Genomic DNA, 226,373 nt, shown 5'->3' with positions numbered 1-226,373 from the left:
CCCCTTGCACAATCCGGGCGATTTGCGGTTCGTGCATCCACATCGCATGTGCAAGCCGGGCGATTCTGTGATTATTCAAATTCAGCTTCGGCCGGGCGCGCCGATCGAGGCCTATATCAAAACCTTTGTGCGAGAAACAAAAGACGAAATCGTCGCGCATCAGTTCAACCCGATAGCGGAATTGAAATACAAGAAAAGCACCATCTACGCCTTGCATAAGGTTCTCACCATGAATGAGCTTTTCGGAGTTTGAAAACTCATTCCATGCGTTTCCGATATAGCCTTCTTCCAAATCCTCGATATTCAGGATCGACGCCGAATGCGTCTTTCGCTTCGACCATAATCGCGGTCGATCCGTCGTCCTTCACAACATGGCGCATGGCCGAATAGACGAACCGGATCGTCTTGCGGCACGCCGAGCTATCGAGCCGCCGAATTCGATCGCAGTCCCGACGCAGCGCCCCAGCGGCGGCTTCGGGCATGATCATTGTGAAATCGACGCGCGCCGGCCCGGCCAAGCAGCGATAATCGCCCACATCCGCGTAAAAGCAGCTCATGCGAGCGCTGACGATCTTCCCCGCCCACCGCCGTGTCTGAACCGCGAGATCGTCGCCCTCCAGCCTCACGACGTCTGCGTCGGCGGCGTCGAGCAGATCATCGGTTCGATCGGCGACCCTCTCGACGAAATCAGACTCCGCCGTCGTCGTTTTCGCAGGCTTCCAAAACAATGTGGAGATCGCCGCAATCGCCAAGACAATCAATATCGACTTTTTCATCACGCGCCTCGTCGTCACGATGCGCGATGGAATCTGCATGAGAGCGGGCGGCTCCGAAACCATATAAAAATACGTTATCGCTTGACAGCGTATTTTTATACGTTAGCCTTCCCTCCATCGCACCACCGCGATGGAGTTTCAAATGCGCTGCTCGGACGAATTTCCCTCATCCCCCGCCAAATCCCGCCGCGGCTTCGCCTCGGTAGATCCTGACAAGCAGCGCGAGATCGCCCGTCGCGGCGGCTGCGCTGTTCCCGCCGAGAAGAGGAGCTTCTCGCAAAATCCCGATCTCGCCGCTTCCGCCGGCCGCAAGGGCGGAACCTCGGTCGCGCCGGAGAAGCGCAGCTTCTCGCGCGATCCGGCGCTCGCCTCCGCCGCCGGCCGCAAGGGCGGCTTCGCCAGCCACAAGAAGGTGAGCCGCAGCGCATGATCGACGCCGCGCGCGCCTCGGCCCTCACGCTCGGACCAGCCTCTCTCGCGGAGCTTTGGAACGCGGCGCGCTGGCCGCAGACGCGCGCGGAAATGGTCGATCCTCTGCTCGTCACCTGTCGCCTCGCCGAGGACATCACCGCTCTTTTCGAGGCGCGAGAAGAGCTGTCGCCACAGGCGCTCGCCGCGCTCGGCTGGCCCGAGCATGTGGTGCGGTCCTATCTCGATATGGCATGCGAGCACGCCGCCGCCATTTGCGCGCGCCGCCTGCAATTGCGGCGCGCCGAAATGCTCGCCGCCGCAATGTCCGATCCCATCGTCGCCAGGGAGCCGGAGCCGCTCGTCTTCGATCCCGATCCGCTCGCCGCGCCGCCGGAGATTTCGGCGTCCATGCCGCTCGGCCTTCTGGCCCTCTGCCTCGGCGCCGCGCTCGGCGCGGTCGCCTCTCTCGCTTTCACCGCCATCACCTCTTTCGGAGGCTGAAATGTTCCCGATCGCCTTTCCCGCTCACCTTGCCTATCTGTTCAGACCCCTGCCGGAAGCGCCGCGCGAAGGCGCCATGATCGAGCTCGAGGATATGCTCTGGCGCGATCTGCGCGAGGCGCGTCTCGCTCGCGACGCGGGCAATCTCCACGATCTGCGCTTTCACATCCTGCGCCTCTCGGCGCTGGAGCCGCCGCCGCGCCTGCCGCGCCGCGCCCGCCTGCGCATGATCATGCGTCGCAATGAGGCCGTGCTGTCCCTGGGCAAGGAGCTCCTCGCCCTCGCCGACGCCGCCCGCGCGCCCCGAGCGATGGAGGGCTGACCGATGGAGACGCAACAATCGACCGCGGACAGCATCCTGGACAAGCTGACGCCGCGCGAGCGCCAGGTCGCCGTCCATATGGCCAAAGGCCTGCTCAACAAGCAGATCGGTGAGATTCTCGGCGTCAGCAACAGGACGGTCGAGACGCATGTCCTGCATATCAAGCTGAAGATCGGCAAAAACATCACCAAGACGCGCGCTTCCATCGTCTTGAGCGAAGAGCTGAACAAAGAGGCGGCGAGAATAATCGAATCCGCCGCGCCGCCTGCGTTGCGTTCCGCCGCCGATCTTCTCGCCGAGCCCGGAGTCTAACGATGGACACGCTGCCCCTGCACAAGATCGCGGGCGTCTCGCGTTTCAACGCCCGCCGCGACGAGCCGGCCGCGCCGGAGGAGATCGCCGAGCTGGCCGCCTCCATCCGCGAGCACGGCGTCATCGACCGGCTGCTGCTGCGGATCGAAGACGGCAAGACGGTCGCGCTCGACGGCGGCCGGCGCTTTCAGGCGTTGGCGTCGCTGGTCGAGCATGGCGACATCGGCGTCGATTGTCCCGTCCCCTGCGAAATCTTCGAGGGCTCGGACGAGCAGGCCGCCGAGGTCAGCCTGATCTCCTTCCTTCAGCGCCGCGATCTTCATCCCGTCTCCGAGTTCGAACAGTTCGTGCGCTTGCACGTGAGCTTTTTCCTCGATGCTGAGCAGATCGCGCGCAAGACCGGCAAAAGCCTGCGCTATGTTAAGGACCGACTACGTCTCGGCCATCTGTCGGCGAAGGTGCGCGATTACTGGCGGCGAGGCCGCATTGGCGCCGAGTTGGCGCGCGCCTTCGCCACTGCTTCCAGCCCGGAGCAGCAGGACAGCGAGCTGGACGAGCTCGAAGAGCAATGCTGCGGAGACTTCTCGCTCGCCGAGCCGGAAGAGCTGCTCGAGCGCCTGCGCGGCGAGTCCGTGCGCGAGACGAATTATCTCGCCGTCTTCGTCGGCAAGGAGGCCTATGCGGCCGCGGGCGGCGCGCTCGACGAGCAGCTACTCGAGGGCCACAGCTGGTTTCTCGACGGCGCGCTGCTGAAACGCATGGCCGAGGAAAAGCTCGAGGGAATCGGCGCCGCCATTGTCGCTGCGGAAGGCTGGGGCTGGGCCTGCTACGAGCATAAGGACGCGCATCGCTGGAATGACGCGAATTTTGCTTTCGACGCCAGCGACGGCGATTACACTGAAGAGGAGATTGAGCGCCTCGACGCGATCGAGGCTCTGCCGCAGGCCGAGCGCCAGGCCGCAATCGACGAGATCGAGCAGATCGGGGCCCGCGCCATATTGCGCGCTATCTCCGCCGAGGATCGCGCCGAGCAGGGTGTCTATCTGTCGCTGAGCATCTCCACCGGCCGCGCCATCGTCGAGCGCGGCGTGGTCTATCGCGAGGCCGGCGTCCCGCGCCCCAGCGTCGCGCAGCCGGACGAGGATGCGCCGCCGGCCGCAACATCGAGGCCGCTTTCCGCGCCACGATTGGAGACCATCGCTTCCGAGCCCGGCGCCATGCCGTCGCTGCCCGAGCCGCCGGCGAAGGCCTTGCGCGCCGTGCTGGATGAGACCATGGACAAGGCGCTCGCCGATGTGACCGGCCGCAATGTCAGCCTCGCGCTCGTCTTTCTCACTGCCGCGCTCGGCTGCCGCTACGGCGCCGACACGCTCGATCTCTCGCGCGGCTATGGCGGAAAGGGCTCGACGATCCATTACGGCAAGCCGCGTAACGATCTGCTGCGCAAGATCAAGGAACAGCCTTTCGAGCAGGCGCTCTATAGCTGTTGCGCCGCGCAGCTCGACGATCCGAGCCTCGTCCCCGGCGCGCTCGCCGAGCTGACGGGCGGCTTCATTTCTTCGGCGCGCTCGAAAGATATTGATCTGCCGAGGCTGATGATCGGCGTCGCCTCGCGCTTTTCCGATATCTCCTCGGCGCTCGATCGCGCGCTCGATCGCGAGGCCTATTTCAAGGCCGAGAGCAAAAATCATGCGCTCGCCGCCATAACGGCGATCGACGGCGACGCCTCCGCGATAGCGGCGAGCAAGCTGAAGAAGGACGACATTGTCCAGTGCGCCGCTCTGCTCGCCAAGGATCGCCATTGGCTTCCCGATATTCTCGCCGACGCCACCCGCGCGCGGCCGAAGGATAGTCGCTCGACCGCGCAGGCGATGGCCGAGGCGATCAAAGCCGACGAATTGCGAGAGGCCGAGGCGAACGAGGCCGAGGATGAGGAGATCGACGATGTTCGCCTGCTCGATGAGGAAGAGGCCGAGGAGGCTCCATTTCTGGCGAATTCTGGCGGCGACGCGCAAGCGTCATCCGCGCCTGCTCATGACGCGCCTGGCGATCGTGATCCGGGCGAGCGCGACGATCCAGCGCGCGGCCAAGCTGAAAAAGATTGGACGATCCGCATCGGTGAATCCTCCGCGCATCATTCCGCGCCCATGCTCGCGCGTTTTCTCTCCGCCAATGTCGAAACAGTCGACGGCGCGCGCCTCAAGGCGAGCGAATTGCGCGAAGCCTATCTCGCGGCGCAAGGCGAGCAGGTCTCGATAAACGAGATCGGCATGCTGCTCAAAACGCTCGGCGTCGAGAAGCAGCGACAAAAGGATGGAATCTATTACCTCGGCCTCGCGTTGAAGCCCGCGCGCGCCGCCGCAATCGCTGCGGAGTGACGCTATGCCGGACAGCGTCGAATTCCCTCCCGGCGCCGTCGCCGATCGTCGCGAGCGACGTCTCGCGCTGCATGCGCGCTATGTGCGTCAAATCCTCTGCGAGCGCTTTCCTCTCGCTTTTCGAGGACGAGGCGCGAGCAAGCCGCCACTGAAGATCGGCATTGGCCGCGATGTGCAGCTCGCCATGCCGGAGCTGCCGCCGGTGGCTCTTGTCGCGGCTCTGCGCGACTACGCCTCCGGCCCGACTTACTGCCGCAATCTCACCGCAAGCGCCCAGCGCATCGGTCTCGACGGCGAACCGGCCGGACAGGTCAGCGAGACGGAGGCGAAGCAGGCTGAGCTGCGCATGGCCGTTTTTCGCAAGAAAGTCGCCGTGAGCGGAAGCCCGGCGCAAGAGAAAGGCGAGGCGATATGAGCAAGAAGGGGCTTTGTTTCCCGGGGACGCGTCCCGCCGATCGGCTGACGCCGGCGGAAGAGCAGGTCATGTGCCTCGCCGCAGGCGGCATGACGCGCAAGGAGATCGCGGCCGCGCTCGCCTTGCGCGACAAGACGATCGACAATCGCTTTCTCACCATCTTCGATAAGCTCGCCGCGCGCTCGATGAGCGAGGCGGTCGAGGCTTGGAGATCCTTGCGGGAGGCTGCTTGATGGCCGGCTCCGTCAACAAGGTCATTCTCATCGGCCATCTGGGCCGCGATCCGGAGTCTCGCACGACCGGCGCCGGCTCGCGCGTGGTGATTTTCTCGCTCGCGACCAGCGAAAGCTGGCGCGACAAAGACTCCGGCGAACGCCGCCAGCGCACCGAATGGCACAATGTCGTCGTCTACAACGAGCCGCTCGGCAAGATCGCCGAGCAATATCTGCGCAAGGGTTCGCTCTGCTATCTCGAAGGCCAGCTCGCGACGCGCTCTTACACCGATAAGGATGGCGTCGAGCGCAAGGTCACAGAGATTTTGCTGAAGGCCTTCCGCGGCGAGCTGGCGCTGCTCGACCGCGCCGAGCGCGCCGCGCCCGATGAGAGCGACTACGGCCGCGAGAGCGCGCGCCGCCCGCACGACGATCCGCGCATGGCCATGGGCGATACGCCGCGCGCGCCGATCTCGCAGCAGATCGACGACGACATTCCCTTCTGAGGAGATCGAGCATGCCGGACACGCAATCGATTCATATCCACGATCTCGCGGACTTTCACCAGGAAGGCGGCGTCTCTGTCGACGATCTCGCCAACGCCATTCAAATCTGGTCGATCCTGCAGCCGCTGCCGACGACGGTTCGCGACGTCGCCGCGAGCTTCAAGATCACCGGAGAGACCGTGCGCGCCGCCGTCGAGGGCCATCCTTGGATGTATCTTTCCGGCCCGGCCCATGATCGTCTCGCCAACATCATCGAGCACGAGGGTGAGTGAGCGATGGAGGATCTTCCCATCTTGCGCCTCACGAGGAGAGAATTTCGCGAGCTCCGCGAATATTCATGCTCCATTCCGACTGGCACAACGCCAGGGAAGCGTTGGAAAAGGCTCGACGGAGCCTTTGATCCTCACTGCAAGCAGCCTCGCTGGATGATCGGCGAATATGGCGATCTCGTTGGTAAAAACGAGATCATGATCAATTGGTATCGTCCGATCATCACGATGAGAGCGTCGACCTCGGAGGCGCGACCATGATCACGATCTCCGATCGGCAGCACGACGATCATTGCACGCTCGTCTTCTGCGGCGAGCTGTGGTGGATCACCGGCAAAGCCGGCGATGCGATCTCGCTGACGAGCAGCGCCGGCCAGTGCATCCTCGACATCAGCGCGGTCGATTGGGCCTCATTTGACGCGAGGGCAAACGTCATGCTGAGGGAAAATTTCCCGGAGTGCTTTCATGGCTGATCGCGCGACATATGCGCGCCCGGCGATCGGCGTTCGGCGGCCGGCCGGCAAAGGCTCGCTCTACCCCGACGGGACGCGAAGAATCGTCATCGCCTTCGACGAGGAGACATTTGCCGAAGTGCGAGGCATAGCCCTCCGCGAGAATTCCAGCTTCGCGGCCCAGATCAGGCAGCTGGTCGAGGAGGCGCTCCTCGACCGCGCCGAAAATGCGAAAGGGGCCAGAGGATGATCGCGGACGAATCTCCGACTTTCGCCCTCATCACCCCCGAGGAGGCGGCCAAGCGGCTCTGCGTCTCGAAAAAGACCTTGCTCGGCTTCGTCCAGGATGGTTCGATCCCCAAAATTCCGATCGGCCGCGGGAAGAAGCGTGAGCGCTGCGCCTTCGATCCGGCGGACATCGAGGCCTTTGCGCGCTCCCGCAAGCAGTTCGAGACGCCGAAATGTCAGTCTTCAAACGCCAAGGCCAAACGGTCTACAGCTACGACTTCCAGCTCGCCGGTCGTCGATTTACGGGCGGAGCTGGCACGGCGAACCGCCGCGAAGCAAAAGAAATAGAGGCTGCGGCCAAAGCCAAGGCCAAAGCCGACATCGAGGCCGAAAGGTCGGCCCAGGGCGCCCCGCTCACGATCGCCTCCGCCGCCGTCCGCTATTTCGAGGAGGTCGGCAAGCATCATGCGGCCTCGAATACGACGCTGAAAAACCTGATCCGGCTGCAGGATTATTTCGGCGACGGCAAGCGGCTCGATGAGATCACCGACGACGACATCGCCCAGCTCGTCGCCTGGCGGCGGGCGCAGACGGTCAAAGGCCGCCGCAAGATCGCCGATCCGGCGAATAAGGGAAAGATGATCGCGGCGCCGCTCGTCTCGCCGGCGACGGTCAATCGCTCGACGGTCGAGGTCCTGCAGAAGCTCTTCAATCGCGCCCGAAATTTTTGGAGCCGCTCCTTTCCCCGCGAGCCGAAATGGAGCCAGCATCTTCTGCCGGAGACGTCCGAGCGCGTCCGCGAGGTGCGGACAGGGGAGGAGGGCGCGCTCGAGGAGGCGATTCGGGCGGACTTATCGCCCTCTCGTCGAATTCGCCCGCGCCTCCGGCCTGCGCATGGCCGAGTGCCTGCTCCGCAAGATTGAGGTCGATCTCGTCGCCGGCCGCCTTCGGACGATCGGCAAGGGCGGCAAGGCGATCGACCATCCGATCACCTCGGAGATGCGCGCCATCCTGATGGCCGAAATGGCCAATCCGACCGATTTTGTTTTCACCTACGCCGCCGCCCGCGCCAAGCGGGACAAAAAAGGGCAGAAGGGCCACCCCAAGGGCGCCCGCCTGCCCATAACCCCCTCCGGCCTAAAAACCCTCTGGCGCCGCGCCAAGCGCCCCCGCGCCTCCGGCCCCTCTCTACCGTCCGACCTCCGCTTCCACGACCTGCGCCACGACTTCGCGACCAAGCTGCTCCGGGAGACCGGCAACCTCCGGCTCGTCCAGCGCGCCCTCCATCATTCCAAGATAGAGACGACGACGCGCTACGCCCATGTGCTGGACGAGGAGGTCGCCGCCGGCATGGAGGCCGCGTCGAAATCCCGCAAAAAGTCCCGCACAGCGGGATGATCCACATCATAACATCATGAATCAGCGAGAGTTCGCCGATCGTGAATATGAACCTGGGGGACAAGGGGTCGTGGGTTCGAATCCCGCCACTCCGACCATTGCTCATCTTGAGCATATGACTTTCGAGAGCGTGAGCGGATAGAGGCCGACTCGGTCTTTTCAAATCGTCCCCCGCCGTCAATCGAAAGTGAGCGAGCGTCGGCGCACGTCGGGTCGGCCGAATAAGGCAACCCGATGCATCTCGTGTCTACGATAACCTGTCCATTCTGCGGCCATAAATCCGCTGAAGCGATGCCGGCGGACGCTTGCGTCGTCTTTTACGAATGCAAGAAGTGCAAGGCGATGCTTCGGCCCAAGGCCGGCGATTGCTGCGTATTTTGCTCTTACGGCGACTCGCCGTGCCCTCCGATCCAGAGATCGCAAGAAAATGCGGATAACGATCGGTGCTGCCCTCGCGGATAGCGTGATCCCGATCATTCCCCTACGCCGAGAGCCGAGAAGGAATAAAGCGAGCGCGGGTCCGTGGCGGTTCGCGCTCGAGCCAGGCGCCCGCGACGCGAGCAATCCGCCGCTGTCAGTCCCGGCAGGGTTGATAATCCGCCATCGCGCGCGAGTTCGTTACGGTCGTAAACCATTAACGAAAGGCGCAGCCCATGTCCGAGACGCTCATCAATCTCATCATCCAGCTCTTTGCCGGCGCGGCCGGCGGCTCCGGCGTCGCCAAGGCCAATAAGAGTTTCGATCTCGGCCCAATCGCCAACGCCATCATCGGCGCGCTCGGCGGCGCGGGCGGCGGCTCCATCCTCACCTCGCTCATTCCGGCGCTCGCCGGGGCGGCGGGCAATGGCGGATTCGATATCGCCGTTTTCGCGGGACAGCTCGTCGGCGGCGGCGTGTCGGGCGCGATCGTCACCGCCATCGTCGGCCTCATCCGCAATGCTCTCGTTCAGAAGCAGCGGGCGTGACGCGCCAGCGCGCGGACCCGTAGACGCATCGGCCGAATATCGGCATACCGATTGCGTAGAACGCTTCCAAAAGACGCCCTCCTCGTGAGGGCGTCGGATGCGGGTTCGTGCGAAAGGCGAAGACAGTGGCCGATGAAGCATCAGTCTTGAAAGCGCTGGAGAGCGTCGCCGGTCCGGACGGCAAGTCGATTGTCGCGGCCGGCCTCGTCAGCGGAGTCAATGTGTCGGGGGCCAAGGCCTTCGTCTCGCTCACCGGCGATCCGGCGCGCGCCAAGGAGCTCGAGGTGCTGCGCGTCGCCGTGGAGGGCGCTGTGAAGACCGTGCCGGGGATAGAGGCGGCGATCGTGACGCTGACCGCCGAGCGGGCGCCGGCGCCCGCCGCGCCGCCGCCGGGACAGGCGCCGCAGCGCAAGACCATCGCCGCGATCGAGAAGATCAAATATATCGTCGCGGTTTCCTCGGGCAAAGGCGGCGTCGGAAAATCGACAACCTCCGCCAATCTGGCGCTCGGCCTCGCGGCGCAGGGCTGGCGCGTCGGCCTGCTCGACGCCGACATCTACGGCCCCTCCGCGCCGCGCCTGTTCGGCCTCAGCGGCAAGCCCGAGGTCGTCGGCAATAAGATGATTCCGCTCGAGGCCTATGGGATCAAGATCATGTCCATCGGCTTTCTGGTCGAGGAGGATGTGCCCATGGTCTGGCGCGGGCCGATGGTGGCGCAGGCGCTCGGCCAGATGCTGGGCGAGGTCGCTTGGGGCGAGCTGGACGCGCTCGTCGTCGACATGCCGCCCGGCACCGGCGACGCGCAGCTGACCATGGCGCAGCAAGTGCCGCTCGCCGGCGCGGTCGTCGTCTCGACGCCGCAGGATCTGGCGCTGATCGACGCGCGCCGCGGCGTGGCCATGTTCCAGAAGGTCTCGACGCCCATTCTCGGCATTATCGAGAATATGAGCTATTTCCTCTGCCCGCATTGCGGCGGCCGCACCGACATCTTCTCCCATGGCGGCGCGCGGAAGGACGCCGAGGCGCTGGGCGTCCCCTTCCTCGGCGAGGTGCCGCTCGATCTCACCATTCGCCAGACCTCGGACGCCGGCACGCCGGTCGTCGCCTCCGCGCCGGAAGGCCCGCATGCGGCGATCTACAAGGAGCTCGCCGCCAAGGTGAAGAACCTGCTGGAAACGCAGTCGCGCAAGGCGCCGCCGAAAATCGTCATCGGCTGAGACATGCGAAAAGGCCACGGCCGCCGTCTGGCGGGCCGCGGCCTTTTGCTTTTTCTCTTGGGCTGGTCAGGCGCGCTCGGCTCTCGCCGCCGCCGACCTGTCTTCAGAGATGGGTCGGGATGAAAGAATCGTCGCCGAGGTCGAATTTGTAGTTCCAGCCGATGGAGACTTCGGTTCCGCGCAGCCAGATATTGACGTTGGCGGCAGGATTATAGGCCCCGAACGGCGTCGCCGGCGTCTGCGGCAGCGCCTCGCGCCCGCGGACGCTGTTCTTGAAGCCATAGACGAAGGCGACGTCGATCGTCGAATTTTTGGTGATGGCGTAGCTCACGCCGGCGCTCGCGTGATGCGCATTGATGATCGGAGCCAGTATGTTCAGCGTCACGCTGTTCGTCGGTATCGGATTGGTCGCATAATGATAGCCGAGACGTAGGGCGAGCCCCGGCTGAGCGCGCCATTCGACGCCGAAGGACGCCGAATCGGTGTCCTTCCAGCCGAAGCCGGGGCCATTCGACGAGCCGAGCGAGTGATAGAGGACCGGGAAGCTCGGATTGCTCACCGAGGAGACGCCCGAATAGAAAATATGGCGCCAGTCGGCCATCACCGTCAGATCGGGCGTGACGTCATAGGCGACGCCGGCGGTGATCGAGGCGGGAATGTCGAAGCGCCCGCCATCGGCGAAAAGGCCGGCATATTTGGCGAAGCGCGTCATGAACATGGGCGTCGACGCGGCGGCGCCGATGCGAAATTGATCCGTCACGCGCCATTGCATGCCGAAGCGCATGCCGCCGCCGAAGGACCAATCGTAGCCATTGTCCGACAGGCGATACATGTCGCTCGAATAGGGCGAGAAGGATTTGAGGCCCTGGAGATTGATCATCTGCACCGCGATCGTCGGCGCTATGCCGATCGCCAGCGAGCCGAATTTTTGCGCATAGGCGAAGCTGGTGAAGGACTGCTCCAGATTGACGCCGGCGTAGCCGCCGCCGAACGGGCCGCCGAGCGGCGGGTGATAATGGCCGAAATCGAAAGAAGTGGCGATGCCGCCATTGCCGTAGGACGCCGTGCCCCAGGACGAATTGGCGTCGATCGGCGAAACATATCCGCTGTTCGGCACCGGAAAGATCGGACGGCCGCTGCGAATATCGCCGGGCGCCACCACTTTGGGCCGCCCCTCGGTGGAATAGCCGCGCTCGGGCATGAGGGCGGTGATGCCCAGATGCATCTGGCGCTCGAGATCGACAATGCCGGCCGGATTGATCGAGATCGCCATGGAATCCCGCGAATCGGCGACGCCGGCGCCGCCCAGCGCCTTCTGACGCGGGCCATAGCCGATCAGAAAATAGCCGTCCGCCGCGAGCGCAGGAGCCGTGAGAGAGACTGTCAGAGCCGTCGCCGAGACGAAATTACGCCAGGAATATCCGTTCATTATCTATCGCCCCGCCCCAGATTTCGGTCGCCGTTCACACGCCATTTAGAAGCACTCGGCAACCCGGCGGCGTTCTCATCACACGACTCACTATTGTCCGAGACCCTAGCAGAGCGCTCGCCCCGCGACAGCGCCGTCGCCCGGATTTCCGTGAATAATTCGAGGTCTGTCACGTTTTTGCCACAGCGCATGATTGCCGGCTTGCCGCGATCCGAGGCCACGGATAAAATCACGGCATGGCGAGGGGCGCCTCTCCGAGAGGAGCGGCTGAGAAGCACCCATCGAACCTGATCCGGGTAATGCCGGCGCGAGGGAAGGCCAGCAGGACGCGACGCCCGATTTTTCGGGACGGCGCGCCCGACTTCATCGCCCGCCGCCCATCCTCAGAACCAATGGAGCGCGACGATGAACGTGCAGGACAAGCGCCCGACGACGCCCCAGAGCGTGACCACCGGGCCGATCGGCGCCTCGCGCAAGCTCTATTTCGCGCCGCGCGGCCGCGAGGATATTCGCGTTCCCGTCCGCGAGATCGCGCTTCACCCCTCCGCCGGCGACGCGCCTCTGCGCGTCTATGACCCGTCCGGTCCCTATAGCTGCGCCGATTTCACGCCCGATCTCGCGGCCGGCCTGCCGGCGGCGCGACGCTGGCTGGAGAGCCGCGCCGGGCTCGAGGCCTATGACGGTCGCGCGGTGAAGCCGGAGGACAATGGCTTCGTCGGCGAGGATCGGCTGGTCCCGCCCTGTCCCGCGCCGCGCGCCATTCGCCGCGCCGCCGGCTCGGCGCCGGCGACGCAGCTCGAATTCGCGCGCGCCGGAATCGTCACCGAGGAGATGATCTATGTCGCGCATCGCGAGAATCTCTGCCGCGAGCGCGCCTTCGCGCAGGCGGGGGAGCGGATCGAGGCGGGGGAGGGCTTCGGCGCCGCGCTTCCGGCTTTCGTGACGCCGGAGTTCGTGCGCGAGGAAATCGCCCGCGGTCGCGCCATCATTCCCGCCAACATCAATCATCCGGAAGCCGAGCCGATGATCATCGGCCGCAATTTCCTGGTGAAGGTCAACGCCAATATCGGCAATTCGGCCATCACCTCCTCGGTCGCCGAGGAGGTGGAGAAGATGGTGTGGGCGATCCGCTGGGGCGCCGATACGGTGATGGATCTCTCCACCGGCCGCAACATCCACAACATCCGCGACTGGATCATCCGCAACTCGCCCGTGCCCATCGGCACAGTGCCGATCTATCAGGCGCTGGAGAAAGTCGGCGGCGACGCCACCAAGCTCGATTGGGAAGTGTTCAAGGACACGCTGATCGAGCAGGCGGAGCAGGGCGTCGATTACTTCACCATTCACGCCGGCGTGCGTCTCGCCCATGTGCCGCTCACAGCGGATCGCGTCACCGGCATCGTCTCGCGCGGCGGTTCGATCATGGCGCGCTGGTGCCTGTCGCGCCATTCGGAGAGCTTCCTCTATGAGCGCTTCGACGAGATTTGCGACATCATGCGCCGCTATGACGTCTCCTTCTCGCTCGGCGACGGTTTGCGTCCGGGCTGCATCGCCGACGCCAATGACGCAGCGCAATTCGCCGAGCTGGAGACGCTGGGCGAATTGACCAAGGTCGCCTGGGACAAGGGCTGCCAGGTGATGATCGAAGGCCCCGGCCATGTGCCGATGCACAAGATCAAAGTGAATATGGAAAAGCAGCTGCGCGATTGCGGCGAGGCGCCCTTCTACACGCTCGGGCCGCTCGTCACCGACATTGCGCCCGGCTATGATCACATCACTTCCGCCATCGGCGCCGCGATGATCGGCTGGTTCGGCACGGCGATGCTCTGCTATGTGACGCCCAAGGAGCATCTCGGCCTGCCCGATCGCGAGGATGTGAAGACCGGCGTCATCACTTATCGCATCGCAGCGCATGCGGCCGATCTCGCCAAGGGCCATCCCGCGGCGCAGGAACGCGACAACGCCATGAGCCGCGCGCGTTTCGATTTCCGCTGGGAGGATCAGTTCGACATTGGTCTCGATCCCGATACGGCGCGCCGCTATCACGACGAGACGCTGCCCAAGGAGGCGCATAAGGTCGCGCATTTCTGCTCCATGTGCGGGCCGAAATTCTGCTCCATGCAGATCACGCGCGATCTGCGCGAGGAGGCGGCGGCCATCGCCGAGCGGGAGAAGGGCTTCGCCGAAAAGAGCGCGGAATTTTTGGAGAAGGGCGCGCAGATCTACGTCGCGGAATGAGGCGCGCGACGGCGGTTTTCGTCAGAAAATGCGGGCGGGAGCTTTTTCTGCAATGCAGCGAAGGCTTTCTCCGCATCGTCTTCGGCGCGACACCGAAATGTCAATTACATTGACAGTCGCAGCGGAAACAGCCTATTTGCCCCGCGGGACGATGCGCCCTGTAACAAAATAAGGGACAAATGCTCCCACGTCCAAAAGAGGGAAACGGCAAATGAACATTCGCGCCATTGTGACGGCCGCTGCTCTGTCGCTCGGCATGGTCGGCCCGGTTTTCGCCGGCTGCGACATCAAGGATGAAGACAAGCAGGGCGTCTGCGTCGACAAGTGCTACTTCGAATACGTGTCCGTGAAGAACCGCTTCTCGACAGGCCCGGAGGGTCTCCTGAAGGCCAAGACGGACCGGGACGCTTGCTACACGAAGTGCGGCTGCGAGCCGGCCTCTGTGAAGGAGTAATCCTTATCGGATCGACGCGAGCCCGGCGGGCGCAAAGCTCGCCTCGAGGCTCGTGACGCCGCCGGGCGCGCGATATATCGCGCGCCCAGGAGGCTTCGGAGAGGAGGCCTCGGACAGACAATCTCGCGAGCGCTGTGCTCGAATTTCATACAGTCGCCGCGTTTCCAATATTGCGCTCGATGCGCCGACGCTGCGGATAACGCTCTCTCGCTCAGAAGAGGCGACGCCGCTCCCCCATCGTTCATCACTTCCGATTCGAGGCTGCTTCGTCGTCACGATCGACGGAGCTTTCGGTTGTCTCGCGCCTTGGACCCGCTATTGTGCGGCGCATGACTGAGAGACAGCAAGCCGTCATCGGCGTCGTCACCGCCTCCGACCGCGCCAGCGCCGGCGTCTATGAGGACATCAGCGGACCGGCCATCGCCGCCTATTTCGAGAAGGTGCTGACCACGCCCTTCCGCATAGAGCGGCGCCTCATCCCCGACGGCTTCGAGAGCGTGCGCGACACGCTCATCGATCTCGCCGACAATATCGGCTGCGATCTCGTCGTCACCACGGGGGGCACGGGGCCGTCGCCGCGCGATCTGACGCCGGAGGCGACGCTCGCCGCCGCGCCGCGCGAATTGCCGGGCTTTGGCGAGCTGATGCGTAAAGTGTCGCTGGCGCAGACGCCGACGGCGATATTGTCGCGGCAATTGGCCGCGCATCGCGGCAAATGCCTCGTCATCAACCTGCCCGGAAAGCCGGCCGCAATCGAGCTCTGCCTCGACGCGGTGATGCCGGCCGTGCCCTATTGTCTCGATCTCATCGGCGCGGCCTATATAGAGACAGATCCGGCGCGCGTCGCCGCCTTCCGCCCGAAAGGCAAATAGCCGCCCGATCGGGTGGGGCGTCTCCCCTTCTCATTCGCGCATCGGGGCTGTATAGACTGGCCGCCGGCTCGAGTGAGGCCGCGTGGATTCAAAAGGGGGGCGAAGCGTCATGAGCGATGTGCGGCTGGTCATCGTCGGCGCCGCCGGCCGCATGGGCCGGATGCTCATCGCCGCCGCCGGCGAGACGAAAGGCGTCGCTCTGACCGGCGCGCTCGTATCGCCCGATTCCCCCGTCCTTGGAGAGGACGCCGGCCTGCTGGTCGGGCGCCCCGCCAATGGGGTGCGCCTTTCCGCCGATGTCGCGGCCGCGCTGGCGACGGCGGATGTGGCCATTGATTTTTCGACGCCCGCGACGACTGTGGCGCTGGCCGGGCTCGCGGCGGCGGCCGGCGTCGCCCATGTCATCGGCACCACCGGATTTTCGGGCGAGGACCTCGCCGCTCTCGCCGCTGCGGCCGAGCGCGTTCCTGTGGTGCGCTCCGGCAATATGAGCCTCGGCGTCAATCTTCTCGCCGTGCTGGTGGAGCGCGCCGCAAAGGCGCTCGGCTCCGCCTGGGACATAGAGATCGTCGAGATGCACCACCGCATGAAGGTGGACGCGCCCTCGGGCACGGCGCTCCTTTTGGGCGAGGCGGCGGCGCGGGGACGCGAGATCGCGCTCGCCGAGCATAGCGCCCGCGCCCGCGACGGCCTCACCGGCGCGCGCCGGGAGGGCGACATAGGCTTCGCCTCGCTGCGCGGCGGCACGGTTGTGGGCGAGCATTCGGTTATTTTCGCCGGGGCGGGGGAGCGCATAGAGCTCACGCATCGCGCCGAGGATCGCGGCATTTTCGCGCGCGGCGCGATCGCCGCCGCAGTTTGGACGCGAGGTCGGCCGGCCGGCCTCTATTCTATGGCCGATGTGCTCGGCCTCGCCGGCGCCTGATCGCGCGCCGCATCGTTCGATTCGAGGGACATAGCCCGCATGGACCGTATTCTCGTCCTCCTCCGCCATGGCGAAAGCGAGTGGAACGCCAAAAACCTCTTCACGGGCTGGAAGAATCCCGACCTCACGCCCAAGGGGACAGAGGAGGCGCGGCGAGCCGGGCGGGAGCTCAAGCGCATCGATCTGCGCTTCAACATCGGCTTCACCTCGCTGCTGCTGCGCGCGCAGCACACGCTGGATCTCACCTTTCAGGAGCTCGGGCAGAGAGATGTGCCCGTCATCCGCAGCCGCGCGCTCAATGAGCGGCATTACGGCGACCTCTCCGGCCTCAACAAGGACGAGGCGCGCCAGCAATGGGGCGAGGAGCAGGTGCGGCTGTGGCGGCGCTCTTATGACGTCGCGCCGCCCGGCGGCGAGAGCCTCAAGGATACGGTGGCGCGTGTGCTGCCATTCTATTGCCAGGAGATTCTTCCGCGCGCCATGCGGGGCGAGCGTGTGCTGGTCGCCGCGCATGGCAATTCGCTGCGCGCTCTGGCCATGGTGCTCGACCGGCTGACGCCCGAATCGGTGTCCTCGCTGGAGATCGCCACCGGCGTGCCGATCGTCTACCGGCTCAACTCCGATTCGACCGTCGCCACCAAGGAAGTGCTCGACCGGTGATGCGCGGCCGCTCCGCGCCGGAGGGAGCGATCATGTCCGAGATGGCGCCTGGCGTTCGCCTCTATCGCGGCTATTTCGACGAGGCGGCGCAGCTCGCTCTGCTGCGCGAGCTGGAGCGGATCGTCGCTCGCGCGCCTCTGTTCACATCGACCATGCCGCGCACCGGACAGCCCTTCTCCGTGCGCATGACCAATTGCGGCCCGCTCGGCTGGCTCAGCGATCAGTCGCGCGGCTATCGCTATGAGGCGCGTCATCCCGAAACCGGCGAGCCCTGGCCGCCCATGCCGCAAATGCTGCTCGACGCCTGGGCGGCGCTGGCCGAGCATTCGCAGCCGCCGCAGGCCTGCTTGGTGAATTACTATGGGCGCGACGCGAAGATGGGCGCGCATCAGGATCGTGACGAAGCGGATTTTTCGGCGCCGATTTTCTCCGTTTCTCTCGGCGCCGATTGCCGCTTTCGCCTCGGCGGCGCGCGGCGCTCCGATTCGTCGCGGGCCTTCGTTCTGTCGTCGGGCGACGTGCTGACGCTGGGCGGGCCGGCGCGGCTGCGGTTCCATGGCGTCGATCGGCTGCTGCCGGAACTCGCGCCGAAGCTCGTCTCTCCGCTATTCGCCGAGGGCGGGCGCATCAATTTGACGTTGCGCCGCGTTACCTGACGATATTTCAGGCCCCGTTCAGGCGGGCGAGCATATTGTCACCAATAGCGCTCCGATATAGTTTCCCGGCCGCGGGATGAACGATCGGCGCTGGCGTCACGCCCGGGCCGGCAAAACCAAGATAGTCGGTTCCCAGGGGACGACGCTTCGAGGAAAGGAACGAGGATGAAATCTGTGACCAGACTGGCGCTCGCTGCGGGCGTCGTTTTCACCGCCATGGCCGGCCAGGCGATCGCCGCCGGCGATCCCGCGGCGGGCGAGAAGGTCTTCAACAAGTGCAAGGCCTGCCATCAGGTCGGCGAGACGGCGAAGAACGCCGTGGCTCCCGAGCTGAACGGCATCAACGGCCGTAAGGCCGCGGCGGTGGAGGGCTACACCTATTCCGACCCCCTCAAGAACTCCGGCATCACCTGGGACGAGGCCGCCTTCAAGGAATTCGTCAAGAATCCGAAGGCCAAGGTCGCCGGCACCAAGATGGTGTTCCCGGGCCTGCCGTCCGAGGCGGACCAGGACAATGTCTGGGCCTATCTCAGCCAGTTCGGCGCCGACGGCAAGAAGAAGTAATCCGAACCTTTCGTTCGGTTGGCGAAAGCGGCCCTCGCGGGCCGCTTTTTCTTTTGCCGGATAGGGGCTAAATGCCTTCGTGACATGGTTTCCGACCGAGCGGCTCGCGCTGCGCTCGCCGCCTTCCTTCTCCCCGCGCGCGGGGAGAAGGTGAGGATGAGGGGCTCGGGGCGTTTTCCGTTTCTGGCTCGCGCCCCGAGCCCCTCACCCCGGCCTTGTCCCCGCGAGCGGGGAGAGGGGGAGCGCGCCGAGACATTCGGCCGGAAGACCAGATGACAGTGTCGAGAGAGCCGAGTTGACGCGCAAGCCAGACGAAGTCCCAGCCGAGCTGATGCAGGAGCTCGCGACCTTGCCGGTGTTCTACGCGCTGGAGCGGCGGCGCGTCGTTGTCGCTGGCGGCTCGGATGGCGCGGCCTGGAAGGCGGACCTCGCCGCCGCGGCGGGGGCTTGGGTCGATGTCTTCGCGGCGTCTCCGTCGCCACGGCTGCAGGCCGTCGTCGCGGCGCGCGAGCGCCTCACGCTGCATGAGCGCGGCTGGCGCGCGGATGATCTCGCCGGCGCGGCCATGGCGCTCGCCGTCATCGAGGACGACGCCGAGGCGCAGGCCTTTCGTGACGCGGCGAAAGGGCAGGGTGTTCCCGTCAATCTCACCGATCGGCCCGCGCTCAGCGATTTTCTGATGGGCGCCATCGTCAATCGCTCGCCGCTGGTCATCGGCGTCTCCACCAGCGGCGCGGCGCCGGCCTTCGCCCAGGCCGTGCGCGCCCGGGTCGAGACGCTGATTCCATCGAGCTTCTCCGCCTGGACCAGAGCGGCGCGCGCCTGGCGTCCGCGCGTGATGGCCTCGGGCCTGGATTTTTTTGCGCGCCGTGATTTCTGGCGGCGTTTTACGCGCGAGGCTTTCGCGCGTGTCGAGCATGCGCCGCAGGACATCGACCTCGACGCGCTGCTCGAGGAGACGCGCCGCGCCGATGAAGCTTCCACGCGCGGTCGCGTCACTCTGGTCGGCGCCGGGCCGGGCGACCCGGAGCTGCTGACGTTGAAAGGGCTGCGCGCGCTCGTCGGCGCCGATGTCGTTCTCTTCGACGATCTGGTGCCAGCCGCCGTGCTCGATCTCGCGCGGCGCGAGGCGGTGCGCATCAATGTCGGCAAGCGCGGCTATGCGCCGTCGGTGAAGCAGGAGGAGATCACCGCTCTCTTGGTGAAGCTCGCCAAGGAAGGCAAGAATGTCGTGCGCCTCAAGGGCGGCGATCCGATGATCTTCGGCCGCGCCAATGAGGAGATCCACGCCATTCGCGCCGCCGGCCTCGAGGCGGAGATCGTGCCCGGCGTGACGGCGGCGCTCGCCGCGGCGGCGGCGCTCGAAGTCTCGCTCACCAATCGCGACACGGCGCGCCGCGTGCAATTCGTCACCGCGCATACGAGCGACGGCAAATTCCCCGAGGACATAGATTGGCGCGCGCTCGCCGACCGCCGCGCGACCACGGCCGTCTATATGGGCAATCGCACGCTTCCCGCTCTGTCGAAGCGCCTGCTCGAGGAGGGCATGGACCCTGCGACGCCGGCCTTTCTCGTCGAGCGCGCCAGCACGCCCCAGCAGCGCATCATCGCCGGCACGATTCATGATCTGCCGCAGCGCGTCGCGCAGGAGACGCTCGAAGGACCTTGCCTCGTTCTGATCGGCGCGACGCTGCGCGGCTGAGCGTTCAATATTTGAACGACAATGTCGCCGAGATCGAGCGCGGCTCGCCACGAAAGAGCGCGCCGCCGGAAGTAAAATTCGGCCGATCGGTGAGATTGCTCGCGCTCACATCGAGCTTCCAATGCTCGTCGAAACGATAGCCGAGCGAGGCGCCGAGCATCTGCTGCGGCGCGAGGGTGAAGCCATGGACATTGGGCAGCGTCGCCTCCGCCGCGCTGGCGTAATAATAGCTCGCGCCCAGCTCCAATCCGCGCAGCGCATCCCATTCAGGCTTGTAGTCGAGGCTGACGCTGAAGACGCGTCGCGGCGCGCCGAGGAGATCGCTGCCGGCTTGTGAGGGGACATTGGAGTCCTTGGCGACGACGGCGTGCAGAAAAGTAGCCGCGCCGCTCGCCTGAAGGCCGGGGAGAATTTCGCCGGAGAGATTGAATTCGACGCCATGGCTGTGCTGGCGGCCAGTGACGAGGGCGTAGAAGCCGCCCGGATCGGCGGGGTCGGCGATGGCGACATGGTCGCGCGTCACATCGAACAGGCCCACTTCGAATCGCGCCTTATATTCTGGAAAGCGCCGCTCGAAGCCGATCTCATATTGCGTGTCCTGCTGTGGCGGCGGCGCGTCGCCGCCTCTCACGCGCACGGAAATATTGGGAATGAGCGAGCGCCCGTAAGCTACGAAGAGATGCGTCTGCTCGTCCGGTCGATACAATATGCCGGCGCGGGGGCTGAAATAGCCGCGCGTTCCCTTGCCGAGCGTGGAAGAGGATGCTCCAGAGAGCGCGCCGAAAGGATCGAAGACGGTCTCGCGCTGCGCCAGCAGATCATAGCGGCCGCCGAGCAGAATGCGCCATTGCGGCGAGAGATCGACGAGATCCTGCGCATAGACAGAGCGGCTCCAGGCGCGCGCTGCGCCATTGGCCCATTGCGCGCCAGAAAAATCGACGCCGACCGGATAGATCGGCGCGCCTATGTCGATGTTCGGCAGCTTGTCTCGCGCGAATTTTTCGTCATGGCCGTAGAAATAGTCCCAATGCTCGAGGCCTAGAAATACAGCGTGGCCGATATCGCCGGTCATGAAGCGTCCGTTCAGCCGCAGCTGCGCGTCGAAGCTGCGCGACGCCTGATGCGTTTGCACCGGGCGGCCGAGCGTCACCGAATGGAGGCCGTCATAGCCCCAGCCCTGAAACCAGCCGTATTCGTTGCCGTTCAGCGAATAATCGACGACCGATGTGAGCGACCAGTCGGCGTCGAAGGCGTGCTCATAGGTAAAGGTGAAATCCGCGGCATTCGGCGTCTCATGCTCATAGACCGGCGCCCCTGCGTAGAAGGAGCGCGGCGCATGTAGAAAGATCGGCGCGGCCGGAGCGCCGTCGCGATAGACGAGGCGCGAGGCGCTATATTCGGCGCGCAATGTCGCCTTGTCGCCATTGTCGAGGATGAGCGTGCCCGTCGGCGCGATGAGAAAGCCGCGCGTGCGCACATAATCGACGAAGCTGCCGACGCTCTGCGCGAAGCCCGTCATGCGGAACAGCAGCCTCTGCGCGTCGTTCAGCGGCGCGTTCACGTCGAAGGTCGTGCGATAGACGTCATATGCGCCGATCGTCGCCGTTCCGCGCGCAAAAGTCTCCGTCGTCGGCGCCTTGCGTATGTAGTTCGCCGAGCCGCCATAGCCGCCGAGCGCCCTGCCGAACAGCATGGCGGAGGGGCCTTTGTAGAATTCGACGTGATCGACCGTCGAAAGATTGACCTCCTGCGAGGTGAAGCCATGCGCGGCGCCGTCGAACAGAGTGAGGCCGCCGGGAAAGCCGCGCATCACGAAGCCCGGCGAATAGCCGGAATCGGAGACCGACGCATTGACGAAGACGCCCGCGACATCCTTGCCGAGACTCTTCGCCTTCGGCGCGTCGTCCTTCTCCTTTTTTTCTCCCGGTCGCATCTGTGCGACGCCCACTCTCGCTTCCTCCGTCGCCTCCTCGCAAAGAGCGGACGCGGGCAGGGCGAAGACAGAGATCATCGCTATGTCGCGTAGGCTTCGCCGTAGACGATAGGAGGAAAGCGCGCTGGACGGCGCGTCTCGTCTCTCGCTCCGAGCAAGCAAAAACAAGGGATCTACGCTCGTCGGGCGACGCTCTGCGCGCGTCGCCCGAGAATATGCGTCAGGATGAAACCTCACATGAACCTCACGGCGAAACGCGCAGCCGAACAGAGCAGAACTCACTCCGGCGCAGCATGCCGCTCTCTTATAACGCACTCTATTTCGACTGCAATCGAACGACAAAATTCATCGGCGAATCTTTCACCAACCTGTCGTGTTACTTTCGCGAGACATTTCTGAAAACGCATGCGTGGTCGAATGCGCTTTGCGCGCCGCGCGCTTCTTCCACCAAATATAGACGCCGGTTACGGACAGCATGGCGATGACGAGGCCGAGCGCGCAGACGAAGACGCGATAGGAAAGGCCGAACACGCTCGCCATATGCAGAGCGACGAGCCAGGCGGTGATCGTATTGCCGGAGTGCTGGCCGGTCGGCAGATCGAGGCGGCGCAGCTCGCCCGTATAGGCGTCGAAGACGACGGAGGTGGCTCCATGCCTGTCGCCGACGTCACGAGACGAATGCGTGCGATATTCGAACACGCCTTTCTCCCGCAGCAGATACAAGGCCGCTGCCGGCCCGACGGAAAAACCATCGGCGGCGGCGTGTTCGCTCATCAGCCGGGCGCCTGTCGCCTGCGCGATCTCCCAGCCGAGCGGCGTCTTGTCGGCGGGCGGAGCGACGTCCGGCGTCGCGGCCCAGATCGGCTGCTCATAATGGAAGAACAAGCTCGTGATGCGCGCATAGACGCTATTGAGATCCATATAGACGCTGGACCAGGCGAAGATCAGCAGGGCGCCCCACAACCACAGGCCGCCGGCGCGATGCAGATCGAAATTCAGTCGATAGAAGGAGCTGCTGGTCTTCACCAGCCATGCGGGCTTCCAGCGCGTGAGATAGGAGCGCGCATTGGCGCGGCTCGGCAGGGGCAGCGTGAGATAGAAGGCGACGAAGCAATCGATCGTCCAGACGAGCGCGACAATGCCGAGAATCCATGCGCCCGCGCCGCCCATCGCCAGCTCGTAATGCAGGCTGTAGACGAAGGGCATTATGCCGGCGCGCGACGTCGGCAGACCGTTCCATTTTATGCGCTCGCCCAGTTCCTCTCCGGTGACGCGATCGAGCGTGATGCTGTCGAAAGGAAGCGGCGGCTCGCCGGGACGGGCGTCGACGCCGATCTGCGCGACGCCTTCCTCGCCGAGATAGACAGTGTTCACGCGCGCCTCGGGCGCGATCGCCTCGGCGCGGCGCAACAATTCCGCGGGTTCGAGCTCGACGCCGGCGTGGCGTCCGGGGTGAGCTTCCGGCGCGAAGAAATGATCGAGCTCGGGAAGAAAAGCGAGCATGCTGCCGGTCAGCCCGACAACGATCAGAAAAGCCGCCATCGTCAGACCGGTCCAGCGATGCAGCCACACCCAAAATGCGCGCGTCATGAAAAGCCTCCTGTTTTGTTTCCGCCGCAGCGAAAAGATCGCGCGCTTTTCGGCGAAGCGCAAATGTCACGGGAAGCTCGACGCGCGTCGGGAAATTTTGCCGGAGGTCATGTGAAACAGGCGGCCGGGACGACGCCCGGCGCGTATCGCCCTCGCCGAGAGCGCCGGCTCAGCGCAGCGCGTCCGACAGCGCCTCGAGGAAAGCGTCGCCATATTGCGCGAGCTTGTGCTCGCCGACGCCTTGCACGCGGCGCATCTCGTCGAGCGTCGCCGGGCGACGCGACGCCATTTCGATCAGCGTGCGATCGGGGAAGACCATATAGGCCGGTAGGCCGGCGTCGCGCGCCAGCTCCAGGCGCTTTTTCTTCAGCGCCGCCAGCACGCGCTCCTCCTGATCGTCCAGCGGCGCGCCGCGCGGCGCCTCGCCGCGCTTGCCGCGCGGCGCCTTCGCGGTCAGCGGATCGCGGCGCAGCGAAATCTGCGCGCGGCCGAAGAGAATATCCTCACCCTTCTGCGTCAGGTGAAAGCCGCCATGCTCCGTGCTCGCCAGAGCGCGCGCGGCGAAGAGCTGCCGCAGGATCGCGCTCCAATCCTGCTTGGAGCGATCCTTGCCGACGCCGAAGGTCTTGATGGAGTCGTGGCCGTTGCGGCGCACCGCCTCGCTGGCCTCGCCGATGAGAATATCGGCGAGATAGCCGGCGCCGAAGCGCTGCCCCGTCCGCATGGCGGCGGAGAGCGCCTTTTGCGCATCCACCGTGCCGTCATAGACATGCACTTGGCCGAGACAGACGTCGCAGCGTCCGCAAGGCGGGCTCTCCTCGTCGAAATAGGCGAGCAAGATCTGGCGCCGGCAGGAGGGCGTCTCGCACAGCATGGCGAGCGCGGAGAAGCGGTCGTGCTCTATGCGCTTGCGCTCATCGGGCACGTCTTTCTGATCGATCTGCCGGCGGCGGAAGGCCATGTCGTCGAGGCCGTAGAGCGTGAGCGTGTCGGCCGGCAGCCCGTCGCGGCCGGCGCGGCCGATCTCCTGATAATAGGCCTCGACGCTCGACGGCATGTCGGCGTGCGCGACGAAGCGCACGTCCGGCTTGTTGACGCCCATGCCGAAGGCGATCGTCGCGACGGCGATGATTCCGTCCTCTTGCAGGAAGCGATCCTGATTGCGATTGCGCAGCGTCTGCTCGAGCCCGGCGTGATAAGCGATGGCCCCATGGCCCTGCTCGGCGAAATAGGCGGCGAGCTTTTCTGTGCCGTCGCGCGAGGAGCAATAGACGATGCCGCTCTCGCCGCGGTGCTTGTCCAAAAAGCGCTGCAGCTGGCGGCGCGGACTGTCCTTGGCGGCGAAATTGAGCGCCAGATTGGGCCGGTCGAAGCTGTGCAGAAAGACATGCGGATTGGTCTTGAACAAGCGCTGGGCGATGTCGGCGCGCGTCGCCTTGTCGGCGGTGGCGGTGAGGCCGACGACCTGCGCGCCGAGCGTCGCCGCCGTCGCGCCGAGCTCGCGATATTCCGGGCGGAAATCATGGCCCCATTCGGAGACGCAATGCGCTTCGTCTATGGCGAGGCGCGCCGCGCCGGCGCGTTGCAGCTCGGCGATGAGGCCGGGCATGACCAGCCGCTCCGGCGAGACGAACAAGAGCCGCAATTCGCCGGTGCGAATGCCGCGGCGCGCCTCGTCATTCTCGGCGGCGTCGTTCATGGAATTGAGCGTCGCCGCCGGCACGCCATAGGCGCGCATCTGCCGCACCTGATCGCGCATCAGCGCGATGAGCGGCGAGACGACGACAGTGAGCTTGCCGTCGACGAGAGCGGGCAGCTGATAGCACATGGATTTGCCGCTGCCCGTGGGCATTATGGCGAGCACCGGCTCGCCGGCCAGCACCGCGGCGATGATCTCCGCCTGGCCGGGCCGGAAATCCTCATAGCCGAACACGGATTTGAGCAGCGCGCGCGCCTGTGGGGGGAGGGAGGGCATGGGAAGGAGTTAGCACGCCGGGGGACGGGGCGCGAGGGTGGCGCGGCAGGCGTCCGATTTCGGCCAAAGGAGACGATCCGTCACATTGTTCGCCACAATATGGGCGATCATTCTCCTGACCGCGGTTTCGCGTTCGATTTGCTTGCTTCTCGAGGATTTTGTTTCATGCTCATGAAATTCGACAATCACCTGCCGCTCGCCGCCCTCGACGTGATCGGCGCCGGCCAGACCGGCGGCTGGGGGAAAATCGCCATTTCGGTCGAGGCGCGCAGCGTCAAATATACCGATTCCGTCGCCGCGCCGGCCTCGCCCAACGCCTGGTGCTATATTCGTCAAGGCTCGCCGCAGGAGCGCGCCGCCAGCCTCGAGAATTATCTCGGGCCGATCGTCAATGTCACGCGCGGGCGTCCGCTCGAGGTGGTCTGGATCAACCGAATCGGCTCCATGCCGGCGGAAAAGCCCGGCGACGCGCGCTCGCTCGCCATGCCGCCGATCGATCCGCCGCCCATGGATCTCGCCGAGGACATAGACCAGTATAAATCGATGAATTATCCGGTCGGCGTCGTCGCCCATCTGCACGGCGCCAAGGCGCGGCCGGATTCCGACGGCTGGCCGCTGAGCCCGGCGAGCTTCGAGGGCAATCCTTATGGAATGCCGGCCTATCGCTCCTATTGCTATCCCAATGACCAGCGCGCGGCCATGCTGTGGTTCCACGACCATGGCATGGACAATACCGCGGTGCAGGTGCACGCCGGCCTCGCGGGCCTCTATTTCGTGCGCGACAATTCGGACGCCGAGCTGTTCCATCTCATCGGCGACGAGACGCAGGAATTGCCGCTCGTCATTCAGGACCGCTGCCTGAACGCCGACGGCGCCGGGGTGAGCTATCTGAAGGGCGTGCCGCTGCAGAAGGACCCGGCGACCGGCAAGCGCTCCTTCATTCGGCCGGAGTTTCTCGGCGACACAATTCTCGTCAATGGCCGGCCGTGGCCGCACGCCCATGTCAATCCCAAGATCTATCGCCTGCGCATTCTCAATGGCTCCAACGCCCGCAGCTATGCGCTGACGCTCGCCGATCCCGACGGAAAGATCGGCGGCAAGATCTGGTATGGCGATCTTCTCACCGCCATCGGCAATGACGGCGGCCTGTTCAGCCGCGGCGAGAAGCTCGAGGAGCTGGATTATCTCTTGCTGGCGCCGGGCGAGCGTCTCGACGTTCTGCTCGATCTCACGCAGATCGACAATGACGTCCTCCGCTCGCTCCATCTCGTCAATCTGTCGATCGCGGGCTATGACCCGGCGCAGCCGGAGCAGGAGCCGATCTTTCAGAACGACGCCAATTCCGTCTTCGCGCCGGGAACGCCGGAGGCGCTGAAGGCGATCGCCTTCACGCAAAAGAGCGACGGACCGCATGCCGATCTGCCGCTCGCCAATGTGATGGAGTTCCGCATCGTCGACGCCGCGCATACGCATGGGGCCGGGGGCGCCGCTGCGCCGGCGGCGCATCACGCCGCGACGCAGCCGCCGCTCGATCGCGTCACGCTCGACAAGATTTTGCTGCGTTACGCCGATGACGAGAGCTTCCGCTGGGACGCCAGCAAGCCCGCATTGACGCGCGCCAACGCCGATGCGCCCGTGGTGCGCAATCGCTTCGTGCTGCTGATGAATGACACCGCCGGCAAGGCCGATGTCGAGCCGGTCAATCCGATCACCGGCGGACCCTGGCGCGACACGCAAATGTGGGAGCTGCGGCCCTCCACCGCGCCCATAGGCGACGCCAGCGCCTTCACCGTGCCCTTCGACGCCAGATTGGCGACGCCTTGGGAGGAGGGCCAGCCCGCGGCGGGCGTCGCCTATCAGGTCTCGCGCGCCTTTTTCTTCGAGCCCGCCGATCCCAATCCGCCCCATGCGGCGCGCCACGCCGATCCGCTATGGCCGCTCGCGACCGACAATGTCGATCCCGCCGGCTATCCGCCCATTTATCGCTACGCGCATCTCTATCGGCACAATCCGGCGGCGGGGCGCGCTGTCATCCGTCCGCGCGAGGGCAGCTATGAGCGCTGGTATGTCGCCAATATCGGCAATGATCAGGCGCATCTCGCCGATGGCCTTCCCGATATGCATCCGTTTCATATGCATCTCGTGAATTTCGTCGTGCTGCGGCGTTTTCGCCTGCGCAAGGACGCCTCCGAGAACTCGGTCTTCGCGCGCATAGAGCGGCGGCTCGATTTCGACGGCGTCGTGCGGCACGACACTGTGCGCATCCAATCCAACGAGCTGGTCGAGTTGCTCGTGCATTTCCCGCGCGGCTATACGGGCGTCTATCCCTATCATTGCCATCTGGTGGAGCATGAGGACATGGGCATGATGCTGCATTTCGACGTGCAGCCCCAAGGCGCGCCCTGAGCCTCGCCTCGGCGCGGCGCCGATTCGGGCGCCGCGCTCTCGAGGCGCGACGCCTAGCCGCCCCGCTGGCGCAAACGCGTCAAAAAAGCGCGGGTTTCCGCCATAGCGGGGAAAAGGCGTTGCGGAGCGGGGCGGTTTCGCCCACCATCGCGCCATGCCGCTCGGACCCTATCCGCCCGAACTTTTGACCACAGCGCAAATGGCGCGCGCCGACCGCCTCACCATAGAGAGCGGCGTCGCCGGCATGGCGCTGATGGAAAAGGCGGCCGCCGCCATCGCCGCGGCCGCCACCGCCTTTCTGGTGAAGACGGCGGGGCGGCGCGTGCTGGTGCTGTGCGGGCCGGGCAATAATGGCGGCGACGGCTATGTCGCCGCGCGCATATTGCGCAGCCAGCGCTTCAAGGTGCGCGTCGCCGCGCTCACGCCGCCGGACACGCTCAATGGCGACGCGCGCTTGGCCGCGGCGAGCTGGGATGGCCGCGTCGAGGACGCCGCCACTTGCGATTTCAAAGGCGTCGATCTCGTCATCGACGCTTTGTTCGGCACCGGTCTCGCGCGTGATCTGGACGGGCCGACGGCGGAGCTGATCCTGCGTCTCAACGCATGGCGCGAGGAGACCAAGCAGAAGATCATCGCCATCGACATTCCCTCCGGGGTCGACGGCACCAGCGGCGCCATTCGCGGCGTCGCCGTGCAGGCCGATTCGACGGTCACTTTCTTCCGTCTGAAGTGCGGGCATCTTCTGCTGCCGGGCCGGCTGCGCTGCGGAACAATCTCCTGCGCCCATATCGGCATAAGGTCGAATGTGCTGGAGAAGATCCAGCCGCAGACTTTCGTCAACGAGCCCGCCGCCTGGCGAGACGCTCTGCGCCTGCCGAGCGTCGAGGGGCACAAATATGCGCGCGGCCATGCGGTGGTGGTCTCGGGCGGCGCCTCGCATACGGGCGCGGCGCGGCTTTCCGCGCTGGCGGCGCTGCGCGGCGGCGCCGGGCTCGTCACTCTGGCGACGCCGCAGGAGGCTTTCGCCATCAACGCGCCGGCGCTGACCGCGGTGATGCTGCGCGTCGCTGACGGGCCTGCCGGGCTCGCCGCTCTGCTCGAGGACAAGCGCAAGAATGTCGTCGCTCTGGGGCCGGGGCTCGGCGTCGGCGAGGCGAGCTGCGCTCTGGTCGAGGCCGCGCTCGCGCCGTCGAAGGAGCGCCGCGCGGCCGTGCTCGACGCCGATGCGCTGACCAGCTTCGCGCTCGCGCCCGATCGTCTGCGCGAGGCGATTCGCGCTGCGCCGGGGCCGGTCGTGCTGACGCCGCATGGCGGAGAGTTCGCGCGGCTCTTTCACGGCCAGCGCTGGGAGCGCACGATCAGCGGCGCGCCCATCTCCAAGCTCGAGCGCACGCGCGACGCCGCGCGCGATATCGGCGCCATCGTTATTTTCAAAGGACCGGACACTGTGGTCGCCGCGCCGGACGGGCGCGCGTCTATATTGGCGGAGGCTTCGCCCTGGCTCGCCACCGCCGGTTCCGGCGACGTTCTCACCGGCATTGTCGCGGGCCTGCTGGCGCAAGGCATGGAGCCTTTCGCCGCCGCTTCCTGCGCCGTGTGGATGCACGCCGCCGCGGCGGATGATTTCGGCGCCGGGCTCATCGCGGACGATATTATCGACCGCCTGCCGGCGGCTTGGCGCCGGCTGGTTTCGATTCAGCCCTAGCTCCCTAGATAGAGAGAAGCGGAAACGATGCGCGCGGTCGCGCGTTTCGCCGGGTGACGGCGGAGCGCGCATCGTCGTCTCGCATTCGCGCGGTCGTCGCAACGACACGTTCACGCGCTTCAATGAGGATGCGCGTCTTCCGACAAGAGGAGAGCTTTCATGTCCGATCTCGTTGTCATCGTCTATCCGACCGAGGCCAAGGCCGAGGATATTCGGCAAAAGCTGTTCGAGCTGCAGAAGGAATATGTGATCGAGATCAGCGACGCCGTCATCGCGGTCAAGGAGCCGAGCGGCCATGTGAAGCTGAACCAGCTCCTCAACACCACCGCGGCCGGCGCCGTGAGCGGCACCTTTTGGGGCGCGCTGATCGGGCTCATCTTCCTCAATCCGCTGCTCGGTGCGGCGATCGGCGCGGGCGCGGGCGCGCTCAGCGGCGCGCTCACCGATTACGGCATCAACGACGCTTTCATGAAGCAGCTCTCGGAGACGCTTCAGCCCGGCAACGCCGCGCTCTTCGTGCTGATCCGCAAGCTGACGGCCGACAAGCTGCTCGATGCGGTGAAGGGCACTGGCGGGATCGTGCTCAAGACCTCGCTCGATCACAATAAGGAGCAGGCGCTGCGTGACGCGCTCGCCGCGCATGTTTCGACGGCGGTCGCCGCGCCTTCGACGCCTTGATTGCGCCGAAGCATCCGAGACGCGGTCAGCGTCTCGGATGCTGCACGTCGGCCAGCGTGCGCAGCCGTCGTCCGGCGCCGGGGCCGGTGAAGACGTCGGCGCTTCTCACTGCGTCCGGGAAGCGCAGTCCCGTCTCCGTTTCGATTTTTGTCACCGGAACCTGAAAATTCTGGCCGGGCTCCGCGCTGTTCGGGCCTACCGGCAGCTGCTCGAAGGGAATGTTCAGAGCATAGTCCTGCTGGCTGACCAGATAGGCGCTCGAGTAGAGCGCGCCCCTGCGGTCGGCGACGACGACGACTTTCCAGAAGAATTGCGGGATCAGCACGCCGCGATGCTCTTCGTCGTCGGATCGGAACAGGGGGCCGGTGAAGACGCTGGCGCGGACATCTTCCTCGTCGGTATTGTAGAGAATGAAATTCTCGAGACCCTGCCAGAGGTCGGCGCCTTGATTGAAGCCCCAATATTGGGGCGAGCAATTGGTCCAGTGGAAGGTGTCGTCGTTCGCCTGCTTGGCTTCGCGAATCGCGCCCCAGACCGGGTCCAGCCGGCGCACCAGATGGCCGCGGTCGAAGTAGTTCTTCCCCGGCACGGGCTCGTTTCCGTAGAGTTCGTCGCCGTTCTGCAATTCCTCCGGCAGGCGCGGGTCATAGTACCAGGCGTCGGCGCCGCGATCGAGATTGACCCATTTGGCGCCGTCTATGTTGACGGCGGTGAAAAAGGCCAGCTTACGCTTGGGGTCGCCATTGAAGACGACCGAGAAGTGCAGATAGCGCAGAACGTCGTCCGAGGCGCCGGCGATTTTCGCCGGGCTGCCGAAGCGCAGCGCATTGGGGCCGAGCGTCGGCAAGGGCGCGGCTACCGGGAGAAAATTCGGGTCATAGCCTTTTCTGCCGTCGAAATAATTGGCCGGATGCGTGCGCCGTTTCGGTGCGCGCGCAGCTTCCAGCGCGGCCGATTGCGCGACGAGGATCGTCGGAGCGCCGATGATCGGCGGGCCGACGATGCTCTGCAAGGGCTGCGCGCCTGGAAAGGGCGCAACGCCGGATGCGTCGGCGAGCAAGTCTCCAATCAGCGCGGAGCGCGGCGTCGCCGAGGATTTGACCTGCTGCTCGAGGTCGGCGAGCAGCTTGGACACACGCACGCCCTCATTGGCGATCCATTTGATCTTCTCGCCCTCGAGCCGCCGCGCCGTCGTCGCCGGGGCGGTCGATCCGTCGGCGAGCGTCCAATGCTCGACGCCATTGACGATCGTGCGCTCCGGCACGCCGGCGTGATGGAGGCAGACGACCTGCCAGGCATCCGTGCACACGGGCGCGCCGGAGGAGCCGGGCGCGGTGTCCGACGAATACCAGAGGAAATCGTCCTTCGAAGAATCTCTCTCGTCGCCATATTTGACGATCTTGTTCTCTCGCAGCGAAATGCGCTTCGTGCGCGCGTCGGGGTGCTGGATGATCGTGACGTAATTGCCAGTGTCGATCTTGCCGGTGCGCGCGTCGAGACGCAGATAGCCGAAATCGGCGAGCGCGGCGCCGTCCTCGCTGCGCTCTGCGACGACGACGATGGTATAGTCCAGACGATTTCTCGGACTGGTGACGAAGCCGTCCTGAGGCGACAGGGCGAAGCGGGTGCTGCGGCGCAGCCGGCCCGAGCCGTCGAGCTCGTAGCCGAACTCGATCGTCGCGCGCAGCGCGTCCTCGGGCGTGGGCAATACGTGATTATTGGTCAGCAGCAGGCGCGGGCCGATCAGAAAGCCAGTTCCCCATTCGCTCCCATTGCCGACGAGGGCCGGCGCATTGATGCGGCACACGGCGCGCGCCGCCATGAGGCCGCGTTCGAGATAATTGATCTCGACGAGATCATTCGCGCCGATCAGCGCTTCATAGGCGTCGAAATCGACGCCCGCGCCGGCGCGCACGCGATGCACGATCTGATCGACCACACGGGCGGAATCCGGCGTCGGGCGCGGGGCGGCCTGTCCAGATCGGATCTGGTCGCGCAATTCGGCGTCGTCGAACTTCGATTCGATAATCATTTCGAGCTCCAAATAAAATTAACGATCGATATTAGCGTGAGCTCGACGATAGATTTATGACGGATAACGACGTCGGACGAGGCCGCTCAGGGCGCAAATCCCTCGAAGACGATCTGATCGGCGAAGGCGAGAGCGGCCTTCGCCTGTTCCGCGCTGCGCACCGTCCATGTCGTCACCGGAACGCCGAGCTCCTCGCGGCAGCGGCGCGGAATCGCATGCGGCAGATCGGCGACGTTCCAGGAGAGAAAGTCCGGCCGCGTGCGCGCGACATGGGAGAATTTCGTGAGCTCCTCCCGCTGCGCGGCGGTGAGAAAGCTCCAGTCCGGCCCTTCGTAAGACGCCTCTGCGACAATGCCGAGCGGAACGCCGGAAATGCCCAAGCTATCGAAATGCGCGCGCAATTCAGCGATCGGCGCGGGGTCGAAGCTCTCGATCGCCACGGCTCCGCGATAATGTGCGACAATATCCGCGACATTGCGCGCAAGGGCGGGATCGCCGTCGAAACGGCTCTTGATCTCGATGAAGAGCGGAACATTTCCGCCGATCGTCGCGAGAAGATCGCGCAGCGTCGGCACGCCTTCGCGCGTTCCGCGCAAGGTGAGCCGCGCGATTTCGAAACGAGTCAGCGCGTCGAGACGGCCGGTCGCATCGGTCAGGCGCTCCAATGTCTCGTCGTGGAAGACGACGACCTCGCCATCGGCGCTCGCCTGCACGTCGCATTCTATGGCGTAACCGGCGCAGGCGGCGGCGCGCGCCGCCGACAGTGAGTTCTCGGCCACGCCTTTTGCGAGATCGTGCAGGCCTCTATGCGCGATCTTATGTTCCGTGAGCCAAGGGTAACGGCCGCCGCCGCCCGGGCTCATCGGCTACGCCAAAATCTCGAAGGTCGCGTCCACCTCCACCGCGGCGTCGAGCGGCAGCTGGGCGACGCCGACGGCGAAGCGCGCATGGCGTCCATTCTCGCCGAGCACAGCGGCGACGAGATCCGACGCGCCGTTCAGCACTTGCGGAATCTGGCCGTAATCGGCGGCGCTGTTGATGAATCCGCCGAGCCGCAGCACGCGCAGTCTGGCGAGATCGCCGCCCGCCGCGACCGAGGCTTGCGCGAGGAGATTGAGCGCGCAGATGCGCGCCGCCGCTTGGCCGGCCTCGAGCGCGACCGAGGCGCCGAGCTTGCCCTTATGCGCGGGATCGATCGCGCCGCCGGCGCCGACCGGCAATTGTCCCGAGACGAAGACGAGATTGCCGGAGCGCGTCCAGGGCACGTAATTGGCGACCGGCGCCGCCGGAGTGGGGAGGGTTAGACCCAGCGCCTCGAGCTTTTCGAGCGGCGTCTTCGCTGTGTCGGACATTGCGCATCCTTTCCGAATCTCTGAAGAAATTTGCAGCTTTGCCGCCGACCGTAATTTGGCCAAGGTCGGGAGGCAATGCGTCGAGCGAGACTTCGCCTCGACATCTCGCTCGTCCGAGATAGAGTGGACGTCAGCGCGGGCGCCGCGCCGCGACGACCCGCCGGAGCGAAAATAGAGCCCTCCGGCCCCTGTCGTCGTCGACGCGAAGCGCCGGGAGACGCCGGACCCGAAACCAACCAAGAGCGCGACAGAGGGAGAAAGACCCCATATGGCTCAAAAATATCTCATCGGCGCGACGCTCGCCTGCGCCTCCTTCCTCGCGCTCGCCGCCCATGCCGAGAGTGCGGCCACTGTGGCGGCCGTCACCGGCCATCCGCAGCTGACGCCGCATCGCGCCGTCTATGATCTGACGCTGGCGCAGGCCTCGGGCAGCAAGGCGCCGACCTCGGCGCGCGGCCGCATCGCTTTCGATTTCACCGGCTCCTCCTGCGAGGGCTGGGTGCAGAATTTCCGCCAGATCACCGAGCTGCAGCCCGCCGAAGGCCCGCCGCGCCTCTCCGACATGCGCTCCGCCACTTTCGAGGCCGGCGACGGCAAGGATTTCCGTTTCCGCATCGAGACCAAGCTCGACAATGTCCAGGCCGAGGACATAGACGGCAAGGCCAAGAAGAAGACCGGCGCCGCGCTCTCGGTCGATCTCGCCCGGCCCAAGCCGTCGACGCTCTCGCTGGACGGCGGCGCGCTGTTCCCGACCGAGCATCTGCGCCATATCCTCGCCGCGGCCCTCTCCGAGGAGCGCATTCTCGAGGCCAAGGTCTTCGACGGCTCCGGCGACGGCGAGAAGGTCTTCGACACGATGAGCGTCATCGGCCGGCCGACCAGCAGCGTCGTCACCGAAAAGGCCGCGCAGATCAAGGAGCTCGAAGGGCTCAAGCGCTGGCCGGTGTCGATCTCCTATTTCGAGCCGGGCAAGCGCGACGAGCAGCCGGTCTATGTGCTGTCCTTCGACCTCTATGAGAATGGCGTCTCCCGCGCGCTGAAGCTCGACTATGGCGATTTCGCGCTGACCGGCGAGATGACCGAGCTCTCCATTCTGCCGAGCGCGGCCAACTGCAAGATGTGAGGCTTCGGGCCGAGCTCGCGAAAAAAGAAAGCCCGGCGCGTCGCGTCGGGCTTTTTCGCTTCATCAGGCGGCGCGGCCCGCCTCGGTCGCCTTGGGGACCTCGATCAGCTTGCCGCTCTTCACATCATAGATGAAGCCGTAGATGGGAATATTCTTCGGCGTCAGCGGATTCTCCCGGATGCGCTTCACATCCTGATAGACGCTCTCCTCCTGCGACTCGATGGTGAGCCATTTCACGAAATGGCCCGCCGTGCATCCGCCGCCATGCTGGGGATTGGACCATGTGGTCCCGTCGAAGGCCGCGGTGGCCAAGCTGTCGTCGAGAAGATCGGCCATCACCTCGTCGCAGAACAGCTCCATGCCGCAATCGGAATGGTGGATCACGAACCATTCGAGCGTGCCGAGCAGCTTGTGCGAGATGATCAGCGAGCGAATGGCGTCATCGGAGGCGCGTCCGCCGGCGTTGCGGATCACATGCGCGTCGCCTTCGGAAAGGCCGGCGTATTTGGCCGGGTCGAGGCGCGCATCCATGCAGGTCAGAATGGCGAAACGCCGCGCCGGCGGCAGAGCGAGCTTCGCCTTGTCTCCGAAATCCGCGACATATTTGTCGTTCGCCGACAAGACTTCCGCGAGAATCGTCATTGGTCCCTCCCATTCGGCCATTCACCGTCGAGGGTTTCTATGGCGCGGGCTTTTGACGGCTGAAATGCAGAATTTTCATGAAGCCATGAAATGCGTGCATAAGTCGAATCACGCCTCTCGATAGGCGAGCAGCATCAGGCCGGCCAGAGTGAAGGCGATGGGCCAGACGATGCCGGCGATGCGCGCGCCGCGGCCGTCCAGGCGGATCTCCAGCCAGCGGGCCGAAGAGGCGAGCAGGCCGACCAGCGCCAGCGGCGTATGCGTGACCTCGATCAGAAACTCTTCCCTTATGTTGGAGAGCCCATGCGAATGGGCGAGCAGCAGCGCGCCGCCGACGCCGGTGATGAAGGGGAAGGCGAGCGGCGCCCATTGCGCCTTCACGCGCCGCGTCCGCACGCGCCACTCGAAGATTCCGAAGCCGATGATGAGCGCGAGGAAGATGCGGTGCTGCGCGATCTCGGGGTCGCGCAGGCTCTCGATGAGTCCGAGCTGGCCGAGCGGCCAGACCGCCTCGTCGGCGCGCAGGAAGAGAAAGCCGGCTAGGCCGAGCATCAGCATCGGCCAATGACGCGCGAGCGGGGCGAGGCGACGCCAATGCTCGAGCAGCGCCAGCAGCCCCATGGCGGCGACGAAGAGCCCGGCGATGTGGTGGTTATATTCGGACCAGGCGATGTCCTCGGCGTTGCGCTGCGCGGCGATGGAGGCGGTCACCGCGTCGCTCGCCTCCGTCGATGACGTTTCATCGGCGCGCGCGGTCTGGACGGGCGGCAGCGAGACGGAGAGGGTGGAGTGATCCGGGCTCTCGAGGCGCGGCGGCCATTGCGGGGTCAGGCGCTCCACGATCTCGGCGAAGCTCACCCGGTCGCGCGCGAGATCGACGGCCGGCGGCAGCGAGGAGAGCGAGGCGGCGGCGAAAACAACCGTCCAGCCGACGCCGATCTCCACCTCCGCGAAACGACGCAGCCGCGCGAAGGCGTCTCGATCGGCCGGGGAGCGGCGGACGGCGAGGAAATTGAGCGCGCCGAGCGACAGCAGGCCGGCGAAGAGGATGGTCTTGGCGCCCACCATCACGCCATAGGCGGCGCCGTAGAAATTCTCGACCGCGCCGATATAGACGATCGACATGGCGACGCCGCCGGCGGCGATCATCGCCACGGCGACCGTGGAGAGATGCGAAAAGCGCAGGCCGATGGCGCGCTGCGCCTCGCCATCCGAGGCGCGGGCCAGCGCCATGAGGAAATAGGGAATGCCGCCGATCCACAGAGCGACGCCGGTGAGATGCGCGAGTTCCGCGGCGACGAGGCCCGGCGGATTGTCCAGCCGGCTGACGGCGTGCGTGGCGCCGAGCCGGGCGCAGATCAAAGCCGCCGCGAAGGCGGCGAGGGGCAGGGGCTGCGCTACGCCGCCGCGAATCGCGAAGGCGAGCGCGAGGGCCGGCGCCGCCGCGAGCGCATCGGCCTTCACCGCATCGGCGGTGAGCGCATCCGCGAAGGAGAGCTCCAGCGCGCCGACGAGCATGGTCGCGAGCGCCGCGGCGTCGAGAGAGACGAGACAGGCGAGGGCGATCGCGCTCCAAAAAACGATTCGTCCGGCGCGCGCGGCGATGGGCTTCGCCGCCGCGCCGAGCCGCGGCTCCAGCGGCTCGGCGATGAGCAGCAGAAAGGCGACGCCGCCGACGGCGAGCGACAGCGCCCCCGAGATGGAGCCGCGCAGAATGACGCTGAGAAAGCCGTAGATTTCGATGAATTGCTGCATGGCTCAGCGGCCGACGCGAAAAGAGATGTCGCCGCGGGTGATGTGTCCGTCGACGCTCAGCACCTGCCAATGCAGCCGATAGGCGCCGTGCCGAAGATCATGCAGCCCGGCGCGCAGCTCATCGGCGGCGCCCTCGAGCAGCGGAAGCACAGTTCCATGCATGTCCGGCGAGACCAGCAGCAGCCGCGAGCGGCGAGCGTCGATCCGGCAGTTGAATCTCAGCTCCACATCGAGATCGGGTCCAAAGACGATCTGCGCTTCGCGCGGCGTCGATTCCGAGAGGACGGCATGCGCCTGCGCAGGCCTCGCTCCGTCGATCCAAATCGCCGCCGCCGCCGCCCCGCCGATCGCTAAGACGATATCACGCCCCCTCATTCCAGCCCTGCGCTCCTTTGTCATCGCCGGCGGCTGGACAATAGCGCGGGCGGCTGGACCGCGCGCGGCTTTTTTGCGGGCGCCCCCGCCGCGTTGACCGGCGCGCGCGCCGCGACTAGCCTGCCGCCCGCAGCATGAGGATCGATGCAAATGACCGCGCCAGACAGACTTTCTCCCACCCGCTCGTTCCAGGGCCTCATTCTGACCCTGCAGAATTTCTGGGCGGCGCAGGGCTGCGTCATTTTGCAGCCTTACGATATGGAGATGGGCGCAGGCACATTTCACCCCGCGACCACTCTGCGGGCGCTCGGCCCCAAGCCTTGGAAGGCGGCCTATGTGCAGCCGAGCCGGCGCCCGAAGGACGGCCGCTATGGCGAGAACCCCAATCGGCTTCAGCACTTCTATCAATATCAGGTGATTCTGAAGCCCTCGCCGTCGGATCTGCAATCGCTCTATCTCGCCTCGCTGGCGGCGATCGGCGTCGACGCGAAGCTGCATGACATCCGCTTCGTCGAGGATGATTGGGAGAGCCCGACTCTCGGCGCCTGGGGATTGGGCTGGGAATGCTGGTGCGACGGCATGGAGATCTCGCAATTCACCTATTTTCAGCAGGTGGCGGGCTTCGATTGCGCGCCTGTCGCCGGCGAGCTGACCTATGGGCTCGAGCGGCTCGCCTGCTATCTGCAGGGCGTCGATTCGATCATGGAGCTGAATTTCAACGGCGGCGACGAGGACAAGGTCACTTACGCCGATGTGTTCCTGCAGGCCGAGCAGGAATATTCACGGCATAATTTCGAGGCCGCCGACACAGAGAAGCTGTTCTCCGATTTCCGCGCCGCCGAGGCCGAATGCCGCAAGCTGCTCGCCTTCGGCGACAAGGGCGAGGGCGAGCGCCATCTGATGGCGCTGCCCGCATATGATCAATGCATAAAGGCCAGCCACGCTTTCAATCTGCTGGATGCGCGCGGCGTGATCTCCGTCACCGAGCGGCAGAGCTATATTCTGCGCGTGCGCGAATTGGCGCGCGCCTGCGGCGCCGCCTGGCTGCGCACGGAGGGCGGCTCGGCGGCGGCGTAGACCAAAAGGCCCCTCCGGGCGAATACGAACAGTTTGACAAATGTTCTTTTTATGTTCTAATTTTGTTCTTGTCTTTCTTCGAGGCTTTTCGTGAGGGGCGTCATGTTCGTGATCGATCGAGTCCAGGACCGGGGCGGAAGGCCGGCGGCCGAAGCATCGGTCATTCGCGGAGGCGGATTGGCGGCGCTACATGCGACGCCTCTGCGCGAGCGCTTCTATTCCTGGCGCGCCGGCCGCGGCGAGCGCTATGTCTGCACGATATTTTCGGCGGAGGAGGAAGCGCTGGTGGCGGGTTTCGCCCGCGCCGTCGTCATCGGCGTGGCGCGCGAGGGCGCGGAACGCCGGCCGGTCTGCGTGCTCTCGACCGAGGAATTCGATGCGCCGAGCGGCCGCCTCGCGCGCGCGGCGGCCGTCGCTCTCGGCGTGAACGAATGGCATGTGCGCTTTTGCGCTCTGCCGGTCGAGGTCGCGCGTCACCTCGCCAAAGCCTTGCTGAACTGAGCTTTTTCAGGCGCTCTCGGCGAGGGAGGCCGTCGGCGCCGAAAGTCGGCGCACGATCTCGGCGAGGGCCGGATCGTGAATGTCGAGCTGCTGAAGATGCGCGTGCGTGTTGCGGACGTAGGAGGGGTTGTCGCCCGAGGCGCCGACGCCGCTCTCCACGAGCCGGGTCATCTCGTCGATCGACAGGCGCCCGGCATATTGCTCATGGGCGCGATCGACGATGAAGGCGAGCGCGCGGGCCGAGCCGCCCTCGGCGAAGCGCAGCCCCACATTGCGCTCGATATAGACAGAGGTCACCAATTCGCGGGCGCGCAGATAGGCGATCGTCTCCTCGCGCGCAGCTCCGGCGATCCGAAAGGCGACGCCGAGGCAGGAGCCGCCATAGTCGAGGCCGAGCACCAGGCCCGGGCGCTCCCGCGTTCCGCGGTGGACATGGGAGAAGACGCAGAGCGATCGGTGGTAGCCATGCACCCAGGCGAGGGCGCTTTCGAGAAATTCGAAACCCGGCCGCCACATCAAGGAACCATAGCCGAAGACCCAGAAATCGCCGTCCATCGTCGCCATCGATCGTAAGCCTCTCCTTTCGCGCTTTCCCTTCGATTCTGCCGCCCGCTAGAGCTTATCGCGTCTCGCCGGGCCTGCGCGTCACAGCCTGTGATCCTCGATCGTCGCCAGCAGCAGCACGACGATGCTCCACACGATGGCGAAGGCGAGGAAGATCAGCAAGGGGTAAGTCAAGCGGTGCGGATAGCGGGAAATCTCCGGCGCCGCCGGGGGAACGAAGACGGTCAAATAGATGCTCTGCCGATTGGCGCGCAATTGCGCGCGATCGAGATCGGCCTTGGAGAGCGCATAGAAGCGCTCGGCGAGCGCCTTGCGCACCTCGAGCTCCTCGAACTTCGCCAGAATTCCAGCCACGGTAGAGCTGGAGGAGCGCGCGCCGTCATTGGAGGTGAGCTTGCCCTTCAGCTCCTTGATCTGCTTCTCGGCGGAGTCGAGCTGCTCGCGCAGCACGCGCACCGTCGGCGCGTCCGGCGACAATTCATGTCCGGCGACGAAAAGCTCGCTCTCGAGCTTGATTTTCTGCGCGACGAGCGGCGCCAGCAGCTTGCCGATCTCGGTTCCGGTCAGGGTCGGGTCGATGACGCCGAACTCGTCGCGGAACTTGTGCAGATCGGACAGCGTCGCCTGCACCGCCTCGAAGGAGCGGCGCACGTCTCTCTCCGCCATTGCGGTGGCGTCGCGGCGCGCGCGCTCGGAGATGCGATTGACCAGCGCCTCGCTCGCCGCGACGATGGCGTTGGCGAGCGCGTAGGCGTCCTCCTTGCGGAAGGCGCGGACATTGACGGTGACGAGGCTGGAATTGGCGTCGACCGTGGTCTCGACCATGGATTGCCAATAGTCGGTCAGCTGCTCCATCGTGGCGTTGCGGCGCAGGCGCGCCCAGAAATCGGCCTCCGGCCGGCGGTAGAGAGCGCGCAGATCGAGCTTGGCCATCACATCGCTGACGATCGCGCGGCTGCGGATGTAGCTCGTGACGATATAGGCGTTCTGCCCGGACGGCGTGAAGGTGAAGGCCGCCGACTCGCCCTTGGGCGTCGCGACGGCCTCAAGCTCGATCGCGCGCACCGCGAAACGCGTCTCGACCGCGAATTGGTCGGCGGCAAGAAAGGCGAAATAGACCGACGCCACGAAGGACGGAATGATCACGAAGGCGATGAAGCTCAGCCACAGCGGCGGAATGCGCGTTCGGCTCTCGAGCGCGCGATTGGCCTCCATCGCGATCCGCTCGACCTGGTCGACGATCTGACGCGCGGTCTCCGGCGCATTGGCGAGCGGCCGCAGCCATGCGGCCGGCACCAGCGAGCGCGCGGGCTTCGGCTCCAGCTTCGGATCTATACGCGAGCGGAGGCGCTCGTCGTCGAGCGGCGGCCTGGTCTCGATCATCGGCGCCCGCCGGCGATCCGCGCCTGGGTCGGCGCGCGCTTTGCCGCGTCAGCAATCTTCGTCAAAAGGCCTCCTCGATCGCCGCTTTGGCGGTTTGGTAGATTTCGAGGTCCTGCTCCAGCAGCAGATCGACCTCCGGCAGCCGGCGCAGCTCCCGCGCCAGCTCGCCCACCGCCGCGAAATGCGGCAGCGTCGGCAGAACGCCGGGCTCTATGTCGAGCAGGGCCTCCACCTCCTCGAGAAAACGGTCCTGACTTTCCCGCAGCCCGACAACAGAAAAGCTGGCGAGAGCGGCGAGCGCCTTGGCGACGCCGTTCTTGGGCGGCGGTTCGTCCAGCGCCTCGGAGGCGAGCTGCCGCGTCAGCGGATTGGCGAGCGCGCCGATGACGTCGCGCGGCATCGAGTCGAAAGCGCGCCGCAGGCCGGAGCCGTCCGGCTCGATCTGCTGCGCGAACTCGATCGCCCGTTGATAGGTGAGCATGTCGCGCGGCCCCAGCAGCTCCTCGCCGAAGCGCGAGACATGCTTGAGCGTCAGCAGCCGCTCGGCGAGCTCGAGATAGGGGTCGTGCATCAGTATGATGGAATTGAACTTGTCTTGCAGATAGTTGGAATAGCTCGAGAAGGTCAGGCGGCCGCTCACATAGAGCGAGTTGACGTTCTCGAGCATGAAGACCTGCAGCGCGGTCTCGCGTCCATGCCGCTCCACGCCCTTGTGGAAGAACTGAAATCTATGCTCGACCTTCTCGTCCAGCCGCCACAGCGGAAAGAGATGCGTCTCCAGCCGAAACACGCGACGATGCGTGACCTCCGAGCTATTGCGCCGGCGGTAGATCATGATGCCGGATTCGGCGTCGCGAATCTCGAGGCTCTGATTCGACACGAGGTCGGGAACGATCGAGCTGTCGACGGTGAAGCCGCACAGGCCGGTGGCGTGACGGCCGGCGGCCACCAGAGACGGCCGCGCCTCGCGGCAGGGCAGCTCCGCGATCTCTATGCCGCTCTGAGTGATGCGAAGCGTCGGCGAGGCGGTATAATCGTCTGGAACGACATAGCCGACGATCTGGTCGCCACGGTCGGCTTCTATGTTGAACAACATGAGCCCAATTCCGTTTCCGGCCCGTCTCGCTCTCGCCGGCGTCCTTCAGCGCCCGTATCGGGCGGGGCGCCGATCGGCGAATCGGCCGCCTCGGCGCGCTGTTTCGCATATGGACGAGCCCGTCTCAAGCGCTCGGGCTCTCGGCGGGGCGCTGCGGCGCCGCGCCTTTCATAGCCTATTGCTGCGCTGCGGGAAACCGCATGCCGCATTGCGGCAAAAAATCGTGAGAACACCCTTTTTCCGTCAGATTTCCGCCATCACCACCAGCCCCGACCCCAATAGCCGCCGCGCGGCCCATAGCCATAGGGATAGTCGTAGCGGGCGGCGCGTCGATCGGCGGAGCGGTCGAGGTCCACCTGCATCAGGCATTTGGAGAATGGGTCGGTCCCGGGCCGGAAACCATAATTTCGGCAGCGGATTTCATCGGCGGCGCGCTGCTCGGCCAGGCTCGTGGTGTTGCAGGCCCCGACGAGGAGCGCCGCGGCCGCCGCGAGCAGCAGCTTGGTGATCGGCATATCGTCCTCCTATGGGCGTTCGGCGAATGGTGTATGCAATATAGCCGAGGCTGCGGCTCTTATCGAGAGGCTACCGCGCCTCGAATTCGACCTTTGCGGGAGGAAAAAACCTTTTCGCGACGAATTTATTGCGGGATGCGTGCGGTTGCGGCTATCGTTCGGAAAGAAGCTGCGATCGCTCAGCGCGTCGCCGGACGAGAAGCGAGGAAATTTTGCTACGCACGCCGAAATATGAGAAGGGAGCCGGCGCTCAACCCGCCGGAGCCGAGAAGATCGTGGCGGCGCGCCAGGACGACGGAGGCGGCGGGCGGAACATGGCCACCGAAAAAAAGCCGACGACGATCAAGAAATACGCCAATCGGCGGCTCTATGACACGGGCACGAGCACTTACGTCACGCTCGAGGATCTCGCGGCAATGGTCAAGCGCGGCGAGGATTTCGTCGTCTGCGACGCCAAAACGGGGGAGGACATCACCCGCCCCGTGCTGACGCAGATCATTTTCGAGCAGGAGGGCAAGGACGGCCAGAGCCTGCTGCCGATCGCTTTTCTGCGCCAGCTCATCCGCTTCTATGGCGATTCGATGCAGATGCTGGTGCCGAGCTATCTCGAGTTCAGCATCGATCGGCTGACGCGCGATCAGCAGAAATTCCGCGATCAGGTCTCGCAGGCGCTCGAAGGCGCGCCTTTCGGCGAGCCGACTCGTCAGGCGTTTCAGTCGCTCGAGGAGCAGGCGCGCAAGAATATGGCGGTGTTCCGCCATGCGTTGACCATGTTCAACCCCTTCGGCCTGCCGACCGAGCCGCCCGCCGCCTCGACCGAGACGACAGCGGCCGCCGCCGAGCCGCCGCGCTCCGATCTCGACGAGATGAAGCGTCAGCTCGACGAGCTGAACAAGCGCATCGATCAATTGTCGACGAAGAGCGGCTGAGCTCGGGTTGTCGGCGCGATCCGGCTCGCCCTCGACGGGCGAGCCGCGAAGCCTCGGCGCCGCTCAGGCGCGCCGGGAAAGGTTTTGCGACTCGCCCGGCGCCGCGACCACCACCGCCGAGCCGAACAGCGAGCCCTGGAAGTAATCGACGCCCCAGCCTTGCAGCAGCTGCGCCGTCTCCTCGTCCTCCACCCATTCCGCGACGATCTTCAGGCCGAGATGCCGCGCGAGATCGGTGAGTGTGCGCACGAAGAAGCGATCATCCTGCGATTTGATGATGTTCTGGATGAAGACGCCGTCGATCTTGACGAAATCGAAGTCCAGCAGGCGCAGATTGCGGAAGGATGTGTGCCCGGCGCCGAAATCATCCATGGCGAATTTGATGCCGAGGCCCTTGCAGTCGGTGATCAGCTGCCGCGTCTTGTCGAAATCGTCGATCAGCGTCGTCTCGGTGATTTCTATGGTGAGGCGATCCGCGACGCCCGGATAGATTCGCGTGGCGTTGGCGAGCCATTCCGGCCATTCGGGATCATGCAGCGTGGCGACCGAGGCGTTGACCGAGATCCGCAGCGACGGATCGGCGCGCAGCTGCGTGAGCGCCAGCTCCAGAACGCGCTGATCGAGAAGGCGCACCAGGCCGGATTTCTCGGCGATGGGCAGAATGTCGCCGGGCACGACGATGGAGCCGTCGGCGAGCCGCACGCGCAGCAGCGCCTCGTAAAAGGCCGTATGGCCGGTCTGCGCTTGCACGATGGGCTGAAAGGCCAGCTCGACGCGGCGCTCATTGAGCGCGGAAACGACGCTGTCGGAAATCTGCAGCGCATGCAGCCGCCCATTGTCGCGCGCCAGCGAGGTGGCGTAGCAGACGAGCCGATGCGCATTGCGCTGGCGCGCGGCGTCGAGCGCCTCCTCGGCGTGCTGGAACAGCACGGCCGGCGATCTTCCATCGCGCGGCGCGACGACGGCGCCGATGCGCGCCGATACGGAAACCCCGCCCACTTCGGTCGCGAAAGGCGTTTGGGCGATCACCTCGATGAGCCGCTGGCCCGTCGATTTGGCCTGCTCGACGTCGCAATTCTCGAGCAGAACGGCGAATTTATTGCCGGCGTAGCGCGCCACGAGATCATTGACGCGAATATTGGTCCGCAACCGCGAGGCGAGGCCGACAATGATCTCGTCGCCGGCGTCGTAGCCATAGGTGCGATTGAGCGCGAAGAGATTCTCCAGCGCGACGAGCAGAATGGTGAAAGGCTTGCGCGTCTTCTCGGGCTGTCCGAGCAGGCGCAGCGAATGTTCCGCCAAAAGAGCGCGGCTCATCGCCCCGGTGAGCGCGTCGAATTGCGCGCTGCGCGTCATGCGGCGCTCCATCTCGTGGCGCTCGGTAATGACGCGCACGAGGCCGTGAGCCCGGCTCGGGCGGCCGTCGCGGCCGGCGAACCATTTGCCGCAATCCTCGATCCAGATCAGCGGGCCGCCGCCGGTCTCGCGCGGCGGCACGAGCGCATAGATGGCGTTGAAGAACACGCCATTGCCGTCGTCGCTGCCGGTGGCGGTGACGATGGCGTCGAAGCGCGAGGTCGCGCTCTGCGCGCCGAGCCGCTCGCCATAGGCGCGCCCGCTCGAGAGATCGACATCGGCGAAGCTGGTCAGCACCTCGGCGAGATTGTCGCCCCAATCGAGCCGATCGGTCGCAATGTCCCACGTATAGGCGAGCATGCCGATCGAGGCGAGAATGTCGCGCGCATCCGGTCCCGCGGGCTGCCGCGGCTCCGCGGTCGGAGCGGGCGTTGTGGGGGAGGAGTCCGGCTCCTGCAATCCCGTGGAAACCGCCTTATCGGCGAGATGGCGCAATTGCATCGGTTGGGCCTGATCGAACGAATACGGATGAAGCGAGTATTGGGGGCCAAAAGTAAACGGCTCGTTTAGCGCTCCGCCGCCGCGCCGCGGGCGCGCGACGCGCCGCATCGGCCGGCGCGTGAGGATCGCCCGTTTTCACTCATTCGCGATCCAAAATCGGCGTGATTCGGCCTATTCCGCGCTGTCTTCGCGCAGCGGAGAAAAATCCGCGGCGGCCAGCTCGAAGCGGGAGAACTCGAAGCCCGGCGCGACCGTGCAGCCGACCAGCGTCCAGGCGCCGAGGCTGCGCGCGCTCTGCCATTGATCGGCCGGCACGACGATCTGCGGCTGCTCGCCCTGCGTCACCCGCGAGCCGAGTATCTGCCGCGCGCTCGTCGCGCCCGTCGCGGAAATGTCGAGAGCGAGCGGCGCGCCGGCGTAATAATGCCAAATCTCGGCGGCGTCGACGCGATGCCAGGCGGAGACCTCGCCCGCGCCGAGCAGATAATAGATGGCCGTCGAGGCGGCGCGGCCGTCCGCGACCGCGCGGGAATCACGAAAGGTCTCGCGATAGAAGCCGCCTTCCGGATGCGGCGAGAGGGAGAGCAGCCGCGCGATATCGGCGGCCGTGAGGCTCGTATCCATCGTCATCGAAACACATTCTTTCTTTCGCGGATCTGCGTGAAGACATGGACCGGATCGGCCGTATCCATGCCGAGCGTGCGCTGCAGCTGTGGGTCCTCGGCGCGCAGGAAGGGATTTGTGGCGAGCTCGAGAGCGATGGTCGTCGGCAAAGTGGGCTCGCCCGCGGCGCGCAGCGCGTCGACCTCGCGGGCGCGCTCGGCGAGCAGAGAATTGTCTGGATCGACGGTGCGCGCGAATCGCGCATTGGCCTGCGTATATTCGTGGCCGCAATAGACGCGCGTCTCCGGCGGCAATTCGGCGATCTTCTCCAGCGAGGCGTACATGACGTCCATCGGCGTCTCGAAGACGCGGCCGCAGCCCAGCGAGAAAAGCACGTCGCCGACGAAGAGAATCTCCTCCGCCTCGAAATGATAGAGAATATGGCCGGTCGTATGGCCCGGCGCCTCTATCACCCGCGCCGTCGCGGAGCCCACCATCACCGAATCGTCCTCGCCGACCTCGAGGTCGAGGCCGGGGATGCGGGCGCGATCCTTGCGCGGGCCGACGGTGCGCGCCTTTGGAAACAGCGCCTTCAGCCCCGCCACGCCCTGGATGTGGTCGGCGTGGTGATGGGTGACGAGAATATCGGTGAGCGTCCAGCCGCGCCGCGACAATTCCGCCGCTATGGCGCGCGCGTCGGGCGCGTCGATGGAGGCGACGGCGCCGGTCGCCTCGTCCCGCAGCAGCAGGCCGAAATTATCGGCGAGGCAAATGAATTGAACGACCTCGACGCTCATTGCGCTGCTCCTGTCGAAACGCATAGGATCGGCGGGGCGACGCGGCCGCGACCGTTTCTCGCGCTTGCGTCGCGCCGTAGATAAATGCGAAATAGCAGATATGTCGCTCGACGTCGTCGACTTGCGGAATTTTTACGCTTCGCCGCTCGGCCAGGTGGCGCTGCGCCTCGTCGGGCGCATGGCGCGGACCCGCTGGGAGGATCACTCCGGGCTGCGCGTGCTCGGAATCGGCTACGCCACGCCCTATCTCGTCGATTTTCAGGAGCGGGCGCAGCGCGTGCTCGCCTTCATGCCGGCCGCCCAGGGCGTCGTCCATTGGCCCAATGGCGGCCGCTCGGCCTCGGCGCTGGTCGAGACGACAATGATGCCGCTGCCCGACGCCAGCATCGACCGCGTTCTCGTCGTCCATGCGCTCGAGGTCGGCGAATCGCCGCGCGACATTTTGGAGGAGATTTGGCGCATTCTCGCGCCGGGCGGCCGGGTGATCGTCGTCGTCCCCAGCCGCTCGGGCCTGTGGGCGCGGGTGGATACGACGCCCTTCGGCCATGGCCATCCCTATTCGCGCGGTCAGCTGCAGAGCCTGCTGCAGGAGACGCTGCTGCTGCCCGTCTACTGGGGCGAGGCGCTCTATGTGCCGCCCTTCGCCCGCGCCTCGCTGCTGCGCTCGGCTCCCGCCTTCGAGCGAATCGCCGGGCGCTTCTCGCTGCCCGGCGGCGGGGTTCATATCGTGGAGGCGACCAAGCAGCTCTATCGGCCGGCCGGCCTGCGCCGCGCCGTGCGCCGCGCCCTGCCGCCGCTGGACGAGGTGCTGGCCCCGGTGGGCGCCGGCGCCGGGCGCGACGCCCCTGCGCTCTGAGAAAGGCTCAGCGGGGGGCGGCCCCGCCTCCGCGGCGGCCGAACTCGACCGACAGGCCGAAGCTCCTGGCCAGAAACAGGCCGCCATGCAGCAGTCCGGCATTGTCTATGCCATGGTCGAGCCCGGCGGACAGATGCCATTGCGTCGGAACCTCCGCCTTGGCCAGCGCATTGGCCGAGAGCAGCAGCGCATCGGCCGGGATCATCGAATCCTCCTCGCCGTGGACGAGCAGCACCGACGGCGGCTTGGCTCCGAATTGCGGGGGGATATCGGGCGGCTCGCCGCCCGCGACGAGAACGCCCGAATAGCCGAGAATGGCGGCCGGCGCGCGGCGCAGCCGCAGGCCCACATGCAGCGCCAGCATTGTCCCCTGGCTGAAGCCGACCAGAGCGAGCTTGCTCTCGTCCAGCTCGTTCTTCGCTAGCTCCTCGGCGAGGAAGCTCTCCAGCAGGGGCCGCGTCGCCACCACGCCGCGCCAGCGCTCGCCGGGGTCGCGCATGGTCAGCGGAAACCATTGTCGTCCATTGGGCGACAGCGCGCAGCGCTCCGGCGCATGGGGGGAGACGAAGGCGGCGTCCGGCAGGAAGGACCGCCATTGCCGGCCGATCTCGATGAGATCATTGCCGTCCGCGCCATAGCCGTGGAGGAAGACGACGAGCTGCTTGGCCTTGCCGGCCTTGGGCTGAATACGGGGGCCGTCGATCTGGGACGCCATGTTTGATCTCGCAATTCTGAGAGGATGCGGGCCGAATCGGCCGCTATCCGCCGTTCAACACGGCCGCGACTCCGGCGATCAGCATCGCCAGGCCGAGCCATTCCCGCGCTTCGGTCCTCTGCGCGAACATGCGGCGCGTGACCATTTGCGCGAACAGGACCTCGATCAGCGCCAGCGTGCGCACCCGCGGCGCGGTCTCGAGAGCGAAAGCCAGGAACCAGAACAGCGTCGCAAAGGCGCCGAGCAGTCCCGCCGAAAGCGATTCCCGCCATTGGGCGACGATGGCGAAAAGGCCCCCGCGGTCGAAGACGCCCAGATAGAGCAAGATCAGCGCCGTTTGCAAGACGAGCCCGAGAACCAGCTCGGTCGCGGCCGCGACCATGATGGAGGGGCCGCCGAGCGCCAGCACGCCCTCGCGATAGAGAACCGTCGAGCCGCCGAACAGCGCCGCCGAGGCGAGTCCGTAGAGAATCGGCCGCCAGGTCGCGCCGCGCAACGCCGCCGCGGGATCGGGCAACGACAGAGCGAGCACGCCCAATGTCGCGCAAAATGCGCCGAGCGCGAGCGCCGGCGTCGCCTTCTCGCCGAGAAACAGCATTCCGAAGACGACGATCTGCGCCGCTTCCGTCTTCAGCAGCGCCGTCACAATGACGAAGGAGCGTTCCTTCATCGAGACGAGCATCAACGCCGTCGCCGCGATCTGCAGCGCGGCCGCCGCTGCGATGACGAGCACAGCATGCGCTCGCGGCGCCGGCGGCGGAACATCGGCGATGGCGCAGGCGCCGGCGAGAATGAGAAAGGCGAAAGGACAGCCGAAGAGAAAGCGCACGAAGGTCGCGCATGCGGCGCCGAGCTTGTCGGTGAGATCGCGCTGCAGCGCGTTGCGTAGCGTCTGTCCGCCAGCGGCGGTGAGAGTGAATGCGGCCCAGGCCCAGGCGGGAGCGGATGTCATTTGCGGCGGAGCTCTCGTTGCGTCGCGCCTTACTAGCGCGATCGGCGCCGAGATATCCACATTCGATCGACGATGAACGCGAAAAGCCCGGCCGCGAAGGCCGGGCTCTCGTGATCGCGACAGCGCTAGGGCCGGATCAATATCTGGCGACGACCGGCACGGGCGGCGCCGAGATGAAGTGATAGTTGATGCCGACGCGCGCGATATGGCCGTCGAATTTCACGCGCGTGACGCCCTGGTTGATCGAGGCCAGCAGCGGCGAGGTGATGCCGAGGAAGCTGACCGACGGGCCGGTCGCGGCGATCGGGCTGTTGAGGTAACGCGCCGTGCCGAGATCGTAGTAGAGATATTCGGCCTTGAAGCTCAGGTTCGGAGCGAACAGCCACTCGATGCCGCCGCCGACCGTCCAGCCGATGCGCGATTGATCGTAGCGCGAGAAACCGCCGATCGAGCCGTAGGGCACGCTGACCGAAAGGAGCGGAGGGAGAAGGGACAGCGTGTTGTTCACATAGAAGGACTGATGCGTCGCCGCCTGCGTTCCGCCATAGGCGAGACCGCCGGTGGCGTAGATCAGGAAAGACGGTCCCCAGATGTAGCCCAAACGGCCGCGCACAGTGCCGAGCCAATCCGTGCGCGTCGTCACCGTGGTGGCGCCGGCGGCGGAGCGGTCCAGTCTGAGAATGCCGGGTCCGATGTCGAAGGCGTTCCACGACGAGCCGCTGACGAAGCTGCTGTCGCTACGGATGCCGGCTCCTTGCAAATCGGCTTCGAGACCGACCAGGAAGCTGTTGCCGAATTGGTAATTGTAGCCGACCTGGCCGCCTCCGATGAATCCGTTGCGCTGCGTGTTGGCGGTCCCGCTCAAAGCGAGAGCGGCGCCGCCGGCGCCAGGATCGATCACGAGGGGAGCGAGGAAGCCATTCGGTCCGAGCGAGTCGTAGATGTGGGCGGTCGTGACATCGATGTTGTTGCTCGCGCCGAACGAATAGCCGGCGTTCAGACCGACGTAGAATCCGGTCCACAGGGGCGGCGGCGGCAGCGGAGGCGGCAACGGAGCCTTGACGGCCGGCAGGTCCGCGGCCAGCGCCGCTCCAGCGGAGAGAGCCAGTGCAATCGCGGTGGCTGAGAATAACTTCTTCATCGAGGAATCCTTTTCAACAAAGTTTTGTCACCGCATGGGCCGCGCGCTGTCGCTGTCCGCTCGCCGTGGGTAATGCGGCTATTGAAATGCTAAGTCGCACGCCGAGATTCGGTCAACGGCGGTGAGCCGCAACGACGTGACATTTCATCGATTTTCTGTGACTGTGACGCACATGCGACCTTAGCGAAAAAAGCTACGTATTCATTTGTGTGGAGACGATCGAAGAATGCGCGCGCGCAGGATTTCATTTACGGAATCGCAATCGATCTTCCGCGCCGAGTCGATGACAGGAGAGAGATCATGAGCAGCGAACGCTATCACAAGATCCGCATCGGCGATCATCGTCTCCACGCAGAGACGCTGATGCTCGGCTATGGCTATGATCCGGCTCTCTCCGAAGGATCGGTGAAGCCTCCGGTGTTTCTCACATCGACATTCGCTTTCCGCACGGCGGAGGATGGACGCGATTATTTCGACCATATCGCCGGCCGCGGCGCGCATGCGCGCAACGAGGCGCCGGGGCTCGTCTATTCGCGCTTCAATCATCCCAATCTCGAGATCCTCGAGGACCGACTCGCCGTGCATGAGAATGCGGAGGCTGGCCTCGTCTTCTCATCCGGCATGTCGGCGATCGTCACGACGATCCTCGCCTATGCGAAGCCGGGCGAGGTGATTTTGCACAGCCGCCCGCTCTATGGTGGAACCGAGGTGCTGATCGGCCGCACGCTCGCGCCATTCGATATCAAAAGCGTCGGCTTCGCCGACGGGCTCGACGAGACTGTCGTGCGCAACGCCGCCGAGCGCGCAATGGCGATTGGCAATGTCGCCATGATCTTCGTCGAGACGCCGTCCAATCCGATGAACAGCCTTGTCGATATCGACATGGTGGCGCGCATCGCGCAGGAGATCGGCGCGCGCCAAGGGCGTCGTCCGATTCTGTGCTGCGACAACACATTGCTCGGTCCCGTGTTCCAATCGCCGCTCGAGCATGGCGCCGATCTCTCGCTCTATTCGCTCACCAAATATGTCGGCGGCCACAGCGATCTCATCGGCGGCGCCGTCATCGGCGCGCATGCGGCGCTGGCGCCGATCCGCACGATGCGCAACGCCATAGGCACGCAGCTCGATCCGCATTCCTGCTGGATGCTGGCGCGCTCGCTGGAGACATTGTCGTTGCGCATGCGGCGCGCCGCCGGCAATGCGGCGATTGTCGCCGAATATCTCTCCGCGCATCCGAAGGTCGCGCGCGTGCATTATCCGCCGCTGCTGCCGCCGGCTCATCCGGCGCGCGCGCTGATGCAGCGTCAATCGAGCTCCGCGGGCTCCACCTTCTCCTTCGATGTCGAAGGCGGCGAAAGGGAAGCTTTCGCTTTCCTGAACAGGCTGCAGATTTTCAAATTGGCGGTGAGCCTCGGCGGCACGGAGTCGCTCGTGTGTCATCCGGCGACAACCGTGCATTCTGGTTTGGCGGAGGAGGCGCGACGCGAGATCGGCATCACGCCGGCGCTGGTGCGCATGTCGATCGGCATAGAGCATCCAGACGATCTCGTCGCCGATATCGCTCAGGCGTTCTCCTGAGCGATCACATCGCCGAGAATGATTCGCGCCACGAAATCGTCGCAGCGTCGCCGCAGGCATTCGTCGGGACATTCGGTGGCGTAATGCTCGCCGAGCGCGGTTAGACAAAATCGCGCGAGCGCGCGCTCGTCCTCTCGCACGCCTGCGGGTGCGGCGCGCGCCGCCGCATCGAGCAGCGCGTCGATCTTGTTCCGCTCGCCTTCGATATCGCACATGGCCTTCTCCTTTCGCTTTCGCCGCGCCGATGATGGCGGCGTTTCTGGCGATATCGTGGAGCTGCGGCTGGAAAGCTTGCAGAGTAGGATTTTGGAAATCTTGCAGCCTCCTCGGCCGAGGCGGGGCTTGATCGCGACGCGGCGCCGCGCGACGATGGCCTCCAATTCCGGCCGCCTGCGCGCGGCCGACGAAACGGAGCTCCGCATGTTCATCGCGATGAATCGATTCAAGGTGGTCAAGGGTGAGGAAAAGGCGTTCGAGCAGATTTGGGCCTCGCGCCGCACGCGCCTCGAGGAGATGGAGGGCTTCATTTCCTTCCATCTGCTGCGCGGGCCGGAGCGCGAGGATCACACGCTCTACGCCTCGCATACGATGTGGGAGACCAAGGCGAGCTTTCTCGCTTGGACGACGTCGCAGCAATTCCGCGATTCGCATAAGGACGCCGGCAAGAACAAGCCGCTCTATGTCGGCCATCCCGAGTTCGAGGGTTTCGACGCCGTGCTCGCGCAGACCAATGCGCGTGACGATGCGGCGGTGGAGGCGACGCCATGAGCGAGCGGCGGCCTCTCGTCTCATTGAGCGTGCTGAAATCAGCCATGGCGAGCGAGGGCTTCGAGCTCGCGCCCGCCGCGCGGCGGGAGGCGGGCGCGCGCCGCCGCATATGGGAGATCATCGGCGCGTCGCATTGCTCGATCGTCGGCACATGTCTGACGATCGCGGAATTGCGCAAGATCGCGCGGCGCACCGGCTTTCTCGGCGACGAAGCGCGCTATAATGATTATCAGGTGCATGGCCTCTTCGTCGAGAAGATGCATGACGAGAATGTCGTCTCGCGCGCCGTGCAGAAACATCTCGACACGCGCTATGAAGGCGCGATCCGCAAGGCCAAGGCGCTCGACGGCGAGGAGGCGCTGCTCGCCTATTGGGAGAGCGCGATCGACGCTGGCTTCGTTCCCGGCGCCTATTGGGCGCTGATCGGCCATCCGCGCCTCACGCCCGGCGTGGAGACGCGCATTTTCGGCGATATTCACATGATGTCGCATTTGAGCGGCGCCGCGCATCGCGGCGACGCCCGCGAGGTCGCGGAGGCGCGACGCGCGAAGGCCGAGATCGCGCGGCGTCTCGCCAGCGTCATCGCCGAGCGCAATGACGAGCTGACCGTGTTGCGCGACGAGATCGCCCGGCTCGGCGCGCAGCTTCGCGAGGCGCGCACGCTCGCCAGCGAATGCGAGAGCCTGCGCCGCGAGGTCGACGCTCTGCGCGCGGCGGAGCGTGGCGACGAGACATTGCGCGAGCTCGGGGCGCTCCGTCTCTCGCATGCCGAATTGCGCGAGGATCATGCGCGGCTCGAGCGCCGTCTCGAGCGGATGAAGGCGAAGGAGACGCGCGCCCCTGCGCCGATCGTTTCTGAGATCGCCGTCGCGGCGGAGCCCGTCGCCGACGAGCCGCGCGAGAGCGAGACGGATCTGTGCGGCCGCTGCCTGCTCTATGTCGGCGGCCGGCCGCGCACGGTATGCCGGCTGCAGCGTCTCGTCGAGCGGCGCAATGGCTCGCTCATCCATCATGACGGCGGCATGGAAGACAGTCGCGCCATGCTGAGCGAGCTGGTGCGGCGCGCCGACGCGGTGTTTTTTCCCGTCGATTGCGTCAGCCATCGCGCTGTCGGCGCGGTGAAGAGCTTGTGCGAGAGCCATGGCATTCCCTATTGTCCGCTGCGCAGCGCGAGCGCTTCGGCTTTCGAGAGAGCGATCGAGACGCTCGCCGCGCCGGCGGCGGAGGCGCAGCGATAGGGAGGGCGCGTGACGCATCCATCAGCGCATGCAGTGGCGCATGCAATGACGCATTCTTGGGCTCCCGCGGTGAGCGAAGGGCGCATCGAGATCACGCGTCTCGATTTCGATCTCGCCGCGCCCTGGTCCGAGGCCGATTGGGACGCGCTGAGCGCGGAAGAGCGCGAGCGGGCGCTGCGCTTTCTGCGGCATGAGGATCGGCTGCGCATGATTTCGACGCGCGCGGCTCTGCGGCGTCTCCTCGGCGAGAAGCTGGGCGTCGATCCGGCGGCGCTACGCTTCGACTCCGGGACTTACGGCAAGCTCGGGCTCGCGGGCGCAGGCCTCTTCTTCAATGTCTCGCATTCCGGCGCATGCGCGCTCATCGCCGTCTCGCGTCATTGGGAGGTCGGCGTCGACATAGAACGCGCGGATCGCAAGGTGGACGTCGCCGGTCTCTCCTCCATCGCCTTGACGCGAGAGGAGCGCGAAAAGATCGACGCCGCTGGTTTTTTCGAGCGTTGGGTGGCCAAGGAGGCGGCGCTGAAGGCGCTCGGCCTCGGCATAACGGAGAAGCTGCAGGCTTTCTCTGTGTGGCCGGGGCAGGGCGATCTCTACGAGCTGCGCCACGCCGAGGCGGATTGGGGAGATCTTCGCATCGCGCGTCTCGAGGCGCCGCCGGGCTATGCGGCGGCGCTGGCGTGGAAGACGCCCTAACGAAGCGCTTTCTCGAGCTCCGTCGCCTCGATGATCGGCAATGAGCAGGTCGCGCCGCGGCAGACATAGGCGGCCGCGCTTCCATTGATCATTGTCTTGCCGGCGGCGGGATGCGCGGGCGGCAGCTCGGCGCCCGGCGCGACAATGGCGAGCGTGCGGCCGGGCAGGCTCACGCCGTGAACGACTCGCAGCAGCGCGGCCGTATCGCTCGCCTCGCGCGCGCCGATGACGACGATCTGCAATCCGTCGCGCAAAGTCTCGGCGCCGTTCAGCAGCGTGGAATAGCCGAGCATTCCTCGCCGCACGGCGCTGGCGAAAGCCGCGAGCGTGGAGTCGGCGCGCGCGCGATAGCGCTCGTCGCCGGTGAGATGATAGAGCTGCGCGAGAATTTGCGTCATCGTCCCATTGCCGGAGGGCAAGGGGGCGTCCTCGGCGATTTTCGAGCGGCGGATCAGCGCTTCGGCGTCGTCGGCGGTGAAGAAATAGCCGCCGGCGTTCGCATCGCGATAATGCGCCTCGACGATCTCGATCCAATCGCATCCGCGCTCGAGGAAGCGCGTTTCGCCGGTCGCCTCATGGAGCGCCAGAGCGGCGCGCGTGAGATCGGCGTAATCGTCCAGCACCGCCATATGTTTCGCGCGGCCGGCGCCATAGGAGTGCAGCAGCCTTCCGTCGGCGGTGGTCATTGTCGCGGCGATGAAATCGAAGGCCGCCGTCGCCGCCTCGAGCCAGTCGCGCCGCCCGAAGATCTGCGCGGCGCTCGCTATTGCGGCGATCATCAGCCCGTTCCAATCGGCGAGCGCCTTGTCGTCGCGGCCCGGCCGGACGCGCGCCGCGCGCGCGTCCAATAGCTTCGCGCGGTCGAGAGCGAGCGCGGCTTCTTCTTCCGCCGACAGCAGCTCCATCGAATGCAGGCGATTGGGAATGGATTTGCCTTCCCAATTGCCGCTGTTCTCTATGTCGTAGACGGCGCGGAAGGCCGCGGCGCGCTCGCCGAGAACGGCGTCGACTTCGGCAACGGTCCAGACATAGAACTTGCCTTCCTCATGCTCGCTGTCGGCATCGAGGCTGCTGGCGAAGACGCCTTCGGCAAGGCGCATCTCGCGCAGCGCCCAATCGATCGTCTCCTCTATGCGCGCGGCGTAGAGCGGCTTCTTCTCCTCTTGCCAGACGAGCGTCAGCAGATCGACGAGCTGGGCGTTGTCATAGAGCATTTTCTCGAAATGCGGGACGAGCCAGCGCTCATCGGTCGAATAGCGCGCGAAGCCGCCGGCGAGATGATCGTAAATGCCGCCCTGGCAAATATGATCGAGCGTCGTCAGCACGGCCTCGCGATAAGAGGCGCGTCCCGTGCGCTTCCATGCGCGCCAGAGAAATTCGAGGCTCGCCGCCTGCGGAAATTTCGGCGCGCCGCCGACGCCGCCATTGGCGCGATCGATATAGAGGTCGAGCTTTTCGGCGATCGTCTCGACGAGATCGGGCGAGATCGGATCCGCGGGCGCAGTCTCGGCGAGGCGGCTCAGCCCCTCACCGATCGCCGCCACATTGCGCGTGACCACTGCGGGCTTCTCGCGCCAGAGCTCGGAGATCGCTTTCAGAATATCGGCGAAGCCGGGCATTCCATAGCGCGGCTCCGGCGGGAAATAGGTGCCGCCCCAAAAGGGCTCGCCGTCCGGCGTCAGAAACATGGTCAAAGGCCAGCCGCCGCGCCGCCCGGTGAGCTGCAGCGCCTGCTGATAGAGATGGTCTATGTCCGGCCGCTCCTCGCGATCGACCTTCACATTGACGAAATTCTCGTTCATCAGCGCGGCGATCGCCTCGCTCTCGAAGCTCTCGGCCGCCATCACATGGCACCAATGGCAGGCGGCGTAGCCGCTGGAGAGCAGAATGGGCTTGCCCTGCGCCTTGGCGAGCGCCAGCGTCTCCGCCGACCACGCGCGCCAATGGACGGGATTGTCCTTGTGCTGGAGGAGATAGGGGCTCGTCTCCTCGCCGAGGCGGTTGCGGTCGTCGGTCACTGCGGTCTCTCCATCGGAGGCCATGCCGCTGTTGCACGCGAGGCGCCAGCCCGGAAAGGGCGCAAAAGCGACAAAATCCCGGCACGCCCTTTGCGTCGCTTTGCAGCAAAAGGCCAGACGGCTCAGGAGCTGAAATATGCTGGACGTTGTGATTGTCGGGGGCGGGGCCTGCGGCTTGGCGCTGGCGCGCGGTCTCGCTGGGGCAGGGGTGAGCTTCGCGCTCTATGAAGCGCGTCCGCGGCTCGGCGGGCGCGTATTGTCGGTCGAGGACAAAGCCTCGGGAATGCGCGTCGATATGGGTCCGACCTGGTTCTGGCCGGACACGCAGCCGACCATCACCGCTCTGGTGAAGGAGCTCGGCCTCACGGATTTTCCGCAATATGATCCGGGCACGGCGCTGCTGCTCGCCTTCGGCGACAAAAAGCCCGAGACGCGCATGACGCCCAATCTCCATTCCGGCGCGCGTCGGCTGGAGGGCGGCATGGCCTCGCTGATCGAGGCGCTGACGACGGCGGTTCCGGCGGAGGCGATCCATCTTTCTTCCGTGCTCCGGGCCATCGCCGATCGCGGCGATCATGTGGAGCTGACCTTCGAGTCGGACGGCAAGACCGAGACCGTGACCGCTAAGCGCGCCGTGCTGGCGCTGCCGCCCCGCCTCTTGGCCGAGCATCTCGCCTTCCAGCCGGAGCTCGATGCGCTGAGCCGCAACGCCATGCGCAGCGCGCCGACCTGGATGGCGGCGCAGGCCAAGGCCGTGGTCGGCTTCTCCGGCGCGCCGGCCTGGCGCGCGGACGGGCATTCCGGCAACGCCTTCGCCACACATGAGCAGGCCGTTCTGGGCGAGATTTTCGACGCCTGCGACGCCTCCGGCGCGCGCGCTGCGATCGGCGGCTTCTTCGCGCTCTCCGCAGAGCTGCGGGAAGCGTTCAGCGGCGGCATGTCCATGCTGATCGAAAGTCAATTCGTCCAATTGTTCGGCAGGGCGGTCGAGGATGGCGAGCAGCATGTGCAGGATTGGACGCACGAGCCCTTCACCTGCGCGACGATCGATCTGACGCCCCCGTCCGAGCATCCCGACTATGGCGATCCGCTGCTGCGGCAGGCCTTTTGGGACGGCAAGCTCTATCTCGGCGGCACGGAGACCGCGCGCGAGGGCGGCGGCTATCTCGAGGGCGCGCTTGTCGCGGCCGAGCGCATAAGGCTGCGCCTTCTCGATCAGAAGGAGACGTCGACGATGATTTCCGGCGAAGGCGCCTCCGGCGAGGCGCTCAATGAAGCGAGCATGGCGCGTTTCCGCGAATGGGTGAACGCCAAGCGCGCGCCGACTTTCGCCAGCTATCGCCAGCGGCTGAATTTCGGCCTCTCCAATGGCCAGAAGGAGCAGATCACGCAACGCGCCATGCTCGGCGCGATGGAGGCTGTGCTGAAGGAGGCGCTCGCCGTGCTCGAGGGCCTGCCCTTCGACCATTCCGTCGTCGCCGTCGACAAGGGCCGTTCCGATCTGACGCCGCTGGCGCAAAAGGCCTTCGACGGCTTCATTCAGGAACTACTCGACGGCGTCATCGACTATAATCGCACCTCTTGCGCGCTCTCCAATTTCCCGGAGGAGCACAAGCCGTCCAAGGATTATCTCCAGGTCACGCTGCTCGACATTGCGGCGGCGTGGAAGGAGTTTTCGCTGGACGCCAATCAGGTGCTGCTCGACAAGCGCGTCGTCGATCAGCAGGCGACGCGCAGTCTCTGATAGCCGAGAAAGGCGCCCCAATTGTCGTAGACGCCCGCATTCACGAGACAGCCGTTGCGGGCGTAGACGTAAGGATAGGGCGCCGGATAGCGGTAATAGTACGAATAGGGCGCGGCGGTGAGGACGCCCGGCGTCAGCGCCGGGACCGCTCCCGGCACTGGCCCGGGGAGCTCGGGAACGAAAAATCCGTCGGCCTGCGCGAGAGCGCAGGTCGACGGAGCGAGGAGAAGCGCAGCCGAAAAGCCGAGCGCCGCGAAGCGTCGAAGAGTCACGAGAAAATCTCCATTCGAAAAAGCGAGTCGAGAAAAAGCGCCGCGCGAATCGACGATCTGAAATTTCTAACGCATAGCGGCGAAGCCTGTCGATCCTCGAGCTAGCCGCAGGGCGGCGCTCGGCGATGCGCCTCAGCCGCGCGGACGCGGCTGCTGCTCGCCCTGCCATTGCTGCGACTGCTCGTCCCAATAGGGGCGCGCGTGATAATGCTCGTGAACGCGCTTCTCCCAGTCGCGGTCGGTCCAGCTGTCGTCGCTGAACTCCGGCGCATCCTGCAGCTGCTGCTCGATTATGTCGGCGACATAGCCCTCGCGGTCGGCGTCATAGGAGAGCGAGTTCCACGGCAGCGGATAATGGCTGTGGCCGAGGCCGAGAAAGCCGCCGAAGCTCATGACGGCGTAGCGCACGCGGCCCGAGACCTTGTCGACCATCAGATGATCGATTTCTCCGAGCTGATTGCCGAGCCGATCGAAGACGGTCGTGCCTTCGACGTCTTCGCTGGAGACGAGATTGAAGTCGGGATTGGCGCTCGCCATCGACAGTTCCTCCTGTGGTCGCGATCGTCCCGAAGCAACGCGACCGCGCCGGAATGGTTCCGCCGCTCGCTCAGCCCTTGGTCGTGAGCGGATGCTCACGCACATCGGGATCGAAGACCAGCGACACTTGGACGTCGCCGATGGTGCGCAGCACATGCAGCGATATGGCCGAGCGTGCATCCTGCTTCAGCGCCAGATCGACGCGCGCCTCGCCGAGCGAGAGATCGCGTATCACGATCTCGCCGGCCGAGAGCGGCACGGAGGGATTCACCAGGCGAATTTGTCGCGCCTTATGGTCGAACTCGAGTCCGAGCATGGTTTGGATGAGCAGGAAAGGCGCGCTCGCCGCCCAGGCCTGCGGCGAGCAGGCGGCGGGATAGAGAGTGGGGCCGCGTCCGCGGCGCCGGCGAAAGCCGCAATAGAGCTCTGGAATGCGGCGCGCCTCCATATAGCTCGCGGCGCGGATCAGCGAGTCGAATATCGCCGCGACGCCCTCCTTGAAGCCATAGCGGCCGAGCCCATGCGCGATCAGCGCATTGTCATGCGGCCATATGGAGCCGTTGTGATAGGACATGGGATTGTAGCGGCTCTCGCCGCGCGCCACAGTGCGCAAGCCCCAGCCGGAAAAGAATTTGGAGTCGAGCAGCCCATCGGCGACGCTCTGCGCGCGCTCCGGCCGCGCTATGCCTGCATAGAGCGCATGTCCCGCATTGCTCGTGCGCACCTTGCACTGCTTTTTCTCGCCGTCCAGCGCCAGCGCATAGCTGCCGATCTCCTCGCACCAGAAGGCCTCCTCGAAGCGCAGACGCAGCGCTTCTGCGGCGCGCGCCAGCTCCTCGGCGCGCGCATGCAGGCCGAGCTCGCGCGCGCAATGGGCGGCGAGGCGCCGCGCCGCATAGACATAGGCCTGCGCCTCGACCAGCGCGATCGGCCCATCCGCGAGACGTCCGTCGGCGTGGAAGACGGAATCATACGAATCCTTCCAGCCCTGATTGCGCAGTCCCTTCTCCGTATGGCGCGAATATTCGACGAAGCCGTCGCCGTCCGGGTCGCCCGGCCCGTCGATCCAGGCGAGCGCGCGCTCGATCGCCGGCCACAGCTCGCGCACCAGCGCATAATCCCCCGTGCGACGCGCATAATAGCCGGCGAGAATGACGAAGAGCGGCGTCGAATCCACCGAGCCGTAATAGAGGCCGAAGGGCACCTCGCCGAGCGCCGCCATCTCGCCGTCGCGCATCTCGTGCAGAATCTTGCCGGGCTCGCTGTCCGCGCGCGCATCGAATTCCTCCGCCTGATGCGCGGCGAGACGCTTCAGCACACCGACGGCGATGCTGGGATCGAACCACAGCATCTGCAACGCCGTGATGATGCCGTCGCGTCCGAATGTGGTCGAATACCAGGGAATGCCCGCGTAAGGATAGCAGCCGTCCGCCGTCTTGGTGAGCAGCATGCGCACATCCGCGGTCGAGCGCCAGAGGATTTGATTGAGCGTCGGATCGGATGTCTCCACATGCGCGCTCTGGCCGGCGGCGGCCTTCAATTCGCGATGCAGGCCGGTCAAACCGTTGAAGAAGGATTGCGTCGATTTCGGCAGACGTCCGCGGCTCGCGGCGGTGAGGAAGATCGTCTGCGCCTGGCGCGGCGCGAGACGCAGCGAATAGGTGGCGACGCTGTCGACGAGCAGCGAAGGATCGGGCTCGAAGGAGAGCGCCGTCTCGCGCAGCGCGCCGTCGAGCCCGCGATAATAGAGCGCGACCGCGCCGGCCGCCAGAAGCTGCGCCCAGGCGCGTCCGCGTTGCGCGCGCCTGACGCCGCGCACCTCGAAAATATCGGCGAAATCATTGCCGAAGCCGATCGACAGATCGAGCCGAACCTCCTCGGCGCTCTGATTGGAGATCTCGAGCCGCTCGCGCAGCGAGCCGTCCTTGAGATAGAGCGTGCGCGAGACATAGACCGAGTCTTTCAGCAGCGCGATCTTCTCGTCACGGAAAATGTCGGGATTGGTGAGATCGACATAAAAGCTCAGATTGTCGTCGCGTATGGCGGAGTCGAGCAGCAAGGGCTGCGCGCCTTCGATCAGGAGCTCGAGATGCGAGAGATAGCGCGTGTCGTGATCGAAGAGCCCATCCGGCCCGCCCGCCGTCGCGCCTATGTCGCCATGGCTGTCGAAGACGGCGAATGTGTCGTCGTGCTTGAGCGTGCGGCGCGGCCGCGAGGGCGGGCCGGTCGCCGGAATGTAGAATTGCAGCTCATGCGCCTGCGGCGCATCGGCGCCGGCGTCCGGCGGCGCGCCGGACTCTCGCGGCTCGCGCGCCGCCTCGCTTTCGCTAGCGCGGGGGATATGTATCGTCCGGTTCGATTTGCTCGACATTCCTGCTGAAATAGGTCGGCGGCAGCACAATGGGATGCGCGCGCAGCTCGGCCGGCGCCGGCGCGCGCAGCAGGCGGCGATAGATGGCGACATATTCCGCCGCCATTCGCGCCGCAGAAAATCGCTCCTCGAAGCGTCGTCGGATCTGCGCGCGGTCGAGCGCGAGCACGCGTGGAAGACGCGCGATCGCATCGGCGACATTCTCCACCAGCGCGCCGGTGACGCCGTCCTCTATGATCTCCGGCGCCGCGCCGTGACGAAAGGCCAGAACCGGCGCGCCGCAGGCCATCGCCTCGATCATGACGAGGCCGAAAGGCTCTGGCCATTCGATGGGAAACAGCAGCGCGTGCGCTTCGCCGAGAAAGCGGCTCTTGCGGCGATCGTCGATCTCGCCGACGAACTCGATTCCCGGAAGCGACAGCAGCGGCTCGATGCGCTCGTGAAAATAGGCCTTGTCCGGCAGATCGACCTTGGCCGCGATCTTCAGCGGCAGGCCGACGGCGCGCGCTATGGCGATGGCGTGATCGAGGCCTTTTTCCGGCGAGGCGCGGCCGAGAAAGGCGAGATAATCGCCCGCAGGACGCAGCGTCGGCGCGAGCAGATCGAGCGGCAATGCGTTCATCACCGTGCCGACGAAATTGGCGTGCGGAACCGGCGCGCGCTGCGAGTCGGAGATGGAGACGAGCGGCATTTCGGGAAAGCCGGCGTAGAAGCGATCGAGATCGGGAAGGTCCTGGCGCCCGTGCAGCGTCGTCAGCGTATGCGCCGCAATGTCGCGAAACAGAGGAAAATGCAGCTGATCGATATGAAAATGCAAAATGTCGAATCGCGAGGCCATGCGGCGCACGCGATCGAGCATCAGCAGATAGCTCGGCGTCGGATCGCTCGCGCGTTTCTGGCGCAGGGGCAGATCGCTGCAGGGGATATGTCGCGCGGAAGTGACGGAGCCGCCGCTCGAAAAGAGCGTGACCTCATGGCCCTGCGCGACGAGCTCCTCGGTGAGAAAGGAGACGATGCGCTCCGTTCCGCCATAGAGACGCGGCGGCACGCTTTCGATCAATGGCGCGATCTGGGCGATTTTGAGAGGCGGCGGGCGCGTCCATTCGATCGGCGCGCGCCACTGCTGGTGCAGCGTGCTCATTTGGCGAGTCAACGTCTTGCGGGCGTCTTGGTTCCGCGCGCGCGGCTCAGCGCCAGAATGTCTCGAGCTTTTTCAAGGATTTCTCGGTCTTCTTCCAATCCGTCGCGGCGCCCCCGCGCGCATGCGCGCACCAGCCCACGGCGAAGGCGCTGGCCGGCGCGAGAGTGGCGTCGGATTCGCCGAGATCGCGCAGCAGCTCGGCCGCGACCGTGAGATCATTGAAGGCGCCGAGCTCGTCCTGCAGCGCGGCCGTGCGCCGCAGATAGCGGCGCGCTTTTGCTTGCGAATCGAAGAGGGACTGGAAAAACTCCGCGGCGTAGCGCGCCTTCTTGAAGGCGATGCGCGCATGGTGCCGTTGCTCCGGCGTCAGCGCGGCGAGATCGCGGCTCTTCTTCAGCGCGCGGCGATGCAGCCGATCGAGCGAGCGTATGGCGAATTGCTTCGCCGAGCCGGGCGCGCTCGCATCGAGCCGCGCGCGACCATCCTCGCCGGGCTGCGCGCGCCAATTTCTGCCGGCGAGCGCGGCGCGCAGATCGACGACGAATTGCGTCGTCTGCGGCGCGGCGACGAGCGCCGCGACAGCGGCGTGCGCTTCTATGCGTCGGCGCTCGACCGCATCGAGCAGCGCATAGAAGCTCGGCTCGCCATTGGCCTGGGCGAGCGGACCGGCGCCTAGCATATCGACGAGCACGTCGAGATTGCGCGCCGCGCCGAGCGTCGCCGCTATTTCCTTCGCACGCGCGGCGGCGGTCTCCAGCGCCTCGCTCACGACGCCGCGACGCAGCATGCCGACGCCGGCGCGCAGGCGTCGCAGCGAGACGCGCATCTGGTGAATGGCTTCCTCCGGCGCTCGGTATTGCAGCGCCGGCCAATTGGCGACGAATTGATCGAGACAGGCGGAGAGCGCCGCGACGATCGCTTCGTCCAGCGAAGCGTCCTGAGGGAGCGTCGGTCGGCGCGCCTTCACCGGCGCTATGTCGGCGCCGGTCGCGCGCGCGAGCGCGAGTTCGGCCTCGCTCATCGGCAGACAGCGCGCGTTCATGCGCGGCGCGAGCTCGGCGGCGACGTTCCAGAATTCTTCCTCGGCGCCCTCGATGAGCTGCAGCTCGATCTCGTGGAAATTGGCGCGGCGTCCGCCGCATTCGACGAAGCCGTCGTCGAAGCTGACCGCGATGCGCGTCTGCGCGCGCTCGAGCAGGCGCTCGCGTCGCTCCGTCTCGGCGACGCTGCGCGCCTCCAGCGGACGATCGGCGATGGAGCGCCGCAGCGGCTCGGAGGAGCCGAGCATCTTGCCGACCTCGAGCGTCGGCACGCGCAGCTCTATGGAGCCGCGCGCGCCCGGCGCAGCAGGCCGCTCCCAGCTCAGCTCGACGAAAGCGGCGCCATGCATCTCATAGCCGCGCAGCTGAATATTCTGCTTGCGCAGATCATTGACGGCGGTGTCGAAAATGATCGAGCGAAAGCGTCGCGTCGGCCGCGAGACGGCGCCGATGGTGAGGCTCTCGCTGCGCGCCGCGGCGGTCATGCCGGCGCGATCGGTTCCGAAACGGATGCGTAGGCTTTCGCCGCCACTGCGCCGGCTCCGCAAGGCGCGCCGCGCCGCCTCCTGGGCGGCTGCGCTCGACGCGAGTTGGCGATCCATATGAAACCGTGCGGCTTTCGGGCTCGATGCGGCCGAGTTTCGACTCTCTCGGCGAGCTGGTCAAGGGGACGTGTGGATTAGATGTGGCGGGGCCGGCGTTTTCGCAATTCATGCTTACCGAGGCAAAAGCGCCGTCCGCCCATGCGAGGGACTTAACCGGCGGACCAAAAATCAGTATATGCCACGGGCGGAGAATAGAGGACGCATGGCGAATCTCGCTGATTTGTTTCGGGACGGCGCGGCCAACGCTTGGCTGTTTGCGCCGACGGCCGTCGCTCTCGGCGCGCTTCACGGCCTCGAGCCCGGCCATTCCAAGACGATGATGGCGGCCTTCATCGTCGCGGTGCGCGGGACAGTCGGTCAGGCGATTCTGCTCGGCCTTTCGGCGACGCTCTCGCATACGGCGATCGTCTGGATCGTCGCGCTCACCGGGCTCTATCTCGGCGCGCATTGGAACGCCGAGGCCAATGAGCCCTATCTGCAGATCGCCTCCGGCGCGCTGATCCTCTGCGTCGCCGGCTGGATGACATGGCGCATCTGGCGCGACCGTCCGCGCGCGCATGCTCACGATCATTCGCATGACCACGCGCATGGACACGACCACGATCACGATCATTCGCATCGCCACGCGCATGACCATGCCGCCGCGGACAGCGTTTCGCTGATTCTCGACGAGGAGACGATGGATGCGCATGAGCGCGCCCATGCGGAGGACATAAAGCGACGCTTCGCCTCCCGCCATGCGACGACGGGGCAGATCATCGTGTTCGGCCTCACCGGCGGGCTCATCCCATGCCCGGCCTCGATCACCGTGCTCCTGCTCTGCCTTCAGCTCGGGCAGATGGCGCTGGGCGCGGCTTTGGTACTGTGCTTCAGCATCGGCCTCGCGCTCACAATGGTGGCGGTCGGCGTCGCCGCGGCGCTCGGCGTGCGTCATGCTTCGAACCGCTGGTCCGGCTTCGAGCAGATCGCCGCCAAGGCGCCCTATCTCTCCGGCGCGCTGATCTCCATCGTCGGGCTCTACACGCTCTATTCTGGCTTTGCGGCGCTCGGCTGAGCGCGCTCAGCCGCCGAAGGGGAATTTCTGCACGCCGGCGGTGATCGGCGCGTCGAGGAAGAAATCCAATATCGCCGGCTGGCTCGGATCGACCGCATAGGGCGAGAAATCCGTCACGCCTTCCTCGGCGAGAACATTCACATCGATGAAGAAATTGCCGGTGCAGGCGCTCGCCGCGCGCGTCAATATCGCATGGGCGGCGTCGGCGACGATCTGCGGCTTGCGCGCGCGCCGCAGCACGGCGTCGCCGCCGAGCAGATTGCCGACGGCGGCGGTGGCGATCGCCGTCTCCGGCCATAGCGAGTTCACCGCGACCTTGCCCGAAAGATCGCGCGCGAGACCGAGAGTGACGAGGCTCATGCCATATTTCGCCATTGTATAGGCGAGATTGGGCGCGAACCAGCGCGGGCTCATATCGAGCGGCGGTGACAAAGTGAGAATGTGCGGATTGTCGGATTTCTTCAGATAGGGCAAAGCGAGCTTGGCGCAGAGGAAGCTCCCGCGCGCATTGATCTGATGCATCAGATCGAAGCGCTTCATCTCGATCGCTTCGACGCCGCGCAGATCGATCGCGCTCGCATTATTGACGAGAATATCGACGCCGCCGAAGATCGCCGCCGTCTTGTCGAAGGCCTCCTCCACCTGCGCGTCGAAGCGAATGTCGCAGGGCAGGGCGAGCGCCCGCCCGCCTGCTTTTTCGATCGCCGCGGCGGCGGTGTAGATGGTCCCCGGCAGCTTTGGATGCTCGGTGACGCTTTTGGCGACGATCGCCACATTGGCGCCGTCGCGCGCTGCGCGCTCCGCTATCGCGAGGCCGATGCCGCGGCTCGCGCCGGTGACGAGCAGAGTCTTGCCTGCGAGCGATCCCGCCATGGGCGCGCGCTCAGGCCGCGACCCGCGCCGGATAGCCGGCGTCGGTGATGATCTGGGCGAGACCTTCCGGGTCCTTGGGCGAGGGCGAGACCTCGACCTTGCCGGTGGCGAGGTCGATCTTCACCTGCGCCTGCGGCTCCGCCTTCTGCACCGCCTCAGTCACATGCTTCACGCATTTGCCGCAAGACATTTCCTGAACGTCGAATGTCGTCGTCATATCGCTTTCCTCCTCCCTGACTTGCAGCAGCGAGCCTTCAGGCTCGCTCTCTTCCACGCTCATAGGCGTTTCAAAGCTCGTCGCGCTCGCCCCCACCGGCGGCTGGAAGCGCCGCAGCCGCAGCGCATTCGTCAGCACGAAGACGCTGGAAAACGCCATGGCGCCGGCGCCGAGCATGGGCGAGAGCAGCGTTCCATTGAACGGATAGAGCGCGCCCGCCGCGACGGGAATCAGAATCACATTATAGGCGAAGGCCCAGAAGAGATTCTGCGCGATATTGCGCATCGTCGCGCGCGAGAGCGCGAGCGCGGCCGGCACTTTCGACACATGGCCGGACATCAGCACGACATCGGCGGCCTCGATCGCAATGTCGGTTCCCGTGCCGATGGCGATTCCGACATCGGCGGCGGCCAGCGCCGGCGCGTCATTGACGCCATCGCCGACGAAGGCGATGCGTCGCCCTTCGCGCAGGCGCTGCAACGCCGCCACCTTGCCCTCCGGCAACACGCCGGCGATCACCTCGTCCATGCCGAGCTTCGCCGCAATGGCGCGCGCCGTGCGCTCGTCGTCGCCGGTGATCATCGCCGTGGCGACGCCTTGCGCATGCAGAGCGGCGACGGCGGCGACGCTCGTCTCCTCGAGCGCGTCGGCGACGCAGAGAATGGCCGCGAGCTTTCCATCGATCGCGACATAGAGCGGCGTCTTGCCTTCCGCCGAGAGCCGCGCCGCGGTTGCGTCGAAGGCGCTGATATCGAGGCCGAGCGCCGTCATGAAGCGGGCGGCGCCGACGGCGATCTTTTTCCCCTCCGCCGTCGCCTCGACGCCCATGCCGGGCGTCGCCGCAAAGTCTCGCGCCTCGACGATAGAGAGGCCGCGCGCTTTCGCGGCGGCGACGAGCGCGCCGGCGATCGGATGTTCCGAGCGCGCCTCGACGCTGGCGGCGAGCCGCAGCGCGTCATCGGGGCCGACGCCTTGCGCGGCCACGAGATCGGTGAGCTCGGGCTTGCCGCGCGTCAGCGTGCCGGTCTTGTCGAAGGCGATCAGCGTCACATCGCGCAGGCTCTGCAACGCCTCGCCCTTGCGGAACAAAATGCCGAGCTCGGCCGCGCGCCCCGTGCCGGTCATGATGGCGGCCGGCGTCGCCAGCCCCATGGCGCAGGGGCAGGCGATGATGAGCACGGCGACCGCGGCCACCAGAGCATAAGAGACGTCGCGCTGCGGGCCGAAGGCGAGCCAGACGATGAAGGTGACGACGGCGATGGCGAGAACGGCGGGCACGAAGACGCCGGTGACGCGATCGACCAGAGCCTGTATCGGCAGCTTGGCGCCTTGCGCCTGCTCCACCATGCGAATGACGCCGGCGAGCACAGTATCCGCGCCGACGCGCGTCGCGCGAAAGGTGAAGGCGCCGGTCGTGTTCACCGTGGCGCCCGTCACTTCCGAGCCTTTGCGCTTGCCGACGGGCGCCGGCTCGCCGGTAATCATCGATTCGTCGACATGAGAGGCGCCGTCGACGACGATTCCATCGGTCGCTATGCGCTCGCCCGGCCGCACGGCGACGAGATCGCCGACGACGACATCGTCGATCGGCAGCTCGATCTGCTCGGCGCCGCGCAGCACGCGCGCGGTCTTGGGCTGCAGCGCGGCGAGCGCGCGGATCGCCTCCGACGTGCGGCCCTTGGCCCGCGCCTCCAGCGTGCGGCCGAAGAGGATCAGCGTGACGATGACGACCGCGGATTCGTAATAGACATCGGCGGCGCCATGCGGCAGCAGGCTCGGCGCGAAAGTGGCGACGACCGAATAGAGATAGGCGCTCATCGTGCCGATGGCGACGAGCGAGTTCATATCCGGGTGGCCGCGCCAGAGCGAGGGCAGGCCTTTCTCGAAGAAGGCGCGGCCCGGCCCGGCGAGCACCAGAGTCGCGAGAATGAAGGAGAGATAGCGAATGGTCTGATGGCCGATGGCGGCCATCAGCCAATCGCCGAGTCCCGGAATCGTGTGCGCGCCCATCTCGAGGAAGACGACCGGCGCGCTGAGCGCCGCCGCCACGATGAGCCGCTTGCGCAGCGACGCCGCCTCCTGCTCGCGCGCGGTCCTCTCGCGATCGGCGGCTTTGGCGCCGGTCTCGAGCTCGCGCGGCTCATATCCGGCTTCCGCCACGGCGCGGCGCAGCGCCTTGGCCAGCACCTTGGCCATGTCGCCGCCGCCGAGCGCGCGCACCCGCGCCCGCTCCGTCGCGAGATTGACCTCGGCGGCGATCACCCCTGGCACGGCGCTCAGCGCTTTTTCGACATGGGCGACGCAGGAGGCGCAGGTCATGCCGCCGACGCCCAATTCGATCGTCTCGATCGCCGGCTCATAGCCGGCCTCGTCCACCGCGCGGGCGATCTGCGCGAGGTCGGCGCCCGGCGTGAGCGTGAGGTCGGCGCGCTCTGTCGCGAGGTTGACGGAGGCCGAGAGCACGCCCGGCGCGCCGCGCAGCGCCTTTTCGACATGAGAAACGCAGGAGGCGCAGGTCATTCCGCGCACGCCGAAGGCGAGATGCGCGGCGGCGGGCGAGTCTGCGCGAGTCGCGGCGTCGGCCATCAGATTCAGCTCCTCTCGCCTCAGTCTACAACCAGCGGCGCGTTCTCGCGACATAGGCGTCGAACTCGGCGCCGAACCGTTGCGACAAATGGCGCTCTTCCCGCTCTATCGCCAGCCGCTGCAGCAGAACGGCCGCCACGGGCGTGAGCAGGAGCATCCATGTCGAGCCGAGGGCGAGGCCGAGGCCCGCGATCAGCGCCACATGCGACACATAAATGGGATTGCGCGACCATTGGTAGGGCCCTGCGGTGACGAGGCTCGAGACGGCGCGATCGGGCCGGATCGTGGTGCCTTGCCGGCGCATCAGCGACGCGCACCAGAGATCATTGGCGAGCGCGAGCGCGACGATGAGGCCGCCGGCGATGCGCGCGCTGAGCGGCCAGGCGTCCTCGGAGAGCGGCCGCAGCAGATCGAGCAGCGCCCCGCCGGCGATCGCCGCGAGGAGCAGCAAAGGCGGCCAAGCGATCCGCGACGGCGGATCGGCCTCGGCTCGGCAGTCGTCGATGGACATGGGAATCCTCTTTCTGCTCAGATCGCGTTGGCGGGAAGGTTTTTCAAGTTTCGATCGGATGAAAAGCGGGGCGCCGGGCTTTCTTGCCGTCCCGTCGCCGCCCGGCTATTTAACCGGCTCCCCCGGCGCGAGGAAAGTCGCGACGAATATCCGGGCGACCCGGGAAGGATCGAGTGACGACAGATCGCGCGAGCGGAGCGCTCGACTTCTACGCCGCGGACCTCGCGCGCCTCGCCGCGCAGGATCGCCTGCGCACGCTCGCGCCGCGCCATGGGCTCGATTTCAGCTCCAATGATTTTCTCGCGCTCGCCGAGTCGCAGGAGCTGCGCGACGCCGCCGTGGCGGCGCTGGCGCGCGGCGTTCCCGTCGGCGCCGGCGGCTCGCGGCTGCTGCGCGGCGACCATGAGGAGCATCAGGCGCTGGAGCGCGAGGTGGCCGCCTTCTTCCATGCGGAGAGCGCGCTTTTTTTCGGCGGCGGCTTCACCGCGAATGAGGCGCTGCTCTCGACCTTGCCGCAAAAGGGCGATCTCATCGTCCATGACGCGCTCGTGCACGCCAGCGCGCATGAGGGCATGCGGCTCTCGCGCGCGGAAAGCGTCGCCGCCGCGCATAATGACGCCGATGCATTCGCCGATCAGATCGCCGCATGGCGCCGCGGCGGCGGAACGGGCCGGCCCTGGATCGTTGTCGAGAGCCTCTACAGCATGGACGGCGATTTCGCGCCGCTCGACGCGCTCGCCGAGATCGCCGCGCGTCACGACGGCTTTCTCCTCATCGACGAGGCCCATGCCACCGGCGTCCATGGCTCTGGCGGGCGCGGCCTCGCCGCCGCGCTCGAGGGTCGCGAGAACATTGTCACACTGCACACTTGCGGCAAGGCGCTCGGCGTCTCCGGCGGACTCGTGCTGCTGCCCGCGACGCTGCGCGAGTTCCTCATCAATCGCTGCCGGCAATTCATCTTCGCGACGGCGCCGTCGCCGCTCGTCGCCGCTTGCGTTCGCGCCGCGCTGCCGATCGTGGAGCAGGCGGAAGGGCGCCGCGTCGCATTGCGCTCGCGCATCGCGCTCGCCGCGCGCAAATTGCAGGAGGCGGGACTGGCGCCGGCGCAATCACAGATCGCGCCCGTCATCGTCGGCTCCAATGCGCGCGCGCTGGCGCTGGCCGCGGCGATGCAGGCGCAGGGCTATGACATTCGCGCGATCCGCCCGCCGACCGTCGCGGAAGGAACCGCGCGTCTGCGCGTCTCGCTCACGCTGCATGTGAGCGAGGCGCAGATCGCCGCCATGGTCGACGATCTGGCGCATGCGCTCGTGGATCTGCCGGCATGACGCGCCTCGTCGTTGCGGGAACCGACACCAATGTCGGCAAGACGGTGTTTTCCGCCGCGCTCGCCGGCGCGCTCGGCGCTTATTATTGGAAGCCCGTGCAAGCCGGCCTCGAGGGCGAGACCGATACGACTTCCGTCGCGCGGCTCTCCGGCCTTCCCGAGGAGAAGCTCCTGCCGGAAGCCTATCGTCTGCGAACGCCGGCGTCGCCGCATCTTTCCGCGCGACTCGACGGGGTAGAGATCGATCCGGCGCGTCTCTCGCCGCCGGATCGCGCGCCGCTCGTCATCGAGACGGCCGGCGGGCTGATGACTCCGCTGACGGAAGCGTCTCTGACCATCGATCTCATCGCACGCTGGCGGCTTCCGGTCGTGCTCTGCGCGCGCACCACGCTCGGAACGATCAATCACAGCCTGCTGTCGCTCGAGGCGCTGCGGCGTCGCGAGATTCCCATTCTCGGCGTCGCTTTCATCGGCGAGGAGAATGCCGAGACGCAGAGCGTCATCGCGCAAATCTCCGGCGTGCGCGCGCTCGGCCGCTTGCCTTTCGTGGCGCCGCTCACGGCCGCCGATCTGGCGGCGGCTTTCGCGGCGCATTTTCGCCGCGCCGATTTCACGGAGACCAATCCATGACGACGCGCTCAAGCGGATGGCCGAGATGACATCGCCCGTCTGGCGCCCTTTCACTCAGCACGCTCTGCAGAAAGACGCGATCCTCGTCGCGCGCGGCGAGGGGGCTTGGCTCGAATGCGCGGATGGTCGCCGCATTCTCGACGCCATTTCCTCCTGGTGGGTCATCACCCATGGCCATCGCCATCCGAGGATCGTGCAGGCGATCAAGGATCAGGCGGATCGGCTCGATCAGATCATCTTCGCCGGCTTCACCCATGAGCCCGCCGAGTCGTTGGCGCGTCGGCTCGTCGCGCTGACGGCGCCGGGGCTCGATCACGTTTTCTATTCCGACAGCGGCTCCACATCGGTGGAGGTCGCGATCAAAATGGCGCTCGGCTATTTCCGCAATCGCGGCGTCGCGCGCAATCGCGTCATCGCTCTCGAGCATGGCTATCACGGCGACACTATCGGCGCCATGTCGACCGGCGCGCGCTCCGTCTTCAACGCGGCCTATGAGCCGCTGCTCTTCGATGTGACGCGCATTCCTTTTCCGAGCGCCGGCTGCGAGCAGCAGACGCTCGACGCGCTGGAGGCGGCCTGCCGCAGCGCCGACGCAGCGGTTTTCGTCGTCGAGCCGCTCGTGCTCGGCGCCGGCGGCATGCTCGTCTATGGCGCCGATACGCTGCGCGAGATGCGGCGCATCTGCGCTGCGCATGGCGTGCTCTTCGTCGCCGATGAGGTGATGACCGGCTTCGGCCGCACCGGAACGCTCTTCGCGTGCGAGCAGGCGGGAATCGTTCCCGATATCGCCTGCTACGCCAAAGGCATCACCGGCGGCTCATTGCCGCTCGCCGTGACCATGTGCTCGGCGGAGATTTTCGAGGCGCATTATTCCACCGATCGCGCGCGCACTTTTTTTCATTCGAGCTCCTTTACCGCCAATCCCATCGCCTGCGCCGCGGCGCTGGCCAATCTCGACATTTGGGAGAGCGAGGATGTGCGCGGGCGCATCGCGCATCTTTCGGCGATGCAGGAGGAGCGGCTGCTGCGCTTTACGAATGACGCGCGCTTTTCCAATGCGCGGCGCATCGGCACGATAGCGGCGCTCGATCTGCGCGCGCGCGACGCAGGCTATCTCGCGACCATCGGGCCGGCGCTCTATGAGTTCTTCATCTCGCGCGGCTTGCTGCTGCGTCCGCTCGGCAACACGATCTATGTTCTGCCGCCCTATTGCATAGAGGCGAGCGAGCTCGACGCGCTCTATGCGGCGATCGACGAGGCGGGGGATCGCTTCCGCTGAAAGCGTTGCGTTCCGCCTCGACAGAGAAGGCGGCGCGCCGCCTTCTCCCTCACTCCGCCGCCATCTTCAGATCGGGCTTGATCGCGTAATATTCGCCATAGAGCCGCGCGATCTCGGCGCGCGCCTCCAGCACGCTGCGGGCGCGTATGTGGCCGAAGCCGCGGATCTTCTCCGGTATGCGCGCCAGCGCGACGGCGGCGGCGTGATTGGCCGGCGACAGGCGCGGCAGAATATCGTCCAGCAGCGTCTGATAATCGGCGAGCATTTTGCGCTCGGAGATGCGGTCGCTGTCGGGACGGAAGGGGTCGAGAATGGTGCCGCGCAGGCCCTTGAAGCGCGCCAGCCATTTCAGCACATGGAACATCCATGGGCCGAAGGTGATCTTGCGCGAGCCGCCAATGTCGTTCTTGCGCTGGAAGGCGACGAGATTGGGCGCGAGATGCAGCTCCATGCGCAGATCGCCCTCGAAGATTTCGGCGAGCTGGCGCTGGAACGAGCCATCCGTGTAGAGCCGCGCCACCTCGAACTCGTCCTTGGCCGACATCAGCTTGAACAGACCGCGCGCCACCGCCTCGGTCAGCTCCTTGGTTCCGGGAACGCGCTCCTTCTCGAGCCGCGCGACGGCGTCGACGCGCGCGCGATAGCGGGCGGCGTAAGCGGCGTTCTGATAATCGGTGAGGAAGGCGACGCGGCGCTCGATCATCTCCTCGAGGCTCTGCGAAACGTCACGAGTTGGATTGCGCTCGCGCAATGAGGAGACGACGGCGGCCACGCTCGAAAGATCATGCGCGGCGCGGCGGCCCCAGGCGAAAGCGGAATGATTCATCGCCACCGCCTCGCCATTCAGCTCGATCGCGCGCAAGAGCGCGGCCTCGGAGAGCGGCAGCAGGCCCTTCTGCCAAGCGTAGCCGAGCATGAACATATTGGCGGCGATGGAATCGCCGAGCAGCGCCAGCGCCAGCTCCGTCACATTCAGGAAATCGACGCGCTCGCCGGCGGCCTCGCGTATGGCGCGCTCTATGCGCTGCGCCGGCAGCACGAAATCCGGGTCGCGCTCGATATCGCCGGGAAACACCTCGGCGCTGTTGACGACGACATGGCTGCGCGTGGGATCGATGGCCGCGAGTATCTGCTTGCCGCCGGCGACGACGAGATCGCAGCCGAGCACGAGATCTGCCTCGCCCGCGGCGATGCGGATCGCATGAACCTCGTCGGGCGTGCGGCCGATCTTCACATGGCAATAGACGGCGCCGCCCTTTTGCGCGAGGCCGGCCATGTCGATGACGCCGACGCCCTTGCCCTCGAGATGGGCGGCCATGCCGAGAATGGCGCTCACCGTGACGACGCCCGTTCCGCCTATGCCGGCGACGAGCACGCCATAAGGCGCCGCGCCGATCTGCGGAACGGCGGGCTCCGGCGGCGGCGGACATTGCGTCTCGCTGGTCGGCGCGGCCTTTTTCATGCGCGCGCCATGCACGGTGACGAAGCTCGGGCAGAAGCCCTCGAGACAGGAGAGATCCTTGTTGCAGCTCGATTGGTCGATGCGGCGCTTGCGGCCGAATTCCGTCTCCAGCGGCTGCACCGACACGCAATTGGAGGCGCGGCCGCAATCGCCGCAGCCTTCGCAGACCAGCTCGTTGATGACGACGCGCACATCCGGGTCGGGATATTCGCCGCGCTTGCGGCCGCGGCGCTTCTCGGTGGCGCAGGTCTGATCGTAGATCAGAATGGTGACGCCATCCGTCGCGGCCAGCTCGCTCTGCACGCTGTTGATGACGTTGCGGTGATAAATGTCGAGGCCCGGCGGCCATTGAATATCGGAGGCGTATTTGTGCGGCTCGTCGGAGACGAGCGCGATTCTGGCGACGCCTTCCGCCGCCACCTGATGCGCTATCGCCTCGACGGTGAGATCGCCTTCATGCGCCTGTCCGCCGGTCATGGCGACGACGCCATTGAAGAGAATCTTGAAGGTGATGTTCGTCTTGGTCGCGACGGCGAAGCGAATGGCCAGCGAGCCGGAGTGATTATAGGTGCCGTCGCCGAGGTTTTGGAACACATGCTTGCGCGTCGAGAAGGGCGCCTCGCCGATCCAATTGGCGCCTTCGCCTCCCATATGCGTGTAGCCCTCGGTCGAGCGGTCCATCCATTGCGCCATATAATGGCAGCCTATGCCCGTATAGGCGCGCATGCCCTCCGGCACATGGGTGGATGTCGAATGCGGGCAGCCGGAGCAGAAATGCGGCACGCGCACGCCGACGTCGGTCAGCGATTTGCGGCGCTCCTGCATGTGCTCGAGCCGGCGCACGCGCCCTTCGAGATCGTCGGAGCGAACGTAGTTCAGCAGCCGCCGGCCGATAGCGATGGCGACGTCATTGGCGTCGAGCGAGCCCTTCACCGGGAAGAGCCATTCGCCGACCTCGTCCTTCTTGCCGATGCAGATGGGCTGATGCGACGAGCCATAGAGCTGCTCGCGCAGCTGCACCTCGATCAGCGAGCGCTTCTCCTCGACGACGATGACGAGATCGAGTCCGCGCACGAACTCGCGCAAGCCTTGCGGCTCGAGCGGCCAGGGGCAGGCGATCTTATAGAGGCGCAGGCCGTAATCATTGGCCTTCACCTCGTCTATGCCGAGATCGTCCATCGCCTGGCGCACGTCGAGATAGGACTTGCCGACGGTGATGACGCCGATCTTGGCGGCGGGGCCGCCGGAGGTGATGATGCGATTGAGGCGATTGGCGCGGATGAAGGCGAGCATGGCGTCGCGCTTGCTCTCCTGCATGCGCGCTTCCTGCGTCAGCACCGGATCGCGCGGACGTATGTTGAGGCCGCCCGGCGGCATCAGAAAATCGAGCGGCGCAATGGGGCGCACGCGATCGAGCGAGCCGTCGACGGAGGCGGTGGATTCCACCGTGTCCTTGATGAGCTTCAAGCCGGTCCAGACGCCGGCGTAGCGCGACAGCGCGAAGCCCATGAGGCCGTAGTCGAGAATCTCCTGCACGCCCGCGGGCGAGAGGATCGGCATCATCATATCGACGAAGACGAACTCCGACTGATGCGCCGTGGTGGAGGATTCCGCCGTATGGTCGTCGCCCATCAGCGCCAGCACGCCGCCATTGCGGGAGGAGCCGGCGAGATTGACATGGCGCAGCGCGTCGCCAGAGCGATCGACGCCTGGCCCCTTGCCGTACCAGACGGAGAAGACGCCGTCATATTTGCCTTCGCCGCGCATCTCCGCCTGCTGCGCGCCCCAAATGGCGGTGGCGGCGAGATCCTCGTTGAGGCCCGGCATGAACAGAATGTCGTGTCTGTCGAAGAGCGGCTTCGCCTTGTGCAGCTGCGCGTCCATGCCGCCGAGCGGCGAGCCGCGATAGCCGGAGACGAGGCCCGCCGTGCGCAGTCCGGCGCGACGATCCATCTCCTTCTGCATCAGCAGAAGACGCACGATCGCTTGCGTGCCGTTGATGAGCACATGCGTCTTGGAAAGATCGAATCGATCGGCGAGGGACACGTCGCCTAGGGCGGGGCCGGTTGTCGTGGCGCCGGCGACTTCATCCGCCATACGTATTCTCTCCTCGCTCGGCGCGACGCCCTCGCGGGGCGCCCCGCTCGCGCAGGGCCGCGCGACGTCATCGTCTCGGAGAGGGGCGCGAGGCCCGCTCCCCCTATGAAGCGTTGCCGCTCGAAAGCTCTCGCGCGAGGCGCTTTCGAAAGAGTCATATTGCGGATTTGCGCGTCGGCGGAAAGACTCCCGTCCTCCTCATCCGTGAAAATCCGTATCCCATCCGCGAGGGATGGCCGCCGCCGCCCCCGGCGCGACCCGCCCGGCTTGTCCTTGCGGCGCCGGGCGTGGCATTATACGTCACGACGAGCGACGCCAGCAAGCGAGCCTTCGCGGGCGCCGAAAAAGCTGTCGAAACAGCGCGTCCAGCCCTGTTTCCGCCGCCTTCCGCGACTACAGCCTCCGCGCTCGGAGCGGGAGCGATTCGCGAGAGCGCCGCGCTCCACCGAGGCGAGAGCCCCTATGCCGAGAAGATTTGCATTCGCTTCGCTGACCCTCGCCATGGCGCTCGCCGCTGTCCCGGCCGCCGCGCATCCGCATGTCTGGGTCGCCATGCGCAGCGAGATCGTGTTCACGCCGGACGGCAAGATCAAGGGCGTGCGCCACGCTTGGACCTTCGACGAGATGTATTCCGCCTTCGCGCTGCAAGGGCTCGGCAAGGACGGCAAGCCGCCGAGCCGCGAGGAGCTCGCGCCGCTCGCCAAGACCAACGCCGAATCGCTCGCCGAATTCGACTATTTCACCTTCGCGAAATATCAGAACGCCAAAGCCGCCTTCGGTCCGCCGGAGGATGTGTGGCTCGAGGCCGACGACAAGCGCATCGTCACCATGCATTTCACTCTGCCGCTGGAGAAGCCGCTGCCGGCGCAAAAGCCTTTCTCCTTCCAGACCTATGATCCGACCTATTTCGTCGCCTTCGATCTCGAGAAGCAAAATCCAGTGACGCTCGCCGGCGCTCCGGCGGGCTGCTCCACCAGCGTCGTGGAGCCGAAGCCGCTGCTCGCCGTCGACACGCAAAAGCTGAGCGAAGCCTTTTTCGCCAATATGTCGCCCGGCGCCGATTTCAGCATGAAGCTCGCGGCGCGCATCGTCGTGGCCTGCCCGTGAGGGTTTCGCCGCGGAATTGCGCGCTGCTCCTCCTCCTGGCGCTGGCCGCGCTCGCGCTGTCGCAGGACGCCGCGCTGGCGCAGGCGGCGCGTCATCCTTTCGCCGTCGGCCCTTCGGAAGCTCCGGTCGGCGCGGCGAGCGGCCTCGCCGGCCTGCTGCTCGCATGGCAGAGCAAATTCCATTTGGAGCTGCAGAACGCCGCGCGCGCGCTGAAGACCGACAATAGCGCCTTCTTCCCTCTGGCGGCCGCGAGCTTCGCCTATGGCGTTTTTCACGCCGCCGGGCCGGGTCATGGCAAGGCCGTGCTCGCCTCCTATATGATCGCCAATGAGACGGCGCTGAAGCGCGGGCTGGCGCTCGCCGCTCTGGCGGCGCTGCTGCAGGGTGTGGTGGCGATAGCGCTCGTCGGCGTGGCGGCCATTCTCTTCGGCTTCACCGCGCAGCGCATGACCGAGGCGGCGACGTGGATCGAGACGGCGAGCTACGCCGCCATCGCCGCCGTGGGCGCGCGCCTCGCCTATGTGAAAGGGCGCGCGCTGCTCGCCGCGCTGCGGGAGCCGGCGCCTGTCCTCGCCGTCGCGCGCCGCGGCGCCTTCGCCTGCGAGGCGGTCGACGACGATCCCGGCCATGTTCATGGGCCGGACTGCGGCCATATGCATGCGATCGACGCCGCCCGGCTCGGCGCCGGCTTTCGCTGGGGCGATGCGCTGGCGACGGTCGTCGCGGCGGGTCTTCGTCCCTGCTCGGGCGCCATACTCGTGCTCGTCTTCACACTGTCACAAGGCGTCTTCATAGCCGGCGCCGGGGCGACGCTGCTGATGTCCGCCGGCACGGCGATCACCACCGGCGCCTTGGCGGCGACGGCGGTCTTCGCCAAGGATTTCGCGGCGCGTCTCGCCGCGCGCAGATCGTCGCGCGCGGAGACGCTGCTGCGCGCGGGCGAGCTGCTCGCCGCTCTCCTCGTGCTCGCTTTCGGCCTCGCGCTGCTGCTCGGCGCGCGCGTCGTCGGCGGCTGACGTCCTCCAATTTCGCGAGCCGCGGCGATGCTGCGCTGCGACGACGATCGTCGCGCGCGCGGGGCTGCGCTCGCGCCCGCGGCGCGCTATATTTTCGTGTGTGGATTGCGCTGTCCCGAGTTGTCGCTGTCTCGAGCAAACGCTAATCCATTGAGCGGACCGCTGGGCCGCGGTCGATCGCGCCCATGCCCGGAGGCCACGAATGACTGCCGCCACTCTCGCGTCGGACCCTTACGCCACCCGTCCCTGGGTCGCATCCTATCCGCCTTTCGTACCCGCCGAGATCGACCCGGCGAGCTATTCGACCCTCGTGGACATGTTCCGCCAGAGCGTGGTCGAATTTTCCGGCCGCACCGCTCTCGAGAGCTTCGGCGCCAAGCTCACCTATGCCGAATTCGGCAACGCCGCGCGCTCGATCGCGGCTTGGCTGCAATCGCAGGGAATCGCCAAGGGCGATCGCATCGCGATCATGGCGCCCAATGTGATGGCCTATCCGCCCTTGATCTTCGGCGTGCTTTTCACGGGCGCGGTCGTCGTCAACGTCAATCCGCTCTACACGCCCAAGGAGCTCGCGCATCAGATCGAGGATTCCGGCGCGCGCATGATCTTCGTGCTCGAGAATTTCGCGCACACCGTCGAGGCCGCATGGCCGTCGATGAGCCTCGAGAAAGCCGTCGTCATCGCTCCGGGCGATCTTCTCGGCCTGCGCGGCCCGATCGTGAATTTCATCTCGCGCTATGTGAAATGCGCCGTGCGGCGCTATCGCCTGCCGCAGAGCCTGCGCTTCTCGCGCGTGCTGCGCGAAGGCGCCGTGGCGCCGCTGCGCGACGCCGACGTCGGCCCGGACGATCTCGCCTTTCTGCAATATACGGGCGGCACGACCGGCGTCGCCAAGGGCGCTATGCTGCGGCATCGCAACATAGCGGCCAATGTCACGCAATCGGCCGCCTGGCTCTGTCCCTATCTGCCGACGCCGCTCGATCAGGTGATGGTGACGGCGCTGCCGCTCTATCACATCTTCGGCCTCACCGCCTGTTGCCTGCTGATCGTGAAGATCGGCGGCTCCTGCCTGCTCATCGCCAATCCGCGCGATATCCCCGGCTTCGTGAAGACGCTGCGCAAATCGCGCTTCACGATGATCTCCGGCGTCAACACGCTCTATGCGGCGCTCGCCAATCATCCAGATTTCGCGCGCGTCGATTTCTCCGATCTCATCTTCTGCATCTCCGGCGGCATGGCGACGCAAGACGTCGTCGCGCGCAAATGGAAGGAGATCACCGGCCATCCCATCATCGAAGGCTATGGCCTTTCGGAGACCTCGCCGGTCATCACCTGCAACCGGCCCGATCTCGTCGAATTTTCCGGTGCCATCGGCTATCCCTATCCCTCGACGCAAGTGTCGATCCGCCTGCCTTCCGGCGAGCCCGCGCCTTTCGGCGAGCGCGGCGAGCTCTGCGTCAAAGGTCCGCAAGTGATGGCCGGCTATTGGAATCGGCCGGAGGAGACCGCCGCCGCGACGACAGAGGACGGTTTCCTGCGCACTGGCGACGTCGCCGTGATGATGCCAGATGGACTGATGAAGATCGTCGATCGTCTCAAGGAGATGATCCTCGTCTCCGGCTTCAACGTCTATCCCAATGAAGTCGAGAATGTGCTGACGCGCCACCCCAAGGTCAGCGAGGCGGCGGTGATCGGCATTCCCGATCCGCATTCGGGCGAAGCGGCGCTCGCCTTCATCGTGCCGCGCGACCCCAGCGTCACCGGCAAGGAGCTGCATGATTTCTGCCGCGAGACGCTGACGCATTACAAGGCGCCACGCCATTTCGAGTTCCGCGACAGCCTGCCCAAGACGAATGTCGGCAAGGTTCTGCGTCGCGTTCTGAAGGAGGAGTATCTCGCGCGGGGGAAATAGCGTGGCTCCGAGCGTTTTCCGGTTCAGATCGAACCGGAAAACGCTAGATTCCTTTATTCTGTCGTGTTTTCTTCACGCGAACCGGTTCCCACTTCGCTCGAAAACACTCGGCCGTTCACCGCACCCGCGTCCACTCCTCGCCGCCGCAGATATTGGTGCCGTTGACGCAGCCCTCGAGGAGCAGCACCTTCTCGCTGCGCAGCGCGAGGCTCGCGGCGTAGCTCTGGCCGTCCTTGGCGTTATAGATGGTGCCGGTCCATTGATTGGCGCCGGCGGGCTTCAGATTCAGGATCGGCAGGCCGAGCAGCGAGCGCTTGCGCTGGCGGGGGTCGGGATTGTTCTCGTCGACGCCCTTCTCGGAGAGCCAGGCGATCTTGCCGCAGATCGCTTGCCCGCAGCGGCTGATCTGAATATGCGCGGTGCCGTCGGCGACGCGCCACTCGCCGATCGGATCGGCGAGCGCCGCGGTCGCGACGACAGAAAAAATCGACGCGCATATCCAGGACCGCTTCATCTCGAGCCTCCGTTTGAATAATCACGGGCGGGAGTATAGGGCTAAGCCATGCCTCAGACCAATACGCCGGCCGCGGCGCCCCTCGCTGCGCTGCGGCAAAAGGCCGGGCCGATCCGGGCGCTCATTCTGGGCGGGACCAGCGAGGCGCGCGCGCTCGCCGCCCGTCTCGCCGGCGACGCGCGCCTTCATGCGGTGGTCTCGCTCGCCGGCCGCACCAGCGCGCCGCTCGCCTCGCCGCTGCCGGTCCGCATCGGCGGCTTCGGCGGCGTCGAGGGGCTGACGCGCTATCTCGTCGAGGAGCGCATCGAGCGCGTGATCGACGCCACCCATCCCTTCGCGGCGCGAATTTCCGCCAATGCGCGCGCGGCCTGCGCGGCGCTCGGCCTGCCGCTGCTGGTCTACACGCGCGCGCCTTGGAGCCCAATGGAGGGGGATTGCTGGATCGAGGTCGCGGACAATGCCGGCGTCGTCGCCGCGCTGGGCGAGACGCCGCGGCGCGTCTTTCTCACCATTGGCCGTCTGGGGCTCGCGGATTTTCTGTGTGCGCCGCAGCATTATTATCTGATCCGAACGATCGATCAGCCGCAGGAGAACGATCTACCGCCACGCTACCAATTGATCCTGGAGCGCGGTCCTTTCACAGTCGAGAGCGAATTGTCCCTGATGCGCGCCTCGGCGGTCGACCTCATCGTCTCCAAGAACAGCGGCGGCCGCGAGACCTATGCGAAGATAGAAGCCGCGCGCATGCTCGGCCTGCCGGTCGTAATGGTCACGCCGCCGCGCGGCGGCGCGGCGCGCATTGTTCATGATGTCGCGGCGGCCGTCGATTTTCTCTTCTGCGAGGCGGCCTAGATGAGCGTCACACTGATGTTCCAAGGCACGGGGTCGGATGTCGGCAAATCGCTGGTCGTCGCCGGCCTCGCGCGCGCGCTCACGCGGCGCGGCTTGCGGGTCGCGCCCTTCAAGCCGCAGAATATGTCCAACAACGCCGCGGTGACGGCGGACGGCGCCGAGATCGGCCGCGCCCAGGCGTTGCAGGCGCGCGCCGCGCGTCTCGCGCCGACCGCCGACATGAATCCGGTGCTGCTGAAGCCGCAGGGCGCCGCCGGCGCGCAAGTCGTGCTGCGCGGAAAAATCGTCGGCTCGGCGCGCGCGCGCGAATATCAGCAATGGAAGGCGGGGCTGATGTCCGCCGTGCTGGAGAGCTATGAGCGCCTGCGCGCGAGCTGCGATATCGTGCTGGTCGAAGGCGCCGGCAGCGCGGCGGAGATCAATCTGCGCGCCAACGACATCGCCAATATGGGCTTCGCCCGCCGCGTCGACGTCCCGGTCGTGCTGGTCGGCGATATAGACCGCGGCGGCGTCATCGCGCAGCTCGTCGGCTGCAAGGCCGTGCTCGATCCAGAGGATGAAGCGCTGATCCGCGGCTTCATCGTCAATAAATTCCGCGGCGATCCTTCGCTCTTCGACGAAGGCATGCGCTTCATCGCCGAGCGCACCGGCTGGCGGCCGCTCGGCCTCGCGCCCTTTTTCGCCGACGCCGCGCGACTGCCGGCGGAGGACGCTTTCGGCCTGCGCGCCGGCGCCTCGGGCGGGGAGGGCGGCCTGACCATCGCCACGCCGCTGCTGCCCAATATCGCCAATTTCGACGATCTCGATCCGCTGCGGGCGGAGCCGGGCGTGCGTTTCATTCTGGTGCGGCCGGGCGAGCCGCTGCCGGCGGAGGCGCGGCTCGTGATCTTGCCGGGCTCCAAGGCGACGATCGCCGATCTTTCCGCCTTTCGCGAGGCCGGCTGGCACATAGACCTCGCCGCGCATATTCGTCGCGGCGGGCGCGTCTTCGGCATTTGCGGCGGCTATCAGATGATGGGCCGTCGCATCGCCGATCCGCAGGGGCTCGAGGGGCCGCCCGGCGCGGTGGAGGGGCTCGGCCTCCTCGATATGGAGACGGTCTTCGAGACCGAGAAAGTGCTGAAGCAGGTGAGAGGCGCGACCATCGCCGAAAATATCCCCTTCTACGGCTATGAGATGCACGCCGGCCGCACAGAGGGGGCCGATTGCGCGCGTCCGCTGCTGCGCTTCGAGGACGGGCGGCGCGACGGCGCGGTTTCGACGGATGGTCGCTGCGCCGGCGTCTATGTGCATGGCTTTTTCGCCGATGACGCTCTGCGCGCCGCCTTTCTGCGCGATCATGGCGCGCGCGCCTCCGACCTCTCCTATGAGCAGTCGATCGAGGCGACGCTGGATGGCCTCGCCGAACATTTCGAGCGCCATTTGGACGTGGACGCGCTTTTGGAGCTGGCGCGATGAGCGCGCCAACGCCGATTCTGCACGGCGGCCGAGTCGATCTCGCGCGGACGCTATTTCCAGAGGCGCCGGAGCCCTGGATCGATCTCTCGACCGGCGTCAGCCCCTATCCCTATCCGTTTCCGCCGCTCGCGCCGGAGGTCTTCACCCGCCTGCCGGACGTCGCCGCGCTCGCCGCGCTGGAGCGCATCGCCGCCGCGGCCTATCGCGCGGGGCCGAAGGCGCAGGTGGTCGCGGGGGCGGGGACGCAGGCTTTCATTCAATGCCTGCCGCGCTTGCAATGCCTGCCCCGCTCGCGGGTCGCCGTCCTCGGCCTCACTTATGAGGAGCATGCGGCCGCCTGGCGCGCCGCCGGCGCCAAGGTCGCGCGGGTGGAGACATTGGAGGAGATCGCGGCTGCCGAGGTCGGCGTCGTCGTCAATCCCAATAATCCCGACGGCCGCCTCGAACCCGTCGCGCGCCTCGCCGAGACCGCGCGCGCCATGGCGGCGAAGGGCGGCCTGCTGATCGTCGATGAGGCTTTCGCCGATTTTCTTCCCGCCGAGGCCAGCCTTGCGCCGCGTGCGGGGGAGGAGGGCTTCCTGCTCTTGCGGTCTTTCGGCAAGGCCTATGGGCTGCCGGGCGTGCGGCTCGGCTTTGCTCTTTGTGGCGCGGCGCTCGCCGAGCCATTGCGGGCGGCGCTCGGACCCTGGAGCGTCTCCGGCCCGGCGCTGGCGATCGGCGCGGCGGCGCTCGCCGATGCGCCCTGGCTCGCGGCCCGCGGCGCCGCGCTCGCGCGGGACGCCGCCCGGCTCGATGGGCTGCTCGCCGCATCAGCCTTCGAGATCATTGGCGGAACGTCGCTTTTTCGGCTCGTTCGGCATGCGGCGGCGGATCGATGGTTTGCCCATCTCGCCCGGCGCGGCATATTGACGCGAAGGTTCGGCGAGCGGCCGGATCGGCTCCGTTTCGGCCTGCCGGCTGCGTCCGCGGCCTGGGAACGGCTGGAGCGCGCATTGGAGAGCGGACGAAATGGTCTTTGATCCCGAGCCGTCGCTCGTCGCCAGCGCGCCATTCTCGGAGGAGGAGCGCGCCGCCGTCTATCGCGCCATCCACACGCGCCGCGACGTTCGCGACGAGTTCCTGCCCGATGAATTGTCGCATGAGGAGGTGATGCGCCTGCTCGACGCCGCGCATCACGCGCCTTCGGTGGGCTTTATGCAGCCCTGGAACTTTCTGCTCATCCGGGACCGCGGCCTGCGAGAGGCCGTGCACGCCGCTTTCGAGCGCGCCGCCGAGGCGGAGGAGGCGCTGCTGCCGCAAGAGCGGCGCGCGCAATATCGAAGCTTGAAGCTGCAAGGGATTTTGAAGGCGCCTCTCAATATATGCATCACTTGCGACCGCTCCCGGCAGGGCCGGACGGGGCTCGGCCGCACGCAGCAACCGGAGGCCGATCTCCTCTCCACCGCTTGTGCGGTGCAGAATTTCTGGCTGGCGGCGCGGGCGGAAGGAATCGGCGTCGGCTGGGTGAGCATATTGAGAGAGCAGGATTTACGTGCGATTCTCGACATCCCGGCGGAAATCGCCATTGTGGCCTATCTCTGCGTCGGCCGCGTCGCCAAAGCCTATGCCCAGCCGGAGCTCGAAATCCGGCAATGGGCCAAGCGCCTGCCGCTCGAGGAATTGATCTTCTCCGATCGCTGGGGAAATCGCATAAATAATTCCGAGGGTTGAGGCGGTTACAAAATTGACACGCTTTTGTGATTTTTAGGACCCTGAAAGCCGCGCTCTCCTTTTGACCTTCGTCTTGAGGGGTCTATAGTGAGCGCAAGGCGCAGGGCGGATGCGCTGCAGCATGGGCTAGCTGCTCCGCCTGCGGTATGCGTCTTGCTTGCCATTAGGCCGGCAATCGTGGGGTCGGATTTATGAAACCAGCAGATTACGAGCTCGTTTACGATAAGGCCCGCCCTCTCTCGAACACGACGACGCTCACTGTCGCGGAAGTGCCGGATCGACTGGAAGATCTGCTGCATCTGCTCGGCGAGGCGATGATCGAGGGGCGTGACAATCATTCGCGACTGACGGAAATTCACCTTCCCATGTCGCGCTTTCCGCAGATGGATTCGAAATTCTGGCACATCCCGGTCGAGGATTGTGGCGAGCATCCCGTCCTGCGGCTGTTCTTCGAGACGCAGAGCGACTTCACGCACTGATCTCGACGATCGCCTCGCGGCCTTCATAGGCGCCCTTATCCCTGCATGCGGGGACAAGGGCGCCGCCGCGGCGCGTCACGAAGCTTTCGCTGTCTGCGGCTCCGTGATCGCCGCCTCCCGGCTCGTCGCTTCCGCCGCCCGCCGCGGCCGCCGGCTCTCCAGCTTGCTCATCAGCAGATAGATCACCGGCGTCGTGTAGAGCGTCAGCATTTGGCTGAGCAGCAGACCGCCGACGATGGTGACGCCGAGCGGACGCCGCATTTCCGCGCCGACTCCACCGGCGAAGGCGAGAGGCAGGGCGCCGAGCATGGCGGCGAGCGTCGTCATCAATATCGGCCGGAATCGCTCCACCGCCGCCTCCAGCGCCGCATCGCGCACGGAAAAGCCCTTGTCGCGCTCGGCGTGCAGGGCGAAATCGACCAGCATGATGCCGTTCTTCTTCACTATGCCGATCAGCAGCAGAATGCCGATGAAGGCGATCAGCGTGAATTCCGTGTCGAAGGCCTCGAGCGCCAGCAGCGCGCCGAGTCCGGCCGAGGGCAGGGTGGAGATGATCGTCACCGGATGGGCGAGGCTCTCATAGAGCACGCCGAGGATGATGTAGACCGCGAGCAGCGCGGCCAGGATCAGCCACGCCATGCCGGAGGAGAGCTTACGAAAATCCTTGGCGTCGCCGGCGAATTCCGCCTGCACGCCATTGGGGAGCCGCATTTCGTCGGTCGCCGTGAGAATGGCTTTCGCCGCCGCGTCCAGCGTATGGCTGGGCGCTATGTTGAAGGTGATCGTCGCCGCCGGCAGCACGCCCTGATGATTGACGACGAGCGGCATGGTCCCGCGCTCTATGCGGGCGACGGCGGTGAGCGGGACCTGGGTTCCGTCGCTGGCCGAGACATAGAGGCCGGAGAGATCGCGCGGATCGCGCTGGCGCGACAGCGGCGCCTCGACGATGACGCGATATTGATTGCGCTGCGTGTAGATGATCGAATCCTGGCGCTGGCCGAAGGAGCTGTTGAGCGCCGCGTCGATCGCCTGAATCGGCACGCCCATGCGCGAGGCGGCGGTGCGGTCGATGACGACATTGGCCTTCAGCGCGCCCTGCTGCCGATCGGTGGTGACGTCGGCGAGATCGGGCAGCCGTTGCAGCCGCGCCAGCAGCTTGGGGGTCCACTCTTCCAAATCGTCGACCGTGGAGGCGGTGACGGTGAACTGATATTGCGCTTTGCTCTGGCGCCCGCCGGAGCGCAAATCCTGCGACGGCGTCATATAGACGGAGAGGCCGGCGATCTTGCCGAACTCCTTGCGCAGGCGCGCCAGCACCTCGAAGCTCGACGCCTTGCGCTCATTGGCGGGCTTCAGCGCCAGAAAGAGCCGGCCCTGATTGCCGGACATCTGATTGGAGCCGCCGATGAAGGAGCCGACATTGACGACGTCCGGGTCGGCGGCGGCGACGGCGGCGGCCTTCTTTTGCAGCGCGACCATATCGCCGAAGGAAACATCCGCCGAGGCTTCGGTCGTGCCGTTGAGCAGGCCGATATCGTCCTGCGGCAGATTGCCCTTGGGGACCGAGGCGTAGAGGTGAACGGTCCAGCCGATCGTCAGCACGATGACGCCGAGCGTCGCCCAAGGATGATCGACGACCGGCCGCAAGCTGCGCGCATAGAGGCCGATGAGCCGCGCCAGCGCGCCCTCGACCAGGCGGTCGAAGCGCGACGGCGTCTCTCGCTTCGGCGAGGGCAGATGCGCGCAGATCGTCGGCGTCACCGTCAGCGAGACGATCGTCGAGATGACGATGGCGAAGGTGAGGGTGAAGGCGAACTCGCGCAGCAGCCGGCCGAAGACGCCGTCCATCAGCAGCAGCGGAATGAAGACGGCGATCAAGGACAGGCTGATCGAGACGACGGTGAAGCCGATCTGCTTCGCGCCGGCGAGCGCCGCCTCCAGCCGGTCCATGCCGCGCTCGGCATTGGTCTCTATGTTCTCGATCATGACGATGGCGTCGTCGATGACGAAGCCGACCGCGATGGTGAGCGCCATCAGCGACAGATTATTGATCGAGAAGCCGGCGAGCCACATGGCCGCGCAGGAGCCGACGAGGGACAGGGGCACTGTCACCGCAGCGGCGAAGACCGGCGTCGCCCGGCGCAGGAAGACGAACACCACCGCCATCACGAGGGCGATGGAGACGAGCAGCGTGTTCTGAATCTCCGAGACGCTGGCGCGGATCGTCTGCGTGCGATCGGAGAGGATGGAGACGTCGACGCCGCTCGGAATCCATGTTCGCAGCTCGGGCAGCAGCGCCTTCACCTGATCGACCATGGCGATCACATTGGCGTTGGGCTGTCGCGTCACGATGATGATGACCGCCGGCTTGCCGTTGAACCAGCCGGCCGCCAGCCGATTGCGCACGCCGCGCTCGACCGTGGCGATGTCGCCGAGCTTGACCACGGCGCCATCGCGCGCGGAAACAACGATGTCGCGAAAGTCGCGCGGCGTCGCCAGCTGATCGCTGGCGCCGATCGTGCGGCCGAGCTGCTCGCCATTCAGCGCGCCGAGCGGCGAGAGCACATTGGCGGAGACGATGGCGCTCGCCACCGCATCGACGCCGAGGCCCATCGCGGCGAGGCGCGCCGTATCCATCTGCACGCGGATCGCCGGCTGCTCGGCGCCGGCGATGCGGACCTCGGCGACGCCCGGCACTTGCGAGATGCGCTGGGCGATGACCGTATCGGCGGCGTCGAAAATAGCGCTGGTCGGCAAAGTCTCCGAGGTCAGAGCGAGGACGATGGAGGGCACCGTCGCCTGGCTCGCCTTGCGGAAGACCGGCAGCAGCGGCAGATCGGGGGGCAGATCCGTGGCGGCGGCGTTGATCGCCGCCTGCACGTCGCGCGCCGCGGAGTCGATGTTCCGGTTGATGTCGAATTGCGCGACGATCTGCGTCTGGCCGAGCGAGCTGACCGAGGTGAGTTCGGTGACGCCGGAGATGCCGGCGAGGCGGCGCTCCAGCGGCGCGGCGACCGAGGCCGCCATTGTCGCCGGATCGGCGCCCGGCCGCGCCGCTATGACGCCGATCGCCGGAAAGTCGATCGCCGGCAGGCTGGCGACGGGCAGGAAGAAATAGGCGATGGCTCCGACCATGAACAGCGCCGCCGCGAGCAGGCTCGCGCCCACCGGCCGGCGGATGAAAGGCTCGGAGATGTTCATGGCGTCGGGGCTCGATCGGCGCGTGGGCGAGATCGTTTCGCGCGGCCTTCGCCGCCTTCCTTCTCCCCGCGAGCGGGGAGAAGGTTCGGATGAGGGGGCAGGGGCGTGTTCCGTTGCCGGCTCATGCCCCGAGCCCCTCACCCCGACCCTCTCCCCGCGGGCGGGGAGAGGGAGAAATGGCGCCCAACCCCTTCACTCCGCCGCCTCCTTGCGCTCGGAGGGCGGCGCTGTCGGGGCGGCGGCCTGCGGCTGCGGCGCCGGCGATCCATGCAGCAAGTCACGCAGCCGCGCGCGCAGGCGATCGACGGCGAGATAGATGACCGGCGTCGTATAGAGCGTCAGCAGCTGCGACAGAATGAGCCCGCCGATGATCGAGACGCCGAGCGGGATGCGCAGCTCGCTGCCCGGCCCATGCGCCAGCGCCAGCGGCAGCGCGCCGAGCAGCGCGGCCAGCGTCGTCATCATGATCGGCCGAAAACGCAGCCGGCAGGCGCGCACGATGGAGTCGAAGGGCGTCAGCGCCTCGGCCTTCTCCGCCTCCAGCGCGAAGTCGATCATCATGATGGCGTTCTTCTTGACGATGCCCATCAGCAGCACGACGCCGATCAGCGCCACCAGCGACATGTCGAGCCCGGTCGCCATCAGCGCCAGCAGCGCGCCGACGCCGGCCGAAGGCAGCGTCGTCAGCACGGTGAAGGGATGCGCATAGCTCTCATAGAGCACGCCGAGCACCACATAGATGGCGATGGCCGCCGCCAGAATGAGCCATGGCTGACCGGCGAGCGATTTGCGGAACTCCGCCGCATCGGCGCTGAACATGCCGATGATGGAGGAGGGCAGGTCGATCTCGCGCTCTATGCGGGCGATCGCCTCCACCGCATCGCCGAGCGCGGCGCCGGGCGCGAGGTCGAAGCTGATCGTCGCCGCGGGAAACTGCTCCTGATGCGCGACGGCGAGCGGCGCCGTCGTCTGCTCCACCGAGACGAAGGTCGAGATCGGCGTCTGCGGGCCGCCATTGGAGGGCGAGACATAGAGCTTGTCGAGCGCCGTCGGATCGCGCTGATATTGCGGCGCCGCCTCCAATATCACGCGATATTGGTTGGACTGGGCGTAGATGGTGGAGATTTGCCGCTGGCCGAAGGCGTCGTTCAGCGTGTCGTCGACATTCTGCGCGGTGACGCCGAGGCGCCCCATCAGCTCGCGGTCGATGCGCAGGAAGGTGCGCAGGCCGCCGTTCTGCGTCTCGGCGGCGACATTGCGGAACACGCCGTCGCGGCGGATCGCGTCGATCAGCTTCTGCGACCAGTCCTGCAGCTCGGCCTGGTCGGGCGCGGTGAGCGTATATTGATATTGCGAGCGGCTGGCGCGCGTCGTGATCTGTATGTCCTGCACCGGCTCTATGTAGACGGACGCGCCGGGAATGCGCTCGGCCGCCTTCTTCAAGCGCTCGGCGATCGCGTCCGCGCCTATGCTGCGCACATCGCGCGGGCGCAGCGTCACCGACATATGGGCGACATTGGTGGTGGCGTTGAGCGGGCCGACGCCGAGCACCGAGGCCGTTCCCGTCGCCTCCGGCTCCGCCTCGAAGATTTTCGAGACCTCGGCCTGCAGCCGCGTCATCGTCTCGAAGGAGGAATCCGGCGAGGCTTCCAGCACGACATTGAGCAGGCTCGTGTCCTGGCGCGGCAGGAAGCCTTTGGGGATGAAAGCGTAGAGCGCGATGGTGAGCGCCAGCGTGCCGAAGGTGAGAGCCAGCATCAGCTTTTGCCGGCCGAGCGCCATGGCGAGAGTCTTGGCGTAGAATTCGTCGAGCCAGGCGGAAAAGCCGCTCGCCGGCGCATGGGCGGCGTGGCCGGCGCCCGGCTTCAGCAGCTTGGCGCAGAGCATGGGCGTCAAGGTCAGCGAGATGATCGCCGAGACGACGACCTGAGCGGTGAGCGTCAGCGCGAACTCGCGGAACATGCGGCCGACGAGGCCGGTCATGAACAGAAGCGGGATGAACACGGCGATCAGCGAGACGGTGAGCGAGATCACCGTGAAGGCGATCTCCCGCGCGCCGTCCAGCGCGGCGCGATGCGGCGTCTTGCCGAGCTCTATGTTGCGGACGATGTTCTCGATCATCACGATGGCGTCGTCCACGACGAAGCCGGCGCCGATGGTGAGCGCCATCAGCGACAGATTGTCGAGCGAGAAGCCGGCGAGCGACATCAGCGCGAAAGTGGCGATGATGGAGAGCGGCAGGCTGACGCCGGCGATGACCGTCGCGCGCCAGCTGCGCAGAAACACCAGCACCACCAGGATCACCAGCGCCGTGGCCAGGACGAGGGTGAATTCCACATCCTCGATGGAGGCGCGGATCGTCTGCGTGCGGTCGTTCACCACCTCGAGCGACATGCCCTTGGGCAGCGCGCGCATGACATTGGGCAGTTCCTTGTGGAGCTGATCGACCGTGCTGATGATATTGGCGCCCGGCTGGCGCTGCACGTCGAGGATGATCGCCGGCTCGCCGCGATACCAGCCGCCGACCCTGGCGTTCTCCAGCCCGTCGATCACCGTCGCGACATCGCGCAGCATGATCGGCGCGCCATTGCGATAGGCGACGACGACGGTCTCGAACTGCCGCGCCGCCTGCAATTGGTCATTGGCGTCGAGCGTGTAGGATTGGTGGAGCCCGTCGAGCGAGCCCTTGGCGCCGGCGACATTGGCGGCGGCGATGGCGGCGCGCAAATCCTCCATGCTCATGCGATTGGCGGCGAGCCGGGCGAGATCGGCTTGAATGCGCACCGCTGGGCGCACGCCGCCCTCCACCGCCACATGGCCGACGCCCGGCACTTCCGAGAGGCGCGGCGCGATCAGCGTGTCGGCGACGTCGCTCATCTGCCGCATGCTGGCGGTCTTGGAGCGCAAGGTGAGCGTCACCACCGGCGTGTCGGCCGGATTGACCTTCGCATAGACGGGCGGATAGGGCAGGCTGCGCGGCAGCGTCGAGGCGGCGGCGTTGATCGCCGACTGCACATCCTGCGCGGCGGCGTCTATGTCGCGGTCGAGATCGAATTGCAGCGTGATCTGCGACAGGCCGAAGGAGCTCTGCGACGACATGGTCTGCAGCGAGGGGATCTGCCCGAACTGGCGCTCGAGCGAGGCCGTCACCAGCGCCGCCATCGTGTCGGGATTGGCGCCCGGCAATTGCGTCGTGACCTGAATGGTCGGAAAATCGACCTGCGGCAGCGGCGAGATCGACAGGCGCGCATAGCCGAGCAGGCCGAACAAGAGCACGGCGAAGCTCAGCAGCGAGGTCGCCACCGGCCGTTCGATGAAGGGCGTCGACACGCTCATCGCGGGAGCGTCACCTCTGTTTCGGCGGGCCGCCGACGTCGCCGCGCTTCTCGCCTCCGGCCTCGCTCTTATGTTCCTTGCGCGGACGCTTCGCAGCATCCGCGCCGCGATCGGCCGTCGGCTCCATCACTCTCACCTGCGATCCGTCGACGAGCCGCGAGAAGCCGGTCGTCGCCACTTTCTCGCCCGGCTCGAGGCCGGAGACGACCACCGCCTGAACCTCGTCCTGCCGTCCGACCGAGACCGCCCGCATCGAGACGGTCTCATCCTCGTTCAGCGCATAGACGAAGGCGCCATTGGGGCCGCGCTGGATGGCCGCGCTCGGGACCACATGCGCGTCATGTAGCACATCGACCGTCAACCGGACGTTGACGAACTGGCCCGGCCAGAGCGCGAGGCTCTTGTTCTCGAAGGTCGCCTTTATCTTCACCGTGCCGGTGGTCTGATCGATCTGATTGTCGATCACCGTCACCACGCCTGTTTCCAGCACGCTGGAATTGTCCGGGCCGAGGGCGGACGCCGGGGCGGGGGCGCGGGCCTGCGCCTTCTGCACCGCGGGCAGAAACTGCTGCGGCACGGTGAAGACGACATAGATCGGCTGCAGCTGGGTGATGACGACGATGCCGGTCGCATCCGAGCTGTGCAGAATATTGCCGACGTCCACGAGCCTTATGCCGGTGCGTCCGTCGATCGGCGAGCGTATGGTGGCGTAATCCAGCGTCGCCTTGGCGTTGTCGATCGCGCCTTGATCGGCGCGGATTTGCGCCTCGAGCTGGGTGACGAGCGACTCCTGCGTCGCATATTGCTGCTGCGAGCCGAAATTGCTCGCCGCGAGCTTCTTATAGCGCGTCACATCGACTCGGGCGTTGGCGAGATTGGCCTCGTCCTGCGCCTTTTTGGCGACGGCCTGGTCATAGGCGGCCTGATAGAGCGTCGGATCGATGAGGGCGACAATATCGCCCTTCTTGACGCTCTGCCCCTCGTCGAAGCCGAGCTTGATGAGCCTTCCGTCGACCTGCGTGCGGACAGTGACCGTGTTGAGCGCCTGCGCCGTGCCGACGGCGTCGATCGTCACCGGCACATCGGCGATCCGTACCGGCGTCGCCGTTATGGAGACGGGACCATCCAGGCTGCGGCGGCGCCCATCGCGCTTGCCGCCCGACACCGCGCCCGCCTCTTTCGCTCCATCGCCGAAGATCCAGGGACGGGCGACGTAATAGCCGGCCGCGAGCGCGGCGATTACCCCCAGCGCGACCGGCGGCGACGGCCGCTTCGCGCGCCAGCCGGCCGGCCAGGAGAGCGGCGGTTTCACGGCCAGGGACCCTTGTCCGACTCATAGGCGCCGTCCTCGGCGGCGATCTCGAGCGCGCGCGTCGCGCCGGACCAGCCGCCGCCGAGCGCCTGATAGAGGCTGGTGGCGGCCTGGAAATAGGCGAGCCGAACCACGGCCAAAGCGTCCTCGGTCTGGAACAAGGTCGTCTCCGTGGTCGAGAGGGTGATGATGTCGATCGTTCCCTCGCGCAGCCGCGCTTCGGCCACCTCATAGGCCCGCCGCGCCGCGGCCGCCGCCTCGCCCTGCAGCTTCAGCTGGCGAGACGTCTCCTGTATGGCGATGAGCGCATTCTCGACGTCCGAGAAGGCCGTCAAAATTTGTTTTTTGTAAGCCTGCGCCAGCTCGGCGAACTTGCCCTGCTGCAGCAGATATTGGCCCTGCAGATTATAGCCGTCGAAGAGCGGCTGCGTCAGATTGCCGGCGATCTGCCAGGCGATCGCCTCCGGTCGGAACAGCGTGCGCATCGCGACGCTCTGCACGCCGTAATAGCCGGTGATCTTGATCGACGGGAAGAAGGAGGCGCGCGCCTGCAGCACCGAGAATTCGGCGGATTCGAGCTTGGCCTCGGCCTCTGCGATATCAGGGCGGCGCAGCAGCAGCTCAGAGGGCAGGCCGGGCGAGACTTTCGGGAAGCTGAGCCGGGTCAGCGAGCCGCCCTTGATGACGGCGCTCTCCGGCGGGACGCCGAGCAGCACGGCCAGCGTGTTCTTCGTCTGGCGCAAGGTCTGCTCCAACGGCGGCACGGAGGCGCGCTGCTGCGCCACGACCGAATCCTGCTGCGAAAAGTCGAGCGCCGTGGCGGTGCCGACGTCGAGCCGGGCCTTGATGGCCTTCAGCACCGTCTCGGCGATCTTGATGTTGTTGTGGGCGATGCGCAGCCGGTCTTCCGCCGTCAGCACCTGAAAATAGGCGTTCACCACCGAGGCGATGGTGGAAATCTCGACCACGTCGCGATCGAAGCGGCTGGCGTCGGCGAGCAGCCGCGCGGCGTTGGAGGCGTCCTGATTCTTGCCCCAGAAGTCGATCTCATAGCTGGCGTCGAGCTGCAGCTGCAAGAAATTGGCGCGGCGCGTGCGCAGCGCCGTGGAGCTGGCCGCGCCGGTCGTCGTCGTGGCGCTGGTCGAGGCGCTGGTGCTCGTCGCGCTGGTGATGGTCGCCGGCGTCTGCGTGCGCCGCGCTATGTCGTTCATCGTCAGCGAAGGCCACAGCGGGGAGCTGTTGATCCGCGCGGTCGCGTCCGCCTGCTGGATGCGCGCCACCGCGGCGGCGATGTCCAGATTTTGCTCCAGCGCCTTTTCGACGAGGCGGGTCAGCTCCGGCGAGCGGAAACCCTGCGACCATTCCTTGGCCGCGCGAATCGGCGCGGCCGAGCGCGCAGGCTTGGCCGCCTTGAAGGCGGGCGGGGTCTCGATCGTGGCGTCCGGCTTTTCCCAATCCAGCACGCAGCCGGAGAGGGCCGTCGCGGCGGCGAGCGCCGCGGCGCGACCGAGGAACAAGGGCGGCCGTGGTCGTCGTCTCGGAGACAAGGACAATTCCGTTCTATCCGCATCCGCGCCCGGGCGAGCGCGGGACCCTTGGACAGGGCCTAGACCAATGAGCGCCGCCGTCATAGCGGGCGCGTGAATTTTCCACCGGCGCGATTCGATAAAAAGCGCCGATCCCACTGGACCCCGCGAAAATGGCCCCGCGAGGGCGCGTGGAAGAGCCGCCGAAACCACCGATTCCGTCGCCGCGGCTCCGCTCGACCCTGCGAGGCGGGATCGTTATGGTCAAGTTACGGATTGTTAATTTCTTCGTCGCGGCGTCGGCGTCTTTTGGGAAGGCGCCGGCTCGCCCGGCACTTTGCTCCAGCTTTCGCTCTGACACAAGAAGGCGATCAGGCAGCCGGTGAGCGTGAGCTGCGTCGGGCTGTCCAAAGTGATGATCCCGATATAGATTTTGCCGTTCTCTGGATTGAAGAGATCGCCTTTCCAGCGATTGGCCTCGGTCCGCGCCGCATGGCGCAGAATCAGCATGGGCTGCTGGCCGGGCGGGGGCGGCGGAAACACGCCGCGCGCGCAGAGCTTGCCGTCGCAATCGAAGAATTCGAGCTTCTGCTGATGTCCGCCGCGAATCCACACCCCATAGATCGGCTCGGTCGGCGCGGCGGGGGCGCGGGCCGCCTCCGCGGGAGCCGCGGCCGCAGGCACGGCGGAAGCGAGGGCGAGAAGCAGGGAAAAAGCCGCCTTCTTCATCATGGCTCCGAGCCTATCACGCCGCGTGGCGGCCGCACAGGCGAAGCCGGCCGCTCGGTCGCTTCGCTCGCGCCGAGGGCGCCCTCCCGCGGACCGCCGATCGCCTCCGCCTCCTCCTCCATCCGCGGCGGGCCGAGGAAGGCCGGCACGATGATGAAGGCGGCGAGCAAAGTGAAGAACAGCGAGATGGCGAGCAATGCGCCCATGCTGGCCGTTCCCGGATGGCTCGACAGGAACAGGCTGCCGAAGGCCGTGCCCGTGGTGAGCGCGCTGAAGAAGATGGCGCGCGTCAAGCTCGAGGCGAGCATGTCCGAGACGCCCTTGCGCCAGGCGATGACGTAATAGATGTGGAAGGCGACGCCGACGCCGAACATCAGCGGCAGCGCGATGATATTGGCGAAGTTGAGCGACAAGCCGAGCAGATCGGCCGCCTCGAGGCTCATGATTCCCGCGAGCACGAGCGGGCCGAGCGTGAGCGCGACGTCGCTCGCCCGCCGCAGCGCGACGACGAGAATCAGGAATATGGCCACGAAGGCGAGCACGCCGGCCTGCAGAAAGGCGTCGACGACCGTCTTGCCGGCCTCGGCGACGATCACCGGCGGGCCGCCGGCGTCAGGCGCGAGCGTCTGCACCGCCTCGGCGAAGCGGGTCATCACCTCGCGATCATTGCTGTCGCCCTTGGGCGTCACCTCGACGCGCACCTCGCCATCGGCGGAGATCCATTCCGAGCGTAGATCCTCCGGCAGCGAGTCGGGCGTGATCTTCTGCGCGGCGAGCGCTCTGCGCAACTCGCCGAAGAGGCGCTCGAGATCGGAGAGAGCGGCGATCTGCGCCTCCTTGCGAATCTCCGGGCTGGCCTTGACCAGCGCATCCAGCGAATCGGCGAAGCGGACGAGGCCGGCCGGCGCCTTGGGCGCGGAGCCGGCCTTGCGGATCGTCTTGGCGGCGCGGGCGAGGGCTTTCTTCACCTCCTCGTCGCTCGGCTCGGGCTTGACCGTCGGATCGAGAATCTTGCGCAGCTGATTGGCTGCGTTCTCGAGCAGCGGCAGCTTCTCGTCCTGATCGGCCGGAATCAGCTGGTCGATCGTCGTCACATGATCGACCTCCGGCAAAGCGGCGATCCTTTTGGCCAGCTCGCGCGCCGCCGGCAGGGACGGCGCGAGCGCCTCGATCTTATTGGGCGCGGTCTGCGGATTTTTGGAGAGATCGAGGAAGGTCGCGACCGATTCGACGGTCTGATCGCGCAGATTCATCGGATTGGAGTCGAAGTGCAGATGCAGCAGGAAGGGCGCGCCGGCGAGCACGACGATCGCCGTCGCGACCAGCACCAGCACGCGATGGCGGGCGATCCAATGATCGACGGCGGCCAGTGAGGCGGTCTCCACCGGCGCCGTCTCCGCCTTGGGGCCGAGAATGCGGATCAGCGCCGGCAGGAAGGTGAGCGTCGCCAGATAGGCGATGATCATGCCGAGGCCGGCGATGAGGCCGAGCTCGGCCACGCCGAGAAACTCTGTCGGCAGAAAGCAGAAGAAGCCGGCGAGCAGCGAGACGGCGGCGAGCGTCAGCGACCAGCCGATGCCGCGCGTCGCCGCCAGCAGAGCTTGCGGCAGATCGTCGACATTGTGGCGCTCCTCGCGATAGCGCGTGGCGAACTGAATGCCGAAATCGACGCCGAGGCCGATGAACAGAACCGCGAAGGCGACCGAGATGAGATTGAAGCGGCCGATCAGCGCTATGCCGAGGCCCGAGGTCATGGCGAGGCCGGCGATGATCGTCAGCAGCACGGCGAAGATGAGCCGCTTGGAGCGCAGCGCCGCCCAGAGAATGAGCGTCACCACCGCCAGCGTGGCCGAGACATTCAGCCCGGTGTTCTCGGCGACGGTGGCGAATTCCTCATCCGCCAGCGGCACTTGCCCGGTCAGCCGCACGGTGACGCCCTTGTCGGGGACGAGGCCGAGCGATTTCGCCGTGTCGCGGATGATCTGCACCGCCTCATGGCCGGGCTCGAGCGCCGAATAGTCGATGATCGGCTTGATGAGCACGATGCGGCGCGGCTCCGCGCTGGGGCCGACCGAGGGCGCCTCCGGCTCGCGGCCGCCGGAAAGCAGCTTCTCCCAGGAGACCTTGGCCGGCTTGCCGGCGAGCACGGCGTCGAAAGCGTCGGTGAAATTATCGAGGCCCTTGGCGAAGGAGGCGAGGCCGCGCTCGCTCGTCGCCACCTGCTTGAGGCCGAACAGCAGAGCGTCCGACAGGCCGCGCAGGCTGGGGTCTTCCGCCAGCGGCTGCAGAAACTCGCGCTGCGCGACGAGCGAGTTCATGTCGCGGCGAATCTCGTCGACGCCGAGGAAGAGAATGCCATTGTCACGAAAATATTTATTATCGTCCGGGCGCCAGACTCGGGACATGAGCGGCTTGCCGGTCAGCGCCTCACGCAGCTCATTGGCGCTTTTTTCCGCCTGCTCGCTGGTCTTGGCGTCGATGACCGCCACGATGATGTCGTCGATCTGCGGAAAAGCTCTGTAGAGGCGCGTCTCATTGGCGCGCCAGGGAACCTCGGGCGAGAAGAGATGCGCTGTATCCGTGTCGATGGCGAAACGCGTGGCGGTCAGATAGGCGCCGGCGACGGTGAGCGCGAGCGTGACGATGACGACCGTCCAGGGCCGGCGCAGACACCAGGCCACGAGCTTTTCCAACATCAAGGGTCCTCGAATTGTTCAAAGCGCCGTGGGCGGCGCTCGTCGCGCCCGTCCCGAGCATGGGCTCGGGCCGGGCGTTCAGAAGTCGCTGGCTATTCCTTTGCTCTCCCAATCGCCGTAGCGAGCGGGGTCGAGTCCGCCGCGGCCGCCGAGCTCACGCTGCGGCGAGATGCGATCACGACTCTGGCGCTCGCGGCGCTCCTCGGCTTCCGCCAGCGCGCGTTGCGCTTCCGGCGGAAGGGTCCGCTCGGCCGCGGCGCGTTCCGAGCGTGTCTGAGCTTCGTCCATTCATCCTCCTCGGAACGCGACGCTCCCGGGAAACTGGCCCGGGAAACTCTCCCGACAAGAGCTGGTTCTCGGGCGCGCGATCGGCGCTCGCCTCGGGCCAGCTCCGTATGTGATATAAACGACGATTCGATCCGCGTCGAAGGTGTGAATGCGAGACAATAGACCTTTCTCCGCCAAGGCCAAGGCGCGGGCCGGCTTCCTTCCGGCGGACGCCGCGCGCGAGGCCGAGGCCGCACAAGTGCCGGGGCTGCAGGCGCGCATCGCCGCGGCCAATGTGATCGCCGACGTCGCGCAAGGCGGCCACCGGCTGGACGAACGCTTTTCTCCGCAGGCGGTTCCGTACCGGCTCGCGGGAATGGAGCCGCGCGACATCGCGCTCGCGCGCTCCATCGCCTATGTGGGCGTTCGCCGGCTCGGCGCCATTCGCCATGCGCTCGCGCTTCTGCTGGAGAAGGGCCTGCCCAAGCAGGCCGCGCGGCTCGAATGGCCGCTCGTCGCCGCGGCGGCGCAAATCCTCTTTCTTGACGTTCCCGATCACGCCGCCGTCGATCTCGCCGTGCGCGCGGTCCGGCTCGAGCCGAAGACCGCGCCCTTCGCCGGCCTGGTGAATGGCGTGCTGCGCAATCTCATTCGCCGGCGCGAGGAGTTTCTCGGCGCCGATCCGCTCGATCTCGACACGCCCGCCTGGCTCGCGCAGCGCTGGATCAAATCCTTCGGCGAGGCGCAGGCGCGCGCCATCGCCGCCATGCATATGCAAGAGCCGCCGATCGACCTCACGGTGAAATCGGACGCCGAAGGCTGGGCGCAGCGCCTCGATGGAATCGTGCTGCCGACCGGCTCGGTGCGTCTGCGCGCGCGCACGCCCATCGCGGAGCTCGACGCCTATGCGGAGGGCGAATGGTGGGTGCAGGACGCCGCCGCCGCTCTGCCGGCGCGGCTGCTCGCCGTCGAGCCGGAGGAGCGCGTGCTCGACATGTGCGCCGCGCCCGGCGGCAAGACTGCGCAGCTCGCTCTCGCCCGCGCGCAGGTGACGGCGCTCGATCGCTCCGCCGAGCGGCTGAAGCTGCTCGCCGCCAATCTGCAGCGCGTCCGCCTGCACGCGGACATAGCGGTGGGCGACGCCGCCTCTTATGCCGCCGCGCGTCCCTTCGACGCCATTCTGCTCGACGCGCCTTGCTCGGCGACGGGGACGGTCCGTCGTCATCCCGACGTGCCCTGGATCAAGAAGCCCGGCGATCTCGATTCCCTCGTCGCGCTGCAATCGCGCATATTGGAGCGCGCCGCTTCCCTGCTGCGGCCGGGCGGGCGCCTCGTCTATTGCACCTGCTCGCTGGAGCCGGAGGAGGGCGAGGCGCAGATCGCGAGCTTTCTGCGCCGTCATCCCGAAATGCGCCGCGCGCCCATCGACGCCGCAGCAGATCGCGTGCCGGCGGAATTCGTGACGCCGGACGGCGATTTGCGCACGCTGCCATCCTATTGGCCGAATGAGGACGCGCGCCTCGCCGGGCTCGACGGCTTCTTCGCCGCGCGGCTCGTGCGGCGGGACTGACGTAAGGCGAGGGATCGCATCCGCCGCTTTCCTGCTTTTACGATTCGTGTCATCCCGATCATGATTCGCTTTGCTCCGCACGAGATCGCGGAGCGCGAGGAGGACGCTCTGAGCGAGACGGCCAAAGGCTCTGGACAGCGATTGGCGAACGCCGCCGCGCGCGGCGTCGCCTCATTCGCGCGCGCCGTGCGCGGGCCTTATTACGCCGTGCAGGCCATGGGCGTTCGCGCGCCGGAGCGGCTCTATGTGGCGCCGCAGGACATTCGCACCGCCGATCCCACCGTCGCGGATGAAATCTACGCCGGCTATTTCTCTTTCGACGGCAAGGTCGTCGAGACCAATGGGCGCTCGCCCTTCTCCATCGCGCCGCCCTCCGTCGCCTGGCGGCGCTCGCTCGCCGGCTTCTCCTGGCTGCGCCATTTGCGCGCCGCCGATCGCGCGCTCGCACGCGCCAACGCCCGCGCGCTGGTCGACGAATTTTTGCGCACGCGCACCGATTTCGTGGACGATCCCGCCTATGAGCCGCGCATCGTCGCGCGCCGCACGCTGTCCTTTCTGGCGCAATCGCCGATCCTGCTCGAGGGCGCCGATCAAGATTTCTACGAGCGTTTCATGCGCGCGCTGGCGCGCAATATTCGCTTTCTGCTGCGCGCCATGGGCTCGGAGCGGCGCGCCTCGGACCGGCTGCTCTGCGCCGTGGCGCTCGCCGCTTTCGGCGTCTGCGCCGACGCCGGCCGCAAATTCGAGATGCGCGCCACCGCTTTGCTGGACGCCGAGCTGTTTCGCCAAATACTGCCGGACGGCGGCCATATCGGCCGCAATCCCGATACGCCGGTGGAGCTGCTGCTCGATCTCTTGCCGCTGCGCCAAGCCTATGCCGCGCGCGGTCGCCGGCCGCCGGAGCGGCTCACCGCCTCCATCGCGGCGATGATCTCCTTTCTGCGCGTGCTGAAGCATGGCGACGGCTCGCTGGCGCTGTTCAACGGAATGGGCCGCGCGCCGCCGGATCGTCTGGCGACGATCCTCGCCCATGCCGACTCCGGCGGCGCGCCCATTCTCGACGCGCCGCATTCGGGCTATCGGCGGCTGCAGGCGGGCGCGGCCGCGGTCGTCATCGACGCCGGCGCGCCGCCGCCGCTGGTCTTCTCCGGCGCGGCCCACGCCGGCTGCCTCTCCTTCGAATTTTCGATCGGCGCCGAGCGCATCGTCGTCAATTGCGGCGCGCCGCCCGCCGGCTCCGACGCGCTGCGCCGCGTCGCGCGCTCGACGGCGGCGCATTCCACCCTCGTCGTCGAGGATCGCTCCTCCTGCCGCATAGAGGCGCGGCCGGGGCGCGGCCGGCCGGAGGAGCGCATCGTCGCCGGTCCCGCGCAAGTAAAGGCGTCGCGCCGCGCCACCGACACGAGCCATGAGCTCGAGCTTTCGCACGATGGCTATGCGCGCGAGCTCGGCCTATTGCACGAGCGCCGGCTGGCGCTGGCGCATGACGGCTCGCAGCTGCTCGGCGACGACCGCCTCATCGCGCTGCGCCACGGCGCCCGCGCCGAGAATTTCGTGCTGCGCTTCCATCTGCATCCCAATGTGCAGGCGAGCGCGGCGGGCAAGCGCAAGGTGCTGCTGCGCAGCCTCGGCGTCGATCTCGTCTTCGAGGCCAACGCCGATGTGAGCGTGGAAGAGAGCGTCTTCTTCGCCGGCCCGGCGACAGCGCGCAAGAGCGCGCAGATCGTTGTGGATGGGCGCGGCGTGAAGGACGCGCATTTGCGGTGGTCGTTCTCGCGGGTGGAGGAGGGGTGAGGAGCGGATGGCTTCGCCATTCGATCCTCTCATTTTTCCAGGAGGCCGTCTTGGCCGGGCTCGTCCCGGCCATCCACGCCACGCCGCTTCCATCCTATCGGGCGAGCTCCTCGAAGAGATCGCGCCAACCGCTCGTCGAGCAGTCGTTCGTCACGTGCACGTAAAGCGTTTTTCCTCCACGCTGCCGCAGCTGCGAGGCGTGGATGGCCGGGACAAGCCCGGCCAGGACGGCGCCCTTGGACAAAGGGAAGGGCGCTCGCGGTCGAATGCGCCAGCGGGGGCTGTCGTTGGAGCGTGGCGTATCGAAGGACCAGGAGGCCGTCTTGGCCGGGCTTGTCCCGGCCACCCACGCCAAGACGCCCGAGCGTCTTGAAAGTTTGGGATGACGTCTGAGTTGCGGCCGCGAGGAGGGGGCGATTCTATAGTAGCGGGTCATGCGAATCCGTGCGACGAATTATCGAAATTCACGAGTTTCGAAAAGAAATGCTCTCGAAGGGCTGCCGCGGGCTTCATATCGACGGTTCAGGAACTTTCTTGCCACACACGCGAAAGCCGCGCCTTTGATGGACGCGAGGTGGCCAAGGAAACCCGCGCCGCCCAAGGACTCTTAGTAGGCTCGCAAGGAGGGCTTTATGGGTTTGTTCAGCAAGCCGAAGCCGGCTGCGCCCGATCCCCGGTTGGTTCAGCTGGCGGAAGATTGCAACGAGGCGGAGATCAGGCACCTGGACCTGTTAAGGCGCGAGATCGCGAACATCCTAATTGGCGTCGACCCTGACCTCATGGTTCGGACTTATCAGCGTGCCTGGGAACACGAACGAGAGGTTCAAGGAAACGAGGAGCGGCTACGCACCGACGAAGCCGCCCTCGTTGTGAAGTTCCCCCGGTTCCCAGACTTCGATCTGCTCAACGTGCGCCACTTCGTGCCATACGGGGAGGCGCACGACCACTTGGCGAACGACCAACTCGTCGAGCGTTACCTGGATATCAGCCGCATGCTGATTTACCTGCGGCGACGCGCCGAGCACTCTAGCCATCATCCGCTGTTCAGCGACGAGGAGTTCACGGTGCTGCGCGACGTCGTTCGGGGGGTGAAGGACGCCACGCTGCGCCGACGCATCCAAGACGCAATGCGGCTCTACTATGCATACTGGGCGGGCTACGAGTACCCCGACCGTTCTGCGCTTGGCGTCGATCTCACCTATCGAGACGCGGAGATCGAGGTCATCAGGCTTCACTCGCTGGGACCAGACATCGAGTATGGCGTCATTTTCCAGGAGACCGGCGAGTTTGGAGTCTATAGTTTCTTCGTACATGATGACGGGCGCCGCACACAAATGTATGCGCGCACCGATCAGTCGTTCAACAAACGGCAGCACCTGTGATGATCTCCATGCGGGTGCGGAGTCTGCTATCTTCGTCTGTTTGTGTTCGGCGTAGATGGAAGTAATCAGACGAACTTGTCATGTACGAAAATCAAAACCTTCCGCGCTCCCATCGATTCCCAGCCGATCAACAGTTTGCACGTTGCAAAGTCAGGCGCGAAAAGGTCGCCTCACCGCCACGGATCGAGCACTGGCGCGCGCGCCCGCGCGAATTCGGCGGCGTCGCGCGTCACCACTGTCAGGCCGTGATGCAGCGCTGTCGCCGCAATGAACAAGTCCGGTTGCGAGAATGTGTGTCTGGATTTGCGGCCGTCCTCGACGAGCAGCCGCCATTTGAGGATCACGTCCTCGCTCACGGGCAGCACGCGCCGCTCGAACATCGGCCGCACTCTGTGCGTCAGCCAGTCGCCGAGCTCGGCGCGGCGCGTCGCGTCTTCGACGAGCTCGATGCCGAAGCGAATCTCGGCGAGCGTGACGGTGCTGACATAGAGCCGATCGAGCGGCTGTGCGGCGATGAAGGCGACGACCTTTGCTTCGGGTCTGGGGCGGCGCAGCTCCGAGAGAATATTCGTGTCGAGCAGCCAGCCCGTCACAGCTCGACGTCGCGCACCGGCGCCCGCTCGCGCTTCGGCTCGATATCGATGTCGCGGTAGGGCGAGGACTGCATGGCGGCGATCAGGGCCTCGCCGGTTCGCTCGCCCTCGAGGCGACGAAACTCATCGGCGGCGACGACGACCACCTCGTCGCGTCCATGAATGGTGACGTGCTGCGGCCCCTCGCTGCGGACGCGGCGCACCAGCTCGCTGAAGCGCGCCTTGGCGTCCTGCAGCGCCCAATGGCTCGGCGGGCGCGGCGGCTTTGGCGGAGTGGGTCGGGCCGATCTGGTCACACTGACTAGATTATCACGCGGGGGCGCGAAGGAAAACCCCTTGACGAGACCGGACTAAATTCCTTTCTCGGTCCTGCCTCCGCCGGTGGGGCCTCACCCTGATGGCGCTGTAGGCTCAGAGCGATCAGGTGAAGGACAGCAATCCTTCCCCTCATGCTGAGGAGGCTCCGCAGGAGCCGTCTCGAAGCACGAGGGGCTCCAGATGGCCGCGCATGAAGGCTTCCTCGTCCTTCGAGACGCCGCTTCGCGGCTCCTCAGGATGAGGAAACCTTCACCCGGTCGCCCTGCGCGGTCGGCGCGCATTGGTTTCTCCCCCCGGCGATCTATGCTAAGCGCCGGGCGATATCCTTTCCCTGCGACGTCTTCGCTCCACAAAGAGGGACCTGAATGCCGGTCGATCTGCGCCGTATCACGAGAGCTCTGCTGTCCGTCTCGGACAAGACGGGGCTCGTCGAGCTGGCGACGGCTCTCGCTGCGCTGGGCGTCGAGCTGATCTCCACCGGCGGCACGCGCAAGGCGCTCGCCGATGCGGGCCTTTCGGTGCGCGATATAGCGGATGTCACCGGCTTTCCCGAGATGATGGACGGGCGCCTCAAGACGCTGCATCCCAAGGTGCATGGCGGCCTGCTGGCGATCCGCGAGAATCCCGAGCACGAGGCGGCCATGCTCGCCCATGACATTCCGCAGATCGATCTGCTCGTCGTCAATCTCTATCCCTTCGAGGCGACGCTGGCCAAAGGCGCGCCCTTCGAGACTTGCGTCGAGAATATCGACATTGGCGGGCCGGCGATGATCCGCGCCGCCGCCAAGAATCACGATGATGTCGCCGTGCTGGTCGAGCCCGCCGATTATGATGGGTTTCTGGCCGAACTTTCCGCCAATGCCGGCGCCGCCACTCTGACGACGCGAAGGCGCCTCGCGCAAAAGGCCTACGCCCGCACGGCCGCCTATGACGCGGCGATCTCCAATTGGCTGGCCGGCGCGCTCGGCGAGGCGACCCCGCCCTGGCGCGCCATCGGCGGCCATTTGTCCGAGCCCATGCGCTATGGCGAGAATCCGCATCAGAGCGCCGGATTCTATCTGACGGGAGAAAAGCGCTTCGGCGTCGCCACGGCGAAGCAGGCCCAGGGCAAGCAGCTCTCCTACAATAATGTCAACGACACCGACGCGGCCTATGAGCTCGTCGCGGAGTTCGATCCCGCGCGCACGGCGGCGGTGGCCATTATCAAGCATTCCAACCCTTGCGGCGTCGCCGAGGGCGCGAGCCTCGCCGAGGCCTATCGCAAGGCGCTGCGCTGCGATTCCGTCTCGGCCTTCGGCGGCATTGTCGCGGTCAATCGCAAGCTCGACGCCGAGGCGGCGAGCGAGATCGTGAAGATTTTCACCGAGGTCATCATCGCGCCGGATGCGGACGAGGAGGCGATCTCCATCATCGCCGCGAGGAAGAATTTGCGCCTTCTGCTCGCCGGCGGCCTGCCCGATCCGCGCGCGGGCGGGCTCACCTTCCGCAGCGTCTCGGGGGGCTTTCTGGCGCAGTCGCGCGACAATAGCGTCGTCGATGATCTGACGCTTTCCGTCGTGACGAAGCGCGCGCCGACGGAAAAGGAGCTGGCGGATTTGAAATTCGCCTTCCGCGTCGCCAAGCATGTGAAGTCCAACGCCATCGTCTATGCGCGCGATCTCGCGACGGTGGGCGTCGGGGCGGGGCAGATGTCGCGCGTCGATTCTTCGCGCACGGCGGCTTTCAAGGCGGAGGAGGCGGCGCGCGAGGCCGGCGTGCGCGAGAGCTTCGCGGTCGGCTCGGTGGTCGCGTCCGACGCTTTCTTCCCCTTTCCGGACGGGCTGCTGGCGGCGGCCTCGGCCGGCGCGACGGCGGTCATTCAGCCGGGCGGCTCGGTCAATGACAAGGACGTCATAGCCGCCGCCGATGAGGCCGGCCTCGCCATGGTGCTGACCGGCGTGCGCCATTTCCGGCACTGAGCCGGCGCGCGCTGCGGCGCAATATGTTTCCATAGTCCATTGTTTTGGCGTGGGGTGCGCGACATCGTGCCGCGTCCCACGCGCCGCGCATATTGTCGCGCTGTCGCATTTTGCATCGAATAGAGCGCGACTGTCGCAGGCTGCGTCAGTCGTTTCCGCTACAAAGCCGATAGCGTGACAATTATGAGGCGATTTCGAGCGGTTCTAATTGCCATTGTGCGCCGCGTCGCGCCTAATCATCCCGAGAAATACGACGCTCTCCTCTTGCGAGGCGAGCATAGATCGGGAGCTGTGCTTGAAGTCGAGACGACACTTTAGCTGATCGAAAGAGCTCGATCGTTCATCTGCCGCATTTCGACACGCCTTTCCTTGCGAATGGCGGTCATGCCGCAGCCTCCCCCACAATTTCGGTCCGATCTCGTCGCGCTGCTCTTGCGAGCGGCGGCGCCCGGTCGCGCCGTCACCGGACTTTCCTTCCCAGGGAAAGAGGCCCGCGCCGCTGGGTCGATGACGAGCGGCTCACTCAATCCTCCCTAACTTTCCCGGCCGTCTCTTCGAAGGGCGGCCGGGACTTTTCAAGAAAAAAAACGGAAACGCCAATGACAGGAACCGGCGATGCGGCCGCTCCGCGCCCAATGCGGCTCGATGCGGCGAATCTGATGGCGGCAGGACTTGCCTTTATTGCGATTTGTACTGGAGCGGCGCGCGCCGACACCACCGACCAGCTGCTCGACCAGCTGAAGGCCAAGGGAATTCTCACCAAGGGCGAATATCGCAAGCTCAAGGCGCGCCATGCGGCCGAGATCGCCGCGCCGGCCCGCGCGGCTGTCGTGAGTCATGCCGCGCAGCCGGTCGCGACGCCTTCGGATCGCTACATCACGCGGCTCGATAAAGGGATCGGCGCGCGCGTCGGCGCGGTCGACGTTCGCATCTCGGGCCAGCTCGCCTTTTTCGCGACCGAGCAGTTCAAGCAGGCCGGAACGGCGAGCATCGCCGGCGGGCTCGGCGGCGGCAGCCTCTATAATAATTCCTCCGCCATTCGCTCCGGCCTGCTGCCGAGCGCTCTGGCGCTCAATCTCTCGACCGAGCAGGAGGGCTATAAGGTCTCTTTCTCGCTCGGCCTCTACGCCGGCGGCAATAATATTCGCGTCGGCCTGCTCAACGGCAACAGCTCCGGCGCCTCGGTGGCGCTCGGCACGCCGGGCGTCGATCTGCGCCAGGTGTTCGGCGAGATCAGCTCGCCGGATTTGGGCTCGCTGAAGGTCGGCCGCGATCTCGGCCTCTTCGCCGCAGACGCCATTCTCAACGATTTCACGCTGTTCGGCGCCGGCACCATCGCCGCCAACGCGAGCCCCTCCAACACCAGCCTCGGCCGCATCGGCTTCGGCTATGTCTATGCGGATTGGATTCCGCAGCTCACCTATACGACGCCGGATTTCCACGGCGTCACCGTCTCGGTCGGCGCCTTCTCGCCCTATCAGCAATTCGACAACGCCGGCTCCTATGTGTCGGCGGCCGGCGTGCTTCCCTATTCGGGCGTCATGACCGGGCATGACCAGCCGGGCTTTCAAGCGCGCGTCAAATATGTCGGCGAGCTCGCGCCGGGGATGAAGCTCACACTGTGGACCTCCGGCCTCACCCAGCGGCATCGCGTCGAATCCGGCGACGCCATATTGCTGCCGCGCGGCGCCGGCGTGCGCTCCATGGCGATAGACGCCGGCGGGCGGCTCGACGTCGGCCCTGTGACTCTGGTCGGCTATGGCTATAAGGGCGTCGGCCTCGGCACGACGGGGCTCTATTTCGACGGCGTCGGCTATGACGGCGAGCGGCGCAAATCCTCCGGCTATTACGCGCAGGGCGGCTACACGCTCTTCGAGCGCCTGACCTTCGGCGGCAGCTATGGCGTCAGCTATCTCGACGCCAATCTCGCCGATTATCCGGGCCGGCTCGGCGATGGAGCGCTCGTCTCCGCAAACGCCTCGACGATCGGCTTCGTGAAATATCGCTTCACCGATTGGGTCACCTTCCAGAGCGAGTTCATACGCTCGGTCTCCCATAATCTGCTGGGGCAGGGGGTGAGGACCAACGCGCTCGTCGCGGGAACGATTTTCTCTTTCTGATCGCGGGGATAGCAGGCGCCTGCGACAATTTGTGCGGTGCACAAAGTGGGTGCGTTCTCATAATAAAGAGCGGCGGTCGGCCCGGCGACGGTTCGGCCGCCGCCGCCGCGTGATCGGGCGGCCGTGAAAAGGCGTCTCAAATGCCCCTCTATTCCGCCAGCCTGACGGAGGCGGCGCGTGATAAATTCTTCGGTCGCGGCGAGCTGCCGACAGTCGAGCTGAAACAGCCGATCCTGCGCTCCTGGCTGCGCTGCGCCGAGCTCGGCCTCGACGCCGCCCGGCCGTCGCGCGTCGCGCCGCTCGAGCGGACCGAGCTGCAGATGTTTCTCGCGCGGCACGAGCGGCTGCGGCGCTTGTGCCGGCCCGAGCTCGACGCGCTGAACGCTGAGGCGCATGAGACGGGCGCGATCGTCATTCTCGCCGACGCCCAGGGCATGGTGGTCGACGCCATCGGGGATATCGGCTTCGCTGGCCAGGCGGCGGAAATCGCGCTGAAGCCGGGCGCGCTCTGGAGCGAGGCCGCCGCCGGCACCAACGCCATCGGCGCGGCGCTGGCCGAGCGGCGGGCCACGGCCGTGCATGGCGGCGAGCATTTCTACGAGAGCCATAATATTTTGAGCGGCGCGGCGGCGCCCATCGTCGATCCGCGCGGCGTCGTCGTCGGCGCGCTGGCGCTCGCCGCTCACGCCGCCGTGCAGCGCGTGCATGCGCTGGGGCTGGCGCGCTTCGCGGCGGAGCAGATCGAGCATCGTTTCTTCGGCGGCGGCGCTTTCGCGGCGGCCACATTGCTGCGCTTCCACACTGATCCGGCCGTCGTCGGCGCGCCGCGCGAGGGCCTGCTCGCTTTCGACGAGGACAGACGCCTCATCGCCGCCAATCGCCGCGGACTCTCCTTCGTGCAGCGCGATTGGTGCGCGCTCGATGTGGCGCGATTGGAGGAGCTGTTCGAGCCGCTGCGAGCCGGGCCGCAAATGGGGGAGATCATCGGGACCGACGGACGGCGCTATTACGGCCTCGCCAACACGCCCGGCGCCTGCCGCGCGCGGCCGACCGATTGTCCCTGGGAGCTGCAGGACATATGCTTCGAGCCGCCCTCCGCGCGTCTCGCGGAGCACCGTCTGCGCGACGCCGAGCTGTCGGCGATGCGCGCGGCGCTCGACGCCTGCGATGGCAATTTCAGCAAGGCGGCGCGCATTCTCGGCGTGCATCGCAGCACGCTCTATCGCCGCTTGAGCGAGCGGGCGGGAGAGAGGGCGCGCTAGAATCTTTCCGGTCGAGAGGCGCGGCCGCTTCGAGATCGAAGGGCCGCGCCTTTTCGGGCTCGCTCATCCGCGCCGGCTCACTCGCAGACGCGCATGCGGCGGAAGTAGAGGACATTGCCCCAATCATCGGTCACCGGGCGGCGGGCGATGTAGCAATTGCTGGGCGCCTCGGAGGCGGCGATGGCGCCGAGGGTCAGCGCGGTCAGCGCGCCCGCCGCGGCGACGCCGCCCCAGTAGTGGCCGTGATGACCGTGACGCCAATAGGGGTCCGCCTGAGCGGTGGAGGCGGTGAAGGTCGAGGCGGCGAGAGTGGCGGCCAGCAGGCCGGCGGCGAGGAGTTTCTTGGACATTTTTGCGCTCCGTGGCTCGGTGTCGTTCACGTCTCTCGTGAACGTCCCGAACTTACGAAGCGCGACGGCTCGCGGATGTGCGTCCTCGCACCCTGCGGATCACTCCTCGCTCTGCGCGAGCAGCTTGGCCTGATGATCCGTCGTCAGCGCGTCGAAAATCTCGTCCATCTCGCCTTCCATCACGCGATCGAGCTTGTAGAGCGTCAGATTGATGCGATGGTCGGTGACGCGCCCTTGCGGAAAATTATAGGTGCGGATGCGCTCAGAGCGATCGCCCGAGCCGACCTGCGCCTTGCGGTCGGCGGCGCGCGCATTGTCCAGGCGCTGGCGTTCTGCGTCATAGAGCCGCGAGCGCAGCACCTCCATCGCCTTGGCCTTGTTGCGATGCTGCGAGCGCTCCTCCTGCATCATCACGACGATGCCGGATGGAATATGCGTGATGCGGATCGCCGATTCGGTCTTGTTGACATGCTGGCCGCCGGCGCCGCCGGAGCGCATCGTCTCTATGTTGAGATCCTTGTCGTCTATGGCGACATCGACATCCTGGGCCTGCGGCAGCACGGCGACCGTCGCCGCCGATGTGTGAATGCGTCCCTGCGTCTCCGTCGCCGGCACGCGCTGCACGCGATGCACGCCCGACTCGAATTTCAGCTTCGCATAGACGCCGCGGCCGGCGATCTCGGCGACGATCTCCTTATAGCCGCCGAGCGCGCCTTCGCTGGCGGAGAGAATCTCGACGCTCCAGCCTTTGACGCCGGCGTAGCGCTGATAGGCGCGGAAGAGATCGCCGGCGAAGAGCGCGGCCTCATCGCCGCCCGTGCCGGCGCGCACCTCGAGGATGACGCCCTTCTCATCGGCGGAATCTTTCGGCAGCAGAGCGAGCTTCAGCTCATGCTCGGCGCTGGTCAGCGCTTCCTGCGCGACATCGAGCTCGCCTTCGACGAACTCGCGCATGGCCGGATCGATCGCCGGATCGGCGAGCATCTCGCCGGCGCCGGCGATCTCGGCGAGCGTCGCGCGATAGATTTTGATCTTGGCGACGACATCGTCGAGTGAAGCGAGCTCGCGCGAGAGCGCGACGAAGCTCGCGGCGTCCGGCCCGGAGCTGAGCCTGTCGGCGATCTCCTCGTGACGACGCAGAATGAGGTCGAGCTTGTCTTGGGCGAACATGGGGCTTGCCGAGCGAGAGGGTAGGGGATTGCGTGGAGCGAGGCGCGAGCGTCGCTAGCGGCCCCGGTCTTTCGCGCGCCCCCTCGGCTTTTCATCGCTGTGCGGGGCCGGCCCCCTCCCCAGCCCTCCCCCGCTTTGCGGGAGAGGGAGCAAGTTCCGCGCTTCATCGAGGTTTCGCGTAACGTCGCCGTCCCCCTCTCCCGCAAAGCGGGGGAGGGTGAGGGAGGGGGCGTTTCCGCATTCGAATCGGCCCATGCTCAAACCGGAATATCGCGCGCGGCGGCGAATTCGCGCAAAGTCTCGCGCAGGCTCGGCGCGCCGTCCTCTCTGGCGAGCAGCGAGGCCAGGAACACCTCCGCCTCGTCGAGATTGACGGCGAGGATCATCGCCTTCACCGGTCCGATCGACGACGGCGACATGGACAGCGAGCGATAGCCGAGCGCGAGCAGCGCCAGCGCCTCCAGCGGACGGCCGCCCATTTCCCCGCATAGCGTTACCGTCTTGCCGGCGCGCTTGCCCGCGGCGGCGATGCGCTCCAACGCGCGCAGCACGGGGGTGGAGAGCGTGTCGTAGCGCTTGGAGACCCGCGTGTTGTCGCGATCGGCCGCATACATGTATTGCACCAGATCATTGGAGCCGACCGACAGAAAATCGGCGCGCGCGGCGATCGTGTCGAGCTCCCACAGCAGCGAGGGCACCTCGACCATGGCGCCGAGCTGCACATTGGTCGGCGGCGTATGGCCGTGGCGCTCGAGATGCGCGAGCTCGCGATGCGCGATCGCCTTGGCCGCCTCGAACTCGGCGACATTGGCGATCATCGGGAACATGATGCGCACATCGCGTCCGCCGGCCGCCTTCAGCATGGCGCGGATCTGCATCCGCAGCAGGCCCGGCCGATCGAGGCCGATACGGATCGCGCGCCAGCCGAGCGCCGGATTCTCCTCGTCGATCGTCGCCATATAGGGCAGGATTTTATCGCTGCCGATGTCGAGCGTGCGGAAGGTGACCGGGCGGTCCTGCACCGCGTCGAACACGGCCTTGTAGAGCAGGAACTGCTCGTTCATGCGCGGGAAGCGCGGCGCCAGCATGAATTGCAGCTCGGTGCGGAACAGGCCGATGGAGCGCGCGCCGGTCTCGTGCAGATGCGGCACGTCGACGATGAGGCCGGCGTTCATATGCAGCGCGATCTCCACGCCGTCCTTGGTGACGGCGGGCACGTCGCGCAGCTTGGCGTATTGCTCCATGCGGCGGGCGCGCAGCCGCGCCTTCTCGCCATAGGCGGTCTGCACATCCGGCGGCGGGCGGATGTGGACGTCGCCGGTCACGCCGTCGACGATGACGGCGTCGCCCGCCTCGACGAGATCGGTCACATTGGCGGCGAGGCCGACCGTGGCGATGCCGAGCGCGCGGGCGACGATGCCGACATGGCTCGCCGGCCCGCCTTCCTCCAGCACCAGGCCGCGCAGCCGTGAGCGGTCGTAGTCGAGCAGCGCCGCCGGCCCCATGTTGCGGGCGATGAGAATGGCGTTCTCGGGGATCGATTCGCGCTCGGCGACATAGCTCTGCCCAGTGAGCTGATGCAGCAGCCGATTGGCGAGATCGTCGAGATCATGGAGACGGTCGCGCAGATAGGGGTCGGTCTGGCGTTGCAGCTTGGCGCGGGCGTCGTTCTGCACGCGCTCCACCGCGGCCTCCGCCGTCAGGCCGCTGCGCACGGCCTCGTGCAGGCGGCGCACCCAGCCGCGGTCATTGGCGAAGATGCGCACCGCCTCCAGCACCTCGCGATGCTCGCCGGCGCCCATGCGGTCGCCATGGGCGACCAATTCGTCGATGGAGAGGCGCATCGCCTCTATCGCCGCATCGATGCGCTGGACCTCCGCGGCGATATCCTCGGCGATGAGCTGCTTCACGACGACGCGCGGCTCGTGCAGCACGGCGTAGCCGAGCCCGACGCCCTCGCACATCGGCGCGCCCTTAACCGCCACCGGCCGGTCGAGCGCGAAGCTCTCCGGCGTCTTGGCGATGGAGCGCAACTCGCCCGAGGCGATCATCTCGGCGACCAGCATCGCCGTCGTCTGCAGCGCCTCTATCTCCTCCTCGGAATAGATGCGCCGCACGCGGTTCTGCACGACGAGCACGCCGAGCGTGTTGCCGCCGCGCAATACCGGCACGCCGAGGAAGGAGTGGTAGATCTCCTCGCCCGTCTCCGGCTTGTAGGAGAAGGAGGGGTGCTCCTGCGCCTCGGAGAGGTTCAGCGGCTCGGCGCTTTTGGCGATGAGGCCGACGAGGCCCTCGCCGGCGTGCATTGTGGTGAGATGCACGGCCTCGCGATTGAGGCCTTCGGTCGCATAGAGCTCGAGCCTTTGATCGGCGCGCAGCACATAGACCGAGCAGACTTCCGCCACCATATTGGACGCGATGAGCACGACGATCTTGTCGAGCCGCGCCTGCGCGCTCACCGGCTCCGCCATGACCTCGCGAAGCCGGCGGAGCAGCAAGCGGGGTCCGCCGAGAGCGCTACGCATCCAGTTTCCTTAGTTTCGACAGGCTGTCGCCGCCAGACGAGGGCTCTGCGCGGACGCATCTCCCAAATCTAGAGAACTTCTAAATTTCTGCCCTGTTCCTGTTTCAGCGTATATTGGCCCCGTTCGGCCTCCGCAAGCGCGGCCGCTCGCCCGCCCGCGATACGCAAAGACCATACCGGCTTGCAGAGCGACGACTTAGCCGGTACCAGTCAAAATTCAGACAAGAAGAAATCCGAAAGCCGACCGGTCCACCCGCGACAATCGGACTTTTTGGGCCTGCGCGCCAGAGACGAGATTCGTGCCGCTATCCAGATATCTGATCGCCCTACTGTTTCTCGTCCTTTGCGGGTCGCGGGCGCTCGCCATCGATTCCGTGCGCGTGCCGCAGGACGCCTCCGCCATCGACCTCACCCATGCGGTGGAGAAATATTCCTCCGAGGGCGACCGTCTGCAGGTGTCGACCGCCCCCGGCTCCGATGGAATCATCCGACGCATAGAAGTGGGCGCCAAGGAAGTGGGCACCCGCCCCAGCTGGATCGTCTTTGCGCTCACAAATGATACGGACGAGCAGCTGGAGCGTCTGATCGTCGCCCCGCATTTCCGCCTTCAGGGGTCGGGCGTGATCTGGCCGGATCTCGGCGCGACGCGCATTTCGGCGATCACCGCGAGCCAAGGGTTCCCGCCGGAGCATGAGGAAAGCGGGGACGCCGATGTTTTTCGCCTGACCCTCGATCCCGGCACTACGATCACCTATGTCGCCGAGCTGCGCACGCCCAATCTGCCGCAGCTCTATCTGTGGGAGCCGGACTCCTACAAGGACAAGGTGACGAGCCTCACCCTCTACAAGGGCATCGTCATCGGCATCGCCGGCCTGCTGGCGCTGTTCCTGACCATTGTCTTCGTCGTCAAAGGCGCGGTGATCTTTCCAGCGGCGGCGGCGCTCGCCTGGTCGGTGCTGGCCTATGTCTGCATCGATTTCGGCTTTTGGGCCAAGATTTTCGGCGTCGATCCCAACGCCGATCGCATTTGGCGCGCCGGCGCCGAGACGGTGCTGTCGGCGACCTTGGTGGTGTTTCTCTTCGCCTATCTCAACCTCAACCGCTGGCATGTGCGCGCCTGGCATGTCGCCGCGCTCTGGCTGCTGATTCTCGCCGATCTCGTGGGCCTCGCCATTTTCGACGCGCCGGTCGCGGCGGGCGTCGCCCGCATCTCGCTGGCCACCGTCTCGGCGGTCGGCTTCGTGCTCGTCCTCTATTTGGCGACGCACGGCTTCGACCGCGCCATCATGCTGATTCCGACATGGTTTCTGCTACTGCTCTGGGTCTGCGCGGCGGGCTTTACCGTGGCCGGCTGGCTGACCAATGATCTGGTCTCGCCGGCGCTGGTCGGCGGTCTGGTGCTGATCGTCATGCTGATCGGCTTCACCGTTATGCAAAATGCCTTCGCCAGCGGCGGCCTTGCCCATGGCGCGATCTCCGACACCGAGCGCAAGGCGCTGGCGCTGACCGGGGCCAATGAGATCGTCTTCGACTGGGACGTGCCGGCCGACTACATCTATGTGAGCCCGGAGGTGGAGGAGCAGCTCGGCCTCGACCGTGGCGGGCTCGAGGGGGCGGCCTCCTCCTGGCTCGCTCTGCTGCATCCTTTCGAGCACGACCGCTATCGCGCCTGCCTCGACTCGCTGCTCGAGCAGCGGCGCGGGCGCATCAATCAGGAATTCCGGCTGCGCGCCGCGGACGGCCATTATTTCTGCTACCGGCTGCGGGCGCGGCCGGTGATCGGGCAGGATGGCGAGGTCATTCGCGTCGTCGGCACGCTCATCGACGTCACCGACGAGCGCAACGCCCGCGAGCGGCTGCTGCATGACGCCGTCCACGACAATCTGACCGGCCTGCCCAATCGCGAATTATTCTTCGACCGGCTGGAGGCGGCGCTGGTCTTCGCCGGGCTCGAGGCCGGCCTGCGGCCCACTGTGCTCGCCGTCGATATCGACCGTTTCCGCCAGATCAACGAGCAGGTCGGCGTCGCCACCGGCGATTCGATCCTGCTCACCATTGCCCACCGCCTGACCCGGCTCCTGCAGCAGCAGGACACTCTGGCGCGGCTCGACGGCGATCGCTTCGCCATCATCCTCGTCTCCGAGACCAACGCCGACCATGTGATCGCGCTCGCCGATTCGGTGCGGCGGACGCTGGCGACGCCGGTGCGCTTCACCGATCGCGAGATTTCGCTGTCGGTGTCGATCGGCGTGGCGCTGTTCGACAAGGAATTGCATCCCGATCGGCACGAGATGCTGGAGGATGCCGAGATCGCGCTGCGCCACGCCAAAAAGCTCGGCGGCAATCGCATAGAGGTGTTCCGCCCGGCGATGCGCGCGCAGCGCTCCGACCGGCTGACCCTCGAGGCCGATCTGCGCCGCGCGCTGGAGCGCGGCGAGATCAAGGTGTTCTTCCAGCCGGTGGTGCGGCTCGAGGATCGCACCATCGCCGGCTTCGAGGCGCTGCTGCGCTGGGACCATCCGCGCCTCGGCCAGCTCGATCCGAGCGAGTTCGGCCAGGTCGCCGAGCAGACCGGCCTCGTCGTCGATTTCGGCCTTTTGGCGCTGGAGCGCACCGCGCGCGAGCTCGCCGCCTGGCAGCGGGCGCTCGCCGTCGATCCGCCGATCTTCGCCTGCGTCAACATAGGCTCGCGGCAATTGCTGCGGCACGATCTTTTGCGCGACGTCAAAAGCGTGCTGATGCGCAACGACATCGTCAAAGGCAGCCTCAAGCTCGAGCTGAGCGAGGGGCTGGTGATGGAAAATCCCGAATACGCCGCGCAAATGCTGGGCCGCATCAAGGAGCTGGGCGCCGGCCTCGCGATGAGCGATTTCGGCTCCGGCTATTCCTCGCTCGCCTATCTGCAGAGCTTTCCCTTCGACACGATCAAGATTGGCCGCTCCTTCACGCGCCAGACCGGCAAGGGCTCGCGCGCGGTGATTCTGCGCTCGCTCATCTCGCTGGCGCATGATCTCGGCATGGATGTCGTCGCCGAGGGCGCCGAGACGGAATCCGACGCCATCGAGCTCTATCAGCTCGGCTGCGCCTATGCGCAGGGCTACGCCTTCGGCCGCCCGATCAGCCCGATGGAGGCGCGCAGGCTGGTGGGCGCAGCGCCCGAGGCGGCGTAGGATCTCGACCGCTTTGCGTCATCGCGCAAATAATCGTAAACGGCGGGAGCGGCGCGAGCCCTCATCCGACCCTCGCTGACGCGAGGGCCACCTTCTCCCACAAGTGGGAGAAGGGCGCGCGCTGGTTTTTATGCTCGGATGTTGTCATGGCCTCTGATGACGCTCCTTCCCGTAAGCGCGGACCAAGACCGCCCACGCCGATCGAAGATCTCTCGCCGCGGCGGGCGAAGCTCGAATATTCGCGGCTCGCGGAACAGCTCGCCGAATATGACCGCCGCTATTATCAGGAAGACTCCCCCGCGGTCAGCGATGCAGACTATGACGCGCTGCGCCAGCGCTATGAGGCTTTGGAAAAAGCCTTTCCCGAGCTTGCTTCCGACGCCTCGCTGACGAAGAAGGTCGGCGCCGCGCCGGCGGAGAAATTCGCCAAGATAAAACATGTCGTGCCGATGCTCTCGCTCGGCAACGTCTTTGCCGACGAGGAGGTCCACGAATTCGTCGCACGCGTGCGGCGCTTTCTGGGCTTCTCAGACGAGGCGCCGCTCTTCTTCACCGCGGAGCCGAAAATCGACGGCCTCTCCTGCTCGCTGCGCTATGAGAAAGGCGCGCTCGTCTATGCCGCGACGCGCGGCGACGGCTATGAGGGCGAGGACATCACCGCCAATATTCGCACGCTCGAGGAAATCCCACAGCGCCTCAATGGCGAGAGCTGGCCGGATGTGTTGGAGGCGCGCGGCGAGGTCTATATGCGACGCGAGGATTTCTTCGCGCTCAATGAGAGACAGGCGGCGGCGAATAAGCCGCTCTTCGCCAATCCGCGCAATTCCGCAGCAGGCTCGCTGCGCCAGCTCGATCCCAAGGTGACGGCGAGCCGGCCGCTGCGCTTCTTCGCCTATAGTTGGGGCGAGGTGAGCGTCATGCCGTCCGACACGCAATTTGGCATGGTGCAGGCGCTGGCGAGCTTCGGCCTTCCGACCAATCCGCTCACCAAGATTTGTGTCGGCGCCGATGAGATGCTCGCGCATTTCCGCGACATAGAAGCGCGCCGCGCCACGCTCGGCTATGATATAGACGGCGTCGTCTACAAGGTGGACGATATCGGCCTGCAAATTCGCTTGGGCTTCGTCTCGCGCGCGCCGCGCTGGGCGGTGGCGCATAAATTTCCCGCCGAGCAGGCGAAGACCATTGTGCGCGGCATAGACATAAATGTCGGCCGCACCGGCGCGCTGACGCCCATCGCGCGGCTGGAGCCGGTGACGGTCGGCGGCGTCGTCGTCTCCAACGCCACGCTGCACAATGAGGACGAGATCGCGCGCAAGGATATTCGCATCGGCGACACCGTCGTCGTGCAGCGCGCCGGCGACGTCATTCCGCAGATCGTCGAGGTGGTGCTGGACAAGCGGCCGGAGGGGACGAAGCCTTACGAGTTCCCGCATGTCTGCCCGGCCTGCGGCTCGGCTGCGGTGCGCGAGATCGACGAGAAGGGCGTCGCCGATGTGGTGCGTCGCTGCACGGGCTCGCTGGTCTGTCCAGCGCAGGCGATCGAGCGCTTGAAGCATTTCGCCTCGCGCAACGCCATGGACATAGAAGGGCTCGGCGACAAGCAGATCGAGGCTTTCTTCGAGGAAGGCTTCATTCGCACGGCTTCCGAGATTTTCACGCTCGAGGCGCGCGACGAGCAGAACCTCACGAAATTGAAGAATCGCGAGGGCTATGGCGAGACCTCGGTGCGCAATCTCTTCGCTGCGATCGACGCGCGGCGCAGCGTTCCGATCAATCGTTTCCTGTTCGCGCTCGGCATTCGCCATGTCGGCGAGACCAACGCCAAGCGCCTCGCGCGGCATTTCGCCGATTTCGCCAGCCTTCGCGATACTGCGCGCGAGGCCGCGCCGGGAAGCGAGGCGCGCGAGCGCATCGAAGCGATCGAAGGCATTGGAGGGGTGGTCGCCGAGGCGCTCTATGATTTCTTCGCCGAGAAACACAATGAGGACGAGATCGACGCCCTGCTGCAGCATGTGACGCTGGAGGCCATGCCGCAGATCGAAAGCGCTTCGCCCGTCGCCGGCAAGACGGTGGTCTTCACCGGCGCGCTGGAGCGGCTCACGCGCGATGAGGCCAAGGCGCAGGCCGAACGCTTCGGCGCGAAGATTTCCGGCTCCGTATCGAAGAAGACCGATCTCGTCGTGGCGGGGCCGGGGGCGGGCTCCAAGCTGGCCAAGGCAAAGGAGCTCGGCGTCGAGGTCATCAGCGAAGAGGAATGGTTCACGCGAACGGGACAGTAGGGGCGCGATCGACCGCCGCGGCGCGAAATGGCAAGACGAGCCGCGTATTTTAAAAGCAAGGGCGCTCCCTTCTCCCACTCGTGGGAGAAGGAGACGCATGTCGAGATTCCAGATCGATCTTCTTAACGTGAGGACAGAATGAGCACTCTCTCCCCGGAAAAAATCCTCGGTCTCGGCTTCGCGTTTTGGAACTCGAAAGTCTTGCTCTCGGCGGTCGAGCTCGGCCTCTTCACCGTCCTGGCGGAAGGCCCGGCCGACGCCGAAACGCTGCGCGCCCGCCTCGGCCTGCATGAGCGTTCGGCGCGCGATTTCTTCGATGCGCTGGTGGCGCTCGGAATGCTCGAGCGCGAGAACGGCCTCTATCGCAACACGGCGGAGACGGACCTCTTCCTCGATCGCGCCAAGCCGAGCTATGTCGGGCAGATATTGGAAATGTCCAATCTCCGCTTGTTCTCGAGCTGGAACCGCCTCACCGATGCGTTGCGCACCGGCGCCGCGCAGAGCGAGAACGCGGGCGAAGGCGATTTCTTTGGCGCGCTCTACGCCGATCCGCAAAAGCTGCGCGGCTTCCTTACCGCGATGAGCGGCATAAGCGCCGGTTCGGCGCAGGCCATCGCCGCGAAATTCCCGTGGCAGGATTACAAAAGCTTCATCGATGTCGGCTGCGCGCAGGGCATGGTTCCCGTCACGGTCGCGCGCGCGCATCCGCATCTTTCCGGCGGCGGTTTCGATCTGCCGCAGGCGCAGCCGGTGTTCGTTGATTTCGTCGCGCAGAACGGCCTATCGGATCGGCTGCGCTTCTATCCGGGCGATTTCTTCAAGGACGCGCTGCCCAAGGTCGACGTCATCGTCATGGGGCATATTCTTCACGATTGGAATCTCGAGGAGAAGCGCCTGCTGCTCGCCAAGGCCTATGAGGCGCTGCCGAAGGGCGGGGCGCTCATCGTCTATGAGGCGCTGATCGACGACGAGCGCAAGACCAACGCCTTCGGCCTGCTGATGAGCCTCAACATGCTGATCGAAACGCCCGGCGGCTTCGATTACACCGGCGCGGATTGCCAGGACTGGATGCGTGAGGCCGGCTTCTCGCAAACGCGCGTCGAGCATTTGCTGGGGCCGGATTCGATGGTCGTCGGCGTGAAGTGAGCCGCGCGATTCTCGCGGAGCGCGCCCCCTCCCTCACCCTCCCCCGCTGACGCGGGAGAGGGGAGCGGCAAACGCGACGCGAGCTTTGAATTAAACGCGCAACCTCCCCCTCTCCCGCAAAGCGGGGGAGGGTCGGGGAGGGGGCGCTCGAGCAACGACTGCTTGCCTCTACGGGCATTCCTTCTGCACGCGGCCGAGCGCGTCCGAGAGACCCTTCAGCGAGTAAGTGTCGGTCGTGACATTGCCCTTGGCGGAGGGCGCCTTGACGACGAGCTTCGTGCCGCTCTTCAACGCCTCGACGAATTCTTTCTCTTTCGCCGGGTTTTTCACCCAGGCGTTGGAGCCTTTGGTCACGAGCTCGAAATTGTCGCCGTCGATGTCGGCGCTGGCCGCGCCGCCGTCCTTGGCCGCGAAGCCGAGGATGATCGCCACCTCATTGCGCACGCCTTCGGCGGGCCGCGTCGAGATGAAGACATAGGCCTTGTCGCGCTGCAATTTCCCCGGCTGGCGATCTTTCGGCTCGGCGAGCGCATAGCAGGTCTTGTCCTTGCCCTGCCCATGCGCGGTCATGGCGTTCCAATCGCCAAAGGAGCCGATGGCGGTCGGCGTCTTGACGCCGGGCTTCTCCTTCTCGGCCGGCTTCTCCTTGCCCGCCGCCTTGGCGTCCTTGCCGCCCGTATCCTTGCCGTTCTGGTCCTTGCCGCCTTTGGCGGGCTTGCCGTTCTTGTCCTTGGCGGGCTTGGCGTCCGGCTCCTCGGAATCATCCGCGGCCGCGGCCTTTTTTGCATCGGCGGGCTTTTTCGCCTCGGCGGCTTTTTTCGCGTCCACGGGCTTTTTGGCGGCGTCCGGCTTTTTTGTTTCGCCCGGCTTGGCGGGCTCGGCCTTTTTTGCCTCCGATTTGGCGGGCTTCTTCTTATCGGCCTTGGTTTCGGCGGCCGCATCCTCGGCCGCTGGCTTTTCTTTGGCGAGCGCCGGCGCCGCGACAGTGAGGCCGAGGCCGGCGGCGAGAAGGAGGGGAAGGAAAGAGGGGCGAATCATGGCCGCAATTCTATCGCCCGCGCCTGTGGCGAACCAGTGGCGGCGTCGCAGATGACGGCGGATCGCTGGAATGTTTCCTGCTTGGCGCGTGCGCGCGCAAGACGCGCGCGAAGCGGGATGTTTCCATGGCCAGACGGCATATTCTCTATATCGAGCGCGGCAAATTGCCGGATCGCGCCGCGCATCAAAAGGCGATCGACGCGACCAAGATCGGCGTCGCGCTGGATCACGACTACGCGCCTTTCGCCGTCGAGGGCTATCTGCCCTGCACATATGACGGCGAGGACGCCGGTTTCGACATTCGCTTCTCGGAGCGCGACCCCGCCGCGGCGCTGTCGCCGGAGCTGGCCGCGGCGATCGGCGGCCGCGATGCGCAGATCGCCATCAAATGGTCGAGCGACCCTCGCGAGAAGATCGCGGCTTTGGCCTTCAGCGCCGCGCTCGCCAAGGATTTCGACGCGATCGCCCATGATCCCGAGAAAGACAAGATCATCGCCGCCGACGCGCTGCTGAAGCAGGCGAAGGCGGCGCAGGACGAGCTATAGTCTCAACGCTTCCGCAGCAGGACCAGCCGGCCGTCGACCGGCCGGTTGGCCTCTATGCGGATCGTCGTCGCCCGCGAGACGAGCGGGACGAAGTCCTTTTGCGAGAGCGCCTCTATATAGGCGGGATCATGCGCGAAGCGGCCGGCGGGATCGAGCGTGTAATCCGCGCCGGCGCCGGTCTCGAAGCTGAATGCGAAGACCCCGCCCGGCGCGAGACGCGCCGCGGCGCCGTCGAACAGCGCCGAGAGATCGCCGAGATAGATCAGCATATCCAGCGCGACCACGAGGTCGAAGCGCTCGTCGCAGCCGGCGAGGAACGCCTGCGCGTCCTGCTCCACGAGCCGCGCATAGAGCCCGCGCTCGCGCGCTTTTTCCAGCATGCGCGGGGAGAGGTCGACGCCGACGATCTCCCCGCCGAAGCCGGCGAGGATGGGCGCCGCGAGGCCGGTGCCGCATCCGAGATCGAGAATGCGCGGAAAGCTGCGTGCGGTTTCCGCCAGCAGCGGCTGCAATGTCTCCGGCAGCCGATAGCCGAGCGTCTCTGTGAGATGACGATCGAAGTCCGGCGCATAGAGGTCGAAGCAGGCGGCGATATAGGCCGGCGAGGCGCGCTCGCGCGGCGTCCCGCGCAGCGCGTCGAGATGGAAGGGGATGATCTGATCGTCCGGCGCCGCGCGCAGCAGCGCCTCGCCGAAGCGAATCGCCGCCTCCTTGTGGCCGAAGCCGCAGAGCGCGCGGAACACCACGCGGCCGATGCGCGCGTCCTCCTCCGCATGAAGGCCGGCGGCGCGCCGATAGGCGGCGAAGGCGTCCTCGGGCGAGACTTCCAGAGCCGTTTCCACGCAGGCGGCGAGCGCATATTTGCGGACGATCGCCGCTTCCTCCGGCAGAGAGGCGGCGGCCTGTTCCAGAGCGGCGCGCGCGGCGGCGAACTCGCCGATCAGATAGAGCGTCTGGCCATAGCAGGCGTAGAGGCCGGGCGTGGCGACGCCGCGCTCCAGCGCGCCGCGCAGCAGCGTGACGGCTTCGTCATAGCGGCGGCTCTCGAGGCAGATGAGGCCGAGCCCGGTCGCCGCCTCGGCGCAGGCGGGGTCGAGATCGAGCGCCGCGAGATAGGAATGCTCGGCGGTGGCGGTCTCGCCAATTTCGTTGCAGAGGCTGGCGACGGTGAGCCAGACCTGCACGCGGCTCGGATCGCGCTCCAGCGAGGCGATGAAGCATTGCAGCGCGTCGGCCTTGCGGCCGTCGAGCCAGAGCACCGCGCCGAGATCGGCGAGGAGATGGGCGTCCTCGGGCGTCAGCGAGGCGGCCGTCGTCAGAGCGGCGACCGCGCCGGTCACATCGCCCTCCTGCCAGAGGCCGAGGCCGAGATAGCGCAATGCTTTGACCGGCGATTCGCCGGCGTCCATCATTTCAGCGAAACGCGGAAAGCGCGCGCGCCAGACACCGAGCGTGTCGACGAGGTCCGGCGGCGACGGCGGAGAAATATGCAGACTCATGCGGCTATGCTCCCGAAACAAACGGGACATAGTCTGCCGCGCCGAGCTGTCGTCAGGCTGGCCTAGCCGACCTTTTTCGCCGCCATCATGTAATTCACATCGGTGTCGTGGCTCTTGCGCCAGCTGCGCGTCAGCGGCTGGAAGCTCATGCCGGAGCGGTCGATCTCGCGCAGCCCGGCGCGGCGCAGCCATGCGGACAATTCGTCGGGCCGCACGAATTTGTCATGGTCATGCGTGCCGCGCGGCACCCAGCCCAGCACATATTCGGCGCCCAGAATCGCCAGCGCATAGCTCTTCAGCGTGCGGTCTATCGTGGCGAGAAACAGCATTCCGCCGGGCTCGACCAGCGAGGCGAGCGTCGCGACGAAATCGCTCTGTCCTTCGACATGCTCCAGCACTTCCATGGCGACGACGATATCGAAGCGCGCGCCTTCCGCGGCCAGCGCCTCGGCGGTGCTGTTGCGATAGGCGATGTCGAGGCCGGAGCGCTCCGCATGGCGGCGCGCCACCTCTATATTATTGGGCGCGGGATCGACGGCCGCGACATTCGCGCCCAGCTCGGCCAGCGATTCGCTCAATATGCCGCCGCCGCAGCCGATATCGACGAGCCGCAGCCCCGCGAGCGGCTGCGCGTCGTGACGGTCGCGGGCCGCGCCGTCCACGCGAAAATGCCGGCAGGCGAGATCGCGGATGTAATTGACGCGGACAGGATTGATGTCGTGCAAAATGCCCATTTTGCCCGTGGCGTCCCACCACAGCTCGCCGAGCCGGTCGAAACGGTCGACGTCTTTCGGGTCGACGCTGGCGGAATGGGGGCGGTCATGATGCTGCGGCACGCTTGTCCTCTCTCATCGGCCTCTCGGGGCGCCGAACTGTTCGAAGAAGGTTTCCTCATCCTGAGGAGCCCACGCAGTGGGCGTCTCGAAGGACGAGGAAGCCGTCATCCCCGCCTTCTGGAGCCCTCGTGCTTTAAAGACGCGCCTTTTCAGGCGCTCCTCAGCATGAGGGGGCGGGGGCTTGGTCCAGTCCCCGCCGCGGCGTTGACACCGGCGACGGGGGCGTCACATATACGCCCGCTTTTGGTCGGATGCGAGCGGCCATCCGGCTCGCCCCGAGCCGGGCCCGTGTTTCCAATCTAGGTCGGTCATGGCTCGTCTGGTGATGAAATTCGGCGGCACCTCGGTCGCCAATGTGGAACGCATCCGCAATGTCGCGCTCCATGTGAAGCGCGAGGTGGAGGCGGGCTACAAGGTCGCCGTCGTGGTCTCGGCCATGTCCGGCAAGACCAATGAGCTGGTCGCCTGGTGCAAGGACGCCGCCGCTCTGCACGATCAGCGCGAATATGACGCCGTCGTCGCCTCCGGCGAGCAGGTGACGGCCGGCTTGCTCGCCATCGCCTTGCAGAATATCGGCCTTGCGGCGCGCTCCTGGCAGGGATGGCAAATTCCTATCCTGACCAGCGACGCTCATGGCTCGGCCCGCATCCAGTCGATCGACGGCTCCGCTCTGCGCGCCGGCTTCGATCGCGGCGAGGTCGCCGTCATCGCCGGATTCCAGGGAATTCACCAGCCGAGCGGCCGCATCACCACGCTCGGCCGCGGCGGCTCGGACACCAGCGCCGTCGCCGTCGCCGCCGCGATCGAGGCGGATCGCTGCGACATTTATACGGATGTCGACGGCGTCTACACCACCGACCCCCGCGTCGTTCCCAAGGCGCGGCGCATGGAGCGCATCGCCTTCGAGGAGATGCTGGAGATGGCCTCGCTCGGCGCCAAGGTGCTGCAGGTGCGCTCGGTGGAGGTGGCCATGGTGCATGGCGTCCGCACCTTCGTCCGCTCGTCCTTCGACGATCCGGCCCGTCCCAACAGCGGCACGCTGATCTGCAAAGAGGAGGATATTGTGGAAGCCCAGGTCGTGACCGGCATCGCCTTCTCGCGTGACGAGGCGCAGATCACCCTTCGCGGCGTCGCCGACAAGCCCGGCGTGGCGGCCGCGGTCTTCGTGCCGCTGGCCGAGGCCGGCGTCAATGTCGACATGATCGTGCAGGTCGCCTCCGACGCGACCATGACCGACATGACCTTCACCGTCCCGGCCGCCGAATATGAGCGCTGTCTCTCCATTCTCGAGAAGGCCAAGTCCTCGATCGGCTATGCCGGGCTGACCGGGGCCAAGGATGTGGCGAAGGTCTCGGCCATCGGCATCGGCATGCGCAGCCACGCCGGCGTCGCCGCCCGCGCCTTCAAGGCGCTGGCCGAGAAGGGCGTGAACATTCGCGCCATCACCACTTCGGAGATCAAATTCTCCGTGCTGATCGACGCCGCCTATACGGAGCTCGCCGTCCGCACGCTGCATTCGCTCTACGGCCTCGACGCCGAGTGAGGCCGCTGCGAATTCGTCGCAATCGCCGCGTAATTGTCGAGACCGAGCTTTTATGGAATGGCCCGCCCCTCCTTCCGGCGTAGTAGGCTCGCCGGCGATAGAACGGAGGGATTGGTCATGAAGACGAAGGTTTCCGTGCTCGGGATCGACATCGGCAAGAATATTTGCAGTCTCGTTGGCTTCGACGCGGCCGGGACGGTGGTCATGCGGCGGCGGGCGACGCGGGAGACGCTGATCGGCTTGGCAGCGAAGCTGCCGGCCTGTGTCGTCGCGATGGAAGCGTGCTGCGGCGCTCATCATCTGGGGCGGGTCTTCGCGGCTCATGGCCACGAGGTTCGGCTGATGTCGCCCGAATATGTTCGCCCCTATGTGAAAGCGCAGAAGAACGACGATCGCGACGCTGAAGGGATCGCCGAGGCGGCGACGCGGCCGACCATGCGCTTTGTGGAACTGAAAACGCAGGATCAGCTCGACATCCAGACGTTGCATCGGTCTCGCGACCGACTGGTCGGCGAACGGACGGCGCTGATCAACCAACTGCGGGCGATCCTTCTGGAGCGCGGAATCGTCGTTCCCAAGGGTAAACGTCATCTCGCGGATTATCTCGCCGTCATGCTGGACGAAGGGGGCCGACACACTTTGAGCGACCGGATGTACAGGCTCGTCGACGACGCTCGCACGCAATGGCGCGAGCTGGACAAGCGCATCGCCGCCTTCGACGCGGAGTTCACGGCTTTCGCCAAAGAGAACGAGGACGCCCGGCGACTGGCGACAATACCGGGCGTCGGCGCCCTGATCGCTTCGGCCTTGTTGGCGGCGATCGGAAAGGCCGAGACGTTCGAGCATGGTCGCGATCTTGCGGCCTGGCTCGGCCTGGTCCCCCGTCAGGCGACGACGGGGGGCAAGCCGAAACTGCTCGGGATCAGCAAGCGGGGCAACCGATATTTGCGCAGGCAACTCATCCATGGCGCGCGGGCGGCGCTCCCCCATGTCGCCAAACGCGACACGTCGCTCGGGCGGTGGCTGACGACGCTGCTCGCCCGCGTGCATCAGAATGTCGCGGTCGTCGCCTTTGCCAACAAGCTGGCGCGGATCTCCTGGGCGGTGCTGCGGCGTGGAGAAACATTTGCCGACAAGGAGGCGATCCTGGCGGCGTGAGACTGGTCGTTCGGCGCATGTGCTGCTGATCGTCCGACGATGTTTGCGGGTGGTGGATCGAAAGATGGCCTGACTGATAGTCGAACGGCGTTCTGGAAACCTGGTTCAAAAAACGGCGTTCGACGCCGAGACTTTTATGAGGACCGGAACGCGCGTATCTCCATCTTGGCCGGGGGCTCGCCCCGAGGCCGGATACGTTGACGCAGACCCATCAGAAGGCGCTCTCGATAAAACTGCTTGCAGACGGGGCGGGCCATACGTTTTTGAAGTAGGAGCCGAGCATGGATGAATTGATCGCCCGCATTTCTGCAGCGCTCGGCGTCGAGCCCGAGACGGCGCGCCTCGCCGCCGGCCATGTGCTCGGCTTTTTCCGCAAGGAATTCCCGGACGGTCCGGCGGCCGATCTCATCGCCAAGCTGCCCGGCGCCGAGGAGGCGATCGCCGCGGCCGAGGCCGCACCGGCGGCGGATGGCGGGCTGCTCGGCGGCTTGCTGGGCGGGCTCGGCGGCCTCGTCGGCGGCTCCAAGGGCGATCTGATGGCGCTCGCCGGCCGGCTCTCCAGCGTCGGCCTCTCCCTGGATCAGAGCCAGGCGCTGGCCAAGGAGTTCTTCGCTCACGCCGAAGGGCTGGTGGGCAAGGAGAAGCTGAAGGAAATTACCGATTCGGTGCCGGGGCTGTCGCAGTTTCTGTGAGGTCGTTCTCGTCCGGCGGACAGAAGCGAGCCTGAAGGCTCGCGGTCCGGGGCGAGCGTTGGACCGCGAGCCTTCAGGCTCGCTTCTCGATGCGTGTCAGCGTTTTGCCCGTCGCAGTTGCGACAGGCGCAGGCCGAAGGCGCGCAGGCAGACGGCGAGAACGCCCGCATAGACGAGCGCTCCCGCCGCGCCCAGCAGCAGCAGCGCGGCGATATCGCGCAATGGTCCGACAAGCCGAGCCAGCGCCATCGCCGGCCCATAGCCATAGATCGCCGTCGCCAGCAGCGGTAAGCTGGCGCAAAGGCTCGCGATGGAGACGCGCAAAAACGTCTCGTCGAAGCGCATCGCCCCGCGATGCAGCGCGAGGCCGATAAGCGCCGCGAGATTGATCCATAGGCCGACGGAGGTCGCAGTGGCGAGGCCGGGCGCGCCCATCGGCTCATAGAGCGCGATCTTCAGCCCCACATTCACGACGACAGCGCCGAGCGCGACATACATGGGCGTCTTGGTGTCGCCATGCGCCTGAAAGCTCGCGCGCGCCGAGGCGATCAGCACCAGCGCCATCAGCCCGCCGCCATAGGCCGCGAGCACATCGGCGGCGGCTACGGCGTCGGCATGGGTGAAGGCGCCGCGCAGGAAGACGCCGCTCATGATCAGCTCGGGGATCGTCACAAAGGCGATGAAGAAAGGCGCGGCCAGCGCGATGGTCAGCGCCATCACGCGATTTTGTGCCGCATGGGCGCCATCCTCGTCGCCGGCGGCGATGCGGCGGCTCATCTCTGGCAGCAGCACTGTGCCGGCGGCGAGGCCGATGACGCCATTGGGCAGCTGATAGATGCGATCGGCGTAATTGATCGAGGAGACGCCGCCGTCCGGCAACATCGACGCGATGATCGTATCGGCGAAAATGGCGATCTGCCCGCTCGCCGAGCCGATCACCGCCGGCCCGAGCATCAGGAAGAATTCGCGCACGCGCTTCCAATGCGGCCGCGCGAGGCCTTCCATCACGCCGATCATGCGGGCGTTGGCCATCAGCAGCGCGAGCTGCAAGACGCCGGAGATGGTCACGCCCCAGGCGGCGGCATAGGCCGCGCTCGGAAACAGAAAGGCGACGGCGAGCGCCGCAATCATGGTGAGATTGAGCAGATTGGGCGCGAAGGCGGGCGCGGCGAAACGGCCATTGGCGTTGAGCGTGCCTTGATGCAGCGTCACCAGAGTCATGCAGAGCAGATAGGGAAAGGTGATGCGCGTCAGCGAAACGGCGAGCTCGAATTTCTCCGGCCGATCATCGAGCCCCGGCGCGAGCAGGGCGACGAATTGCGGCATGAAGGCGTAGGCGAGAAGGAGCAGAACGATCTGCGAGGCGAGCAGAAGCGTGAAAACCTCGCTCGAAAACTCCTTCGCCGAGTCTTTTCCCTGCTGCTCGAGCGCCTTGGAATAGCAGGGGACGTAAGCGGCGTTGAAGGCGCCTTCGCCGAAAATGGCGCGGAAATGATTGGGCAGGCGAAAGGCGATGAAGAAAGCGTCCGCCGCGAGCCCGGCGCCGAGAATGCCCGACAGCATCACATCGCGCAGAAAGCCGGTGATGCGCGATAGCAGCGTGAAGCCGCCGACGGAGAGGAGATTGCGGATCATGGAACGACCACGATCCCCCTCATGCTGAGGAGCGGCCGCAGGCCGCGTCTAGAAGCACGAGGGGCTCCAGAAGGCGGAACCGATAGATGCGGCGCGCTTCGAGACGCGCCTTTCAGGCGCTCCTCAGCGTGAGGGTGACTCGGGAGCCTTATATTCATTTGAATGATCTCGCAGGCTCATCGTCTTCCACCCCCACACGCTCAGCGACGAGATAGAGCGGGCGTCCTTTCACCTCGCCAAAAATGAGCGCGATATACTCTCCGAGCACGCCCAGCGAGAACAGCTGCATTCCGCCGAGAAAGGCGATGGAGACGATCAGCGAGGCGTAGCCCGGGACATCCACGCCATAGAACACCGTGCGCCAGAAATAATAGGCCGCCATGGCGAGCGCGAAGGTCGAGACGGTGATTCCGATCACCGCCCAGACCTTCAGCGGCACGGAGGAGAAGGACATGAGCCCGTCCAGCGCGAAGCGGATGAGCTTGGAGTAATTGAATTTGGAGCGGCCGGAGGCGCGCTCCTCCACCTCGAAAGGCACGCCGATCGATTTGAAGCCGATCCAGGCGAAGAGGCCTTTCGAAAAGCGCGCCCGCTCGCGCATGCGCGAGAGCGCGTCGATCGCCTGGCGGTCGAGCAGGCGGAAGTCGCCGGCGCCGCGCGGCAGCGGCGTCTCGCCGAAACGATCGAACAGGCCGTAGAAGAGATTGGCGAAGAGCGTTCGCATCAGCGGTTCGCCGGCGCGGTCGCGGCGCACGCCATAGACGTTCTTATAGCCCTCGCGCCATTTGGCGACGAATTCGGCGATCGTCTCCGGCGGATGCTGGAGGTCGGCGTCCATCAGCGCCACGGCCGCGCCGCGGGAATGGTCCAGAGCGGCGGCTATGGCGATCTCCTTGCCGAAATTGCGGCTGAAGGACACTGCTTTGACGCGGGCGTCCTCTCTATGCAATTCGCGCAGCCGCGCGAGCGTGGCGTCCGAGGAGCCGTCATCGACGAAGACGATCTCGAAAGAGGCGGCGCAACGCTCCAGCACGGGCTTCAGCCTGGCGACCAGCGGGCGAAGATTGGCCGCCTCATTGAAGACTGGAATGGCTACGGATATCTCCGGCGGATTTTCGGCTTTATCGTCCATCGCTCGCCTTATAGGTTCGGACCGGGCAAGAGAAACGGGCAAGACCTAGGCGGGCGCGCGAAAATGCGCAAGCGCGCCGAAGCCGGGAGGACGGGGTAGGAAGATGGCGGCGCAACGTGCGGTCGCGCTCTGCGCGGATGATTACGGCCTCTCCATGGGCGTCAGCCTCGGCATTCTCGAGGCGCTGGACGTCGGGCGGCTGACGGCGGTCTCCGCGCTCACCAATGTCGATCGCTGGCCGGCCATGGGGCGGGAGCTGGCGCGCCGCCGCCATGACGCCGACATTGGCGTGCATTTCAATCTGACGCTCGGGCGTCCGCTCACCAATATGCCGAAATTCGCGCCCGGCGGCGTGTTTCCGCCGCTGCGCGAGGTGATTCGCGCCGCCATGCGCGGAAAGCTGCCGATGGAGGAGATCAGCGCCGAGATCGACCGCCAGATCGACCGCTTTTACGCGGTGATGGGCCGCGCGCCGGACCATCTCGACGGGCATCAGCATGTCCATGCGCTGCCCGGCGTGCGCACGGCGCTGTTCGACGCGCTGGAGAAGCGCGGCCTCACGGGCGAGAAGCTCTGGCTGCGCGACGCCGGCGATCGGATGCATCGCATCGTGATTCGCGGCGCCGACATGCGCAAGGCCATGGTGGTCCGCGCCATCGGCCGCGGCTATCGGCGCGAGGCGGTGACGCGCGGCTTTCTGCTCAACGAAGGCTTCGCCGGCTTCTCCGATTTCGATCCGCGCAGCGATTACGCCGCGCAATTCGAAACCTATTTGCGCGCGCCCGGCGAGCGGCATCTGGTGATGTGCCATCCCGGCCGCGTCGACGAGGATTTGCGCGCGCAGGACCCGGTGACGGTGACGCGCGAGCAGGAGCTCGCCTTTCTGCTCTCATCGCGCTTCGAGGAAGTGATGATCAATCGCAGCGCATCGCTCGCGCGGCTGCGGCGGGAGGTGTGATACGGCTTCGCCCGATCGGCTCGCGCGGACACAAAGCGAGCCTGAAGGCTCGCATCACGCGCGGATCAGCCGATCTCTATATCGAGGCCGAGATCCAGCGTTTTCGCGGAATGCGTGAGCGCGCCGACGGAAATGAGATCGACGCCCGTCTCCGCTATTGCTGCGATCGTCTCCAGCGTGACGCCGCCGGACGCTTCCGCGCGCATTGCGCCGCCGATCAGCGCGACCGCGGCGCGCAAAGAATCGGGCGCCATATTGTCGAGCAGCACGATATCCGCGCCTTCGGCGAGGACCTCCTCGAGCTGCGCGAGCGTGTCGACCTCTATCTCTATCTTCACCATATGGCCGGCGAAGGCTTTGGCCGCGCGCAATGCGGGGCCGACGCCGCCGGCGACGGCGATATGATTGTCCTTTATCAGCACCGCATCATCGAGGCCGAAGCGGTGATTGGCGCCGCCGCCACAGCGCACCGCATATTTCTCGAATGCGCGCAGCAGCGGCGTCGTCTTGCGCGTGTCGCAGACCTTGGCCTTCGTATGCGCGATTTTCTCGGCATAGCGCGCCGTGAGCGTGGCGATTCCGCAGAGCCGGCCGAGGAAATTCAAGGCGACGCGCTCCGCCGAGAGAATGGCGCGCGCCGGGCCTTCGATATGGGCGAGAACATCGCCCTCGCCGATGCGCGCGCCGTCCTGCGTCGCGGGCGTGAAGACGACGGCGGGGTCGACGAGGCGAAAGGCGGCCGCCGCCACGCCGAGGCCCGCGACGACGCCGTCCTCGCGCGCGGCGATGACGGCGCGGGCGCTGGCGGTCTCGGGGATCGTCGCCTGAGTGGTGATGTCGCCGGCGCGGCCGAAATCCTCGGCGAGAGCGGCGCGCACGGCCTCTTCTATTTGCAGGGCGGGGAGCGTCCAGGGGGCGGACGTCATCTAAGCGCCTCCTCGGCGATGGCGCGCGCTTGCGCCATTGTCATATAGGAGCGATGCGCGAGCGCGTCCTCGGCTCGCGGAAAATCGGAGCGGAAATGTGCGCCGCGGCTCTCGCGCCGCGCCAGCGCCGCGCTCGTCGCCAGCAGAGCGGTCAGCGCCATATTGCGCAATTGCGCATTGGCTGTCGTCGCCTCTATGCGCAGGATCGCCCGCGCCGCGCGCGTGAGCCCGATCGCATCACGGATAACGCCGACATCGCGCGCCATCACATCGCGCAATTCGTCGACGAGGCTCTGCTCGGGCGCGTCGGCCGCGTCGGGCGACGGGGCCGGGGCGGGCGCGGCCTCGACATTCTGCTCGCCTATGTCGCTCGCGATGCGCGCCGCGAACACCACCGCCTCGAGCAGCGAGTTGGAGGCGAGGCGATTGGCGCCATGCACGCCGGTGGAGGCGACCTCGCCGGCCGCCCAAAGTCCGGCGAGAGATGTCCGCCCGCGCGCATCGGTGGCGACGCCGCCCATGTGATAATGCGCAGCGGGCGCGATCGGAATGGGCGCGGTCACAGGATCGACGCCGCCAGCCATGCAGCTCGCATAGACGGTCGGAAAGCGCGCGGGAAACTCCGCGCCCACAGTCGCGCGCGCATCGAGAAAAGCGCCGCCTCCCGCCGCGATGGAAGCGAAGACGCCGCGCGCCACGATGTCGCGCGGCGCGAGCTCGGCGGCCGGATCGATCTCCGCCATGAATCGATGGCCGGCGCGGTCGATGATGATCGCGCCTTCGCCGCGCAGAGATTCTGTCGCCAGCGGCGCCGGATCGACGCCTATGTCGATCGCGGTCGGATGGAATTGCACGAATTCCGCATCGGCGACGAGCGCGCCGGCGCGCGCCGCCATTGCGAGGCCGATGCCGCGCGCTTCCTTGGGATTTGTGGTGACGCGGTAGAGATGGCCGATTCCGCCCGTCGCCAACACTGTGGCGGGCGAGAGAAAATCGCGCAAAAGGCCGTCGCGGCCGCGCGCGCGCAGGCCGATGACGCGTCCGTCATGGGTCAGCAATTCCTGGGCGGAAAAGCCTTCCAATAATTCGATGGAAGGCGTCGCGCGAACGGCGGCGACGAGCGTCTCCATGATCGCCCGGCCGGCGGTGTCGCCTTTGACGCGCACGATGCGCCGCTCGGAATGGGCGGCCTCGCGCGAGGGCGTGAATTTGCCGTCGGCGCGATCGAAAGGCACGCCATAGGAGAGAAGATCTTCGATGCGCGCGCGGGCTTCGCGCGCCATGCCGAGCGCGATTTCCGCATCGACGATGCCGGCGCCGGCCTTCAGCGTGTCCTCGGCGTGGCGCTCCGGCGAATCCGTGTCGAGCACGGCCGCGGCGACGCCGCCCTGCGCCCAGAAGGACGCGGCGCCTTCGTCGATGGAGCCTGGAGTGAGCACGCGGACGCGGCGCGGCGCGAGCTTCAATGCGCAGAAGAGGCCGGCGAGGCCGCCGCCGACGATGAGGATGGGAGTCTGTGTCACCACCACTGTGAAAGCTCCCGAGCATGCGCCGCGCCCCCTCCCTCACCCTCCCTCGCCTTGCGGGAGAGGGGGCGGCGGGCGTTGCGGGAAATGTCGATGACGCGCGGAATCTGCTCCCTCTCCCGCAAAGCGGGGGAGGGGTGGGGAGGGGGCGCGCCGGCCATTAGTCGATCGCTACGGCTGCGAGCTTGGCGAGCGCCTCGCTCTCCTTGGCGATGGCCGCCGCCACCAGCGTGCGCGTGCGCTCCGGCAATGGCAGGGCCAGCGCCGCGCCATGGCCCTTGGGCGACATTTTGCACAGCGTCTTGCCGAGAATGTCGACGATCTTGTCGTCGTCGTAGTCTTTGTATTTCTCGTGGAAGTCGTCGAAATAATGCTCGAGGAAGACGATGGCCGCGACATTCTCCAGCGCTTGAGAATCGCGATCCTTCTTCAGCTTCTCCTTGCGGATGATCGCGCCGACATGCGCGATCTCGTCTTCCGCATAGCCCTGCGCGCGCATGAGCTCGCCGACGAGGCGCGCGTGATGCGCGCGGCACTCCTTGCGCCAATCATTATAGCCGTGGCGGCCGAGCGGGAAGCTCTCGCGTGGAATGTCCCAGCGGCGCAAATGCTGCGCGCGCGTTGCGATTTGCAGCAGCTCCGAGGCGTCGGGATAGAGCGCGGCGAGGCGCGCCGTCATGCGCTCGGCGTAGACGATCTCGAAAGCGCGCTCGGCTCCATCGGCCGTCACTTTGCGTGGATCGTCGGCGTTGGCGGCGTCGATCGCTGCGATCAGAGCCTCGTATCGAGCCGTCATGGCCGCGCTCCTCGAGAGATGCGAGCCTGAAGGCTCGCGGTCCAATGTGCGCCCTGGACCGCGAGCCTTCAGGCTCGCAAATCCATCACCCCAGATCGATCATCCGCTGCACGGAGACGCGCGCGCGCGCGGCGATCAGCGGATCGACCGTCACCTCCTCGCGGATGTGGACCAGCGCGTCGAGAATCTTCGGCAGCGTGATGCGCTTCATATGCGGGCAGAAATTGCAGGGGCGGATGAACTCGGTTCCCGTCGTCTCCGCCGCCACATTGTCGGCCATGGAGCATTCGGTCACGAGCAGCACGCGCGCCGGCTTTTTCGCGCGCACATAATCGATCATCGCCGCGGTCGAGCCGGCGAAATCGGAAATCTCCACCACCTCGCGCGGGCATTCGGGATGGGCGATGATCTTCACGCCCGGATGATCGGCGCGATAGGTCTCGAGCTCTTCCGCGGTGAAGCGCTCGTGCACCTCGCAGGCGCCGCGCCAGGCGATGATCTTCACATTTGTCTGCGCGGCGACATTCTCGGCGAGATAGCGGTCCGGCAGCATGATGACGCGATCGGAGCCGAGGCTCTCGACGACCTTCAGCGCGTTGGAGGAGGTGCAGCAAATATCCACCTCCGCCTTCACATCGGCGGAAGTGTTGACATAGGCGACGATCGGCACGCCCGGATATTCGGCGCGCAGCGCGCGAACGTCGGCGGCGGTGATGGAGGCGGCCAGCGAGCAGCCGGCCTCGAGATCGGGCATGAGCACCACTTTCTCGGGGCTCAGAATCTTCGAGGTCTCGGCCATGAAATGCACGCCGCCCTGCACGATGATCTCGGCGTCGGAGGTGGCCGCGAGCTTGGCGAGCTGCAGGCTGTCGCCGACGAAATCGGCGACGCAATGATAGATTTCCGGCGTCTGATAGTTGTGGGCCAGGATGACGGCGTTGCGTTCCCGCTTCAGCTCGTTGATCGCCTTCACATAAGGCGCATGGAACGCCCATTCGATCGCCGGCATGACCTTCGCCACCCGCTCATAGAGATGGGCGGTCGCGGCCTCGACCTCCTTGTTCCAGGCGAGATTGGGCATGGGCAGCACCGGAAAGCGCTGCTCCGCTCCGACGAGCGCGCCGATGGCGGGCGCATCGAGGCGCTTCTTCTCGGGGAAGGTGAGGGTCATGGACCTTGCTCCATCCTCACTTATGCTCAATTCGAGCATAAGTCGGTCGATCAAAATCTCCTTCGGGCGCCGCCCGACGGAGGCTTATTTTGTAGCTTAAGTGTCATGGCGGGATTGAGCAACCCTCGCCAATCACTCTTAGCGCTACAGATATGCTCGCACTGAGCATATGTCAATCGGCTCGAGGGCGCGTGAGCGGGCGTCGTCCACTATGGTCTTTTGAGAGCATACGCGCGAGAAAAAGCCCGGGGCCGTCGGGCGCGGCCGCGGGCTGTCTCGTCGCGGGGGAAATCTCTTTAGCGGGCGAAGACGGCGCCCTTCCGCTTCAGATAATTGCGGTCGACATAGCCGGACTTGCCCTCATAGGTGACTTTGCACCAGCTGGTCATCCAGCCCTTTTGGCAGGCGGATGCGGCGACCTTCTGGCCCGGCGGGATCTTGGCGACGACCTTCCAGTTTCCGCCGGGGCCGGAGCGCACGGCCGTGGTGTCGCGGGTGACGAGCGGCGCGACGACGACATTCTTCATCGTCGGCTCCAGCGTGTTGGCGGCGACGAAGCCGCGCTTGCCCTTGTAGCGGATCTGACACCAATCGTGTTTCCAGCCCGGCCCGCAATTGTCGAGCCGGATTTTGGCGCCGGCCGGGATTTGGGCGATGACCGGCCAGCGCGCGCCGGGACCGGAGCGCATGTTGGAGAAATCCGTGGCGACGGTGGTCGCCGCCATGGCCGTGGCGGCGCAGAGGGAGAGGGCCGCCGCGAGGAGCGGCGAGCCGAGCCGAATGTGCATGGCGATCTCCTGTTTCGTGAAAAATTCAGGGAAAGAGCGTCTCTGAGACGGGCAAAGGCGAGAACTCTTTTTCATCCCCTTTGGTTCCGCCGTCGCTTTCGAGCGATCGTCTCGAGGATTTCTCAACCATGAGCGCGCGGCGGGAAGGCTGGCCAGCGCGCGGGAAACTGTTATAGACGGCGGCATGCCGCAAAAACTGCATCCCGCCTTCCCGCATCGCCATCTGCTCGGCATAGAGGGGCTGTCGCGCATCGACATTCTCACTCTGCTCGATATGGCGGAGGAGGCGATCGAGGTTTCCCGCCAGGTGGAGAAGAAGCGCGCCACGCTGCGCGGCCGCACCCAGGTCAATCTCTTCTACGAATCCTCCACCCGCACGCAGGCTTCATTCGAGATCGCAGGCAAAAGGCTCGGCGCTGACGTCATGAACATGTCGGTCGCCAATTCCTCGGAGAAGAAGGGCGAGACGCTGCTCGACACGGCGATGACGCTCAACGCCATGCGGCCGGATATTTTGGTGGTGCGTCACGCCCGCGCCGGCGCCGTGCATCTTCTGGCGCGCAAGGTGGATTGCGCCGTGGTCAACGCCGGCGACGGCGCCCATGAGCATCCGACGCAAGCGCTGCTGGACGCTTTGACGATCCGCCGCCACAAGGGCCGCATCGAGGGGCTCACGGTGGCGATCTGCGGCGATGTTCTGCATTCGCGCGTCGCGCGCTCCAACATTATTCTTTTGAGCGCGTTGGGCGCGCGGCTGCGCGCGGTCGGTCCCTCTACTCTCGCGCCCGATTCGCTGTCGCGGCTCGGCGTCGAAGTGTTCCACGACATGCCGACGGGACTCGCCGGCGCGGACATAGTGATGATGCTGAGGCTGCAGCGCGAGCGCATGAATGGCGCTTTTGTGCCGAGCAGCCGCGAATATTTCCATTTCTTCGGTCTCGACGAGGAGAAGCTCGCCTATGCCGCGCCCGATGCGCTGGTGATGCATCCGGGGCCGATGAATCGCGGCGTCGAGATCGACTCGAGCGTGGCCGACGGCCCCCGCTCGCTCATCAGGGATCAGGTGGAAATGGGCGTCGCCGTGCGCATGGCGGTGCTGGAGGCGCTCGCGCAGCATCTGCCGAATGTGTAGTATGCGCGTGTTTCGTCGATCCCAGAGGGGCGCCGCATGGTCTTGGTCGTTCGCCTGATCACATTGTTTTTCGAAGGCCTGCTGCAGCAGTTCATCAATGGCGTCGGCGTCGTCGCCTTGATGGTCGCGCTCGCGATCGGCTTTTTTCGCCTCTCCTGGTGGAAGAGCGTGCTGATTCTCACCTTCATCTTCGGCTTTGGAGTCGAATATCTCTTCGAAGGCTGGATCAAATTCTCCGATAAGGCGGAGAGCGCGAGCGAGCGCTGGCCGTGGATGCTGCTGATTTATTTCTTCATCGTCTTCGTCGCCTATTGGACGGGCCGCTTCGGCCGCCGCCATTTGGAGCGCCGCGGCAAGGCCGCTCCGCAAAAGCCTCATACGCATTGAATAAAAATCGGGCGATCCGAGCCGATGCGGCCCGGATCGCCGAGATCGGATCAGACGCCTTCGAACAGCGCGGTCGAGAGATAGCGCTCGGCGAAGTCGGGGATGATCAGCACGATATTCTTGCCTTCCGCCTCCGGGCGCGCGGCGATCTCGAGCGCGGCCGCGACGGCGGCGCCGGACGAGATGCCGACCGGAATGCCTTCGAATTTGGCGAGCTGGCGCGCGGTGTCGAAGGCCGTCTGATTGCCGATGGTGATGATCTCGTCGATGACCGTGCGGTCGAGGATCGGCGGCACGAAGCCCGGGCCGATGCCCTGAATCTTATGCGGTCCCGGCGGACGGCCGGAGAGCACGGCCGAATCCTCGGGCTCCACGGCGACGACCTTGAGACCCGGGCGGCGCGGCTTCAGCACCTGGCCGACGCCGGTGATGGTGCCGCCCGTGCCGACGCCGGAGACGAAGTAATCGACCTCGCCTTTGGTGTCGTTCCAGATTTCCTCGGCAGTGGTGAGGCGATGGATCTCGGGATTGGCCGGATTCTCGAATTGCTGCGGAATGACTGCGTCGGGATTTTCGGCGGCGAGCTCGGTGGCCTTGGCGACGGCGCCCTTCATGCCCTGCGCGGCGGGCGTCAGCACCAGCTCGGCGCCGAGCACGGCGAGAATGCGCCGACGCTCGATCGACATGGATTCCGGCATCACCAGAATGAGGCGATAGCCGCGCGCGGCGGCGACGAAGGCGAGCGCTATGCCGGTGTTGCCGGAGGTCGGCTCGATGAGCAGATTGCGGCCCGGGGCGATGCGGCCGCTCTTCTCCAGCGAATCGATGAGATTGACGCCGATGCGGTCTTTCACGCTGGCGAGCGGATTGAAGAATTCGAGCTTGCCGAGAAGATTGGCTTTGACGCCCTTCTCTTTGGCGAGACGGTCGAAACGCACCAGCGGCGTGTCGCCGAGGGTCTGCGTGATCGAATCATAAATGCGGCCGCGCCCCGGTTTTTCCGAACGGACGTAAATAGGCGCCGATACTGCCTCTGACATGAGTTGCTCCTGGAATTGTGTTGGTCGCTGACGCGCTTGCCGCAGAGCTTATCCTGCAACGGCCTCTTCGGCCACCCGGCGCGCGCGGGGAAAAGCGATGGGCGGGGCGGTTTCCAGCGGCAGAGCGGTCGTCGCCTTGATCCGCTCCATGGCGAAGCGCGACACGACATTGCGCAAAGGCGCGACCGCGATCAGACGCTTGTAGAATTCGTCGAAGGCCACCATGTCGGACACGACGACGCGCAGCATGTAATCGACGTCGCCGGCCATGCGATAGAACTCCACCACCTCCGGCATGGCCGCGACGGCGCCGGTGAAGCGGTCGAGCCAGGCGTCCGAATGCTCGCCGGCCACGATGGAGACATAGACGCTGAGGCCGAGGCCGAGCTTCTCGGGCGAGAGCAGGGCGACCCGGCCCTGCAGAACGCCGCTCGCCTCCAGCCGCTGAATGCGCTTCCAGCAGGGGGTTTGCGACAGCCCGACCTGCGCCGCTATGTCGGCGATGGAGAGGGAGGCGTCCTCCTGAAGTATCGAAAGAATGTGGCGGTCGATGGCGTCCATGGCGCGTCCCGTGGCTTTCGAGAATGATTTTCCTATAGTCCACAAAAATACTATAACATGTCAAGGTAAGAAGTTGCGCTCGAGCCGGATGGGTCGGGCTGTGACGCCAGCGTTACCAATCCCGCTCCCCGCCGCGAAATTGGCGCGTGGAGGGCGGTGCGGCCGGCGAAAGGCCGTTCGGCTGCGGTTTTTCGATGTGTTTTATAGGCTGTAGAAGAAAACCATCATTCGGCTCCGTGCGGCTGGATCCCGGGCGAGCGGGCCGCCAGTGGACAATAACCGCGCAATGGCGCCATTTTACTGTAGAATCCGTTCGCCGGAGAAAAAATAACCCCTGACGCCGGCGAGGCGGATGCGAGGAGACGCCGCTCGATGTTGACCAAGAAAGCGAAATACGGATTGAAGGCGATGGTCTATCTGGCCGGCTTCGAGCCGGGGCGGACGGCGCTCGTCACCGATATCGCCGCGGCGAATCAAATCCCCAAGAAATTTCTCGACGCCATCCTCGGCGAGCTGCGCAACGCCGGCTTCGTCCATTCCAAGAAGGGCAAGGGCGGCGGCTACACGCTGGCCCGCTCGCCGCAGGAGATACGTGTCGGGAACGTCATAAGGGTGCTCGACGGGCCGCTGGCGCCGATCCAATGCGCCAGCCGCACGGTCTATCGTCGCTGCGACGATTGCGAGAACGAGGCCCGCTGCACCGTGCGGCTGCTGATGCTGGAAGCCCGCGACGCCATCGCCAATGTGCTGGACAATCGCACGCTGGCGCAGATGCGCGCGCTCTCCGAGAGCGATCCCGCCGGCGCTCTGCTCGGCGAGCTCGAGCGGAATTGAGGGGAAGGCGCCGGGCCGCCATGGACATGGGCGCGGCGCGAACCTATAAAGCGCACGGCCGAGCTCTTGCAGCGCGGCGAAGCGAATGCGTTCGGCGAGAGGAGCCGGCCCGTCCGAACGCCTTCTTTGGAATTTTGGCGTCTTTCATGAGGCGGGGCGCCCGCGGCGGACCGGCGGCCGTCGTCGAGACCCCCCGCGAGAGGCCGGCGCGACGCCGGAAGGTCGATGGCCGAAGCTGCTGAGCTCCACGCACAGACGAATTCGCAACATGGCGCGGCGACCGCGACCCTGCGCCAGACGATGGTCGAGCGGCAGCTGCGCACATTCGATGTGACGGACCTGCCGCTGCTGCGGCGCTTCCTCACCGTGCCGCGCGAGCTCTTCCTGCCGCATGATCTCGCCCCGCTCGCCTATTCCGATCTCGCGCTGACGCTCGAGAACGAAAATGGCCGTCCCGGCCGGGCGCTGCTGCCGCCGCTGGTGCTCGCCCGCCTGCTGCAGGAGGCGGGCATTCGCGAGACGGATCGCGTGCTCGACGTCGCCGGCGGCGCTTTCTACTCCTCGGCGCTGCTGTCGCCGCTGGCGCGCGAGATCGTCGCCCTCGAGGACGACGCCCGCCTCACGGCGACGGCGCGCTCCTATCTGCAATTCATCGGCGCGGCCAATGTGCGCGTCGAGACCGGGCCGCTCGCGGCCGGCGCTCCCGCCGCCGCGCCCTTCGACGTCATCATCGTGCAGGGCGCGGTCGAGGCGGGCCTCGATCGTCTCTTCGAGCAGCTCACCCCCGATGGCCGCCTGCTCGCCATCGCCAAGGCGGAGCCGGACTCCGGCTGGGCCGTCACCCGTTTCGATCGCTCCGGCGGCGCCCCGGCCGGCGCGCGCGCTCTGTTCGACGCTTCCGCGCCCGTTCTGGAGGGCTTTGAAAAAGCGCCGGGTTTCGTGTTCTGAGGGCGAGCGTTCCAAAGCCTTCGTCGTTTCGGCTTGGAATCGCCCTGTTTCGAGCGTCGTGTTCCGTGAGTAGGCCGTAGGGCTCGCCCCGCGCTCTCGTCGAGCGCCGGGCGCGCTTTGTTCCAGAGCGGGTCTTTGTGGAATGCGTATCGTCGAATTGCGTCCGTCTTCCTGGCTCGGGCTGTGGCTTTTCGCCCTCGGCCTCGCGGCTCCGTCCGCCGCCGGCGCGGAGACGCTGAAGGAGGCGCTGGCGCGCGCCTATCACGGCAATCCCGATATGAATCAGCAGCGCGCCAATGTGCGCGCCAAGGACGAGGACGCGCCCAAGGCCGCCGCCGGAATGCGTCCCAAGGCCAGCATTTCGGCGAGCGCCGGGCCGCAGAACTCCAACATCAAGATTCCGGCCGGCCGCAGCCAGCAGACCGGCCAGCGCACCTATATGTATGACGAATACGTCGGCTATCCGCGCGGCGCGACGCTGAGCCTCTCGCAGACGCTCTATGACGGCGGCCGCACCGGCAATTCCGTGCGTCAGGCCGAATCTGGCGTCTACGCCGCGCGCGAGGGGATGCGCCTCACCGAGCAGGCGACGCTGCAGAATGGCGCCGCCGCCTATATGAATGTTCTGCGCGACACGGCGGTGCTCGATCTGCGCAAGAACAATGTCGCCGTGCTGGAGCAGCAGCTCGAGCGCACGCGCGACCGATTCGCAGTGGGCGAGGTGACGCGCACCGACGTCGCCCAGGCCGAATCGACTCTCGCTCAGGCGCGCACCGAGCTCTACGGCGCGCAAGGGCAACTGAAGACCAGCGTCGCCACTTATCGCCAGATCATCGGCGCCGAGGCGAAAAATCTGCAGCCGGCGCAATCGGTCGAATCGCTGCTGCCGAAATCGCTCGATCAGGCGATCGCCGTCGCCATCGTCGAGCATCCTGGCGTCGTCGCCGCGCAGCATCAGGTGGATGTCGCCGCTTCGGCGGTGAAGGTGGCGGAAGGCGCGCTGGCGCCGACTCTCTCGGTCGCCGCGCAGCTCTCGCAGCAATATGATTCCTTTCTGGGATCGCCCCAGACTCGGCAATTCTCCGCCGGCGCGAGCGGACGGCTCGACGTGCCGATCTATCAGGGCGGCTCCGAATACGCGTCGATTCGCCAGGCCAAGGAGCAATTGGGCCAGGCGCGCTTCAACGCCGATCTGCAGCGCGACAGCGTGCGCGCGAGCGTCGTCTCCAGCTATGCGCAGCTCGACACCGCGCGCGCTTCGATTCTCTCCGGCCGAGCCGCTGTCAAGGCGGCGGAAATCGCTCTGCGCGGCGTGCGCGAGGAGGCGCAGGTCGGACAGCGCACCACGCTCGATGTGCTCAATGCGCAATATGCGCTGCTCAATGCGCGCGTCTCGCTCATCATCGCGCAGCGTGATCGCGTCGTCGCGTCTTACGCGGCGCTCGGCTCCATAGGGCGCCTCTCGGCCGACAGCTTGCAGCTCGATGTCGTCGCTTATGATCCGACGACGCATTTCGAGCAGGTGCGCGGCATGTGGATCGGCGTCGACACGCCCGGCGAGCGCTGAGCGCCGCGCGATAAGGCCACGCTGCGTAAAAAATCGTGTGCAAACTCCCTTACGCACAACCCCTGTGGTTTTACCAAAGGGGGGAATCATCCGATGATGCGACTCGACGCTCGAAGTGAGCGGACAAGAATAGCGCGCGGCGATGATATTGCGGAGCCGTCGCCGCGAGACGGGAAGCAGCACATCTCATGAGCGCAGTGAACGCTTCGATCACCGCGCCGGCGCTCGACGCCGAGCGCCGGTCGCACGAGCCGTCGATGGAGGAGATCCTCGCATCGATCCGGCGCATCATCGCCGACGACGACGCTTTGCCGGCCGCGAGGCGCGACAAGGAGAAGCGCCCGGCCGAGCCGTCGCAGCGCGAGGAGGCGCGGCTCGCGCCTGCCCCCGCCTTGCGCGCGCCCGTGGCCGCTCGTCCCGCGGCCCCTGCGCCGATCGCCGTCGCACCCGTTCCGGTTCCCGAGGTCGAGCCCGCCAAGCCAGCCGATTTCTGGCTGCGGCCGTCCGCCGCTCCGGAAGCGGAAGCCGCGCCGGCTCCCGAATCGGCGGATCAGAGCCGCTGGTCCGAGGGCACGGCGGAGGAGGTCGTCGACGAAAAGCTCGACGAGCCTGTCGTCGCTGCGGCCGAGGAGCCCTATGTGGAAGACATAGCGGAGGAGCCGGTCGAGGAGCAGATGATCGCGAGCATCGAGCCGAGCCCGGCCGAGCCGGCCAATGACAGCGATCCGACGCCGCTCGTCTCGACCGACGCGGCCATGTCGATCGGCGCGCATTTCCAGGCGCTGGCGGCGAGCATCGTCATCAGCGAGGCCGATCTCATCGAGCGCTATGCGCAGGACATGCTGCGGCCCATGCTGAAGCAATGGCTCGACGACAATCTTCCGCATCTCGTCGAGCGCCTCGTGCGCGCGGAGATCGAGCGGGTGGCGCGCGGACGGCGCTGACCGCCCGATTCGGCGAGACCCAGGCCGTTAACGGCGCTTATACAATGTTCGCGCAAAGTGGCGGCATGTTCGCTCGTCATGTTCTGCGCTCTTTCGTGATCCCCCTGCTGCTCTACGGAGCGGCGGGGCTCGTGGCGAGCTATTTCGTCTGGCACGGCGTCAACGGCCAGCGCGGGCTCAAGACCGGCGTCGAATATGAGCAGCGCATCGCCGAGCTGCGCGCCGAGCTCGGCGGGCTGAAGGCCGAGCGCGCTCAATGGGAGCGTAAGCTCGCGCTGGTGCGCGGCGACGTCGTCGACGCCGATATTCTGGACGAGGAGGCGCGTCTGGTGCTCGGCCGCGCGCATCGCAACGACATTGTGATTCTGACGCCCCCCGCGCCGCCCGCGCGCCGCTGAGGACAGCGCCGCGAGACCGCTCGTTTTCGTCTCGCGCTCGAGCTATTCTGCCGAAGGCGGAGCCCTCGCGCGATGCGGGAGGGACGAGGGCTCGCTCACGCCTCACACGCTCCCAGATAATGTCCAACGACGACGAGGACGGGCGGCCATGCCGGCAGCGGACAGAAACGCGAAATTCGCCGATGTGGCAGGCGCCGCCGAGGGCGCGCAGGCCGAGGGCGGCATTCTGGCCTTCACGCGCGATCAGGAGCTTTCCGCCTATCGGGCGATGCTGCTGATCCGGCGCTTCGAGGAGAAGGCCGGCCAAATGTACGGCATGGGCCTCGTCGGCGGCTTCTGCCATCTCTACATCGGCCAGGAGGCGGTGGTCGTCGGCGCGCGAATGTCGGCGAAATCCACAGATCAATTCATCACCGGCTATCGCGACCACGGCCATATGCTCGCCTGCGGCATGGAGCCGAGGCGCGTGATGGCGGAGCTCACCGGGCGGCGGGGCGGCTATTCCAAGGGGAAGGGCGGCTCCATGCATATGTTTTCGCGCGAGAAGAATTTTTATGGCGGCCATGGCATCGTCGGCGCGCCGGCCCCGCTCGGCGTCGGCCTCGCTTTCGCCGATCTCTATCGCGGCGACGGCTCCGTCTCGCTGACCTTTTTCGGCGACGGCGCCGCCAATCAGGGCCAAGTCTATGAGAGCTTCAACATGGCGGAGCTCTGGAAGCTGCCCATCGTCTTCATCGTCGAGAATAATCGCTACGCCATGGGGACATCGGTGGAGCGTTCCTCGGCGCAGTCGAATTTTTCGATGCGCGGCACGGCCTTCAACATTCCCGGCCGGCAGATCGACGGCATGGATGTGCGCGCCGTCGCCGCCGCGGCGCGCGAGGCGCTCGACTGGTGCCGCGCCGGCAAGGGGCCTTTCCTCATCGAGGCGCAGACCTATCGCTATCGCGGCCATTCCATGTCCGATCCGGCGAAATATCGCTCCAAGGAAGAAGTTCAGCGCGTGCGCGAGGAGCATGATCCGATCGAGCAGGTGCGCGCCCGGCTGCTGGCCGGCGGAGCGAGCGAGGACGAGCTGAAGCAGATCGACGCCGCCGTGCGCCGCATCGTCTCCGAGGCGGCGGATTTCGCGACCAATGATCCAGAGCCCGATCCGAGCGAATTGTGGACGGATGTGGTTCTATGAGGGAAGGGCGGGCTCATCGCGCTCTTCTCCTTCTCCCACTCGTGGGAGAAGGTGGCCCTCGCGTCAGCGAGGGTCGGATGAGGGCTCGCTGTTTTTCTGCTCCTTCGAGACTTACGGCCCGAGGCGGTTGTTGCGGCGATAGCCCTCATCCGACCCGGCCAAAGCCCGTCATTTGCGACGGGCGTCCTCACGGACGCCCTATGGCCGGGCCACCTTCTCCCACAAGTGGGAGAAGGGAGCGCGCGCCCTCTTTATTGTGCGGATAAATCCATGACCGTGAATGTCCTCATGCCCGCGCTGTCGCCCACGATGGAGCAGGGCAAGCTCGCCAAATGGCTCAAGAACGAAGGCGACAAGGTCAAGGCCGGCGATGTCATCGCCGAGATCGAGACCGACAAGGCGACGATGGAGGTGGAGGCCGTGGACGAGGGCGTGCTCGCCCGCATCCTCGTGCCGGGCGGCGCCGAGAATGTCGCCGTCAACACGCCTATCGCCGTCATCGCCGAGGAGGGCGAGGAGGTCGGCTCCTTGGAGGCGCCGCCTTCGACGCCGGCTGCCCCCGTCGAGGCCGCGGCGCCAGCGCCTGCGAAGGCGCCAGATATTCCGGCCTCCGCTCCGCAGGAGGGGGCCGCCGCCGTCCCCGCCGCGCCGGCCGCGACTGTGGCCGAGTCCGCCGCTCCTTCGCCTGCCCTCGCTATCCCCGAAATTCCCGCCGATACGACGCTCATCCCCATGACCATGCGCGAAGCTCTGCGCGACGCCATGGCGGAGGAGATGCGGCGCGACCCCAATGTCTTCGTCATCGGCGAGGAGGTCGCGGAATATCAGGGGGCCTATAAGGTCACGCAGGGCCTGCTGCAGGAGTTCGGACCGCGCCGCGTCGTCGACACGCCGATCACTGAATATGGCTTCGCCGGCCTCGCCGTCGGCGCTGCCTTCGCCGGGCTGCGGCCGATCTGCGAGTTCATGACCTTCAATTTCGCCATGCAGGCGATCGATCACATCGTCAATTCCGCGGCCAAGACGCTTTATATGTCCGGCGGGCAGATCAATTGCCCCATCGTCTTTCGCGGCCCCAATGGCGCCGCCGCCCGCGTCGCCGCGCAGCACAGCCAGGATTATGCGGCTTGGTTCTCGCAAGTGCCGGGGCTGAAGGTCGTCGCCCCCTCCAACGCCTCCGACGCCAAGGGGCTCTTGAAGAGCGCCATTCGCGATCCCAACCCGGTGGTTTTCCTCGAGAATGAGATTCTCTACGGCAAGCAATGGGACACGCCCATGCTCGAGGATTTCCTCATTCCCATCGGCAAGGCGCGCATCGCGCGACCGGGAACGGATGTGACGCTGGTCTCCTTCTCCATCGGCGTCGCCCATTGTCTCGCCGCCGCCGAGGCGCTGGCCAAGGAGGGGATAGAGGCCGAGGTCGTCGATCTGCGCACGCTGCGGCCGATGGATGTTCCCGCCATCATCGAATCGGTGCGGAAGACCGGCCGCTGCGTCGCCGTGGAGGAGGGCTGGCCGCAATGCGGCATAGGCGCGGAGATCGCCGCCCGCGTGCAGGAGGAGGCCTTCGATTATCTCGACGCGCCGGTGCTGCGTGTCGCCGGCAAGGACGTGCCCATGCCCTATGCCGCCAATCTCGAGAAGCTGGCTCTGCCTTCCGTCGCCGAGGTGATCGCGGCGGCGAAGGCGACGCTATATCGCTGAGGGCCAGAAATCTTCGGCCATCATTTCCGCGAAGCTCCATGGGCAGGCGTCGGGGAAGGCGGATTTCGGCAGCCCGGTCTCCAGCATGGCGCCGAGAACGGCGTCGCCATAGGCTTTTGCGACCATAGGGGCGATCAGGGGCTTCAGGCTCGGATTGTCCTCGAGATGATCGGCGAGCTCATGCCTCTGCACGGTGATCGACACTTCCCAGCTCGCGCTTCGCTTCAGCGGCTGGAAGCGCCACTCGAGCAAATGGAGAATCAGCACCTTGAGCCGGCTGGCCAGCTCGCGCTTCTCGGTCTTGCCCATGCTCTCGATTTCCTGCGCGATATGCTCGATGTCCGCTTGCGCGAGCTTGCCGGCGCGCAGAAGCGCCGCCTGTTCCTCGGCCCAGGCGTAGAAGTCGCTGTCATAGAGCCGGCTCGTAGGCATTGGTCGCTCCTCTTCGATCGACGCCGCCGCTGTCGACATTATGCTAAGAATATACCGCCAAAGTCGCGCCGCCAAAGTCGGCGAGAGCAATGAGGGCATCACAATGAATGTCGCGGCTCGTGTTTCGGACGGTGACGGACGCATCTTCGCTTCGCCCTTGGCGCGCAGGCTGGCCAAGGAAGGCGGGCTCGATCTTTCCGCGCTGAAGGGCTCCGGCCCGCATGGCCGCATCATAGAGCGCGATGTGAAATCGGCGCTCGGCTCCGGCGCGCGGCCCGTGGCCGCGGCGTCTTCCGCTCCAATGATCGAGGCGCCGGCCGGAATGTCGGACGGCGTTGTGCGCCAGCTCTTCGCGCCGGGCTCCTTCACCGAGGTTCCGCATGATTCGATGCGCAAGGCGATCGCGCGGCGCATGGTCGAGGCGGTGCGCAGCATTCCGCATTTCGCGCTGCAGACCGATTGCGAGATCGACGCGCTGCTGCGTCTGCGCGAGGATTACAATAGCGCCGCGCCCAAGGGCGCGAATGGCGAGCCCGAGTGGAAGGTCTCGGTCAATGACATTATCGTCAAGGCCATGGCGCTGGCGCTCCAACATGTTCCCGACGCCAATGTCACCTTCACGCAGACGGCGATGCTGAAGCACAAATCTTCCGATGTCGGCGTCGCCGTCTCCATTCCGGGCGGGCTGGTGACGCCCATCGTGCGCAACGCCGAGGCTAAGAATTTCCGCGAGATCGCGACCGAGCTGAAGGATTTGGCGCGGCGCGCGCGCGAGCGCAAGCTGAAGCCCAATGAATATGAGGGTGGAACCACCGCCGTCTCCAATCTCGGAATGTTCGGCGTCAAGAATTTCGCCGCCGTGATCAATCCGCCGCATGCGACGATTCTCGCCGTCGGCGCCGGCGAGGAGCGCATCATCGCCAGAAATGGCGCGCCCGCTGTGGCGACGATCATGAGCGTCACCCTCTCGGTCGATCATCGCGCCGTCGATGGCGCGCTGGGCGCGACCCTGCTCGCCGAATTCAAGCGGCTGATCGAGCATCCCGCCGCCATGCTCGTCTGAGCGGCGATCCCTGGGCGCGGCGCGCGAGCAGCCGCGCCGCCAATCTCCGTAATAGCGCGTATAACATAACGCGAATATTTCACGAATCTCACATGAGCCTCGCATAACCTTCGCGTAACACGATTTTTTCCAAAAATTCCTTCGACGATACGCTCTCCCGTCAGGACGGTGACAGACGTTCATCCTATGATGGCGCGTTCAGTCATCGTCGACGCTCGGATCATGAGAGATTTGCGCGAAGGAGATTTCGAGATGGATCATATTTCGCGTGACGCTCATAAGAGCTGGCGCGACCTGTCGCTCTATCTGCCGGTCCGCGCGCGGATGCGTCCCCTTCTTCGGCGCAAGGCGCAATCCCTCGCTCACACCGGCGAGCTCCCGCCCGACTGCATCGTCACCTCTATTTTCGAGACCGGCGAATCGGTGATGTGCGTCACGCAATTCGTCTTTGGCGGCGGCGCGCGCCACACGCTCATCGCGCCGCTCGCGCAACTCGCATTCGACCGCAGCGGACCGCTGTCGAAGGAGATCGACCTTTTGCGCGCCCGGCCCGCGCACGCCCCGGGGCGTCGGCCCGCGCCGATTTCTTAACGCTTCGTTCATGGGCTCGTGCGCGCGAGCACAGAAATCCCGCGCGCGCTCCCGCAATATCTCAGCGTTCGAGACGAACGAGAGATATTGCGACGGAGCATTGCGATGACCGATATTGCCAAGAACCTTTTCGATTTTCTCAAGAGCGTGGCCCTGGTGACGGCGATCGGCGGGCCGAGCGCCGCCGCCGGGGCCTTCGTCTATCAGCGGCCCGACTCGGCGCTGATGCTGCTCTCCAAGGTGCAGTCGGTCGAGATCGGCGATTTCAAGCTCGCGCTCGGGCAAAAGGCTTTCGAGATCAATCCCGATCTCGGCGCGAAAAAGAATTCCACGGATGATCTCGTCGCCCGCGCGCGCAACCTCGGGCCGCGCGAGGTGGAGCGGCTGCTCCATCTTCTCCCGCTCGACGCCGCCGGCATGGACAAGCTCGGCGCCGATCCGATCAAATGCGACTATGAAAAAGCCGATGCGCGAACGCGCCTCTTCGCCGTCATCGACAAATCGCTGGAAGAGAAAAATCTGATCGAGATCACGCGGCGCGATGAGCTGATCGATCAAAAAACCCATGAGATCTATGGCCGTCCGAGCGCCTGCTATCGTGTCGTTGTCACCGCGCTCGGCGCCGATGTGAAGTCGATGATCGTCTCCGAATTGACCCGCTATTTCACCAGCGAGCTGGATGTGGGAGCGCCTCCCGCCGCCGCCAAGCCCGCGAACGACAAGCCCGCGAACGTGATGCCCGCGATCGACAAGCCGGCGCTCAATAAGCCGGTGAGCGAGCGGAGCCGGACGAAATTCGCCCAGCCCCGCCGCGATACGGCGGAACGGATCGCCGCCCGCTGAGCGCTCCGCGAAAATCATGCGTGAAGCGGTTCCCAACGCGCTCGAAAACGCTCTAAGACAGCGCCATGAGCGGCGAGGCGGACAGGAGCGAAGGGGCGCAGATCGTCGAGATCCTGCTGCCGGTGGCCGTCGATATGGCCTATTCCTATTACGCGCCGCCGGCGCTGCGGCTTTCGCCGGGAGATTGCGTCGAGGTCCCGCTGGCGACGCGCAAATCCTTCGGCGTCGTCTGGTCGGTCGCGCCGGCGGGCGGCGCCGGGCCGGGCAATCTCAAATCCGTCATCGCCAAATATGACCGGCCGCCGCTGGGCGAGACATTGCGCGGCTTTGTCGATTGGGTGGCGCGCTGGACCTTGGCGCCGCGCGGCATGGCGCTGCGCCTCGCCACCCGCGCGGTGGAGGAGGCGGCGCCGGAGACGCCCCGCGTCGGCTATCGGCTCGCCGGCCCGCCGCCCGAGCGCATGACGGCGGCGCGCGCCCGCGTCATCGCGGCGGCGGAGGGCGGCCTCACTTTCTCCAAGGGCGAGCTCGCTCGCGCCGCGGCCTGCTCCAATGGCGTCGTGGACGCGCTGGTCGACGCCGGCGCGCTCGAGGCCGTCGCTCTGCCGCCGGAGCCCGTCGCCGCGGCGCTGGATCCTGATTTCGCGCGCGCGCCGCTGGAGGCCGAGCAGCTCGCGGGCGCCGAGGCGCTGACGTGCGCCGTGGAGCAGGGCGGCTATCGGCCCTTTCTGCTGGAGGGCGTCACCGGCGCCGGCAAGACGGAGGTCTATTTCGAGGCCGTCGCCGCGGCTCTGCGCGCCGGAGGGCAGGCGCTGGTCTTGATGCCGGAGATCGCGCTCACCGCGCAATTTCTCGAGCGTTTCGCCGCGCGCTTCGGGGCCAAGCCCGCCGAATGGCATTCCGGCGTCTCCGAGCGCAAGCGCGCGCGGCTGTGGCGCGGCGTCGCCCTGGGCGAGGTGAAGGTGGTGGCCGGCGCGCGCTCGGCGCTGTTCCTGCCCTTCTCGAATTTGCGGCTCATCGTCGTCGATGAGGAGCATGAGGCCGCCTATAAGCAGGAGGATGGCGTCGCCTATCACGCCCGCGACATGGCGGTGGTGCGCGCGCGGCTCGAGGGCGCGACCATCGTGCTCGCCTCGGCGACGCCCTCCATCGAATCGCGCGTAAATGCGCAGAGCGGCCGCTATGGCTATTTGCGCCTCACCGCCCGCGCCAACGCGAGGCCCATGCCGCGCATAGAGGCGATCGACATGCGCGCCAATGGGCCGGAGCGGGGACGCTGGCTCGCGCCGCGCCTGGTGGCGGAGGCGCAGGAGACGATCGCGCGCGGCGAGCAGGTTCTGTTCTTCCTCAATCGACGCGGCTATGCGCCGCTCACTCTCTGCCGCAGCTGCGGCCATCGCTTCCGCTGCGAGAATTGCGACGCCTGGCTGGTGGAGCATCGCTTTCGCCGCGCGCTGGTCTGCCATCATTGCGGCCATGTCGAGCGCCGCCCGCACATCTGCCCGGAATGCGAGGCGGAGGATTCGCTCACCGCCTGCGGGCCGGGCGTCGAGCGGCTCGCCGAAGAGGCGGCGATCCTCTTTCCCGACGCCCGCACTCTGGTGCTCTCCTCGGATTTTCCCGGCGGGCAGGAGCGCTTGCGCCGCGAGCTCGCCGAGATCGCGGCGGGCGCTTTCGATATTGTCATCGGCACGCAATTGGTGGCGAAGGGGCATAATTTCCCCTTCCTCACTCTGGTCGGCGTGGTGGACGCCGACAGCGGGCTCGGCAGCGGCGATCCCCGCGCCGCCGAGCGCACGTTTCAGCTGCTGAACCAGGTGACCGGCCGCGCCGGCCGCGGCGAGAAGCCCGGCCGCGCGCTGATCCAGAGCTGGCAGGCCGACCACCCGGTCATTCGCGCCATTCTCTCCGGCGAGGCGGAGGCGTTCTACGCGCAGGAGACTCGATTGCGCGAGCGCGCCGGCCTGCCGCCCTTCGGACGCCTCGCGGCGCTCATCGTCTCGGCCAAGGACGCCGGCGCCGCCGAGACCCATGCGCGCGCTCTGGCGCGGGCGGGGCATTCGCTGCCCTCCACCGATCGCTATCGCGTCGCCCCGGCCGGCGGCCTGCCGGAGGCGGATGAGATCGTCGTGCTCGGCCCGGCCGAGGCGCCCATCTCGCTCATTCGCGGGCGCTATCGTTTCCGCCTGCTGGTGAAGGCGCCCAAAAGCGCCGATCTGCAGGCCTATCTGCGCGCCATGCTGGCGGCGGCGCCCAAGGAGCGCGGCGGCGTGCGCGTGGCGGTGGATGTCGATCCGCAGAGCTTTTGGTGATGTAGGAAATCAATGCCCCGTCCTGAGGCGCTTTTTGCGGAACGCAAAAAGCCTCGAAGGAGGCTCCAGCACGCGGCATGACCCTTCGAGACGCCTGCTGCGCAGGCTCCTCGGGGCGAGGGACTGTTGTCGAGCCCACGCATCGCTGGCGATCCTATGCGCCCGCGTGGGCGCGCCGGACGCATGCTAGACATCGCATTCCAGCGCGGCAATCGCCTGCGGCGCATCCTCGAAAGCATAAGGATTGAGGAAGGTTCGCCGCCACAGCTGTTTGCGATCGATCGAGGAAAGCTCGGCCTCTTCGGCGATTTCACCGAATTTCGCATAGACCCCTCTGATCTGCGCTTCGATGAGCTCGCTCGCAGCCTTCGCGCTCAACTGGAACTGCGGCGCAGCCAACAGGCAGACCGCAAGCGTGCTGGCGCTGTGCTCGCCGATGATCCGCATAGCCTGATTGGCCTCGCGCCCGGTGCGGCGTTGCGGGCAGATGTCGTAGGCAGGCGTCAGGGACAGCTTCTTGCCATCCCAGAACGCGGCATGATTGCGCGCGTGATCGTCGTTATTGCCGCAGAGCACATTGAACGCCATCCGGCCGAACAGTTCGCGCAAGCTCGCCTTTGGCGTCGTAAACCTCGTGCGAATGATCTGCGCCAACTCCTCGTAGGACGCATAGCGCCCAGTCATCTCATCGAGCCCGAGCATGGTCAGCGCCGACACCATCGATTTGCGCTCCCAGCCCGCCGGCGTCCGGACGCGATCGAAGCGCTCGATCAGCAACACGTCCTTACCCGCCGATTTTTCAAGCCGCACCGGCGCAACCGTCAGTCCCAGATGTTCGGCGAGGCGCATGGCGATGAATTCGGCTTTCACGACATTGATCAGATCGTTGCTCGATGAGAATTTCGCGATGAATTTCGCCTCGGGGGCGTCGATCGCCGCTTTCGGGCGCGCGCCGCCGAGACTGGTGCCATGGAACAGCGCGCATTCCAGCTCAGGGGTTACGGGAGCGCCGCTTTCCACGCGTTCGGCGATCGATTGAAGTTCTTCCAGCGTCGCGACCGCGCCCGTGCGCGCCTCGAACGTTTTGGCGGAAGTCTGAAAATCGAGAGCGCCTATCCGGTCCGAACCCGATTGCAGCATATAGCTCAGCTCATCGAGCGTATCGACGTCGATGTTGCCGCCCTTTGCGCCAAATAACCGATTGATGACGACGCGACGGCCCCAGGCGTCGGGCGATCCGTCCCGTAAGCACCCTGCGATGGTCAGCATGCCGTTGGGAAAAATGGCGCCACGCCTCAGCGGCAATTCCGGGTCATAAATCGCGATGGCGTTGTTCCGCTGCAAATAGGACTGGCCGTAGTTGAAGACATATCGATCGTCCTCTCGTTCGATGAGGCCGGCGACCACCGGATCGACCGCACCCGGCAGCCAGATCCACACATATGCTTCTTTCGGCGCGGCCTTCTTAGAAGTCATCCTTCACCGATTTTTCCTTCGGGCGCGCGGAGCGTGGGAGCAGCGTCAGCTTTTGCGCCAACATGTCGTTGCTGATGGTCATGGTGGCGCGATCGAGATCGAACAGCCGAATTCCGACCAGCGACGCCACTTCGAATGCAGCGCCGATCGAACAGCCGGGATCGCCTTGCTCGATCCGCCGCAACAGCCCCCGCGAAACACCCGCGCGCTCAGCCAGTTCGCTGATCGTCTCCTTGCGCCCAATCCGGCTTTCGCGGATCAGGCGACCGAGATAGGTCACTGCCTCTGAGGCGTAGCGAGAGGTGGCCCGGTGCACAGGCTTGGGCATTCGATGATCCATTAACGAGACTCAACGGCATCCTACGGCCGTTTTATGGATCATGTGCCCGCAAAAAGGGAAGAGTCAATAAGTGATCTATAAATAGATCATTAAGTTGCTTAGTGCTCTGTTTATGGCCCTCTTGCACCCTCCGCACAGCTTGAGCCGGGAGCCTCGACCGTTAACGCCAGTTGAGGTGCGGTTCCGCAGTACTATGCGCGCGCAACGTTCCCGGAGGTCTGCGCATGTCGTGGCGACGCCGCGAGGTCGATGCGGACGTCCTTCGGTCGACCGCTGCCGTGAGTTCCCGCCCGCTTGTAGCCCGCCGGCTTTTCCCTATAGTCCGCCTCGACAATTCCCACGGCGGACGAGGCTATGACGACCACACAATTGCGCATCGGCACACGCGGCAGCCCTCTCGCTCTGGCGCAGACGCGGCAGCTGCGGGCCTTGCTGGCCGCGGCGCTCGGCCTCGAGGCGGAGACGCTGCCGATCGAGGTCATCCGCACCACGGGGGACATGATCCAGGACCGGCCGCTCTCGGAATCGGGCGGCAAGGGGCTGTTCACCAAGGAGCTGGACGTCGCCCTCATCGAGGGGCGCATCGATCTCGCCGTGCATTCCTCCAAGGATTTGCCGACGCATCTGCCGCCTCAGATCGCCATCGCCGGCTATCTCCCGCGCGAGGATGTGCGCGACGCCTGGATCGGCCGCAATGGCGCGACGCTGGACGCGCTGCCCGAGGGCGCGGTGGTGGGCACGGCCTCGCTGCGGCGCGGCGCGCAGGTGAAGCGGCTGCGGCCGGATGTCTCCATCGTGCTGCTGCGCGGCAATGTCGAGACCAGGCTGCGCAAGGTGGAGAGCGGCGAGGTGGACGGCACGCTGCTGGCGCTCGCCGGGCTCAAGCGGCTCGGCCTCGAGCGCCACGCCACCGCCATTCTGCCGATAGAGGATTTTCTTCCTGCCGCCGGGCAGGGCGCCATCGCCGTCACCAAGCGCGCCGGCGACGGCAAGGTTCGCGAGGCTCTGGCCGCCATTCTCGATCCGGCGACCGCCGCCGCTCTCGCCGCCGAGCGCGCCTTTCTCACCGTGCTGGACGGCTCCTGCCGCACGCCCATCGCCGCCCATGGGAAGCTCATCGGCGAGGAAATCGAGTTTCATGGCCTGGCGCTGCGCGCGGATGGCTCTGCGGTCTATGAGGCGCGCCGGCGCGGGCCGGCCATAGACGCAGCGCTGATCGGCGACGCCGCCGCCAATGAGATTTTGCTGCGTCTGCCCAATGGAGTCGCGGGTCTCACATGAGGCGCGTTCTCGTCACGCGGGCGAGAGAGGACGCCGAGCGCACGGCGGAAGAATTGCGGCGGCGCGGCTTTGCGCCGCTGATCGCGCCGGTTCTGGAGATCGCCGCCACAGGCGCGCCGATCCCGGCCGAGCGCTTCGATGCGGTTCTCGCGACCAGCGCCCGCGCGATTCAATTCGCCGAAGGGCTCGCGGCGCTGCGCGCGCCGTTTTTCGTCGTCGGCGCCAAGACGGCGTCGGCGCTGTCCGCGCGCGGCGCGCGGGTGGAGGCGAGCGCGCTCGATGTGGCGGCGCTGACTCGTCTGCTCGGCGCGCGCTTTTCGGCGCCAGCGCGTTTTCTCTATCTCGCCGGCCATGATCGCAAGGACGATCTCGAGAGCTTTTTGCGCGCGCGCGGCCATGCGGCGACAGTGGTGGAGACCTATGAGGCGCGCGCCACCTCTGCTCTCGGGGAAGAGGCCTGCGCTGCTCTGGCGGCCGGCGAGCTGGAGTCCGCGCTGCATTATTCGGCGCGCAGCGCATCGATCCTCCTCACTCTGGCGGAGGCCGCCGGCGTCTCAGCCGCGCTCCGCGCGCGCGTCACGCATTTCGCTCTGTCCGAGGATGTCGCGCGCGTGCTGCGCGCCGCCGGCTGCGCCAATGTGCGCGTCGCCGCGACGCCGGATCAGGCGAGCCTATTGGCCGCGCTCGAGGCGCAATAAAGCCGTCTTCGCGGGATGAGAATTGCATGGCGCCGCGCGCGCCTCTAGCTTGTGTCGGCGCGACCTCGACGGTCCGCTTCTCCGAGGATGAAATGACGAAGACGTCGATCTCGCGGCGGCGCCCGACCGCTGTTCTCGCGCTTCTCTTTTGCGCGATCGTCGCCGCAGTCTCGCCGGCGCTGGCGGAGCGGCTGCAGCTTTCGGACAATCTCGTCGATCTGCGCAGCGCGCAGGGGCGCGAATGGTTTCTCGAATCGGAGGCGCGCGAGGCCTATTGGCCGCTCTCCTCGGAATTCGTCACGCAGAAGAACGGCTCCTTCTGCGGCGTCGCCACTCTGGCGATGTTGCTCAACGCGCTCGACATTCCCGCGCCCGCCGGCGGCGAGGGGCAGGGGAGCTTCTCGCAGGACAATCTGTTCAGCGAGAAGACCGAGGCGGTGGTGAAGCAGGAGAGCATTTTGCGCCGGGGCATGACGCTGGACGAGTTCGGCGGCCTCGTCGCCAGCTTCGGCCTCGAGGCCAAGGTCGTGCATGCGGCGCAGAGCTCGCTGGCGGAGTTTCGCGCCAGCGCGATCGAGCAGCTCTCGCGCAAGCGGCGCCATGTCGTCGTCAATTATCAGCGCGCCGCGCTAGGCCAGACGCGCAGCGGGCACATATCGCCGCTCGCCGCCTATGACGCCAAGACGGATCGCTTTCTGCTGCTCGATGTCGCGCGCTACAAATATCCGCCCGTATGGGTCGCCGCGGCCGAGCTCTTCGACGCGATGAGCACGATCGACGCCGGCAATGACGGGCGCAGCCGCGGCTACGTCCTCATCGGCCCGCAGGCGGGAATAGGCGAAAAATGAGCGACGCGCGAATGCGAGCAATTCTCTCCCTCTGCTTTTCCGCTCTCGCCTTCGTCGCCGCAGCCGAGCCGGTCGCGACCGGGCGGCGCGGAATGGTGGTGAGCGAGCATCGTCTCGCCAGCGACATCGGGCTCGACATATTGAAGGCGGGCGGCAACGCCATCGACGCCGCCGTCGCCGTCGGCTATGCGCTGGCCGTCGCGCATCCGTGCTGCGGCAATCTCGGCGGCGGCGGATTTCTGCTGGCGCAGCTGCCGGGGCAGGGCGCGCGCTTCCTGGATTTTCGCGAGACCGCGCCCGCGGCCGCCGGCGCCGATCTCTTTCTCGACGCGAAGGGCGCTGTCGATCCGCAGGCGAGCCGCAGCGGCTATCGCGCCGTGGCGGTTCCCGGAACGGTAATGGGCCTCGAGACCGCTCACGCCAAATATGGCCGCCTGCCGCGCGAGAAAATCATCGCGCCGGCGATCGCGCTCGCCGAGCAGGGGTTTGTTCTCGAGGAGGCCGATATTCGCGTGCTGCGCGCGGCGACGCGGCTGAAGGACAGTCCCGCGGCGGCGAAGATTTTTTCGCGCGCGGACGGCTCGCCTTTGCAGCCGGGCGATCGGCTGATTCAGAGCGATCTCGCGCGTCTGTTGCGGGAGATCGCCGCGCAGGGGCCGCGCGCCTTTTATGAGGGGCGCATTCCGCAGGCGATCGAGCGCGCCTCCCATGCCGAAAATGGCGTGATCGCGGAACAGGATTTCGCGATCTATGAGGTCATGGAGCGCACGCCGATTCATTGCGTCTATCGCGGCTATGATTTCTATTCCGCCGCGCCGCCGAGCTCCGGCGGCGTCGCGCTGTGCGAAATATTGAACATTCTCGAAGGCTATGATCTCGCCGCGCTCGGCTTTCACACGCCGCAATCCTCGCATCTTCTCGTCGAGGCGGAGCGGCGCGCCTTCTTCGATCGCAATAATTCGCTCGGCGATCCTGATTTCGTCGGCAATCCCGTCGCGCGCCTCACCTCGCGTTCCTATGCGGCGGAGCTGCGCGCCGGCATTTCTCCCGATCATGCGACGCGCTCTGTCGATCTCGCGCAAGGCGTCGCGCCGCGCGAGCGTTTGCAGACGACGCATTATTCCATCGTCGACGGCGAGGGCGGCGCGGTCTCCGTCACCTACACGCTCAACGGCTATTTCGGCGCGCAGGTGATGGCGCCGGAGACGGGCGTGCTGCTCAATGACGAGATGGATGATTTTTCCGCCGCGCCCGGCGCCGCCAATGGCTTCGGCCTCGTGCAGGGAAGCGCCAACGCCATAGCGCCCGGCAAGCGGCCGCTCTCGTCAATGTCGCCGACCATTGTGATGAAGGACGGCAAGGTCGCGCTGGTTCTCGGCAGCCCCAATGGGCCGCGCATCATATCGGTGACGCTGCAGACGGCGCTGAATGTCATCGATCATCACATGTCGCTGGCGCAGGCGGTGGCGGCGCCGCGCATCCATCATCAATGGCTGCCGGATATCGTGCTGGCCGAGCCCGGCGCGCTCTCGGAGGAGACGCGCCGGCGGCTCGAGGCGATGGGACATAAAATTGAAGATCACGCGCCCTTCGGCGCATCGGAGGCGATAGAGATCAGCGAAGGCGCGATGACCGGCGTCAATGATCCGCGCTCCGCGGCGGGATCGGCGCGCGGCTATTGAGCCGAGGCGGGGAACGGAGGACGAGAATGCAGATCGATTGGGCCAATTTCACGCCGTGGAGCGCGGCGGCGGGCGGCGTGGCGATCGGGCTCGCGGCGGGCCTCATGATCCTGCTGCTCGGACGCATAGCGGGGATCAGCGGCATTGTCGCCGGGCTGCTGCAGCCCGTGAAGGGCGATGCGGCCTGGCGCCTCGCCTTCGTCCTCGGCCTCGTCGCATCGGCCGCGCTTCTGCGCCTCCTCGGCGCGGCGCAGACGCCGGTCTTCGACATAGGCTATGGCGCGACCATCCTCGCCGGATTGCTCGTCGGCTTCGGCGCGCGGCTCGGCGGTGGCTGCACCAGCGGGCATGGCGTCTGCGGCCTGTCGCGCCTGTCGCCGCGCGCGCTCGCCGCGACCGCCGCCTTCATGACGAGCGGCGCGCTCACTGTTTTCATTCTGCGCCACATAATGGGCTGAGCCATGACGAGATCGACCATAACCGCATTCGCCATCGGCCTGCTGTTCGGCCTCGGCCTCTGCGTCTCCGGCATGAATCTGCCGAGCAAGGTGAAAGGCTTTCTCGACATAGCCGGCGCTTGGGATCCTTCGCTGGCCTTCGTCATGGGCGGCGCCATAGGTGTCGGGCTGATCGCCTTTCGCTTCGCCCGCACCCGCTCGCGCGCGCTGCTCGGCGAGGAGATGCGCCTGCCGACCAGCAAGGCCATAGACGCGCCGCTGCTGCTCGGCTCGGCCGTATTCGGCGTGGGCTGGGGGCTCGGCGGCGTCTGCCCTGGACCGGCGATCGTCGATCTCGCCTTTCTCGATCCGCAGATCATCGTCTTCGTTATCGCCATGCTCGCCGGCATGGCGCTCGAGAAGAGCGCGCGCGGCCTGCTCAGCGGAGCGCGCCGCGGCGCATGATCTCCTTTATGCGCGCGTCGAGCCGTTGCGCGAAAGCGTCCGTCGAGAAGCGCGTTTCGGCCAGCAGGCGCGCCGCCGCGACCTTGGCCTCGCGCGCCGCGCGGTCGTGGAAGACGGCGCGCATCGCCGCGACGGCGCCCGTGTGATCGGGCTCCGCCCAGCGTTGATCGCCGCGCATGCGCGGATATTCGCCGGGGCCGACGGGAACGAGGCGATAGGGCACGAGAAACGCCGTGGAATCGTCGCAAAATTCCATATTGCCGGAATAGGCGGTGGCGATCACCGGCGTCTCCAGCGCCATCGCCTCCAGCATATGATAGCCGAAGCCCTCGGCGCGATGCAGCGAGACATAGCAATCGGCGCCTTCGATCAGCGCCATCTGCTCCGTATCGTCGAGAATGCGGTCGACGAGCGCGATGCGATCGCATTCGGCGACGACATTGCGAATGGAGCGCCATACATCCATCTCGCGCGGCGCGCGCACGCGATCGACGCTATGCGTCTTGATGACGAGCTTGACCTTCGGCTCATGCGGGAAGGCGGCGAGAAAGGCGCGCATCACGCCGAGCGGATTCTTGCGATAGACGCCGGAGAGCGCGTCGCAGGAGGCGAGAAAGACGAATTCATCGTCGCGCGCTATGCCCGCATAGGCGAGCGCGCGCGCCGCCGCGCGACCCTTTTTGCGCACGGCCCGCGCCGATGTGCCGACCGTATGAGTCGGCCGGTGGGCGGCCAGCGTCTCTCTCGTGAAGTCCGAGGCCGACCAGAGCTCGTCGACGAGCGTCAGGCCGAGCATTTGCGCCGGATGCGGCGTCGCCATCTCGAGATAGGGAAAGCCGATGAGCCGTCCCTCCGACCATATGTCCGGCAGATAGGCGATGGCGCTCGGCAGCTCCTCGAGATTGAGATGGAGAATATTGATCTTGGCGCGTCGCAGCGTCGTCGGCAGCGGCGTGGCGTCTTCGCGAATGCTATTGGGATAATCGAGGGTGAAATCGCAGAGCCGCAGCGAATAATCGAGGCGCTCGAGCGCGGCGGCGAGCGCGCGGCAGCTGTCCGCTATGCCGAGCTGCCGGCTGAACGGGCCGATGAGCTGAATGTCGACGCTCTCGCCGCCCGGCGCCGGCAGCGTCGCCGAATGCGCGCGATGGCCGGCGGGCGTGCGCGAACGAAAGCTCTTCTCGCCGAAATCATAGCCTAGAGTCTCGATCGCGGCGCGCCAATGCGCGACATCGACGCCGCCGGCGCCGAAGAGTCGTCGCGACTCTTCCTCGAATGGCGCTGCGCCGGCCTGCGGCGTCAAAAACGCCGCGAGCCAATCCGGCGGAATGAAGCGCAGATAATGGGGCGCGCGGGCGGAAAAGAGCAGCACGGCGAAATAGGCCGCGCGCCGCTCGCTCTCCTGCGCGAGATCTGCGCCGCGCAGATTGGGATGCGCGTCGACAAAGCGCGTCATGAAGAGAGAGAGCGGGAAGCGCGCGTCCGTTTCCTCATGGGAGCGCAGCAGCGCCTCATGCGTCGGCGCGATGAGGCAATCCTCGACATTGAAGGCGGCGGCGCCGTAAGCGGCCCAGCGGAATATCGCCTCGAGCCGCGCATCCGCGCTCGCATCTCGCGGCGTCTGCGCGAAGAGGCGCATGGCGCGGCTCGGCGCGAGGCGATCCTGCGCAGTCGGTCCCTCGTCGAGGAAGGCGATGTCGCCGGCGGAGAGCGGTATGCGCAATGGGCGGCGCGCGCGGCCGTAGAATTCGACATAATGCGCGAGAAACGCCTCGCGATCGGCGATCGAGATCGTCGCGTCGAATTGATCGGCGAGGTCCCATTTGTAGCGATTTTGGTCCAGATAGGCGCAGAGGGTCTCGCCGAGAATGGGCGGTGGGGCGGGGACGGGCGTCGGCGCGAACAGAAGCTCCGTCCGGCGCAGAGGCGAGCGCTCGGCGCGCGCGGCGTCGTCGCCAAAGGCTCCGGCGCGAAAGGCGCTTGCGAAAGTCGTGCGCAGATAATCGTCGCGGCCGAGGCGGCGCGCGAAGAGCGGGCGCTCTTCCGTCGCGGTCAGCTCGAGCGGCGTTTCGGCGAGGGCGCGGACGCCGATCCGCGTCTCGGCGCCGCACAGAAGAACGGGCGGAATTTTGATATCGAAGCCATGGCGGCCGTCGCCGAAGCCATGGGCGGCGAGATCGTCGCGCGGCCGATCCGCCAATTGCTGGGCGACGAAAACGCCATCGGCGAAAATATCGACCAGCACGCGCCGGCCCGCATGGGCGGGACAATAGGCCCAGCCGTGAACGATGCCATCGGCGGCGCCGTCCAGTCGGCCGACGATGTCGAGATCGCCGGTCGGAAGGCCGAGCGAGCGCCGCAGCAGCTTGATCGCATGGCGCTTGGCGACGCCCATGCTCAGCCTATCTCTATGCGCAGAGTGAAATCGCGCGTCTCGCCTGGGCGCGCATGCGCGATGCCGGGCTTCTCGTCGAGCTGGCCGGCGAAGCCGACGGGCGAATCATAGCCGTGCCACGGCTCTATGCAGAGGAAATCCGCGCCCGGCTTGGACCAGAGGCCGAGATGCTGGAAACCGTCCCAGGCGATTTGCACGGATCGTCCGCTGCCGCAGCAATAGACGAGGCTCTTGCTCGCCAGAGTGTCGAAGATGATCGCGTCATCGGCGAACAGATCTTCGCGCAGCGCCAGCGTCCGCCCCTCGACCGGCGAATCCTTCATGCGGCCGAGCAGCCCGCCGGTTAGCTTGCGGATTGGCGCCGGCTCATGGCGCTCGAAATTTATGCGGCTCCGCGCCTTGGCGGCGTCGCCGAGCGGCCACCGAAAGGCCGGATGCGCGCCGATGGAAAAATACATGTCCGCATCGCCGAGATTGGTCACGCTATGGCGAATGTCGAGATGCGGACCGTCGAGGGTGAATTCCACCTCGAGCAGAAATTCGAAAGGGAAAACCGCGTGCGTCGCGTCGCTGGCGCGCAAGGCGAAACGCGCCGAATGCGGCGAGGCCTCGACGATGGAGAACAGGCTGTCGCGCGCGAAGCCGTGCTTCGGCATCGCATAGCTGTGGCCGCGATAATCATAGCGGTCCTGCGCCAGCCGGCCGACGATCGGAAACAGCAGCGGACTATGCTTGGGCCAGCTCGGCTCGCCGGCCCAGAGATAATCCACGCCGTCGGTCGTGCGCAGCGATTGCAGCTCCGCGCCTTTCGTAGAAATGAAAGCGGCGAGGCTGTCCGAGGACAAGGCCACGCCGTCTCGCTGCTCATTGATCACGTGCGCCCTCAGGCTTTCGCCTGATGCTTCAGCCGCTCGAGATCGGCGTCCACCATCTCGCGGATGAGCGCATCGAGCGAGGTCTCGGGCGCCCAGCCCAGCGCCTTGCGCGCCTTGCTCGAGTCGCCGAGCAGAATGTCCACCTCGGCCGGGCGGTAGAATTTCGGATCGATCACCACATGCGCCTCCATGTCGAGGCCGGCATGGGCGAAAGCGATGCGGCACATGTCGCGCACAGTGGTGGTGACGCCCGTCGCCACCACATAATCGTCCGGCGTCTCCTGCTGCAGCATCAGCCACATGGCCCGCACATAATCGCGCGCATGGCCCCAGTCGCGCTTGGCGTCTATGTTGCCGAGGCGAAGCTCCTTGGCGAGGCCGAGCTTTATGCGCGCCACGCTATCCGTCACCTTGCGGGTGACGAATTCTATGCCGCGCAGCGGGCTCTCATGATTGAAGAGAATGCCCGAGGAGGCGTGCATGCCGAAGCTCTCGCGGTAATTGACCGTGATCCAATGGCCGTAGAGCTTGGCGACGGCGTAAGGGCTGCGCGGATAGAAGGGCGTCTTCTCGCTCTGCATCGGCTCCTGAATGAGGCCGTACATCTCGGAGGAGGAGGCCTGATAGAAGCGCGCGCCGGGGGCGCCGAGCCGCAGCGCCTCGAGCACATTGGCGACGGCGACGGCGGTGATGTTGGCGGTGAGAATGGGCTGGCGCCAGGAGGAGGCGACGAAGGATTGCGCGGCGAGATTGTAAACCTCGTCTGGCTTCACCTCCTGCACGATGCGCAGCAGGCTGGAGAGATCGCCGAGATCGCCGTCGAGCAGCCGCACGTCATTGGCGACGCCGAGCCAGCGCAGGCGATGGTCCTCGACGCCGCGATGCGAGGAGCGGCGGATCACGCCATAGACTTCATAGCCCTTGCCGAGCAGAAGCTGTGCGAGATAGGCCCCATCCTGTCCGGTAATGCCCGTCAGCAGCGCGCGTTTCGTCATGCACCCCTCTTAATTCAAATCCACTTTCGCGGCTTTTATCATCGCCCGAACGGCCGTCTATAGACGAACTAGGCGCGGCTATACAAATCGGCGAGACGCACGATATCGTCCTCGCCGAGGTATGAGCCGGTCTGCACCTCGATGATCTCGAGGTCGATCTTGCCCGGATTGCTCAGGCGATGAATGCAGCCGATCGGCAGATAGACCGATTCATTCTCGTGAACCAGCAGCGTCTCCTCGTCGCGGCCGACCTCCGCCGTGCCCTTGACGACGATCCAATGCTCGGCGCGATGAAAATGCTTCTGCAGCGACAGGCGCGCGCCCGGCTTCACCACAATGCGCTTGACCTGATGCCGATCGCCGGAGTCGACCGACTGATAAAAGCCCCAGGGGCGGAAGATGCGCTTGTGCTCGCCGGCCTCGCGGCGGTTCTCGCGCTTTAATTGATCGACGAGCTGCTTGACATTGTCGCCATGCTCATGGCCCAGAACCAGCACCGCGTCCGGCGTCGTCACCACAATGACGTCGTCGACGCCGACGACAGTGGTCAGCGTCTCGTCCGAGCGCACATGCACATTGCGCGACTCGCGCACGACGCCATTGCCGCGCACGGAATTGCCCTGTTCGTCGCGCTCGGTCAGCTCCCAGACGGCGCGCCAATTGCCGACGTCCGACCAGCCGATGTCGGCCTCGATCACCGCGGCCTTGCGGGTCTTCTCCATCACCGCATAATCGATGGAGGTCTTCGGCGCGCGCGCGAAAGATTCGGCGTCCAGCACCAGAAAATCGAGATCGGCGCGGCCGGCGTCGATCGCCTTTTCGGCGGCTTCGAAAATCGCCGGCTCGAAATGGGCGATCTCCGCCTGCATCACATCGGCGCGGAAGATGAAATTGCCGCTGTTCCACAAATAGCCGGCGTCGATATAGCGCTGCGCGGTCTCGCGATCGGGCTTCTCGACGAAGGCCTCGAGGTTGAAAACGTCGCTGGCGATGCGCTCGCCGGGGCGAATATAGCCATAGCCGGTGGCCGGAGCGTCGGGCTTGACGCCGAGCGTGACGATATAGCCGTCCGCGGCGGCGGAAGCCGCCTTCTTGCAGAGCTCGACGAGGCCTCGTGGGTCGCGCACCACATGATCGGCGGCGAGCACGACGACGATGGTCTGCGGCGAGCGGCGCGCGGCGACGCCCGCGGCGACGGCGACCGCGGCGGCCGAATCACGCCGGGTGGGCTCGAGGACGACATCGGCCGCGGCGCCGATGGCGCGCAGCTGATCGGTGACGAGGAAGCGATAATCGGCGTTGGAGATGATGACGGGCTTGTCGAAGGCCTCGTCCGCCAGCGTCTGAATGGTGGTCTGGAAGGTCGACAGCTCGCCGATGAGCGGAATGAATTGTTTCGGGAGAGTTTCCCGCGACTCGGGCCATACGCGCGTGCCCGCCCCGCCGCACATTATGACCGGCAGTATCTTCGTCATGTCTCGCCTTTCGGTCGAGGGATGAATTGGCGGCGGCAGGTCGCGTGAGGGAAGAAGTTTTCCGGAATACAATCAAAAAGATCGAGCGCTTTTTCGCGCAGGTCCCGTTCCTGCGGCCGTCCGCCGGCGATTAGGCCAGCTATAGGCTGAACGCTCCGCCCTTGGCAAGTGGGCGCCTCCGCTCAGCCGGGCGAAACCCGCGCCGCGCCGCCAATGGCGTTCTGCTTCATGACCGCTTCTGCTGCGAGGCGTGAGGCTCTTTCTGCAGGCGCGCGCGTCGCGCCGGCAGCGCGGCGAGAATGCGCGCGCGCTCCGCCTCGGAAGCGTCGCGCCAGCCGGCGATCTCGGCCATCGTCCGCGCGCAGCCGATGCAAAAGCCGGTCGGCTGATCGATCTTGCAGATTTTGACGCAGGGCGTTTCGGCCATCATACGTCCAAATTGGCGACGTTCAGCGCATTCTCCTGGATGAACTCGCGGCGCGGCTCGACGATGTCGCCCATCAGCTTCACGAAAATATCCTCGGCCTCCACCGCCTCTTTCACCTTCACCTGCAAGAGCGAGCGCACCTCGCGGTCGAGCGTCGTCTCCCACAATTGCTCGGCGTTCATCTCGCCGAGGCCTTTGTAGCGTTGGATGGTGAGACCCTTGCGGCCCTGCGCCGCCATTGCGTCATAGAGCGCGAGCGGGCCGGAGAGCGCGGTCTCGTCGCTGCGCCGCGCCAGCGCCGCCGGGCCGGCAAAAATTTCGCGCAGGCTCTCGGCGCGCTCCTGCAGCTTGCGCGCCTCGCTGGAGGCGAGCAGCGCCGCGTCCAGCGTCACCGCTTGCGCGACGCCGCGCAGCGTGCGGCGGAAGACATAGCCGCCCTCGCGCAATTCGCCGGTCCAGCCGCGCTCGGTCTCCTCCGCTATGGCGTTGAGGCGCTCGGCGACCTCGGTCGCTTTCGCTTCTTCCGGCGGCGATTGCAGCGCGTTCGCCATGGTCGCCTGCTCCACGACATTGCGGTCGTAGCGCGAATGCAGCCCGCTCATAATGGTGCGGAAGGAGCGCGCATCCTCGAGCGCGGCGCGCAAATCCTTGCCGGCGCGCTCCTCGCCATTGCCGCAGCGAAGCACGGCGCCGTCGAGCAGCGAGTCGATGAGATAATCCTCGAGCGCGCGCTCGTCCTTCAAATATTGCGTCGATTTGCCCTTCGTCACCTTGTAGAGCGGCGCCTGCGCGATGAACACATGGCCGCGATCGATCAGCTGAGGCATTTGCCGATAGAAGAAGGTGAGGATCAGCGTGCGAATATGGGCGCCGTCGACGTCGGCGTCGGTCATGATGATGATCTTGTGATAGCGCAGCTTGTCGGCGTTGAATTCATCGCGGCCGATGCCGGTGCCGAGCGCGGTGATCAGCGTGCCGATCTGCTCGGACGACAGCATTTTGTCGAAGCGCGCGCGCTCCACATTCAATATCTTGCCGCGCAATGGAAGCACGGCTTGGAACTCGCGATTGCGGCCCTGCTTGGCCGTGCCGCCGGCGGAATCGCCCTCGACGATGAAGAGCTCGGCCTTCGCCGGATCGCGCTCCTGGCAATCGGCGAGCTTGCCGGGCAGATTGGCGACGTCGAGCGCGCCCTTGCGCCGCGTCAGCTCGCGCGCCTTGCGCGCCGCCTCACGCGCGGCGGCGGCCTCGCAGACCTTGGAGACGACGCTCTTCGCCTCTTGCGGATGCTCCTCGAGCCATTGGTCGAGCAGCTCATTGACGACATTCTCGACCGCCGGACGCACTTCGGACGAGACCAGCTTGTCTTTCGTCTGCGAGGAGAATTTCGGGTCCGGCACCTTCACCGAGACGACGCAGGTGAGGCCTTCGCGGCAATCGTCGCCAGTGAGATCGACCTTCTCGCGCTTGGTGAGGCCGGAGCGCTCGGAATAGCCGGTGATCTGCCGCGTCAGCGCGGCGCGAAAGCCCGCGAGATGCGTGCCGCCGTCGCGCTGCGGAATGTTGTTGGTGAAGGCCAGAATATTCTCGTGATAGGAATCGTTCCACCACAGCGCCACTTCGACATTGATGTGCTCGCGCTGGCCGTGAATGAGGATCGGCGCGCCGATCAGCGCCGATTTGGCGCGATCGAGATAGCGCACGAAGGCCTCGAGCCCGCCCTCGTAATAGAGCTCCTCGCGCTTTTGTTCCGCATGGCGCGCGTCGGTGAGCACGATGCGCACGCCCGAGTTCAGAAAGGCGAGCTCGCGTAGGCGATGCTCTATGGTCGCATAATCGAATTCGACGACGGTCTTGAATGTCTCGAGCGACGGCAGGAAGGTGACTTCCGTTCCGCGCTTGGGCTTGCCGTCCTCGATCGGCGCTTTGCCGACGACAGCGAGCGGCGCGACGGAATCGCCATTGGCGAATTCCATGAAATGCTCGCGTCCCTCCTGCCAGATGCGCAGCTTCAGCCACACCGAGAGCGCATTGACGACCGAGACGCCGACGCCATGCAGGCCGCCCGAGACCTTGTAGGAGTTCTGGTCGAATTTACCGCCGGCGTGCAGCTGGGTCATGATGACCTCGGCCGCGGAGACGCCTTCCTCCTTGTGAATGCCGGTCGGAACGCCGCGGCCATTGTCGGTGACGGTGCAGGAGCCGTCGGCGTTCAGCGTCACGGTGACGAGCGTGGCGTGGCCAGCGAGCGCTTCGTCGATGGCGTTGTCGACGACCTCATAGACCATGTGATGCAGGCCGGTGCCGTCATCGGTGTCGCCGATATACATGCCCGGGCGCTTGCGGACGGCGTCGAGGCCGCGCAGCACCTTGATGGAATCCGCGCCATATTCGGGCGGCGTGGCGGCTCCGTCTTCGGTGTCGGTCATGCGGGTTTGGGCTCCTCGGGCAGGGCGGGGACGACGGCTCGATTCGATAGCATTGTTTTTACCGCGAAAGACACGGAGAAAGCACGAAAAACCGAGCGGCGCGCCGGCTCGGCGGTCGAATTGACCAATGTGTCGGCGCGCGATATCTATCATGTAGTAGATATCATACGGAGCTGCAACGATGCGCGGCACAGCCAAGCTGTTCATGCATGGCCGCAGCCAGGCTGTGCGCCTGCCCAAGGACTGCCGTTTCGAAGGCAAGGAGGTCAAGGTCACCAAGATCGGCGACAAGGTGATTTTGGAGCCGCTTCACGAGGGGCCTTTCGATGTCGAGGCGTGGTTTGCGCGGCTCGACGCTCTCGGCGCGCGCGACTTTCTGCCCGACGGCCCGCCGGAGGATCCGCCGAGCGCTCCCGATCCGCGTAAATTCATCGACGAATGATCTGCCTCGACACCAATGTCGTCATTGCGGTGATCAACCGCCGCAACGCCGATGTCGCGCGTCGCATGGGCGAGGCGCTGACGCAGCGCGTCGAGATCGGCCTGCCCGTCATCGTTTTGTACGAGCTGCGCTACGGCTATGCGCGCAGCGATCGAAAGCCGCTGATGGAGGCCTTGCTGGCGGAATTTCTCTCGCCGGGAATCGCCGTGCTGCCTTTCGATGAGGAGGACGCGCGCCATGCGGGAGACATTCGCGCCGAGCTGGAAAAAGCAGGGCGGCCGATCGGCCATTATGATTATCTCATCGCCGCGCAGGCGCGCCGCCGCGGCGCGATATTGGTGACGGCGAATGGTCGGGAGTTTACGGGTGTGCCGGGGCTGATGGTGACGGATTGGGCGGCGTGACGGGCTGCGCGCGCATGAACGGGGGAGACAGGCGCCCGCTACGAGCAGCGTGGTAGAGGTGCTGATGGAGCCAGCCTATTCGGCCGGATATGACCCGTTGTGGCCAATCGTGGAAGCGGTCCGACCTCGGATCAAAGGACACTCGATTTTCCATCGAATCTTTCGCGCAGCTCAACAATTTGAAATTAAAGGCGTTATGCAGATTCGTGAAGGCTCGAGTTTTGCGCGTCGGATTATGGCGGGCTTTCTGTTCCTCTCGGTCGCGCAGGGCTATTGCGAGATTGCAGCGCCGTCGGTCATGGCTTTGCGTCCTCGACGAATTTGAGTTCGATCAGCGTATCGTCGGGCCAGGAGTCATCGTGGAGCGGCGGTAAAAAGCTGGTGCGGTCGTGTCGGATGCGCTCCTGCGGCAGAGCCTCCCGCCTTTGGCCTGAAACAAGCCAGACTTCGGCGATGGGACGCGGCTCCCGAAAGATGACTTTGACCATCCAGCTTTGGCAGGGCCGGCCAATTCCTTCGACAAGCAGGCGCGCCGGGAGTGGAATCGACCCGTCATCGCGCTCCATGGCCCAGCGCATTTCGCATATCGCCCTGAAGTCGCCGAGGCGCCGCGTATTGGGCGGAAGTCCCGGCGTGCGCACGAAAGGCTTTAACGCGAAGGCGCCATCGGGTCGGTTGAGCAGGAGACGATAGTCGCCGCTTTCGCTGGCGTCGATTCGGGGCGCGGCAAAAACGCCGTTTTTGTCGATCGAGATATCGATGTCCCGACTTGCGGTGGTGAGAACCAGAGTCAGCCCTTTCAAATTCGCATCCGGCTGCCGGGACTGGAGGACGAATTTCGGCGTCGCCTTGGGGGCCAAATGTCCGTGGCGAGCGAATGCTTCCAAACCTTTGACAATCGCCTGATAGGAAATTCCCTCGGAGCGCTCGCCGGCATTCACGATCACGTCGGGAAGCTCGACGTCCACGGCTCGAGCTGTTGTCGTCTGCTTTGCTGAGGCAAATTCCGTGAAAGCGAGCAGGGAGAGAAGCGAACAGACGCCCAGCAAATGTTTTCGCAACAGAACCTCCTCAGATAGGATATTTAAAAGAGAATGTCGGTGATCGCGTCTATTATTCGACGACCGTCGACACCAATCGCGTCTTTTATCGAATTTCGATAACGCGCCGGTGGGGATTTGCATCCCTTGCCGAAAACGCCTTCGTCGGCGCGGACGTCCGCTCCTGGCGCACAATGCCGTCCCAGAAAGACAGGCGACGGCCTCGCAATATCTCGCACAAAGCCGCCGGCTCTCCCTCATGCCGAGGAGGCGCCGCAGGCGCCATCTCGAAGCACGAGGGAGTCCAGAGGGCGGAGCCCGACGTTTCCGCGTACTTCGAGACGCCCGCTTCGCGGGCTCCTCAGCATGAGGGGATTGTAGCTCGGCTCCTCACGCCCTGACGAACGCCCCCGGCAACCTCAAAATCCGGCAGGGGCCGCCGGCTTCCACCGCGCCGTCTCCCGCTTCGCGGATGAGCAGCGCCTGCGAGCGCGCCAGCTCTGTCAGCAGCGAGGAATCCTGCAAGGCTTGCGGCGTGGCTACGAGCCGGCCGGAAGCGTCGCGCGACAGCGTCGCGCGCATATAGTCGCGGCGGCCCTTATTGGGCTTCAGCGGCGCGCCGGCGACGGCGGCCTCGGTCTCGTCCGCCCCCGCGCGCGGATCGCCTTGCAGCGCGCGAATGAGCGGGCCGAGGAAGACCAGCGCGCAGACGAAAGCCGCGACCGGATTGCCGGGCAGGCCCAATATGCGCGCCTCGCCCAGCGTTCCATGGATCAGCGGCTTGCCCGGCCGCATGGCGATGCGCCAAAAGTCGAGCGCCATGCCCTGGCGGGCGAGGGCCGGGCGCAGCAGATCGTGATCGCCGACCGAGGCGCCGCCCAGCGTCACGACAATATCGGCCTCGGCTGCGCGCGCCTGCTCCAGGGCTTTTTCCAGCTCGGCGATGTCGTCGCGGAAAATGCCGAGATCGATCACCTCGGCGCCGGCGGCTTCGGCGATGGCCGCCACCGCATAGCCGTTGCAGGCGATGATTTGCGCCGGCCCTGGCTCGGCGCCGGGCGGAACCAGCTCGTCGCCCGAGGCGATCAGCGCCACGCGCGGGCGCCGCGCGACGGGAAGCAGCGGATGATTGATGGCGGCGGCGAGCGCCAGCTCGCTGGGGCCGATGCGCGTTCCGGCGAAGAGGGCGGCGTCGCCCGCGCGAAAATCGAGCCCGCGCTCGCGAATATGCCGGCCGGGCGGAGGCGGGGAGGCGGCGCCGATTCCGGCCGCGTCCACCGTCGCGTCCTCCTGCAGCAGGATCGTATCGGCGCCCTCGGGCACGGGCGCGCCGGTGAAGATGCGCGCCGTCTCGCCGGCGCCGAGCGCCGCGTGATAGCCATGGCCGGCGGCGCTCTCGCCGACGAGCGTCAGCCGCGCGCCGGGCGCCGCGAGATCGGCGGCGCGCAGCGCATAGCCGTCCATGGCGGAGACCGCGACCGGCGGCTGCGTGCGGCGCGAGACGAGGTCTCCGGCCAATGTGCGGCCGAGGGCTTTGAAGAGCGGAGCCTCCTCCTCGCCCGCGAGGCGCGTCGCGCCGGCGAGCACGCGGGCGAGAGCTTCGTCCACGGACAGCAATTTGTCGTCAGCCATTCTTGTCCATTTCGTCGCGACGCCATTCGCCGGAGCGTCCGCCGCGTTTCTCGACCAGCTCGATTCCCTCGATGCGCATGCCGCGATCGACGGCCTTCAGCATGTCGTAGATCGTCAACAGAGCGACGCCGACCGCGGTCAGCGCCTCCATTTCCACGCCCGTCTTGCCCGTGACGGAGACTTCCGCCGTCGCGCGCACGCCGGGAAGGCTCGCATCCGGCTCGAGATCGACCGCGATCTTGGTGACGGGCAGAGGATGGCAGAGCGGGATCAGCTCATGAGTCTTCTTCGCCGCCATAATGCCGGCGACGCGGGCGACGCCGAACACATCGCCCTTCTTCGCCTGACCCTCGACCGCGAGAGCGAGCGTCGCAGCGTCCATCACGATATGTCCGCGAGCGATGGCGACGCGTTTCGTCTCCGCCTTGTCGGAGACATCGACGATATGCGCTTCGCCCTTGCTCGAGAGATGCGTCAGCATCTATGCGCGCGCCCGCCTGTGGTCGCCCTTGACCGAGCCATGCAGCAGCTCGCGCGTCGCCGTCGTCACATCGTCCTTGCGAATGAGGCTCTCGCCGACGAGGAAGGTGAAGACGCCGGCCTTCTCGAGCCGCAGGCAATCCTCATGGCTCGTTATGCCGCTCTCGGCGACGATGATCCTATCCTTGGGAATGCGCTCGACGAGCCGCTCGGTCGTCTCCAGCGTGACGTCGAATGTATGCAGATTGCGATTGTTCACGCCGATGAGCCGCGTCTCCAGCGCCAGCGCGCGGTCGAGCTCCTCCTCATTGTGGACCTCGACGAGAACGTCCATGCGCAGATCATGCGCTGTTGTGTTGAGGCGCAGGGCCTCCTCGTCGGAAACGGCGGCCATGATGATCAAAATGCAATCGGCGCCATGGGCGCGCGCCTCGAACACCTGATAGGGGTCGTAGAGGAAATCCTTGCGAATCGCCGGCAGATTGGCGGCCTTGCGCGCGGCCTCGAGATCCTCGAGCTTGCCCTGGAAAGAGGGGCCGTCGGTTAGCACGGAGAGGCAGGCGGCGCCGCCGGCCTCATAGGCGCGCGCCAGCGCCGGCGGATCGAAATCATGGCGCAGCACGCCCTTGGATGGGCTCGCTTTCTTGATTTCCGCGATCAGCGCGATGCGGCCTTCGGCGAGCTTGGCCTCGATCGCATGGACGAAGCCGCGCGGCGGATCATGATCGCGCACATTGCGCTCGAGCGTCGCCAGCGGCATGCGCACCTTGGCGTCGTTGATCTCGGTCCGCTTATAGGCTTCGATCTTGCTGAGAATGTCGGTCATGCCGCTTCGGGTCCTTCGCGCATTTCGAGAGGTTTTCTACCACGAAGACGCGAAGGACACGAAGCATTTCCCGCCAGCGCGGCGCGCTCACGCATTGGAGACGCGAATGAGCGCCTCGAGCTTTGCCTGTGCAGCGCCGCTGTCCAGCGCCCGCGCGGCGAGATTTGCGCCTTCGCGAAGATCGGCCGCCGCTCCCGCCACTACCAGCGCCGCCGCGGCGTTGAGCGCGGCGATGTCGCGATAGGCGTCGCGCGCCCCCGCGAGCACGGCCCGCAGCGCGCGGGCGTTATGGGCGGGATCGCCGCCGACGAGCGCTTGCGGCTCAGCGCGCGTCAAGCCTGCTTCCTCCGGCGTCACCGTGAAGCTTCTGACGGCGCCGTCCTCGAGCGCGACGACATGAGAGGGCGCGGTCGTCGTCAATTCGTCGAGCCCGTCCTCGCCATGGACGAGCCAGACGCGCTTTGCGCCCAGTTCCGCCAAGACGCGCGCCAGCGGCTCCAGCAGCGCGCGCGAGGAGACGCCGAGCAGCTGCTTCTCCACCCGCGCCGGATTGCACAGCGGGCCGAGCAGATTGAAGATCGTGCGCAGGCCGAGCTCTCCGCGCACCGGCGCGGCGTGGCGCATGGCGGGGTGATGTGTCGCCGCCGCCATGAAGCAAATGCCTGTTTCCGCGAGGCAAAATTCGGCGTGCTCGGGCGCGCCGCCGACCTTGACGCCGAGTTCCGCCAGAACGTCGCTGGCGCCGGAGCGCGAGGAGGCGGCCCTTCCGCCATGCTTGGCGACGCGCACGCCGCAGCCGGCCACGATGATCGCCGCCAGAGTGGAGACATTATAGGTTCCGGCGCCGTCGCCGCCGGTTCCGACAATGTCGATCGCATCCGTTGCGCCCGCGACCGGCGCCATCGCCGCGCGCATGGCCTCCGCCGCGCCGATGATTTCCTCCACCGTCTCGCCGCGCTGGCGCAGGCCCATCAGAAAGGCGCCGAGCTGCGCCGGCGTCGCGCCGCCTTCGAGCACAATGGAGATCGCCGCGCGCGCCTCCTGCCGGGAGAGCGTCGCGCCGGCGGCGAGGGATGCGAGATAGGGCTTGAGGTCGGTCACGGCCGAAAATCTCGGTTGAAGGATGCGAGCCCGAAGGCTCGCGGTCCAAGGCGGGCTCTGGACCGCGAGCCTTCAGGCTCGCAGCGATTCACGCGACTTTGGCGGGGCGGCGCGTCGCGTTCCATTCCTGCGCGAGATCGAGGAAATTGCGCAAAATCTTGTGCCCGTGCTCCGAGGTGATGCTCTCGGGGTGGAATTGCACGCCATGCACGGGCGCGCTCTCATGCGAGAGGCCCATGATGAGCCCATCCGGCGTCTCGGCGGTGACGCGCAGGCAGGCGGGCAAGGTCTCGCGCGCGACGATCAGCGAGTGATAGCGCGTCGCCTGGAACGGCCCCTCTATACCGCGAAAGATCGTCTCGCCCTTGTGCAGGATCGTCGCCATCTTGCCGTGGACGGGCAGGGGCGCGCGGATCACATCGCCGCCGAAGGACAGGCCGATGGATTGATGGCCGAGGCAGACGCCGAAAATCGGAATCGTCGCCCAGGCCGCGGCGATGAGATCGAGGCAGATGCCCGCCTCCTTGGGCGTGCAGGGGCCGGGCGAGAGCACGATGGCCTCCGGGCCGGCGGCGAGCACTTCGGCGACCGAGACCGCATCGTTTCGCTTGACCGTCACCTCGGCCCCGAGCGAGCCGAAATAATGCACGAGGTTGAAGGTGAAGCTGTCGTAATTGTCGATGAGCGTGACTTTTGTCATTCGCGCTTGGGTCCGGTTCTCGGCGGCGCGGGCTTGCTCTCCCACCGCGGCTCGATTTTTTCGGCTCTTCGGCCGCTCAAGTCAATTCATTCGCGCCGCTCGGCCGGGGAGCCGGCTCCTCTAGCCGCGCCGGCCCAGCCGCCAGTCCGGCCGCAGATTGGCGATCAGCATGATCTCGCCGATGCTCTGGCGCGTCAGCAGACCGACCAGCGCGCCATCGGCGCCCAGCACGCCCATGGCCGAGGCGCCGGCGAATTTTTCGATCGTCTCATCGAGCGGCGCGGCCGCGCTCACGGTGGGGGCGTCGCGCTGCACATGGGGGGCGATCGGCGCGCTGCGGTCGTCGGCCTTCAGCGCCTCGATTATGTCCGAGCGGTCGAGCAGGCCCATGAAGTGGCCGTCCGCCGCGACCACCGGAAACTGGTCCTGCGAGGTGGCGAGCAGAGTCTCGACCGCCTCGCCGAGATCGGCGCCCCAGCCGATGGCGGCGATGCGGGTCTCCATGGCGTCGGCGACGGAGAGGCCGCGCGCGGCCTCGCTCGCGACCGTCATCTGCGCCTCGCCGCTGGCGGCGATGTAGACGAAAATGGCGATGAAGACGAGCATGGGATTGCCGAACAGCCCCAAGAACCCGAGCGCGAAGGCGAAGCCTTGGCCGATGGAGGCGGCGATGCGCGTCGCCTTTCCGCGCGGCAGCCACATTGCGAGCGCGGCGCGCAGCACACGGCCGCCGTCCATGGGGAAGGCCGGGATCATGTTGAACAGCGCCAGAAACAGATTGGCGGCGGCGAGACGCGCGAGGACATTGAGATGCGGATCGTCGAGCTGCGCCAGCGTCTCCGGCTGGAAAGCGCCGAGCGCGACGAACAGCACTGTGGCGATGACGATGTTGACCGCCGGCCCCGCGAGCGCGACCAGCAGCTCCTGAGAGGGCTTTTCCGGCATATGGTCGAGATTGGCGACGCCGCCGATCGGCAGCAGCGTGACCTCGGTCGAGAGAATGCCGAAGCGCCGCGCCATCAGAATATGGCCGAACTCATGCAGCACGACGCAGGCGAAGATGAGTGTGATGAAGATCACGCTGTCGCGCGCCGCCTGCGCGCCGCCGCTGCGATAGGCGGAAAAGCCGATCCAGGCGAGCAGCAGCAGAAAAGTGATGTGAATGCGGACGGCCGTGCCCTTGAACGAGCCGAGCGTGAGCGACCAGCGCATGGAAGAGGCCTCTCTATCGACGTGACGTCCGCGACGATTTCTCATAGCAGAAATCCGCGACATTCCGCCAGGAATCCGTGATAGGCGGCCAAGAAAAAGGGCGATCGACGCGTGAAGCGAAGATCGCCCGAGTGGAGCGGAGAAAGTCTGGGAGGAAGCGTCAGAGGCGATAGCGAATCTGATCCGTCCAGAAGCGCTCGAGGCGCGTCAGCGCGGTGTTGACGGTGCGGAACTCGGCGGTGGAGACGCCGCCGATCTGCTCCACCGTGGTCGCATGCTTCTCGTAGAGGGCTGCGACGATATCATGAACCTCCTTGCCCTTGGGCGTGAGGCTGATGCGCACGGAGCGGCGATCGACGCGCGAGCGGGCGTGGTGGAGGTAGCCCATCTCGACGAGCTTCTTGACATTGTAGGAGACGTTGGAGCCGAGATAATAGCCGCGCGTGCGCAGCTCGCTCGCGGTGAGCTCCTTGTCGCCGATATTGTAGAGCAGCAGCGCCTGCACGGAATTGACGTCGCCGCGATTGCGGCGGTCGAACTCGTCCTTGATGACATCGAGCAGGCGGCGATGCAGACGCTCCACCAGCGTGAGGGATTCGAGATAGATCGGACGAATTTCGTTGATCTTCTCTGAGCGGACCTGCGCCGCCTCGGTCTTCGACGCCGTATTCATGAACAAGCTCCGTCTCGTTTATTGCGCCGGATATTGGAAAGTCCGGTCCGTGTCTCGATGGACCAGAACCTATCCGCCGCGAATGAAGACCGCTTTAAACAACAGCCTGAATCCGTCGTTTACCTCCACTACCGTCGATGCGGTAAATGGGTGGTGAATCAAGTCGTTAGAATTGTATTAGCCGTGTCGTGGACGTGCGCCGCGCGCCTTACCGGCCGAACCGGGCGAGAAGCGCGCGCGCCTGCCGTTGCAGGCGGCTGAAGCGGCCGTCCGTGGCCTCGGCCTCGGGACCGCGCCGCCTGCGGCGCTTTTCGCGCAGGCGTTGCGCCTCATAATCGCGGCCGGCCTCGAAGGTGAGGAAGAAATAGAGGCCGATGAGCGCGAGATCGAGGGCGATGAGCCAATAGCCGCCTGCGAAAAACCCCGGCACGCTCAAGGTCACGAAGATTTGCGCGCCGGCGATGAGCAGCCACAGCACGCCGCCCCAGGGCGTCGCCAGCCAAAGCCCGACGCCGGCGACGAGATCGAGCACGGCGAAGAACACGACGGCGATGGCGGCGTTGGTCGGCGCCTCGTCGAATATGGGCTTGCTGGCGGTGAGCACGATGACCCATTGCATCACGCCCTGCAGCAGCCAGAACAGCGCCATGACGCGCATGAACAGCGTGAGCATGTGGCCCCAGCGCGCCGACTGGCCCGCCGCGCCGGCGTCGCCGAGGCGGATCGGCCGGTGAGGGTCGTCCGCCTCCTCATAGAGCGTATGCTCGGTCACTCTGAGCCTCGCTGGCGGTGAATCCGGACTCTCGACGCGCGTCTCCTTCTCCCGCTTGGCGGGAGAAGGTGGCCTCGCGAAGCGAGGTCGGATGAGGGCCGGCGCCGCGGCCGCGAGATCGAAGCATTTGCCACGCGCCGTGAGCCCTCATCCGACCCGGCCAAAAGCCCGTCGCTTGCGACGGGCGTCCTGTCGGACGCCCTATGGCCGGGCCACCTTCTCCCACAAGTGGGAGAAGGGAACGCCCTTGTCTGTGAGCGTCTCTGTTTCAACATCGGCATCGTCACGATCTGGAAGCCAAAGGCCAATGGATTACCGACTTGCGCTCTACTGCCCGCGCCGCGCGCGCGTCGCGAAGCGCACGGCTTCCTCCGCGGCGCGGAACAGCGCCTTGGACTTGTTCACCGTCTCGCGATGCTCGTAATCGGGGTCGCTGTCATAGACGACGCCGGCGCCCGCCTGCACATGCATCTTGCCGTCTTTCACGATCGCCGTGCGCAGCACGATGCAAGTGTCCATCTGCCCGCCGGCGCCGAAATAGCCGATGCAGCCGCCATAGATGCCGCGCTTGTCGGTCTCCAATTCGTCGATGATCTCCATGGCGCGCACCTTGGGCGCGCCGGAGACCGTGCCGGCCGGAAAGCCGGCGGCGAGCGCGTCTATGCAGTCGCGCGCGGGATCGAGCGAGCCTTCGACATTGGAGACGATGTGCATCACATGGCTGTAGCGCTCTATGGTGAAGCTGTCGGTTACGCGCACGCTTCCCGTCGCGGCCACGCGGCCGACGTCATTGCGTCCGAGATCGAGCAGCATCAAATGCTCGGCGCGCTCTTTCTCATCGGCGAGAAGCTCGGCGGCGAGGCGCTCGTCCTCCGCCTTCACGGCGCTGCGCCAGCGCGTGCCGGCGATGGGGCGGATCGTCACCTTGCCTTCGGCGACGCGCACCAGAATCTCCGGCGAGGAGCAGACGATCTGGAAATCGCCGAAATTGAGAAAGCAGAGAAAGGGCGCCGGATTGACGCGGCGCAACGCGCGATAGAGCGCGAAGGCGGGCAAAGCGAAGGGCGCGGTGAAGCGCTGCGACAGCACGACCTGGAAAATATCGCCGGCGCGAATGTAATCCTTGGCGCGCTCGACCATTTCCAGGAAACGCCCGGGCGCCGTGTTGGAGACCGGCTCCTCGGCGAGAAGATGCGGATCGGCCTCCGCCTCGCGCTGCTCGAGCGGCGCCTCCAAGGTCGTGACCACCGAGTCGAGCCGCGCGAGCGCCGCCTCATAGGCGGCCTTTGCGGAAACGCCGGCCGCGGGGCGGGCGGGCGTCACCACGATGATCTCGTCGCGCACATTGTCGAAGACGACCATGACGGTCGGCCGCAGCAATATCGCGTCGGGCGCGCCGATCTTGTCGTCCTTGGCCGGGGCGAGGCGCTCCATCAGCCGCACAGTGTCATAGCCGAGATAGCCGAACACGCCCGCGGCCATGGGCGGCAGATGCGCGACCTCGTCGATCGCGGATTCGGCGAGCAGCTCGCGCAGCGCGTCGAGCGGCGGCTTCGCGCAGGGCTCGAAAGCATTCGCGTCGCGCAGCGCGCGGCGGTTGATCTCGGCTGTCTCGCCATGGATGCGGAAGACGATGTCGGGATCGAGCCCGATCATCGAATAGCGTCCGCGCGCGGCGCCGCCCTCCACCGATTCCAGCAGGAAGACATTGGCCGTCCGCGCGCGCGTCAGCTTCAGATAGGCCGCGACCGGCGTCTCGAGGTCGGCGACGAGCCGCGTCGCCGCCAGCGACGCGCGGCCCGCCTCATAGGCGGCGGCGAATTCGTCGAACGAAGGTTCCGACAATGCGCTCACTGGCTCTGTTCCGCGCCGCCGGTCGCCGCCTGCAACGCACGCTCGTTGATCGAGACGTTGAAGACCTTCTCGAGCGCGCCGACATATTGCTCGAGAATATCATTGGTGAAGGCCGGCCGCAGCTGGTCGATCGCCGCCTTGGCCTCGAGGGAGGCGGGATCATAGGCCGGCGTCGACGCGCCCTTCACCTCGAAGACGAGGCGTCCGCCATCGACCGCGGCGGAGCCGGCGCCCTTGGGCGGCGCGTCGAAAATGGCGACGATGGCCGCGGTCGACAGCTCGGGATGCGGCGCGCGCTTCACATCGCTCACATGGCGGACCTCGGCGCCGGCGCCCTTGGCGACGTCCTCTATCGCCTTGCCGCCGCGCAGCTCCGCGGTCAGCGCCTCGGCGCGCTCGGTCAGCGCCTTCTGCTGCTTCTCGCCGCGCAGAGCGGTCTCGACGGCTTCCTTCACCTCGTCGAAGCTGCGCTGGCGCGCCGGCTCCACCTTGGCGATCTCGAACCAGACGTAGCCGCCGTCGCGCGTCGGCACAGTGTCATTGTCCACTCCGACGTCGGAGGCGAACACCGCCTTCAGCAGATCCTCGGAGCCGAAGAGGGCGGGAACATTCTTGCCGGCGGGATCGAGGCCGGTGGAATCCACCGCCTCTATCGTCGCGATCTCGAGGCCGGCGGCCTTGGCGGCTTCGGCCAGCGTCTTGCCGCCGGTGCGCTGATCCTCGATCGCGTCATGCAGCTTGCGCACGGACGGCGCCGAGCGCTCCTGCGCGATCTCGCGGCGCAGCTCCTCGGCGGCCTCCTCATAGCTGCGGGTGAAGACGCTGGGGATGATCTTCTCGACCTGCAGGATCGCCGCGCCGAAGGCGGTTTGAATGGGGCCGACGAAGCCCGGCTCGCGCGAGCCGAAGACTTTTTCAGCGATCTGCTTATCGCCGAGGTCGTGCGCCTCGAGCAGGCCGAGGTCTATGTCCTTTTGCGAGAGCTTGCGCTCGCCGGCCAGCGCGTCGAAGGCGAGGCCGCTCTTCAGACGCTCCAGCGCCTTCTCGGCCTCGTCTTTCGAGGCGAAGAGAATCTGGCGCAAATGGCGCTTCTCCGCCGTGCCGTAGCGCTTGGCCTTCACCTCGTCATAGAGCTTGCGGACATCGGCCTCGGCGACCTTCTGCGGCTCGGCGAGCGAGGCCGGCGTCACGGTGAGCAGCGCGAGCTTGCGATATTCGCGGGCGCGGAAGCTCTGCTCGCGATCGGCGAAATACTTCTTCAGCTCTTCCTCGCTCGGCTTGGCGACCTCGCCGACGGCGGAGGCGGGGAGCAGGAAGTAGTCGACCTCGCGAATCTCGTTGCGGAAGCGATGCAGCGCCTCCAGCACGAGGCGCGGCGGCTCCAGGCCGGAGACGATGGAATCGGTCAGCGCCTTGCGCAGATAGCTTCCCTTCTGCTCGAGGAGGAAGCTGCGCTCCGTATAGCCGGCGTCGCGAATGAGCTGCTTGAAGCGGTCGGAGTCGAACTTGCCGGTCGGCCCCTTGAAGACATTCTCGTCGCGGGTGAGGCGCAAGGTCTCGTCCTCGGAGATGGCGAGGCCGAGCGCCTTCGTCTTCTGGTCGAGGGAGAGATCGGTGATCATGCGCTGCAGCACCTGCTGATCGAGGCCGAAGCGGCGGGCCTCCTCATTGGTGATGGCGCGGCGGGCGCGCTGCTGCAGGCGGCGCAGCTCGTTCTGATAGGCGCTGCGATAGGTCTCGACCGAAATCTCGCCCGCGCCGACCTTGGCGAGGCGCGTGGAGGTGAAGCCGCGGAACACGTCGCCAATGCCCCACACCGCGAAGCTCAGCGCGATAAAGCCCATGACGAGCCCGAGGATGATGCGGCCGATCCGATGTTGCGAGGCGATGCGCAGGCCTTCCAGCATGATTTGGGGCTTCCCTTGGGCTTTGCGGGGCTCCGGCTCTTTACCTGATGATCGCGGCCGGAATTGGCGCGGACTATAGGTAGCGTCGCCTCCACTTGCAATCTTGCGCTCCGCCGCCCCTTCGGGCGGGCTCCAGCGCGGCAGCGCGCGGCGAGAGCCGAGGGAACCGAGCCGCGTCCCGCACGTTGTGACGCCCTGGGGGGGCCGCCGCGGTCTCTGGAGCAGAGCTCGCGATACGGGAGTGTGCAAATGAACCTCACGAATCTGACGATGGGCGCGGTCGCGCTCGGATTGCTGGCCATCTCTCTACCGGCGATGACGGCTCCGGCGCTGGCGCTGCCCTCGGCGGCTCCGGCGCTCGCCGCCGGCGCGGCCTCAGATATCGCCAAGGCTCGTTACCAGGACTATTCGGGCGCGCGCGCCTCCTCCAAGGCGACGAAGGGCCGCTCCGCCGCCTCCGGCGGAAGCTGGTCGAAAAACTCCAAATATGGAGCCGCCGCCGGCAAATATGTCTCCGGCAAGGCGCGCGTCGCCGGCCAGAGCGGCCAGCAGGGGCGCTCGGCGATCCAGGGCCGCTCCTCCTCCTCCAGCCAGGGCCGCTCCTCGATCGGCGGCCATGGCATAGCGCCCTATAGCGACATTCCGCATCGCGCCATGAAGCACGGCGCGCGCTGACGCGGCGCTCTCCTAAAGCGATCTTCGACAATCATCTCGCGGCCGCCGGATGCGTCTCGCGCCGGCGGCCGTTCGCGCGTTAACCCGCCGTTAACCATGGGCGCGGACACTCGGACCACTGAGACATCGCCTAGGCGTCGCTTCAGGAGGTCTCTCATGTCGACGGCGGCGGCGCCACACTCGCGGTCCAATGGCCTCCGATTCTTTCGGCTTCTCGGCGTCATCGTCGCCTCCATCGGCGCGGGCGCGGCGGCCGGCTTTTTTCTGGGCTCGCGCACCGGCGTCAAAAATGCGCTGCAGGCCGCGCAGAGCATAGACGGCCAGACTCTCGCCAAGGCGCTCGACTGGAAGCCGGAAGTCTCCTTCGGGCTCGAGCAGCGTCGCGAGATCGCCCGGCTGCTGGACGAGGCGCGGGCGACGCGGGCGCTGATCGAATCGCTTCGCCATGAAGAAGAGGCGCTGCGCGCCGGCGCGCGGCTGCGCGCGCTGGAGACGGCGCGCGATTCGGGCGCCTCGCGGCTGGAGCGGCTCGAGCAAAGGCTCGACCGGCTCGACAGCGCGCGCATCGATTCCGCGCCGACCGGCTCTCTGCCCAAGGGCGAGGTCCGCCGCGATTTCCGCGCCGCTCCCGCTGGCCGCTGAGAGCGGAATTCATTTCCCAATCGTTTCTGAGCCGGCCCGAAACCGCTTTTCCGCAATCCCGCTCGGCAGCGACACGCAATTGTCGTCTGGCTTGGCCATTGGACGGCGACGCGTAGCGTAGGGGCGCTCGATTCCCGTCTTTCGGGAGGTGACGGCGATATCCGGCTGTGCGACATGCTCTCCCGCCGGAGCCCCAGCCGCCGGCCATCTCTACGCCTCGCTTCGCCGAAAGCCGGTCGTTCATGCTCAATAATTTCGTCGCGCTCACCTCGCTCGGCCGCCGCGCTCTGCCCAATCTGTGGGATATCGTCGCCCTCGCGCTCGTCCTCGGCGTCTTCGCGCTCGCCGCTTTCGGCTGGCGCGGCATGGCGCTGCCGCTGGAGGCGCCGGAGACGGCGCAATTGTCGCTCGATTATTCGGCGCTGCCCTATTACGGCCTGCGCACCACTCTGCGCATGTTCGCGGCGATCGGCTTCTCGCTGCTCTTCACGCTCGTCTATGCGACGCTGGCCGCCAAGAGCCGCCGCGCCGAGATGATTCTGGTGCCGCTGCTCGACGTGCTTCAGTCGGTGCCGGTGCTCGGCTTTCTCTCCTTCACCGTGACCTTCTTCCTCGGCCTCTTCCCCGGCTCGACTTTGGGCGCCGAAGGCGCGGCGATCTTCGCCATCTTCACGAGCCAGGCCTGGAACATGGCCTTCTCCTTCCATCAGTCGCTGCGCACCGTGCCGCGCGATCTCGACGAGGTGGCCAAGGGCTTCGGGCTCACGCCCTGGCAGAAATTCTGGCAGCTCGAGGCGCCCTTCGCCATGCCGGGACTCATCTGGAACATGATGATGTCCATGTCCGGCGGCTGGTTCTTCGTCGTCGCCTCGGAGGCGATCACCGTCGGCGACGTGAATGTGCGGCTGCCGGGCGTCGGCTCCTATCTCGCGCTGGCGATCGAGAGCAAGCGCATCGATTGCGTCGTGGCCGCGGTGGTCGCGGTGGCGCTCATCATTCTCGCCTATGACCAATTGCTGTTTCGGCCCATTGTCGCCTTCTCGGGCAAGTTCCGCGTCGAGCTCTCCGCCTCGCAGGACGAAGCCGAGAGCTGGGTGCGCGATCTCTTCATGCGCACGCGCTGGCTGCGCGTCGCCGCCGCCTGGCCGGCCTCGCTGCTGCGCCGCGCCTCGCTGTGGAAAATGGCCTTGCCCTTTGCGGCGCCGCGCCTGCCGCAGAGCCGGCGGGCGGGCGTCCTCGTCGATATCGTCTGGTTCGCGGCGATCGGAGCGGTGTTCTTCTATTCGCTCTATCTCGTGCTCGAATTCGTGCGCAGCGCCGTCAGCCTGGACGAGCTTCGCCATGCGCTGCTGCTGACCTTCTACACGCTGGTCCGCGTCGTCGTGCTGATCGCGCTCGCCACGCTGGTCTGGGTTCCGATCGGCGTCTTTGTGGGCCTGCGTCCGCGCATCGCCGAGAAGATCCAGCCGCTGGCGCAATTTCTGGCGGCCTTTCCGGCCAATGTCCTCTTTCCCATAGCGGTCGTCGGCATTCTCACCTTCCGGCTCGATCCAGACATATGGCTGTCGCTGCTGATCATCTTCGGCACGCAATGGTACATATTGTTCAACGTCATCGCCGGCGCCTCGGCCTTTCCGAACGATCTGCGCGAGGTCTCCGCCAATTTCGGCATTCGCGGCTTCGCCTGGTGGAAGAATGTCATTCTGCCGGCGATCTTCCCCTATTATGTGACCGGCGCGCTCACCGCCTCGGGCGGCTCGTGGAACGCCTCCATCGTCGCCGAATATGTGAAATGGGGCGACGACACGATCGAGGCGCAGGGCATAGGCGCCTATATCGCCGCGGCGACGGCGGCCGGCGATTATCCGAAGATCGTGCTCGGCGTCTCGCTGATGAGCGTCGTCGTCATACTGTTCAACCGTCTCTTCTGGCGCCAATTGTTCGGCTTCGTCGAACGGCGCCTGCGCCTCTCCTGAAGGGTTTCGCCATGTCCGCGACGAAAGCGCCTCTGCTCGAGCTCCGCAATGTCTTCCAGGCCTATGGCCGCTCTTCCGGCGAAAAAGGCCCGATCGTTCTCGACGATATCTCGCTGCAGCTCGACGACGGCGAGATCGTCGGCCTGCTCGGGCGTTCCGGCTGCGGCAAATCCTCGCTGCTGCGCATCGTCTCCGGCCTCGCGCGGCCGACCGGCGGCGACGTTCTCTATCGCGGCGAGAAGGTGGCCGGTCCGGTCGATGGCGTCGCCATGGTGTTTCAGAGCTTCGCCCTGTTTCCATGGCTCTCCGTGCTCGCCAATGTGGAGCTGGGCCTGCGCGCCAAAGGCGTGCGCGAGGCGGATGCGCGCCGCCGCGCGCTGAAGGCGATCGACATCATTGGCCTCGACGGCTTCGAAAATGCGTATCCGAAGGAAATCTCCGGCGGCATGCGCCAGCGCGTCGGCTTTGCGCGCGCGCTCGTCGTCGCGCCCAATATTCTCCTGATGGACGAGCCCTTCTCGGCGCTCGACGTGCTGACGGCCGAGACCTTGCGCACCGATCTCCTCGATCTGTGGGTCGAAGGGCGCATGCCGATCAAATCCATTCTGATGGTGACGCACAACATCGAGGAGGCGGTGCTGATGTGCGACCGCATCGTCGTGCTCTCGTCCAATCCGGGCCGCATCGCCGCGGAAATTCGCGTGACGCTGGCGCATCCGCGCAATCGGCTCGATCCCGAGTTCCGCCAGCTCGTGGACCAGATCTATGCGCTGATGACGCGCCGCGCCGAGCCGCCCAAGCGCGAGGGGACTTTTCCGGGCCTCGGCCTCGGCATGGCGCTGCCGACGGTCTCCACCAACACGCTCGCCGGCATGATCGAGGAGGTCGCCGCGCCGCCCTATGACGGCAAGGCCGATCTCCCCGCGCTCGCCGACAGCCTGCAGCTCGAGATCGACGATCTCTTCCCCGTCGCCGAAACGCTGCAGCTGCTGCGCTTCGCCGAGCTCGCCGAGGGCGACATAAAGCTGACGACGGCCGGCAAGCGTTTCGCGGAGATGGACGTCGACCAGCGCAAGAAGCTGTTCGGCGATCATCTGCTCGCCTATGTGCCGCTGGCGCAGCGCATCCGCCGCGTGCTGGACGAGCGGCCGTCGCATTACGCGCCGGCCACCCGCTTCCGCGAGGAGCTCGAGGATTACATGAGCGAGGACTATGCGGAGATGACGCTGCGGAGCGTCACCACCTGGGGCCGCTATGGCGAGATTTTCGCCTATGACGAAGGCGCGCAGACCTTCAGCCTGGAAAATCCGCAATAGGAGCCGGCCTCGTCAGCGCACGCGCGTCAGCTGGCCGCGCAGCGCCCCGTCCGGATGCTTGTCGGTGTGGATGTTGAAATACCACTGGCCGTTCTCGAGCTGGCGGATCTGCTGCGCGTCGAGCGTCGCCTCGCCGCGGAAATTATCGTTCGACGCGTCGACCGGCAGCACTGGGGCGGCGTTCTGGCCAGGTCCCGCCGGGCCGTGGAAATGCGCTTTCGTCTCCTCGCCCTTGAGGCCCTGGTAATGGCCCTTCCAGGTGATCTTGCGGCTCGCGGGATCGAGCGTGACCTCGATCGATCCCGCGCCCTTGCTCGCGCTGGGCGGATTCTCCGCGCCGCCGGTGAGATCGCCCTTGAACATCAGCACTTCGGCCATGGCCGGCGAGCCAGCGAGACCAAGCGCGAGGGCCGCCGCAGCGAGCGACGCGTTCCACGATGCGATTCTGGACATTTGTGGACCTCCTGTGCCAAAAGGCGGGAAGAACGCCCCCGAGGCGCCTCCACCTAACGCGCCCGCGCGACGCTTCAACCCGGTTGCCAGAGCCTCGGCGCCGACAGATTGGAAGACGTATCGCCAGGGCCGCGCATCGATCCGGGAAGAGCGACATGGCCGAGTGGTATAGCGAGATCAGCCTAGAAGATTTGAAGAGCGGGATCGCCGACAAGTCGATCATTCTCGTCGATGTGCGCGAGGCGGACGAATACGCCCAGGGCCATATCGACGGCGCTTTGTTCGTGCCGCTGTCCGCCTTCGATCCAGCCAAGATTCCGGCTCCGGCCGAGGGCCAGAAGGTCGTGGTCTATTGCCGCTCCGGCAAGCGCTCGGTGACCGCCATGGAGCAGGCCCGCCTCTTCGGCCGCCGCGACGTGAGCACGCATTTCGGCGGCGGCATCATCGGCTGGCAGAAGGCCGGGGAGCCGGTGGTCACGGGGATGTGATGGGGCGCGGGCGTGCGTCAGCAAGCTTCGAAGGCTGGCGCGCGGCGACGGGCGACCTGCGAGCCGTTGGATCAGCGGCTCTTCTCGCTCAATGCGGCCCGCTACGACGAATTTCTGCGCGCGCTCGACAATCCCCGCCGGCGCCGGGGCCGAAGCCGCACTCGCTGCTACGCCGCGTTCCGGCGTGGCGGAGATAGGGCGCTTCACTTGCGGCGGTAGAACAGGGCGCGCCCCGTGGGGACAAGCTGGAGCAGCAGGTCGAAGTCGCCGATATTCGCCGTCAGCACGACCAATCCTAGCTTTCGCGCCTGCAAAAACAGGACACAGTCCTGAAGCGCGCGCAGCCTGCCATCCTTCTGATAGCTTCGGAGGCGGCAGAGCGCGCCGGACAGCAGCGCCGCTCTTCCGAGAATCTCCGCATCGGGCGTAAAAATCCGATGCGGCGGCATGGCGGCAATCTGCTTGCGGATTTCGGCGACGACTGCGGCGGTGCGTGTGTCCGAGGGCTGCAGCGCGCCGACCGTATGCATCATCTCCTGTATCGCGACGGTCGAATGATTGACCTGCCGACGCGCGATCAGATCGTCCAGCAATTGCGGCGTCCGATCCTGCATCTGATCGATATAGACGCAAGTATCGAGCAGCAGTCCTTGCCCGCCGATGCGGCTCGCATCGACGAAGGGAAGCTCGCTGTCCGCCCGCCGTGCGAGCTTCCGCCGCGCATCGAGCCGCGCCCAGCGCAGCGCCGCGTCGAAATCGAAGGCCGTCACCTCAGAAGCCGAGCTTCAAATCGGGATCGACCTTGCCGCGGGACTTTTTGAACGCTTCAGCGAAATCGTCCTCGAGCGCGATCGAGGCGAGGGCGAATTCGATGAGATCTGTGTCCGCCTCTATGCCGGTCCGGCGCTTCGCTTGGGCGACCAGAGCTGGACTGACGCGCCCGCCGATGCGTCCGCTCTTTTCCGCGAGCAGGCCCGACCGCTCCGCCGCCTGCATCACGGCGTTGAAACGAGCCTGATTGACGGCGTGGCTTGCCGGCAGCGCCCGTCCTGTCACGCTTCCGCTCTTTGCCCGAGCAGATTGCTTCGCGCCTTCGATTGCGGGCTCGCTCTTTGACGGCTTCGCCATGACGGCGCCTCTAAGTTGTACGACTTTTTAATTTGTTCAACATAGCCGCGCGCCCCGCCGATTTCAATGCGATGACCGCTCTGCTACTCCCACTCGATCGTCCCCGGCGGCTTGCTGGTCACATCATACACCACGCGATTCACGCCGCGCACTTCATTGATGATGCGCGTCGCCGCCCGGCCGAGAAACGCCATGTCGAAAGGATAGAAATCCGCCGTCATTCCATCGGTGCTCGTCACCGCGCGCAAAGCGCAGACATGGTCGTAGCTGCGGCCGTCGCCCATCACGCCCACTGTGCGCACCGGCAGTAGCACGGCGAAGGCCTGCCAGATCACGTCATAGAGTCCGGCCTTGCGGATCTCGTCGAGATAGATGGCGTCCGCCTTGCGCAATATGTCCAGCTTCTCGCGCGTGATGCCGCCCGGGCAGCGGATGGCGAGGCCGGGGCCGGGGAAGGGGTGGCGGCCGACGAAAGCCTCTGGCAGGCCCAGCTCGCGGCCGAGCGCGCGCACCTCGTCCTTGAACAATTCGCGCAACGGCTCGACGAGCTTCATATTCATGCGCTCGGGCAGGCCGCCGACATTGTGATGCGATTTGATCGTCACCGAAGGCCCGCCGGAGAAGGACACGCTTTCGATGACGTCCGGGTAGAGCGTGCCCTGCGCCAGAAATTGCGGCGCGCCGCGGCCGTCGGCGGCGATCTTCTTGGCTTCTTCTTCAAAGGTCTCGATGAAGAGGCGGCCGATCGTCTTGCGCTTGACCTCCGGGTCCTCGACTCCTTCCAGCGCTTGCAGGAACAGCTCCTGCGCCTCCACATGCACGAGCGGAATGTTGTAGTGATCGCGGAAGAGGGTGACGACCTCCTCCGCCTCGCCGCCGCGCAGCAGGCCGTGATCAACGAAGACGCAAGTGAGCGCATCGCCGATCGCCTCATGGATCAGCACGGCGGCCACGGCGGAATCGACGCCGCCCGAAAGCCCGCAGAGCACGCGGCCGGAGCCGACTTGGCGGCGCACGGCCTCGATCGCCTCGCCGCGGAAGGCCGACATGGTCCAATCGGATTTCAGCCCCGCGACATTGTGCACGAAATTGGAGATGAGCTTGGCGCCGTCCGGCGTATGCGCCACCTCGAGGTGGAATTGCACGCCGTAATAGCGCCGTGCCTCGTCGGCGATGGCGCCCATAGGGGCGTTCTCCGAGGCGGCGATGACGCGAAAGCCCTCCGGCAGGCGGGTGACGCGGTCGCCATGGCTCATCCATACGGGATAGCGGCCGCCCTTTTCCCACACGCCGGAAAAGAGCGGGCTCTCCTCGACGACGCCGATCTCGGCGCGGCCGAATTCGCGATGATGGCCGCCCTCCACCGCGCCGCCCAATTGCGCGGCCAGCAGCTGCTCGCCGTAGCAAATGGCGAGCACGGGGATTTTCGCGTCGAAAATGCTCTGCGGCGCGCGCGGCGAGCCTTCCTCGGTGACGGAGCAGGGGCCGCCGGAGAGGATCACCGCCTTGGGGCGGATTTCGGCGAAGGCGCGCTCGGCGCTCTGGAAAGGCGCGATCTCGCAATAGACGCCGGCCTCGCGCACGCGCCGCGCGATGAGCTGCGTCACCTGCGAGCCGAAATCGACGATCAGCAGCTTGTCGTGGCGATCGGTGATTTCGTGGTGGAAGCTCTCAGTGGCGGTCATGCTGGTCTTTCGTGTGTGGGGGCGCGTGAGAGGTAGTGACTACCTCTCGTCGTCGGCAATGCGCAAGAGCGCGGCGCGCCCCCTCCCCAACCCTCCCCCGCTCCCGCGGGAGAGGGGGCAGATTGCGCGCGTCATCGAAATTGCGCAAAATTTGTCAGTAGAACAACGACCGCGGCGTTCTCCCCTCTCCCGCGTAGCGGGGGAGGTGGCGAGCGAAGCGAGCCGGAGGGGGCCAGGATGCGGCAGACCCGCCTGATGACGAAGCGCGCGCGATCGCTCCGGCGTGAGCTGACGGACGCCGAACGCAAGCTCTGGTATGCTTTGCGCGCCCATCGCCTCGCAGGCCTTTCCTTCCGCCGACAAGAGCCTTGTGGGCCTTTTATCGCGGATTTTCTCTGCGCCGAAGCACGGCTCGTAATCGAAGTGGACGGGGCCACTCATTCCACAGAAGACGAAATCGCCTACGACAGGCGACGTGACGAATGGTTCGTCGCCAATGGCTACCGCGTGTTGCGTCTCACCAACGCGGAAATCTATCGAAACCTCGACGGCATTTGCGAAACGATACTTGCCGCCGCTCACCCGCGCTTCAGCACGCACACGTAAAACCCATCCGTCCCCGCCGTGCGCGGCGTCAGGCGAAATCCCGCCCCATGCGGCGAGGCGAAGCGCGCCAGCTCCGGCAGCCCGGCCTTGGCCGTCGCCTCCTCGGCCGGAACGGCGGAAAAATCCGCATGTCCCTCGAGAAAGCGCGCGATCTGCGCCTCATTCTCGTCGATCAGCAGCGAGCAGGTGACATAGGCCACGCGCCCGCCAGCCTTCACGAAGCGCGGGGCCTTGTCCAGCAGCTCGCGCTGCTCGGCGATGCGCTGCTCCAGCGCGCCGGGGGCGAGGCGCCATTTGGCGTCCGGGTGGCGGCGCCAGGTTCCCGTTCCGGTGCAGGGCGCGTCGATCAGCACGAGGCCGCAGCGCACTTCGAGATCGGCGAGCACTTCCGTCTTCCCGCGCGGGGCGCGGACCTGCACATTGCGCGCGCCGGCTCGCTCGAGCCGCGGATAGATGGGGGTGAGGCGGCGGCCGTCGTCGTCGAAGGCGTAGATCTGCCCGCGATTGTGCATCTGCCCGGCCAGCGCCAGCGTCTTGCCGCCGCCGCCGGCGCAAAGGTCCAGAACCTGCTCGCCCGGCTCGGCAGCGCAGAGCAGAGCGGCGAGCTGCGAGCCTTCATCCTGCGGCTCGACCAGGCCTTTGACATAGGCGGGCTCGGCCGTCAGCGCCGGGCCGCGCCCCTTGGCCGGCGGCGCGATGCGCAGGCCGAGTGGCGAGAGAGGCGTCGGCTCCGGCGAGAGATGCGCGAGACGGCGCAGCGCGTCCTCGCGCGAAGCCTTCAGAATATTGGCGCGCAGATCGACTGGCGCGCGCGCGGCGAGAGCGCGGCCCTCCTCGGCGGCGGCCGCGCCGAAAGCGGCGTCGAAGCGCTCGGCGAGCCATTCGGGATAATCGCCGCGAACATGCGCCGGCGCGCCCTCGAGCGTCGCCGCAGCGAGGCGCTCGCGCTCCGCATCCGTGAGCGGGGCGGGGGCGTGGCCCTCGCCGGAGAACAGCGCCGCGATCTCCTCGACGGTCAGCCCGCCCGATTCGCGCAGCGCGCCGATGATGACGGCGCGGGGCGCGTCCGAGCCCATCAGGAAAGCGGCCGAGGCGCGCTTGCGCAGCGTGTCGAACACGAGACTCGATATGGAGGCGCGGTCCTTGGAGCCGGCGAAGCGGTGCGAAAGCCCCCAATCCTTGATCGCATCGGCGGCCGGACGGCGGCGTTCGGCGAGCTCGGCGAGGATTTCTATGGCGGCGGAGACTTGTGCGGCGGGAGTCATGTCGGCTCTGCTTTACGGCCTCGCGGGCCGGCAGGCCAGCGCCAGCGCGCTCGAGAGGTCAGATAGCGCATGGAAAGGCAAAAAGTCTCAGAAAATCGTCATGGTAGCGCTCACGGCCACAATCTGGCCAAAATAGCCTAGCTGAAGTCATGTTGCGCCGCAAAAGCCACGGCGTTTTCCACACATACCGTCGGAAGCCAAAGATGCGCTCTCTTCGTCCGCTCGCCGCCATTCTGCTCGCTCTCTCCCTTGCCGCCTGCGCGGCTCAGTCGCAGCCCGACCTGACCCCGCCGCCGAAGAAGCCGCTCGACGCCAAGACCCAGCTCGAGACCGGCCGCAAATACTGAGTTTCGCTTCGCCGCTGCGGATCGTCACGAAAAGGCGATCCGCGCGGCGAAGATCGTTCCACAGCGTTATTCCGCGGTCGCGGATGCGTCCGCGTAGAGCAGCGCCAGCAGCTTCGCCGACAATTCTTGCGTGGACAGCCCCAGAGCGAAGGCAGTCTGTCGATAATCGCCGTTGAAACGGCGCAATGTGCGCAGGACGAGCCGTCGTTCGACGGCCTCGATCGAGTAGCCGATGAGCATGTCCACGGCTATATCCGCTGTGTCGAGTGGAATTTGTCCACGATTTTGCTGAGGCTGAGCGGCGGCGCGATCGATCGCGTCTTCGTCTCCGGCTATGAGCAGGATTCGGTTCCGCTCCGAATCGGCGTCGGAGAGGACGCGAGGACGGCGGGGCGACTCACGACCGATCGGCTCTTCCTTCGACGCCAGCGAAAACGCGACTGGATCCCCGACGGAAAGATATGGCCCGTCTTCGTCGAACCGGACCAGAAATTGCGGAGCCAGGCCTTGAAAGTCCGCGATATAGACGAGCGTCAGCTCCGCGCCGAGCGTCCGCAGTCTGACGCGCCGATACTTGCTCTGCTCGTCCCCGGATCGGCGCCGGCTGGCCGGCTCGTCGTCGCGGCGCAAGCCCCGCCGTCCGAATGGCGCCACGCCGGAGGCGCGTGAGGAATGGTCCGCCATCATTCGCCGCCTCGCGCCTGCCAGCCCGCATAGGCGCCGACAATCGCCGACACGAAGACCAGAGCCGCGCAAGCAACCCCTCCGGCCGTCAGAAAGCCGACGACCGCGCCGGAGACTGCGGCGATCATCATTCCGGTGACAGTGTCCGACACGCGGATATCCCTGGCCTCGAGGTCGCGGTGGGCCGCGCGCTCGTCCGGGACTGCAAGCCCGTCGCCACCGAAGCTCGAAGGGAATGAAGACATTTTTTCATCCCCGCGTCGGTGCAGGGCTGCAGCGTCGAACTCCCGATTTCGCGGCATAAACGGTCCTTTGTGACCATAACTAGCGCGTAAAAATCCTGTGACATCGTGCGCATGTTAGCATTGTAATTACAGGATTATTTTAACCGAGCGCATATTTCAAGGCGCAGGCAAGAAAGGACCGATTTTGTCAAGCCTTTCTGTCTCGTAATGAGATGGTTTGGTAGACAAAAACCGATTCTTTACGACGTGGCAGCGCCGTTTTGGCATCGAGACACGAGAACGAATAATGATCGTCGGCTATGCGCGAGTATCAACAGACGAGCAAAAACTCGATCTGCAGCTCAAAGCCTTAGAAAAGGTAGGATGTGATGAAATTTTTACGGATCATGGACGATCAGGACTTGATTTCAGTCGCGCCGGACTGGAGAAAGCGATGCAGAATTTGAAGTCCGGCGACACTTTGGTCGTCTGGCGCCTGGATCGGCTCGGCCGGTCTTTGCCAGGTCTCGTCGCGTTGATGGATAAGCTCGGAAAGAGAGGGATCAATTTTCAGTCTCTGACCGAGAATATCAACACGACCTCATCGGGCGGCCGGCTGATGTTCCATATGATGGCGGCGCTGGCCGAGTTCGAGCGTTCCCTCATCAGCGAAAGAACGCGGGCGGGGCTCTCCGCCGCGCGGGCGCGCGGCTGCACGCTCGGGCGGCCGAAATCGCTCAGCCCCGGTCAGATCGCTGAGGCTTTCGAAGCCATACGGCAGGAGAAGACGCAGGTACAGGAGGTGGCGGAGGAACTGGGCGTGTCCGTTCGCACCCTCCAGCGGAGCCTGCGCAACGCCTTTCCCGCCGGCCGGGGCTAGAAGAATCTTTCCATGTTTCATCGAAACGCGGAAAGATCCTGAGCGACGCGTCTCCGACGCCGAACCGCGTGGTTCTGATCGATCGAACGATTCCGTTCGATCGGAAAGCGCGCTAATCGATAGCGACGAGGCATTATTCATGTTCCGCCGAACATGAATAATGCGGCCGGCGAATGTCATTGGGCCTCGAGCTCGCGGCCGCGGATCGTCAGGAAAAGACGATCCGCGCGGCGAAGATCGCCCACATGAGGGCGAGCAGCGCGAATCCCGCCGTGAAAACGAAAAATCGCCGCTGCACATGATTGCTGGTGATGTGAATTGCGGCGTGCGCGTAACGCGTCACGACAAAGGCCCATTCCAGCGCGACGAATAAAAGATCGGCCTTTTCCGTGACCAGCGTCAGCGCGACCAGCGCATAGAACAGCACGGGCAGCTCGAATTGGCTGGCGTAGGAATTGGCGAGCTGGGCGATCTGGTCCGGCCAGCCCCGATTGAGCGCAATATCGGCCGGCCTCACCACTTTGCCCCGCAGCGCGCGAATGCGCGACCGCGCGAGAGCGACGAGCAGCCCCAGAGCGAGAGCGACGAGAGCGAAGACGGGCGCCAGAACAAATTTCACGGACAAGAAAAGCTCCCGAGCCTATGAGTCGAGCAGATGGGCGACGAGCGCGTCGATCTCCTGCGCGACGCCCGCATCGGCCAGCGCTTCCCGCACCAGCCGGCGCGCGCGCTGGAATTTGACGCCCTCTGGCAGAACCAATCCCGCCGCCAGCTTTTCCGCCTTCGCCGCCGCCTTGGCGAGAGCGGCGTGGGTGGCGTCTTTCGCATCGAAGCGGGGAATGGGAAGGTTGAAGATCACCTTGTCGAAATGCCGCGCGCCCCATTGGCCGCGCGCCTGCCACGCTTCTGCGCGGGCGCGGGTCGTCTCAGAGTTGATGATGGCGCAGAGATAGCGGGCTTCGGCTTCCGATGCCGGCGCGGACCAGTAGAGCATGTGGTCGATGACGAAATTTGCGTCTCGCACCACGGAAGCCGCGAGCAATGATCCCGCTTTGGCGTAGACGACGCGAAGTTTTGGGATAGGAAATTGCGCACCTAACTCGTTGTGGTAGTTCCAGCGGCCCACCAGCGTCATGCTTTCGGATTCGGCGTTCGCATTCCAGAGCTTTTCGGCTTTTCGCATCCATCCGTTCAGACCGTCGTAGCCACGGTTCAGGGCGGCCTCGGCGTCGAGAACCACAGCCTCGGCGTCGACCGGCACAACGGCCTCGAATGGCCGCCATATCCGGTAGGGGAGAATGCTTTCTCCGAGCAGCACGGGACGAAGAAACTCCGCCTCGACCTTGTTCTCGACGCCTGGCAAATCCTTCCAGGGCTTTTTCTCTAAGCCTGATCTGCGGCTCGTCACCACAGGGGCTGCCGTGTCGGCGCCCAAGCGCCCCATGGCCTTTCGTTCGACGAATCAGAGCATTCGCGGCACGAGCGTAGCGCCCTGCCGAAAGGATGAGCGATAGGCCGAGCCGCCCGAAAAGCTTCCCTCCGCAGGCCGCGGCGCTTTCTCGACGACCGAAAACCTTCCCTCGCCGATCAGCCGATCGACCAGCTCCTCCGGCGCGTCGCGCATCGGCAGCGCGCCGGAGTAGACGCGAACCTCCTCCGGCACGGGCCTCGATGTCGCGCGGCGGCGTCCGAACAGCACGCAGGAGGGCACGGGAAACAGCGGCTGCACATCGTCGTTCATCACCCAGGCGGCGTCCCATTGGATGCAGGCGGGATCGAAAGAGCCTTTGCGCAGCGGCTCGAATTGTCCGCGCGACAGCACGGCCATCGGCAGGACGAAGGCGATGCGTCCAGCCGCGTGCAGATAGAGCGAGGCGGCGCGCACGGTGAACAGCGCGCAGAGATCGTTCTGCGTGCCGAACTTGCCGCCGACATGCACCCGCTCGCCTTTGGCCAGCTCCTTGAACCGCTTCTGCAGATCGACGCTCATATGCCGATAGGCGACCCAGGGCGGATTGCCGACGACGACATGCGCCCAGCCGCCCCCGGCCGAATAGGCGAGCGGGCGCGAGAGATTGCGCGCCACATAGGCCCAGACCGAGTCGCGCCCCTCGCGGCGCAGGCGGTCGAAGGTCACATAGGTCTTGCCGAGGTCGGCGATGGCCAGTTCCTGCTCGCGCGTCACATCGGCGCGGTAATGCTGCTCGGAGATGCGATAGAGCGCCTTCTCGATCTGCGCGCGCGTCATGTTCTGCTCGGAGCCGGTGCGCATGCGCTCGATCGCTTTGTCGAACAGCGCCGGATCGCGGCAGAACGTGTCGGGAAAATCCAATTGCTCGCGGCCATTGGCGTCGATCTCGCCGCTGCGGCCCTGGCCGGCCGGCGGCGGCGGCACGCGAATGGTCAGCTCCTTGCCCGCCATCAGCTGGCTGATCGACAATTGCATCGCATCGCCGAGATAGACGGGAACGGAGATCGCCCCTGCCCGCACCGCCAGCGCCGGGGCCAAAGCGAGAAGATAGGTCACGCGGGCGATGATGACGGCGACCGGGTGAATGTCGGTCCCGGCGATATGCTGCGACACCTCGAAGGCGCGCCGCGCCGGATCGAGGCCGGCGTCCTCCGCCTCGGCCAGAAACAGCCGAATCGCATGAAAGAGGAAGGTCCCCGAGCCGCAGGCGGGATCGAGCACGCGCTGCTCGAGGGGGCGGTCGACCGCCGTCTTGACGACCTTGGCGGCGAGCCAGTCGGGCGTGTAATATTCGCCGAGGCCGTGGCGCTCGTCGCGGTCGATGAGCGATTCATAGAGGATTTTGAGGACGTCGCTCTCGACCTCATGCAGGCGGAAGCGCCGGACATGCGCCATGATGCGGCGCACAAGCGCCTGTCCGCGCGCATCGGCGACCACCCAGTCGAAGAAATCGCTCTCCACCGCGCCTTGAATGCCGGCGGCGCCGAAGGCCTCGCCCGAGAGCAGCCGGGCGGGATCGTCCTCGCGCAGCCCCAGCACGGCGAGCGCGATCGATTTGGCGACGATGACGAGAAAGCTGTGCTGGAAGAACAGCGCCTCGTTCTCGGCCTCGCGGCCATAGACGAGCTTGAGCAGCTCCGCCCATAATTGCCGCTTGAGGGCGACGGCGGGGTCGCTCTCCAGCGCGGTCCAGAGCGCCGCCAGCTCGGCATGGGCGCGGCGGAAGGCCAGCGAGTCCTGGCCGAGCTCCGCGCGGATGGTGATGGGGTCCGGCGGCAGGGAGCTTTTCAGCGCGACGACGCCATCGAGCCAGGCGAGAAAGGCCTCGGGCCGCTCCAAGTCGAGGAGCGTTTCCTTGATGAGGGTCAGCGCCCCTTCGGCCAGCTCGAAGGCCGCCCATTTCTGGCCGTCGGAGGCGAGGCCGACGAATTTCTGCCTTTCCTCGCGCTCGCGGTCGGCGAGATAGTCCGGCATGCGCCGTTCCACATCCGGCCACTCGCGCGCGAGGTCCGATTTCGCCTCGAAGACGGTGCGGCCGATGAGGGCGTCCAGGCGTCCGCGCACCTCGGGGACGCGCCGCTCGAATTCGAGCGCGCTGCGCTCGACGCCGAACTCCTCGACGAGAAGCTCGCGGAAATCGGCCTTCACTTCATCGTGGCCCGGCCTCGCGGCGAGGTGGCGCAGAAGCTCGCCGGTGCGATCGGAGATGGGCGCGGAAATCGTCAATTCCTCGGACTGGAAAAGAAAGCGTCGCGGGCGAAGGATTTTTAGTCTAGCTCGAATTTCCCGCTCACGCGATGCTGGGCGCTGATGCGCCGCACCGTGCCGGTGGAGGAGCGATAGACGAGCGTCTCCGTCTCGATCGCATCCTTGCCGAAGACGACGCCGAACAGCAGCGGCCCGTCGGTGACGCCGGTCGCGCAGACCACCACATCTCCGGAGGCAAGCTCCTCCAGCTCATATTTCTTGCGCGGATCGCGCACGCCCATTTCCGCCGCGCGCGCCGTCTTGGCCGGGCTGTCGAGCACGAGGCGGCCCTGCATCTGGCCGCCGACGCAGCGCAGCACGCCGGCCGCCAGCACGCCCTCCGGCGCGCCGCCGGCGCCGAGATACATATCGACGCCGGTCTCCGCCGGCTGGGCGGTGAAGATGATGCCCGCCACATCGCCGTCGCTGATGAGCCGCACGCATGCGCCCGCCGCGCGGCAGCGCGCGATCAGCTCGGCATGGCGGGGCCGGTCCAATATGCAGATGGTGACATCTTGCGCCGCGACGCCCTTGGCGGCGGCCAAAGCGGCGATATTGGCGCCGGGCTCATTGTCGAGATCGACGACGCCCGGCGGATAGCCGGGGCCGATGGCGATCTTGTCCATATAGACATCCGGCGCATAGAGCAGCGAGCCGGCCGCGGCGATGGCGACGATGGAGATCGCGCCCGCCATATCCTTGGCGCAGAGCGTAGAGCCCTCGAGCGGCGCCACGGCGAGATCGACGCGCGGGCCGCCGCCGGCGCCCACTTCCTCGCCGATGAACAGCATGGGCGCGGAATCGCGCTCGCCCTCGCCGATGACGACGCGGCCGCGAATCGCCAGCCGGCCCAATTCGCTGCGCATGGCGTCGACGGCGGCTTGATCGGCGGCCATCTCATCGCCGCGCCCGCGCCAGCGCGCCGCCGCTACCGCCGCCCGCTCGGTGACGCGGGCGAGCTCGAGGGTCAGATTGCGATCGAGGGATTTTTCTGCGGCCGATGCGGGGCGCGCCATGCGTTTTTCTCCGGCGATGCGCTATTCGCGCTCGATGCGGATGACCTGCGCCGGCTCGGCGATGACGCCGTCGGCGTAGATGGCGTCGAGCGCCTCGCGCACCAGGCGCTCGGTCGTCGCATGGGTGATGAGAATCACCCCGACTTGGGCGCCGTCCTGAGCCGCGCCGCTGCGCCGCGCCGCGCGCGCGCCATGCTGCATGATGCTCTCGAGCGAGATTTTGCGCTCCGCCATTGCGGTGGCGATGGCGGCGAAGGCGCCGGGCACATCCGGCACGGCGAGGCGAATGTAATAGCCGCCCTCATGCAGCGCCGCCGGAGCGCGCTCGAGCTTGCGCAGCGAAGCGCTCGGCAGGCCGAAGGGCGCGGAGCGCACGCCCTTGGCGATGTCGGCGATATCGGCGACGACGGCGGAGGCGGTGGCGTCGCCGCCGGCGCCGGGGCCGACCAAAGTCAGCTCATGCACAGCGTCGGCGTCGATGGTGACGGCGTTGGTGACGCCCATCACCTGCGCGATGGCGGTGGTCTTGCGCACCATTGTGGGGTGCACGCGCTGCTCTATGCCTTGCGCCGTGCGCTGGGCGACGCCGAGCAGCTTGATGCGGAATCCGAGCTCGCCGGCCGCGTCTATATCGGCGAGGGTGACGCGCTCTATGCCCTCTATCTCCACCGCCTCGGGCGCGATCTTCGCGCCGAAGGCGAGCGAGGCGAGAATCGACAGCTTATGCGCCGTGTCGAAACCGCCAATGTCGAAGGTCGGGTCCGCCTCGGCATAGCCCAAGCGCTGCGCCTCCTTCAGACATTCCTCGAAGGAGAGGCGCTCCGCCTCCATGCGCGAGAGGATATAATTGCAGGTGCCGTTGAGAATGCCATAGACGCGCTCGATCGAATTGCCGGCGAGGCCTTCGCGCAGCGTCTTGACGATGGGAATGCCGCCGGCCACCGAAGCCTCGAAGGCGAGCGCGACATGGCGGCTCTCGGCCAGCTCGGCCAGCGCCGAGCCATGGGCGGAGAGCAGCGCCTTATTGGCGGTGACGACGGATTTGCCTTTGGCGAGCGCGGTCTCGACGCTGACGCGCGCTGGCCCTTCGGACCCGCCGATCAGCTCGACGAAAAGATCTATGCCGTCCGCGGCGGCGAGGGCGATCGGATCGTCATAGAAGGTCGCGCCGGCGAGATCGACGCCGCGGTCCTTGCCCTTGTCGCGGGCGGAAACCGCCGTGACGACGATCTCGCGCCCCGTGCGCGCCGCCAGCGCCTGCGCCTGCCTCTGCAGCAGCCGCACGACCGATGCGCCCACCGTGCCCAAGCCCGCGACGCCGACGCGCAAGATTTCCGCCATTTGACCCTGTTCCGGAAAAAGAAGCCCGCGCCGCGACGCAGGGCCGCAGCGCGCGTTGTTGTGACTTATTCCGGCGAAGGGATCAAGGAAAGCCTCATGCGCTCCGGCGAAGGGCGCGGTCTGCGACTTGACGGACGGCCGGGGAGCGCGCATGTTAGCGCCCATGACGAGCACGCTCCACTCCTGCATCCATTGTCGGATCATTATCAGCTAGCCCAATCGCTGGCCGGAGCCGTCACGTCTCTCTTCATGACACGCAATGACGCCCCGGGCCGGCAGGCCGAGGGGAAATTCATGTCGTCCGACGCTCCCGTTCTGAAGCTCTACAATACGCTGACGCGCGCCAAGGAGGAGTTTCGTCCTCTCGATCCGGCGAATGTGCGCATGTATGTCTGCGGCCCCACCGTCTATGACTACGCCCATATCGGCAATGCGCGGCCGATCATCGTCTTCGACGTGCTGTTTCGCCTGCTGCGCCATCTCTATGGCGCCGATCATGTCACCTACGTCCGCAACATCACCGACGTCGACGACAAGATCAACGCGCGCGCCGCCGAGCGCGGAATCGCCATCCGCGAGCTGACCGAGGGCACCAATAAAATCTTCCAGGAGGATGTGAAGGCGCTCGGCTGCCTCGAGCCCAGCGTGCAGCCGCGCGCGACAGAACATATCGCCGAGATGATCGCCCTCATCGAGAAGATGATCGCCGCCGGCCACGCCTATGCGGCGGACGGCCATGTGCTGTTCGATGTGCCGTCCATGCCGGAGTATGGCCGCTTGTCGCGTCGCCCGCTCGACGAGATGATCGCCGGCGCCCGCGTCGATGTCGCGCCCTATAAGCGCGGCGACATGGATTTCGTGCTGTGGAAGCCGTCGAAGGAGAGCGAGCCCGGCTGGGAGTCTCCCTGGGGACGCGGTCGGCCCGGCTGGCATCTCGAATGCTCGGCAATGTCGTGGAAACATTTGGGCGAGGTCTTCGACATTCACGGCGGCGGCATCGATCTCGTCTTCCCGCATCACGAGAACGAGATCGCCCAGACGCGCTGCGCCTTCGGCCATGAGACGATGGCGAATTACTGGATGCACAATGGATTCCTGCAGGTCGAGGGCGAGAAAATGTCCAAGAGCCTGGGGAATTTCGTGACGATCAACGAGCTGCTGCACACCGAGAATTTCGGCGGGCGGAAATGGCCGGGCGAGGTGCTGCGCCTCGCCATGCTGCGCACGCATTATCGCCAGCCGATCGATTTTACCGTGAAGGCGCTCGAGGAGGCGGAGGCGACCTTAAACCGCTGGAGGAACACTGTCCGACGGGCTGATTACGTCGAGCAGCGGGCGCCAGTAGAGTTTGTGAACGCTTTATGCGAGGACTTAAACGCGCACTTGGCTTTTAGTTTGATGTCAAGCTACGCGGCTCGCGCGAACCGTGTTTCGCCGTTGGTCGGTGTAGAACCCGGAGGGCCTTATCCTTCGCCGGTTTCTGACGAAGAGGCTTCGAACGCCGCCGGTGAATTGGTGGCCTGTGGTAAGTTTCTGGGGATCGATCTAGTTGCGCGCAGCGACCAACAACTCAGTATCGTGCAACTCCAATTGATCGACGCGCGCCTTGCCGCCCGCGCTGCCAAGAACTGGGCCGAGTCAGACCGCATACGCGACGAGCTCGCGGCCATGGGCGTCGCGCTGAAGGACAATAAGGACGGCACGACGACATGGGAGGTGAAGCGATGAAGCTTCACTGCGCCCGAACATTATCCAACAAGCAAGACGCGCGACTCCTTCTCCCGCTCTGGGGGAGAAGGTGGCCCGACGAAGTCGGGTCGGATGAGGGCTCGCTGCGCATGGAATCATCGAAACGCGTCACGGACCCTCATCCGACCCTCGCTGACGCGAGGGCCACCTTCTCCCACAAGTGGGAGAAGGAGACGCGCGCGGAGATCGCGAGAGGAGACCACGCCCATGCTTAAGAACGACTGGCGCAGATTTCTGCCCTTTCCGGGGCATTGGGCGTCCTATCTCGTGTTCAAGCTCATCATCCTCGCGCTCGCAGCCATCGCCGCATGGCATGTGCTCGCGGCTTTCGAGCTGATCTAGCCATGGCGCGCGCCGCTTCCACTCCCGGGCTTCGTCCCTTTCTGCCGAACGATGCGCCGCGCCTCGCGCAATTGTTTCGCGCGAGCATAGAGACGCTCGCCGCCGAAGATTACGGCGAGGATCAGCTCGCCGCCTGGGCCGCCGCCGCCGATGACGAAGAGGCTTTTGCGAAGAAGCTCGCTGGCGCGCTGACCATTGTCGCCTCGCTCGACGGCGAGCTCGCCGGCTTCGCCGCGCTGCGCGACAATAGTCTCTTCGACATGCTCTATGTGCATCCGCGCGCGGCGCGGCGCGGCGTCGGCTCGGCGCTCGCCGACGCCATGGAAAAGCTCGCCGCCGCGCGTGGAACGCGCGAGATCAGCGTCGACGCTTCCGACGCGGCGCGCGATTTCTTCGCCGCGCGCGGCTATGTCGCCCATCAGCGCAACATGCGCGAGCTGCGCGGCGAATGGCTCGGCAACACCACGATGAAGAAGCAACTCGAGAGCAAGGCTGCAACGCAATGACACGGGAGAGGCTGACGCTCTTCGACACGACGCTGCGCGATGGCGCGCAGACGACCGGCGTCGATTTCTCGCTCGCCGACAAGCGCCAGATCGCCGCAATGCTCGACGAGCTCGGCCTCGATTACATCGAGGGCGGCTATCCCGGCGCCAATCCGCTGGACACCGAGTTTTTTGCGAAACGCCCGCCCTTGAAGGCGCATTTCGCCGCCTTCGGCATGACGCGCCGGCAGGGCCGCTCTGCGTCCAACGATCCCGGCGTCGCCGCTCTGCTGGACGCCGATTGCGATTGCGTGACTTTCGTCGCCAAGGCCTGGGATTATCAAGTGCGCGTCGCGCTGCGCTCGACACTCGAGGATAATCTCGACGGCATTCGCCAATCAGTCGCCGCCGCCGTCGCGCGCGGCAAGGAAGTTCTCGTCGATTGCGAGCATTTCTTCGACGGTTATAAGGACAATCGCGATTATGCGCTGGCCTGCGCCAATGCTGCGCATGAGGCCGGCGCGAGATGGATCGTGCTCTGCGACACCAATGGCGGCTCGCAGCCCAATGAGGTGGAGCGCATAGTGGCGGAGGTCGCGCGCGTCATTCCGGGCGCGAAACTCGGCATTCATGCGCATGACGATACGGGGCAGGCGGTCGCCGTCTCGCTGGCCGCTGTGCGCGGCGGCGCGCGGCAGATTCAAGGCGCGCTCAACGGGCTCGGCGAACGCTGCGGCAACGCCAATCTGACGACGATCATCGGAAATCTTCTGCTGAAGAGTGAATTCTCGGATCGCTTCGAGATCGGCGTGACGCGCGAAAACCTGACGCATTTGACGCGCACCAGCCATGCGCTCGACGAATTGCTCAATCGTGCGCCCAATCGTCACGCGCCTTACGTCGGCGCCAGCGCCTTCGCCACCAAGGCCGGCATTCACGCCTCCGCCGTGCTGACCGATCCGCGCACTTATGAGCATGTGCCGCCGGAGAGCGTCGGCAATCAGCGCCGCGTGCTGGTGTCGGATCAGGCGGGAAAATCCAATATCGTCGCCGAGCTGGAGCGATTGGGAATTTCGCTCGCGAAGGACGATCCGCGCCTCACGCGTCTGCTCGACGAGGTGAAGGAGAAGGAGGCGCAAGGCTACGCCTATGAAGGCGCCGACGCCTCTTTCTATCTGCTCGCCAAGCGCGTGCTCGGCGAGCTTCCGCATTATTTCGACATCGAGCGCTACAGCGTCGCCGTGGATCGCCGCTTCGGCGCCAATCTCGGCGCGGAGGAGGCGGGCGCCGAGGCGATCGTCAAGCTGCGCATCGACGGGCGCTCGACCATTTCCGCCGCCGAGGGCAATGGCCCGATCAATGCGCTCGATGTCGCGCTGCGCAAGGATCTCGGCAAATATCAATCCTTCATCGAGGATGTGAAGCTCGTCGATTATCGTGTGCGCGTGTTCCAGGGCGGCACCGATGCGGTGACGCGCGTGCTGGTCGAATGCGCGGACGCCAAGGGAGAGATATGGTCCACCGTCGGCGTCTCGCCCAATGTCGTCGACGCCTCTTTTGAGGCGCTGGTCGACGCCATCGTCTATAAGCTCGTGCGGTCTGGCGCGGTCTAGCCGTTCGTCCTTCTCCCATTTCATGGGAGAAGGGAGCGCGCTACGATCAAAAATGCTTTTCTATTGCCGTCTCTTCGCCTTCACTCTTGGCGACGCGCGTCGCGCGCAGCATGGGGATCACATCCTCTATGCGTTCGGCGACCATATAGCGCACCTCATAGCCAGGGCGGATGAAGCCGGCGTTGTGCATATGCGCGAAGAGCGAGAGAAGCGGCTTCCAAAAGCCGCCTATGTCGGCGATGACGAGCGGCTTGCTGTGGCGGCCGAGCTGAATCCAGGTCAATTGCTCGGTCAGCTCCTCGAGCGTGCCTATGCCGCCGGGCAGCGCCACGAAAGCGTCGGACTTTTCGAACATCAGACGCTTGCGCGTATGCATGTCCGGCACGACCTCCAGCTCGGTGACGGAGGAGAGCGCGATCTCGCGCTCGTCGAGAAAGCTCGGAATAATTCCAGTGACCTTGCCGCCCTGCGCCAGAGTGGCGCGCGCGACGGAGCCCATCAGGCCGCAGGAGCCGCCGCCGAAGACGAGCTCCATACCTTCGCGCGCCAGCGCCGCGCCCAGCGTTTCCGCAGCATGGGCGTAGATCGGATCATCGCCGGTGGAGGAGCCGCAATAGACGCAGACACGTTCGATTTTTCGAATGTCGTTCATTTTTGCTTGATGGCCCGCCGGTGTGGCCGCGTCAAGGCCGGTGGATGTCGCCGGCGTGAGCGCGGCGCTCGTGCGTTCGCACTTCAAACCCCTTATATGAAAGCCAGATGTCATAGCGGCGCCTCTGTGCGAAGGATCGGAAGAGGGTGATGCGACAGGTCGATAGCGAAGAAGAACAGGTTTCGGCGCAAGTTTCATTACATGGGGCGGTCGAGGCGCAGGAACAGCCGCTTCGGCGCGATTCCATCGTCGCGACCATTCGCAACCTCTGGCCCTATATATGGCCGAAAGGCCGCCGCGACCTCGAGCGGCGCGTGCTGATCGCGCTCGCTCTGCTGCTCGTCGGAAAATTGGTGAACATGGCTGTTCCTTTCGCCTTCAAATGGGCGGCGGACGGCCTCGCTTCGGACGCCGCCGTTCCGACGATCCTCGGCGGCGCCGTCGGCTTCACCATTCTCTATGGCGTGCTGCGCGCGCTCTATGCGCTGCTGACGCAGGCGCGCGACGCGCTTTTCGCGGCCGTCGCCATGCACGCTGTGCGGCGTCTCGCCAATCACGTCTTCGTGCATATGCATCAATTGTCGCTGCGCTTTCACATCGGCCGCAAGACCGGCGGCCTGACGCGCGTGCTGGAGCGCGGCCGCGACGGCATAGAGACGCTCACGCGGCTCGTGATGTCGACGGCGGTTCCCACAATCGTCGAGTTCGCGCTCGTCGTCGGCGTGCTCGCCGTGCAATTCGATTGGGATTATGCGCTGGTCGCCATGGCGACGATCGCCGCTTTTCTCGGCTACACGCTCATCGCCACCAATTGGCGCATCGCCATCCGACGCTCGATGAACGAGAGCGACGTCGACGCCAATGTGAAGGCGATCGACAGCCTGCTGAACTATGAGACGGTGAAATATTTCGTCGCCGAGCGGCGCGAGGCGGAGCGCTATGACAAATCCATGGCGATCTATGAGAACGCCAGCATACGCTCCTACATATCGCTCGCGCTTCTCAACGCCGGACAGGCGGTGATCTACACGATCGGCTTAGCGGTCATGATGGTCCTCTGCGTGCAGGGCGTGCGCAGCGGGCGCAACAGCGTCGGCGATTTCGTGCTGGTCAACGCCATGATGATCCAGCTCTATCAGCCGCTCAATTTCATGGGCACGCTCTATCGCGAGACGCGGCAGGCGATCGTCGACATAGAAAAAATGTTCGCCATTCTGTCGCAGCAGCCGGAGATCGCCGATCGCCCCGGCGCGCAGGACCTCGAGGTGCGGGAAGGGCGCATCGTTTTCGATGACGTCGTCTTCGCCTATGACAGCAAGCGGCCGATATTGCAGGGCGTGAGCTTTACCGCGGCACCCGGCGCGACCATCGCCATCGTCGGCCCCTCGGGCGCGGGAAAATCGACGATCTCGCGGCTCATGTTCCGCTTCTACGAGCCGCAGGCGGGGCGCATCACCATAGACGGGCAGGATATTTCCGCCGTCACCCAGCGCTCGCTGCGCGAGGTGATCGGCATGGTGCCGCAGGATACGGTGCTGTTCAACGACAGCATCGCCTACAACATACGCTATGGTCGCTGGGACGCGAGCATGGAGGAGGTGCGCGAGGCGGCGCGTCTCGCGCAGATCGACAGCTTCATCCGCTCGCTTCCCGACGGCTATGAGGCGCAGGTCGGCGAGCGCGGGCTGAAGCTCTCGGGCGGCGAGAAGCAGCGCGTCGCCATTGCGCGCACGATTTTGAAAGGCCCGCCGCTGCTCATTCTCGACGAGGCGACGTCGGCGCTCGACAGCTTCACCGAGCATGAGATTCAAGAGGCGCTGGCGCGCGTCTCGCGCGGCCGCACGACGCTGGTCATCGCGCATCGCCTTTCCACCGTCGTTGATGCGGATGAAATTCTGTTCCTCGATCGCGGCCGAATCGTGGAGCGCGGCGCGCATCAGCAATTGCTGGAGAAGAACGGCGCCTACGCCGCTATGTGGCGTCGCCAGCGGCAGGCGGATGAGGAAGGCTCGCCGCGCGCGGGAGCACAAGAATGGGCGGAGGCCGAGGAGCCGGCGTGACCGGCGAGGCGGATCGCTTTTCGCTTCCAAAAGCGCGATTCCGGGGCCATATTCGCGGCCATGGCCTCTCCTCCGAAAAAGCCCAAAAACCCCGCGAAGCCGACGCGCGCCAAGGCCGCCAAGCCCGAGGTGTCGCCGATCGCGCCGCATCTGCAGGCGTTGCTCAATCCGGGCCTCGCCGAGCGACAGGCTGGCTTCGAGGAGGCGCCGCAGGCGGCCTATGACGCCGGCGCGGTCGATGGTGAGCTTGTCGACAGGCTCGATCTCGGCGGGGCGGGCGGCGTTTCGGCGACGATGGAGAGCCTCGAGCAGCTGCTGAAGCTCGGCGATCCCAATCTGCGCGAGAAGAAGCCCTGGACGCCGCATCGGCCGGAGCGGCCGCAGAAGAGCGAGGGCGGCGTCAAATTCGATCTCGTCTCCGATTACGAGCCGCGCGGCGACCAGCCGCAGGCGATCGAGGAGCTGGTCGCCGGCATAGAGGCGAATGAGCGCGATCAGGTGCTGCTCGGCGTCACCGGCTCCGGCAAGACCTACACGATGGCGCAGGTGATCGCGCGCACGCAACGGCCGGCGCTGGTGCTGGCGCCGAACAAGACGCTCGCCGCCCAGCTCTATGGCGAGTTCAAGAGCTTTTTTCCCAATAACGCTGTCGAATATTTCGTGTCCTATTACGATTATTATCAGCCCGAGGCCTATGTGCCGCGCACCGACACCTACATCGAGAAAGAATCCTCGGTGAATGAGCAGATCGACCGCATGCGCCACGCCGCCACGCGCTCGCTTCTGGAGCGCGACGACGTCATCATCGTCGCTTCGGTCTCCTGCATCTATGGCATAGGCTCTGTCGAAACCTATACGGCGATGACCTTCGGCGTCAGCCTGGGCGAGAAATTGGAGCAGCGCCAGCTCGTCACCGATCTCGTCGCTCTGCAATATCGCCGCATCGGCTCCGATTTCACGCGCGGCACGTTTCGCGTGCGCGGCGATACGGTCGATATTTTCCCGGCGCATTATGAGGACCGCGGCTGGCGTATCTCCTTTTTCGGCGATGAGGTGGAGTCGATCTGCGAGTTCGATCCGCTGACCGGCAAGAAGACGCAAGACCTGGAATTCGTGAAGGTCTACGCCAATTCGCATTATGTGACTCCGCGCCCGACGCTGCTGCAATCGATCAAGGCGATCAAGGACGAATTGCGCGGACGGCTCGGCGAGCTGAACAATGCTGGTCGTCTCGTCGAGGCGCAGCGATTGGAGCAGCGCACGCGCTTCGATCTCGAGATGATGGAGGCGACCGGCTCTTGCGCCGGCATCGAGAATTACTCGCGCTATCTCACCGGCCGCAAGCCCGGCGAGCCGCCGCCGACTCTGTTCGAATATCTGCCCGATAACGCCATCGTCTTCGCCGACGAGAGCCATGTGAGCATTCCGCAGATCGGCGCCATGTACAAGGGCGACTTTCGCCGCAAGGCGACGCTCGCCGAATATGGCTTTCGCTTGCCATCCTGCATGGACAATCGCCCGCTGCGTTTCGAAGAGTGGGACGCGATGCGGCCGCAGTCGGTCGCCGTCTCGGCGACGCCGGGCAATTGGGAGATGGAGCGCACGGGCGGCGTCTTCGTCGAGCAGGTCATTCGCCCGACCGGCCTCATCGATCCGCCGGTGGAGATACGTCCCGCGCGCTCGCAGGTCGATGATCTGCTCGGCGAGGTGAAGGCGGTGAGCGACGCGGGCTATCGTTCGCTCGTCACCGTGCTGACGAAGCGCATGGCCGAAGACCTCACCGAATATTTGCACGAGAATGGCGTGCGCGTGCGCTACATGCATTCGGACATAGACACGATCGAGCGTATAGAGATCATTCGCGATCTCAGACTCGGCGCCTTCGACGTGCTCGTCGGCATCAATCTTCTGCGCGAGGGTTTGGACATTCCCGAATGCGGCTTCGTCGGCATTCTCGACGCTGATAAGGAAGGCTTTCTGCGTTCCGAGACATCGCTGGTGCAGACGATCGGCCGCGCTGCGCGCAATGTCGACGGACGCGTGATCCTCTATGCAGATCACATCACCGGCTCCATGCAGCGCGCCATGAACGAGACCGATCGCCGCCGCGCCAAGCAGCAGGCCTATAACGCCGAGCACGGCATCACGCCGGCGAGCATCAAGCGTGATATCGCCGATATTCTCGGCTCGCTCGCCGAGCAGGATCATGTGACCGTGGACGCCGGCCTCTCCGAGCTGGCGCCGGGCCACAATATGCAGGCGACGCTCGCCGATCTCGAGAAGCGCATGAAGGCGGCCGCCGCCGATCTCGCCTTCGAGGAGGCGGCAAGGCTGCGCGACGAGATTTCCCGCCTGCAACGCGCCGAGCTTCTCGCCGAGGCCAATCCGCTGATGCGCCCGCGCGGGCGGGGAGGGGAGGCGCCCGCGCTCTCCGGCACGCGCGCCCGCAAGCCGACCGACGCCGATATGGGGCCGCATAATTTCGGCGGCGGCGAAGCGCGGCCGCTGTCGCGTCCCGCGCCGCGGTCGATGGCGGGCAAGGCGGGCACGAAAGTGGTGAAGGGGAAGCTGAACAAATAGCGAAGTTGGTGAAGGGAAAGGCTAGAAAGGCTATCTCTCGTTCGTCTCCCTTATTGGTCAGGTTGAAAAATCGCAAACAATTTCGCCGTTGGATCCCTTGGGAATTTTGGCGGAATGACCAAAAGGAGCGCTCTCCGGGTCCGCCTTTAGAGCGCGGTCGGCCGCCGAAACTTCGGTTCCGAAAACACGAAGCACAGCGGAACGCGGTTCCGAGAATCGAATTCGCCATTGCTGTACGCCGTTTTGATTTCCGACTGCGAATTCCAGTTCTCGCAATTTGAGGCCGTGCCAAAGTCCGTCCAGCGGAACGACGACCTGGGTATATTCGCCTCTATTGACGGATCGCGCCTTGCCGACTCCAGCTCTTATTTCGAGGGGAATTGTTACACGAACCGACTGGTTCACTTGCGTGTTCTTGGATTCTGCGTCATTGCCGTAGCGATCTCCGATATTTCTATGGAGAGTCACGAAAGCTTGTGATTGACGGCATCTCGCCGCGTTGTCGAAGAACGTGTCGAAATCGACGGGGTCTGCGTGCAGAGGGGTCACAAAAAGGATAGCGATCCCGCACCATAGACTTCGCATTGATGGCCTCAATCTATTTTTGTCGAACCTGAACGATTTGATTTTCCGTGGGCCGGCTTGTCAAGGGGCTCGCGGGCGCCGCATTCTGCGCGCGGGGCTGTTCACGACACTTGCGGCGGCCCGCGGCTTTCGTCATCCTGTCGGCCCGATCATCCGCGAATCGTCAAGAACCCCATGCCCGTCTGGACCAACGAACAAGAGTGCGCGCTCTCGGCCGTCGCCGCATGGCTGAAGGACGGAAAGGCGCAGCTGTTTCGTCTGTTCGGCTATGCCGGCACGGGCAAATCGACGCTGGCGCAATATATCGCCGAGAGCGTCGATGGCGATGTCGCCTTCGGCGCCTTCACCGGCAAGGCGGCGTTGGTGATGCGCTCCAAGGGGTGCAAGGACGCGCGCACCATTCATAGCCTCATCTACCGCGCCACCGATACGGAGACGGAGGAGCCGGCTTTCGAGCTGAACGAGGACAGCGACGCGGCGAAAGCCAAGCTCATCATCATCGACGAATGCTCCATGGTCGATGAGGAACTCGGCCGCGATCTTCTCTCCTTCGGTAAGAAAGTGCTGGTGCTGGGCGATCCGGCGCAATTGCCGCCGGTGAAGGGGGGCGGCTATTTCACCGAGGCCGAGCCCGATGTGATGTTGACGGAAGTGCATCGACAGGCGGCGGACAATCCGATCGTGCGTCTCTCCATGATTATTCGCGAGGGCGGACGGCTCGATTATGGCGTCTATGGCGAGACGCAAGTGGTGCGGCGCGACGCGCTCGATCCTGCGCTCGTCACCAACGCCGATCAGGTGCTCGTCGGGCTCAATCGCACGCGCCGCGCCTATAATAATCGCCTGCGGCAATTGCGCGGCTTCACGGGCTCGCTGCCGCAATCGGGCGAGAAGCTGGTCTGCCTGCGCAATAATCGCAAGAAGGGCCTGCTCAATGGCGCGCTGTTCAAGGTGAAGAGCGCCGGCGCTCTGCGGCGCGGCAAAGTGCGTCTGCTCGTCGAGCCAGAGGAGACGGCGGGGAAATTCCAGCGCGTCGGCGTGCTGCCGCAATTCTTCGAAGGCGGCGACGCCGACATTCCTTATGCGCAGCGCAAGGATACGGACGAGTTCGATTTCGGCTATTGCCTCACCGTGCACAAGTCGCAGGGCTCGCAATGGGACGATGTCGCGCTGTTCGACGAGTCCTTCGCCTTTCGCGAGCATCGCGCGCGCTGGCTCTATACGGGCGTGACGCGCGCCGCGCGCAAGCTGACGGTGGTGACATGATTTTATCGCGACGCTCGCGATGATGGATGGGCGGCTCCTCATAGAGGACCAGATGCGATGGTTTTGTCCGAGGACGATGCGATCGAGCGGCTCGCTTCGAAAGTGATCGATCGAAGCCTGCCGAAGGTGGAATGGACACATGCGGCGCATTTCGCGACGGCGCTATGGCTTTTGCGGAACCGGCCCGACCTCGCGACGCCCCTGGAAATCCGCGAAATCATAACGCGCTACAATGAGGCGACGAGCACGGCCAACACGGATTCCGGCGGCTATCACCACACCATCACGCTCGCTTCGATGCGGGCTGCAGCCGAACATTTGCGCGCTCACTCCCCCGACGCGCCGCTTCATGCGGTGCTTCTATCCCTCATGGCCTCGCCGCTCGGTCATTCAGACTGGCTCCTGTCCTATTGGAGTCGAGACGCGCTGTTCAGCGTCGCCGCACCGCGAGCGTGGGTCGAGCCGGACCGCGCGCCATTGCCGTTCTGAGCTTTCGCTCATCTATGGCGCAGACGCTCGCGGTTGACTGCCCGGCAGATAGGGGCATATACATCTTTCCTATGAATGAGCCTGATCCGGCCGAAGTGAGAGCCTGCGCGCAAAGCTGCGCTGTCGCCAATGTGCGACGCGCGGCGCGCGCCGTCGGCAAGCTCTATGCGGAGAGTTTTTCCGGGCTCGATCTCGAGCCGACGCAATATTCGCTGCTCGTCGCCTGCTCGCTGGCGGAAGGTTGGACGGTCAGCAAGCTCGCGGAGGTTTTCGTGCTGGATCGCAGCGCGCTCGCGCGCAATCTGGCGGTGATGGAAAAGCGCGGGCTCTTGCGCGTGAAGGCGGGCGAGGATCGCCGCACGCGCGAGGTGACGCTGACCAAGCAGGGCCGCGCCACGCTCGCCATCGCGCTGCCGCTTTGGCGCGCGGCGCAGACCAAGACGGAAGAGAAATTCGGCGCCGAGAGACTGGCGCATCTCGTCGGGGAATTGCGCGCGCTCGCCGCCGCCGTTCAGGACGATTGATGCGTAACTTTGTGAAATAGAGCGCGCCTGAAGGCTCGCGGTCCAGTTTTCGTGAGGCGCGCGCATCGCATGGCTCACGCGCAAAAAGGGGCATATGCACATGTCTATGCAGGCTCATGAGATCGCTTCGCCGCCGCTGGCGCGAGAGCCATTCGAGGCGCGACGCTTGCGCGAGATGGCGCTTTCCGCCGGCGCGGATGATGTCGGCTTCGTCTCCATCGACGATCCGGCGATCGCTTTCGAGCGCGCGGAGATTCTCGCCGCCTTTCCCTATGCGCGAACGCTCGTCTCTTTTGTGATGAGGATGAATCGCGAAAACATCCGCAGCCCGGCGCGCTCGCTCGCCAATGTCGAGTTTCACCGCGTCGGCGACGAGACCGATGCGGTGTCGCATCGGCTGACGCGAATGCTCGAGGATATGGGCCTGCGGGCGGCCTATCCCGCCATGGCCTTTCCGATGGAGGCGGCGCGCTGGCCCAATAAAATGTGGGTGATCTCGCATAAGCCCGTCGCCGTCGCCGCCGGGCTCGGCAAGATGGGCGTGCATCGCAATGTCATTCATCCGAAATTCGGCAATTTCATTCTGCTCGGGACGATGGTCGTCGATGTCGCGCTCGACAGCTATTCGCGCCCGCTCGATTATAATCCCTGCCTCTCCTGCAAGCTCTGCGTCGCCGTCTGTCCGACGGGCGCGATAGCGCCGGACGGCGGCTTCGATTTCGCCGCCTGCTACACGCATAATTATCGCGAGTTCATGGGCGGCTTCATGGATTGGGTGGAGACGATCGCCGATGCGAAAAGCGCCGCCGGCTATCGCGAGAAGGTCGAGGACGCGGAGAGCGTCTCCATGTGGCAGAGCCTCGCCTATGGGCCGAATTACAAGGCCGCCTATTGTCTCGCCGTCTGTCCGGCGGGCGAGGACGTCATCGGCGCCTATCGCGGCGATCGAAGCGGTTTTCTTCAGAGCATCGTCGATCCGCTGAAGAAGAAGGAGGAGACGATCTATGTGACGCCGCATTCGGACGCCGAGGATTATGTGAAGCGCCGCTTTCCGCACAAGCGGGTGAATCGCGTCGCCAATGGCATGCGCGCCGCCTCCATAGCGAGCTTCGCGCGCGGCCTGTCGCTGCGGTTTCAGAAGAAGCGCGCGGCCGGCCTCTCGGCGGTCTATCACTTCGCCTTCAGCGGCGCGGAGCGTAAGGACCTCACTGTGACGATCGCGAATGGCCGGCTCGAGGTCGGGGAGGGGCTGATCGGTGAGGCCGATCTCAGCGTCCGCGCCGATACGCTGACCTGGCTGCGTTTTCTGCGCAAGGAGAGGAGCCTCTTATGGGCGCTCGCCACGTTCAAGATCAGGCTGCGCGGCGATCCGCGGCTGCTCGCGGCCTTCGGCAGATGTTTCCCGTGAGCGCGCGCTCTGGTTACGAAAATTTCATGCGGCGACAATGTCGAGGCAATGCGAGAGGCGCGATTATGCTCGCAGAAGACAAGCGACTTGTATTTCGCCTTCGTCTTCTGACAGCCGATCCTTCGCTCCCGTCCCCCTCGAGCCTCCCCTTGCCCCGGTGTCCCGCGCCGGGGCTTTTTTTTTGAGGCCGGGCGCAAATCGATCGCGGCCGCGAGGCGGCCGCCTTTGACCCGCCCCTCGCTTTGCGCTAAAGGACTGCCGTAACGAGCCCCGGCGTTACCCGCCGGGGCTTTTTCTTGGGCTCACGCGAGAAAGCAGACTGAAGCGCCATGGCGAATGTAGTCGTGGTCGGCGCCCAATGGGGCGACGAAGGCAAGGGCAAGATCGTCGACTGGCTCTCGCTCGAGGCAGATGTGGTGGTGCGCTTCCAGGGCGGCCACAACGCGGGCCATACGCTCGTCATCAATGGCGTGACCTATAAGCTCGCGCTGCTGCCCTCGGGCATAGTGCGGCCGGGCAAGCTCTCGGTCATCGGCAATGGCGTCGTCGTCGATCCGCATTTTCTCGTCGGCGAGATCGAGCGTCTGCGCGAGCAGGGCGTCGAGATCGGCCCGGACAATTTCAAGATCGCCGAGAACGCCCCGCTCATCCTCTCGCTGCATCGCGAGCTCGACGCCTATCGTGAGGAGGCGTCCGGCAATGGCGTGAGGATCGGCACCACCAAGCGTGGCATCGGCCCCGCCTATGAGGACAAGGTCGGCCGCCGCTCGGTCCGCCTGATGGACCTCGCCGAGCCCGATACGCTGGACGAAAAAATCACTCGCCTGCTCGCGCATCACAATCCGTTGCGGCGTGGACTCGGCTTGGCCGAGATCGAGCCGGCGAGCGTGCGCGACGAGCTGCTCTCCGTCGCGCCCAAGGTTCTGCCTTACATGGATGCGGTGTGGGAGCTGCTCGAGGATCTCCGCCGCGCCGGCAAGCGCATTTTGTTCGAAGGCGCGCAGGGCGTGCTGCTCGATGTCGACCACGGCACCTATCCTTATGTGACCTCCTCCAACACGGTCTCCGCCTCGGCGGCCAGCGGCTCCGGCCTCGGACCGGGGGCGATCGGCTATGTGCTCGGCATCGCCAAAGCCTATACGACGCGCGTCGGCGGCGGGCCTTTCCCGACCGAGCTCCATGACGAGATCGGCACGCTGATCGGCGACCGCGGCCATGAGTTCGGCACCAACACCGGTCGTCGGCGGCGCTGCGGCTGGTTCGACGCCGTGCTGACGCGCCAGGCCGTGAAGACCTCCGGCATCGACGGGATCGCCCTGACCAAGCTCGACATTCTCGACGGTCTCGAAACGATCGAGGTGTGCACCCATTATCTTTTGGACGGCGTCCGCATCGATCGCCTGCCGGCCTCGCAATCGGCGCAGGCGCGGGTCGAGCCCGTCTATGAGACGATCGAGGGATGGCGGGGAACGACGGGCGGCGCCCGCTCCTGGGCCGATCTCCCGGCCCAGGCGATCAAATATGTGCGCCGCATCGAGGAATTGATCGGCGCTCCGGTCGCGCTCCTCTCCACCAGCCCAGAGCGCGATGACACGATTCTCGTGCGTAATCCTTTCGAGGATTGACGGGAATCGCCCGAGGTGGTCTTAGAAGCCCCATGGCCGACTATTATTCGCTGCTCGCTCGCGCGGTCGCCGCTCTGCCGCAATCTGCGCCTCAGACGCGGCAGGCGGTCTATGAACGGGCTCGCAAGGCGCTGTTCAACCAGCTTCGCAGCATTCAGCCTCCCGTCGCCGAGGAGGACATAGAGGCCGAAGGCCGCGCTTTGGACGAGGCCATCGCGCGCCTCGAGCTCGAGGTCGTCCGCGAGCAGACCGGGCGAGAGCCCGTCGCCGCGCTGGCGCCCAAGGAGAAGCGCGCTCCCGAGCCGGAGAAGAAAGAGCCGGTCAAAAGCGTAGAGCCCGTCGTGGCGGAGCCCATAGACGCCGAGCCGAAACCGGAAAAGCCTGTCCCCGCCGAGAAAGCGCCGGCCGAGAAGCCGGTGGAAGAGGCGCCGACGCAGCCGCAGCGGCCTCCCGCGCCGCTACCGCCTCTACCGGAGCCCACCAGCGTCTCGCGCCGCGTCATCGTCATCGGCGGCGTGCTCGCCGCCGTGGTGGCGCTGGTCGCCGTTCTGGCGCTGCAATTCCGCGAGCGGCCGGAGGATCTCGCCAAGCTGCAGCCGGAACCTTCCGCCGTTGAGAGCGGCGAGGGCGGCAAGCTGGCCGATCGCATCGGCGGCGAGAGCGACGCGTCGCCTCCGCCGTCGCGCGCGCCTTCGGAGCAGCGCAGCCAGCCGGTCGCCGTCGCGCAAAAGGCCGAGCTCTGGGTCGCCGCGCCGGAAGAGGCCGCCAAGGTCAAGACCTACCCCGGAACCGTCGTTTGGCGGCTGGACAGCATGCCGGCCGGGCCGGGCGAGCCGGTCTCGCCGGCGATCCGCGGCGAGATCGATTTCCCGACCGCCAAGCTGAAGACGACGATCGTCATTCAGAAGAATCTCGATCCGACGCTCTCGGCCTCGCATACGGTGAATCTGTCTTTCAATCTCGGGCCGGGCAATGAGCTGAAGCGCATAAAGGCGATCGGCCCGATCCAGATGCGCCGGCCGGAGGCGCAGTCGGGCGAGCAGGTCGCCGGCGTTCCCGTGCCGATTACCGACAACGCCTTTCTCATCGGCCTGCTGCGCGGCAATCGCGAGGCGCGCAATGTCGTGCTGCTGCGCTCCCCCATGGTCCTCGATCTGCCGTTGCAGCTCGAGGATGGCCGCGCGGCGACGATCTCGCTGGAGAAAGGCCCCGGCGGCGAGCGCGTCTTCGCCGATGCGCTGGACGCTTGGACGAAATAATCTCGCCGAAACCAATCTCCGTGAATTAGGCGCGCCGCCGCGCCTTCACGCCATGGCCGCCGCGGCCCTATAATCGCGCGCATGACGCATCCTTTCTTCTCGCTCCATTCGCATGGCTTCGTTCGCGTCGCCGTGGCCGGCCCGCGCACGCGCGTCGCCGATCCCGCTTTCAATGTCGCACGCACGATCGACATGGCCCGCGAGGCGGACGCCAAAGGCGCGTCGCTGGTTCTTTTCCCCGAGCTCGGGCTCAGCTCCTACGCCATCGACGACCTCCTGCATCAGACCGCGCTGCTGGACGCCGTGGAAGCGGCGATCGGGCGATTGCTGGAGGCGAGCCGCGCATTGCAGCCGCTGATCGCGGTGGGCGCGCCGTTGCGCTGGCGCGGGCGCCTCTATAATTGCGCGGTGATTCTGCGGCGCGGCGAGATTCTCGCCGTCACGCCGAAAATCTATCTGCCCAATTATCGCGAGTTCTACGAGAAGCGCCATTTCGCCTCCGGCGCCTTCATCGCCGGCGAGGAGATGGAGATCGCCGGCCAGACCGCGCCTTTCGGCTCCGACATTCTGCTGGAGGCGAGCGATTTTCCCGGCCTCGTGATCCATACGGAAATTTGCGAGGACGTCTGGGTTCCGATCCCGCCCTCGACGCGGGCGGCGCTCGCCGGCGCGACCGTGCTGCTCAACCTCTCGGCCAGCAACGCCATTGTCGGCAAATCCGATTATCGCGCGACGCTCTGCTCGGCCCATTCGGCGCGCTGCCTTTCCGCCTATCTCTATTCGGCCGCGGGGCAGGGCGAATCGACCACCGATCTCGCCTGGGACGGCGAGGCGATGATCTATGAGAATGGCGCGTTGCTCGCCAAGGCGAAGCGCTTCGCCGATGAGCCGCAGCTCATTCTCGCCGACATCGACTTAGGCAGGCTCGCGGCAGAGCGCATGCGCCAAGTCACTTTCGGCGATTGCGCGGACATAGAGGCTGGCGCCACCAGCTTTCGCCGCATCGCCTTCGAGCTGCATGCGCCGCGCGACAAGAATCTCGGCTTGCTGCGCGAGGTCGCGCGCTTTCCCTTCGCGCCGGACGACGAAGCGCGCCTCGCCGAGCTCTGCTTCGAGGCCTTCAACATTCAGTCGCACGGCCTGCGCCAGCGGCTCGCGGCGGCGAATTTTCAGCGCCTCGTCATCGGCGTTTCGGGCGGGCTCGATTCCACGCATGCGCTGCTCGTCGCCGTCACCGCCTTCGATGCGCTGGGCCTGCCGCGCGAGAATATTCTCGCCTTCACGCTGCCGGCCTTCGCCACCACCGACCGCACCAAGGCCAACGCCTGGCGGCTGATGCGCGCGCTCGGCGTCTCGGCCCAGGAGATCGATGTGACGGCCGCCTGCCGGCAGATGCTCGAGGACATCGGCCATCCCGCCGCGCGCGGCGAGCCGCTATATGACACGACATACGAGAATGTGCAGGCCGGCGCGCGGACCTCTCTCCTGTTCCGCCTCGCCAATCGGCACGACGCGCTGGTGCTGGGCACGGGCGACCTCTCGGAGATCGCGCTCGGCTGGTGCACTTATGGCGTCGGCGATCAAATGTCGCATTACAATGTCAACGCCTCAGTGCCGAAGACATTGATCCAGCATCTCATTCGCTGGTGCGCGCGCGACGCCCATTTCGGCGCCGAGACGGTCGCCGTGCTGCGCGACATTCTCGACACGGAGATTTCGCCGGAGCTGGTGCCGGGCGCGAGCGTGCAGCGCACGGAGGATATCGTCGGCCCTTATGCGCTGCAGGATTTCAATCTCTTCTACACGACGCGCTACGGCTTCGCGCCGTCCAAGACGGCGTTCCTCGCCTTTCACGCTTGGAGTGACGCCGCAGCCGGCCGCTGGCCCGTCGATGTTCCGGCTAACGAACGCCACGCCTATGACGTCGAGGAGATCAAGCATTGGCTCGGCGTCTTCGTGCGCCGTTTCTTCGCGACGAGCCAGTTCAAGCGCTCGGCTCTGCCCAATGGGCCGAAGGTCAGCTCCGGCGGCTCGCTGTCGCCGCGCGGCGACTGGCGCGCGCCGAGCGATTCCAGCGCCGCCGCCTGGCTCGCGGATGTAGAAGAGATTCCCTGAACCGATCGTGCGCCTCGCCGGCGCATGTGCGTCGGCGAGACCTGAGTGAGGCGGGGCTGCGCAAGAAACGAACGCTCGCAGGCCCTCCGAACGACTGCTCGGGTCACATATTCGCGAAAGCGGTGATCGCGGCAGTGACGGCGGCGCAGGTCGCGACGATCGATAGGATAGCCGTAATCGTGTTCATGAGCGCTTTCCCCATTTTATTCGTCGTTATGGGGACGAGCGGCCGCTCCTCGCGGGCGCTCGCCCTGGGTCGACGGCTCACGTTAACACGCCCTGGTCCACTTTGCGACATTTTGTCGCGCCGCAGATTCAGCTTTTGTCAAAATTTCTCGCACCATGGCCGAAGCTCGACCTCGAAGGACCAGGCGCTGCGCTTTTGGCGCAGGAGATCGACATAGGCGTCGGCGATGGCGTCCGGCTCGAGCGTCGCATCGGCGGGATCGACGCGGCCGGCGTCTCGAATCACGCCGTCTATGACGATATGGGCGACATGCACGCCCTTCGGCCCCAATTCGCGCGCCGCGCTCTGCGCCAGCGCCCGCAGCGCGAACTTGCCCATGGCGAAGGGGGCGGAGATTGCATAGGCCTTCAGGCTCGAGGTCGCGCCGGTGAAGAAGAGCGCGCCGCGTCCGAGCTTCTCGAAGCGCTTGGCCGCCTCGCGCGCGACCAGAAACCCGCCGAAGGCGTTGACGTCGAAGGCGCGCCGCACCGCCTCTGGATCGAGCTCGGCGAGCGCGCCGCGGATGCGCGCGCCGGCGTTGTAGACGACGACGTCGATCTCTCCGAGCTTCGCCTCCGCCGCCTCGAACAGCGCCGCGACCGAGGCCGGATCAGTGGCGTCGGCGGCGAAGCCCTCGGCGCCGGTCGCCGCCGCAAGGGGGGCGAGCCGCTGCGCGTCGCGGGCGACGACGCCGACCTTCAGCCCGGCGGCGGAAAAGCGCCGCGCCAGCGAGGCGCCGACGCCGGGGCCGGCGCCGATGATGAGCGCGGCGCGATAGGGAATATCGTTCATTTTTCGTCCTCGAGGCTCGGCCGCATGCGCGGCGAGGGTCATTCGTCGAAAGCGACGAAGCAGCGCAGCTCTATGCTCTCGCGGGGGCGGGCGTTCTGCGGCGTCGCCGGATCGTCGAAGGCGGTGTGAGGCGAAAAGCGCGCCACATCGGCGCGGGAATCATAGCATTTGAGCAGCAGAACCTCGCCGCGGCGCATGCGCGGATAATAGAACCAGCGCTGCTGCGGCGAATAGGCGAGGGCGTAGGTCTCGCCGCGCCGGTCGCGGAAGACGAGATCGCAGGCGACGAGATCGCCGGGCGCGACGCTGCGGGCGTCGCAGACGGCGAGCGGCGCGTCCTCCACCGGGCCGAACAAGGGTCGCCACACATTGATGATGGCGAAGCGCGGGCGCGAGAAGCGCTCCGCGGCATCCCCCATGATCTCGCGCAGGCGCTTGGGCGCGGATTGGAGCGTCTGATCGACATGGACGCGGCCCACGGGCTCGCGCGGCGCGCCGTCGACGGAGCGCCGAAAGCTCAGCGGGCCGGGGCGCATCCGCTTGCGCAGCGTATGGTCGAAGATATGGACCTCGCGCGCGCCGAGCGCCTCCTTCAGCAGCGCCTCGGTCTCGGGATAATAGATCGCGCGCAATTGCGCCTCGCTCCAGAAATCCTCGACCATCGTCGGCGCCGCGAGGAGCTGGAATCCTTCGCGATCTATGGCGGCGTCGGCAGCGTGGCGACGCGCATCGGAGATGCTGGTCTGCTGCGGCAAATATTCGCCGCTCTGCCAGCCGGCGCCCGGCGGCGGCTCGAATGTGTAGGAGACCGGCTTGGTTCCGGTCGGCTTCAGATAGAAAAGCTCGGCGATCGTCGCCGCGCTGTCGGCCGGAGCGCCGGAACGGCTCGTCTCCATGCTCGTCGCCTTCGGTGGGAAAAAAGCGCCTCGCGCGCCTCGCAGGATAAATCTACCAGTCTGGTCGAAATATTCAACGGGGCGAGAGGTCGGAGTCGACGGTGACGATGTTGCGGCCGCGCGATTTGGAGACATAGAGCTTGGCGTCGGCGCGCTGGATCAGATTCTCGGCGCTCTCATTGGGCGCCAGCTGGGCGACGCCGAAGGAGGCGGTGATGCGGCCGATCGGCGCGCCGCCCTTGATCGCCCATTTCTTGGTCTCGAATTCGGCGCGAATGCGCTCGGCCGCCATTTTCGCCTCGGCATAGGAGACGGCGGGCATGATGATCGCGAATTCCTCGCCGCCATAGCGCGCGACCGTGTCCTTCTCCTCGACATGCTTGGTCATCGTCCTGGCGAAGTTTTTCAGCACCTCGTCGCCGATGAGATGGCCGTGGCCGTCGTTGATCTTCTTGAAATGATCGATATCGGCCATGATGAGGCTCAAGGCGCTGTCGGACGAAGCCGCGATCTTCGCCTCGCGCGCCAGCGTCTCGTCGAAATGGCGGCGCGTGAAAACTTGCGTCAGCGAATCTCGGACATTGAGCTCCTGCGTCTCGGCCAGCTCGGCGCGCAATTCGCTGATCTGCCGCTGCGAGTCCTCGAGCCGGCGCTGATGCTCCTCGGTCTCGCGCAGCATCTTCTGATTTTCGGCGATCAGCAGCACGATGGCGGCGCGGATCTGATCCGGGCTCGTCGTCGCGGTGAGCTCCTTATGGCCTTTCACAAGGGCGGCGGAATAGGTCTTGTTGCTGTCGAGATGCGAGCGCACCAGAGTGAGAATCGTTCCGAGCTCGCTGTCGATCAGCCGCCGCGTCTTGGCGAAATCCTCCGGCGCTCCTGCCGCCGCGGCGCCGGCGCGCCCCGAGCGCGTGACGATCTCCACCACGCGCGGCGTTCCCAGCACGACGCCGATGAAGGAGACGGAGATCAGCGCCAGATTGCGCGCCAAGGCGAGCGGCTCATGGGCGATGCGAAAGCGCTCGCCGGAGGCGCCGTCCGCCGTCGTCTCCCAATTGTCGAGCGACCAAGACCAGAGCGAGGAGGGGTCCGGCGCCGAGAAAAAGCCGGCCCGGCTCAGAGCGAACATGCCTGCAGCCGCGACGAGCGCGCTGCCCGCGACCAAAGCCCAGCTTCTCGAATCGAGTTTCATCTTGGTCTGTCTCTCCCGTCTCGGCGGCCGAGACATCTCTATTCACATCGTCGCGCCAAATCGGCCGACGTTTCGCCGGCAGGCCGCGAATCACAATTATCTCGGGAACTATTTTCCTCGCTCTTGGGCAGGCGTCCATAGCGACGTTCACGCCGGCGCGCGACGACTTTCGCGCCAGAGCCTGCATTTTTCGAGGAAAATGGAGGGCGTGCGGCGGGCGGCTGGGCTCAGACGCCCCGGCCGCTCTCGTCCATCGCGACACGGCGCGCGTCGGAGAGCGCCTTGATCGCGAGCCCGCAAATGGCAAGGCCCGCCAAAATCATGATGGCGGCGTCGAGCCGGGACACGCCGACGTCATTGGTCTCGTCTATTCCCATGGCGTGGGCGGCGAAGGGCCAGAGCGCCATCAGCAGGCGAAACTCGGTCGCGCCGAGGCCGATATAGGCCATTTGCTGAACGTGGCGGACGATCGCGCGAATATAAGTATAGGCCGAGAAGAGCAGATAGCAGATCAGCACGACGAAGGCCGACTCGATCGACAAGAAGGGCGAGGCGCCGAAGGCGACGATCAGCAATATTTGCGAGAAGAGATCGAATGTGTGCTCGACGAGGCCGAGCTGCGGATCGGCGGTCTTGCGATGCTGCGCCAGCCGGCCGTCCAGCGCCGCGCCGAACCAGTTGAGGAAGACACCGAGCGGAATCAAGGGCATCCACAGCGCCGACCAGCGGCAGCCGACGAGCGCCATGGCGGCGACGCAGGCGCCGAACAATCCGATGCGGGTCAGCTGCAGAGGCGTCACGGATTCCGGCAGCTCGATCACGATCGCGCGCACGAGCCTTTGTTCGGCCGGAGCCAGAAAGCTCTGATAATGCCCGGCTTTATGATCGGCGGTCTTCATGTGCGACGCACTCCGCGGTTGCCTCCGCCAGATCAATTGCGCTTCGGACGATTTTATCATTGTCGCATATCGTCGTCGGCGCGCAAGTCCGAGCGAGAGTCGCCGGCCTTAAGCCAAGCGTTAACCTTTCGAAAGGCATAGTGGCCGCGAAAATGGCGAGGACATGACCGATGGCGAGAGCAGGCTCGGCGCGGGGCCGGAAACATTCGCCCCTATCGCATGACGACGTAGCGGCGGCTGCGCGTTGCGCCGCGGCGCGGCGGCGCGTCATTTCCATGTCTTATAGCGCCAATTCGGCTCATCTCGGCTCCTCGCTCGGCGTCGTCGAGATTCTCGACGCCGTGCTCGCCGTCTCCGATTTGCGTCCGGCGACCGCCAGCGCGGCGGACCGCGATCGCGTCATTCTCTCCAAGGGCCATGCGGCCATGGCCTATTACGCCGCGCTAGAGCAATATGGACTCGTCGCGCCGAGCCTGCTCGACGCCTATCTGCAGAATGGCACGCCGCTCTGGGGCCATGTCGGCCTCACCGAGGCGGTCCCGGCGATCGACGCCACCAGCGGCTCGCTCGGCCATGGCCTATCGCTGGCGGCGGGCTTTTCGCTCGGCCATCGTCTGCGCGGCGGCGATCATCGCGTCTTCTGCATTCTCTCCGACGGCGAATGCGACGAGGGCTCCACCTGGGAGGCGGCGCTCTTCGCCGGAGCGCGCAAGCTCTCCTCGCTCACCGCCATCGTCGATTACAACCACATTCAATCGCTGGCGCCGACGAAAGAGGTGATGGACCTCGAGCCCTTCGGCGCCAAATGGCGCAGCTTCGGATTCGAGACGATCGAGCTCGACGGCCATGATTGGGCGGCGCTGGTCGCGGCGCTCGAGCGGCCCGGGCGCGGACGTCCGCGCGTCATCCTCGCCCATACGGTGAAGGGCAAGGGCGTCGCCCGCATAGAGAACACCGTCGCCTCGCATTACAAGCCGGCGCTCGCCGCCGATCTGGAGCTCGCCTGATGCGCAAGCGGATCATCGAGCTCATCGAGGCGGACGCCAGCGTCGATCCCAGAATCGTGTTTCTGACCGGCGATCTCGGCTTCTCCTTCGTTGAGCCGCTCGAGCAGGCGCTCGGCGAGCGCTTCGTCAATATGGGCGTCGCCGAGGCCAATATGGTGTCGGTCGCCGCTTCGCTGGCCGCCAGCGGCTTTCGGCCTTTCGCCTATTCCATCGCGCCCTTTATGACGGCGCGCTGCCTCGAGCAGATTCGCAACGACATCTGCTATCAACGCCGCGCCGTGCGGCTGATCGGCGTCGGCGCCGGCTTCTCCTACGGCACGCTCGGTCCGTCGCATCACGCGCTCGAGGACGCCACGATCATGGCGGCGCTGCCCGATCTCATCGTCGCCAATCCGGGCAACGCCGCCGAGCTCGATCGCTGTTACGCGGCGCTGCTCGACGATCCGCGCCCCGCCTATTTCCGCATCGCTCGCGAGAGCGGCGCCTCTTATGGCGCGCCGATCTTCTCGCCGCAGACGGCGGCTTTCGCGGCGCGCCGCGGCGCCGATGTTACTTTGGCGGCGAGCGGCGGCTCGGTGACGCAATGTCTCGCCGCCGCGGAGGCTTTGGCGCGGGAGGGGATCGAGGCCGCTGTCGTCAGCGTTCCGATCGTTCAGCCTTTCCCGACGGAGGCATTCGCCGCGCTGCTGACCGGCGCGCCGGTCGTGTCGGTCTTCGAGGGCTATCGCGGCAATCCGCTTTCAATCGGCGTCATGGAGACGCTTCTCGCGCGCGGGATGGGCGAGGCCTTCGTCGATCTCACCGCGCCGCAGGCCTTTCCGAGCCTCGTCGGCGACACGGAGACGCTGCGCCGGCGCGCCGGGCTCGATCCCGCCGCCATCGCCGCGCAGGCGCGCGCGCTCATCGCCGGCCGCGACGCCCGCAAGATCGGAGCGCGCGCATGAATGCGGCTCCCGATGGCGCGCTTTTGCTGAATCATCCGCTCTATCGCGCGGATATCGCCGATATTCTCACCGCCGATCTGCCCTGGGAGCGGCTCGCCGGGCGCACCATTCTCGTGACCGGGGCCAATGGCTTTCTGCCGGCGATGATGGTCGACACTCTTCTCGCTCTCGCCGAGAGCCGCCCCGACATCGTCCCGAATGTGCTGGCGCTGGTCCGTTCGCGGGAAAAGGCCGAGCGCCGCTTTCGCGCGCATCTCGACAATCGCGCTCTGACGATCGTCGAAGGCGATGTGGTGGAGCCCTTCGATCCGCCCGGCGCGGTCGATATGATCGTCCACGCCGCCAGCCAGGCGAGCCCGCGCTATTATGGAGTCGATCCGGTCGGCACGGCGGCGCCCAATGTGATCGGGACCTCGCGCCTGCTCGATCTGGCGCGGCGCAAGAACGCCTCCCGCTTCCTCTATTTCTCCAGCTCCGAGGTCTATGGCGCGCTGCCGCCGCAGGCCCAGCCGGTGGAGGAGACGGTCTTCGGCCGGCTCGATCCGGCGACGCAGCGCGCCTGCTACGCCGAGTCGAAGCGCATGGGGGAGACGCTCTGCGTCGCCCATTGCGTGCAATATGGGACGCAGGCGGTCATCGTGCGGCCCTTCCATACTTATGGGCCGGGCATGCGGCTCGACGACGGCCGCGTCTTCGCGGATTTCGTGCGCGACATTGTGACGGGGCGGGACATCGTCCTCAATAGCGACGGATCGGCCGAGCGCGCCTTCTGCTATCTCGCCGACGCCGCGCGCGCCTTCTTCGCCGTGCTGCTGAATGGCGAGGCCGGCCATGCCTATAATGTCGGCAATGGCGAGGCGGTCGCTTCCGTCCGCGGGCTCGCCGAGACTTTGGTCGGCCTCTATCCCGAGCGCGGCCTGTCGCTGCGCTCGAGCGTTCCGCTCACCGGCTATCTGCCGAGCGTGGTTCAGCGTTCCGCTCCGGACACGACGCGGCTGGAGACGCTGGGATGGCGTCCGCGCATCGGCATCGCCGAGGGATTTCGGCGCACCATCGATATCTACAACGATATTTTTACGGACGCCGCCGTCGCGGCCGCTTGAGCGCTCCCTCACGAGCAAAGTCCTCCGATCGGTCGGAATTCGCGCCGGAAATCCGAACTCCTTCCGCGAGAGCCGATCTCGAGGCGCCTGCATTTTGTTAACCATAGGCTGTAGCGAACTTGCCACAGCCGGGCGATAAAGAGCCGGCGCGGCGCGTCGGGCCTTGTGTTCGCCAAAGAGACGGGGTCATTTGGGCGCGCGGCGAAGCTTCGGGAGCGGCTCGGAGCATTGGTCGGGGGCGGCGTGGTTTTGAAGACGCTTCGTATTTTCGGGCTTGTGTCGGTTTCGGCGGCCCTGCTTTCGGGCTGCAGCCTGCTTCCGGGCAGCGGCCCTTCGGGCGATGCGGTGATGACCGCCGGCGTGCCGAGCGAATCGCAGCCGGAGACGGCTTTCGCCCTCGTCGAGATCGACGGCCAGGTGGTGGCGGCGTTGGCCAAGCATGGCGCGCCGGGCCTGCGCGGCTCCTTCGGCGATTATCGTCCGCCGGCCTCGCAGCCGATCGGGGTCGGCGACACGCTGCAGATCACTCTATGGGAGGCGGCCGCGGGCGGCCTCTTCTCCTCGCCGGCGACGGATCGAACCAGTCCGGGCTCGCGCTCGGCGGCGATTCCCGATCAGACGGTGGGGCGCGACGGCTCGGTGACGGTTCCCTACGCCGGGCGGATACAGGTCGCCGGCCGCACCCAGCAGGAGGTGGAGGCGGTCATCATCGATCGGCTGCGCGGCAAGGCGATCGAGCCGCAGGCGCTGGTCAATGTGTCGCGCAACATCAGCAATACGGCGACGGTGACGGGCGAGGTGACGCAGGGCGCGCGCGTGCCGCTGACGCTGCGCGGCGACCGCGTGATGGACGTC

210 protein-coding genes and 1 riboswitch (2 of these 211 cut by a window edge) are annotated in these 226,373 nt (G+C 66.0%); of the genes, 114 read left to right on the top strand and 96 right to left on the bottom strand.

All coding sequences use genetic code 11. From position 1 onward, the window contains the following. Window positions 1-253: the final stretch of a helix-turn-helix transcriptional regulator gene (locus tag K369_RS24665; RefSeq protein WP_198033110.1), read on the top strand. Its footprint begins 434 nt before the window's first position; the window shows 253 of its 687 coding nt (coding positions 435-687); its start codon lies beyond the left edge, outside the window; its stop codon occupies window positions 251-253. A 4-nt stretch (window positions 254-257) separates the two neighbouring features. Here the strand turns inward: K369_RS24665 and K369_RS26470 are convergent, their stop codons facing one another. Then, a complete protein-coding gene (locus K369_RS26470; protein WP_156967865.1) occupies window positions 258-488 on the bottom strand; it encodes a hypothetical protein in 231 nt (76 codons plus the stop codon). 199 nt (window positions 489-687) lie between these two features. Beyond that, window positions 688-918: a hypothetical protein gene (locus K369_RS26465; protein ID WP_156967864.1), complete on the bottom strand. Its 231-nt coding sequence runs from the start codon at window positions 916-918 to the stop codon at window positions 688-690. Between K369_RS26465 and K369_RS12220 the strand changes: the two genes are divergently transcribed. From K369_RS12220 to K369_RS12155, 18 genes are all read left to right on the top strand, one after another. Beyond that, window positions 919-1,206: a general stress protein gene (locus tag K369_RS12220; protein WP_036295010.1), complete on the top strand. Its 288-nt coding sequence runs from the start codon at window positions 919-921 to the stop codon at window positions 1,204-1,206. Beyond that, window positions 1,203-1,688: a hypothetical protein gene (locus tag K369_RS12215; RefSeq protein WP_036291529.1), complete on the top strand. Its 486-nt coding sequence runs from the start codon at window positions 1,203-1,205 to the stop codon at window positions 1,686-1,688. The genes K369_RS12220 and K369_RS12215 overlap by 4 nt, the downstream gene beginning before the upstream one ends. A 1-nt stretch (window position 1,689) precedes the next feature. Then, entirely contained in the window at window positions 1,690-2,010 is a 321-nt protein-coding gene (locus K369_RS24660) for a hypothetical protein (RefSeq protein WP_051949239.1), read from the top strand. A 3-nt stretch (window positions 2,011-2,013) separates the two neighbouring features. Further along, the gene (locus tag K369_RS24655; protein WP_051949238.1) at window positions 2,014-2,322 is read left to right on the top strand and encodes a LuxR C-terminal-related transcriptional regulator; all 309 of its coding nucleotides are present in this window, start codon (window positions 2,014-2,016) and stop codon (window positions 2,320-2,322) included. A 2-nt stretch (window positions 2,323-2,324) separates the two neighbouring features. Next, the gene (locus K369_RS12205; RefSeq protein WP_036291527.1) at window positions 2,325-4,700 is read left to right on the top strand and encodes a ParB/RepB/Spo0J family partition protein; all 2,376 of its coding nucleotides are present in this window, start codon (window positions 2,325-2,327) and stop codon (window positions 4,698-4,700) included. Window positions 4,701-4,704: 4 nt separating this feature from the next. Beyond that, window positions 4,705-5,115 (top strand): ProQ/FINO family protein, encoded by a 411-nt coding sequence (locus tag K369_RS24650; protein WP_051949237.1) that lies wholly within the window; start codon window positions 4,705-4,707, stop codon window positions 5,113-5,115. Then, complete coding sequence (locus tag K369_RS12195; RefSeq protein ID WP_036291524.1) at window positions 5,112-5,348, top strand: response regulator transcription factor; 237 nt, start codon at window positions 5,112-5,114, stop codon at window positions 5,346-5,348. Before K369_RS24650 ends, K369_RS12195 begins: the two co-directional genes overlap by 4 nt. Continuing rightward, complete coding sequence (ssb, locus tag K369_RS12190; protein ID WP_036291523.1) at window positions 5,348-5,833, top strand: single-stranded DNA-binding protein; 486 nt, start codon at window positions 5,348-5,350, stop codon at window positions 5,831-5,833. The genes K369_RS12195 and ssb overlap by 1 nt, the downstream gene beginning before the upstream one ends. An 11-nt stretch (window positions 5,834-5,844) precedes the next feature. After that, complete coding sequence (locus K369_RS12185; RefSeq protein WP_036291521.1) at window positions 5,845-6,105, top strand: hypothetical protein; 261 nt, start codon at window positions 5,845-5,847, stop codon at window positions 6,103-6,105. Window positions 6,106-6,108: 3 nt separating this feature from the next. Further along, window positions 6,109-6,363 carry a hypothetical protein gene (locus K369_RS12180; protein ID WP_036291520.1) on the top strand — a complete coding sequence of 85 codons (255 nt, stop codon included), beginning with the start codon at window positions 6,109-6,111 and terminating at the stop codon, window positions 6,361-6,363. Beyond that, entirely contained in the window at window positions 6,360-6,575 is a 216-nt protein-coding gene (locus K369_RS12175) for a hypothetical protein (RefSeq protein WP_036291518.1), read from the top strand. The genes K369_RS12180 and K369_RS12175 overlap by 4 nt, the downstream gene beginning before the upstream one ends. Next, on the top strand, window positions 6,568-6,804 hold the full coding sequence (locus K369_RS12170) for a hypothetical protein (RefSeq protein ID WP_036291516.1): 237 nt from the start codon (window positions 6,568-6,570) through the stop codon (window positions 6,802-6,804). Before K369_RS12175 ends, K369_RS12170 begins: the two co-directional genes overlap by 8 nt. After that, on the top strand, window positions 6,801-7,130 hold the full coding sequence (locus K369_RS28260; protein ID WP_156967862.1) for a helix-turn-helix domain-containing protein: 330 nt from the start codon (window positions 6,801-6,803) through the stop codon (window positions 7,128-7,130). Before K369_RS12170 ends, K369_RS28260 begins: the two co-directional genes overlap by 4 nt. Continuing rightward, window positions 7,016-7,705 carry a hypothetical protein gene (locus K369_RS27700; protein ID WP_245278183.1) on the top strand — a complete coding sequence of 230 codons (690 nt, stop codon included), beginning with the start codon at window positions 7,016-7,018 and terminating at the stop codon, window positions 7,703-7,705. Before K369_RS28260 ends, K369_RS27700 begins: the two co-directional genes overlap by 115 nt. Then, window positions 7,677-8,180, top strand: a complete 504-nt coding sequence (gene xerC, locus K369_RS27695; RefSeq protein WP_245278182.1) for a tyrosine recombinase XerC — start codon at window positions 7,677-7,679, stop codon at window positions 8,178-8,180. Before K369_RS27700 ends, xerC begins: the two co-directional genes overlap by 29 nt. Window positions 8,181-8,414: 234 nt before the next feature. Continuing rightward, window positions 8,415-8,642: a GDCCVxC domain-containing (seleno)protein gene (locus K369_RS27690; protein ID WP_084570655.1), complete on the top strand. Its 228-nt coding sequence runs from the start codon at window positions 8,415-8,417 to the stop codon at window positions 8,640-8,642. Window positions 8,643-8,833: 191 nt separating this feature from the next. Continuing rightward, window positions 8,834-9,145, top strand: coding sequence for a hypothetical protein (locus tag K369_RS12160; protein ID WP_036291514.1), 312 nt, complete (start codon window positions 8,834-8,836; stop codon window positions 9,143-9,145). Window positions 9,146-9,270: 125 nt separating this feature from the next. Continuing rightward, window positions 9,271-10,362, top strand: coding sequence for an Mrp/NBP35 family ATP-binding protein (locus tag K369_RS12155; RefSeq protein ID WP_036291512.1), 1,092 nt, complete (start codon window positions 9,271-9,273; stop codon window positions 10,360-10,362). Window positions 10,363-10,465: 103 nt separating this feature from the next. Here the strand turns inward: K369_RS12155 and K369_RS12150 are convergent, their stop codons facing one another. Then, window positions 10,466-11,791, bottom strand: coding sequence for an OmpP1/FadL family transporter (locus tag K369_RS12150; RefSeq protein ID WP_036291510.1), 1,326 nt, complete (start codon window positions 11,789-11,791; stop codon window positions 10,466-10,468). Window positions 11,792-12,023: 232 nt separating this feature from the next. Then, window positions 12,024-12,123, top strand: a riboswitch (TPP riboswitch). A gap of 73 nt (window positions 12,124-12,196) precedes the next feature. Between K369_RS12150 and thiC the strand changes: the two genes are divergently transcribed. The 8 genes from thiC to cysG all read left to right on the top strand — a co-directional run bounded on the left by thiC (window position 12,197) and on the right by cysG (window position 19,862). Beyond that, window positions 12,197-14,029, top strand: coding sequence for a phosphomethylpyrimidine synthase ThiC (gene thiC, locus K369_RS12145; protein ID WP_036291507.1), 1,833 nt, complete (start codon window positions 12,197-12,199; stop codon window positions 14,027-14,029). Between the two features lie 211 nt (window positions 14,030-14,240). After that, complete coding sequence (locus K369_RS12140) at window positions 14,241-14,483, top strand: hypothetical protein (RefSeq protein WP_036291505.1); 243 nt, start codon at window positions 14,241-14,243, stop codon at window positions 14,481-14,483. Between the two features lie 329 nt (window positions 14,484-14,812). Next, a complete protein-coding gene (gene mog / locus K369_RS12135) occupies window positions 14,813-15,355 on the top strand; it encodes a molybdopterin adenylyltransferase (RefSeq protein WP_018266195.1) in 543 nt (180 codons plus the stop codon). A gap of 109 nt (window positions 15,356-15,464) precedes the next feature. Then, complete coding sequence (dapB, locus tag K369_RS12130; protein WP_036291503.1) at window positions 15,465-16,280, top strand: 4-hydroxy-tetrahydrodipicolinate reductase; 816 nt, start codon at window positions 15,465-15,467, stop codon at window positions 16,278-16,280. Between the two features lie 39 nt (window positions 16,281-16,319). Further along, the gene (locus K369_RS12125) at window positions 16,320-16,940 is read left to right on the top strand and encodes a 2,3-bisphosphoglycerate-dependent phosphoglycerate mutase (protein WP_036291501.1); all 621 of its coding nucleotides are present in this window, start codon (window positions 16,320-16,322) and stop codon (window positions 16,938-16,940) included. 32 nt (window positions 16,941-16,972) lie between these two features. Beyond that, window positions 16,973-17,596: an alpha-ketoglutarate-dependent dioxygenase AlkB gene (locus K369_RS12120; protein WP_036295004.1), complete on the top strand. Its 624-nt coding sequence runs from the start codon at window positions 16,973-16,975 to the stop codon at window positions 17,594-17,596. A gap of 165 nt (window positions 17,597-17,761) precedes the next feature. Then, window positions 17,762-18,160: a cytochrome c-554 gene (locus K369_RS12115; protein WP_036291499.1), complete on the top strand. Its 399-nt coding sequence runs from the start codon at window positions 17,762-17,764 to the stop codon at window positions 18,158-18,160. A gap of 295 nt (window positions 18,161-18,455) precedes the next feature. Beyond that, a complete protein-coding gene (cysG, locus tag K369_RS12110) occupies window positions 18,456-19,862 on the top strand; it encodes a siroheme synthase CysG (RefSeq protein ID WP_036291498.1) in 1,407 nt (468 codons plus the stop codon). Between the two features lie 4 nt (window positions 19,863-19,866). Here the strand turns inward: cysG and K369_RS12105 are convergent, their stop codons facing one another. From K369_RS12105 to recQ, 3 genes are all read right to left on the bottom strand, one after another. Further along, the gene (locus K369_RS12105) at window positions 19,867-21,873 is read right to left on the bottom strand and encodes a TonB-dependent siderophore receptor (RefSeq protein WP_036291496.1); all 2,007 of its coding nucleotides are present in this window, start codon (window positions 21,871-21,873) and stop codon (window positions 19,867-19,869) included. A gap of 282 nt (window positions 21,874-22,155) precedes the next feature. After that, a complete protein-coding gene (locus K369_RS12100) occupies window positions 22,156-23,385 on the bottom strand; it encodes a PepSY domain-containing protein (RefSeq protein ID WP_051949236.1) in 1,230 nt (409 codons plus the stop codon). Between the two features lie 169 nt (window positions 23,386-23,554). Next, window positions 23,555-25,360, bottom strand: coding sequence for a DNA helicase RecQ (gene recQ / locus K369_RS12095; protein ID WP_036291494.1), 1,806 nt, complete (start codon window positions 25,358-25,360; stop codon window positions 23,555-23,557). 165 nt (window positions 25,361-25,525) lie between these two features. Between recQ and K369_RS12090 the strand changes: the two genes are divergently transcribed. From K369_RS12090 to K369_RS12080, 3 genes are all read left to right on the top strand, one after another. Further along, complete coding sequence (locus K369_RS12090; protein WP_036291492.1) at window positions 25,526-27,766, top strand: multicopper oxidase family protein; 2,241 nt, start codon at window positions 25,526-25,528, stop codon at window positions 27,764-27,766. Window positions 27,767-27,920: 154 nt separating this feature from the next. Then, window positions 27,921-29,471, top strand: a complete 1,551-nt coding sequence (locus K369_RS12085) for a bifunctional ADP-dependent NAD(P)H-hydrate dehydratase/NAD(P)H-hydrate epimerase (RefSeq protein ID WP_036291490.1) — start codon at window positions 27,921-27,923, stop codon at window positions 29,469-29,471. Between the two features lie 159 nt (window positions 29,472-29,630). Beyond that, window positions 29,631-30,149 (top strand): DUF1269 domain-containing protein, encoded by a 519-nt coding sequence (locus tag K369_RS12080; protein ID WP_026599014.1) that lies wholly within the window; start codon window positions 29,631-29,633, stop codon window positions 30,147-30,149. Between the two features lie 25 nt (window positions 30,150-30,174). Here K369_RS12080 and K369_RS12075 read toward each other — a convergent pair whose 3' ends face one another. From K369_RS12075 to K369_RS12065, 3 genes are all read right to left on the bottom strand, one after another. Continuing rightward, on the bottom strand, window positions 30,175-32,181 hold the full coding sequence (locus K369_RS12075) for a DNA/RNA non-specific endonuclease (RefSeq protein ID WP_036294998.1): 2,007 nt from the start codon (window positions 32,179-32,181) through the stop codon (window positions 30,175-30,177). Window positions 32,182-32,267: 86 nt separating this feature from the next. Continuing rightward, window positions 32,268-33,044: a glycerophosphodiester phosphodiesterase family protein gene (locus tag K369_RS12070; RefSeq protein WP_036291488.1), complete on the bottom strand. Its 777-nt coding sequence runs from the start codon at window positions 33,042-33,044 to the stop codon at window positions 32,268-32,270. A 3-nt stretch (window positions 33,045-33,047) separates the two neighbouring features. Further along, a complete protein-coding gene (locus K369_RS12065) occupies window positions 33,048-33,533 on the bottom strand; it encodes a RidA family protein (RefSeq protein WP_036291486.1) in 486 nt (161 codons plus the stop codon). A gap of 268 nt (window positions 33,534-33,801) precedes the next feature. On the opposite strand from K369_RS12065, the gene K369_RS12060 reads away from it, so the two are divergent. Beyond that, window positions 33,802-34,656 (top strand): cell envelope integrity EipB family protein, encoded by an 855-nt coding sequence (locus tag K369_RS12060; RefSeq protein ID WP_036291484.1) that lies wholly within the window; start codon window positions 33,802-33,804, stop codon window positions 34,654-34,656. 63 nt (window positions 34,657-34,719) lie between these two features. On the opposite strand, the gene K369_RS12055 is transcribed toward K369_RS12060, so the two are convergent. The 3 genes from K369_RS12055 to K369_RS12045 form a co-directional block, all read right to left on the bottom strand. Next, window positions 34,720-35,298, bottom strand: a complete 579-nt coding sequence (locus tag K369_RS12055; protein WP_036291482.1) for a carbonic anhydrase — start codon at window positions 35,296-35,298, stop codon at window positions 34,720-34,722. Window positions 35,299-35,406: 108 nt separating this feature from the next. Beyond that, entirely contained in the window at window positions 35,407-37,053 is a 1,647-nt protein-coding gene (locus K369_RS12050) for a copper resistance D family protein (RefSeq protein ID WP_036291480.1), read from the bottom strand. A gap of 3 nt (window positions 37,054-37,056) precedes the next feature. Next, entirely contained in the window at window positions 37,057-37,428 is a 372-nt protein-coding gene (locus K369_RS12045; RefSeq protein WP_036291478.1) for a copper resistance CopC family protein, read from the bottom strand. A 150-nt stretch (window positions 37,429-37,578) separates the two neighbouring features. Here K369_RS12045 and K369_RS12040 point away from each other — a divergent pair, with 150 nt between their 5' ends. Further along, a complete protein-coding gene (locus K369_RS12040; RefSeq protein WP_036294996.1) occupies window positions 37,579-38,505 on the top strand; it encodes a glycine--tRNA ligase subunit alpha in 927 nt (308 codons plus the stop codon). A gap of 108 nt (window positions 38,506-38,613) precedes the next feature. Then, window positions 38,614-39,006 (top strand): hypothetical protein, encoded by a 393-nt coding sequence (locus K369_RS12035; RefSeq protein WP_084570805.1) that lies wholly within the window; start codon window positions 38,614-38,616, stop codon window positions 39,004-39,006. A gap of 6 nt (window positions 39,007-39,012) precedes the next feature. On the opposite strand, the gene K369_RS12030 is transcribed toward K369_RS12035, so the two are convergent. From K369_RS12030 to K369_RS12015, 4 genes are all read right to left on the bottom strand, one after another. Then, entirely contained in the window at window positions 39,013-39,570 is a 558-nt protein-coding gene (locus K369_RS12030) for a gamma-glutamylcyclotransferase (protein WP_036291475.1), read from the bottom strand. Between the two features lie 81 nt (window positions 39,571-39,651). Continuing rightward, complete coding sequence (locus tag K369_RS12025) at window positions 39,652-40,953, bottom strand: capsule biosynthesis protein (protein ID WP_036291474.1); 1,302 nt, start codon at window positions 40,951-40,953, stop codon at window positions 39,652-39,654. Between the two features lie 61 nt (window positions 40,954-41,014). After that, the gene (locus tag K369_RS12020) at window positions 41,015-42,049 is read right to left on the bottom strand and encodes a hypothetical protein (protein ID WP_036291472.1); all 1,035 of its coding nucleotides are present in this window, start codon (window positions 42,047-42,049) and stop codon (window positions 41,015-41,017) included. A gap of 257 nt (window positions 42,050-42,306) precedes the next feature. Beyond that, entirely contained in the window at window positions 42,307-42,564 is a 258-nt protein-coding gene (locus K369_RS12015) for a hypothetical protein (RefSeq protein ID WP_036291470.1), read from the bottom strand. Between the two features lie 314 nt (window positions 42,565-42,878). On the opposite strand from K369_RS12015, the gene phaR reads away from it, so the two are divergent. Beyond that, window positions 42,879-43,493: a polyhydroxyalkanoate synthesis repressor PhaR gene (phaR, locus tag K369_RS12010; protein WP_036294991.1), complete on the top strand. Its 615-nt coding sequence runs from the start codon at window positions 42,879-42,881 to the stop codon at window positions 43,491-43,493. Between the two features lie 63 nt (window positions 43,494-43,556). Here phaR and K369_RS12005 read toward each other — a convergent pair whose 3' ends face one another. The 3 genes from K369_RS12005 to gloB all read right to left on the bottom strand — a co-directional run bounded on the left by K369_RS12005 (window position 43,557) and on the right by gloB (window position 46,750). Further along, window positions 43,557-45,350 (bottom strand): bifunctional diguanylate cyclase/phosphodiesterase, encoded by a 1,794-nt coding sequence (locus K369_RS12005; RefSeq protein ID WP_051949234.1) that lies wholly within the window; start codon window positions 45,348-45,350, stop codon window positions 43,557-43,559. Between the two features lie 171 nt (window positions 45,351-45,521). Beyond that, window positions 45,522-45,974: a cupin domain-containing protein gene (locus K369_RS12000; RefSeq protein WP_036291468.1), complete on the bottom strand. Its 453-nt coding sequence runs from the start codon at window positions 45,972-45,974 to the stop codon at window positions 45,522-45,524. A gap of 2 nt (window positions 45,975-45,976) precedes the next feature. Then, the gene (gene gloB, locus K369_RS11995) at window positions 45,977-46,750 is read right to left on the bottom strand and encodes a hydroxyacylglutathione hydrolase (protein WP_036291466.1); all 774 of its coding nucleotides are present in this window, start codon (window positions 46,748-46,750) and stop codon (window positions 45,977-45,979) included. Window positions 46,751-46,850: 100 nt separating this feature from the next. Between gloB and K369_RS11990 the strand changes: the two genes are divergently transcribed. Continuing rightward, complete coding sequence (locus K369_RS11990; protein WP_036291464.1) at window positions 46,851-47,606, top strand: class I SAM-dependent methyltransferase; 756 nt, start codon at window positions 46,851-46,853, stop codon at window positions 47,604-47,606. Window positions 47,607-47,613: 7 nt separating this feature from the next. On the opposite strand, the gene K369_RS11985 is transcribed toward K369_RS11990, so the two are convergent. The 3 genes from K369_RS11985 to K369_RS11975 form a co-directional block, all read right to left on the bottom strand. Next, window positions 47,614-48,321 (bottom strand): alpha/beta hydrolase, encoded by a 708-nt coding sequence (locus K369_RS11985; protein WP_036291462.1) that lies wholly within the window; start codon window positions 48,319-48,321, stop codon window positions 47,614-47,616. A gap of 43 nt (window positions 48,322-48,364) precedes the next feature. Next, window positions 48,365-49,273, bottom strand: coding sequence for a DMT family transporter (locus K369_RS11980; RefSeq protein ID WP_036291460.1), 909 nt, complete (start codon window positions 49,271-49,273; stop codon window positions 48,365-48,367). Between the two features lie 136 nt (window positions 49,274-49,409). Then, window positions 49,410-50,414 carry an outer membrane protein gene (locus K369_RS11975; protein ID WP_036291458.1) on the bottom strand — a complete coding sequence of 335 codons (1,005 nt, stop codon included), beginning with the start codon at window positions 50,412-50,414 and terminating at the stop codon, window positions 49,410-49,412. 300 nt (window positions 50,415-50,714) lie between these two features. Here K369_RS11975 and K369_RS11970 point away from each other — a divergent pair, with 300 nt between their 5' ends. Further along, window positions 50,715-51,992, top strand: coding sequence for a cystathionine gamma-synthase family protein (locus K369_RS11970; protein ID WP_036294987.1), 1,278 nt, complete (start codon window positions 50,715-50,717; stop codon window positions 51,990-51,992). Here the strand turns inward: K369_RS11970 and K369_RS11965 are convergent. After that, window positions 51,977-52,207, bottom strand: a complete 231-nt coding sequence (locus K369_RS11965; protein WP_036291456.1) for a hypothetical protein — start codon at window positions 52,205-52,207, stop codon at window positions 51,977-51,979. The two genes, K369_RS11970 and K369_RS11965, sit on opposite strands and share 16 nt — an antisense overlap. A 205-nt stretch (window positions 52,208-52,412) precedes the next feature. On the opposite strand from K369_RS11965, the gene K369_RS11960 reads away from it, so the two are divergent. Genes K369_RS11960 through K369_RS11950 form a run of 3 tightly spaced genes read left to right on the top strand, consistent with a single transcriptional unit; the run spans window position 52,413 to window position 54,694 of the window. Continuing rightward, window positions 52,413-52,760, top strand: coding sequence for an antibiotic biosynthesis monooxygenase (locus K369_RS11960; protein ID WP_026191417.1), 348 nt, complete (start codon window positions 52,413-52,415; stop codon window positions 52,758-52,760). Continuing rightward, window positions 52,757-53,998, top strand: a complete 1,242-nt coding sequence (locus K369_RS11955) for a DUF2325 domain-containing protein (protein ID WP_036291454.1) — start codon at window positions 52,757-52,759, stop codon at window positions 53,996-53,998. The genes K369_RS11960 and K369_RS11955 overlap by 4 nt, the downstream gene beginning before the upstream one ends. Window positions 53,999-54,043: 45 nt before the next feature. Continuing rightward, window positions 54,044-54,694 carry a 4'-phosphopantetheinyl transferase superfamily protein gene (locus tag K369_RS11950; protein ID WP_036291452.1) on the top strand — a complete coding sequence of 217 codons (651 nt, stop codon included), beginning with the start codon at window positions 54,044-54,046 and terminating at the stop codon, window positions 54,692-54,694. Here K369_RS11950 and K369_RS11945 read toward each other — a convergent pair. Beyond that, window positions 54,691-56,712 carry a thioredoxin domain-containing protein gene (locus tag K369_RS11945; protein WP_036294983.1) on the bottom strand — a complete coding sequence of 674 codons (2,022 nt, stop codon included), beginning with the start codon at window positions 56,710-56,712 and terminating at the stop codon, window positions 54,691-54,693. The two genes, K369_RS11950 and K369_RS11945, sit on opposite strands and share 4 nt — an antisense overlap. 136 nt (window positions 56,713-56,848) lie before the next feature. Here K369_RS11945 and K369_RS11940 point away from each other — a divergent pair, with 136 nt between their 5' ends. Then, complete coding sequence (locus tag K369_RS11940) at window positions 56,849-58,456, top strand: FAD-dependent oxidoreductase (RefSeq protein ID WP_084570654.1); 1,608 nt, start codon at window positions 56,849-56,851, stop codon at window positions 58,454-58,456. Here K369_RS11940 and K369_RS11935 read toward each other — a convergent pair. The 5 genes from K369_RS11935 to K369_RS11915 form a co-directional block, all read right to left on the bottom strand. Next, window positions 58,432-58,728: a hypothetical protein gene (locus tag K369_RS11935; RefSeq protein ID WP_036291448.1), complete on the bottom strand. Its 297-nt coding sequence runs from the start codon at window positions 58,726-58,728 to the stop codon at window positions 58,432-58,434. The genes K369_RS11940 and K369_RS11935 overlap by 25 nt on opposite strands. A 132-nt stretch (window positions 58,729-58,860) precedes the next feature. After that, window positions 58,861-59,265, bottom strand: coding sequence for a PRC-barrel domain-containing protein (locus tag K369_RS11930; RefSeq protein WP_036291446.1), 405 nt, complete (start codon window positions 59,263-59,265; stop codon window positions 58,861-58,863). 70 nt (window positions 59,266-59,335) lie between these two features. Then, complete coding sequence (locus tag K369_RS11925; RefSeq protein WP_036291444.1) at window positions 59,336-61,636, bottom strand: glycogen debranching N-terminal domain-containing protein; 2,301 nt, start codon at window positions 61,634-61,636, stop codon at window positions 59,336-59,338. Continuing rightward, on the bottom strand, window positions 61,593-62,777 hold the full coding sequence (locus K369_RS11920; RefSeq protein ID WP_036291442.1) for a glycosyltransferase family 4 protein: 1,185 nt from the start codon (window positions 62,775-62,777) through the stop codon (window positions 61,593-61,595). Before K369_RS11920 ends, K369_RS11925 begins: the two co-directional genes overlap by 44 nt. Before the next feature lie 46 nt (window positions 62,778-62,823). Beyond that, window positions 62,824-64,419, bottom strand: coding sequence for a CHAD domain-containing protein (locus tag K369_RS11915; RefSeq protein ID WP_036291440.1), 1,596 nt, complete (start codon window positions 64,417-64,419; stop codon window positions 62,824-62,826). A 205-nt stretch (window positions 64,420-64,624) separates the two neighbouring features. Here K369_RS11915 and K369_RS11910 point away from each other — a divergent pair, with 205 nt between their 5' ends. After that, a complete protein-coding gene (locus tag K369_RS11910) occupies window positions 64,625-65,476 on the top strand; it encodes a nickel/cobalt efflux transporter (protein WP_036291438.1) in 852 nt (283 codons plus the stop codon). Between the two features lie 6 nt (window positions 65,477-65,482). On the opposite strand, the gene K369_RS11905 is transcribed toward K369_RS11910, so the two are convergent. The 3 genes from K369_RS11905 to K369_RS11895 are packed head-to-tail and all read right to left on the bottom strand — an operon-like array spanning window position 65,483 to window position 69,663. Continuing rightward, window positions 65,483-66,349, bottom strand: coding sequence for an NAD(P)-dependent oxidoreductase (locus K369_RS11905; RefSeq protein WP_036291436.1), 867 nt, complete (start codon window positions 66,347-66,349; stop codon window positions 65,483-65,485). Window positions 66,350-66,359: 10 nt separating this feature from the next. Then, on the bottom strand, window positions 66,360-69,152 hold the full coding sequence (locus tag K369_RS11900; protein ID WP_036291434.1) for a heavy metal translocating P-type ATPase: 2,793 nt from the start codon (window positions 69,150-69,152) through the stop codon (window positions 66,360-66,362). A 25-nt stretch (window positions 69,153-69,177) separates the two neighbouring features. Beyond that, window positions 69,178-69,663: an isoprenylcysteine carboxylmethyltransferase family protein gene (locus K369_RS11895; RefSeq protein WP_036291431.1), complete on the bottom strand. Its 486-nt coding sequence runs from the start codon at window positions 69,661-69,663 to the stop codon at window positions 69,178-69,180. A 173-nt stretch (window positions 69,664-69,836) separates the two neighbouring features. On the opposite strand from K369_RS11895, the gene K369_RS11890 reads away from it, so the two are divergent. Genes K369_RS11890 through K369_RS11880 form a run of 3 tightly spaced genes read left to right on the top strand, consistent with a single transcriptional unit; the run spans window position 69,837 to window position 72,899 of the window. Then, complete coding sequence (locus tag K369_RS11890; RefSeq protein ID WP_036291429.1) at window positions 69,837-70,991, top strand: 8-amino-7-oxononanoate synthase; 1,155 nt, start codon at window positions 69,837-69,839, stop codon at window positions 70,989-70,991. Continuing rightward, the gene (gene bioD / locus K369_RS11885) at window positions 70,988-71,620 is read left to right on the top strand and encodes a dethiobiotin synthase (protein WP_036291427.1); all 633 of its coding nucleotides are present in this window, start codon (window positions 70,988-70,990) and stop codon (window positions 71,618-71,620) included. The genes K369_RS11890 and bioD overlap by 4 nt, the downstream gene beginning before the upstream one ends. A gap of 25 nt (window positions 71,621-71,645) precedes the next feature. Continuing rightward, window positions 71,646-72,899: an adenosylmethionine--8-amino-7-oxononanoate transaminase gene (locus K369_RS11880; protein ID WP_036294980.1), complete on the top strand. Its 1,254-nt coding sequence runs from the start codon at window positions 71,646-71,648 to the stop codon at window positions 72,897-72,899. Window positions 72,900-72,948: 49 nt separating this feature from the next. On the opposite strand, the gene K369_RS11875 is transcribed toward K369_RS11880, so the two are convergent. Then, a complete protein-coding gene (locus tag K369_RS11875) occupies window positions 72,949-76,458 on the bottom strand; it encodes an indolepyruvate ferredoxin oxidoreductase family protein (RefSeq protein ID WP_036291425.1) in 3,510 nt (1,169 codons plus the stop codon). A gap of 462 nt (window positions 76,459-76,920) precedes the next feature. Between K369_RS11875 and K369_RS11870 the strand changes: the two genes are divergently transcribed. The 3 genes from K369_RS11870 to K369_RS11860 all read left to right on the top strand — a co-directional run bounded on the left by K369_RS11870 (window position 76,921) and on the right by K369_RS11860 (window position 80,493). Beyond that, entirely contained in the window at window positions 76,921-77,565 is a 645-nt protein-coding gene (locus K369_RS11870; protein ID WP_036291423.1) for a DUF1007 family protein, read from the top strand. Next, entirely contained in the window at window positions 77,562-78,581 is a 1,020-nt protein-coding gene (locus K369_RS11865) for a nickel/cobalt transporter (RefSeq protein ID WP_036291421.1), read from the top strand. The genes K369_RS11870 and K369_RS11865 overlap by 4 nt, the downstream gene beginning before the upstream one ends. Before the next feature lie 202 nt (window positions 78,582-78,783). Further along, window positions 78,784-80,493 carry an AMP-binding protein gene (locus K369_RS11860; protein ID WP_036291419.1) on the top strand — a complete coding sequence of 570 codons (1,710 nt, stop codon included), beginning with the start codon at window positions 78,784-78,786 and terminating at the stop codon, window positions 80,491-80,493. Window positions 80,494-80,608: 115 nt separating this feature from the next. Here K369_RS11860 and K369_RS11855 read toward each other — a convergent pair whose 3' ends face one another. Then, window positions 80,609-81,007, bottom strand: coding sequence for a DUF2147 domain-containing protein (locus K369_RS11855; protein WP_036291416.1), 399 nt, complete (start codon window positions 81,005-81,007; stop codon window positions 80,609-80,611). Between the two features lie 48 nt (window positions 81,008-81,055). Between K369_RS11855 and K369_RS11850 the strand changes: the two genes are divergently transcribed. The 5 genes from K369_RS11850 to K369_RS11830 all read left to right on the top strand — a co-directional run bounded on the left by K369_RS11850 (window position 81,056) and on the right by K369_RS11830 (window position 85,506). Beyond that, complete coding sequence (locus K369_RS11850; RefSeq protein ID WP_051949232.1) at window positions 81,056-81,859, top strand: cobalt-precorrin-6A reductase; 804 nt, start codon at window positions 81,056-81,058, stop codon at window positions 81,857-81,859. Beyond that, window positions 81,860-83,317 carry a cobyric acid synthase gene (locus tag K369_RS11845; protein WP_198033108.1) on the top strand — a complete coding sequence of 486 codons (1,458 nt, stop codon included), beginning with the start codon at window positions 81,860-81,862 and terminating at the stop codon, window positions 83,315-83,317. Then, the gene (cobD, locus tag K369_RS11840; RefSeq protein WP_036291414.1) at window positions 83,314-84,336 is read left to right on the top strand and encodes a threonine-phosphate decarboxylase CobD; all 1,023 of its coding nucleotides are present in this window, start codon (window positions 83,314-83,316) and stop codon (window positions 84,334-84,336) included. Before K369_RS11845 ends, cobD begins: the two co-directional genes overlap by 4 nt. Beyond that, the gene (bluB, locus tag K369_RS11835) at window positions 84,326-85,027 is read left to right on the top strand and encodes a 5,6-dimethylbenzimidazole synthase (protein ID WP_036291412.1); all 702 of its coding nucleotides are present in this window, start codon (window positions 84,326-84,328) and stop codon (window positions 85,025-85,027) included. The genes cobD and bluB overlap by 11 nt, the downstream gene beginning before the upstream one ends. 191 nt (window positions 85,028-85,218) lie before the next feature. Further along, window positions 85,219-85,506, top strand: coding sequence for a hypothetical protein (locus K369_RS11830; protein ID WP_036291410.1), 288 nt, complete (start codon window positions 85,219-85,221; stop codon window positions 85,504-85,506). 75 nt (window positions 85,507-85,581) lie between these two features. On the opposite strand, the gene K369_RS11825 is transcribed toward K369_RS11830, so the two are convergent. The 7 genes from K369_RS11825 to K369_RS11795 all read right to left on the bottom strand — a co-directional run bounded on the left by K369_RS11825 (window position 85,582) and on the right by K369_RS11795 (window position 98,594). Continuing rightward, complete coding sequence (locus K369_RS11825) at window positions 85,582-88,707, bottom strand: efflux RND transporter permease subunit (protein ID WP_036291408.1); 3,126 nt, start codon at window positions 88,705-88,707, stop codon at window positions 85,582-85,584. A 192-nt stretch (window positions 88,708-88,899) separates the two neighbouring features. Beyond that, window positions 88,900-92,043 carry an efflux RND transporter permease subunit gene (locus K369_RS11820; RefSeq protein WP_036291405.1) on the bottom strand — a complete coding sequence of 1,048 codons (3,144 nt, stop codon included), beginning with the start codon at window positions 92,041-92,043 and terminating at the stop codon, window positions 88,900-88,902. Window positions 92,044-92,053: 10 nt separating this feature from the next. Next, the gene (locus tag K369_RS11815) at window positions 92,054-93,355 is read right to left on the bottom strand and encodes an efflux RND transporter periplasmic adaptor subunit (protein ID WP_051949231.1); all 1,302 of its coding nucleotides are present in this window, start codon (window positions 93,353-93,355) and stop codon (window positions 92,054-92,056) included. Continuing rightward, window positions 93,352-94,872 (bottom strand): efflux transporter outer membrane subunit, encoded by a 1,521-nt coding sequence (locus K369_RS11810; protein ID WP_051949230.1) that lies wholly within the window; start codon window positions 94,870-94,872, stop codon window positions 93,352-93,354. The genes K369_RS11815 and K369_RS11810 overlap by 4 nt, the downstream gene beginning before the upstream one ends. A 288-nt stretch (window positions 94,873-95,160) precedes the next feature. After that, the gene (locus tag K369_RS11805) at window positions 95,161-95,613 is read right to left on the bottom strand and encodes a DUF2147 domain-containing protein (RefSeq protein ID WP_245278181.1); all 453 of its coding nucleotides are present in this window, start codon (window positions 95,611-95,613) and stop codon (window positions 95,161-95,163) included. Next, window positions 95,610-98,306 carry an MMPL family transporter gene (locus K369_RS11800; protein ID WP_036291402.1) on the bottom strand — a complete coding sequence of 899 codons (2,697 nt, stop codon included), beginning with the start codon at window positions 98,304-98,306 and terminating at the stop codon, window positions 95,610-95,612. The genes K369_RS11805 and K369_RS11800 overlap by 4 nt, the downstream gene beginning before the upstream one ends. Before the next feature lie 78 nt (window positions 98,307-98,384). Further along, window positions 98,385-98,594: a DUF1674 domain-containing protein gene (locus tag K369_RS11795; protein ID WP_036291400.1), complete on the bottom strand. Its 210-nt coding sequence runs from the start codon at window positions 98,592-98,594 to the stop codon at window positions 98,385-98,387. Window positions 98,595-98,742: 148 nt separating this feature from the next. Here K369_RS11795 and K369_RS11790 point away from each other — a divergent pair, with 148 nt between their 5' ends. From K369_RS11790 to K369_RS11775, 3 genes are all read left to right on the top strand, one after another. Next, on the top strand, window positions 98,743-100,143 hold the full coding sequence (locus tag K369_RS11790; RefSeq protein ID WP_036291398.1) for an RsmB/NOP family class I SAM-dependent RNA methyltransferase: 1,401 nt from the start codon (window positions 98,743-98,745) through the stop codon (window positions 100,141-100,143). A gap of 60 nt (window positions 100,144-100,203) precedes the next feature. Beyond that, on the top strand, window positions 100,204-101,937 hold the full coding sequence (locus K369_RS11785; RefSeq protein WP_036291396.1) for a heparinase II/III family protein: 1,734 nt from the start codon (window positions 100,204-100,206) through the stop codon (window positions 101,935-101,937). Window positions 101,938-102,569: 632 nt separating this feature from the next. After that, window positions 102,570-103,319, top strand: a complete 750-nt coding sequence (locus K369_RS11775; protein WP_036291391.1) for a hypothetical protein — start codon at window positions 102,570-102,572, stop codon at window positions 103,317-103,319. A 170-nt stretch (window positions 103,320-103,489) separates the two neighbouring features. Here the strand turns inward: K369_RS11775 and K369_RS11770 are convergent, their stop codons facing one another. Together K369_RS11770 and K369_RS11765 are read right to left on the bottom strand one after the other, a co-directional pair. Beyond that, the gene (locus K369_RS11770) at window positions 103,490-103,912 is read right to left on the bottom strand and encodes a type II toxin-antitoxin system VapC family toxin (protein ID WP_036291389.1); all 423 of its coding nucleotides are present in this window, start codon (window positions 103,910-103,912) and stop codon (window positions 103,490-103,492) included. Further along, window positions 103,909-104,208: a type II toxin-antitoxin system Phd/YefM family antitoxin gene (locus K369_RS11765; protein WP_026598970.1), complete on the bottom strand. Its 300-nt coding sequence runs from the start codon at window positions 104,206-104,208 to the stop codon at window positions 103,909-103,911. Before K369_RS11765 ends, K369_RS11770 begins: the two co-directional genes overlap by 4 nt. Window positions 104,209-104,595: 387 nt before the next feature. Between K369_RS11765 and purH the strand changes: the two genes are divergently transcribed. The 3 genes from purH to K369_RS11750 all read left to right on the top strand — a co-directional run bounded on the left by purH (window position 104,596) and on the right by K369_RS11750 (window position 109,570). Further along, window positions 104,596-106,188 (top strand): bifunctional phosphoribosylaminoimidazolecarboxamide formyltransferase/IMP cyclohydrolase, encoded by a 1,593-nt coding sequence (gene purH, locus K369_RS11760; protein ID WP_036291386.1) that lies wholly within the window; start codon window positions 104,596-104,598, stop codon window positions 106,186-106,188. Window positions 106,189-106,787: 599 nt separating this feature from the next. Beyond that, window positions 106,788-108,308 (top strand): porin, encoded by a 1,521-nt coding sequence (locus K369_RS11755; protein ID WP_245278180.1) that lies wholly within the window; start codon window positions 106,788-106,790, stop codon window positions 108,306-108,308. A gap of 140 nt (window positions 108,309-108,448) precedes the next feature. Beyond that, the gene (locus K369_RS11750) at window positions 108,449-109,570 is read left to right on the top strand and encodes a helix-turn-helix domain-containing protein (RefSeq protein WP_036291385.1); all 1,122 of its coding nucleotides are present in this window, start codon (window positions 108,449-108,451) and stop codon (window positions 109,568-109,570) included. A gap of 77 nt (window positions 109,571-109,647) precedes the next feature. Here K369_RS11750 and K369_RS11745 read toward each other — a convergent pair whose 3' ends face one another. The 3 genes from K369_RS11745 to ptsP form a co-directional block, all read right to left on the bottom strand. Beyond that, a complete protein-coding gene (locus K369_RS11745) occupies window positions 109,648-109,920 on the bottom strand; it encodes a hypothetical protein (protein ID WP_036291384.1) in 273 nt (90 codons plus the stop codon). A 99-nt stretch (window positions 109,921-110,019) separates the two neighbouring features. Then, window positions 110,020-111,090 carry a peptide chain release factor 1 gene (gene prfA, locus K369_RS11740; protein ID WP_036291381.1) on the bottom strand — a complete coding sequence of 357 codons (1,071 nt, stop codon included), beginning with the start codon at window positions 111,088-111,090 and terminating at the stop codon, window positions 110,020-110,022. 257 nt (window positions 111,091-111,347) lie between these two features. Next, a complete protein-coding gene (gene ptsP / locus K369_RS11735) occupies window positions 111,348-113,615 on the bottom strand; it encodes a phosphoenolpyruvate--protein phosphotransferase (RefSeq protein ID WP_036291379.1) in 2,268 nt (755 codons plus the stop codon). A gap of 298 nt (window positions 113,616-113,913) precedes the next feature. On the opposite strand from ptsP, the gene K369_RS11730 reads away from it, so the two are divergent. From K369_RS11730 to K369_RS11720, 3 genes are all read left to right on the top strand, one after another. Next, window positions 113,914-116,784 (top strand): EAL domain-containing protein, encoded by a 2,871-nt coding sequence (locus K369_RS11730; protein ID WP_036291377.1) that lies wholly within the window; start codon window positions 113,914-113,916, stop codon window positions 116,782-116,784. 146 nt (window positions 116,785-116,930) lie between these two features. Beyond that, on the top strand, window positions 116,931-119,066 hold the full coding sequence (ligA, locus tag K369_RS11725; protein WP_051949229.1) for an NAD-dependent DNA ligase LigA: 2,136 nt from the start codon (window positions 116,931-116,933) through the stop codon (window positions 119,064-119,066). Window positions 119,067-119,204: 138 nt separating this feature from the next. After that, window positions 119,205-120,212 carry a methyltransferase gene (locus K369_RS11720; protein WP_036291376.1) on the top strand — a complete coding sequence of 336 codons (1,008 nt, stop codon included), beginning with the start codon at window positions 119,205-119,207 and terminating at the stop codon, window positions 120,210-120,212. A 168-nt stretch (window positions 120,213-120,380) separates the two neighbouring features. On the opposite strand, the gene K369_RS11715 is transcribed toward K369_RS11720, so the two are convergent. Then, window positions 120,381-121,250, bottom strand: coding sequence for an invasion associated locus B family protein (locus K369_RS11715; protein WP_036291374.1), 870 nt, complete (start codon window positions 121,248-121,250; stop codon window positions 120,381-120,383). Between the two features lie 125 nt (window positions 121,251-121,375). On the opposite strand from K369_RS11715, the gene K369_RS11710 reads away from it, so the two are divergent. Beyond that, window positions 121,376-121,795 carry a hypothetical protein gene (locus K369_RS11710; protein WP_036291372.1) on the top strand — a complete coding sequence of 140 codons (420 nt, stop codon included), beginning with the start codon at window positions 121,376-121,378 and terminating at the stop codon, window positions 121,793-121,795. Window positions 121,796-121,797: 2 nt separating this feature from the next. Here the strand turns inward: K369_RS11710 and K369_RS11705 are convergent, their stop codons facing one another. Next, a complete protein-coding gene (locus tag K369_RS11705) occupies window positions 121,798-123,294 on the bottom strand; it encodes a methyltransferase domain-containing protein (protein ID WP_036291370.1) in 1,497 nt (498 codons plus the stop codon). 62 nt (window positions 123,295-123,356) lie between these two features. Then, a complete protein-coding gene (gene ubiG / locus K369_RS11700) occupies window positions 123,357-124,130 on the bottom strand; it encodes a bifunctional 2-polyprenyl-6-hydroxyphenol methylase/3-demethylubiquinol 3-O-methyltransferase UbiG (RefSeq protein WP_036291367.1) in 774 nt (257 codons plus the stop codon). A gap of 310 nt (window positions 124,131-124,440) precedes the next feature. Here ubiG and K369_RS11695 point away from each other — a divergent pair, with 310 nt between their 5' ends. The 3 genes from K369_RS11695 to K369_RS11685 all read left to right on the top strand — a co-directional run bounded on the left by K369_RS11695 (window position 124,441) and on the right by K369_RS11685 (window position 127,523). Further along, complete coding sequence (locus K369_RS11695; RefSeq protein WP_036291365.1) at window positions 124,441-125,673, top strand: aspartate kinase; 1,233 nt, start codon at window positions 124,441-124,443, stop codon at window positions 125,671-125,673. 117 nt (window positions 125,674-125,790) lie between these two features. Next, entirely contained in the window at window positions 125,791-126,831 is a 1,041-nt protein-coding gene (locus tag K369_RS11690) for an IS110 family transposase (RefSeq protein ID WP_036286117.1), read from the top strand. A 281-nt stretch (window positions 126,832-127,112) separates the two neighbouring features. Beyond that, entirely contained in the window at window positions 127,113-127,523 is a 411-nt protein-coding gene (locus K369_RS11685; RefSeq protein WP_036291363.1) for a DUF2267 domain-containing protein, read from the top strand. A 96-nt stretch (window positions 127,524-127,619) separates the two neighbouring features. Here K369_RS11685 and murJ read toward each other — a convergent pair whose 3' ends face one another. Then, window positions 127,620-129,158 carry a murein biosynthesis integral membrane protein MurJ gene (gene murJ, locus K369_RS11680; RefSeq protein ID WP_036291360.1) on the bottom strand — a complete coding sequence of 513 codons (1,539 nt, stop codon included), beginning with the start codon at window positions 129,156-129,158 and terminating at the stop codon, window positions 127,620-127,622. A 154-nt stretch (window positions 129,159-129,312) separates the two neighbouring features. Next, window positions 129,313-130,290, bottom strand: coding sequence for a glycosyltransferase family 2 protein (locus K369_RS11675; protein ID WP_036291358.1), 978 nt, complete (start codon window positions 130,288-130,290; stop codon window positions 129,313-129,315). A gap of 103 nt (window positions 130,291-130,393) precedes the next feature. Here K369_RS11675 and K369_RS11670 point away from each other — a divergent pair, with 103 nt between their 5' ends. Then, complete coding sequence (locus K369_RS11670) at window positions 130,394-131,248, top strand: ChbG/HpnK family deacetylase (RefSeq protein ID WP_036291355.1); 855 nt, start codon at window positions 130,394-130,396, stop codon at window positions 131,246-131,248. Window positions 131,249-131,313: 65 nt separating this feature from the next. Here K369_RS11670 and nadC read toward each other — a convergent pair whose 3' ends face one another. The 5 genes from nadC to K369_RS11645 form a co-directional block, all read right to left on the bottom strand. Then, window positions 131,314-132,174 (bottom strand): carboxylating nicotinate-nucleotide diphosphorylase, encoded by an 861-nt coding sequence (gene nadC, locus K369_RS11665; protein WP_036291353.1) that lies wholly within the window; start codon window positions 132,172-132,174, stop codon window positions 131,314-131,316. Continuing rightward, window positions 132,171-133,697, bottom strand: coding sequence for an L-aspartate oxidase (locus K369_RS11660; protein ID WP_051949518.1), 1,527 nt, complete (start codon window positions 133,695-133,697; stop codon window positions 132,171-132,173). The genes nadC and K369_RS11660 overlap by 4 nt, the downstream gene beginning before the upstream one ends. 163 nt (window positions 133,698-133,860) lie before the next feature. Then, window positions 133,861-134,496: a DUF4202 domain-containing protein gene (locus K369_RS11655; RefSeq protein WP_036291351.1), complete on the bottom strand. Its 636-nt coding sequence runs from the start codon at window positions 134,494-134,496 to the stop codon at window positions 133,861-133,863. Window positions 134,497-134,581: 85 nt separating this feature from the next. After that, entirely contained in the window at window positions 134,582-135,667 is a 1,086-nt protein-coding gene (nadA, locus tag K369_RS11650) for a quinolinate synthase NadA (protein WP_036291350.1), read from the bottom strand. A 296-nt stretch (window positions 135,668-135,963) separates the two neighbouring features. Then, a complete protein-coding gene (locus K369_RS11645; protein WP_024880449.1) occupies window positions 135,964-136,455 on the bottom strand; it encodes an SH3 domain-containing protein in 492 nt (163 codons plus the stop codon). A 184-nt stretch (window positions 136,456-136,639) separates the two neighbouring features. On the opposite strand from K369_RS11645, the gene K369_RS11640 reads away from it, so the two are divergent. Together K369_RS11640 and K369_RS11635 are read left to right on the top strand one after the other, a co-directional pair. After that, a complete protein-coding gene (locus tag K369_RS11640; RefSeq protein WP_036291348.1) occupies window positions 136,640-137,587 on the top strand; it encodes an aspartate carbamoyltransferase catalytic subunit in 948 nt (315 codons plus the stop codon). A gap of 36 nt (window positions 137,588-137,623) precedes the next feature. Then, window positions 137,624-137,974: a hypothetical protein gene (locus tag K369_RS11635; protein WP_036291346.1), complete on the top strand. Its 351-nt coding sequence runs from the start codon at window positions 137,624-137,626 to the stop codon at window positions 137,972-137,974. 50 nt (window positions 137,975-138,024) lie between these two features. Here K369_RS11635 and cysK read toward each other — a convergent pair whose 3' ends face one another. Together cysK and K369_RS11625 are read right to left on the bottom strand one after the other, a co-directional pair. Beyond that, window positions 138,025-139,014: a cysteine synthase A gene (cysK, locus tag K369_RS11630; RefSeq protein ID WP_036291343.1), complete on the bottom strand. Its 990-nt coding sequence runs from the start codon at window positions 139,012-139,014 to the stop codon at window positions 138,025-138,027. A 48-nt stretch (window positions 139,015-139,062) separates the two neighbouring features. After that, window positions 139,063-139,575 (bottom strand): Lrp/AsnC family transcriptional regulator, encoded by a 513-nt coding sequence (locus K369_RS11625; protein ID WP_024880444.1) that lies wholly within the window; start codon window positions 139,573-139,575, stop codon window positions 139,063-139,065. Between the two features lie 372 nt (window positions 139,576-139,947). Here K369_RS11625 and K369_RS11620 point away from each other — a divergent pair, with 372 nt between their 5' ends. The 7 genes from K369_RS11620 (at window position 139,948) to K369_RS11590 (ending at window position 147,156) form a co-directional block, all read left to right on the top strand. Next, window positions 139,948-140,409, top strand: a complete 462-nt coding sequence (locus K369_RS11620) for an Rrf2 family transcriptional regulator (RefSeq protein WP_036291341.1) — start codon at window positions 139,948-139,950, stop codon at window positions 140,407-140,409. 225 nt (window positions 140,410-140,634) lie between these two features. Beyond that, window positions 140,635-141,357 carry a protein-L-isoaspartate O-methyltransferase gene (locus K369_RS11615; protein ID WP_051949228.1) on the top strand — a complete coding sequence of 241 codons (723 nt, stop codon included), beginning with the start codon at window positions 140,635-140,637 and terminating at the stop codon, window positions 141,355-141,357. Between the two features lie 142 nt (window positions 141,358-141,499). Continuing rightward, on the top strand, window positions 141,500-142,924 hold the full coding sequence (locus tag K369_RS11610; protein WP_036291339.1) for a TolC family outer membrane protein: 1,425 nt from the start codon (window positions 141,500-141,502) through the stop codon (window positions 142,922-142,924). Between the two features lie 197 nt (window positions 142,925-143,121). After that, window positions 143,122-143,868 (top strand): PopZ family protein, encoded by a 747-nt coding sequence (locus K369_RS11605; protein ID WP_210165050.1) that lies wholly within the window; start codon window positions 143,122-143,124, stop codon window positions 143,866-143,868. A gap of 65 nt (window positions 143,869-143,933) precedes the next feature. Then, window positions 143,934-144,266, top strand: a complete 333-nt coding sequence (locus K369_RS11600) for a septum formation initiator family protein (protein WP_036294953.1) — start codon at window positions 143,934-143,936, stop codon at window positions 144,264-144,266. A 148-nt stretch (window positions 144,267-144,414) separates the two neighbouring features. Beyond that, window positions 144,415-145,452 carry a pyruvate dehydrogenase (acetyl-transferring) E1 component subunit alpha gene (pdhA, locus tag K369_RS11595; protein ID WP_036291338.1) on the top strand — a complete coding sequence of 346 codons (1,038 nt, stop codon included), beginning with the start codon at window positions 144,415-144,417 and terminating at the stop codon, window positions 145,450-145,452. Window positions 145,453-145,722: 270 nt separating this feature from the next. Beyond that, on the top strand, window positions 145,723-147,156 hold the full coding sequence (locus K369_RS11590) for a pyruvate dehydrogenase complex E1 component subunit beta (protein WP_036291335.1): 1,434 nt from the start codon (window positions 145,723-145,725) through the stop codon (window positions 147,154-147,156). Here the strand turns inward: K369_RS11590 and K369_RS11585 are convergent. Beyond that, window positions 147,145-147,588, bottom strand: coding sequence for a DUF29 domain-containing protein (locus K369_RS11585; RefSeq protein ID WP_036291333.1), 444 nt, complete (start codon window positions 147,586-147,588; stop codon window positions 147,145-147,147). The two genes, K369_RS11590 and K369_RS11585, sit on opposite strands and share 12 nt — an antisense overlap. A 103-nt stretch (window positions 147,589-147,691) precedes the next feature. Between K369_RS11585 and K369_RS11580 the strand changes: the two genes are divergently transcribed. The 4 genes from K369_RS11580 to K369_RS11565 all read left to right on the top strand — a co-directional run bounded on the left by K369_RS11580 (window position 147,692) and on the right by K369_RS11565 (window position 152,397). Next, entirely contained in the window at window positions 147,692-148,651 is a 960-nt protein-coding gene (locus tag K369_RS11580; RefSeq protein ID WP_198033107.1) for a 2-oxo acid dehydrogenase subunit E2, read from the top strand. Window positions 148,652-148,903: 252 nt separating this feature from the next. Further along, the gene (locus tag K369_RS11575; RefSeq protein WP_156967861.1) at window positions 148,904-149,242 is read left to right on the top strand and encodes a hypothetical protein; all 339 of its coding nucleotides are present in this window, start codon (window positions 148,904-148,906) and stop codon (window positions 149,240-149,242) included. A 105-nt stretch (window positions 149,243-149,347) separates the two neighbouring features. Beyond that, window positions 149,348-150,085: a hypothetical protein gene (locus tag K369_RS11570; RefSeq protein ID WP_036291330.1), complete on the top strand. Its 738-nt coding sequence runs from the start codon at window positions 149,348-149,350 to the stop codon at window positions 150,083-150,085. A gap of 65 nt (window positions 150,086-150,150) precedes the next feature. Continuing rightward, the gene (locus tag K369_RS11565) at window positions 150,151-152,397 is read left to right on the top strand and encodes a primosomal protein N' (protein WP_036291329.1); all 2,247 of its coding nucleotides are present in this window, start codon (window positions 150,151-150,153) and stop codon (window positions 152,395-152,397) included. A gap of 186 nt (window positions 152,398-152,583) precedes the next feature. Here K369_RS11565 and K369_RS11560 read toward each other — a convergent pair whose 3' ends face one another. Beyond that, window positions 152,584-153,873 carry a type II toxin-antitoxin system HipA family toxin gene (locus K369_RS11560; protein ID WP_036291327.1) on the bottom strand — a complete coding sequence of 430 codons (1,290 nt, stop codon included), beginning with the start codon at window positions 153,871-153,873 and terminating at the stop codon, window positions 152,584-152,586. Continuing rightward, window positions 153,863-154,201 carry a helix-turn-helix transcriptional regulator gene (locus K369_RS11555; RefSeq protein WP_036291325.1) on the bottom strand — a complete coding sequence of 113 codons (339 nt, stop codon included), beginning with the start codon at window positions 154,199-154,201 and terminating at the stop codon, window positions 153,863-153,865. The genes K369_RS11560 and K369_RS11555 overlap by 11 nt, the downstream gene beginning before the upstream one ends. A gap of 366 nt (window positions 154,202-154,567) precedes the next feature. Between K369_RS11555 and hemC the strand changes: the two genes are divergently transcribed. From hemC to K369_RS11525, 6 genes are all read left to right on the top strand, one after another. Then, window positions 154,568-155,494 carry a hydroxymethylbilane synthase gene (hemC, locus tag K369_RS11550; RefSeq protein ID WP_036291324.1) on the top strand — a complete coding sequence of 309 codons (927 nt, stop codon included), beginning with the start codon at window positions 154,568-154,570 and terminating at the stop codon, window positions 155,492-155,494. After that, window positions 155,491-156,192 (top strand): uroporphyrinogen-III synthase, encoded by a 702-nt coding sequence (locus K369_RS11545; RefSeq protein ID WP_036291323.1) that lies wholly within the window; start codon window positions 155,491-155,493, stop codon window positions 156,190-156,192. Before hemC ends, K369_RS11545 begins: the two co-directional genes overlap by 4 nt. A 92-nt stretch (window positions 156,193-156,284) precedes the next feature. Then, window positions 156,285-157,040: a phytochelatin synthase family protein gene (locus K369_RS11540; protein WP_036294947.1), complete on the top strand. Its 756-nt coding sequence runs from the start codon at window positions 156,285-156,287 to the stop codon at window positions 157,038-157,040. 11 nt (window positions 157,041-157,051) lie between these two features. Further along, window positions 157,052-158,722 carry a gamma-glutamyltransferase gene (ggt, locus tag K369_RS11535; RefSeq protein ID WP_036294943.1) on the top strand — a complete coding sequence of 557 codons (1,671 nt, stop codon included), beginning with the start codon at window positions 157,052-157,054 and terminating at the stop codon, window positions 158,720-158,722. A gap of 26 nt (window positions 158,723-158,748) precedes the next feature. Continuing rightward, entirely contained in the window at window positions 158,749-159,180 is a 432-nt protein-coding gene (locus tag K369_RS11530; RefSeq protein ID WP_036291321.1) for a YeeE/YedE family protein, read from the top strand. A 3-nt stretch (window positions 159,181-159,183) separates the two neighbouring features. After that, complete coding sequence (locus K369_RS11525) at window positions 159,184-159,624, top strand: DUF6691 family protein (protein ID WP_036291320.1); 441 nt, start codon at window positions 159,184-159,186, stop codon at window positions 159,622-159,624. Here K369_RS11525 and K369_RS24645 read toward each other — a convergent pair. The 6 genes from K369_RS24645 to gyrB form a co-directional block, all read right to left on the bottom strand. Next, entirely contained in the window at window positions 159,599-162,019 is a 2,421-nt protein-coding gene (locus tag K369_RS24645) for a glycosyltransferase (protein WP_051949225.1), read from the bottom strand. The genes K369_RS11525 and K369_RS24645 overlap by 26 nt on opposite strands. 2 nt (window positions 162,020-162,021) lie before the next feature. Beyond that, the gene (locus tag K369_RS11515) at window positions 162,022-162,894 is read right to left on the bottom strand and encodes an aldose 1-epimerase family protein (protein WP_210165049.1); all 873 of its coding nucleotides are present in this window, start codon (window positions 162,892-162,894) and stop codon (window positions 162,022-162,024) included. Window positions 162,895-162,902: 8 nt separating this feature from the next. Continuing rightward, window positions 162,903-163,889 carry a GDP-mannose 4,6-dehydratase gene (gmd, locus tag K369_RS11510; protein ID WP_036291312.1) on the bottom strand — a complete coding sequence of 329 codons (987 nt, stop codon included), beginning with the start codon at window positions 163,887-163,889 and terminating at the stop codon, window positions 162,903-162,905. 68 nt (window positions 163,890-163,957) lie between these two features. Next, window positions 163,958-165,364: a mannose-1-phosphate guanylyltransferase/mannose-6-phosphate isomerase gene (locus tag K369_RS11505; protein WP_036291310.1), complete on the bottom strand. Its 1,407-nt coding sequence runs from the start codon at window positions 165,362-165,364 to the stop codon at window positions 163,958-163,960. A gap of 226 nt (window positions 165,365-165,590) precedes the next feature. Beyond that, window positions 165,591-165,791: a DUF1289 domain-containing protein gene (locus K369_RS11500; RefSeq protein WP_036291308.1), complete on the bottom strand. Its 201-nt coding sequence runs from the start codon at window positions 165,789-165,791 to the stop codon at window positions 165,591-165,593. Next, on the bottom strand, window positions 165,791-168,220 hold the full coding sequence (gene gyrB, locus K369_RS11495) for a DNA topoisomerase (ATP-hydrolyzing) subunit B (protein WP_036291306.1): 2,430 nt from the start codon (window positions 168,218-168,220) through the stop codon (window positions 165,791-165,793). The genes K369_RS11500 and gyrB overlap by 1 nt, the downstream gene beginning before the upstream one ends. Before the next feature lie 181 nt (window positions 168,221-168,401). Here gyrB and K369_RS11490 point away from each other — a divergent pair, with 181 nt between their 5' ends. The 3 genes from K369_RS11490 (at window position 168,402) to K369_RS26455 (ending at window position 169,391) form a co-directional block, all read left to right on the top strand. Beyond that, window positions 168,402-168,662, top strand: coding sequence for an antitoxin (locus K369_RS11490; RefSeq protein WP_036291302.1), 261 nt, complete (start codon window positions 168,402-168,404; stop codon window positions 168,660-168,662). After that, the gene (locus K369_RS11485; RefSeq protein ID WP_036291299.1) at window positions 168,659-169,066 is read left to right on the top strand and encodes a type II toxin-antitoxin system VapC family toxin; all 408 of its coding nucleotides are present in this window, start codon (window positions 168,659-168,661) and stop codon (window positions 169,064-169,066) included. The genes K369_RS11490 and K369_RS11485 overlap by 4 nt, the downstream gene beginning before the upstream one ends. A gap of 64 nt (window positions 169,067-169,130) precedes the next feature. Next, window positions 169,131-169,391, top strand: coding sequence for a hypothetical protein (locus K369_RS26455; protein WP_156967860.1), 261 nt, complete (start codon window positions 169,131-169,133; stop codon window positions 169,389-169,391). On the opposite strand, the gene K369_RS11480 is transcribed toward K369_RS26455, so the two are convergent. The 11 genes from K369_RS11480 to K369_RS11430 form a co-directional block, all read right to left on the bottom strand. Then, on the bottom strand, window positions 169,363-170,127 hold the full coding sequence (locus K369_RS11480) for a hypothetical protein (protein ID WP_156967859.1): 765 nt from the start codon (window positions 170,125-170,127) through the stop codon (window positions 169,363-169,365). The genes K369_RS26455 and K369_RS11480 overlap by 29 nt on opposite strands. Window positions 170,128-170,496: 369 nt before the next feature. Then, a complete protein-coding gene (gene glp, locus K369_RS11475) occupies window positions 170,497-171,738 on the bottom strand; it encodes a gephyrin-like molybdotransferase Glp (RefSeq protein WP_036291292.1) in 1,242 nt (413 codons plus the stop codon). After that, the gene (gene moaC / locus K369_RS11470; RefSeq protein WP_036291290.1) at window positions 171,731-172,219 is read right to left on the bottom strand and encodes a cyclic pyranopterin monophosphate synthase MoaC; all 489 of its coding nucleotides are present in this window, start codon (window positions 172,217-172,219) and stop codon (window positions 171,731-171,733) included. Before moaC ends, glp begins: the two co-directional genes overlap by 8 nt. Next, window positions 172,220-173,044 (bottom strand): indole-3-glycerol phosphate synthase TrpC, encoded by an 825-nt coding sequence (gene trpC / locus K369_RS11465; protein WP_036291288.1) that lies wholly within the window; start codon window positions 173,042-173,044, stop codon window positions 172,220-172,222. 87 nt (window positions 173,045-173,131) lie between these two features. Continuing rightward, a complete protein-coding gene (gene trpD, locus K369_RS11460; protein WP_036291285.1) occupies window positions 173,132-174,145 on the bottom strand; it encodes an anthranilate phosphoribosyltransferase in 1,014 nt (337 codons plus the stop codon). Between the two features lie 88 nt (window positions 174,146-174,233). Continuing rightward, window positions 174,234-174,845, bottom strand: a complete 612-nt coding sequence (locus K369_RS11455) for an aminodeoxychorismate/anthranilate synthase component II (RefSeq protein ID WP_036291282.1) — start codon at window positions 174,843-174,845, stop codon at window positions 174,234-174,236. A 120-nt stretch (window positions 174,846-174,965) separates the two neighbouring features. After that, window positions 174,966-176,057 carry a site-2 protease family protein gene (locus K369_RS11450; RefSeq protein WP_036291279.1) on the bottom strand — a complete coding sequence of 364 codons (1,092 nt, stop codon included), beginning with the start codon at window positions 176,055-176,057 and terminating at the stop codon, window positions 174,966-174,968. Window positions 176,058-176,217: 160 nt separating this feature from the next. Continuing rightward, window positions 176,218-176,730, bottom strand: coding sequence for a transcriptional regulator LdtR (gene ldtR / locus K369_RS11445; protein ID WP_018266040.1), 513 nt, complete (start codon window positions 176,728-176,730; stop codon window positions 176,218-176,220). A 208-nt stretch (window positions 176,731-176,938) separates the two neighbouring features. Then, window positions 176,939-177,502 (bottom strand): DUF6163 family protein, encoded by a 564-nt coding sequence (locus K369_RS11440; protein ID WP_036291278.1) that lies wholly within the window; start codon window positions 177,500-177,502, stop codon window positions 176,939-176,941. A gap of 327 nt (window positions 177,503-177,829) precedes the next feature. Next, the gene (gene trpE / locus K369_RS11435) at window positions 177,830-179,347 is read right to left on the bottom strand and encodes an anthranilate synthase component I (protein ID WP_198033106.1); all 1,518 of its coding nucleotides are present in this window, start codon (window positions 179,345-179,347) and stop codon (window positions 177,830-177,832) included. A gap of 5 nt (window positions 179,348-179,352) precedes the next feature. After that, a complete protein-coding gene (locus K369_RS11430; protein WP_036291272.1) occupies window positions 179,353-181,263 on the bottom strand; it encodes a SurA N-terminal domain-containing protein in 1,911 nt (636 codons plus the stop codon). Window positions 181,264-181,512: 249 nt separating this feature from the next. Here K369_RS11430 and K369_RS11425 point away from each other — a divergent pair, with 249 nt between their 5' ends. The 4 genes from K369_RS11425 to K369_RS11410 all read left to right on the top strand — a co-directional run bounded on the left by K369_RS11425 (window position 181,513) and on the right by K369_RS11410 (window position 185,872). Continuing rightward, window positions 181,513-181,938 (top strand): hypothetical protein, encoded by a 426-nt coding sequence (locus K369_RS11425; protein WP_036291266.1) that lies wholly within the window; start codon window positions 181,513-181,515, stop codon window positions 181,936-181,938. A 156-nt stretch (window positions 181,939-182,094) separates the two neighbouring features. Further along, on the top strand, window positions 182,095-182,580 hold the full coding sequence (locus K369_RS11420) for a hypothetical protein (protein ID WP_036291263.1): 486 nt from the start codon (window positions 182,095-182,097) through the stop codon (window positions 182,578-182,580). Between the two features lie 242 nt (window positions 182,581-182,822). Further along, on the top strand, window positions 182,823-184,556 hold the full coding sequence (locus tag K369_RS11415) for an ABC transporter permease subunit (protein ID WP_036291261.1): 1,734 nt from the start codon (window positions 182,823-182,825) through the stop codon (window positions 184,554-184,556). Between the two features lie 11 nt (window positions 184,557-184,567). Further along, window positions 184,568-185,872 carry an AAA-associated domain-containing protein gene (locus tag K369_RS11410; RefSeq protein ID WP_036291259.1) on the top strand — a complete coding sequence of 435 codons (1,305 nt, stop codon included), beginning with the start codon at window positions 184,568-184,570 and terminating at the stop codon, window positions 185,870-185,872. Between the two features lie 12 nt (window positions 185,873-185,884). Here K369_RS11410 and K369_RS11405 read toward each other — a convergent pair whose 3' ends face one another. Further along, complete coding sequence (locus K369_RS11405; protein WP_036291256.1) at window positions 185,885-186,325, bottom strand: CHRD domain-containing protein; 441 nt, start codon at window positions 186,323-186,325, stop codon at window positions 185,885-185,887. A 155-nt stretch (window positions 186,326-186,480) separates the two neighbouring features. Between K369_RS11405 and K369_RS11400 the strand changes: the two genes are divergently transcribed. After that, entirely contained in the window at window positions 186,481-186,813 is a 333-nt protein-coding gene (locus K369_RS11400) for a rhodanese-like domain-containing protein (protein WP_036291254.1), read from the top strand. A gap of 203 nt (window positions 186,814-187,016) precedes the next feature. On the opposite strand, the gene K369_RS11395 is transcribed toward K369_RS11400, so the two are convergent. The 3 genes from K369_RS11395 to guaA all read right to left on the bottom strand — a co-directional run bounded on the left by K369_RS11395 (window position 187,017) and on the right by guaA (window position 189,626). Next, window positions 187,017-187,583: a type II toxin-antitoxin system VapC family toxin gene (locus K369_RS11395; protein ID WP_051949223.1), complete on the bottom strand. Its 567-nt coding sequence runs from the start codon at window positions 187,581-187,583 to the stop codon at window positions 187,017-187,019. A 1-nt stretch (window position 187,584) separates the two neighbouring features. Then, entirely contained in the window at window positions 187,585-187,869 is a 285-nt protein-coding gene (locus K369_RS11390; RefSeq protein WP_245278179.1) for a hypothetical protein, read from the bottom strand. Window positions 187,870-188,024: 155 nt separating this feature from the next. Continuing rightward, window positions 188,025-189,626: a glutamine-hydrolyzing GMP synthase gene (guaA, locus tag K369_RS11385; RefSeq protein ID WP_051949222.1), complete on the bottom strand. Its 1,602-nt coding sequence runs from the start codon at window positions 189,624-189,626 to the stop codon at window positions 188,025-188,027. 237 nt (window positions 189,627-189,863) lie between these two features. On the opposite strand from guaA, the gene K369_RS11380 reads away from it, so the two are divergent. Beyond that, window positions 189,864-190,232: an endonuclease domain-containing protein gene (locus K369_RS11380; RefSeq protein ID WP_036291253.1), complete on the top strand. Its 369-nt coding sequence runs from the start codon at window positions 189,864-189,866 to the stop codon at window positions 190,230-190,232. On the opposite strand, the gene K369_RS11375 is transcribed toward K369_RS11380, so the two are convergent. Then, window positions 190,205-191,497, bottom strand: coding sequence for an RsmB/NOP family class I SAM-dependent RNA methyltransferase (locus K369_RS11375; RefSeq protein WP_036291250.1), 1,293 nt, complete (start codon window positions 191,495-191,497; stop codon window positions 190,205-190,207). The two genes, K369_RS11380 and K369_RS11375, sit on opposite strands and share 28 nt — an antisense overlap. Window positions 191,498-191,700: 203 nt before the next feature. Here K369_RS11375 and K369_RS27150 point away from each other — a divergent pair, with 203 nt between their 5' ends. Then, window positions 191,701-191,844 (top strand): hypothetical protein, encoded by a 144-nt coding sequence (locus K369_RS27150; RefSeq protein WP_198033105.1) that lies wholly within the window; start codon window positions 191,701-191,703, stop codon window positions 191,842-191,844. Between the two features lie 66 nt (window positions 191,845-191,910). Here the strand turns inward: K369_RS27150 and K369_RS26450 are convergent, their stop codons facing one another. Further along, window positions 191,911-192,090, bottom strand: coding sequence for a helix-turn-helix domain-containing protein (locus K369_RS26450; protein WP_156967858.1), 180 nt, complete (start codon window positions 192,088-192,090; stop codon window positions 191,911-191,913). A gap of 27 nt (window positions 192,091-192,117) precedes the next feature. Here K369_RS26450 and K369_RS26445 point away from each other — a divergent pair, with 27 nt between their 5' ends. Then, window positions 192,118-192,513, top strand: a complete 396-nt coding sequence (locus K369_RS26445) for a hypothetical protein (protein ID WP_156967857.1) — start codon at window positions 192,118-192,120, stop codon at window positions 192,511-192,513. Window positions 192,514-192,527: 14 nt separating this feature from the next. Here K369_RS26445 and K369_RS27145 read toward each other — a convergent pair whose 3' ends face one another. Beyond that, the gene (locus K369_RS27145) at window positions 192,528-192,830 is read right to left on the bottom strand and encodes a hypothetical protein (protein ID WP_198033104.1); all 303 of its coding nucleotides are present in this window, start codon (window positions 192,828-192,830) and stop codon (window positions 192,528-192,530) included. A gap of 229 nt (window positions 192,831-193,059) precedes the next feature. Here K369_RS27145 and K369_RS11360 point away from each other — a divergent pair, with 229 nt between their 5' ends. Next, window positions 193,060-193,632, top strand: coding sequence for a recombinase family protein (locus K369_RS11360; RefSeq protein WP_036291244.1), 573 nt, complete (start codon window positions 193,060-193,062; stop codon window positions 193,630-193,632). A 208-nt stretch (window positions 193,633-193,840) separates the two neighbouring features. On the opposite strand, the gene K369_RS11355 is transcribed toward K369_RS11360, so the two are convergent. From K369_RS11355 to K369_RS11335, 5 genes are read right to left on the bottom strand one after another with little or no spacing between them, the layout of a single operon-like run. Next, complete coding sequence (locus K369_RS11355; RefSeq protein WP_245278283.1) at window positions 193,841-194,251, bottom strand: MAPEG family protein; 411 nt, start codon at window positions 194,249-194,251, stop codon at window positions 193,841-193,843. A gap of 21 nt (window positions 194,252-194,272) precedes the next feature. After that, a complete protein-coding gene (locus K369_RS11350; RefSeq protein WP_036291240.1) occupies window positions 194,273-195,076 on the bottom strand; it encodes a hypothetical protein in 804 nt (267 codons plus the stop codon). 18 nt (window positions 195,077-195,094) lie between these two features. Beyond that, window positions 195,095-197,329 carry an N-6 DNA methylase gene (locus tag K369_RS11345; protein WP_036291237.1) on the bottom strand — a complete coding sequence of 745 codons (2,235 nt, stop codon included), beginning with the start codon at window positions 197,327-197,329 and terminating at the stop codon, window positions 195,095-195,097. A gap of 41 nt (window positions 197,330-197,370) precedes the next feature. Continuing rightward, on the bottom strand, window positions 197,371-198,366 hold the full coding sequence (gene glpX, locus K369_RS11340; protein WP_026598919.1) for a class II fructose-bisphosphatase: 996 nt from the start codon (window positions 198,364-198,366) through the stop codon (window positions 197,371-197,373). Between the two features lie 21 nt (window positions 198,367-198,387). Beyond that, window positions 198,388-199,707: a homoserine dehydrogenase gene (locus tag K369_RS11335; protein WP_036291234.1), complete on the bottom strand. Its 1,320-nt coding sequence runs from the start codon at window positions 199,705-199,707 to the stop codon at window positions 198,388-198,390. A 294-nt stretch (window positions 199,708-200,001) separates the two neighbouring features. Between K369_RS11335 and cysS the strand changes: the two genes are divergently transcribed. The 4 genes from cysS to cimA all read left to right on the top strand — a co-directional run bounded on the left by cysS (window position 200,002) and on the right by cimA (window position 203,896). Next, complete coding sequence (cysS, locus tag K369_RS11330) at window positions 200,002-201,435, top strand: cysteine--tRNA ligase (protein ID WP_036294928.1); 1,434 nt, start codon at window positions 200,002-200,004, stop codon at window positions 201,433-201,435. Between the two features lie 228 nt (window positions 201,436-201,663). Further along, entirely contained in the window at window positions 201,664-201,798 is a 135-nt protein-coding gene (locus tag K369_RS27955; protein ID WP_256380986.1) for a hypothetical protein, read from the top strand. A 2-nt stretch (window positions 201,799-201,800) separates the two neighbouring features. Continuing rightward, entirely contained in the window at window positions 201,801-202,304 is a 504-nt protein-coding gene (locus K369_RS11320) for a GNAT family N-acetyltransferase (RefSeq protein ID WP_036291230.1), read from the top strand. Next, window positions 202,301-203,896 (top strand): citramalate synthase, encoded by a 1,596-nt coding sequence (cimA, locus tag K369_RS11315; RefSeq protein ID WP_036291228.1) that lies wholly within the window; start codon window positions 202,301-202,303, stop codon window positions 203,894-203,896. The genes K369_RS11320 and cimA overlap by 4 nt, the downstream gene beginning before the upstream one ends. A gap of 46 nt (window positions 203,897-203,942) precedes the next feature. Here the strand turns inward: cimA and K369_RS11310 are convergent, their stop codons facing one another. Further along, the gene (locus tag K369_RS11310; RefSeq protein WP_036294925.1) at window positions 203,943-204,548 is read right to left on the bottom strand and encodes a TIGR00730 family Rossman fold protein; all 606 of its coding nucleotides are present in this window, start codon (window positions 204,546-204,548) and stop codon (window positions 203,943-203,945) included. A 149-nt stretch (window positions 204,549-204,697) separates the two neighbouring features. Between K369_RS11310 and K369_RS11305 the strand changes: the two genes are divergently transcribed. Together K369_RS11305 and uvrB are read left to right on the top strand one after the other, a co-directional pair. Continuing rightward, entirely contained in the window at window positions 204,698-206,608 is a 1,911-nt protein-coding gene (locus K369_RS11305; protein WP_036291225.1) for an ABC transporter ATP-binding protein/permease, read from the top strand. Window positions 206,609-206,668: 60 nt separating this feature from the next. Beyond that, window positions 206,669-209,188, top strand: a complete 2,520-nt coding sequence (gene uvrB / locus K369_RS11300; protein WP_036291224.1) for an excinuclease ABC subunit UvrB — start codon at window positions 206,669-206,671, stop codon at window positions 209,186-209,188. Between the two features lie 57 nt (window positions 209,189-209,245). Here the strand turns inward: uvrB and K369_RS26435 are convergent, their stop codons facing one another. Continuing rightward, window positions 209,246-209,737: a hypothetical protein gene (locus K369_RS26435; protein ID WP_156967855.1), complete on the bottom strand. Its 492-nt coding sequence runs from the start codon at window positions 209,735-209,737 to the stop codon at window positions 209,246-209,248. A 210-nt stretch (window positions 209,738-209,947) separates the two neighbouring features. Here K369_RS26435 and K369_RS11290 point away from each other — a divergent pair, with 210 nt between their 5' ends. From K369_RS11290 to K369_RS11260, 7 genes are all read left to right on the top strand, one after another. Beyond that, window positions 209,948-211,039, top strand: coding sequence for an ATP-dependent RecD-like DNA helicase (locus K369_RS11290; RefSeq protein WP_036291219.1), 1,092 nt, complete (start codon window positions 209,948-209,950; stop codon window positions 211,037-211,039). 57 nt (window positions 211,040-211,096) lie between these two features. Further along, window positions 211,097-211,528, top strand: a complete 432-nt coding sequence (locus K369_RS11285) for a hypothetical protein (protein WP_036291217.1) — start codon at window positions 211,097-211,099, stop codon at window positions 211,526-211,528. 71 nt (window positions 211,529-211,599) lie between these two features. Then, the gene (locus K369_RS11280) at window positions 211,600-212,052 is read left to right on the top strand and encodes a MarR family winged helix-turn-helix transcriptional regulator (protein ID WP_051949517.1); all 453 of its coding nucleotides are present in this window, start codon (window positions 211,600-211,602) and stop codon (window positions 212,050-212,052) included. 100 nt (window positions 212,053-212,152) lie between these two features. Continuing rightward, entirely contained in the window at window positions 212,153-213,460 is a 1,308-nt protein-coding gene (locus K369_RS11275) for an SCP2 sterol-binding domain-containing protein (RefSeq protein ID WP_036291216.1), read from the top strand. Window positions 213,461-213,789: 329 nt separating this feature from the next. Further along, the gene (locus K369_RS11270; RefSeq protein WP_036291214.1) at window positions 213,790-215,085 is read left to right on the top strand and encodes an adenylosuccinate synthase; all 1,296 of its coding nucleotides are present in this window, start codon (window positions 213,790-213,792) and stop codon (window positions 215,083-215,085) included. Window positions 215,086-215,117: 32 nt separating this feature from the next. Next, on the top strand, window positions 215,118-216,344 hold the full coding sequence (locus tag K369_RS11265; RefSeq protein ID WP_036291208.1) for a hypothetical protein: 1,227 nt from the start codon (window positions 215,118-215,120) through the stop codon (window positions 216,342-216,344). A gap of 81 nt (window positions 216,345-216,425) precedes the next feature. Further along, a complete protein-coding gene (locus K369_RS11260) occupies window positions 216,426-218,459 on the top strand; it encodes an NAD(+) synthase (RefSeq protein ID WP_036291206.1) in 2,034 nt (677 codons plus the stop codon). A gap of 325 nt (window positions 218,460-218,784) precedes the next feature. Here the strand turns inward: K369_RS11260 and K369_RS11255 are convergent, their stop codons facing one another. The 4 genes from K369_RS11255 to K369_RS11240 all read right to left on the bottom strand — a co-directional run bounded on the left by K369_RS11255 (window position 218,785) and on the right by K369_RS11240 (window position 222,464). Next, window positions 218,785-219,477, bottom strand: a complete 693-nt coding sequence (locus tag K369_RS11255) for an SDR family NAD(P)-dependent oxidoreductase (protein WP_036294919.1) — start codon at window positions 219,475-219,477, stop codon at window positions 218,785-218,787. 38 nt (window positions 219,478-219,515) lie between these two features. After that, the gene (locus K369_RS11250) at window positions 219,516-220,373 is read right to left on the bottom strand and encodes a CmcJ/NvfI family oxidoreductase (RefSeq protein WP_036291199.1); all 858 of its coding nucleotides are present in this window, start codon (window positions 220,371-220,373) and stop codon (window positions 219,516-219,518) included. A 73-nt stretch (window positions 220,374-220,446) separates the two neighbouring features. Continuing rightward, window positions 220,447-221,565 carry a GGDEF domain-containing protein gene (locus tag K369_RS11245; RefSeq protein ID WP_245278178.1) on the bottom strand — a complete coding sequence of 373 codons (1,119 nt, stop codon included), beginning with the start codon at window positions 221,563-221,565 and terminating at the stop codon, window positions 220,447-220,449. A 227-nt stretch (window positions 221,566-221,792) separates the two neighbouring features. Next, window positions 221,793-222,464: a CDP-alcohol phosphatidyltransferase gene (locus tag K369_RS11240; protein ID WP_036291194.1), complete on the bottom strand. Its 672-nt coding sequence runs from the start codon at window positions 222,462-222,464 to the stop codon at window positions 221,793-221,795. A gap of 170 nt (window positions 222,465-222,634) precedes the next feature. On the opposite strand from K369_RS11240, the gene K369_RS11235 reads away from it, so the two are divergent. The 4 genes from K369_RS11235 to K369_RS11220 form a co-directional block, all read left to right on the top strand. Further along, on the top strand, window positions 222,635-223,471 hold the full coding sequence (locus K369_RS11235; protein WP_256380985.1) for a transketolase: 837 nt from the start codon (window positions 222,635-222,637) through the stop codon (window positions 223,469-223,471). Beyond that, window positions 223,471-224,415: a transketolase family protein gene (locus K369_RS11230; RefSeq protein WP_051949219.1), complete on the top strand. Its 945-nt coding sequence runs from the start codon at window positions 223,471-223,473 to the stop codon at window positions 224,413-224,415. Before K369_RS11235 ends, K369_RS11230 begins: the two co-directional genes overlap by 1 nt. Then, on the top strand, window positions 224,412-225,518 hold the full coding sequence (locus K369_RS11225) for an NAD-dependent epimerase/dehydratase family protein (protein WP_051949218.1): 1,107 nt from the start codon (window positions 224,412-224,414) through the stop codon (window positions 225,516-225,518). The genes K369_RS11230 and K369_RS11225 overlap by 4 nt, the downstream gene beginning before the upstream one ends. A gap of 348 nt (window positions 225,519-225,866) precedes the next feature. Beyond that, window positions 225,867-226,373 carry the start of a polysaccharide biosynthesis/export family protein gene (locus tag K369_RS11220; RefSeq protein WP_245278177.1) on the top strand. The gene runs 567 nt beyond the window's last position, so only the first 507 of its 1,074 coding nucleotides appear in the window; the start codon lies at window positions 225,867-225,869; the stop codon falls past the right edge of the window.

The organism is Methylosinus sp. PW1, assembly GCF_000745215.1.
Lineage (GTDB): Bacteria > Pseudomonadota > Alphaproteobacteria > Rhizobiales > Beijerinckiaceae > Methylosinus.
The sequence above is the reverse complement of the archived record's forward strand: the minus strand, read 5'-3'. Positions and strand labels throughout refer to the sequence as shown.

Excerpts from the sequence above, each read along its gene's own strand:
- K369_RS26470 (WP_156967865.1), bottom strand. The coding sequence starts at position 488 with ATGATCATGCCCGAAGCCGCCGCTGGGGCGCTGCGTCGGGACTGCGAT.
- K369_RS12220 (WP_036295010.1), top strand. The coding sequence starts at position 919 with ATGCGCTGCTCGGACGAATTTCCCTCATCCCCCGCCAAATCCCGCCGC.
- K369_RS12215 (WP_036291529.1), top strand. The coding sequence starts at position 1,203 with ATGATCGACGCCGCGCGCGCCTCGGCCCTCACGCTCGGACCAGCCTCT.
- K369_RS24660 (WP_051949239.1), top strand. The coding sequence starts at position 1,690 with ATGTTCCCGATCGCCTTTCCCGCTCACCTTGCCTATCTGTTCAGACCC.
- K369_RS24655 (WP_051949238.1), top strand. The coding sequence starts at position 2,014 with ATGGAGACGCAACAATCGACCGCGGACAGCATCCTGGACAAGCTGACG.
- K369_RS12205 (WP_036291527.1), top strand. The coding sequence starts at position 2,325 with ATGGACACGCTGCCCCTGCACAAGATCGCGGGCGTCTCGCGTTTCAAC.
- K369_RS24650 (WP_051949237.1), top strand. The coding sequence starts at position 4,705 with ATGCCGGACAGCGTCGAATTCCCTCCCGGCGCCGTCGCCGATCGTCGC.
- K369_RS12195 (WP_036291524.1), top strand. The coding sequence starts at position 5,112 with ATGAGCAAGAAGGGGCTTTGTTTCCCGGGGACGCGTCCCGCCGATCGG.
- ssb (WP_036291523.1), top strand. The coding sequence starts at position 5,348 with ATGGCCGGCTCCGTCAACAAGGTCATTCTCATCGGCCATCTGGGCCGC.
- K369_RS12185 (WP_036291521.1), top strand. The coding sequence starts at position 5,845 with ATGCCGGACACGCAATCGATTCATATCCACGATCTCGCGGACTTTCAC.
- K369_RS12180 (WP_036291520.1), top strand. The coding sequence starts at position 6,109 with ATGGAGGATCTTCCCATCTTGCGCCTCACGAGGAGAGAATTTCGCGAG.
- K369_RS12175 (WP_036291518.1), top strand. The coding sequence starts at position 6,360 with ATGATCACGATCTCCGATCGGCAGCACGACGATCATTGCACGCTCGTC.
- K369_RS12170 (WP_036291516.1), top strand. The coding sequence starts at position 6,568 with ATGGCTGATCGCGCGACATATGCGCGCCCGGCGATCGGCGTTCGGCGG.
- K369_RS28260 (WP_156967862.1), top strand. The coding sequence starts at position 6,801 with ATGATCGCGGACGAATCTCCGACTTTCGCCCTCATCACCCCCGAGGAG.
- K369_RS27700 (WP_245278183.1), top strand. The coding sequence starts at position 7,016 with ATGTCAGTCTTCAAACGCCAAGGCCAAACGGTCTACAGCTACGACTTC.
- xerC (WP_245278182.1), top strand. The coding sequence starts at position 7,677 with ATGGCCGAGTGCCTGCTCCGCAAGATTGAGGTCGATCTCGTCGCCGGC.
- K369_RS27690 (WP_084570655.1), top strand. The coding sequence starts at position 8,415 with ATGCATCTCGTGTCTACGATAACCTGTCCATTCTGCGGCCATAAATCC.
- K369_RS12160 (WP_036291514.1), top strand. The coding sequence starts at position 8,834 with ATGTCCGAGACGCTCATCAATCTCATCATCCAGCTCTTTGCCGGCGCG.
- K369_RS12150 (WP_036291510.1), bottom strand. The coding sequence starts at position 11,791 with ATGAACGGATATTCCTGGCGTAATTTCGTCTCGGCGACGGCTCTGACA.
- thiC (WP_036291507.1), top strand. The coding sequence starts at position 12,197 with ATGAACGTGCAGGACAAGCGCCCGACGACGCCCCAGAGCGTGACCACC.
- K369_RS12140 (WP_036291505.1), top strand. The coding sequence starts at position 14,241 with ATGAACATTCGCGCCATTGTGACGGCCGCTGCTCTGTCGCTCGGCATG.
- mog (WP_018266195.1), top strand. The coding sequence starts at position 14,813 with ATGACTGAGAGACAGCAAGCCGTCATCGGCGTCGTCACCGCCTCCGAC.
- dapB (WP_036291503.1), top strand. The coding sequence starts at position 15,465 with ATGAGCGATGTGCGGCTGGTCATCGTCGGCGCCGCCGGCCGCATGGGC.
- K369_RS12125 (WP_036291501.1), top strand. The coding sequence starts at position 16,320 with ATGGACCGTATTCTCGTCCTCCTCCGCCATGGCGAAAGCGAGTGGAAC.
- K369_RS12120 (WP_036295004.1), top strand. The coding sequence starts at position 16,973 with ATGTCCGAGATGGCGCCTGGCGTTCGCCTCTATCGCGGCTATTTCGAC.
- K369_RS12115 (WP_036291499.1), top strand. The coding sequence starts at position 17,762 with ATGAAATCTGTGACCAGACTGGCGCTCGCTGCGGGCGTCGTTTTCACC.
- K369_RS12105 (WP_036291496.1), bottom strand. The coding sequence starts at position 21,873 with ATGATCTCTGTCTTCGCCCTGCCCGCGTCCGCTCTTTGCGAGGAGGCG.
- K369_RS12100 (WP_051949236.1), bottom strand. The coding sequence starts at position 23,385 with ATGACGCGCGCATTTTGGGTGTGGCTGCATCGCTGGACCGGTCTGACG.
- recQ (WP_036291494.1), bottom strand. The coding sequence starts at position 25,360 with ATGCCCTCCCTCCCCCCACAGGCGCGCGCGCTGCTCAAATCCGTGTTC.
- K369_RS12090 (WP_036291492.1), top strand. The coding sequence starts at position 25,526 with ATGCTCATGAAATTCGACAATCACCTGCCGCTCGCCGCCCTCGACGTG.
- K369_RS12085 (WP_036291490.1), top strand. The coding sequence starts at position 27,921 with ATGCCGCTCGGACCCTATCCGCCCGAACTTTTGACCACAGCGCAAATG.
- K369_RS12080 (WP_026599014.1), top strand. The coding sequence starts at position 29,631 with ATGTCCGATCTCGTTGTCATCGTCTATCCGACCGAGGCCAAGGCCGAG.
- K369_RS12075 (WP_036294998.1), bottom strand. The coding sequence starts at position 32,181 with ATGATTATCGAATCGAAGTTCGACGACGCCGAATTGCGCGACCAGATC.
- K369_RS12070 (WP_036291488.1), bottom strand. The coding sequence starts at position 33,044 with ATGAGCCCGGGCGGCGGCGGCCGTTACCCTTGGCTCACGGAACATAAG.
- K369_RS12065 (WP_036291486.1), bottom strand. The coding sequence starts at position 33,533 with ATGTCCGACACAGCGAAGACGCCGCTCGAAAAGCTCGAGGCGCTGGGT.
- K369_RS12060 (WP_036291484.1), top strand. The coding sequence starts at position 33,802 with ATGGCTCAAAAATATCTCATCGGCGCGACGCTCGCCTGCGCCTCCTTC.
- K369_RS12055 (WP_036291482.1), bottom strand. The coding sequence starts at position 35,298 with ATGACGATTCTCGCGGAAGTCTTGTCGGCGAACGACAAATATGTCGCG.
- K369_RS12050 (WP_036291480.1), bottom strand. The coding sequence starts at position 37,053 with ATGCAGCAATTCATCGAAATCTACGGCTTTCTCAGCGTCATTCTGCGC.
- K369_RS12045 (WP_036291478.1), bottom strand. The coding sequence starts at position 37,428 with ATGAGGGGGCGTGATATCGTCTTAGCGATCGGCGGGGCGGCGGCGGCG.
- K369_RS12040 (WP_036294996.1), top strand. The coding sequence starts at position 37,579 with ATGACCGCGCCAGACAGACTTTCTCCCACCCGCTCGTTCCAGGGCCTC.
- K369_RS12030 (WP_036291475.1), bottom strand. The coding sequence starts at position 39,570 with ATGGCGACGATGGACGGCGATTTCTGGGTCTTCGGCTATGGTTCCTTG.
- K369_RS12025 (WP_036291474.1), bottom strand. The coding sequence starts at position 40,953 with ATGATCGAGACCAGGCCGCCGCTCGACGACGAGCGCCTCCGCTCGCGT.
- K369_RS12020 (WP_036291472.1), bottom strand. The coding sequence starts at position 42,049 with ATGTTGTTCAACATAGAAGCCGACCGTGGCGACCAGATCGTCGGCTAT.
- K369_RS12015 (WP_036291470.1), bottom strand. The coding sequence starts at position 42,564 with ATGCCGATCACCAAGCTGCTGCTCGCGGCGGCCGCGGCGCTCCTCGTC.
- phaR (WP_036294991.1), top strand. The coding sequence starts at position 42,879 with ATGGCCACCGAAAAAAAGCCGACGACGATCAAGAAATACGCCAATCGG.
- K369_RS12005 (WP_051949234.1), bottom strand. The coding sequence starts at position 45,350 with ATGCAATTGCGCCATCTCGCCGATAAGGCGGTTTCCACGGGATTGCAG.
- K369_RS12000 (WP_036291468.1), bottom strand. The coding sequence starts at position 45,974 with ATGGATACGAGCCTCACGGCCGCCGATATCGCGCGGCTGCTCTCCCTC.
- gloB (WP_036291466.1), bottom strand. The coding sequence starts at position 46,750 with ATGAGCGTCGAGGTCGTTCAATTCATTTGCCTCGCCGATAATTTCGGC.
- K369_RS11990 (WP_036291464.1), top strand. The coding sequence starts at position 46,851 with ATGTCGCTCGACGTCGTCGACTTGCGGAATTTTTACGCTTCGCCGCTC.
- K369_RS11985 (WP_036291462.1), bottom strand. The coding sequence starts at position 48,321 with ATGGCGTCCCAGATCGACGGCCCCCGTATTCAGCCCAAGGCCGGCAAG.
- K369_RS11980 (WP_036291460.1), bottom strand. The coding sequence starts at position 49,273 with ATGACATCCGCTCCCGCCTGGGCCTGGGCCGCATTCACTCTCACCGCC.
- K369_RS11975 (WP_036291458.1), bottom strand. The coding sequence starts at position 50,414 with ATGAAGAAGTTATTCTCAGCCACCGCGATTGCACTGGCTCTCTCCGCT.
- K369_RS11970 (WP_036294987.1), top strand. The coding sequence starts at position 50,715 with ATGAGCAGCGAACGCTATCACAAGATCCGCATCGGCGATCATCGTCTC.
- K369_RS11965 (WP_036291456.1), bottom strand. The coding sequence starts at position 52,207 with ATGTGCGATATCGAAGGCGAGCGGAACAAGATCGACGCGCTGCTCGAT.
- K369_RS11960 (WP_026191417.1), top strand. The coding sequence starts at position 52,413 with ATGTTCATCGCGATGAATCGATTCAAGGTGGTCAAGGGTGAGGAAAAG.
- K369_RS11955 (WP_036291454.1), top strand. The coding sequence starts at position 52,757 with ATGAGCGAGCGGCGGCCTCTCGTCTCATTGAGCGTGCTGAAATCAGCC.
- K369_RS11950 (WP_036291452.1), top strand. The coding sequence starts at position 54,044 with ATGACGCATTCTTGGGCTCCCGCGGTGAGCGAAGGGCGCATCGAGATC.
- K369_RS11940 (WP_084570654.1), top strand. The coding sequence starts at position 56,849 with ATGCTGGACGTTGTGATTGTCGGGGGCGGGGCCTGCGGCTTGGCGCTG.
- K369_RS11930 (WP_036291446.1), bottom strand. The coding sequence starts at position 59,265 with ATGGCGAGCGCCAATCCCGACTTCAATCTCGTCTCCAGCGAAGACGTC.
- K369_RS11925 (WP_036291444.1), bottom strand. The coding sequence starts at position 61,636 with ATGTCGAGCAAATCGAACCGGACGATACATATCCCCCGCGCTAGCGAA.
- K369_RS11920 (WP_036291442.1), bottom strand. The coding sequence starts at position 62,777 with ATGAGCACGCTGCACCAGCAGTGGCGCGCGCCGATCGAATGGACGCGC.
- K369_RS11915 (WP_036291440.1), bottom strand. The coding sequence starts at position 64,419 with ATGGATCGCCAACTCGCGTCGAGCGCAGCCGCCCAGGAGGCGGCGCGG.
- K369_RS11910 (WP_036291438.1), top strand. The coding sequence starts at position 64,625 with ATGGCGAATCTCGCTGATTTGTTTCGGGACGGCGCGGCCAACGCTTGG.
- K369_RS11905 (WP_036291436.1), bottom strand. The coding sequence starts at position 66,349 with ATGGCGGGATCGCTCGCAGGCAAGACTCTGCTCGTCACCGGCGCGAGC.
- K369_RS11900 (WP_036291434.1), bottom strand. The coding sequence starts at position 69,152 with ATGGCCGACGCCGCGACTCGCGCAGACTCGCCCGCCGCCGCGCATCTC.
- K369_RS11895 (WP_036291431.1), bottom strand. The coding sequence starts at position 69,663 with ATGTCCATCGACGACTGCCGAGCCGAGGCCGATCCGCCGTCGCGGATC.
- bioD (WP_036291427.1), top strand. The coding sequence starts at position 70,988 with ATGACGCGCCTCGTCGTTGCGGGAACCGACACCAATGTCGGCAAGACG.
- K369_RS11880 (WP_036294980.1), top strand. The coding sequence starts at position 71,646 with ATGACATCGCCCGTCTGGCGCCCTTTCACTCAGCACGCTCTGCAGAAA.
- K369_RS11875 (WP_036291425.1), bottom strand. The coding sequence starts at position 76,458 with ATGGCGGATGAAGTCGCCGGCGCCACGACAACCGGCCCCGCCCTAGGC.
- K369_RS11870 (WP_036291423.1), top strand. The coding sequence starts at position 76,921 with ATGCCGAGAAGATTTGCATTCGCTTCGCTGACCCTCGCCATGGCGCTC.
- K369_RS11860 (WP_036291419.1), top strand. The coding sequence starts at position 78,784 with ATGACTGCCGCCACTCTCGCGTCGGACCCTTACGCCACCCGTCCCTGG.
- K369_RS11855 (WP_036291416.1), bottom strand. The coding sequence starts at position 81,007 with ATGAAGCGGTCCTGGATATGCGCGTCGATTTTTTCTGTCGTCGCGACC.
- K369_RS11850 (WP_051949232.1), top strand. The coding sequence starts at position 81,056 with ATGCCTCAGACCAATACGCCGGCCGCGGCGCCCCTCGCTGCGCTGCGG.
- K369_RS11845 (WP_198033108.1), top strand. The coding sequence starts at position 81,860 with ATGAGCGTCACACTGATGTTCCAAGGCACGGGGTCGGATGTCGGCAAA.
- cobD (WP_036291414.1), top strand. The coding sequence starts at position 83,314 with ATGAGCGCGCCAACGCCGATTCTGCACGGCGGCCGAGTCGATCTCGCG.
- bluB (WP_036291412.1), top strand. The coding sequence starts at position 84,326 with ATGGTCTTTGATCCCGAGCCGTCGCTCGTCGCCAGCGCGCCATTCTCG.
- K369_RS11830 (WP_036291410.1), top strand. The coding sequence starts at position 85,219 with ATGAAACCAGCAGATTACGAGCTCGTTTACGATAAGGCCCGCCCTCTC.
- K369_RS11825 (WP_036291408.1), bottom strand. The coding sequence starts at position 88,707 with ATGAACATCTCCGAGCCTTTCATCCGCCGGCCGGTGGGCGCGAGCCTG.
- K369_RS11820 (WP_036291405.1), bottom strand. The coding sequence starts at position 92,043 with ATGAGCGTGTCGACGCCCTTCATCGAACGGCCGGTGGCGACCTCGCTG.
- K369_RS11805 (WP_245278181.1), bottom strand. The coding sequence starts at position 95,613 with ATGATGAAGAAGGCGGCTTTTTCCCTGCTTCTCGCCCTCGCTTCCGCC.
- K369_RS11800 (WP_036291402.1), bottom strand. The coding sequence starts at position 98,306 with ATGTTGGAAAAGCTCGTGGCCTGGTGTCTGCGCCGGCCCTGGACGGTC.
- K369_RS11795 (WP_036291400.1), bottom strand. The coding sequence starts at position 98,594 with ATGGACGAAGCTCAGACACGCTCGGAACGCGCCGCGGCCGAGCGGACC.
- K369_RS11790 (WP_036291398.1), top strand. The coding sequence starts at position 98,743 with ATGCGAGACAATAGACCTTTCTCCGCCAAGGCCAAGGCGCGGGCCGGC.
- K369_RS11785 (WP_036291396.1), top strand. The coding sequence starts at position 100,204 with ATGATTCGCTTTGCTCCGCACGAGATCGCGGAGCGCGAGGAGGACGCT.
- K369_RS11775 (WP_036291391.1), top strand. The coding sequence starts at position 102,570 with ATGGGTTTGTTCAGCAAGCCGAAGCCGGCTGCGCCCGATCCCCGGTTG.
- purH (WP_036291386.1), top strand. The coding sequence starts at position 104,596 with ATGCCGGTCGATCTGCGCCGTATCACGAGAGCTCTGCTGTCCGTCTCG.
- K369_RS11755 (WP_245278180.1), top strand. The coding sequence starts at position 106,788 with ATGACAGGAACCGGCGATGCGGCCGCTCCGCGCCCAATGCGGCTCGAT.
- K369_RS11750 (WP_036291385.1), top strand. The coding sequence starts at position 108,449 with ATGCCCCTCTATTCCGCCAGCCTGACGGAGGCGGCGCGTGATAAATTC.
- K369_RS11745 (WP_036291384.1), bottom strand. The coding sequence starts at position 109,920 with ATGTCCAAGAAACTCCTCGCCGCCGGCCTGCTGGCCGCCACTCTCGCC.
- prfA (WP_036291381.1), bottom strand. The coding sequence starts at position 111,090 with ATGTTCGCCCAAGACAAGCTCGACCTCATTCTGCGTCGTCACGAGGAG.
- ptsP (WP_036291379.1), bottom strand. The coding sequence starts at position 113,615 with ATGCGTAGCGCTCTCGGCGGACCCCGCTTGCTGCTCCGCCGGCTTCGC.
- ligA (WP_051949229.1), top strand. The coding sequence starts at position 116,931 with ATGGCCTCTGATGACGCTCCTTCCCGTAAGCGCGGACCAAGACCGCCC.
- K369_RS11720 (WP_036291376.1), top strand. The coding sequence starts at position 119,205 with ATGAGCACTCTCTCCCCGGAAAAAATCCTCGGTCTCGGCTTCGCGTTT.
- K369_RS11715 (WP_036291374.1), bottom strand. The coding sequence starts at position 121,250 with ATGATTCGCCCCTCTTTCCTTCCCCTCCTTCTCGCCGCCGGCCTCGGC.
- K369_RS11710 (WP_036291372.1), top strand. The coding sequence starts at position 121,376 with ATGGCCAGACGGCATATTCTCTATATCGAGCGCGGCAAATTGCCGGAT.
- K369_RS11705 (WP_036291370.1), bottom strand. The coding sequence starts at position 123,294 with ATGAGTCTGCATATTTCTCCGCCGTCGCCGCCGGACCTCGTCGACACG.
- K369_RS11695 (WP_036291365.1), top strand. The coding sequence starts at position 124,441 with ATGGCTCGTCTGGTGATGAAATTCGGCGGCACCTCGGTCGCCAATGTG.
- K369_RS11690 (WP_036286117.1), top strand. The coding sequence starts at position 125,791 with ATGAAGACGAAGGTTTCCGTGCTCGGGATCGACATCGGCAAGAATATT.
- K369_RS11685 (WP_036291363.1), top strand. The coding sequence starts at position 127,113 with ATGGATGAATTGATCGCCCGCATTTCTGCAGCGCTCGGCGTCGAGCCC.
- murJ (WP_036291360.1), bottom strand. The coding sequence starts at position 129,158 with ATGATCCGCAATCTCCTCTCCGTCGGCGGCTTCACGCTGCTATCGCGC.
- K369_RS11675 (WP_036291358.1), bottom strand. The coding sequence starts at position 130,290 with ATGGACGATAAAGCCGAAAATCCGCCGGAGATATCCGTAGCCATTCCA.
- K369_RS11670 (WP_036291355.1), top strand. The coding sequence starts at position 130,394 with ATGGCGGCGCAACGTGCGGTCGCGCTCTGCGCGGATGATTACGGCCTC.
- nadC (WP_036291353.1), bottom strand. The coding sequence starts at position 132,174 with ATGACGTCCGCCCCCTGGACGCTCCCCGCCCTGCAAATAGAAGAGGCC.
- K369_RS11655 (WP_036291351.1), bottom strand. The coding sequence starts at position 134,496 with ATGACGGCTCGATACGAGGCTCTGATCGCAGCGATCGACGCCGCCAAC.
- nadA (WP_036291350.1), bottom strand. The coding sequence starts at position 135,667 with ATGACCCTCACCTTCCCCGAGAAGAAGCGCCTCGATGCGCCCGCCATC.
- K369_RS11645 (WP_024880449.1), bottom strand. The coding sequence starts at position 136,455 with ATGCACATTCGGCTCGGCTCGCCGCTCCTCGCGGCGGCCCTCTCCCTC.
- K369_RS11640 (WP_036291348.1), top strand. The coding sequence starts at position 136,640 with ATGCCGCAAAAACTGCATCCCGCCTTCCCGCATCGCCATCTGCTCGGC.
- K369_RS11635 (WP_036291346.1), top strand. The coding sequence starts at position 137,624 with ATGGTCTTGGTCGTTCGCCTGATCACATTGTTTTTCGAAGGCCTGCTG.
- cysK (WP_036291343.1), bottom strand. The coding sequence starts at position 139,014 with ATGTCAGAGGCAGTATCGGCGCCTATTTACGTCCGTTCGGAAAAACCG.
- K369_RS11625 (WP_024880444.1), bottom strand. The coding sequence starts at position 139,575 with ATGGACGCCATCGACCGCCACATTCTTTCGATACTTCAGGAGGACGCC.
- K369_RS11620 (WP_036291341.1), top strand. The coding sequence starts at position 139,948 with ATGTTGACCAAGAAAGCGAAATACGGATTGAAGGCGATGGTCTATCTG.
- K369_RS11615 (WP_051949228.1), top strand. The coding sequence starts at position 140,635 with ATGGCCGAAGCTGCTGAGCTCCACGCACAGACGAATTCGCAACATGGC.
- K369_RS11610 (WP_036291339.1), top strand. The coding sequence starts at position 141,500 with ATGCGTATCGTCGAATTGCGTCCGTCTTCCTGGCTCGGGCTGTGGCTT.
- K369_RS11600 (WP_036294953.1), top strand. The coding sequence starts at position 143,934 with ATGTTCGCTCGTCATGTTCTGCGCTCTTTCGTGATCCCCCTGCTGCTC.
- pdhA (WP_036291338.1), top strand. The coding sequence starts at position 144,415 with ATGCCGGCAGCGGACAGAAACGCGAAATTCGCCGATGTGGCAGGCGCC.
- K369_RS11590 (WP_036291335.1), top strand. The coding sequence starts at position 145,723 with ATGACCGTGAATGTCCTCATGCCCGCGCTGTCGCCCACGATGGAGCAG.
- K369_RS11585 (WP_036291333.1), bottom strand. The coding sequence starts at position 147,588 with ATGCCTACGAGCCGGCTCTATGACAGCGACTTCTACGCCTGGGCCGAG.
- K369_RS11580 (WP_198033107.1), top strand. The coding sequence starts at position 147,692 with ATGAATGTCGCGGCTCGTGTTTCGGACGGTGACGGACGCATCTTCGCT.
- K369_RS11575 (WP_156967861.1), top strand. The coding sequence starts at position 148,904 with ATGGATCATATTTCGCGTGACGCTCATAAGAGCTGGCGCGACCTGTCG.
- K369_RS11570 (WP_036291330.1), top strand. The coding sequence starts at position 149,348 with ATGACCGATATTGCCAAGAACCTTTTCGATTTTCTCAAGAGCGTGGCC.
- K369_RS11565 (WP_036291329.1), top strand. The coding sequence starts at position 150,151 with ATGAGCGGCGAGGCGGACAGGAGCGAAGGGGCGCAGATCGTCGAGATC.
- K369_RS11560 (WP_036291327.1), bottom strand. The coding sequence starts at position 153,873 with ATGACTTCTAAGAAGGCCGCGCCGAAAGAAGCATATGTGTGGATCTGG.
- K369_RS11555 (WP_036291325.1), bottom strand. The coding sequence starts at position 154,201 with ATGCCCAAGCCTGTGCACCGGGCCACCTCTCGCTACGCCTCAGAGGCA.
- hemC (WP_036291324.1), top strand. The coding sequence starts at position 154,568 with ATGACGACCACACAATTGCGCATCGGCACACGCGGCAGCCCTCTCGCT.
- K369_RS11545 (WP_036291323.1), top strand. The coding sequence starts at position 155,491 with ATGAGGCGCGTTCTCGTCACGCGGGCGAGAGAGGACGCCGAGCGCACG.
- K369_RS11540 (WP_036294947.1), top strand. The coding sequence starts at position 156,285 with ATGACGAAGACGTCGATCTCGCGGCGGCGCCCGACCGCTGTTCTCGCG.
- ggt (WP_036294943.1), top strand. The coding sequence starts at position 157,052 with ATGCGAGCAATTCTCTCCCTCTGCTTTTCCGCTCTCGCCTTCGTCGCC.
- K369_RS11530 (WP_036291321.1), top strand. The coding sequence starts at position 158,749 with ATGCAGATCGATTGGGCCAATTTCACGCCGTGGAGCGCGGCGGCGGGC.
- K369_RS11525 (WP_036291320.1), top strand. The coding sequence starts at position 159,184 with ATGACGAGATCGACCATAACCGCATTCGCCATCGGCCTGCTGTTCGGC.
- K369_RS24645 (WP_051949225.1), bottom strand. The coding sequence starts at position 162,019 with ATGGGCGTCGCCAAGCGCCATGCGATCAAGCTGCTGCGGCGCTCGCTC.
- gmd (WP_036291312.1), bottom strand. The coding sequence starts at position 163,889 with ATGACGAAACGCGCGCTGCTGACGGGCATTACCGGACAGGATGGGGCC.
- K369_RS11505 (WP_036291310.1), bottom strand. The coding sequence starts at position 165,364 with ATGACGAAGATACTGCCGGTCATAATGTGCGGCGGGGCGGGCACGCGC.
- K369_RS11500 (WP_036291308.1), bottom strand. The coding sequence starts at position 165,791 with ATGGCCGAAACGCCCTGCGTCAAAATCTGCAAGATCGATCAGCCGACC.
- gyrB (WP_036291306.1), bottom strand. The coding sequence starts at position 168,220 with ATGACCGACACCGAAGACGGAGCCGCCACGCCGCCCGAATATGGCGCG.
- K369_RS11490 (WP_036291302.1), top strand. The coding sequence starts at position 168,402 with ATGCGCGGCACAGCCAAGCTGTTCATGCATGGCCGCAGCCAGGCTGTG.
- K369_RS11485 (WP_036291299.1), top strand. The coding sequence starts at position 168,659 with ATGATCTGCCTCGACACCAATGTCGTCATTGCGGTGATCAACCGCCGC.
- K369_RS26455 (WP_156967860.1), top strand. The coding sequence starts at position 169,131 with ATGGAGCCAGCCTATTCGGCCGGATATGACCCGTTGTGGCCAATCGTG.
- glp (WP_036291292.1), bottom strand. The coding sequence starts at position 171,738 with ATGGCTGACGACAAATTGCTGTCCGTGGACGAAGCTCTCGCCCGCGTG.
- moaC (WP_036291290.1), bottom strand. The coding sequence starts at position 172,219 with ATGCTGACGCATCTCTCGAGCAAGGGCGAAGCGCATATCGTCGATGTC.
- trpC (WP_036291288.1), bottom strand. The coding sequence starts at position 173,044 with ATGACCGACATTCTCAGCAAGATCGAAGCCTATAAGCGGACCGAGATC.
- K369_RS11455 (WP_036291282.1), bottom strand. The coding sequence starts at position 174,845 with ATGACAAAAGTCACGCTCATCGACAATTACGACAGCTTCACCTTCAAC.
- K369_RS11450 (WP_036291279.1), bottom strand. The coding sequence starts at position 176,057 with ATGCGCTGGTCGCTCACGCTCGGCTCGTTCAAGGGCACGGCCGTCCGC.
- ldtR (WP_018266040.1), bottom strand. The coding sequence starts at position 176,730 with ATGAATACGGCGTCGAAGACCGAGGCGGCGCAGGTCCGCTCAGAGAAG.
- K369_RS11430 (WP_036291272.1), bottom strand. The coding sequence starts at position 181,263 with ATGCTGGAAGGCCTGCGCATCGCCTCGCAACATCGGATCGGCCGCATC.
- K369_RS11425 (WP_036291266.1), top strand. The coding sequence starts at position 181,513 with ATGAACCTCACGAATCTGACGATGGGCGCGGTCGCGCTCGGATTGCTG.
- K369_RS11420 (WP_036291263.1), top strand. The coding sequence starts at position 182,095 with ATGTCGACGGCGGCGGCGCCACACTCGCGGTCCAATGGCCTCCGATTC.
- K369_RS11415 (WP_036291261.1), top strand. The coding sequence starts at position 182,823 with ATGCTCAATAATTTCGTCGCGCTCACCTCGCTCGGCCGCCGCGCTCTG.
- K369_RS11410 (WP_036291259.1), top strand. The coding sequence starts at position 184,568 with ATGTCCGCGACGAAAGCGCCTCTGCTCGAGCTCCGCAATGTCTTCCAG.
- K369_RS11405 (WP_036291256.1), bottom strand. The coding sequence starts at position 186,325 with ATGTCCAGAATCGCATCGTGGAACGCGTCGCTCGCTGCGGCGGCCCTC.
- K369_RS11400 (WP_036291254.1), top strand. The coding sequence starts at position 186,481 with ATGGCCGAGTGGTATAGCGAGATCAGCCTAGAAGATTTGAAGAGCGGG.
- guaA (WP_051949222.1), bottom strand. The coding sequence starts at position 189,626 with ATGACCGCCACTGAGAGCTTCCACCACGAAATCACCGATCGCCACGAC.
- K369_RS11380 (WP_036291253.1), top strand. The coding sequence starts at position 189,864 with ATGCGGCAGACCCGCCTGATGACGAAGCGCGCGCGATCGCTCCGGCGT.
- K369_RS11375 (WP_036291250.1), bottom strand. The coding sequence starts at position 191,497 with ATGACTCCCGCCGCACAAGTCTCCGCCGCCATAGAAATCCTCGCCGAG.
- K369_RS27150 (WP_198033105.1), top strand. The coding sequence starts at position 191,701 with ATGCGCTCTCTTCGTCCGCTCGCCGCCATTCTGCTCGCTCTCTCCCTT.
- K369_RS27145 (WP_198033104.1), bottom strand. The coding sequence starts at position 192,830 with ATGCCGCGAAATCGGGAGTTCGACGCTGCAGCCCTGCACCGACGCGGG.
- K369_RS11360 (WP_036291244.1), top strand. The coding sequence starts at position 193,060 with ATGATCGTCGGCTATGCGCGAGTATCAACAGACGAGCAAAAACTCGAT.
- K369_RS11350 (WP_036291240.1), bottom strand. The coding sequence starts at position 195,076 with ATGGGGCGCTTGGGCGCCGACACGGCAGCCCCTGTGGTGACGAGCCGC.
- glpX (WP_026598919.1), bottom strand. The coding sequence starts at position 198,366 with ATGGCGCGCCCCGCATCGGCCGCAGAAAAATCCCTCGATCGCAATCTG.
- K369_RS11335 (WP_036291234.1), bottom strand. The coding sequence starts at position 199,707 with ATGGCGGAAATCTTGCGCGTCGGCGTCGCGGGCTTGGGCACGGTGGGC.
- cysS (WP_036294928.1), top strand. The coding sequence starts at position 200,002 with ATGTCGTCCGACGCTCCCGTTCTGAAGCTCTACAATACGCTGACGCGC.
- K369_RS27955 (WP_256380986.1), top strand. The coding sequence starts at position 201,664 with ATGCTTAAGAACGACTGGCGCAGATTTCTGCCCTTTCCGGGGCATTGG.
- K369_RS11320 (WP_036291230.1), top strand. The coding sequence starts at position 201,801 with ATGGCGCGCGCCGCTTCCACTCCCGGGCTTCGTCCCTTTCTGCCGAAC.
- cimA (WP_036291228.1), top strand. The coding sequence starts at position 202,301 with ATGACACGGGAGAGGCTGACGCTCTTCGACACGACGCTGCGCGATGGC.
- K369_RS11310 (WP_036294925.1), bottom strand. The coding sequence starts at position 204,548 with ATGAACGACATTCGAAAAATCGAACGTGTCTGCGTCTATTGCGGCTCC.
- K369_RS11305 (WP_036291225.1), top strand. The coding sequence starts at position 204,698 with ATGCGACAGGTCGATAGCGAAGAAGAACAGGTTTCGGCGCAAGTTTCA.
- uvrB (WP_036291224.1), top strand. The coding sequence starts at position 206,669 with ATGGCCTCTCCTCCGAAAAAGCCCAAAAACCCCGCGAAGCCGACGCGC.
- K369_RS11290 (WP_036291219.1), top strand. The coding sequence starts at position 209,948 with ATGCCCGTCTGGACCAACGAACAAGAGTGCGCGCTCTCGGCCGTCGCC.
- K369_RS11285 (WP_036291217.1), top strand. The coding sequence starts at position 211,097 with ATGGTTTTGTCCGAGGACGATGCGATCGAGCGGCTCGCTTCGAAAGTG.
- K369_RS11280 (WP_051949517.1), top strand. The coding sequence starts at position 211,600 with ATGAATGAGCCTGATCCGGCCGAAGTGAGAGCCTGCGCGCAAAGCTGC.
- K369_RS11275 (WP_036291216.1), top strand. The coding sequence starts at position 212,153 with ATGTCTATGCAGGCTCATGAGATCGCTTCGCCGCCGCTGGCGCGAGAG.
- K369_RS11270 (WP_036291214.1), top strand. The coding sequence starts at position 213,790 with ATGGCGAATGTAGTCGTGGTCGGCGCCCAATGGGGCGACGAAGGCAAG.
- K369_RS11265 (WP_036291208.1), top strand. The coding sequence starts at position 215,118 with ATGGCCGACTATTATTCGCTGCTCGCTCGCGCGGTCGCCGCTCTGCCG.
- K369_RS11260 (WP_036291206.1), top strand. The coding sequence starts at position 216,426 with ATGACGCATCCTTTCTTCTCGCTCCATTCGCATGGCTTCGTTCGCGTC.
- K369_RS11255 (WP_036294919.1), bottom strand. The coding sequence starts at position 219,477 with ATGAACGATATTCCCTATCGCGCCGCGCTCATCATCGGCGCCGGCCCC.
- K369_RS11250 (WP_036291199.1), bottom strand. The coding sequence starts at position 220,373 with ATGGAGACGAGCCGTTCCGGCGCTCCGGCCGACAGCGCGGCGACGATC.
- K369_RS11245 (WP_245278178.1), bottom strand. The coding sequence starts at position 221,565 with ATGAAACTCGATTCGAGAAGCTGGGCTTTGGTCGCGGGCAGCGCGCTC.
- K369_RS11240 (WP_036291194.1), bottom strand. The coding sequence starts at position 222,464 with ATGAAGACCGCCGATCATAAAGCCGGGCATTATCAGAGCTTTCTGGCT.
- K369_RS11235 (WP_256380985.1), top strand. The coding sequence starts at position 222,635 with ATGGCGAGAGCAGGCTCGGCGCGGGGCCGGAAACATTCGCCCCTATCG.
- K369_RS11230 (WP_051949219.1), top strand. The coding sequence starts at position 223,471 with ATGCGCAAGCGGATCATCGAGCTCATCGAGGCGGACGCCAGCGTCGAT.
- K369_RS11225 (WP_051949218.1), top strand. The coding sequence starts at position 224,412 with ATGAATGCGGCTCCCGATGGCGCGCTTTTGCTGAATCATCCGCTCTAT.